The following is a 190,344-nucleotide window of genomic DNA, read 5'->3' as shown; positions in this document are numbered from 1 at the left end:
TACAGGCGCTCAGCCTCGACACCAGCGGCCTCTCGCCGCCACCATCACCACCGGGCGGGGCGACCTCTTGTCGCACCCATGGGTGCTGACCGCAGCACGACTGCCAAAGCGCCCCGCCCACCAACCCACTTCTTCAGCGGTCTCCTAGAAGGTGATGACGAGCCGTCCGCGCACCCCGCCCGCCTCCAGGCGGCGGTGGGTCTCGGCGGCGCGCTCGGCCGGGACCTCGTCCGCGACGCGCAGCGTGACCGCGCCGGACTCCACCTGCTCGCGCAGCCGGTCGAGCGCCGCCCGGTTGCGGGCGTAGTCGCGCACCCACACGGGGTGCCAGTGGACGTCCCGTCCGCTGCCGCCCTCGGGGCCGCCGTAGCCGCGCACGGTCGCGATCCCGCCGCCGTCGGCGAGCGCGGGCACCAGCGCGTCGGTCTGCAGCGAGCCGTCGGCGATCCCGGCGACGCCCTCCGGGACGACCTCGCGGATCCGCGCGGCGACGTCGTCCCCGCGCCGCACCACGACGTCCGCGCCGAGGTCCTCCACGAGTGCCTCGTCGGCCTCGGCGGCGTCCGCCACGACCCGCAGGCCGTCGGCCTTGGCGAGCTGCACCACGTAGCCCCCGAAGGCCCCGGCCGCACCCGTGACGGCGATCGTCGCGCCAACGGGCAGGGCGAGCTCGTCGAGGGCGAGTCGCGCGGTCAGGCCGTTCATCGGCAGCGTGGCCGCCGCCGCGAGGCCGACCCCGGCCGGGACGTGGGCGACCGAGTCGGCGGGCAGCGCGATCCGCGAGGAGTAGCCGCCGTGCGCACCGTGCGGCACGACGACGCCCATCACCCGGTCGCCGACCGCCAGGCCGCTGCCGCCGGTCTCCTCCCCCAGTGCCGCCACCGTGCCCGCGACGTCCATCCCGGGTACGTAGGGCGGCGGGTCCGCCGCGAGCGCCTGCGCCCGGGCGCCGTTGCGGGTGAAGGTGTCGGTGGGGCTGACGGCCGCGGCCGCGACGTCGAGCACGACCTCGCCCGGCCCGGGCTCCGGGTCGGGCAGCTCGACGACGTGCAGGGCCTCCGGCCCTCCGAACTCCGTGACTCCGACTGCGCGCATGCGGTCGGTGTCCCCCGGCCGGGCGGACCGCACCCTCCGGTGTGGTGACACGGACACCTCCGGGCGGCCGGAGGTGGCACCGTCGGGCGGCATGTGGTCCGACCCCGAGATCGACGACCCGCACCCGATCTTCGACGCGATCGAACGCCGGGCCCGCGGCGGGGAGCCCACGATGCTGTCGTTCAGCCCCGCGGCCCCGGCGCCCGGCACCGCCCGCACCGTGCCGGCGCTGCTCGCCGCCGCCCGCGAGGAGCAGGGACCGCGGCACGCCCTCCGGCGGTGAAGATCGTCCGGGACCGTACGATGCGACCGTGTCGTCGTCCGGGTCGCCGAGCGGGGACTTCGCGGTCCCGGTGTCGGCGTGGGCGGACCCGGACGCGAAGGAGCGGACCCGCCGTACCCGTCGTCGGCTGCTGCTCGCCGCGGCCGACTGCTTCAGCACCCACGGCTACCACGGGGCCGCGCTGAGCGACATCCTCACCTCGGCGGGCCTGACCAAGGGCGCGCTCTACTTCCACTTCTCGTCCAAGCAGGCGCTCGCCGAGGCGCTGCTCACCGAGGTCTGCGACTCCTGGATGCAGGTCGTCGACGAGATCGGACGGCGCGGACTGGACGCGATGTGGCGGCTGCTCCTGGAGACCGACGCCTACGTCGCCCGCTGGATGTACGACCCCCTGGTCCGCGGCTGCAGCCGGGCTCTGGCCGATCCCGACCTGCGCGAGCACGGGGTCGAGTGGCAGGCGGGGTGGGAGGGTGCGACCGCCGAGCGGCTCCGACAGGCCTCGGCCGCCGGCCTGCTCGCCGACAACGTCGACCCCGGCCGCGCCGCCCGCGCCGTCGTCGCGATCGCCGCCGGCAACCACAGCATCGCGGACGGGCCGGACGATCTGTGGACGCGCATGAACGAGACGTGGGAGGGCCTCGTCCCGATCATGACGACGCGGGAGTGGACGGCGCAGTGGCAGGCGTCGGGGTGGCTGGACCGACCCCGACCCGATCCGGTTCGCTACCGCACGGCGCTCGTGCCCTGATCCGTCCCGGGCGCGGTGCGCTCGAGGGCGCCCCAGCCCTGGTCGGCGGCGCGGGCGGCGTGCTCGGCCGCCGCTCCCCCGCGGAGGCCGAACAGCCGCTTCGCGAACAGCAGGTAGACCACGACGGCGAGGTTGACCACGAGCGCCACGACCTTCGTCGGCGTGACCCGTCCGGTCAGCTCGTAGATCTCCGGGACGAGCAGCACCGAGGTCGCCACCAGGGTCAGGTACTCCGCCCAGCGCCGGCCCCGCCACAGCCCGACCGCCTCGACGCCCTCCAGCAGCGCGTACGCGACGAGGGCGAGCCCGACCAGCACGATCGTGGAGTTCCGGGCGGTGAACGCGCTCGTCACCTCCCCGACGATCCCCTCGTGCAGGCGGCCGCCGATCCCGAGGGTCGAGCGCAACGTGTCCAGGACCGCGAAGAACGGCCCGCGCAGGGCGTCGCGGTCGGCGAGGAACACGAACACGCCGGCCGCGGCCAGCCCCAGCCCGACGACGTGCAGCACCCGGTCCAGCGCGATCAGCCGCAGCACGAACCGGTCGCGCAGGGCCCGGCCGCGCAGCGGGAGCTCGACCTCGGCGCGGGTCGGGAGGCGCTCGCGGGTCGGTGCCGTGGGCGGGGGCAGCGGCAGCCACGAGTCGCAGCGCAGGCAGCGGTGCCAGCGGACGCCGTGCTCGGCGCGGACGACGAGCCGCGGGTCGGAGCCGTCGTCGGGCGGGTCCAGGGAGGCGGCGTCGGTGCCCAGCAGCGCGTGCCCCTGCAGCCCGCACGAGAGCAGCTCGTAGTGGAACCGCGGCCGGAAGCGGGCGGGCGGCACCGGGGGCGGGGTGCCCGGCGGGCGGCGCGCGGGCTCACCTGTCATCCGTGTGAGCCTAGGGCCGCCCCGAGTGGTGGGGACACGGCCGGACCGTCACGCTGACGGGTGTCATGACCGTTTCCCTCCCCGCCTCCGCCCGCCGCCTCGGCCTCGCCGGGGCCGCTGCGCTGCTGCTGCTCCTGCCGGCCTGCTCCTCCGCCCCGTCCTCCCCCGAGGCGGGCGCGCCGTCCCCGGTCGCCGCGACCGCGCCGGTCGCGGCCGCCCCGGACGGCCTCGTCGCGAGCCCCCTCGCCGTCCCCGCGGGGATGGAGGAGGGCGCCTTCGCCACGCCGCGCCAGGTGCTGACCCCGCCCGGCTGGGCGGTGTCGGTGTGGGCCCGCGTGCCGGACGCCCGGCTCGAGACGTGGGCCCCGGACGGTTCCCTGCTGGTCTCGCTGCCCTCGACCGGTGAGGTCACCCGGCTCGTCCCCGGTGCGAACGGGGCCCCGCCGCAGCGGTCGACGCTGGCGAGCGGCCTGACGCAGCCGCACGGCATGGCCTTCGACGGCACCACGCTCTACGTCGCGGAGAGCGACAAGATCACGGCGTTCGACTACCGCGACGGCGCCGCCACCGGCAAGCGCGTCGTGGTGCCGAACCTCCCGGACGAGAAGAGCCCGGACCTGAAGGGCGCGTACGCGCACGCGCTGAAGACGGTCGTCGTCGGACCGGACAAGGCGCTCTACGTCTCGGTCGGGTCGACCGCGAACGTGTCGCCGCAGGACCGCGAGGCGACGCCGCAGCGGGCCGCGATCCTGCGCGTGCCGCCGGGGTCGGGCACGCCGGAGGTGTTCGCCCGCGGGGTCCGCAACGGCACCGGTCTCGCGTTCGCCCCGGACGGAAAGCTGTGGACCGCGGTGAACAACCGCGACAACATCCCGTGGCCGTGGCCGGGCCCGCAGTTCGGCCAGGTCGTCCCGGACTACGTCGACGACCACCCGCCGGAGGAGCTCGCCGCGCTCACCCCGGGCCGCGACCTCGGCTGGCCGTACTGCAACCCGGAACCGGACACGCAGCCCGGGAACCCGGACTCGCCGATGCGAACCGCGGACCTGCCGTTCACCCGGGACGCCGAGACCAACGCCGACGGCTCGAAGCTGGACTGCTCGGCGCTGCCCCCGCTCGAGCAGACCTTCGGGGCGCACTCCGCGCCGCTGGGTCTCGCGTTCGCCGACGTGCCGGGCCTGGGCAGCGGCGCGGTCGCGGGCGTGCACGGGTCGTGGAACCGCCAGTCGCCGCGGGCGCCGGAGGTGTCGTTCTACCCGTGGTCCGGCGGGCGCGTGAGCGACCAGCAGACCCTGGTCGGCGGCTTCCAGGCGCCGGACGGGACCCGCTGGGGCCGCCCGGTCGCGGCGGTGCCGGGCCCGGACGGGGCGCTCTACGTCTCCGACGACGAGGCCGGCGCGATCTACCGGGTGGCGCGCAGCAACTGATCGACGCTGCGGGTCACGAGCTCGGCCGCGTTCGCCTGCGAGCGGGCGAGGTCGGGCTCGAGGTCCGCGAGGGCCGCGTGCCCGACGATGCCCGCGCCGGCCAGCTCGTCGGCGGTGAGGTCGACGCGGCCGGCGACCGCGAGCACCGGGACCCCGGCCGCGCGGGCCCGGGCGGCCACGCCGGCCGGGCCCTTGCCGCGCAGCGTCTGCGCGTCCAGCCGCCCCTCCCCGGTGACGACGAGGTCCGCACCGGCCAGGCGCTCGTCGAAGCCGAGCAGCTCCGCGACCAGGTCGAAGCCGGGACGCAGCCGGGCGCCGAACAGCGTCATCAGCCCGAAGCCCGCACCGCCGGCCGCCCCGGCCCCCGGCACCTCGGCGAGGTCCTCGCCGACGACGCCCGCCCAGCGCGCCAGGGCGGCGTCGAGGGCCGCGACGTCGTCCGGACCCGCGCCCTTCTGCGGCCCGTAGACCGCGGCGGCGCCGTACGGGCCGAGCAGCGGGTTGTCGACGTCGCAGGCGACCTCCAGGCCGGCGGCGGGGACCGGCGGCCGGTCCACCGTGACGACCTCGGGCAGCCGGCCGCCGCCCACCCCCGCCGGGAGCGCCCGCCCGTCCGCGTCCCGCAGGACCGCCCCGAGCGCCTGGGCCAGCCCGGCCCCGCCGTCGGTGGAGGCACTGCCGCCGATCCCCAGCACGACCCGTCCGACCCCGGCGCCGATCACCGCGCGGAGCACCTCGCCCAGCCCCAGGGTCGAGGACCGGTACGGCTCGAGGACGCCCCTGGGCAGCCGGACCAGCCCGCACACGTCGGCCAGCTCGACGACGGCCGTGTCGCCGTCCCGCGCCCAGGAGGTCGCCACGGGCTCGCCGGTCGGGCCCGCGGCGGTCAGCGCGTGCCGGGTGAACCCGGCGGCGACCGCGGCGTCGACGGTCCCGTCGCCGCCGTCGGCGATCGGGCACGGCACCGCCTCGTGCCCGTGGGCCGCCAGCGCCCGCGCGATCGCGCCGGCCACCTCGACGGCGGTCAGCGAGCCCTTGAACTTGTCCGGAGCTACCAGCACACGCACCGCAAAGACCCTAGCCGTGCACGACCACCCCGCGGATGATCTTCCCGTCGCGCAGGTCCTGGTAGCCGTCATTGACCTGGTCGAGCGTGTACTGCTTCGTGATCAGCTCGTCCATCTTCAGACTGCCCTTGTTCCACAGCCGCAGCAGCCGCGGGATGTCGTGGTGCGGGTTGCACGAGCCGAACTGGGCGCCCCGCAGGACCTTCTCGCTGCGGACCATGAGCGCGCTCGGGAGCTGGATGGTGTTGTTCGCCGCGTTGGCCTGGCTGACGAGCACGACCGTCGAGCCCTTGCCGACGATGTCGAAGGCCTGCCGGATGACCGTCTCGTCCATCACGCCGACGGTGAGGATCGCCTGGTCCGCCCCGTTGCCCCAGGTGAGCTCCTTGACCGTGGTGGCGGCCTCCTCCGCGTCCGCGAACACGTGGGTCGCACCGAAGGAGAGCGCGGTCTCGCGCTTGAACTCGACCGGGTCGACGACGACCACGTACTGGGCGCCCGCCTGCGCGGCCCCCTGGACGGCGTTCATCCCGACCCCGCCGGCCCCGAAGATCACCGCCGTGTCGCCCGCCCGCACCCCGCCGGCGTTGACCGCGGAGCCCCAGCCGGTCGGGACGCCGCAGCCGGCCAGGACGGCCACCTCGAGCGGCAGCCAGGGGTCGACCTTCACGGCGGACCGGGCGTGGATCGTGGCGCGCTCGGAGAACGTGCCGAGCATGCAGAAGCCGCCGAGGTCGGTCCCGCCCCGGTGGTAGCGGAACGTCCCGTCGGGCATGCAGCCCTGCAGGATGTTGGCCCCGATGTTGCAGAGGTTGGTGTGCCCGGTCTCGCAGTACCGGCAGTAGCCGCAGCTGGGCATGAAGCTGCACACCACGTGGTCGCCGGGCTCGAGGTGCGTGACGCCCTCGCCGACCGACTCGATGACCCCGGAGCCCTCGTGCCCGGCCACGATCGGGAAGCGCGGGGAGTCGCCGTAGATGCCCTCGACGAGGTGCAGGTCGGAGTGGCACAGGCCGGAGGCCGTGAACTTGACGTGCACCTCGCCGGGCCCGGGTTCGTCGACGTCGAGCTCGACGATCTCGAACTCCGTCTGTCCCTTGTCCATCACTGCCGCGCGGGTCTTCATCCGGTCACCTCACTGACGATCTGCACGGTCACGACGAGAGGTCACACTTCCACCAACGTGCCTGCAACGGCTGACGAACCGACGACAGACCGTCCGGTCGGATCCACGGACGGGTTACGCTGATCCAGCGACGGGCGCCTGCTCCGGCCGCCGTCGGGGGACGGCCGGACGGGTGCCCGTCGCGCGTCCCGGCCCGGGGACGACCCCGGACGTGAAGGAACCCGGGCCGTCAGGTCGGGGGTCTGACGGCGCCGGGCTCGCTCATGGTTTCGTCCGTGACCGGTCGGACGTTATCGCGGCCAGAAGTGACGCCGGTCACAGCCGTGGCGGGCCGGAGTACGCGCCGAGGAACCGGTCGCGGAACGCCTCCATCGGCCAGGTCGGCGCGTCGGGCGCCGGGCGCAGGCCCGGGGTGAGCCCCCACGACCCGATGCGGTCGAGGACGGCGGGGTCCCGACTCAGGACCGACACCGGCACGTCCTTCCCGGCGCCGGGGCCGGTGACCAGCGGTGCGGGCTGGTGGTCCCCGACGACGACCACGACCAGGTTCGGGTCGTCCGCCCGCGCCACCCAGGAGGTGAGCGCGTCCATCGTGTAGGCGACGGAGTGCGCGTAGTCGGCGCGGACCTGCTCGGTCGAGCGGGCGGACGCGTCGGTCGGCGCGGCCTGCCCGGCCTGCGCGGCGAACTGCGAGCCGTCGCCGAGGGTGTCCCAGTCGACCATGCGCGGCAGCGGGGTCCACGGGGCGTGGCTGGAGACGAGGTCGACCTCGGCCATGAGCGGGCCGCGGCCGGCGCGGTCGAGCTCGAGGCGGTCGAGACGGTCCAGCACCACCTGGTCCGGCATCGACGCCCAGCCGAAGGACGGCCCGCGGTAGCCGAGGTCGTGCACGTCGTAGGCCCGCTGGTACCCGTAGAACCGGCCCTCCGGCCACGCCTTCGTGGTGCCCGGCTGCACCGCGGCGGTCTCCCACCCGGCCCGCGCGAAGGCGGCCGACAGCGTGAAGCGGTCCGAGGACGTCAGCGTGTAGTAGCGCTGCTGGTTGTCCACCCGCAGTCCCGACAGCAGCGTGGCGTGCGCGAGCCAGCTGCCCGACCCGACCACGCTCGACGTCAGGAACCCGCTCCGCGCGCCGTACCCGGCCGCGTCCAGCCGGGCCTGCCCGGTCCCAACGGCGGGGGCGACGGTCGCGGCCAGGCCCGGATCGGCGAGCGCGGACCGGCCGTAGCTCTCGACGACCGCGACCACGACGTCCTTGCCGCGCAGGCCGTCGAGCAGGTCGGACGGCGGGGCGTCGGCCCAGGCGTCCGTGCCGGCCTCGGCGCGGAACCGCTCGGCGTCGGCGAGCGCGGTGCGCATCCGGTCGGTGCGGTCGACCGCGGCCGCCGCCGTGGTCGCGGCCGCGACCGGCACGCCGGGGACGGTCTGCAACCCGGCCACCGCGCCGACCAGCCACACGCCCCCGAACGCCGCCAGCACCCGCAGCGTCCCGCGCCGGTGCCGCGCCGCGGCGCCCGCGACGCGCCGGGCCGCCAGTCCGGCCCCGCCGACGAGCAGCACGCCCAGCACGACCGCCCCGATCACGGCCGCCACCTCGGCCACCGGCCCGTAGGTCGAGCCCACGAAGCCCACGCCGTCGGCGAGCAGCGGGCTGTCGAGCAGCGGGTCGAACGGGCGGGCCAGCACCGTGGCGAAGCCGACGTCGAACGCCGTCAGCACCGCCCCGGCCCCCAGCAGGACCCCGACGACGACCGCGGCCGGGCGGCGCAGGCGGTCGGGCAGGAGGACCAGCAGCGCCAGACCCGCGACCCCCTCGAGGGGGACGCGCAGGTAGGAGCCCCACACCAGCGCCGAGGGGTCGCGCGGCGCGACCAGGAGGACGGCGAGCACGAGCGCGGCCAGGCCCGTCGCCAGCCCGCGCCACCACGAGAGGTCCGTCCCGACGGCGGGTGCGGTGCGGGGCTCGCGCGGAGCCCGCGCCAGCCACTCGACCGACACCCCGAACGACCACACCAGCGCCAGGAGCGCCGCCCCGACCAGCGCGGCCGCCGCCCACCCGGGCAGCAGCCGGGTGCTCGCCGCGACCAGCGCGATCCCCTGCAGCGCCGCGACCACCTTGGCCGAGTACCGCGGGGGCAGCGGCGCGGTCAGCCACGGCCACACCCAGCCGGCGGCGACGAACAGGTAGCGCATCCCGCCCACGAGCAGCACCCACGGGCCCAGGTCGGCCGCGACGTCCACGGCGAGCAGGAGCAGCAGGAACGCGTCCGCCTCCATGTCGAACCGCGCGCCGAGCTCCGAGCACGTGCCGGTGCGCCGCGCGACCCACCCGTCGACCGCGTCCAGCGCGAGGGCGACGACCGTGAGCCCGACCAGCACCGCGGTCGGCGCCGGACGCCCGGACAGCTGCTGCACCACCAGCCCGGCGATCCCGGCGATCAGGACCAGCCGCAGCAGCGTCACGCTGCCCGCGGGGCCGAGGGACCGCTCTCCGGTCCTCGCCAGCAGCGCACCTGGGAGGACCAGCACGAGCAGTCCGCCGAGCAGGCCCACCCCGGCCAGTCCGGCGCTCGTGTGCAGGACCGCGAGGAGGCCCGCGCCGAGCAGACCCGCCGTCGTGAGCTGGACCGCGATCGGCGGCGCCAGCAGGGTGCTCCCGCGCTCTGGCAGGGTCGGTTCTCCTGCGGCCATGGAGCACCATCCTCCCCGAGGCCGTGACCCGATCGTGATGGAGGAACTCTGTACTCCGCCCGCTGCTTCCGAGTACTCCGTCCTGGCGAAGCCGCGGTCGTCGACGTCGAGCTCCCGACGCCGGGGCCGGACGACGTCGTCGTGGCCGCCCGGCACTCGGCGATCAGCCGCGGCACCGAGCTGCTGGTGTACCGGGGTGGTGTCCCGGCCGGCGAGGCCCAGCGGATGCGGGCGCCGTTCCAGGTCGGCGAGTTCCCCGGGCCGGTCACGTACGGCTACCTCGCGGTGGGCACCGTGGAGTCCGGCCCGGAGCCGCTGGTGGGCCGCGACGTGTTCTGCCTGCACCCGCACCAGACCCGCTTCGTCGTGCCGGCGTCCGCGGTGTCGGTGGTGCCCGACGACGTCCCCCCGGCGCGGGCCGTGCTCGCGGGCACGGTCGAGACCGCGGTCAACGCGTGCTGGGACGCCGGCCCGCGCGTGGGCGACCGGATCGCCGTCGTCGGGGCGGGGATGGTCGGGTGCTCGGTCGCCGCGCTCCTGGCGTCGATCGCGGGGGTGCGGGTGCAGCTGGTGGACGTGGAGGCCTCGCGGGCGGACACGGCGGTCGCCCTGGGCGTGGGGTTCGCGACGCCGGACGAGGCGCTCGGCGACTGCGACCTGGTGTTCCACACCAGCGGGACCGCGGCCGGCCTCGCCCGCTCGCTCGAGCTGCTCGGCGTCGAGGGGGAGGTGATCGAGATGTCCTGGTACGGCGACCGCGAGGTGTCCGTCCCGCTCGGGGCGGGATTCCACGCGGGGCGCCTGGCGGTGCGCTCCAGCCAGGTCGGGATGGTCTCCGGCGCCCGCCGGGCCCGCCGGACCTACGCCGACCGGATCGCGCTCGCGCTGCGCCTGCTCGCCGACGACCGGTTCGAGGCGCTGATCACCGACGCCGTGCCCTTCGAGGCACTGCCGGAGACGATGGCGCGACTCGCGGCCGGGGCACCCGGGCTCGCGGTCCGCGTCGACTACGGTCCATCCCCCGTCGCTCCGCTCGCCCCTGGAGGCAGCTGATGTTCTCGGTGACCGTCCGCGACCACGTGATGGTCGCCCACAGCTTCCACGGCGCGGTGTTCGGCCCGGCGCAGGCGCTGCACGGAGCGACCTTCGTCGTCGACGCCACCTTCCGGCGCCCGGAACTGGACGCGGACAACATCGTCGTCGACATCGGGCTGGCCACGGCCGCTCTCGGCACCGCCCTCGAGGACCTGCGCTACCGCAACCTCGACGAGGTGGCCGAGTTCGCCGGCGAGAACACGACGACGGAGTTCCTGGCCCGTGTGATCGCGGACCGCCTCGCCACCGCGATCCACACGGGCGCCCTCGGCGAGGGGGCCCGTGCGATCGCGACGATCGCGGTGGAGCTCCACGAGTCGCACGTCGCGCGGGCGGGCTACGAGCGGCCGGTGTGATCGCCGTCGTCGTCCCCGACGACATCGACGGCGTCCCGAGCGGCGGCAACGTCTACGACCGCCGGGTCCTCCAGGTCTCCGGGTGGGACGAGCTCCGGGTGCCCGTCGAGGACGCCCGCGCGCTCGCCGACGTGCTCCGCGGCGTTCCCGACGGCGGGTCGGTGCTGGTGGACGGGCTGGTCGGCGGTCGGTTCCCGGCGGTGCTGGCGGCGCACGCCGCGCGCCTGCGGCTCGTCCCGCTCGTGCACCTGCCGCTGGCCGACGAGCGCGGGTTGTCGGCGGGGCGCGCCCACGAGCTGCGGGAGCTGGAGACGGCGGCGCTCGGACACGCGGCGGCGGTGGCGACCACGAGCCGGTGGACCGCGGACCGCGTGGTGGCCGTGCACGGCGTCGACCCGGCCCGTGTGGTCGTCGCCCCGCCCGGGGTGGACCCCGCGCCGCCCGCCCCCGGGTCCGCGGTCGCCGGGGTGCGGCCGCGCCTGCTCTGCCTGGGCGCGCTCACCCCGACCAAGGGCCAGGACCTGCTGGTGGACGCGCTCGCCGGCCTGCGCGCGCAGGACTGGACGTGCTCGCTCGTCGGGCCGCTGACGCGTGACCCCGGCTTCGTGGCGTCGCTGCGGGCCCGGGTGATCGCGCACGGCCTCGCCGACCGGGTCACGGTGACCGGGCCGCTCGTCGGCGACCGGCTGCGCCCGGTGTGGGCCGCGACCGACCTGCTCGTCGTGCCGTCGCGCACGGAGACGTTCGGGATGGTGGTTCCGGAGGCGCTCGCCCGGGGCATCCCCGTCCTGGCCGCCGACGTCGGGGGAGTCCGCGAGGCCGGGCCCACGGCCTTAGTGCCTGCTGAGAACGTTGGTGCGCTCGCCGCAGCCCTGCGCCACTGGCTGGCGGACCCGGTGCGGCGGTCCGGGTGGAGGATCTCAGCGTGGGCGCGGCGAGGCACGCTGCCCTCGTGGATCACGACCGTGCACCGGCTGCGCCGCGCGCTCGCCTGAGCGACCCCGGCTCCCCCGTCTGCACCCCGGACTGGCTGGCGCTGCGGGAGCCCGCGGACCACGCGGCGCGCTCGACGGCCCTCGCGGCGGACCTCGACCGCCGGCTCGGCGGGCGGGACACCGTCGTGGTCCGCGACCTCGGCTGCGGGACCGGGTCGATGGGCCGCTGGCTCGCGCCGCGCCTGCACGCCCCGCAGCAGTGGTTCGTCCACGACCGGGACGCCGACCTCGCCCGGCGGGCGGCCGCCGCACTGCCCGCGCCGGCCACCCCCGTCGTCGGGGACGTGCTGGAGGCCGACCTCGCCGGGACCGACGTGGTCGTCTGCTCGGCGCTGCTCGACCTGCTGACCGCGGAGGGGATCGCCCGGCTCGCCGAGGCGTGCGCCGCCGCGGGCGCGGCCGTGCTGTGGACGCTGACGGTGGCCGGGCGGGTGGTGCTCGACCCGGTCGACGTGCGGGACGCCCGTATCGCCGCCGCCTTCGACGCGCACCAGCGCCGGGACGGACTCGCGGGCCCGGACGCGCCGGACCTCGCGGTCGCCGCGCTGGAGCGGGCCGGGTACGCGGTCCGCCGGGAGGCGTCGCCGTGGCGGCTCGCGGCCGGGGAGCCGCTGGCCGAGGAGTGGCTGCGCGGGTGGCTGGACGCGGCGGCCGAGCACGACCCGGCCCTGGACGCGGACGACTACCTCCGTGGCCGGCTCGCGGAGCCGTTCACCGTCGAGGTCGGTCACGCCGACGTGCTGGGGCTGCCGCGGTGAAGGTGCTCAAGCTGGTGGTGGGTGCGGCCCTGGTGGTCGCGGTGACCGCCCATCTCGGCACGGGCGCGGTGGTCGACGGGCTGCGCGCCGTGTCCGGGCCGTCGGTGCTGGCGGCACTCGCGCTCGGGTTCGTGACGACCGCGGCGTGCGCCGCACGATGGTGCCTGGTCGCGCGGGGTGTGGGGCTGCGGCTGGCGTTCGGACGGGCACTGGCGGACTGCTACCGCGCCCAGTTCCTCAACTCGGTGCTGCCGGCCGGGGTGCTCGGCGACGTGCACCGCGCGGTCGACCACGGACGGCGCAACGCCGACGTGGGCCGCGGGGTCCGGGCCGTGGTGATCGAACGGGTGGCGGGCCAGGTCGTCGTGGTCGCGACGTGCGCGGTGCTGCTGGTGGCGCTGCCGGGGCCGGTGCACGGGCTCGTCGACCCGGCCACGGTGCTCACGGTCCTCGCGGTGGTGGCGGCCGTGGCGATCGGCGTGGCGCCGCTCCTGCGTCGGCGGGGCGTGTTCGGGAGCCTGGCCACGGACCTGCGGGACGGGCTGTTCCGCCGCGGCACCGGCCCCGGCGTCGTCGGGTGGTCCCTGCTCGCGACGGCGGGCCACCTGGCGCTGCTGGCGGTCGCGGCCGGTCCGGTCGCACCGGTGGGAACGCTCCTCCCGCTGCTCGCCCTGGCGCTGCTGGCGATGGGGCTCCCGCTCAACGTCGGCGGGTGGGGGCCGCGCGAGGCCGTCCTGGCCGCGGCGTTCGGGGCGGCCGGGCTGGGCGCGGCCACCGGGCTCGCCGCCGCGGTCACCTACGGCGTCCTCGCCCTGGTCTCGTGCCTGCCCGGGCTCGGAGTGCTCCTGCTCGGGCGAGTGGCGCTGACCCGTCCGGCGCAGCGCGACGCCGCCGCTCCGGCGAACTCCCCGCGCTTCACCGATCGGGTACCCCGGGCGTCAGTAGCGTGAGCGGGATGCTCGTCCTCGTGCGCCACGGCCAGACGCAGGCCAACCGCAGCGGTCTGCTGCTGGGCCGCGCCGACCCGCCGTTGTGCCCGGAGGGGATCGAGCAGGCGGCCGTGCTCGCCCGGGCCCTCCCCCGCCCGGCGCGCCTGATCTCGAGCCCCCTGACCCGCGCCCGGCAGACCGCGGAGATGTTCGGGGTACCGGTCGAGGTCGACGACCGGTGGATCGAGATGGACTACGGCACCCTCGACGAGTGCCCGGCCTCGACGCTGGACGCCGCGGGCTGGCGGGCCTGGCGTGAGGACCCCACCCACGTGCCCGCGGGCGGCGAGTCGCTCGCGGCCGTGGGTGAGCGGGTCCGCGCCGCGTGCGCCGAGCTGACCGCCGATGCCGCGGCGGGCGACGTGGTGGTCGTCAGTCACGTCTCCCCCATCAAGGCCGCCGTCGCCTGGGCCCTCGGGGTCGGCGACGAGGTCGCCTGGCGGATGTGGGTCGAGGACGCCGCGGTGTGCCGGATCGACACCTCCGGCACCACCCCCCGGCTGCTCGCCTTCAACGACGTGTCCGCGCACGCCGCCGCCCTTCAGCCCCTGCGGTAGGTGCAGACCAGCGTGCCGGTGGCCGCGGTGGTGGCCTCGACCAGCTCCAGGCCGCGGCTGTTCCCGTTCCGCGGGAAGATCGACTTCCCACCGCCGAGGACGACCGGCTCGATCATGAGGCGGTACTCGTCCACGATGTCGGCGTCGACCAGCTCGCGGACCACGGACGGGCTGCCCATGACGAGGAGGCGGCCCTCGCCCGCGGGGTAGCCGCGCGGATCGTCGACGACGGTCGAATTGGTCCACGCGCTCGCGTCGGTGAGCGTGCGGCTGACGACGTACTTGGGGATGGCGTTGATCCGGTCGGCGAACGGGTCGCCGGACTGCGCCGACCAGGCCGGTCCGGACACCTCCCAGGTCCGCCGCCCGAACATCATCGCGTCGGCGGAGGAGATCGCGTCGTTCCAGGCGGCCCCCATCACCTCGGGGTCGAAGTAGCGCATCGACCAGCCGCCGTGGGCGAAGCCGCCGTCGCGGTCCTCGTCGGGGCCGCCGGGCGCCTGGACGACGCCGTCGAGGCTGGTGAAGGCGGTGACGACGATCTGCATGGTGTCCTCCTCGGGGTGTGTTCGCCCGTGCGTCGGACGAGGAGGACGGCTTTCGACAGGGGCTCACGAGATATCTCGCGGCCCGGGGCGGACGAGCCCTCCGGGACGCTAGGTCCGCGACCGGCGTGTGTGGTGCACAGGTTTCCTGTGCACCACACACGGCACTCGTGGCCCTAGCGTGGCGACCGTGATCCTGTCGGCGGAGCGCGACCCGCGGCTCGTGACGATCCGGCGCGGCGGGTCGCTGACCGACGCCGACCACCACCGGCTCGCGCTGTGGGCCGCGACGTGCGCGGAGCACGTCCTGGGGCTGTTCGAGGCGGAGCGGCCGGACGACCCGCGACCCCGCGAGGCGATCGAGCACGCCCGGGCGTGGACGCGCGGCGAGGTCCGCATGATGACCGCACGGGCCGCCGGTGGGCACGCGATGGGCGCCGCCCGGGACCTGCGGGGCGCGCCGCGGTTCGCCGCCTACGCCGCCGGCCAGGCCGGGGCCGTCGCCCACGTCGCCGCGCACGACCTCGGCGCCGCCGCCTACGCGATCAAGGCGGTCCGGGCGGCCGATGGCGAGGCGGCCGGTCGTCGGGAGTGCGCCTGGCAGCGCGAGCAACTCCCGGACGCCGTCCGCGACCTCGTGCTGGACGACCAGCACCGCCGCAACGAGCTCTGCTGGTCGGTCTTCACCTGACCGCCGAGATCACTCCCGCGCACGACCCGTCGTCGGGAAGAATCATCCGCGATGACCGATACGACCGTGCGCAGCACCGGACGGCTGCGCGGCGTCCTGGACCGGATCGCCGAGGCCCGCCGGGGCGACTCGTCGGAGTCGCTGGCCGCCGTGTTCCTGCTGATCGCGACCCTGCTCGCGCTGCTCTGGGCGAACTCGCCGTGGGGCTGGACGTACGAGGCGTTCTGGCACACCCACATCTCGTTCACGGTCGGCGGGACGGGGATCGACCTCGACCTGCAGCACTGGGTCAACGACGGCCTGATGGCGCTGTTCTTCTTCGTCATCGGGCTGGAGGTCAAGCGGGAGCTCGCGATCGGCGAGCTGCGCGACCGGTCGCAGGCCATGGTCCCGCTGACGGCGGCGATCGCCGGGCTCGCGCTGCCCGCGGTGCTGTTCCTGCTGCTCAACCCGTCCGGCCCGGAGGCCTCGGCGTGGGGCGTGGTCATCTCGACGGACACGGCGTTCCTGCTGGGCGCCCTCGCCGTGATCGGGCCGGGCAAGGCGGAGCGGCTGCGCATCTTCCTGCTGACGCTGGCGGTGGCCGACGACGTCGGGGCGCTCGCGGTGATCGCCCTGGTCTACACCGACGAGCTCCACTGGATCCCGCTCGTGGTCGCGATCCTCGGGCTCGCCGCCGTCTGGCAGCTGCGGCGGCTGCGGGTGTGGCGCGGCGGGGGTTACCTGGTGGTCTCGCTGATCACCTGGGTGGCGCTGCACGAGTCCGGGGTGCACGCGACGCTGGCCGGGGTCCTGATCGCCCTGCTCCTGCCGGTGTACCCGCCCAAGCGGCGTGAGGTGGAGTGGGCGGCGGAGCTGACGAAGCGGTTCCGGCAGTCGCCGAACCCGGAGTACGCCCGCACCGCCCGCCTCGGGCTGGACCGCGCGGTCAGCGTCAACGAGCGCCTGATGCGGCTCTACCAGCCCTACACCGCGTTCATCATCGTGCCGCTGTTCGCCCTGGCCAACGCCGGCGTCGCGCTGACCGGCGAGACCCTGCTGGCCGCGGCCACCTCGCCGCTGACCTGGGGGATCGTTCTCGGCCTCGTCGTCGGGAAGTTCCTGGGGATCACCGGCTCGACGGCGCTGCTGCGCCGGAAGCTCCCGCCCGGCCTGACGATGTCGCAGGTCGCGGGCGGCGCGGCGCTCTCGGGCATCGGGTTCACGATCTCGCTGTTCATCGTCGACCTCGCCCTGACCGACGACGAGGCGCTGGCCGACCAGGCGCGCATCGGCGTGCTCGTCGCCTCGGTGCTCGCGGCGCTGCTCGGTGCGGTGGTGTTCAAGGTCGCGCCCGCCCCCGAGGGACCCTCGATGGAGCTGCTCCGACCGGTCGACCCGCGCCGCGACCACGTCCGCGGGCCGGTGGACGCCCCGCTGACGATCGTGGAGTACGCCGACTTCGAGTGCCCGTTCTGCGGGAAGGCGACCGGCAGCATGCGTCAGGTGCGGGAGCACTTCGGCGACCGGCTGCGCTACGTCTTCCGGCACTTCCCGCTCGACGAGTACCACCCGGACGCCCGGCAGGCCGCCGAGTTCGCCGAGGCCGCCGCCGAACAGGGACGCTTCTGGGAGGCGCACGACCACCTGTTCGCGCACGCCGACGCCCTCGACCGGGACGGCCTGGACGCCCACGCCGCCGCGCTCGGCCTGGACGTCGAGCGGCTCGAGGAGGACCTCCGCGACGGGGACACCGCCAACCGGGTCGCCGACGACGACATCGACGCGCGCACCAGCGACCTGCCCGGGACACCCACCTTCTTCCTGGGCGTCACCGGGCAGACCCCGACGCGGCTGGAGGGCCCGCACGACGCCGCGACCCTCATCGCGATGCTCGAGCGGATGGCGACGGCAGCGAGCCCCGAGGCCCCTCGGTCGTAACTCAGGCCTGCGGCTCCCAGAACCGCAGCCACAGCGTCTGCGGCGCCCGGTTCAGCTCGGTGAGCACGTGCTCGGCGAGCGGGCGGTCCGTGTCGGTGACGACGTAGCCCTGCTCGCCCCGGGTGGACAGCGCCTGCCCGATGACGTTGGCGCCGCTGTCGGCGAGCAGCCGGTTCAGCCCCGCGAGCACGCCCGGCTCGCTGGAGTGCAGGTAGCCCATGCGGTACGCGCCGGGCGGGTTCGGGGGCATGACCTCGGGCAGGTTCACCGAGAGCGCGGTGCTGCCGCCGCCCACGAAGCCGAGCAGCTTCGTCGACACGAAGTGCCCGATCTCCTCCTGCGCCTCGGCGGTGGAGCCGCCGACGTGCGGGGTCAGGATGACGTTGTCGAGGCCGCGCAGGGGCGAGTCGAACGGGTCGCCCTGGGCCTTGGGCTCGACCGGGAAGACGTCGATCGCGGCGCCCGCGATGTGCCCGGACTCGATGTTCTGACGCAGCGAGTCGTAGTCGACGACCATCCCGCGCGAGGCGTTGATGAAGATCGCCCGCGGCTTCATCCGCGCGAACTGCTCGGCGCCGAACAGGCCGGCGTTCCCCGGGCGACCGTCCACGTGCAGGCTGACGACGTCGGCCTCGGCGAGCAGCTCGTCCAGCGACCCCATCCGCTGCGCGTTGCCGTGGGCGAGGCGGTCGGCGGTGTCGAAGAAGATCACGCGCAGGCCGACGGCCTCGGCGATGTTCGACAGCTGCGTGCCGATGTTGCCGTAGCCGACGATCCCGAGCGTCCGCCCGCGGATCTCGTGGCTGCCCTTGGCGGACTTGTCCCAGATGCCCTCGTGCATCCGCAGCGTCTTCTCGGTCAGCCGCCGGGCGAGCGCGATGATCTCGCCGAGGACCAGCTCCACCACGGAGCGGGTGTTGGAGAACGGGGCGTTGAAGACGGCGATCCCGCGCTCGGCGGCCGCGGCGAGGTCGACCTGGTTCGTGCCGATGCAGAAGCACCCGACCGCGAGCAGGTCCTTGCCTGCGTCCAGGACCTCCGCGGTGATGGTGGTGTTGGAGCGGATGCCGAGCAGGGCCACGCCCTCCAGGGCCTCCACGAGGTCCGGGCCGGACAGCGAGCCGGGGCGCGCGTCGACCTCGAGCCCGGCACGCCGGAACGCCTCGGCGGCGGTGGGGTGGATGTTCTCCAGCAGCAGCACCTTCACCCGGAGCACCCTAGGCGGGTCCTCCCCCGATGTCGGCCCCGTTCGGCCGCTCGCGTGCCGCTGACCGGGCGAAAGAGCCGGTGCGACGCGATGCACGTCACGTTCCGCGCGGGCAGGATGCACCCGTGAGCGACCCCGAGGCCCCACCCGTCGTCGGCGTCGTCGGCGCCGTCCCCGGCTCCGCGGCCGACGCCGCGGTGGCGGCCGCCCGGCTCGGCGCCGGGGTCGCGCTCGTCGGGACGGCCGCCGATCCCCACGCCGTCGGCGAGCTCGCCGCCGAGGGCGTCGACGTCACGCACGTGACCACGGCGGACCACCTCGACGCCGACCCCGTCCGGGCCGCCCTCGAGGGGATCGCGGGCCTGGGTGGGGTCCTGGTCGGCACGGACGTGTCCGCGGCGGTGGTCGCGGCCGCGGTGGGCACGGCGGCCGGCCGACGCGTGCACTGCGTCCTGGACCCCGATCCCGTCATCCCCACCGTCCTCGGGCTGCTCGACCTCGGCGCGGTGCTGACCCCCGACGCCGCCGAACTCGCCGAGATCGTCCGGCAGGGCGCGGGGAGCGAGGCGGCCGGGCGTCCGCCCGCCGAGGCGGCCGCGACGTTGCACTCGTGGAGCGGGGCGCCCGTCGTCGTGACCCTGGGCGCGGACGGGGTGCTCCTCGCCGACGACGGACGGGTGCGGCGGCTCCCGGCGCACCCGGTGGGCGTCGTCGACCCGGCGGGCGCCAAGAGCGCCCTGCTCGGCACCCTCGCCGTCCTGCTCGCGGGCGGGGAGGACCTCGAGGACGCCCTGGGCGTCGCGGTGGTGGCGGCGGGGCTGGCGGCGGCCGCGTCCGGCGCCCGGGACGGGCTGCCGACCGGGGAGGCCCTGCAGACCGCCCTGGACGGCGGGTAGCGACCGGGTCAGCGCGACGCGGTCGCCGGGGAACCCAGCCGCGTCCCGTCGGTGAGCACCTCGTGGGGCGGTGTCGCGGTGCCGTCGACGGCGAGGCCGAGGACCCGGACCCACCCGTCGGCCGTCGCGACGTCCGCGTGCTCGCCGTCGACCCGCACCGCGCCCGGCTCCCCGCCGGTCCCCGGTGCGGCCGCGAGCCGGGTCACCGCGGCCTCGCCCGCGCCCGGCACCCACGTCCGCGACGGACCCCACGGCGAGGAGAACGGCCGGTAGTCGAAGGCGCGGACGAAGGCGAGCACCTCCGCCGTCGGGGAGGACCAGGGGATCCAGCCGTCGTGCGGGACCTCCCGCCCGAAGTACCGGCGCACGGACAGGTCCTGCGGCTCCCGGGGCACCGCGGCGGGGTCCCGCCCGAGCTGGTCGAGCAGCACGTCCACGAGCTCCACGCCCTCCCGGGCGCAGCGGGTCGCCACCGACAGGCCCGTGTCCCGCTCGGTGAGGTCGAACTCCGCGCGGGCGACGACGTCGCCGGTGTCGATGCCCGGCTCCATCCGGTGCAGCGTCACGGCGTGCCGTGCCCGGCGGTGCAGCACCGCCCAGCTCGGCACGTTCAGCCCGGCGTACTCCGGCAGCGGCCCCGGGTGCAGGTTGAACGCGCCGATCCGTGGGGCCCCGAGCACCTCGGCGCGCACGATCGCGAGCGAGTGCACGTTGAGCAGGACGTCGACGCCCAGCTCACGGAGCTCGTCCGCGAGGGCTGCCTCGCGGACCCGCCGGGCGGGCAGGACCGGCGCCCCGGCCTCGGCCGCGAGCGAGGCGACGGTGCCCCGGGTCCGTGGCGAGTCGGTGAGGGCCGCGACGAGCTCGTGCCCGCTCGCCACGACCCGGGCGATCGCCCGCGCCCCGGCGGCCTCCTCGCCGGCGAACACGATCCGCACCATGTCCTCACCCCCGCAGGTGAGGATAAAGCAGACGAAGCGGACGTCTCAGACCTGCTTGCCGGTGGTGTCCGCGCGCGCTTTCGACGGCTGCACCCGCTTCGGCTCGCCGGGCATCTTCGGGTACTCCGGCGGGTAGGGCATGTCGCCGAGGTCGTGGTCGCGCTGGTCGCGCTCCACCCACTCCAGCGCCGTCTCGAGCCCGGCCGGGTCGTCGTGCAGGCCGGCGTGGGCGTCGCCGCGCTCGGCGTACAGGCCGGGCACGGTCCGGACGGTGAAGTCGTCCGGCTCGGCGTCGGGGAGGTCGGCCCAGGTCAGGGGGAAGGACACGGTCGCCCGCGGGGTGCCGCGCACCGACCACGCCGAGGCGATCGTCCGGTCGCGGGCCGCCTGGTTGAAGTCGAGGAACACGCGCTCGCCGCGCTCCTCCTTCCACCAGTCGACGGTGGCCTGCCCGGGCAGCCGCCGGCACACCTCGCGGCCGATCGCGATCACGCACCGGCGGACCGCGACGAAGTCCCACTCCGCGCGGATCGGCACCATGACGTGGATGCCGCGCCCGCCGGAGGTCTTCGGCCACCCGACGAGGCCGGCGTCGGTGAGCACCTCGCGGAGCGTCGCCGCGACGACGGCGGCGTCGGCGAAGTCGGTCCCGGGCTGGGGGTCGAGGTCGATGCGCAGCTCGTCGGGCGCGTCGACCTGGGGGCGGCGGACCGGCCACGGGTGGAAGTCGAAGGTCCCCAGGTTGGCGGCCCAGGCGAGCACCGCCGGCTCGGTGGGGCACAGCACGTCCGCCGCGCGGCCCGAGGGGAACCGCACCTGCACCGTCTCGACGTAGTCGGGGGCGCCCTTGGCCAGGCGCTTCTGGTAGAAGAACTCGCCGGTCACGCCGTCGACGAAGCGCTTGAGGTGAGTCGGGCGGTCGCGCAGCACCCCGAGCAGCGGGTCGGCCACCGCCGCGTAGTACTCGACGACCTGGCCCTTGGTGATCCCGGGCTCGGGGAAGTAGACCTTGTCGGGGTTCGACACGCGCACCGCGCGCCCGCCCACCTCGATCTCCACCGCCGCCGACCGCGCCACGGCTGCGGAGGTTACCGTGACTCCCATGACCTGGGCTGCTCGTCCGGATCCGGCTCGCCGGTTCCACGACGACCTCGTCGGCCTCGACCCCGACGACCCGGAGGCGCGCGCCTTCGCCGAGCACCTCGACCGCATGGAGCGCGTGCGGCCGATGTTCACCGTCGAGGGCGAGCTGAACGGCGTGCGCGACTTCGCGGAGTCGGCGAACCGCAGCGGCGGCCTGCAGCGCTGGGCCGCGTGGCTGCTCGTCGTGCTCGTGCTGCTCGGCGCGGGCTGGGTCATCTACGGGGTGCTGGAGTTCGTGCTGAGCGCCTACCTCGCGTAGCGCGCCGTATTAGCCTGGACGCATGAGCAGTGCGATCGGCAAGCCGAAGGTCGAGAAGTCCGACGCCGAGTGGCGGGAGCAGCTCTCGCCCGAGGAGTACCAGGTCCTGCGCCAGGCCGGCACCGAGCGGCCGTTCACCGGCGAGTACGACGAGACGTTCACCGAGGGCGTCTACCACTGCCGCGCGTGCGACGCCGAGCTCTTCCGCTCGGAGACGAAGTTCGCGAGCCACTGCGGGTGGCCGTCGTTCTACGCCCCCTCGGGCGACGACAACGTGATCCTGCGCGAGGACTCGTCGATGGGGATGCGCCGCGTCGAGGTGCTGTGCGGGACCTGCCACTCCCACCTGGGGCACGTCTTCGAGGGCGAGGGGTACGGCACGCCCACCGACCAGCGCTACTGCATGAACTCGGTGTCGCTGCGGCTCGAGCCGAAGGCCTGAGCACTCCCCGGGGTACCCGGGCGGCGTGAGCCGATCATCGTCGTCGCTGGTGGCCCCCGTCCTGGTCGTGCTGGCCGTCCTGGCCGGGTGCAGCGACAGCGCGCAACCGGCGCAGCCGGCACCGCCGTCCCGGCCGTTCGCGCCGGAGAACACGGTCCGGCCGCCGAGCCCGCAGACCTGGCTCGCCCAGGTCTGCGCGGCGCTGGCCCCGGCGGTCCGCTCCGCGACGCCGATCCCGCCGACGAACACCGCGGACGTCGCCGGGACCCGGGACCGCGTCGTCGCCTACCTCGACGACCGGATCCGCGGCGTCACCACCGCGATCCGAGGGGTGAACGCCGCCGGCCCCGCCCCGCTCGAGGGCGGCGGCGCCTCGACCGACGCCGTGCTCGACGGGCTCAACCAGCGGCTCGGCGCGATCCGGGAGGCCCGCGAGTCGTTGGAAGCCGTCCCCGCCAACGCCACGGACACCCTGTTCTACGGTCTCCAGCGCGCCCGCGCGGTCCTCGTCGTCCCCGGCCCGGACGCCCTGCGCGACCTCGCGGTCCCGACCCCGCTGACCGACGAGGCCGCCGGGGTGGCGGAGTGTCGGGCGCTCACCACGCCGTGATCGTCAGGCGGTCCCGCTGACCCCGGGGATGCGGTCGGAGCGGAACGCCTCGACGAACCGCCGGTGGTCGTCGCGCACGACCCGGGCGTAGGCGTGGGCGAAGCCGACCAGGTCGGCGACGAACTCGTCCTCGCGGCCCGCCACGACCTCGAGCACGGCGTCCTCGACCTGGAACCCCACGAGGTCGGCGTCCTCCGCGTCGCGGTCGGCCACGCAGTGCGCCCGCGCGGTGGCGTGCCCGAGGTATCCCAGCACGTTCGCCACGTCGGCCGGCTCGGTGACGTCCGCCCAGTCCAGGTCGGCCTCGTAGGGCGAGAGCTCGCGCACCACGTACCCGGCCCCGCGCACCTCGGTCCAGCCCAGCAGCCGGTCGGCGTGCGCCTGCAGGGCCCGCTGGGACAGCGCGGTGCGCTGGCCGTGGTGGACGAACGCCGAGGCGACGCGCTCGTCGGTGACCACGCGGCTCGGGGCCGCGACGACGGCCTGCTTCATGCTGATGACGACGTCGTTGTCGAGGGCCTCGTTGAACCCCTCGACCAGGACGTTGTACGCGGGCAGGCCCGCGCTGCCGATCCCGAAGCCGCTGCGCCCGACGACGTCGACCACCTCGTAGACGACGTCGGAGAGACGCTTGTCGGCCGGGATCGTGTCCAGGTAGCGCCGGAACGCCTCCACGACCTCCGCCCGCTCGCCGTCGTCGAGCCGCCGCACCCCCGGGCCGGCCCGGAACACCCGGTCGTCGCCCTCGATCTCGGTGAGCGAGGCCAGCAGCGCCTCGCGGCTGGACTCCCGGGACCGCTGCAGGGCCGCGCGCACCGCGCCGTCGGTCCCGGAGCGCCGCAGGGCGTGCGTGAGCTCGCCCGCGGTGCCGTGGAACGAGCGCAGCGCGGCCAGGTAGGCGCGCAGGTAGGTCGTGACCAGCTCGGACACGGTCTCGTCGGAGAACGCCTTGGACCAGCCGAGCAGCGCCACGCTGGCCACCAGCCGGCGCAGGTCCCAGGTGAACGCCCCCAGGTAGGCCTCGTCGAAGTCGTTCAGCGCGAAGACCAGCGCGCCGTCGCCGTCCATGTACGTGCCGAAGTTCTCCGCGTGCAGGTCGCCCTGGATCCACACCCGGGAGGTCCGCTCGTCGGCCCACGGGTCGGGCAGCCGCACGACGTCGGCGTAGAACAGGCACGCGCTGCCACGGTAGAACGCGAACGGGTCCGCGGCCATCTTGCGGAACTTCGACCGGAAGCCGGCCGGGCTCGCGGCCATGAGATCGGCGAAGGCGTCGGTGAGGGTGTCGACGATGAAGCCCGTGCGGGCGTCCTCGTCCCGGGTCCCGAGGGCGGACAGGTCGGCGGCGACGGGGTCGGTCACCGCGCCATCCTGGCCCCACCGGTCACGACAGGGCGAGCAGCGCTCCCGGCTCGACCCGCGGACCGGTGAAGAACGGCGTCTCCTCGCGCACGTGCCTGCGGGCCTCGGTGGCCCGCAGGTCGCGCATCAGGTCGACGATCCGGTCGAGCTGGTCGGACTCGAAGGCGAGGATCCACTCGTAGTCGCCCAGCGCGAACGACGGCACCGTGTTGGCCCGGACGTCGGCGTAGCCGCGGGCGGCCTTGCCGTGGTCGGCGAGCATGCCCCGCCTCTCCTCGTCGGGCAGCAGGTACCAGTCCAGCGACCGCACGAACGGGTAGAGGCAGAGGTAGCCCTTCGGCTCCTCCCCCGCGATGAAGGCCGGGACGTGGCTCTTGTTGAACTCCGCCGGCCGGTGCAGCGCGGTGTTCGACCACACCGGCTCCGAGGCCCGGCCCAGCGCCGTGCGGCGCAGCGCGGTGTAGGCCGCCTGCAGCGACTCGACGTCGGGGGCGTGGGTCCAGACCATCCAGTCGGCGTCCGCCCGCATGCCCGCGAGGTCGTACACGCCGCGCACGACGACGCCCTTGGACTCCTGCTCGTCGACGGCGGCGGCGAACTCCTCGGCGGCGGTCCGCCGGTCGTCGGGGAGCTTCGCCTGGTCGGTGCGGAACACCGACCACATCGCGTACCGGATCGTCGAGTTCAGCTCGTCGTAGTTCAGCCGCGCCACGGGTCCATCGTGCCACGGGCCAGGTGCGCGGCGACCCGCTCGGCGGCGGCGTCGCCGGTGGCCAGGCAGGCCGGGACCCCGACGCCGTGCAGGGCGGCCCCCGCGACAGCGAGCCCGTCGGGCAGCGACGACTCGATCGTCGCGACCCGCTCGCCATGGCCGACGCCGTACTGCGGCAGCCCGCCGCCCCAACGGGCGACGACGCTCTCCAGCGGCTCCGCGTCGATCCCGAGCAGGGCGGCGACGTCGGACCGCGCGGCCGCGACCAGCTCGTCGTCGTCGCGCTGCAGGGTGCCGGGCTCGCCGTACCGCCCGATCGAGGCCCGCAGCACCACGGCCTCGTCGCCGGCGAGGTGCGGCCACTTCACCGACGACACCGTGACGGCCTTGATCGTCCACGGCTCCCCGTCCGGGCGCCGCTCCCCCGAGCCGATCAGCACCCCGGAGCGCGTCCCGAGATCGGTGCCCGCCGGCAGCGCCAGCGCGACGACGGCCGAGGACGCCAGCTCGATGCCGGCCGCGGCCCGCGCGGCCGCCGGGGCGACGTCCGCGAGCAGGCGCCGCAGGCCCGGCGGCGGCACCGCGAGCACCACCGCGTCGGCGTCGAGGACCTCACTGCCCTGCGGCCCCGACGCGACGACCCGCCAGCCGTCCGCCCGGGGCTCGATCGCGGTCACGGTGCGCGCGAGTCGCACCTCGGCCCGGGCCGCGACGGCGAGCGCGGGCGGCAGGTCGGCGAGGGCGGTGCGCAGGGTCCCGAAGACCGGTGCGGGTGCCGCCCCGTCGGGCGGCGCGGCCGGCAGTGCCGCCCGTGCGGCGGCGGTGAGCGAGGACGGGTCGCGGTCGAGGGCCGCGGCCAGGGCGGGGACGGTCGCGCGGACCCCGAGGGCGTCGGCCCGGCCGGAGTAGACCCCGCCGAGCAGGGGGTCGACGAGCCGGTCGGCCACCTCGTCACCGAACCGGCCGCGCACCAGGGCGCCGACGGTGTCGTCGCCGTCCCAGGCGACGGGTCCCCGGTCGGCCTCGGCCGCCAGCGTGGCCCGTCCGGCCTCCGAGAGCAGGGTCCCGACGGCGGGTGGGTCGGCCGGGACGCCCATGACGGTGCGTGGGGGCATGGCGTGGGTGGCGCCGCCTGCGCGGATGCCCGAGGACGCGGCCGAGGGATGCACGACGTCGTCGGCGAGCCCCAGCTCCACCAGCCGCGCCGAGGCCTCGGGGCGGCGGGCCAGGAACGCCTCCGCCCCGACGTCGACGCGCAGCCCGCCGAGCTCGACGGCCGCGAGCTTGCCGCCCAGCACCCGCGCCGACTCGAGCACCGTGATCCCGGCGTGCTCCCCCAGCGTCGTCCGCAGCCGGTGCGCCGCGGCCAGACCGCTGACACCGCCGCCGACGACCACCACGCGGGGCCCGGGGGCCCCCGTCACGCGCGAACGGGCAGGGAGTGCACCAGCTCGACGACCCGGTGCAGGGCGTCCGGGTCGGTCTCGGGCAGCACCCCGTGGCCGAGGTTGAACACGTGGGCCGGGGCCGCGTGGCCCTCGGCGACGATCCGGCGGACCTCGGCGTCGACGACGTCGGGCCCCGCGAACAGCACGGCCGGGTCGAGGTTGCCCTGCAGGACCGTGCCTGGGGCGCGGCGGGTGGCGGCGTCGAGCGGGACCCGCCAGTCCACCCCGACGACGTCCGCGCCGGCCTCGCCCATCGCGCCCAGCAGCTCCCCGGTGCCCACCCCGAAGTGGATGCGGGGCAGGCCGGCGTCGGCGAGGCCCGCGAGGACCTTCGTCGAGTGCGGCAGCACGAACTCGCGGTAGTCGCGCTCGGAGAGGGCGCCCGCCCACGAGTCGAAGAGCTGCACCGCGTCGACCCCGGCCCCGACCTGGACCTGCAGGAACCCGAGGGTCAGCTCGGCCAGGTGGTCCAGCAGCGCGTGCCACGTGGCGGGCTCGGCGTGCATGAGCGCCTTGGTCCGCTCGTGGTTGCGGCTCGGTCCGCCCTCGACCAGGTAGGAGGCGAGCGTGAACGGGGCGCCCGCGAAGCCGATCAGCGGGGTGTCGCCCAGTTCCGCGGTCAGCAGCCGCACCGCCTGCGCGACCGGCTCGGCCTGCGCGGGGTCGAGGTGCGGGAGGTCGGCGACGTCGGCCGCGGTGCGCACCGGCGACTCGATCACCGGCCCGGTCCCGGCGACGATGTCCACCCCGACCCCGGCGACCTTGAGCGGCACGACGATGTCGGAGAACAGGATCGCGGCGTCCACCCCGTAGCGGCGGACCGGCTGCAGCGTGATCTCGCACGCGAGGTCCGGCGTCAGGCAGGACTCGAGCATCGCGGTGCCCTGGCGCGCCCGCCGGTACTCCGGCAGCGAGCGCCCGGCCTGCCGCATGAACCACACCGGGAGGTGCATCGGCGTCCCGCCCCGGACCGCCGTCAGGAACGCGGATCCGGGCAGGGCACGACGGTGGCTGCTCGGGGTCGTCGCGGGCGCACTCATGGTCCTCCCAGTCTGCCAGCCCGTCCGATCGGCGTGGCGCCGCGCCCGGCGCGTCGGGCTCCCGCGCGTGGCGGGAGCCACCTACGCTCCGGCGGGTGAGTGCACCCGCGACCGCCCCCGAGACGTTCCGCCGGGCCGTGGAGTCGCTGGCCGCCCTGCGCCCCCGCCCCGAGATCGAGCTGCGCGACATGCGCCCGCCGCAGCGGCTGGCGCCGTGGTCGGCGGCGTGGAGCGCGGAGGTCGTCTCCCCCGGCGCGGACCCCGAGCCGGAGGTGCTGGTCACCGGGCGGCTCGTGCTGCTGCACGACCCGGAGGGCCAGGAGGCCTGGGACGGCACGCTGCGCCTGGTCACCTTCGTGCGCGCCGAGCTCGACCCCGAGCACGCGAACGACCCGATGCTGCCCGAGGTGGCCTGGTCGTGGCTGACCGGCGCGCTGGAGGAGAGCGGGTGCGCGGCGACGGCGGTCGGAGGGACGGTCACCCAGACCTCCTCGGTGCGCTTCGGCGACATCTCCGGGCCGGCGCACGTGTGCGACCTCGAGCTGCGGGCGTCATGGACGCCGGTGCCCGACGGGGACGACCCGGCGGCGGTCGACCTCGGCGAGCACGGCGCGGCGTTCACGACCGTCCTGGCGACCGCGGCGGGCCTGCCGCCGGTCGGCGTCGCGAGCCTGGGCGCGCGCCGCCTGGGCTGAGGCCGGCCCGCATCGGCACGTGCATCCGCCGGGTCCGTGTGCGTTCGAGACGACGACGCTTCTCGCGTCTCAACTCGGGACCGCTCGAAGTTCACCATTCAGCGAACTCTCAGCACTTTCCCGGTACCACTGGTGCCGATTTTCGCATTTCTGCAGGTCGCCTCGGACGGCGTCCGCCGCTCGCTCGCTGCGCAGGCCGGGTGAACGAGGGGCCGCGAGCGGGTCACGGGACGGACTCCGAACGCGGTTGCGGTGTTGCGTCCGTTACTCGGATGAGATTGGACCGATGAGCGCAGCGCCTCTGCTGTGATCGGAGTCTTCAGACACAGAGAGTCATATCGACTACACAGAGTGTCACGAGGAGCACACGGAGAGTACGAGACTGACACCAAGGAGTGACCACGGAGCCGTAACGGGCGAAACTCCACCGAGCGAAGTTGGCCCTAATGCTCTCGTTAACTCGCCAGGGGGGATATGTTCTCTCGCGACGCACTTCCTCGGCCGTTCGGCGGCGCGGTCGGCGACCGGGGTTCCGGGTGTGTCCGTCGGGGGGCAAGACCGACTTCAGGGAGGTAGTTGACGTGGCTACCGTGGGCCCAGGCATGGCACTGCGCGGCGTCGCGAGTGGCCTGCTGCCACCGGCCATGGTCCCGCATCCGCGGGAAGAGATGTTCTCGGTGCTGGTGGTCGACGACCACCCGCTGTTGCGCGAGGCGATCGCGCAGCGGCTGTCCTCGATGGGCGCCGGCACCGTCCACGAGGCGGCCTCGATCTCCGAGGCACGGACCCGGGCACTCGCCTCCGGTCCCTGCGACCTCGCGATCCTCGATCTCGGCCTCCCGGACGGTTCCGGGCTGGACCTGATCGCGGAGCTGCGGGCGCAGGGCTGGAACCGCGTGGTGGTCCTCGCCGCCTCGGACGACCCGTCCGCGGTGCGGGCGGCGTTCCAGGCCGGGGCGCAGGCGTACCTGCTCAAGTCCGCCTCGCCGGGCATCGTCACCGACGGGGTGCGGCGCGTGCTCGAGGGCGGCCTCTACGCCGACCCCTCGGTCGCCCCGCTGCTCGCGGCGGGCACCCGGGTGCCGGCGACGGACAACACGCCGCGGGAGCTGTCGGCCCGCGAGGTGGAGGTCCTCCAGCTGGTGGCCGACGGCCGGTCGAACAAGGAGATCGGTGACGCGTTGAGCCTCTCGGCCCTCACGGTCAAGAGCCACCTCTCGCGCATCGGCCGCAAGCTCGGTACGGGCGACCGCGCCCAGATGGTCGCGCTGGCCATGCGGGCCGGCGTCATCCGCTGAGCACCGCCGAGGACCCGACGTCCGCCGACGGGGGCGAGGAGTCCGGTGAGGAGATCACCGAGCTCCTCGCCCCCGCCGACGGCGTTCCCGAGATCATCACCGACCGGGACCGCCTGACGGCGCTCGCCGACGACCTGGCCGCGGGCAGCGGTCCGGTCGCGGTGGACGCCGAGCGGGCGTCGGGGTTCCGTTACTCGGCCCGGGCCTACCTGGTGCAGCTCCGCCGGGAGGGTGCCGGGTCGGCCCTCGTGGACCCGATCGCCCTCGACGGCGACCTCTCCGTGCTCGGCGACGCCCTGCGCGGCGTCGAGTGGGTGCTCCACGCCGCGTCGCAGGACCTGCCGTGCCTCGCCGAGGTCGGCATGCGTCCCGACGTCCTCTTCGACACCGAACTCGCCGGCCGGCTCGCGGGCTACCCCCGCGTCGGGCTCGGCCCCCTCGCGGAGCGCCTCCTCGGCGTCCGCCTGCGCAAGGGCTACGGCGCCGCGGACTGGTCGACCCGGCCGCTGCCCGACGACTGGCTGGTCTACGCCGCGCTCGACGTCGAGCTCCTCGTCGCGATGCGCGACCTGCTCGCGGCCGACCTCGAACGCCAGGGCAAGGCCGAGTGGGGCCGACAGGAGTTCGAGGCCGTGCGGCTCGCCGGCCCGCCGCCACGACGGGCGGAACCGTGGCGCCGGACCTCCGGGACCCACAAGGTGCGCCGCCCCCGGCAGCTCGCCGTCGTGCGCGCGCTGTGGGAGTCCCGCGACCAGCTCGCCGAGTCCCGCGACGTCGCGCCGGGCCGCCTGCTGCCCGACGCCGCGATCGTCGACGCCGCGCTGCGCGAACCCGCGTCGCGCGAGGCCCTCACCGAGATGCCGGTGTTCAAGGGCAACCGCCAGCGCCGGTTGGCGGACCGCTGGTGGCGCGCCGTGCGCACCGGCCGCGGGCTCCCGGCCGAGGAGCTGCCGTCCTCCGCCGCCGCCGGCGACGGGCCACCGCCGGTCAACCGCTGGGCCGACAAGGACCCCGACGCCGCCGCGCGCCTGACCGCGGCCCGCGCCCACCTGGCGGACCTGTCCGAGCAGTGGGACACGCCGGTGGAGAACCTGCTCCAGCCCGACCTCGTCCGTCGCCTCTGCTGGACCCCTCCGGTCCCGGCCGACGCGGCCGGGGTCGAGGAGTTCCTGACGGCGGGTGGTGCCCGGCCCTGGCAGCGCGAGCTCGCCCTCGAGGGCCTGGTGGCCGCGCTCGCCGAGACGGCGCCGCCGGCCGACGAGAGTGCGCCCGCGCCCACCGCCCCGTCGTCGGGCGAGGGCGAGACTCCCCGCCGCTCCCCGCGGCGGCGCCGCCGGCGCGGGTCCGGCGAGACCGCTCAGGTCGGGACGGTGACCCCGGTGTTCAGCGACCCGGAGACCTGACCGGGCAGCAGGACCCGCACCGTCAGCCCGCCGCCCTCCACCGGCTCGGCCGCCACCGTCCCGCCGTGGGCCCGTACCACCGCGCGGACGATCGACAGCCCGAGGCCGGACCCGGTCCCGACCCGGTCCGCGCCCCGGCGGAACGGCTCGAACAGGTCGGGCACCCGCGCCGGGTCGAGCACCGGGCCGGACGACGCCACCACCAGCTCCACCCGCGCCGGGTCGTCCGCCGGGCCGCTGCGCACCGTGATCCAGCCGTCGTCGACGTTGTGCCGCACCGCGTTCTCGACGAGGTTCCCGACGACCCGCTCCAGCAGCGCCGCGTCCCCGACCACCACCGCCCCGGGGACGGGGCCCTCGTCGTCCGCCGTCGGCTCCGCGCTCGTGACCTCCACCCGCAGCCGCCGCGCCTCGACCTCGGCGCGGACGGCGTCCAGCGCGCCCCGGGCGGCGAGGTCGAGGTCGACGGGTTCGTCCCCGTCGTCCGCCCGGCGCGGCGCCGCCTCGGTGCGGGCGAGCAGCAGGAGGCCGTCGACGAGGCCCTCCGCCCGGCGCGTGGCGTCACGCAGGACCGCGGCCATCCGGCGCAGCTCGTCGACGTCGGCGTCCGGGTCGGCGAGCGTCACGTCGATCTCGGTGCGCAGGACCGCGAGCGGCGTCCGCAGCTCGTGGCTGGCGTTCGCGACGAAGCGGCGCTGCGCGTCGAAGGCGGCCTGCAGCCGGTCCAGCATCTCGTCGAAGGTGTCCGCGAGCTCGGCGACCTCGTCGCGCGGGCCCTCCAGGTCGATCCGGGCGTCCAGGGACTCCGCCGAGAGCCGCCGCGCGGTGGCCGTCACGTCGTGCACCGGGCGCAGCACGTGCCCCGTGAGCACCCACGACACCAGGGCCGCGGCCGCGACCACCAGGGCGAAGGCCACCGAGCCGACCTGCAGCACCTCGGTGCGGGCGGTGTGCCCGATCGCCGCCGCGACCTCCCCCGCCGGCACCGGGACGTCGTCGACCAGCACCGGCGTCTCCGCGGGCAGGGTCGGCAGCGTCGCGGCGACCTCCCCCACGAGCATCCACCCCAGCCACAGCAGCAGCGCGGAGACGGCGGCGACCAGGCCGGTCGCGAGCAGGGTCAGCCGCACGCGCAGGCCCGGGCCGCGGCGGCGCCGGGCGCGGGGCGGGTCGGCCGGTCGGAACACGGTCCGGGAGCCTACGGCCGCCCGCGCGCCCCACGTGTGAAGGTGCCGGGCACCTGGGACACGTCGGGCCCGGCACCGCCCCCACAGGGGACGCGGCACCGGGCCCGTCGACGCCCCGGGGCGTCTAGTTGATCGCGTGGATCGGCGCCGAGCAGGACTTGCTGATGCCCGCGCTGTTGCCGTGCTTCGCCTCGGACTGCAGCGGGACGCTGACCGCGTTGTCCTGGACCGGGACCTGGACGCCGAGGGCGTTGACCGGGACGTCGTTGTTGCAGACGTTGACCGGGGTGTTCGGCGCGAAGTCCGAGGAGTTGACGACGCCCTTCTGGACGGTCCCGTCGGTCTCGTGGGCCATCGCCAGGCCGGCCGTCGAGACCAGGCCGGAGGAGATGAGGGCCGACGCCAGGACGGCCTTGCGCATCATCGACATGATGGGGGTGTTCCTCTCTGGGGGGAGCCTCCGGACGGTCACTGTCCGACATCGTCCGGATACGTGTAGTGAAACGAGGCCCTCCCGAGGCGGGCACGATTCTCGACACCTTCTCCGCCGATCGGGTGATCATGACCGGATAACGCGTTTCGTCGTTCCTGGTCGGCGCGGTGCGGCATGCTCGCGGCCATGAGCAGCGACGCCGTCATCGTCGAGGTCGCCGTCAACGGGACCACCACCCGCGAGGCGAACCCGCACGTGCCCCGGACCCCGCCGGAGATCGCCGACGACATGCTCGCCTGCCTGGACCGCGGAGCCGCGATCGTGCACAACCACAACGACGAGCCGATGTTCACCGCCGACGCCGTGCACGCCGTCGGGCCCTACGTCGAGGCGTGGACACCGGTGGTCGGCGCCCACCCCGACGCCCTGCTCTACCCGACGATGGGCGCGGGCGCCCGGGGCATCCCGGTCGAGCGGAAGTGGGCGCACGTCGAGGAGCTCGCCCGGCGGGGGCTGGGCGGGATGACGCTGGTGGACCCCGGGTCGGTCAACGTCGGCCTGCTCGGGAGCGGGGAGTGCGCGCCCGCCGCGGCCGCGGAGGCCTACCAGAACAGCATCGCCGACACCGAGTACATGTTCCGGCGCACCGGCGAGCTGGGCGCGCGGCCGTCGATCTCGATCTTCGAGCCGGGCTTCCTGCGGACGACGCTGACGTTGCACCGGCACGGCCGGGTGCCCGCGGGCGCGATGGTGAAGCTGTACTTCGGGGGCGACCTGCAGTTCGGGCTGCCGCCCACGGAGCGGGCGCTGGACGCCTACTGCGAGCTGCTCGAGGGCTCGGGCCTGCCGTGGTCGGTCGCCGTGCTCGGCGGCGACGTCGTCGGGTCCGGGCTGGCCGCGCTCGCCCTGGAGCGCGGCGGGCACGTCCGGGTGGGCCTGGAGGACTACGCCGGGCCCCGGCAGCCGACCAACGTCGAGCTGCTCGACGAGGTCCTCGAGGTGCTGTCGGCGGCCGGCCGCCGACCCGCCACGTGCGCGGAGACCCGCGCGATCCTCGCGGCGTGAGCGCCGAGTGCCACGTCAGGCAGCTCCCGAACCCCGGAAACCTGCACCACGTCGCACTCGCCGCAGCGGCCACCCGCCGTCAGGAAGACCCCACCGCCGAGTGCTACGTCAGGCAGCTCCCGGAACCCGGAAGCCTGCACCACGTCGCACTCATCGCAGCAGCCGGGCGCCGTCAGGAAAACCCACCGCAGAGTGCTACATCTGGCAGCTCCCGGAACCCGGAAACCTGCGCCACGTCGCACTCGCCGGAGCAGCTGGGCGTCAGACCCCGGCGGGGGCCTCCGCACGGACGCGGTAGCCGGAGCCGACCACGGTGTCGATGATCCCGGGGTCGCCGAGCTTCTTGCGCAGCGTCATGACGGTGACCCGCACGGTCGTCGTGAACGGGTCGGCGTTCTCGTCCCAGACCCGCTCGAGGAGCTCCTCGGACGACACCACCGCGCCGCCCGCGGCCATGAGGACCTCGAGGACGCCGAACTCCTTGCGGGTGAGGTCCACCGTGGTGCCCTCGCGCAGGACGGTGCGCTTCGCCGGGTCGAGCACCACGCCCGCGGCCTCGAGGATCGGCGGCGTCGCCGGGACGGCACGGCGGCCCAGGGCCCGGATGCGGGCGACGAGCTCGGGGAAGTCGAAGGGCTTCGCCAGGTAGTCGTCCGCCCCGAGGGCCAGGCCGGCGACCTTGTCGCGCAGCGTGCCGCTCGCGGTCAGCATGATCACCCGCGTGACGCCGCCGGCCACCTCGGCACACAGGTCGTCCCCGGAGCGGCCCGGCAGGTCACGGTCGAGCACGATGACGTCGTAACGGGTCACCGAGGCCTTCTCCGAGCCGGTGTCACCGTCGTAGGCGACGTCGACCGCCATCCCCTCGCGCCGGAGCCCGCGCGCCAGCGCGTCGGCCAGGGCCTGCTCGTCCTCCACGATCAGAATGCGCACTCCTCCACGATGCCACCGCGGGCCTGAGCTGCGCCTGAGAAGTCCCTGGGCGGTTCCGCTCAGTGCGCGCTGCCGCCCGCGGCCCGCGGCAGGTCCGGCACCGGCGGGACGTCGCCCGAGCGGCGCGAGACCCACTCCGTGATGCGCCGGGCGACGTCCTGGTCGGTGAGCCCGGCCGCGGCCAGGATCGACCCGCGGCTGTCGTGGGCGAGGAACTCCTGCGCGAGCGCGATGCGGCGCACCGGCACGTCGACGCCCGCCTCGCTCAGGGCGTCGGACAGCGAGGAGCCGAACCCGCCGTGGCGCCCGCCGTCCTCGACGGTCACCACCAGGCGGTGCTCGGCGGCCAGCTCGAGCAGCACCGACGGGACCGGCTGCAGCCAGCGCGGGTCGACCACGGTCACGCCGATGCCCTGCGCGGTGAGCCGGTCGGCCGCCTCCACGCCGAGCTGGCCGAACGCGCCCACGCACACGAGCAGCACGTCGCGGACCTCGGGCGGCGCGTCGGTCGGGTCCTGCTCCAGACGCTCCACGGCGGTGGGACGCGGCGCGGTGCGCGGGAGCCGGCCGGGCTCGGCGAGCACGTCGACCGCGCCCGGCCCGGCGTCGCCGGCGATCCGGCGCAGGGCGGCCACGCCGCTCGGGACGGCGCCCTTGGACCAGCGCAGCGCGGTCGGGCCGTCGGTGATCCCGACGGCCTCGCGCAGCTCCTCGCGCAGCGTCTGGGCGTCGCGCGGGGCCGCCACCCGCAGGCCCGGGACGATGCCCATCACCGACAGGTCCCACATGCCGTTGTGGGAGGCCCCGTCGTCGCCGGTGACCCCGGCGCGGTCCAGCACGACCGTGACCGGCTCGCGGTGCAGCGCCACGTCCATGAGCAGCTGGTCGAACGCGCGGTTGAGGAACGTCGAGTACACCGCGACCACGGGGTGCAGGCCGCCGTGCGCGAGCCCGGCCGCCGAGGTCATCGCGTGCTGCTCGGCGATGCCGACGTCGAACAGCCGCTCCGGGTAGACCTCGCCGAACGCCGCCAGGCCGGTCGGGCCGGGCATGGCGGCGGTGATCGCGACGACGTCGGCGCGCTCCCGCCCCAGTTCGAGCATGGTGTCGGTGAACTCCGAGGTCCAGCTGCGCGGCTTCGGGCCGACCGGCAGTCCGGTCTCCGGGTCGATCACGCCGACCGCGTGCATCTGCTCGGCCACGTCCTGCTCGGCCGAGGCGAAGCCCCGTCCCTTGGCGGTGACCGCGTGCACGATCACGGGACCGCCGAAGTCGCGCGCCGCCTGCAGTGCGGACTCCAGGGCGGCCGTGTCGTGGCCGTCGACCGGGCCGAGGTACTTCAGCCCGAGGTCGGAGAACAGGGCCTGCGGCGACAGGGCGTCCTTCACCCCGACCTTCGCGGCGTGCATCGCGGAGTACAGCGGCCCGCCCACCAGCGGGATCCGCCGCAGCGCCTTCTTGCCGTGCTCGAGCACGTCCTCGTACTGCGGGGCGAGCCGCAGCGACGACAGTCGCTCGGAGAGCCCGCCGATCGTCGGCGCGTACGAGCGGCCGTTGTCGTTGACCACGATGACGACGGGCCGGTCCGAGCCGGCGATGTTGTTCAGCGCCTCCCAGCACATGCCGCCGGTCAGGGCGCCGTCGCCGACCACGGCGACCACGGAGCGGTCGCGACCGGTCAGCGCGTCGGCCTTGGCCAGGCCGTCGGCCCAGGACAGCGCGGTGGAGGCGTGCGAGTTCTCGACGAGGTCGTGGTCGCTCTCGGCGCGGCTGGGGTAGCCGGACATGCCACCGCCCTGGCGCAGCCCGTCGAACTCCCCCGAGCGCCCCGTGACGATCTTGTGCACGTAGCTCTGGTGCCCGGTGTCGAACACGAGCGCGTCCCGGGGCGAGTCGAACACCCGGTGCAGGGCCAGGGTGAGCTCCACGACCCCGAGGTTGGGGCCGAGGTGCCCTCCCGTCCGGCACACCTTGTCCACCAGGAACCCGCGGATCTCGCCGGCGAGCGTGTCGACCTCGCCCGCGTCGAGGGCCCGCAGGTCGGCGGGGGTGCGGACACGGTGGAGCAGACTCACGGCGGCCAGTCTACGAGGATCGCGGCCCCCCGCTCGGCGCAGCGACCGACGGACGGGGGGTCCGTGAGTGGCGTTACGCCGTGCGCGGCCGCCGCGCGACGTAGACCACGGCCGGCGGCGCGTTCAGCCACACCGTGCGGCTGACCACGACCTCCTCGAAGGTCTCCTCGAGGTTGCGCTGCACCTGCTTCGCCGTCGGGAAGAAGCGGATCCAGGCGTGGGCGAGCTGCGTCACGGCACCCTCCGGGGCGGCGAGCCGGCCCAGCAGCGGGAAGATCGAGCGCCCGTCCGACGGCGCCGTCGCGAGCCACGGGAGGCCGGAGACCGACAGGTCCGCGCGCACACCCTCGGCGAGCAGCTTCTCCACCGCGGTGTGCGCGTCGGTGCACATCACCTCGACGTCGGGGTGGCGCCGAGCCAGCACGTCGGCCATGCCCTCGTCCATCTCCACGGCGATGTGCCGGCCCCGGCCCCGCAGCCGCTTCTGGATCTCGTCGGTGACCGATCCGGTGCCCGCTCCGAGGTCCACGACGACCGGGTCGCCGGTCTCGGGCAGCGGCGCGATCGCCTGGCGGCACAGCGGCGGGAAGCTCGGGAACAGGGCGGCGACGTGCAGCGGGTCGCGCAGGAAGGCGGTCGAGAAGTGGCGGATCTCGGTCACGGGGTCTCCTGGGGAGCCGGATGGGGAGCGGGGAGGGACGGCCCGGCGGCGACCACGGCGGCGAGCAGGGCGCGGGCGACCTCGCCGACCATGGCGTCGTCCGGGGAGAAGGCGGGGTGGTGCAGGCCGGGTGCGCCGCCCGCCGCGGTGTCGGGCGGGGCGGTGCCGACGAAGAGCATGACGGACGGAGTGCCCGCCGCCGAGTAGTGCGAGAAGTCGTCCGCGCCACACGAGCGGAACGCCGTGTCCAGCCGGAGGCCGGTCGGGGCGGCCTGCTCGTCGCCGCGCCGCCCGCCGAGCGTGGCCGCGATCGCGGCGGCCAGGCGCTCGTCGTTCACGACGGCGGGTTCGTTCGGCACCACGGTGACCTCGCCCCGGCAGCCATGCGCCGCCGCCGTGTGCTCGACGACCTCGGTGACCGCCGCCAGGATCGCGTCGCGGTCGGCGTCCAGGGCGCGGACCGTCCCCCGGGCCGCAGCGGTCCCGGGCACGACGTTGGGCGCGGTCCCCGCGGTGATCTGCCCGATCGTCACCACGCCCGCCTCGAGCGGGTTCACCCGCCGCGCGACGATCTGCTGCAGGGCGACGACGACGGCGGCGATCGCGAGCACCGGGTCGCGGGTGCGGTGGGGGTAGCCGCCGTGCCCGGCGTGGCCCGACACCACGATCTCGATCTCGTCGGCCGAGGCGTTCACCGGCCCGGGGCGGGACGAGACGACCCCGCGGGGCAGTTCGGGCTGGACGTGCACCCCGAGCATCGCCGCGGGCCGGTGCGCCCGGAACCCGGGGTCGACGACGACGTCCGCCGCGCCCGAGGGGGCCGACTCCTCGCGCGGCTGGAACACCGCCAGCAGCGGCACGGCCAGCACGTCCGGGCCCACCGCGGCCACCGCGCGCGTCACGGCGACGAGCGCGGCGGTGTGCACGTCGTGGCCGCAGACGTGCGCGACGCCCTCCCGGCGGGAACTGAACTCGAGCCCGGTCGCCTCGGTGACCGGCAGGGCGTCGAGCTCGCCGCGGACCGCGAGGGCGGGGCCGGGTCCGCCGAGGCGCAGCATGCCGCCGGTGCCCGCGACCGGTTCCAGCTCCGCGCCGAGCGCCGCGGCGACCGCGTCGCGGGAGTCGGCCTCGTCGCCGGACCGGCGCGGTTCGCGGTGCAGCGCGTGCCGCAGCTCGACCGCGCCCGGCAGCTCCGCCTCCAGCGCCGTGAGCAGCGCGTCCGGCACGGGCACCGGGCGCGCCCGGACGACCTCGCCGTCGGCCCGCCGCGGGCCGCCGGAGATCGGGACCTCGGTCGTCATGCCGGAATCCGCGGGTACACCCGCAGGGCGTTGTCGCGCGCGATCATGCTGGCCACCCGTTCGGCGTCGGCGGGAGAGATCTCGTCGGTCGCACAGGCCTGCTCGAGCAGCCCGCCCAGGGCCGCCCGGAACCGCAGGGCCCCGAGCAGGTGCAGCTCGGGCAGCCCGTAGGCGTCCGAGGCGTAGAGCATCTTGGCGAAGGGTGCCAGTTCCAGCATCTCGGCAATCACGTCGGGGGCCCGCGAGCCCACGTGCGGCACCGCGAGGCTGACGTCGACGTACACGCACGAGAACACCTGCGCCATCCACGCCGCCTGCCGGTGGAACGGGTAGGTGTGCAGGAGCATCAGCGGGACGCCGAGGGGCTCCACCAGGCGCGCCAGGCCGGCGAGCAGGGCCGGGTCGGACCGGTGGAGGTCCTCGTCGGAGTCGCCGAACCCGGTGTGCAGCTGCAGCGGCAGGCCGGTGTCCAGGCCCGCCCAGAGCCCGTGCCGGAGCAGCACCGGGTCGCGCAGCGGCTCGCCGTCCCGGGCCCGCCGCGCCAGCCACCCGTCGGCCGCGGCGGCGACCTCGGCGGGCTCCGGGCGGTGCGGGTCGACGTCGAGCCCGGCCCGGTAGGCCAGGACGGTCTTGCAGGCGACCGGCAGCGGCCGCCGTTCGGGGGCGGTGCGCCGGGCCACCTCGGCGCGCAGCGCCTCGCCGAACCCGGCGGCGTCGACGCCCGCGTCCGCGATGCCCTCGGCCACCGCCTCCAGGCGCACGACCTCGCCCACGGGAATGCCCGCGGTCTGCGCCAGGGCGTCCAGGTCGAGCAGGCCGCCCGCGGCGAACCCGTGGTCGACCAGGAGGGACCCCGATCCGGTCGCGCGGAGCATCGCCCGCGACACCGCGGCCGCGCCCAGCTCCGCGCGACGCTCGACGTAGTCCTGCGCGGGCGCGTGCGGCGGCAGCCCCAGCACCGGCGAGCACCAGCGGCGCACGGAGAACCCGAGGCGCGAGTCGAACGCCGAGGTGCCCGGCGCGGGTCCGGCCCCCTCGGTGAGCAGGGCCTCGAACCCCGGCCGGTCGAGGTCGTCGGCCACCACCGAGTGGCAGTGGTGGTCCACGAGCGGCACCCCGTCGAGGAAGCTCACCGGCCCCGCGGGGACCAGGCCCAACGAGACGAGGCTGCCGCCGCCGGGGGCCACCGGGTCACCTCGCGACGAGGGTCGCCACGCACTCGACGTGGTGGGTCATCGGGAAGGCGTCGAACACCCGCAGGTCGGCCAGCGTGTACCCGGCCTCCCCCAGCGCGGCGACGTCGCGGGCCAGGGCCGCCGGGTCGCACGCCACGTGCACGATGCGGCGCGCGCCGAGCGCCCCGATCCGCGCGGCCAGCTCACGCCCCAGGCCCTTGCGGGGCGGGTCGGCGACGATGACGTCCGGGGCCGTGGTGCGTGCCAGCGACTCCAGGACCTTCTCCACCCGGCCCCGGACCACCTGCGCGGCGGGCAGGTCCGCGAGGTTCTCCCCCGCGGCCGCCGTCGCGTCCGGGTCCGACTCGACGTCCACGACCGTCCCGGCCCGCTCCGCGAGGGCCGCCGCGATCAGGCCCGCCCCGCCGTAGAGGTCCCAGACGACGTCGTCGGCGGCCAGCTCCCCGACGCCGGCCACCGCGGCCGCGACGACGGCGTCGGCCGCTCCGGGATGCACCTGCCAGAACGCCGGGGCGGGCAGCGTCCAGTCCCGGCCGGCGGCGTGCTCGTGCGCGGTCCCGGAGCCGACCTCGAGCGCACGGCGGCCCTCGAACAGCTCCGTCGCGTGCGTCTGGCCCGCGGCGTCGTGCACGATCTCGATCTCCGCGGTCGGGGTCCACCCGCGGGCCAGCACGGGGTCGAGGGCGCCGGTGACCGCGATCGGGCAGTCCCCCACCGGCAGGACCTCGTGGCTGCGGTGCGCCCGCAGCCCGGGGCGCCCGTCGTCCGTGACCGCCATCCGCATCCGGGTCCGCCAGCCCAGCGGGCCACCGGGCAGGGGCTCGCAGACCACGTCCCGCTCGATGCCGGCGAGCCGGGAGAGCTGCTCGGCGACGACGGCGGCCTTGAGGTCGCGCTGGGTGTCGTGGTCGGCGTGCTGCCAGTCGCAGCCGCCGCACCCGCCGGGCCCGGCCCACGGGCACGCCGGGGTCACGCGGCCGGGGGCGGCCTCGAGGACGGTCACGGCGTCCGCGCGGCAGAACGACCCGCCGTGGTCCTCGGTCACCACCGCGTGCACGCGCTCACCGGGCAGCGCGTGCCGGACGAACACCACCCGGCCCTCGTGCCGGGCCACGCAGTGCCCGCCGTGCGCGACCGCACCCACCTCGACGTCGAGCATGCGGTCGGTCCAGTCGAGCCGCTCCGGGGAAGCTTCCAGGCCGGTCATCGCACGTCCGCCCGGTCGTTGCCGCCCGAGGGCGAGGAGGTCGAGCCCGGCCGCACGCCGTTGGTCGGCGGGGCCTCGTAGCCGCGCCGGGTGAGGCCGGGGGCGCCCTGCGGGCGGGGCGCCGCGAGCCGGGCGGAGGACTCCAGCTGCCACGGCACGCTGACGACCATGACACCTTTCTGAAACAGGAGCCGCCCCTTGAGGCGTAGCGCACTCTGGTTGTGCAACACCTGTTCCCACCACCGCCCGAGGACGTACTCCGGGATGAAGACCGTGACGACGTCGCGCGGGTTGTCGGTCCGGATGCGCTTGACGTAGGAGAGGATCGGCCTGGTGATCTCGCGGTAGGGCGACTCCAGCACCTTGAGCGGCACCGGGAGCTGGCGGCGCTCCCAGTCGGCGACCACCTTGCGGGTGTCGGCGTCGTCGACGTTGACCGTCACCGCCTCGAGCACGTCCGGCCGGGTGGCCCGCGCGTAGGCGACGGCCCGCAGCGTCGGTTTGTGCACGGTGGAGACCAGGACGATCGCGTGGTTGCGGCTGGGCAGCACCGCGTCGATCACGTCGGGGGCGGCGATCTCCTCGGCGACCGTGTCGTAGTGGCGGCGGATGGAGAGCATGAGCAGGAACGCGAGCCCTCCCGCGACGATCGCGATCCAGGCGCCGACCAGGAACTTCGTCACCAGCACGACGACGAGCACGACGCCGGTCATCGTCGCGCCGAAGCCGGAGATCAGCCGGGAACGCCGCAGCCGGCCCTGCGTCTCCTCCTCGGTCTCGGTCGCGATCAACCGGTTCCAGTGCCGCACCATGCCGAGCTGGGACAGCGTGAAGGAGACGAAGACGCCGACGGTGTAGAGCGGGATCAGGGCCGTGACCTCGGCGGAGAAGCCGACGACGAGCACGATCGCGAAGAACGCGAGGAACAGGATGCCGTTGGAGAAGGCCAGCCGGTCGCCGCGGGTGTGCAGCTGGCGCGGCAGGTAGCGGTCCTGCGCGAGGATCGAGCCGAGCACCGGGAACCCGTTGAACGCGGTGTTCGCGGCCAGCACCAGGATCAGGGCGGTGAAGATCGTCACGGCCCAGAAGCCGGGCGGGAACCCCGAGAAGATGGTCTCGGCGAGCTGCGCGATCAGCGTCTCCTGCTTGTAGCCGGCCGGGGCCCCGACGAGCTGGTCGGTCGACTCCGCCATCTTCACCCCGGTCGCGCGGGCGAGGGCGAGCATGCCGCCGAACATGACGACGGCGATCAGGCCGAGCAGCGCGAGCGTGGTGGCCGCGTTGCGGGACTTCGGCTTGCGGAACGCCGGGACGCCGTTGGAGATGGCCTCGACCCCGGTCAACGCGGCGCAGCCCTGCGTGAACGAGCGCAGCACGATGAACATCAGCGCGAGCGAGGAGAGCTGGTGGTCGGCCTCGGCGCGCACGTCGAAACCGGCGCTGGGCGCCACCATGTCGTGGCCGAGCAGGAGCCGGACGACCCCGACGACGATCATGCTGCCGAGCGCGACGACGAAGCAGTAGGTCGGGACGGCGAAGGCGATGCCCGACTCCCGCACGCCCCGCAGGTTGACCGCGGTGAGCGCCCCGATCGCGAGGACGGCGAAGAGCACCTTGTGCTCCCCGACGAACGGGATGAGCGCACCGAGGTTGTCCGCGGCCGACGAGACCGAGACCGCGACGGTCAGCGTGTAGTCGACCAGCAGCGCCGAGCCGACGGTCAGCCCCGCGTACTTGCCGAGGTTCGTCGTCGCGATCTCGTAGTCCCCGCCGCCCGAGGGGTAGGCGTGGACGTTCTGCCGGTAGCTGACCACCACCGTGGTGAGCACCACGACCACCGCGAACCCGACCCACGGGGAGAACACGTAGGCCCCGAGCCCGGCCAGCGAGAGGGTGATCAGCACCTCCTGCGGCGCGTAGGCCACCGAGGACAGGGCGTCGGAGGCGAACACCGGCAGCGCGATGCGCTTGCGCAGCAACGTCCCCGAGAGCTCGTCGCTGCGGAACGGCAGTCCGAGCACGAGGCGTTTCGCCGCTGTCGCGAGCCTGGGCACCCGCAGAGCGTAGGACGTTCGGGCGCGGCCGGTACGGGATACCGTGCGCGCGTCAGGCACGAGCGCGACCGTCGCCCGAGCGAGGAGACCTGGAGGGCGTGTGCACATCGTCGTCATGGGCTGCGGCCGCGTGGGCTCGGCCCTGGCCCTGTCGCTCGAGCGGCTCGGTCACGAGGTCGCCGTCGTGGACCGGGATCCGCAGGCCTTCCGCCGCCTGGGCAGCGACTTCCACGGCCAGGAGGTCGTCGGGGTCGGGTTCGACCGCGAGGTGCTGACCGCCGCCGGGATCCACCGCGCCCAGGCCTTCGCGGCGGTCTCCTCGGGCGACAACTCCAACATCATCTCCGCGCGTGTCGCCCGGGAGACCTTCGGCGTCGAGACCGTGGTGGCGCGGATCTACGACGCCAAGCGGGCCGCCGTCTACGAGCGCCTCGGCATCCCGACCGTGGCCACGGTCCCGTGGACCACCGACCGCTTCCTGCGGATGCTGCTCCCCGACGGCGTCGCGACCGCGTGGCGCGACCCGTCCGGGACCGTCGCGATCATGCAGCTGCCCTTCCACGAGGACTGGTCCGGGCACCCGGTCACCGCCCTGGAGGAGGCGACCGGCAGCCGCGTCGCGTTCATCGTGCGGTTCGGCACCGGGGTCCTGACGAAGCCCGACTCGGTGATCCAGGCCGACGACGTCGTCTACGCCGCCGCCGTCAGCGGCACCGTGGCGTCGGTCACCCAGGCGGCGCTGACCGCGCCGGCGGAGCGGGGGTAGCGCGAGATGCGGGTGACGATCGCCGGGGCCGGCGCGGTGGGCCGGTCCATCGCGGCCGAGCTCATCGAGAACGGCCACGAGGTGATGCTGATCGAGCGCGACCTCGCCGAGGTGGCGCCGGAGGCGGTGCCGCAGGCCGAGTGGGTGCACGCGGACGCCTGCGAGGTCGCCTCGCTGGAGGACGCGCAGGTGCAGAACTGCGACGTCGTCATCGCGGCGACCGGCGACGACAAGGTGAACCTGGTGGTCTCGCTGCTCGCGAAGACCGAGTTCGCGGTCCGCCGCGTGGTGGCCCGGGTGAACAACCCCCGCAACGAGTGGCTGTTCACCGAGTCGTGGGGCGTGGACGTGGCGGTGTCCACCCCGCGCATGCTGGCCGCGATGGTCGAGGAGGCGGTGTCGGTCGGCGACCTGGTCCGGCTGCTCACCCTGCGTCAGGGCAAGGCGAACCTGGTCGAGGTCACGCTGCCCGACGACACCGCGCTGGCGGGCCGCCCGGTCCGCGACGTCCCGCTGCCCTCCGACGCCGCGCTCGTGGCGATCCTGCGCGGCGGCCGGGTGATCGTGCCGCAGTCCGACGACCCGCTCGAGGCCGGGGACGAGATGCTCTTCGTGGCGGGCGAGGGCGTCGAGGAGGAGATCCACTCCGTGCTCACCTCGGGCGACCCGGGTGGGCGGGAGCTGATCTGACCCCACCCGGAGTGTCAGCAGTGCGGCCATGCTGACGCTGGACGTCACAATCGGCGGATGTATCCGGGCCCGATCACGCTCCCGGGCGGCCGGACCGTGCGCGCCCGGGGCCTGCGGTCCGGTCCCCCGGCCGAGGTGCCCGCCTTCGGCCTCTACCTCGGGTCGGAGCGCGCCGCCCGCCGTCACGACCCCGACCTCACCTGGCCGCACCGCTGGCTGGTCTGGTCCGACTTCCGCACCCCGCGCCATCCCGACGAGGCCCGCTCCGCCATCGTGGCGCTGCACGCGCGGGCCGCGGACGAGTCCGTCGAGGTCGCGTGCGGCGGAGGCATCGGACGAACTGGCACCGTGCTGGCCTGCCTCGCGACGCTCGACGGACTGGGTCCGGACGAGGCCGTCGCCTGGGTCCGGGCACACCACCACCGCCGGGCGGTCGAGACGCCGGGGCAGCGCCGGTGGGTGCGCTGGTTCGCGGAGGGCCCCCGGTAGCTGGCAGGCTGCGCGGCATGGTCGAGGCGAGCGCAGCGACGGGACAGCAGGACGCCCGGGAGCTCTACCGGCGCTGGATCGACGAGCTGTGGAACGGCGAGACCGAGGTCGTCGGCGAGCTCGTGGCCGACGACTTCGTGGGGCACTGGCCGGACCGGACGGTGCACGGCCCCGACGAGCTCGCCCGCATCATCGGCGAGACCCACGGGATGCTGGACATGCTGTCCTTCGTGGTCGAGGTCGGCCCGCTGGTCGACGGCGAGCTCGTGGCCGGTCGGTGGCGCGGGCGCGGGGCGCAGGACGGCAACCCGGTCACCTTCATCGGCAACGACCTGCTCCGCGTCGCGGACGGCCGGTTCGCCGAGTACTGGGTGGCGTCACTCCCGCTCCCGTAGGCGCTCCTGCTTCGCCCGGTTCCCGCAGACCGCCATCGAGCACCACCGGCGACGCCGAGTCGGTGACGGGTCCAGGAAGAGCCACGAGCACCGGCCGCAGCGGCCGACCCGCGCGAGGTCCGGCCCGGCGAGCAGGGTCCCGACGGCGAGCGCGACCCGCAGGGCCGGCAGGTCCGGCCCGTGCTCGACCGCGGTGACGCGCCACCCCACCTCCGGGTCCGGTGTCGCCCGCCCGTACGCCGCAACGACCGCCGCCCGGACGACCGACCCGGCACCACCCGCCGTCAGGACGGCGTGGAGGTCCTCCCGGAGGGCGCGGAGGTCGGCGAGCGCCGCGTCGGGGTCGTCCGGAGACCCGACGGCCTCGGTCAGCAGCCCCGCGGACCGGCTCCAGGACAGGACGTCCTCCCAGGTGCGGAGCCGCTCCGCCGTCCGCGCGCCGAGCGGGCCGTCGGTGGTGTTCACGAAGTCGAGCGCCGGGTGACCTCCCACGAACTCGTCCACCCCGCTAACCTTACTTCTCATGTTTCCGGTTAGCGAGGCGGTCGACTTCCACGGGGACGCGGTCGCCTGGGGCGTGACCGGCGAGGGCCCGCCCCTGGTGCTCGTGCACGGCACGCCCTTCTCGTCGCACGTCTGGCGGCGCATCGCAGGGCACCTCGCCCGCCACCGACGCGTCTACGCCTACGACCTCCTCGGCTATGGGCGCTCGGCCAAGCGCGAGGGCCAGGACGTCTCGCTCGGCGTCCAGGACGAGCTCCTCGCCGCGCTGCTCGACCACTGGGGCCTGGAGCGGCCCGACGTGGTCGCGCACGACTTCGGCGGGGCCACCGCGCTGCGCGCCCACCTGCTGCGGGGGCGGGACTATCGCACGCTCACGCTGATCGACCCGGTCGCGACGAGCCCGCACGGCTCGCCGTTCGTCCGGGCCGCCCGCCGGCACGCGGACGCCTACGCCGAGCTGCCGGACTACGTGCACGAGGCCGTGCTGCGCGCCTACGTCGCGGGCGCGGTGCACCGGACGCTGTCCGCGGAGGAGATGGACGCCTACGTCGCGCCGTGGACCGGGGAGATCGGGAAGCCGGCGTTCTACCGGCAGATCGCGCAGATGTCCGACCGGTACACCGACGAGATCCAGGACTGCTACGCGTGGATGCGGGTCGCCCCGACGATCCTGTGGGGTGCGCGGGACGCGTGGATCCCGCTCGACCGGGGCCGCGACCTGGCCGCCCGCATGCCCGGCGCGGAGCTGCGGGTCGTCGAGGACGCCGGCCACCTGGTGCAGGAGGACGCCCCGGAGGTCGTGGTGGCGGCCGTCCTCGACCGGCTCGTGTCGGGCGGGTGATCGTCCGCAGGGCAGACTGCGGGCCGTGACCGAACGTCGGCGCTGGTCCCTGCACCCCCTCGGGCTGGCGCTCGGCGTGGGGCTCGCCGCGGTCGCCTGCACGCCGACGCTGATCCCGCGGACCGGGTTCTTCCAGGGCCTGGTGAGCGGGGTGATGCTCGCGGCGGGCTACCTGCTCGGGGTGGTCGTCGCGCTGCTCGCCCGTCCCCTGGTGCGCCGGCGCCCCTCCCCCGCACTGCGGGGGATCGGCTGGGTGCTGCTCGCGATGGTCCTCGTCCCCGTGGTCGTCCAGGCACTCCGGTACGGCTACGCCGAGCAGGTCGCGCAGGCGGCGCTGCTCGGGGTCGCGCCGCCGACCGTGCCGGGCTGGCTCCTCGCGGTGCCGGTCGCGGCCGCCGTGCTCGCGCTGCTGGTCGGGCTCGTGCGCGGGGTCCGCGCGCTCCCCCGGTGGCCGCGGCGGCTCGTCGTCGGGCTCGGGATCGTCCTCGTGGCCCTCATGGCGGTCTCGGTCGCGGGCATCCCCGGGGTGAACCCGGCCCGCACCGTGCTCGACCGCGCCTTCGCGGCACAGGACGCGGGCACCTTCGGCGGCGCGACGCAGCCCACCTCCCCGCAGCGCTCCGGGTCCCCCGCGTCCCTGCTGACCTGGGAGTCCCTCGGCCGGGGCGGCCGCACCTTCGTCTCCGACACCCCCGCCCCGGCCGCACTGGCGGAGGCCTCCGGCCGGCCGGCGGTCGACCCGATCCGGGTCTACGTCGGCCTGGGCAGCTCCGCGGACGCCACGGAGCGCGCCCGGCTCGCGGTCGAGGAGCTCCGCCGGACGGGCGCCTTCGAGCGGCCCGTCGTCGCCGTCCTCACCACCACCGGCACCGGGTTCGTGGACGCGGAGGCCGTGGACGCCCTGGAGCTGGCGTGGGGCGGCGACACCGCGGTCGTCACCAGCCAGTACTCCCTGATGCCGAGTGCGCTCTCGCTGCTGCTCGACGGCGACCGCGTCGCCGAGGCCGGCCGCACGATGTACGACGCCGTCCGCGCCGCGGTCGACGCCCTGCCGCCCGGCGCCCCGCGGCCGCGGGTGGTGGTGTTCGGCGAGTCGCTCGGCGCCGTCGGCTCGCAGGCGGCGTTCGACTCGGTCGACGAGGTCCGCGACGGCGCGCTGTGGAACGGGCCGCCGAACTCGTCCCCGCTGTGGCGCTCGCTGCTCGAGCGCCGCGACCCCGCCACCCCGGCCGTGCGACCGGTCGTCGGGAACGGGGAGCGGGTGCGGTTCGGCGGCGGGTCCACCACCCCGTTCCTGACGACGAGTCCTCCCGCACCCTGGCCGTTCCCGCGGGCGGTCTACCTGCAGCACCCCAGCGACCCGGTGGTGTGGTGGTCGCCGAGGCTGGTGTGGGAGCGGCCGGACTGGTTGGCCGAGCCGCACGGCGACGACGTCCTGCCGGGGGTGCGCTGGTTCCCGCTCGTGACGTTCTGGCAGGTCACGATGGACATGATCCGCGCGCAGGAGGTGCCGTTCGGGCACGGGCACAACTACGGGCCCGAGTCCCTGGACGCGTGGATGGACGTGGTGCCGCCGCCGGGGTGGACGCCCGCGGACACGGCGCGCGTGCACGCCGTGCAGGAGGCCGCCGGGCTGCCGACCCCCGGCGCCTAGGCCGCGCGGCGCCCGACCACCGCGTACGCGCCCACCGAGGCCTCCCCCGTGGGTGCGGGCCAGTCGACGACGTCGCGCATGACGGGCTCGACCAGCTCGAACCCGTCGAACGCGGCCCGGAGCTCGTCGCGGTCGCGCAGGAACACGGGGGACGCGCTGGTCCGGTAGCCCTCCTGGATGGCGCGGGTGCGCGCTGCGAGCTCCGGATCGTCGAGGTCCGTGCTGCCGTGGCTGATCGCGAGCACGCCGCCGCCCGCCATCGCGTCGCGGTAGCGGCTCAGGATCGCCGGGATGTCGTCGTCGACGAAGTGCAGGACCGCGACGGCGAGGACCGCGACCGGGCGGGTGAGGTCGAGGTGGCAACCGACCGCGTCCAGCACCTCGCGCGGCACGCCGAGGTCCGCCCGGACCACCTGCACGTCGTCCCGGTCCGCCGTCAGCTCCCGGGCGTACTCGACGGCCACCGGCTCGACGTCGACGTAGGACACGCGGGCGGCCGGGGCGATCTCGTGCACGTTGCCGACGGTCGGGATGCCGGACCCGAGGTCGAGGAACTGGTCGATGCCCTGCGCGGTGCACCACCGCACGACCCGCCCGAGGTAGGACCGATTGGCCCGGCAGGTGTGCGCCATGTCCGGGTTGCCGGCCAGGATGCGCTCGGCCTGCTGCCGGTCCACGGCGAAGTGGTGCGCCCCGCCGAGGAAGTAGTCGTAGATCCGCGCCGCGTTCGCCCGCTCGCCGTCGATGTCCGTCCTCCTCAGATGTGCGGCCAGGCCTCCAGGATCGCCCTGTCCCCGCCGGCGTGGAAGGCCACGGGGTCCCGACGATGCCAGAACGCGAGCACGATCTCCGGCGCGGATCCGCGCATCGTCGTCGTCGGGCCGGGTCGGGGCAGGTCCTGGGTGAGGGTCTCGTCGAGGTCGGTCAGCTCGACGACCAGCGTGGCCTCCTTCGGCGGCATGAAGCCGTAGGCGAAGGCGGTCGCGACGAAGGACTCGAAGAACTCCGCGATCCCGTCCCGCGCGAGGTCCGGCGGGACCGGCTCCGGCTCGCCGTCGGCCGTGGTCGCCGCGTCCCAGCGGTGGATCGCGAACTCGTGCGCCGCGCGGCGGAACCAGTAGGCGGCGTCGTCGGGCAGGACACTCCAGTTCTTCACCGGGGCGCCGGGGTCGGTGGCGGTCAGCAGCCGGAGCAGGGCGGCCAGGTCGTCGCCGTAGGTCCGCAGCGCCTCGTCCGGGGGCACGACGACGGCGGGGTCGCGCGCCTCCCGGCGGCCCGCGAACAGCTCGTCGAGGGTGCGACAGAAGCCGGCGGCGTGGGCCAGCAGGTCGGCGCCCGTCCAGTCCGGGCAGCTGCGCACGGTGGTGTCCGGTCGTTCCCGGCAAAGGCGACCCAGCTCGCGGCCGTCGGCCGCCACCGCGGAGATCCAGTCGTCAGCGTCCACGTTCCCCCTCCAGGACCTGCTCGCGCAGGATGTCCGCGTGCCCGCAGTGGTGGGCGAGCTCGCGGAGCACCTGCAGGTACACCCACCCCAGCGTCCTCGGCCCGCCGCGGTGGCCCGTCACGACGGCGTCCAGGGCCAGGTCGGCCGCCGCGGCGCGGGCGGTCACGCAGGCCTCCCGGTACGCCGCGAGGACGGTCGCGATCGTGTCGTCGGGGTGCAGCCGGAACGACTGCTCCGGGCTCTGCACCAGACCGAGGTCCTGCCGTGACCGGCCCGCGACGCACTCCTCGAACCAGATCCGCTGCATCCACGTGACGTGTTTGACCAGGCCGAGCAGCGTCGTCGACGACGGGACGAGCCGGGCGCGGGCCTGCTCCTCGGTCAGACCGTCCAGCGTGGCCTCGACCGTCGCCCGGTACTCCTCGAGGAACGCCTCGATCTGCGTGCGCCCGTCGGCGAGCAGGATCTCGGAGCCGGCCACCGCGCGATGGTAGAGCGAGGCCCGGTCGAGCGGACCCGGATGGCCTACTCCCGAGCAGATCCCTTAGGTTAGCCGTACCTAAGAGCCGCCGTCCGAAAGGTGTCGTGGTGCGTAGATCGCTCGTGGCCGTCGTGGCCGTGCTGGTCGCCCTGCTGGCGGGGTGCTCCAGCGGGCCGGAGCCGCAGGGCCAGGGCGGTGGCGCCCCGTCCGCCGACGGGGCCTTCCCGGCGACGATCCCGACCGCCTTCGGCGACGTGACGGTCCCCGCGGCACCGCAGCGCGTGGTGGCGCTGGGCTGGAGCGACGCGGAGACCGCCCTGGCCCTGGGCGTGCAGCCGGTCGGCGCCTCGGACTGGCTCGCCGTCGGCGGCGACGGCCTCGGCCCCTGGGTCACCCAGCGCTACACCACCCCGCCCCAGACCCTCGGCACCCTCGAGGTGGACCTCGAGCAGGTCGCCGCCCTGCAGCCGGACCTCATCCTCGACACCCGCTCGTCGGGCACGAAGGAGCGCCACGACCAGCTCGCCCAGCTGGGTGTCCCCGTCGTGAGCATCCCGCCGGGCGGTGAGGACTACCTGACCGGCTGGCGCGACCAGCTGCGGATGGTCGGGGCCGCCGTCGGCAAGCCGCAGGAGGCCGCGCGGCTGCAGTCCGAGCTGGAGAACCGCTTCGCGCAGGCCCGCCAGCAGAACCCCGCGCTCAACGGCGCGACGGTGGTCTCCGGGGCGAAGAACACCCTCGGCGAGTACGCCGCCTACGTCGGGCGCACCGGCCGGGTGGAGTTCCTCCGCGAGCTCGGCCTGGTCAACTCCCCCGCGATCGAGGCCATCCCCACGCAGGGCTTCTCGGTGCCGATCTCGCGGGAGCAGATGAACCTCCTGGACGCGCGCGTCACGCTCATGCAGGCGATCAGCGGCAACCCCGCCGACATCACCGGCGACCCGCTGTGGGGCACCGTCCCGTCCGTCGCGGCCGGGCGCGGGATCGTGCTCGACGACCGCACCCTCTCGCTGGCCTTCGCCAGCTCGTCGGTGCCCGGCCAGCTCTACACGCTGGACCGCATGGTCGGCCCGATCGCCGCGGCGGTCGCGAAGCCGTGACGGCGACACCGACGGCGACGTCGGCCCCGGAGGCGCCCGCCACCCGGCGCGGCTCCGGGGTCGCGACGACGCTGCTGGTGGCCGCGGTCCTGCTCGTCGCGGTGGTCGCGAGCCTCGCGATCGGCCCCCGCGCCCTGCCGCCGTCGGTCGTCCTGGACGCCCTCACCGCCTTCGACCCGACGAACCCGGACCACCTCGTCGTCACCGAGGTCCGCCTCCCGCGGACCGTCGTCGGCCTGCTGGCCGGGCTCGCCCTCGGACCCGCCGGGGTGCTCGCCCAGGGCCTCACCCGCAACCCGATCGCCGAGCCGGGCATCCTCGGGCTGAACACCGGGGCCGCCCTCGCCGTCGTGCTCGCGATCGGGCTGCTGGGCATCCGGTCGCTCACGGCCTACGTCTGGTTCGGGTTCCTGGGCGCGGGCCTCGCGGCGGTGATCGTCGCCGGGGTCGCCGGGATCGGCCGCTCCGGCACCGTCAGCCGCGGCGCCACCTCCCCCGCCACCCTCGCGCTCGCCGGCGCCGCCCTGACCGCCGGCCTGGGCTCGGTGACGACCGCGATCCTGCTCACCGACCCGGACGCCTTCGAGGACTACCGCTTCTGGCAGGTGGGCTCGCTCGCCGGCCGCGACCTCGGCATCGCGGGCCAGGCCGCGCCGTTCGTCCTCGCGGGCCTCGCCGTGGCCCTGCTGTGCGGGCCGACGCTGAACGCCCTCGCGCTCGGCGACGACGTCGCGCGCTCCTTCGGCCGCCGGGTCGAGCGCGACCGCGCGGTCTGCGGGATCGCCCTGGTCGTGCTCGCCGGCTCCGCCACCGCGGTCGCGGGTCCGATCGCGTTCGTCGGGCTCACGGTGCCCCACCTGGTCCGGGTCCTCACCGGCCCCGACCACCGCAGGCTCCTGCCGGTCTCCGCCCTCGTCGCGCCGACGCTGCTGCTCGTGGCCGACGTCGTCGGCCGGGTGGTCGCCTCCCCGCGCGAGGTGCAGGTCGGCATCGTCACCGCGGTCCTTGGGGCGCCGGTGTTCATCTGGTTCGTGCGCCGGAAGCGGTTCGTGCGATGACCGCCGCCGTCGCGGTTCTCCAAGAGGCCCGCGCCCGTTCCCGACGACGGGTCGTGCTGGTCGGGTCCGTCCTCGCGGTCGCGACCCTGCTGGCGTTCCTCGCCACCGTCTCCCTCGGCGAGTACCCGATCCCGCCGGGCGACCTGCTGTCGTCGCTGGTCGGCGCCGGGCCGGCGCGGGTCGAGTTCGTGGTCACCCGGCTGCGGCTGCCGCGGGCGCTCGCCGGCCTCGCGGTCGGCGCGTCCCTCGGGCTCGCCGGGGCCCTCTTCCAGCGCCTGCTGCGCAACCCGCTCGCCAGCCCGGACATCATCGGCGTCGGGGCGGGCGCGAGCGCGGCCGCCGTCGTCGCGCTGACGATGCTCGGCCTGTCCGGGCTCGCCGTGTCCGGGGCGGCCGTGCTCGGGGCGGCGGCGACCGCCACGCTGATCGTGGTCCTGGCCCGCCGGGGCCGCGGGAGCACCGGGCTGCACGGCGTGCGGTTCGTGCTGATCGGCGTCGGCGTCGGGTCCGCCCTGCTCGCGATCGTCTCCTGGTTGATGACGACGGCGTCGCTGACGACCGCGCAGCAGACCCTGCTGTGGCTCACCGGCAGCCTGAACAACGTCTCCTGGGCGTCGACCACCCCGCTGCTGGTGTCGGTCGCGGTGCTGGTGCCCCTCGCGCTGGTCGCGGCGGGCGCCCTCCCCCGGCTCGAGCTGGGCGACGAGGCCGCGGCCGCCCTCGGGCTGGCCGTCGAGCGGTCCCGCCTGCTCCTGCTCGCGGTCGCGGTCCTGCTGGTGGCCGCGGCGGTGGCCGTGGCCGGGCCGGTGTCGTTCGTCGCGCTCGTCTCGGGGCCGGTCGCCGCCCGGCTGGCCGGGCCGGGCCGGGCATCGTTGCCGCACGCGGCCCTGATCGGCGCCCTGCTCGTCCTGCTGGCCGACCTCGTCGCCCGCCACCTGCTCGGCGACGTCCCGCTGCCGGTCGGCGTCGTCACCGGCGTGATCGGCGCCCCGTACCTTCTCCTGTTGCTCGCCCGATCCCGCGCCGGAGGAACCGCATGAGCCTGAGCGCCGAGCACCTGACCCTGCGCTACGACGACCGCGTGGTCGTCGACGGCCTGTCGGTGCGGATCCCCACGGGCCGGATCACTGCGATCGTCGGGCCGAACGCCTGCGGCAAGTCCACCCTGCTGCGCGGCCTCGGCCGGCTGATCGCCCCCGCCGACGGCCGGGTGCTGCTCGACGAGACCGACGTCCGCGAGCTCCCGGCGCGCGAGCTCGCCCGCCGGCTCGGGATGCTGCCGCAGTCGCCGGTGGCCCCGGAAGGCATCACGGTCGCCGACCTCGTCGAGCGCGGCCGCTCGCCGCACCAGAGCTGGTTCGGCGGCCGCACCGCCGCCGACGACGAGGCGGTCGGCCGGGCGATGACCGCCACCGGGGTCCTGGAGCTGGCCGGCCGGTCCGTCGACGAGCTCTCCGGCGGGCAGCGGCAGCGGGTGTGGATCGCGATGGTCCTGGCGCAGGACACCCCGACCCTGCTGCTCGACGAGCCGACCACCTACCTGGACATGGCGCACGCGGTCGAGGTCCTCGACCTGCTCGTGGACCGCAACACCCGCGAGGGCACGACGGTCGCGGTGGTGCTGCACGACCTCGACCTCGCGGCCCGCTACGCCGACCACCTCATCGCGATGCGCGCCGGCGCCGTGGTCGCGGAGGGCACGCCCGCCGAGGTGGTCACCGAGTCGACCGTCGAGACCGTCTTCGGCATCCCCGCCCGGGTGGTGCCCGACCCGGTCTCCGGCACCCCGCTCGTCGTCCCGATCGGCCGCCACCGGGTGGCGCCGGACCCCGCGGCGCCGGAGCCGGCGATCGACACCCTGATCGACGCCGGCGACGCCCTGCCCGCGGACGACACCGGGTGTCCGCCCGACGTCGGCACCGAGGCCGCGCTGCGGGCCGTCGTCGGCGACCCGCACCCGCTCGTGGTGGCCAAGGTCGGCGACCGCGTCGACCCGACCGCGGCCGAGTTCGTCGCGGCGGCGTCGCTCGTGGTGCTCGCGTCCGGCCGGGCGGACGGCGGGATGGACGTCTCCCCGCGCGGCGACCCGGCGGGCTTCGTGCGCGTGCTCGACGACGGGGCGAGGCTCGCCCTGCCCGAGCGGCCCGGCAACCGGCGCATCGACACCCTGCGCAACGTCGTCGAGCGGCCGGGGATGGGGCTGCTGTTCCTCGTCCCCGGGATCACCCACGTGCTGCGGGTGGCCGGGCGGGGCCGGGTGGTCGACGACCCCGCCGTGCTGGGGCTGTGGGAGGACCCGCCGCCGCTGGCGCTCGTCGTCGACGTCGTCGACTGCTTCGTGCACTGCTCGCGGGCGCTGACCCACTCGACGGTGTGGACCGGGGCGACGCCCGCGTCGACGGTGCCCGGCGTCAAGGCCCTGGCCGACGCCGCCCGCGAGGCCCGGGAGGCCCGCGAGGGCTGAATCAGGCCGCGGCGGCCTTCTCGGCCTTGGCCGCCTCGGTGGCCCGGCGGATGGCCCAGACGGTCACCGCGGCGGCCAGCAGGGCCAGCGGGACGCCCATGGCCAGGCGCACCCAGCCCAGCCACGTCTCGGCGTAGGCGGAGTCGTAGAGCCAGCGCTGCACCACGAAGCGGGCGCCGAACACCACGACCCAGGCCAGCGTCGCGAGGTCGTAGGCCCGCACCAGAGCGGGCGAGCGGCGCCACGCCTGGCCGTCGCCGTTGACCAGGTGCCAGAGCAGGCCGACCAGGGGCCGCCGCACCAGCACGGAGACGAGGAAGACCCCGCCGTAGACCAGGCTCGTCCAGATGCCGAGCAGGAAGAACCCCTTGGCCTCGCCGGTGCGCCAGGCGATCAGCGCGCACACGGCCACGCCGAACAGCCCGGAGAGCGCCGGCTGGACCTTCTCACCGCGCACCAGCCGCCAGCCCGCGACCGCGAGCGCGGCGCCGACCGCCGCCGCGATGGAGGCGACGAGCGTGGAGAACACCGCCTGGACCAGGACGAACACCACGACCGGCACGGCCGAGGAGACGAGCCCGGACACGCCGCCCATCTGCTCGAGCAGCGTCGGCGCGCGCTCCTCCGGCACCTCCTCGGGCACCTCCTGCGGCCCACCGGGTCCCGCGACGGGTGCGGTCGGGGTGTCCGGCCGCACCGGCGCGAAGGCGACCGTGGGGGGTTCGGCGGGGTGCTCGGGAGGGATGACGCGCTCCTGACCGGCCCTCAGTGGGCTCGCTGCAGCTCGTAGTACGGGTTGTAGATCACCTTGCGGCCGTCGCGGACCGCCACCCGGCCGCTGGCCCGCAGGGTGCGGCCCGGCTCGATCCCGGGGATGCGACGCCGGCCCATCCACACCAGGGTGACACCGTCGGTCCCGTCGAAGAGCTCGGCCTCCAGCGTGGCGACCGAGTCCCGCGGGCAGATCTCGACCGACCGCAGGCGTCCCTTGACGGTGATCGCCTCGCCGGTGCCCGCGCAGTCGCTCGCGCGGTCGCACCCCGAGCGCTCCGCCTCGGCGGTGAGGTCCTCGGCGTCCAGGTCGGACACGTCGGAGGTGAGCTTCTTGACCATCCGCGACATGAACCCGGGGCTCTTGCCCATCCGGCTGCTCCTCGTCGATGGCACCCCACGGGGTGCCGCGCGGGTCCCTCGTCGGACCCGACGTCAGGGTAGCTCGATCAGGAACGTCCGGGGGACGTCCCGGAGTCCGCCTTCTGCGGCAGCATCATCGGGATCACCGGGCCGTCCGGCGAGGTGATCTGGCGCGGCCGGGTCGGCAGCGTCTGGTAGAGCGTGTCGCGGAACGGCTCCGGCACGTCGTCGGGCACCTCGAGGGGCAGCAGCGAGCGCACCGGCAGCGGGTCGGGCGAGCGGACCACCACGGTGCCGCGGACCATGTCCCGCAGCAGCCCGTGCAGGGTCAGCGCGTGCTGCGCGGGCCCGGTGCCGACGCCGCGGAGCAGCCAGCGCGGGCCCTCCACCGCGACCACCCGGGCCACCACCTCGCCGTTGCGGGCGACCAGCTCGCGCCCCCACTCGCCGCGGTCGCGGCGGATGGTGGCGCCCTCGTTGTGCAGCTGGGTGGCGAGCTCCTCGACGAGCTCGCCCCACAGCCCGCCGGTCCGCGGCGCCGCGAAGGCGCTCACCGTCAACCGGCCCTCCGGGACCATCACGTGGACCGCCCGCAGCGGCCCGCTCGGGTCGGGCTCGCACACGAGCTTCGCCCCCGGCGGCACCGGCAGCTGCACCGACCCCAGGTCCAGACGCAGCCGCCCGTCCCGCGGGGCGTTCTCGCCGTCCCACGGCCCGTGGTGCTGGTGGTGGCCTCGGCCCGCGGGCTCGTTCGGCCCGGGCACCTGCGCGATGCGGCCCTTGCGGTGCCGCCCGCGCGCCGGCTCGGTCACGACCACTTCACCTCAGAGCTCCTCAGTCACCGGCCACCGGATGGCCGTCCCGTCCTGCATCGGCCATCCCCGCCCCGTACTCAATACCCTGTCCGTGACCTTCTCGTGATGTGGCCGGGCCGACAACTCCGCGGGGATCACCCGAAAGCCCGGTCGACCCGAAGCCGCCACTGCCGCGGACCGTGTCCGGCAGGGCGTCCACCACGCGGACCGCGGGCAGCTCGACGCGCTGGACGACGAGCTGGGCCACGCGGTCGCCGCGGCGCAGCGACACCGGCTCCCGGGGGTCGTGGTTGACCAGGCAGACCCGGATCTCGCCCCGGTAGCCGGCGTCGACGACGCCGGGGGCGTTGACCAGTCCCAGCCCGGAGCGCACCGCGAGGCCGGACCGGGGGCAGACCCAGCCGACGTGGCCGGGCGGGAGCGCCACGGCGACCCCGGTGCCGACCAGCACCCGGTCGCCGGGCGCGATCTCGACGTCGACCGTGGTCCGCAGGTCCAGTCCCGCGTCGTCCGGGTGCGCCCGGTCCGGGACCGGCAGGCCCGGGTCGAGACGGACGAGGGGGAGCTCGGACACGGCCTCCGAGGGTAGTCCGGCGCCGCGCGGCGGCCGACGGCCCTCCTATCCTGGAGAACGTGACCCGTGCCCCCGCCCCGAGCGCACCCCCGCCCGGCCTCGAGCGCCTCGGGCTGCCCTGGTGGGCCTGGCCGCCCGGGCTGCTGCTCGCCGGCCTGCTCGCGGCCGAGGTGCACATGGGCTTCCCGGGCGTGCGGGCCTGGCTGCCCTACGTCGTGCTGCTGCCCTTCGCCGTGGTCGTGCTCTGGCGTGTCGGGCGCACGCGCGTCGGGGTGGCGCCCGGCCCCGACGGCGAGGACGAGGTGTGGGCCGGTCCCGCGCATCTGCCGACGCGGTTCGTCGGCCGGGCCGACGTCGTGCGCGACGAGGGCAAGCGGCTCGCCCTGGGCCCGCAGCTCGACCCGGCGGCCTTCGTGCTGCACCGGCCGTGGGTGCCCGCCGCGGTGCGTCTCGAGGTCACCGACCCGGACGACCCCACGCCCTACTGGGTGGTCTCCACCCGCCGTCCGGACCGGTTGCTCGCGCGGATCCGCGGGGAGTAGAGACGCAGCCCGGACCCGGAGACACGAAAGCCCGGTCCGGGTCCCCGGACCGGGCGTGTGTTCGGTCTGTCCGGTCTGTGTCAGGCCGCGCAGTCGCGGCAGATGAACGCGTTGCCCCGGGTCTCGGCGAGGCGGCTGCGGTGATGGACCAGGAAGCAGCTGCCGCAGGTGAACTCGTCCGCCTGCTTGGGCAGCACCCGGACCGTCAGCTCCTCGCCGGACAGGTCCGCGCCGGGGAGCTCGAAGCTCTCGGCCGTGTCGGTCTCGTCGACGTCGACGGCCGCGGACTGCGCCTCGTTCCGCCGGGCCTTCAGCTCCTCGAGCGAGTCCTCACCCAGCTCGTCGGACTCGTTGCGGCGCGGGGCGTCGTAATCGGTCGCCATCGGTGTGTCCCACCCTCGTCATGCCGTGTTCCGTGTCGTGCGGCTGCACAACGCGGGACGAGCACGGTTTGTGCCGGTCCTATGAGTGACCCGGGTCTCACCGGCAGAGCTGTCGAGAGTCTTCCCGTGCCGCGGGCGGCGGAAGGGTAGCCGACCCGACGTCGGGATGCCCACGGGTCCGGACGTCTGTCCGTGTGTTCCCGCCGACAGCCCCTCCGGTCGGCCAGGTGCGGCGCTCGCGCCGCCCCGACACGGCGGCGTCTACGCTCGCCGGCGTGGCCGCTGCGTCGACCTCCCTCCCGCGTCCCGGTGGGTACCGGCGGCGGCACCTGCTGCCCATGGCCCTGCTGGTGATCGTGCTCGCGGTGGCGAGCATCCTGACCTGGATCGTGGTGTTCGCGAACTCCACCTCGCAGTCGGTCACCTCGTGCACCGCGCCCGCCTCCGGCGGCGGCACCGTGCAGGCCCGCACGGCGCTCGACCAGACCGCGGCCGCCGCTCCCTCCGCGACGGCGGTCCGGGTGCTCAACGGCGCCGGGCAGCGCGGCGCGGGCCAGCTGGCGGCCGTGGAGCTCGGCGAGCTCGGCATGCCGGAGGCGGCCCCGGCCGACAACGACCCGCTCTACCCCGCCCAGGACCTCGACTGCGTCGGGCAGATCCGCTACGGCCCGGACGGTGCCTCGGCCGCCCGCACGCTCTCGCTCGTCCTGCCCTGCGCCGAGCTGGTCTCCGACGGCCGCCAGGGCGCGGCGGTCGACCTCGCCCTGGGCAGCGACTTCCGCGACGTCACGCCCGGCCAGGCCACGGCGGATGCGCTCAAGGCCCTGGCGCGCAGCTCCGAGTCGGGCGCGGCCGTGCCCGGGACCGACCCGGCCTCGCTGTCCGTCCTGCGCGACGTCGACTGCTCGCAGTAGTCCGCCCTACAGCTGCGCGGCCCCCGCGCCACGCAGCAGGTCGGTCAGCGCGGCCGCCAGCTGCGGGCCGGCGGCGACGGTGGCCTCCGGGCCGCACCCGTCGCCGGGACCGGATCCCGGTCGGCGGACCACGGCGCCCGCCTCCTCGGCGATGAGTGCCCCCGCCGACCAGTCCCAGTGCTTCAGGCCGTGCTCGTAGAAGCCGTCGATCCACCCGGCGGCCACCGAGCACAGGTCCAGCGAGGCACAGCCCTGCCGGCGGACGTCGCCGACCGAGCCCGCGATCCGGCCCAGCAGGGCGGCCTGGCGCTCGCGGCGGGCGCGGTCGTAGGCCAGGCCGGTGCCGATCACGGCGAGCTCGAGGCGGTCGAGGGCGGACGCCCGCAGCGGGCGGTCGTCCAGCCGGGCGCCGTGCCCGGCCGCGGCGCTCCACACCCGACCCGACACCGGTTCGACGACGGCACCGGCCAGCGTGCGCCCGTCGACCTCGACCCCGAGCGAGACCGAGAACCACGGCAGGCCGTGGGTGTAGTTGACGGTGCCGTCGATCGGGTCGACGACCCAGCGGACCTGCCCCGGGGCCGGGTCGGGGGCGCCGCCCTCCTCCTCGCCGAGGACCGCGTCGGCGGGCCGCAGCGTCGCGAGCCGCTCCCGTACGTGGGCCTCGCACTCCCGGTCGCCCGCGGTGACGACGTCGGTGGCCGAGCTCTTGGTGTCCATGTCGGCCACGGACCGGTCGCCGACCACGCGGTCGCGGACCGCCAGGGCGAGCGCGGCCGTCTCCTGCGCGATCCCGACGGCGATCTTCTCCAGTGCGACGGGGTCCTCATCGTCCACTCGGCCATCCGACCACACGTGGTTAGGCTCCCCCGCGGGCGCGAGGAGACGGGGTGTGAACGGCATGCGACGACTGGGCATCGACGTCGGCGGGACCGGCGTGAAGGGCAACGTGGTCGAGACGGAGACGGGCGAGACCGTCGCCGAGCGGGTCCGGATCGAGACCCCGCACCCCGCCACCCCGGAGGCGGTCGCGGACACCGTCGCCGCGGTCGTCGAGGCGCACTCCTACGAGGGCCCGATCGGCATCACGCTGCCGTCGGTGATCAAGGACGGGATCGCCCACACCGCGGCGAACATCGACACGACGTGGCCGGGGACGGACGCGGTCCGGCTGTTCTCGGAGCGACTGGGCAGGCAACCGGTGTTCGTGCTCAACGACGCGGACGCCGCGGGGCTCGCGGAGGTGCGCTTCGGGGCGGGCGCGGGCCGCCGGGGCGTCGTCTGCGTGCTGACCTTCGGCACCGGGATCGGCTCGGCGGTCTTCCACGACGGGGTGCTGCTGCCCTCCACCGAGCTCGGCCACCTGGAGATCGACGGGCACGACGCGGAGAGCCGCGCGTCGTACTCCGCGAAGGAGCGCGGCGACCTGTCGTGGGAGAAGTGGTCCAAGCGCGTCTCGCGCTACCTGCAGGTCGTCGAGAACCTGATCTGGCCGGATCTGTTCATCCTCGGCGGCGGGGTGAGCAAGCGGGCGCACAAGTGGGTGCCGCTGCTCGACGCGCGCACCGAGATCGTCACGGCCCAGTTGCAGAATCAGGCCGGAATCGTGGGCGCCGCGATGGCCGCGGCCGAGGACACGAGCCCCTGACCTGGGCTTCTACTCCTCGGACCGCCCTCGGCGGCGTCCGCGCGGCCCGCCGCGCCGGGCCCGCACCTGTGAGGTCTCGGCGCCGGTCACCCGGCGTCGTTACAATGGTGTGCAGCCCGCGGCGGTCAACCGCCGGAGCCCCGGGGAAGGCCGCTCCCGACCACCCAGTGTCGTGATCGTCCACGTCCGGGGTCCGTCGATCCGGTACCGCCCGACGCCCCAGCAGTCGTTCGTCGCGAAAGGTCGTACGTGGCAGCCGCAGATTCCGCTTCCCGCCGTCGCGCCACCGCCACGGCGGAGCAGCCCTCCGGCCCGCTCGGGGTGGTGACCGAGGACGGCGTGGACGCCGAGACCGCTGCCCGCCCGAAGACCACCCGCGCGAAGACCGCGACGAAGACGGCGCCCGCCAAGGGCGCCGCGACGACGAAGGCGCCGGCGAAGAAGGCCCCCGCCAAGAAGGCCGCGCCCGCGAAGAAGGGCGCCGCGACCGAGGGTGCCGAGGGCGCCGCCGACGCCGAGGCCCCCGAGGGCGACCTCGAGGACGCCGCCCCCGCCGACGCCGACCTGACCGAGGAGGTCGAGGCGCTGGGCGCCGAGGTCGTCGTCGAGGAGGTCGAGACCGAGGAGCCCACGGAGGAGGACAAGAAGTCCGGCGACTTCGTCTGGGACGAGGAGGAGTCCGAGGCGCTGCGCCAGGCGCGCAAGGACGCCGAGCTCACCGCCTCCGCCGACTCGGTCCGCGCCTACCTCAAGCAGATCGGCAAGGTGGCGCTGCTCAACGCCGAGGAGGAGGTCGAGCTCGCCAAGCGGATCGAGGCCGGCCTCTACGCGGCGGAGCGGCTGCGCAAGGTCGCCGAGGCCCAGCAGGAGCTGCAGACGCAGATGCGTCGCGACCTGCGGTGGATCGTCCGCGACGGCGAGCGCGCCAAGTCCCACCTGCTCGAGGCGAACCTCCGCCTCGTCGTCTCGCTGGCCAAGCGCTACACCGGCCGCGGCATGGCGTTCCTGGACCTGATCCAGGAGGGCAACCTCGGTCTGATCCGTGCGGTCGAGAAGTTCGACTACACGAAGGGCTACAAGTTCTCCACGTACGCGACGTGGTGGATCCGCCAGGCCATCACCCGCGCCATGGCCGACCAGGCACGCACCATCCGCATCCCGGTGCACATGGTCGAGGTCATCAACAAGCTCGGCCGCATCCAGCGCGAGCTGCTCCAGGACCTGGGCCGCGAGCCCACCCCGGAGGAGCTCGCCAAGGAGATGGACATCACCCCGGACAAGGTGCTGGAGATCCAGCAGTACGCCCGGGAGCCCATCTCGCTGGACCAGACGATCGGCGACGAGGGCGACTCGCAGCTCGGTGACTTCATCGAGGACTCCGAGGCCGTGGTGGCCGTCGACGCGGTGTCGTTCACGCTGCTGCAGGACCAGCTGCAGTCCGTCCTCGCGACGCTCTCCGAGCGCGAGGCCGGCGTCGTCCGGCTGCGCTTCGGCCTCACCGACGGCCAGCCGCGCACCCTCGACGAGATCGGCCAGGTCTACGGCGTGACGCGCGAGCGCATCCGGCAGATCGAGTCGAAGACGATGTCGAAGCTGCGCCACCCGTCGCGCTCGCAGGTGCTGCGCGACTACCTGGACTAGGTCCTCCCCGACGACGGCCCGGTCACCTCGTGGTGGCCAGGCCGTCGGCGTCTGCACACGATGCGGACCGGCTTGATGCACTGATGCGTATGATGAGCTGATGCGGACGACGATCGATCTCCCCGAGGACCTGCACCGGTTCGCGATGTCGATCGCCCGCGACAGCGCCCGCACGCTGAGTGATGTCGTCGCGGAACTCATGCGACGCGGTATGGCGCCCGCAGGATCACACGGGGTGTCCCGCAGTGCGCTGACCGGACTCCCGGTGGTCCGCCTCGGGACGGTCGTCACCGTCGAGGACGTCCGCTCCCTCGAGGACGAGGAGTGACCGACGCGGTCCTGCTCGACGCCAATGTGCTCATCGCACTCGTCGTCGCCGACCACGTCCACCACGACGCCGCCGAACGGTGGCTGCAGGACTCCGGTGCGAGTTTCGCGACGTGCCCGATCACCGAGGGCACCCTGCTGCGACAACTGCTCCGTGGCCGGGTCGACGCATCCACCGCCGTCTCGCTGCTGCGGGCCGTTCACCAGGACCCGCGACACGAGTTCTGGAGCGACGACCTGACGTACCTCGACGTCCGTCTCGACGGGGTGCTCGGCCATCGACAGGTCACGGACGCGTACCTCGCGGCGCTGGCCCGTGCGCACGGGAGCACGGTGATCACCTTCGACGCGGGCCTCCGGACGGTGCACCCCGACGTCGCCCGCGCCATCGACGTCGGCTGAGCGCGCGCGCTTGCGGACCGACGTGATGATCCGTTGAGTGGTGGTGTGACGCCCACCCGGTCGACCGACCGTGGCCTCGTCCTCGCGCTCAGCGTCCTGTTCGTCCTGTTGTGGGCGTCCGGGTTCATCGCGGCCAAGCTCGCCACCCGCACCACGGACGTCCCGACGGTGCTGTTCTGGCGGTTCGTGATCGCGGCCGCCGTCACCGGGGCCGTGGCGGCCTGGCTGCGGCCGGCGATGCCCCGTGGCCGGGCCCTGGCGCACCTCGTCATGACCGCGGTGCTGCTGCAGGTCGGGGTGTTCTCGGCCGTGTTCACCGGGCTCTCGCGGGGCGTGCCCGCCGGGCTGACGAGCCTGATCGTCGGGCTCGCGCCGCTGCTCGTCGGGCTGCTCACGCCGCTGGTGCTGCGGACGCCCCTCGGCGTCGCCCCGGTGCTCGGGCTGCTCATCGGCGCGGTCGGGGTCTACGTCGTGGTGTCCGGTGACCTCACCGCCGGCGGGCCGGTCGGCCCGGTGCTGCTGCCCGTGCTGGGCATGGCGTTCCTGACGGCGGGCACGCTCTACCAGAAGCGGTTCAACGACGACACGCCCGTCGCCGCGAGCGTGACCGTCCAGATGGTGACGTCGATGGTCGTCCTCGCGGTGGCGATGCCGTTCCTCGACCCGCAGTGGCTGCCGACGGGGACCGGTGGCTGGCTGTCGGTGCTCTGGCTCGGCGTGGTCAACTCCGCCGGCACCTTCGCCGTGATGTTCGTGCTACTGCGCCGCCGCTCGACGGTGCACGTGTCCGCGCTGCTGAACCTCTCCCCCGCGACGACCGCGCTGCTGGCGGTCCCGTTCCTCTCCGAGGCGCTGACCGGACGGGCGGTGCTCGGGCTGGCGGTCGCCCTCGTCGGCATGTTCGTCGGGCTCGGGACGTGGCCGCGGCGTCGTCGAGCTCCCGACCGCGACGACGGGTCCCCGGTCGACGGGTCCCCGGTCGACGGGTCCCCCGTCCGGGCGAAGGGCCTCTCCGATCGATAGCGCCGTCGAAGGGCGCCCACGGCCGGCACGGACCGCCACTAGCGGTGGGCGCCCACGGCCCGTCTATCCGACCGAACGGGCCCTTCGCTCAACCGGCGCGACGGCGCGACCGGCTACCGTGGCGGGCGTGCCGATGGAGGAGCGGGTCCGCCCCGACGAGCGCCGCCGCTACGTGTTCCTGCTGTGGTTCAACGTGTCGCTGGGCGTGCTGTGGGCGGTGCTGCTGGTGCTGACCGGGCAGTGGTGGTTCGCCGGGCTGCTCGCGGCCTGCCTGGTGCTGGGCGGACTGTCCGCGTGGGCGCTGTCGGTGCTGAACCGTGAGGGCATCCGCTGACCCCGTCGACGACGGCCGAGCGCGCCGCGGCCGCCCTGGCCATCCCGCTGCAGGACGCGCTGCGCGCCCGCCCCGCCGACCCCGCGGCCCCGACCGCAGGGCTCGTGTTCCCGGTCGAGGGGCTCGCCATCAACCCCGGCGGGACGCTGCACGCGGGTGCACTCGGCGCGATCCTGGAGCTGCAGGGCTTCCTGACGCTGCTGCCGGAGCTGGCCGACGACGAGCACGCCGTCACCCACCACATCTCGACGCAGCTGTGCAGCCCCGGGCAGCGCGGCGAGGAGGTGCTGGTGACCGCCGTCCTTGAGCGGCGTACCCGCCGGCTCGGGTTCGTCACCGCGACGGCGATGGTGGGCGACCGGCTCGTCGCGCGCAGCCAGATCACGAAGTCCGTGATCGCCCTGGCTCAGGGCACGACGACGAACCCCTCCTCCGCCGCGGCCCCACGCAGCTGAGGGTCGAAGGCGGCGAACGTGCGGATGCGGTCGTCGGCCGTGGCGGCCGCACGGGCCGACGCGAGCTGCACGGCGTCGTAGGCCCGGAGCCCGCGGATGCCGCTCAGGGCCGCGGCGTCGTCCAGGACGGCCGGCGTGGGCTCGACGACCGCGAACCGCGACCCGGGACCCGCCAGGTCCGCCTCGAACTCGGCGACGAGCGCGGTCGCGCTCCCCGGACGGAGTCCGCCCCGGCGCTGCACACCCCAGATCGCGGCGACGACCTCGACGCGAGCGAGCCGGGAGATCACGATCCGGTCCAGCGCCCGGACCGGCTCGTGGCCGGGCTCGTCGAGGTAGAGCTTCACGACCGCCGACGTGTCGGCGAACGTGCTCATCCGCGCTGGTCGGAGACCACGTCGGACGCGAGCACCCCGGAGGCCGCGAACTCGCGCCGGGCGTCCGCGACGGCCACGGGGTCCGGCCGGGGGCGCGCAGGCCCGGTGTCGGCGAGGATCCCGGCCCGGGCCAGCCGCTCGCGGAGCGACGCCATCTCGTCGTCCGCCGTGTCCGGGTCGACGGCGGCCCGGAGGACGCGCGTCAGGTACTCGTTGAGGCTCCGCCCTTCCCGCGACGCGACGGCCCGGACCTGCTCGACGAGAGCATCCGAGGCCCGCCAGCTCACCTGCGCCATGCCTGCATGCTAGCAATCATGCAGGCACCCCCGGCTCCTGGAATGCTCGGAGCATGACCCAGCACCCCGACGCCGACGACATCCCCGGCCCCGACCCGGCCACGGTCCACGAGCGCTCCGTGGCGGTCATCCGCGCGATGGACGACGGGGACCTCCAGGCCGTCGGCGGGCTGCTCGGCGAGCTGGGCGGGCCGGAGGAGTTCGCCGCGCAGGTCGTGAGCCTCGCGAGCCTCGCGCGGCTGCTGCTCGACCAGGTGCCCCACACCCTCGACGACGACGAGGCCCGCGTGGCCGTCCTCGACGAGCTGGCCCGCGTGCTGGTGGCCGCGGAGACCCCGTAGGCGCGCCAGGATCAACTCGCCGCCACCCCGAGCCACACCAGCGCGGCGACCTTGAGCACCTCGAGCGCCACGTAGACCAGGTGCGCGTGGCTGCGCCCACCGGTGTCCTCCCCGGCCAGCACCCGGTCCGACCGGCGCGTGAGCACCGGCCGCACCGCTCCGAGCTGCACCACCAGCACGCCGACCGCGACCGCACCCGCCGTCCGGAACCCTCCGAGCACGAGACCGACCACCACTGCCGCGGCGAGGATGGCCTCGACGACGTTGAGCGCGCGGAAGACGATCCGGCCGATGCCGAGCCCGATCGGGACGGTCACGCCCGGGGCCCGGAACTTCAGCGGCGCCTCGAGGAACGAGATCGCCAGGACCATCCCGAGCCACACCCACGCCACCGCCGCGATCACGGACGACAGCCTGCCAGTGCGCACCGACCCGTCGTCGTGGGCGAAGATCGGGGGGTGAGCGCCGCAGACACCGTCATCCCCGGCAGCCCCGCCTACGCCGACGACGCCGCGCTCGCGCGGGAGCTGGCCGACGAGACCGGTCGGCTGCTGCTGGACCTGCGCGAGTCGGCCCCGCCCGGGCGCGACCGCGAGTACGCCGGCGACGAGCAGGCCCACGAGTTCCTCACCCGCGAGCTCGCCCGCCGCCGCCCGGACGACGCCGTGCTCTCCGAGGAGGGCTCGCTCGACCCGCGGTCCCGCCGGGGCGCGCACCGCCTCTGGATCGTCGACCCGCTCGACGGCTCCTCCGGCTTTGGGCGCGGCACGGACGAGTGGGGCGTGCACGTGGCGCTCGTCGTCGACGGCCGGCTCGCGGCGGGTGCGGTGGCCGTGCCCGGCGCGGACGCCCTGGTCGACTCCGGGACGGTCGACCCGGTGCCCGACGACCCGGTGGGCGACGAGCTGGCGGTCACCGTGAGCCGCTCGCGTCCTCCGCACGAGCTGCGCACGGTGGAGCGGGCGTTCCGGGTGCGGCTGGTCCGGCGGTCCGCGGCCGGGGTCAAGATGCTCGCGGTGCTGCGCGGCGAGGCCGACGTGTACCTGCACTCCGGCGGGCAGTACGAGTGGGACAACGCGGCGCCGATGGCGGTCGCGATGGCGGCCGGGCTGCTCGCGACCCGCATCGACGGTTCCCCGGTGCCCTACGGGCAGGACGACCCGTACTCCCCCGACCTGCTGATCGCCCGCCCGGCCGTGCACGCCGCCGTGCTGGCGGCGCTCAGTGCCGGCGGGCGTTGACCAGCTCCTCGAGCACCTCGACGACGTCCTCGGCCTCCGTGACGCGGTAGACGCGCTGCTCCGGGTCGGCGTCGGGATCGGACTCCTCGTCGACCAGGACGCCCAGGTCGGCGTCGGCGAGGCCGGTGAGCGAGTCCGGGTCGGCGTCGATGACGAGGGCGACCGCGTCGAGCTCCCGCCGAAGTGGTTCGACGTCGTCCGGCGCGATCATCCGCAGCCCGCCCTTGGCGCCCGACAGGAACATCAGCTCCGCGACCTCGTCGGCGGGCCGTCGTGAGATGACGGCCACGGTGGTCCCGGGCAGGGCGAGCAGGACGTTGAGCGCCTCCGAGGACTGCTGCAGCGCCCGGTCGTCGCCGAGCGGGGCGAGCGCGCCGTCGAACCCGCAGGCCACGAGCAGGGTCGGGGTCTCGCCGAGCGCGGCGACCTCACCGAGGAGTTCCTCCACGGGGACGGACACTGCCACCGCGCGATCACCGCGACCAAGATCCCCGGGCCCGCGTGCAGGGTCTGCCTCGGTCCGTGCGGGTAGACCGGGGGCATGACCTCTCTTCCTGACGACGGGTTGTGCCTGGGCGGCAACGTGTTCGGCTGGACCGCCGACGAGCCGACGTCGTTCGCCCTCCTCGACGCCTTCGTCGACGCCGGCGGCCGGATGATCGACACCGCCGACTCCTACATGGCACGCGCCGAGGGGAACTCCGGCGGCGAGTCCGAGACGGTGATCGGGAACTGGCTGGCGCGGACCGGGCGCCGTGACGACGTCGTGATCGCGACGAAGGTCGGCTCCTGGGAGCAGCGCAAGGGCCTGCGCCCGGAGAACATCCGGGCCGCCTGCGACGACTCGCTGCGGCGGCTGCAGACGGACCACATCGACCTGTACTACGCGCACCGCGACGACCCCGACACCCCGCAGGAGGACTACGTCGCCGCGTTCGACGAGCTCGTGCGGGCGGGGAAGGTGCGCGCGGTCGGTGCGTCGAACTTCGACGAGGACCGTCTGGCCTGCGCGCTCGAGCTCGCCGAGAAGCACGACCTGACCCCGTTCCGCGCGGTGCAGCCGCACTACAACCTCGTCGAGCGGGACTACGAGCGTGACCTTGCACCGTTGGTCGACCGCGAGGGCCTGGTCTGCTACCCGTACTTCGGGCTGGCCAAGGGCTTCCTGACCGGCAAGTACCGGCCCGGGCAGGACACCGTGGACTCGGGTGCGTCGTCCGGCGCGATGGCGAGCGCCCGCGCCGAGGGCGCCCGCGCGTACCTCGACGACCACGGCGTGGCGGTGCTGGGCGTGCTGGACGAGATCGCGGCCGACCACGACGTCCCGGTCGCGGCGGTGTCGCTGGCGTGGCTCGCGGCGCAGCCGACCGTCGGCGCACCGATCGCCTCGGGGCGCACGGTCGAACAGCTGCAGGAGATCCTGCCGGCCGTCTCGCTGCGGCTCACCGACGAGGAGCTGCGGCGCCTCTCGGACGTCTGAGCCGCGCGAGCAGCGCGCGGTGGTCGCTGCCGGGGACGTCGAGCACGTCGACGGACTCGACGCCCACGGCGGCGGACACGAGGACGTGGTCGATCGCGACTCCCAGCCGACGGGGCCGTCCGGCCGGCCACGTGCCGACCCGGGCGCGGCCCACCTCGGCGGCGGCCGAGCGCGCGTGGCGCAGGACGGGCTGCAGGGCACGGTGATCCAGGGTGGAGTTCAAATCACCGACGACGACGGTGGGCCGCGGGTCGGCGACGAGCCCGGCGAGCCGCGCGAGCTCCCGGCGCCACTCGTGGGTGCGGCGCGGCAGCAGGACGGCGGGGTGCACCGCGAGGACCCGTGTGTCGCCGAGCCCGCCGCCCGCCACCTCGATCCAGCCCGAGGCCGTGTCCCGGGTGACCGCCCGCACCGTGACGTCGCAGAGCCGGGGGGCGACGAGGAGGGACGTGCACGCGTGGTCGCCGGCGCCCGCGGCCTCGACCTCGGCGCGTCCCGGCGCGCAGGACCACCCCCGATATCCGAGGTCGGCGACCTCGGCGGTGAGTGCGTGACGGAACCGGTCACCGGACTCCAGCAGGACCACCACGTCCGGCCGCTCCCGCCGCACCAGGTCCCCGAGAGCGACCGGATCCGCCCGGCCGATCCACACGTTGGCGCCGAGCACGCTCACGGGCTCACCGTCGGTCGTCCCCTCCCCGATTCGGGCCCGGTGCCGCACCGCCGACAGCCCCGCGGCGGCCGCCGCGACGAGGCCCGTCCCCGCGCCGACGGCCCGCCACGGGCCCGGGCGGACCGCCGCGCCGGCCGCGAGGACGCCAGCGCCGAGGGCGAGCCGACGCCGGAACGCCGTGACGATCGGCCACGGCGCCGTCCGGTCGAGCCCGACCACCTCGGGGAGCAGGACGACGGTGGCGGCCAACGCGCCCGCCGCGGCGCGGCCTCCGGGGACTCCCACGCCTCGATGATCGCCGACGCGCCGTCGTGTCGGCGCGAGGGACGGGCGCCCCGTCGGGTGATCAGTAGCGCCAGCGCCAGGCGCCGAGGACCTCCTCGGTCTCCTTCTCCCCCGCCCACGCCGCGTCCGCCCGACGCACGGCCAGGAAGGCCCCGAGGAGCTCCTCGCCGAGCACGCCGGTGATGCGCGGGTTCGCGACGAGGGCCTCCTCCTGCTCGGCCTGCGTGGCCGGCAGCTTCTCGATCCCCGCGGCGGCCCGCTGCTTCTTCTTCCACGTACCGGGGTCCTCGCCGACCGGGGCCGGCGGGACGAGGTTCTCCTCGACCCCGGCCACGCCCGCCGTCAGGAGGGCCGCGAGGGCCAGGTAGGGGTTGGCCGAGGCGTCGGAGACCTTGAGCTCGAGGTTCGCGTGGTCCTCGCCGAGCAGCGCCGAGCCGGGGACGTAGCGCAGCGGGGCCTCCCGGTTCTCCACGCCCCAGAAGCCGGAGAACGCGCCCGCGAAGAACCCGGGGCGCTGCCGGGCGAGCGACCCGAGCGACGGTGCGGTGAGGGCGGCGAGGGCGGGCAGGTCGCGCAGCACCCCGGCGACGTACCCGGCGCCGGCGGTGCCACGCGGGCCGTCGACGGTGCCGGCGAGCAGGTTGTCCCCGCCCCGCCACAGCGAGGAGTGCACGTGCCAGCCGTTGCCGGCGCCGTTCAGGGTGGGCAGCGGGGCGAAGGACACGCGCAGGCCGTGGGCCTCGGCGGCGGCGAGGACCGTCTGGCGGGCGAGCAGCTGCTGGTCGGCGGCGGTCACCGGGTCGGTCGCGGCGAGCGAGAGCTCCACCTGCGCCGGGCCGTACTCGGCGTGGATCTGGCCCAGGCGCAGCCCGTTCGCGTCGGCGTCGCGCATCACCGCGGCGACGAAGTCGTCGATCGGGAGCAGCGCGTGCGGGCTGTAGGCCGGACCGGCGTGCGCGGCGAGGAGCTCGGTGTCCTCCGGGTCGGACGCCTGCTCGAAGACGCCGAACTCCATCTCGTAGCCGACGAGGGCGGTGTAGCCGTCGGCGGCGAGCCGGTCGACCACGCGCTGCAGCACCGAGCGCTGGTCGAACGCCCACGGCGAGCCGTCGGCGGCGACCAGCCGCCCGGGCGCCCACGCGAAGGCGGGCTGACCGGCGAGCCGGGTGATGCGGTCGAGCTGCGGCACCAGCCGGACGTCGCCGGACGGCGTCTCCATCCCCGTCGAGCCGAAGGCGATCGCGTCGTTGGTGTCGAACACCGCGAACAGGTGGGTCACCCCGACCCCGCTCACGGCGACCTGCGGCAGCGCCGGCACCGGGACGGTGCGCGAGCGCGGGATGCCGTTGTTGTCCGCCCACGCGATCGTCAGCCCGACGACCCCGTCGGCGGCCAGCGCGGCGGCGAGCTCCCGGCCGCGCTCGCGCAACTCCTCGGACATGCGTCCCACCCTCTCCCTCGCCCCGTCGGCGCAGGTCAGGCTAGTCAGCCCGTCGGAGCCGACTCGAGCGACGGGGCCCTTCGCTCGATCTACCGGCCCGTGGGCGCCCCTCGCCGACTCGAGGCTCGATGGGCGAGGGGCGCCCTTCGGCGATCTATCCGACCGAAGGGGCCCTTCGCTCAACCGGGCGGGTCAGCAGCCGGCGACTCCCGGCGCAGCGCCACCCCGACGACGACGGCCGCGATCCCGACCGCCTCCAGCGGCGCCGGGATCTGGGCGAGGCCGACGAGGCCGACCACCGTCGCGGTCAGCGGCAGCAGCGCGAGCAGCAGCGCGAACCGCGCCCGGCCGACGCGGCGCAGCACGACCTGGTCGAGCACGTAGGGCACCACCGACGACAGCACGCCGAGCGCCAGGGCCGACCCCAGCAGCAGCGGCTCGCCCGCGATCGGCGCCGCCGTGAGCGCCAGCGGGGAGAGCACCACGGTCGCGACGGCGAACCCGATCGCGAGCCCGTCGATGCCCTCCCCCGTCGAGCCCGCGCCGCGCGAGACCCGGGCGCCCAGCACGATGTACGCCGCCCACAGCAGTGCCGCGAGCAGGGCGAACACCACGCCGGCGGGCGAGCCCTCCAGCCGGACGTCGGCGATCAGCCCCACGCCGAGCACGACGAGCGCGAGGGCCGCCCAGTCCCGCCGGCCGCGCGAGCCGAGCGCCGCGACCAGCACGGGGCCGGCGAACTCGATCGCCACCGCCGTCCCCAGGGGCAGCCGGGCGATCGCCTCGTAGAAGACGATGTTCATCCCCGCCGTGACGATCCCGAAGGCCCCCGCGAGCAGCACCCGCCGGCGGGTCCAGCGGCTCCGCCCGGGCCGGGCGCGGGCCGCCGCCAGCCGCCACACCCCGAGCACCACCGCCGCCCCGGCGAGGCGCAGCCACGCCACGCCCGCGGGTGACACGCGCTCGAACAGGCCGACCGCCAGGGCCGCGCCGACGTACATCGACGCCCCGCCGAGCACGAAGAGTAACGGGGCCGGGAGACCGCTCGTCGTCGAAGATCGACTCACCATCGTGTGGTCCGGTCCCTTCCCCGATAACAACGGTCGCAATCCGTCGATGAGCGGTACGTGACCGAGGACAAAGCACCGCGTGAACACGAGCGGTCGTCGCCCCGGTCTGACACAGTGGAGGAGCCCCGGTCACTCGGCCGGAGCCTGCGGGGCCGGCCTCGACGCCGGCGCCCGAACGGAGGGAGATGACGATGCCCGGAACCCTGACCCGGCCAGAACTCACCGCCTTGGACCGATGCGACCGCTGCGGGGCAGCGGCGCGGGTTCGCGCCGTCCTGCCCTCCGGCGGGGAGCTCCTCTTCTGCGGGCACCACGCCCGTGCCCACGAGGCGAAGATGAAGGAGCTCTCGATCGACCTGCAGGCCGGGGAGACCGTCTGACACCGCACTGACCTGCGGCGACGCCGATCGCCGCCGCAGCGCTCGACCTGACGGCGGGCGGGGACCACCACGGACCCCGCCCGCCGTCGTCGTCTCCGGGTCCGTCCGGCGCGCCGAACCCGCGATCGCGACGACGAGGGACCGGCGCCGCGCCCGATACGCCGGGCGGGCGGCCGTGACGCGCACGGTCGGGTGGTCCGGGAGATCACCCGCGGTGTCGGCGCATCCCGAGCAGCGCGGGCGCTCCCCCGACGCCGACGACGACGCTGTGTGACGCTCCGGTGTCCCTCGTGTCGGGCACGTCTCGCGACGAGATCGACACGGCCCGGAACCGTCCCGGCACGGTGTGATGTCGGACACAGCCCGGACGGTCCGGGGCCGGACGGACGTCAGCGTGGCTGGGAGCGCCACGACCGCAGCGTCGAGATCCGCTCCTCGATCTGCTCCGCGGTCGCGACCGGCGTGGCCGGCCCCCCGCAGGCCTTGCGCAGGTCGCCGTGGATCACGCCGTGCGGGGCTCCGGTCCGGTGGTGGTGCGCCGCCACGAGCGTGTTCAACTCGCGGCGGAGCTCCTTGAGCTTCTCCGCCGCGGACGGCTTCAGGCGGGCCGGCGGTGGGGCGACCGGGGCCGGGTCGGCCGCCGCCTGCGCGGCCTGCCCGTCCAGCTGCTCGCTCTGCCGCCGGCGGAGCAACGCCCGGACCTGGTCCGGGTCGAGGAGCCCGGGCAGCCCGAGGTAGTCCTGCTCCTCCTCGGAGCCGGCGCCGGTCGCGGTGCCGAACGAGGCGCCGTCGTAGATCAGCTGGTCGAGCTCGGCCTCCGCGGACAGGGCCTCGAACGCCTTCTCCTGCTCGCCCGGCTCGTCCTCGGTGCGGTTGGCCGCCTCGAGCAGCTCGTCGTCGAGACCCTCCTTCGGCCGGTGCGGCTCGCCGAGGACGTGGTCGCGCTGCAGCTCCAGTTCGCTGGCCAGCCCCAGCAGCGTCGGGACGCTGGGCAGGAAGACCGAGGCCGTCTCGCCGCTGCGCCGCGACCGGACGAACCGGCCGACGGCCTGGGCGAAGAACAGCGGGGTCGACGCGCTGGTGGCGTAGACCCCGACCGCGAGCCGGGGCACGTCGACGCCCTCGGAGACCATGCGCACCGCCACCAGCCAGCGGTCGTTCGTCGCCGAGAACGCGGCGATCCGGCCGGAGGCCTTCGGGTCGTCGGAGAGGACCACCACCGGCTCCTCCCCGGACAGCCGCCCGAGGATCTTCGCGTAGGCCTTCGCGGTGGTGTGGTCCGTGGCGATGACGAGGCCGCCGGCATCGGGCATGCCGCCCTGGCGCAGCTGGGACAGGCGGGTGTCCGCGGCCTGCAGGACGGCGGGCATCCAGTCGCCCTTGGGGTCGAGCGCGGTCTTCCAGGCCCGGGAGGTCTGCTCGGCCGTCAGCGGCTCGCCGAGGCGCGCGGTCATCTCCTCGCCGGCGCTGGTGCGCCACGACGCCTGCCCGGAGTAGGCCAGGAACACCACCGGACGGACGACGCCGTCGGCCAGCGCGTCCGCGTAGCCGTAGGAGTGGTCGGCCCGGGAGCGCATCGCCCCCGCCGAGTCGGGCTCGTAGGTGATGAACGGGATCGGGCTGTCGTCGGAGCGGAACGGGGTCCCGGTCAGCGCGAGCCGTCGGGTGGCGCCGCCGAACGCCTCACGGGTCGCCTCGCCCCAGCTCTTCGCGTCGCCGGCGTGGTGGATCTCGTCGAAGATCACCAGCGTGCGCCGCGACTCGGTGCGGTTCATGTGCAGCATCGGGTGCGCCGCGACCTGGGCGTACGTGACCGCGACGCCGTGGAAGTCCGCCGACAGCTTCCCGACGGCGTTGGAGTACTCCGGGTCGATCGCGATGCCCGCGCGCGTCGCGGCGCCCGCCCACTGGTGCTTGAGGTGCTCGGTGGGGCAGACGATCGTGACCGTGTCGACCGTGCGGTCGCCCAGGAGTTCCGCCGCGACCCGCAGCGCGAAGGTCGTCTTGCCCGCGCCCGGCGTCGCGACCGCCAGGAAGTCCTTCGGACGGTCCGCGAGATAGCGGGTGAGCGCCCGCCGCTGCCACTGCCGCAGGGGTGGGGTCGAGGGTGTCTCCGTCGAACCGGTGCGGCCGGGCGCGCGCGTGGTCAAGAACCCTCCGGGGAGCGGGTGGGCAGGGCGGGGCGGGCGGACCCGCTACTCGTCGTCCCCGCCGCGCGGCAGCTTCTCGAAGATCTCCTTGCAGGCCGGGCAGACCGGGGAGCCGGGCTTCGGCGAGCGCGTGACCGGGAAGGTCTCCCCGCAGAGCGCCACGACCATGGACCCCATGACCGCGCTCTCGGCCACCTTGTCCTTGCGGACGTAGTGGAACATCTTCGGGTCGTCGTCGTTCGTCCGATCCGTGGCGTCGGGACGGACGTCGGGGAGGACCGCGGTCTGGCTCATGACCCCATTTTGCCTCAGGGGCCCGACGGCGTCAGCCGTCGGTCCCGGTCCGCGGCGGGGCGTGGTCGGGCCCGTCCTGGCGCGACTGCCGGGGGCCGTCCGTCCGCGTCGACCGCGCGTCCAGCGCCTCGGCGGCCTCGATGATGCGCGCCTCGCTGACCTCGGGGAGGGCCCGCCGGTCCGGCCGGTACCGGTTGACCTTCTGCGACTTCTTCGGCGGCCGGTCGTTCGCGATCAGCACCGCGATCCACGGCAGCGGGACCGACAGCACGATGAAGGCGACCGCCACCCAGGGCCAGTTTAGGCCGATCCCGAAGATCCCCGCCAGCACGAGGCACGGGATGCGGAACGCCATGATCAGCGAGTACCGCTTCTTGCGCGCGGCGAACTCGTCCTCGAACGAGACGGCGGCCTCGGTGATGAGGACCGGATCGTCGTCGTTCTTGTGGCCTGGTCGCTTCACGCGCACCGCCCTCTCCTCCACGCCACTGTCCCACCTCGGGTCCCCGATGGCATGGCGGGCAATCATCCGGACCAGGGCCGCACCACCTCGTCCGCCCACGCCGCCAGGAGCGGCTCGTCGTGGCTGACCGTCAGCACGCCCAGCCCCCGGTCGACCTCGGCGGAGATCACCGACACGAGCGCGGCCGTCGTGGACGCGTCCAGCATGGCCGTCATCTCGTCGCAGAGCAGGTAGTCGGGCTCCGCGGCGAGGGCCCGGGCCAGGCACGCGCGCTGCAGCTGCCCGTCGGAGACCTCGTGCGGCCGCCGCGTGCGCAGCTCGGCGGTGAGGCCGACCCGGTCGCACAGCTCGGCCGCCCGGGCGTCGAGGACCGCCCGGTCGCGCTCCCCCGCCGCGCGCAGCGGTTCGGTGAGCAGGTCGCTGAGGGTCAGCCGCGGGTCGGCGGAGGCCCGGGGCTGCTGGAACACGACCCCGACCCGGCGGCGCAGCGCCGCCGGCGCCCGGTAGCGCATCTGCCGCACCTCGGTGCCGTCGACCGAGACCGACCCGCGCCACGGCGTGTGCAGCAGGGCCAGCACCCGCACGAGCGTCGACTTCCCGCAGCCGCTCGGGCCGGCGACGCCCAGCACCCGGCCGGGCTCGACGGCCACGTCCAGCTGGTCCACCACGGCCTGCCCCCGCCGCCATCCCCCGACGAGCCCGCTGCCGACGAGGCTCATGCGGGCACCGCCGGGTGACAGGCGACGGCGCGCTCGCCGTGGTGGACCAGGGTCGGGTCGTCGGTGCAGGACGGACGCCCGCAGCGCGGCCGGAAGGGACATCCCGACGGCAGGTCGGACAGCTCCGGCGGGTGCCCCGGCACGGGGACGAAGCCCTCGTCGGGGAGGGCACCCAGGAGCCCCGCGGTGTACGGGTGCCACGGCCGCGCGAACACCTCGTCCGCCGGACCGGACTCGACGATCCGGCTGGCGTACATGACGGCGAGGTCCACCGGCCCGGACGCCGCGATCCGGCGCACGGCCCGCAGGTCGTGGGTGATCAGCAGGACCGCCTTCCCGGCGCGGGCGAGCTCGGCGAGCAGGTCGGTGGTGCGGTCGACGAGCGGGCGGTCCAGGCCGGCCGTCGGCTCGTCGGCGAGCACGACCTCGGGGTCCCCGGCGAGGGCCGCCGCGAGGCCCGCCCGCTGCGCGGTGCCGCCGGAGAGCTCGTGCGGGTACAGGTCCAGGGCCGCCGCCGGCAGCCCGGCGCGCTCGGCGAGCACCTCGGCGGACTCCGGCCCGTCGAGCATCCGGACCGCCTCGCGCAGCTGCGCGCCGACGGTGCGCGTCGGGGTCAGGAACGTGCCCGCGGACTGCCCGACCAGCCCGATCCGCCGTCCGCGGACCTCGTCGCGCAGCACCGCCTCGGGGGCGGTGAGCAGGTCGAGGCCGTCGGGGTGCAGCGTCGCCCGGCCCCGGGTCTCCGCGTTGCCCGGCAGCAGCCCGGTGAGCGCCTCGGTGAGCACCGACTTCCCGCAGCCCGACTCGCCGACCAGCGCGAGCAGCCGGCCGTGGTGCAGCGTCAGGGCCACGTCGCTCGCCGCACGCACCAGCCGTGGCGGCCGGCCCCGCGACCCGCGCAGCCGGAACCGCACGTCCAGCCCGGTGACCTCCAGGGCGGCGCTCACAGCGCCAGCTCCGACCGGCGGCGCGGCCGGGTGCGGTCGCGCCACCAGGCCGCGATCCCGGCGACCGCCAGGGTCGTCGCCGCGAGCAGCGCCGACGGGAACACCACGATCCACCAGCTGCCGAGCAGCACCGCCTGCCGTCCTTCCGCGAGGATGTTGCCCAGGCTCGCCAGGTGCGGCGGCAGCCCGAGGCCGAGGAACGAGAGCGCGGTCTCGTGCCACACCGCGTGCGGCAGGATCAGCACGCTGGAGAGCACCGCGGGCGGGACGACCGCGGGCAGCAGGTGCCGGCCCAGCACCCGCCGTCGGGACGCGCCTCCGCTGATCGCGGCGTCGACGAACGGGCGCGACCGCAGCGACAGCACCTCCGAACGGACCACCCGGGCCACCGTCGTCCAGTGCGTCAGCCCGATCGAGGCGATCACGGCGAGGACGCTGCCGTGGTAGAGCGCCACGATGACGATGCCGAGCAGCAGGTGCGGCACCGCGTTCACGCCGTCGACCGCGCGCATGAGGATCCGGTCCGGCCAGCCGCCGAGCAGCCCCGACAGCGCGCCGTAGAGCGTGCCGATGACGGTGGAGATCACCGCGCACGACGCGGCCACGGTGAGCGACACCCCGAGCCCCGCGAACGAGCGCAGGAACAGGTCCCGGCCCACGGCGTCGGTGCCGAACGGGTGGGCGAGCGACGGCGGCTGCCGGACCGCGGTGTAGTCCACCGCGCCCTGGTCCAGGCCGCCGAGCCACGGGATCAGCACGGCCCCGAGCACCAGGACGACCAGGCCGACGAGCCCGGCGACCAGGCGGCCCCGGCCGGTCCACGAGGCCCGAGCGCGCAGCGTCCCCGGCCGCCGGCGACCGGCCGGGCGCCACGGCTCCTCGTTCCCGACGGCGGGTCGGGCCTCCCGGGCCGTCAGCTCAGCCATCGGCGGTCACCCTCGGGTCGAGCACGAGCACCGCGACGTCGGCCAGCAGGGCGCCGAGCAGCACGGCGGCGGTGGTGAGCAGGGTCAGCGCCGCGAGCAGCGGGAAGTCGACCGACAGGGCCGCCGTCACGACGGCCGCCGCGATGCCGGGCCAGGAGAACACGGTCTCGACGAGCACCGCGCCGGTGACCACCTCGGGCAGCCGGTTCCCCAGCACTGTCACGAACGGCAGCAGGGCGGTCGGCAGGGCGTGCCGCAGCACCACCGTCCGCTCGGGCAGGCCGCGGGCCCGCGCCCCGGTCACGTGGTCCTCGTCGAGCGCGCCGAGCAGCGACGAGCGCACGTGCAGCACCAGCCACGGCATCTGCGAGATGCCGAGCACGACCGCGGGCAGGACCACGTGCCGGGCGACCTGGTCGACGGTGGGGGCGGCCCCGGCGTCGGTGAGCCCGGCGACCGGCAGTACCGGCCACGCGACCGCGAACACCGCGATCGCCCCGAGCGCGAGGACGAACGGCGGCAGGCCCTCGAGCGTGTGCCCGACCGCGGTCACCGCGCGGTCGACCCACCCGCCCTGCCGCCACGCGGCCACGACCCCGGCGACCAGGGAGAGCACGACGCTGACCGCGAGCCCGACGGTCACCAGCAGCAGCGTCCACGGCAGCCGCTGGGCGATCACGGTCCCGACCGGCTGGCGGAACGAGAGGCTCTGCCCGAGATCGCCGGAGAGCAGCCCGCCCGCCCAGCGGCCGAGCTGGGTCCACACGGAGTCGTTCAGCCCGAGCTGCTGCCGCGCGTTCTCGACGGCGGCGTCGCCCGCCGAGAACACGCCGACCCCGAAGTACTGGTAGATCGGGTCGAACGGGGACCACGCGGCGAGCAGGAACACCCCGGTGGCGACGACGGCCACCACGGGCACCGCCACCCCGAGGCGCCAGGCCACGAGGATGCCGATCTCGCGGTCCCGCCGGCGGGACGGCGCTTCCAGCGCGGTGGTCACGTGCGCGGCGTCCAGCGCTCGACGTTCCACCACGGGCCCCACGTGGTGCCGTGGGTGTGCGGCTCGACGACGGGCTCGTAGCCGTCGAAGCGGTCGCGGGTGAGGTAGCTGTGGCCGAGGAAGGTCAGGAACACCATGCCCGGGTCAGCGGCGTAGGCGGTCTGGAAGCGGCGCAGCTCCGCGGCCCGGGTGGCGCGGTCCGGGGCGGCGAGGGCCGCGTCCAGCGCCTGGTCGACCGCGGCGTTGCGGTAGGAGCCCGGGTTGTTGTAGCCGTCCGCCGCGTTCGCCGAGGACAGCAGCTGCCAGGACTTGAACGCCGTGTCGAACGGGTTGCCGCCGCCGAGGACGACCGCGTCGGTGCCGAGCCGCGGGTCGATCGCGTCCCAGCCCAGGCCCTCGAGCCGCACGTCCACCCCGACGGCGCGGGCGTCGGAGGCGAACGCCTGCGCGAGGTCGCGACGGACGGTGTCGTCGGCGCCGTACATCAGGGTGAAGCTCGCGGGCAGCCCGGCGCGGGCCCGGAGGCCGTCCGGGCCGCGGACCCACCCGGCGGCATCCAGGATCGCGTTCGCCTGTGCCACGTCGAACGGGAACTGCGCGGCCGGCTCGACCTCCTCGGGCAGCACCTCCGGGATCGGGGTGCTGGCCGGCCGGCCCTGGCCCGCGAGCAGCGCGTCGATCATGCCCTGGCGGTTGACCGCACGGTTGAGGGCCTGACGGATCGCCGGGTCGGCGGTGACGGGGTTGCCGAACGGCATCGTGATCGTCCGGTAGTCCGCGCTGGCGTGCTCCCGCAGGACCATGCCCTGCGCCTGGCCCGCGATCCCCTTCGCCAGGGCGGGCGGCAGGACGGTGCCGTCGAACTCCCCCGCCGCGACGCGCTGGGCCCGGGTGTTGTCGTCGGTCGCGAAGACGACGGTGATCTTCCGGACGGCGGGTGCGCCGCCGAAGTACGTCGGGTTCGCCTCGAGCACCATCGACGAGCCCTGCCGCCACTCGACCATCCGGTACGGGCCGGTGCCGACCGGCTTCGTGCCCAGCGGCATGTCCGACGCCGGGCCGGGCACCGCCACCGCCTCGGCCGGGGCGATCGGGAGCGTGAGCCGCCCGGGGAAGAGCAGGAACGGCCGGGTGAGGTCGAACCGCACCGTCGCCGGGTCCACCGCCACCACGTCGCGCACCATCGAGAACCCGGAGGCGACCGTCGCGGCCTTCGCCGGGTCGAGCACGGCCTTGTACGTCGCCACGACGTCGGTGGCGTCGAAGGCGGTGCCGTCGTGGAAGGTCACGCCCTGGCGCAGCGGCACGGTCCAGGACAGCCCGTCCGGCGCGGCGACCGGGGCGCTCGCGGCCAGGGCGGGCTGGGGTTGCCGCTGGGCGTCCAGCGCGGTCAGGCCGTCGTAGATCTTCGACGCGCCCTCCTCGCCGTAGCCCATGAGCGGGTTGAAGTCGTCGGGCTCGTAGCCGTCGGCGAGGACCATGGCCGCCGGGTCGGCGGCGGCGGGGCCGGTCGTCGGGGCGGAGCAGGCGCCCACCAGCAGGGCGAGGGCCGCGGCGGCGGCGAGCGGGACGAAACGGGCGGCGATCACGAGCGGGGACGCTAATCGCCATCGAATCGCAAGAACAAGGTCTAGCTTTCACCCAGTGATGGGCTGTAGAGACACGACGACCCCCGGAGGCACGAGGCCGTCCGGGGGTCGCCGCCGGCGCGGCGGGTCGAGTTGGTCGGAACGACCACCGCGGGTCCTGCGTGGGAACGGCTCTACACGAGCTGCGTCCCCTGGGCGGACTCGAAGCGCTTGGCGGCGTCGGCCCAGTTCACGACGTTCCACCAGGCCTTCACGTAGTCCGGCTTGACGTTGAGGTAGTCGAGGTAGAAGGCGTGCTCCCACATGTCGAGCATGACCACCGGGATGATCCCCAGCGGCACGTTGGCCTGCTGGTCGTACAGCTGGAAGATCCGCAGCTTCTGCGCCAGCGTGTCGAACCCGAGGATCGACCAGCCCGAGCCCTGGATCGTCGTCGCGACCGAGGTGAAGTGCTTCTGGAACAGCTCGAACGAGCCGAAGTCGCGGTCGATGGCCGAGGCCAGCTCACCGGTGGGCTTGTCGCCGCCGTCCGGGGAGAGGTTCTGCCAGAAGAGGGTGTGGTTGATGTGCCCGCCGTAGTTGAAGGCGAGGTTCTTCTCCCACAGCAGCGCCGTCGTGCCGATCGTGTCCTTCTCGCGCGCCTCGGCGAGGGCGTCGATCGCGGTGTTCAGACCGGTGACGTAGGTGTTGTGGTGCTTGTCGTGGTGCAGCTCCATGATCTTGCCCGAGATGTGGGGCTCGAGAGCGCCGTAGTCGTAGGGCAGGTCGGGCAGCGTGTACTCCGCCATCGGTCGTGCATCTCCTCGGAGCTTCTCGACACGAGATCGCAGTTGCGATCATCGGGCAACTGGTCGTTGCCGGCAAGCCCAGGGAACCCCGTGGGCGCGTCGCTCAATCTCGGGCGGCCCGGCTCAGACGGCCACGGCGGCGGTGAGCCGGCGCAGCGCGGGTCGGTCGCGCACCACGAAGGACCGGCGCTGCTTGAGCAGCACCCCCTCGGCGACCAACCGGGACAGTTCACGGGAGGCGGTGACGCGGGTGAGCCCGACGATCGCGGCGAGGTCGTCGACGCCGAGCTGCAGGCGCAGCCGCAGCATCCCGTCGGGACCCGGCTCGCCGTGCGCGTCCGCGAGGTGGGTCAGCAGGAGGACCACGCGTTCCCGCGCGGACAGGGCGTCCAGCGCGAGGTGCAGGTGGAGCACGTGCTGCTTGTGCGCGACGCGGCGCGCGACCTCGAGCAGCAGCTCGGGGTCCGTGCGCGCGGCGCGGAGCAGGGCGTCGCGGGAGACGGCCAGGGTCTCGGAGTCGACGACGGCGACGGCGGTCGCCGCCCGGGCGGCCCGGTCGACGCACGCGGTCTCCCCCACGCTCGCGCCCGGCTCGGCGTAGGCCAGCACCCGCTCCCCGCCGTCGGGACGCACCAGCGAGAGCCGCAGGCGACCCGCCGTCAGGACGTGCAGGCAGCTCGAGAGCTCCCCCTGGCGCATGACGACCTCGCCCGCGCGGTGGCGGCGTGGCACCCCGAGCGCGGCCAGGCGCGCGGCGGCCGCCCCGGTCTCGGCGAGCAGGAACGGCGAGACGGCGAGCTCCGGCGTGGCGGCCGGGACCCCCGACGACGAGGGCAGGGGACGGGACATCGTCGACGACCTCCGTCCCGACCCGGACGAGCGGATCGGGACGGAGGCTAGCCGGACGACCGCCCTGCGGCCCAGCCCCGGACTCAGGCGACGACGCGCGCGGGGACCTCGGCGCTGATCGACTCGTCGACGGCGTCGGGCAGCAGCAGGGTGCAGGCGAGGCTCACCACCGACAGGCCGGCGAGCAGGAACCCGATGGCCATGCTCGAGGCGTAGGTGGCGACGAGCGCGGTCGCGATCAGCGGGACGACGCCGCCGCCGAGGACGCCGGCGAGGTTGTAGGCCATGCCGGCGCCGGTGTAGCGGTAGCGGGTCGGGAACAGCTCCGGCAGCTGGGCGCCGATCGGGCCGTACGCGATCCCGACGACGCCGAGCACCACCGCCAGGCCGAGCCCGAACGACGCCGCGGTGCCCAGGTCGATGATCGGGAAGGCGACCAGACCGCCGACCACCGACACCGCGTTGCCGATGATCACCATGCGGCGCCGCCCGACCCGGTCGGAGAGGATCGCGCCCGCGATCGTCGTCCCGGCGAACACCAGCCCACCGACGATGCCCATGGCGAGCACGGTGGGTCGCGGCAGGCCCAGCTCGGCGGTCCCGTAGCTGGTCAGGTACGTGACGCCGATGTAGAAGAAGGCGAACACGGCCATCGTCGAGCCGGCCCCGAGCAGGACCTCCTTCGGCTGCCGCGTCAGGACCTCGGTCACCGGGAGCCGGCGTCCGACCTGAGCCTCGTTGCGCCGGGCGAAGGCGGCGGTCTCGGTGATGGCGAGGCGCACGTAGAGCCCCAGGGCGACCAGCACGACGCTGCCGATGAACGGGATGCGCCAGCCCCAGGCCAGGAACGCCTCGTTGGACATCGTCAGCGCGGTCGTCAGGAAGGTGGCGCTGGCCAGAGCGAAGGCGACCGACGGGCCGAGCTGCGGGTAGAGCGCGTACTTGCCGCGGACCTTCGCAGGCGCGTTCTCCGCCGTCAGCAGCGTGGCGCCGGCCCACTCGCCGCCGACCGCGAGGCCCTGCGCGATGCGCAGCACGACCAGCAGTGCCGGGGCGAGCCAGCCGATCACGCCGGTCGAGGGCAGCAGGCCGATCGCCAGGGTCGAGAGGCCCATCAGCAGCAGGGTCGTGACGAGGGTGCGCTTGCGCCCCAGCCGGTCGCCGAAGTGGCCGAACAGCACCGAGCCGAAGGGACGCGCGACGAAGGCGACGCCGAAGGTGGCCAGGGCGAGCGCGGTTCCGGCCGCCGCGCCGAGCTCCGGGAAGAAGACCTTGTTGAAAACCAGCGCGGCGGCCGTGCCGTAGATGAAGAAGTCGTAGAACTCGATGACCGTGCCGGTCATGCTGGCGAGCGCGATCCGGCGCATCGGCGGTGCGCTGGGTGATGCTGCGTGGTCCGAACTGGTCAACGAGTCCTCCGTGGTGGTGCGTGCTCCTGACACGCAGTATCGGGAGGAACCGGACGGCGATCTGTATCACGGACTACAGACGGGCTGCGTCGCGCGGGACTCGTGAGGAACGTCGGGGCCCGTCGTCGGAGTAACGCCGTCGGGAACCCGTCGTTGGGCGGGCGTGACGCTCCCCGGGCGGGTGGCCCTGTTCCTCGTCGTGCTGCTGCTCGGACTGGGCGCGGCGGGCGGCGCCGCGGCGGCCGACGACGGGCCGGCGCTGAACGCCCCGGAGGACACGCTGGCCCGCAGCCTCGACTGCCACGGCGACCTCGCCGCGCGACAGCCGGTCCTGCTCATCCCCGGGACCACGCTGACCCCGGCGGAGTTCGACAGGAACTACGCGCGGGCGTTCACCGCGACCGGGCGGCCCTTCTGCTCCGTCACGCTCCCGCAGAACGCCCTCGGGGACCTGCAGGTCGCCGCGGAGTACGTCGTGTCCGCGATCCGCACGATGTCGGACCGCGCCGGCGGGCGGGAGATCGACCTGCTCGGGCACAGCCAGGGCGGGATGCTCGGCCGCTGGGCGCTGAAGTTCTTCCCCGACATCCGCGGGAAGGTCGACGACTACGTCGCGCTCGCCCCGTCCACCCGCGGCACGGTCGACGCCCCGCTCGTGTGCGCGGTCCCGGCCGTCGGCTGTGCGCCGGCGATCTGGCAGCAGGCCCCGCGGTCGAGGTTCCTCGCGGCGCTGAACGCCGGCGGCGAGACCGTCCCGGGCGTCGACTACACGGTGGCCTACACGATCTACGACGAGATCGTGGTGCCGAACCTCGCGGTGCCGCGCGGCATCCCGGTGGACGCCACCCCGCCGGCGAACTCCCCGGTCCGGGGCCCCGACGACCAGGTCAGCAACGTCTCGCTGCAGTCGCTGTGCGGAGTGACGCGCGTGGTCGACCACTTCGGGATCGGCACCTCGGACGCGGTCGCCTACGCGCTGGCCGTCGACGCGCTCGACCACCCGGGGCCGGCGCAGGTCTCGCGGATCGACCGGGGCGTGTGTCTGCGTCCGTTCCAGCCCGGCGTGAACCCGCTGACGTTCCCGACCGACTTCGCCGGGCTCGTCGCCACCGCGGGGACGGCCCTCGCGACCGGGCCGTTCGCCCCGCGCGAGCCCGAGCTGCGTCCGTACGCCCGGGGCGAGGTGCCCGCGTCGTAGTCGCGGCGTCAGGCAGCGGCGGCGAGCGCGGGGGCGCGTGTCGTCGAGACGCCCACCGCGTCCGTGAGCAGGGCGACGAGCCGGTCGTCGCGCTCGGGCGACCCGGCCGGTCCGGCGAGTACCGCGAACCGGTGGAACGCCGCCGTGAGGTGCGGCAGGGCGCGCAGGCCGGCGAGGCAGCCGGCGGCGCCGTCGAGGTGCAGGCGTGCCCACCGGCGCTGCGCGCGCCCGGCGCGGGCGAGCAGCCGGGAGGCGAGCCGGTCGTGCGGGTCGACGGCGAGCGCCGCGCGGGCGCAGACCGCCACGAGCTCCCAGGAGCGGCAGGGGTCGTCGCTCGCGCTCGCGGCCAGGGCCGGGACGAGCGGGAGCAACCGGTCGCGGGCCTCGTCGGAGACCCGGTCGTTGACCTGCTGGGCGAGGGCGGCGAGCGCGGTGGGGGTGCAGCCCGGGCGGTCGGAGAACGGCTCGCCCGCGGTGAGGGCGACCTGCTCCATCAGACAGGTGCCCGCCTCCGCCGAGGCGTGGGATCCCGTCGAGAGACGCTGGGTCACCGGTCGCTCCGTCCGTCGTCCTGCCGAGGAGTTCCGGGTCATCCTAACCGGGGTTTCGGTCGGCCGAAACTCTCGATGCTGTCCGCCCACGGGCAGCCCTACCCGGCGACGGCTACGGACGACACTCAGAAAGTGGTCTCCGCTCAGCCCGCGGCGGCGCCCAGCCCCTCCTCGGTCCGGGACGCCGGGTCAAACGTCAGGACCTCGACCTCGAGGGGTGGCTCCGCGAGCCCCGGCCCGCCGGCCGCGACCCAGGTCGCGATCCCCTCGACGGCCCGCGGGGTCAGCACCGTGCGCAGCCACACCGGGCGGGCCCCGGCCCGACGGGCCTCGCGGGTCGGCGCGACCACGACGACGTTCGACTCGGCGCACGGCCCGAGGCAGTCGCTCGTCCGGACCCGCCCGTGCTCCCCCACGGCGTCCACCAGCTGCGCGAGGAGGGCGGCGTGGTCGATGTCCGGGTGCTTGCGGAGGGTGCCGCAGCAGCAGCCGCGGCAGGCGGTGAGCAGGGGTCCGGGCACCGGCCGAGCCGATCACGGCGGCTCGGACGGCGTCAATCAACATCTCATCAGTCGTCGAGATATCGATCGCCACCCTTCGCCGCGCGCACTCGTCGGGCGAGCTCGCGGAGGTCGCCGACGACGACGTCGGCGTCGCTGTCGGCCGCGCGCTCGGAGGAGCGGTGCGGCCCCATCTCGTGGGGGCGTTCCACGAAGGCCGTGGCCATCCCGACGCTCCGCGCCCCCTCGATGTCCCGCTGGTGCGCGGCGACCATCAGCACCTGCTCGGGGCGCAGGTCGAGCAGGCCCACCGCGGTCTCGTAGGCCGCCGGGTCGGGCTTGTACCGCCGGGCGAGCTCCGCCGACAGGATCACGTCGAACGGCAGCCGGGCGGCCTTGACGAGGTGCGTCAGGAGCGCCACGCCGCCGTTGGAGAGCGTGGCCACCACGCAGTGCTCGCCGATCGCGCGCAGCCCGGCCGTCGAGTCGGGCCAGGCGGGCAGGCGATGCCAGGTGCGCACCAGCGCGGCCCGGGTGACGTCGTCGACCTCGTCGTCGACGCCGTGGACGGCGAGGAGGTCGTCGAGCGACTCGCGGTGCAGGTCGTCGAGGTGGCGCCACCGGCCGCCGTCGTTGACCGCCCGCATCGAGGGCTGGTAGCGCTCCCGCCACTCGTCGGCGAGCAGTCCGCCGTCGAGGTCGACGCCCCGGGCGCGCAGCAGCTCGTCGATCTGCTGCGCGACCCCCGTGCGCCAGTCCACGACGGTGCCGAAGACGTCACACATGACGGCCTCGATGCCCGCCAGGTCGGTCACGATCAGCTCTCGCGCCGGAGGAACTTGCCCATCGCGTCGCCGTCGGCCAGGGCCCGCACGGCCTCGGCGTCCACCTGCGCGACGATGATCTGCCCGACCTCCGGGGACACGGCCGAGTAGACGCCGTGCTCCTTCATCTTCTGCGTCTGGTAGTCGTTGTCCTCGGTCGGGGTCAGGTAGTGCACCCACCCCGCCTTGTACCGGGTGATCAGGTACACGTGCACCATCGTCATGAGGCGCTTCTGGCGCATCTCCCGGGCGAACGTGTTCTGGTCGCGGACGGACAGGATCACCTGGCCGCGGCGGTCCTGGGCGGGCGCGAAGACCACGTTCGCCTTCTTCTCGTCGTCCTCCCCCAGCACCGAGAGCTCGAGGACACCGGCTCCCTCGCGACTGGGTCGGAGCGTGACCGTCAGCCGCTCGTCGAGCTCGTAGAACGTGCTCCAGTCCGCCAGCCAGTCCTCGAGGACCTTCTTCGGCAGCTCGGTCTGCACCAGGTGCTGGCTCTGCGTCGACCCCTTGCCCATGGCCTTCGTGGTCGCGGTGCGGGCGGACGAGGCGGCGAGGGCGGCGTCGAGGCGCGGACCGCCGACGTGCGTCTGCGGGGTCCGGTACGGCGACTCGAGCAGGCGGATCTTCCGCTGGATCTGCGCCAGGGCGAGCATCCCGTCGGTCAGGAGCGCGGTGGAGAACTCCTCGGCCGCCACCCCGTCGATCTGGTGCCCGCCGTAGGTGATGAAGTTGAAGACGAAGCCGGCCTCGCCGAGCAGCCGCGGGAACTCCCGCATCTCGTCGTCGGTCATCCCGGTGGAGTCCCAGTTGAACGACGGCGAGAGGTTGTAGGCGAGCATCGCCTGCGGGAAGCGCGCGTGGATCGCCTCGGCGAACTCACGGGCCTCGGTGATGTCCGCCGACGCCGTCTCCATCCAGATCAGGTCCGCGTACGGGGCGACCGCGAGCGACTTCGCGATCGCGTACTCGAGCCCGCCCCGCACCTGGTAGAAGCCCTCGGGGGTCCGCGCCAGGTCGGCGTCCCAGGTGAACGAGAGGTCGAGCTCGCGCGCCCGGGTGCGCAGCGCCCAGAAAGAGGCGGTCTCCGCGAACGCGGTCCACTCCTCGAGGGAGACGGGCAGGTCGTTGCCCTCCTCCTCGAGGAGCTTGAGGGCGGCCAGACCGGCCTCGCCGATGGTCATGACGCCGGCGTCGGTCTCCCACTGCTCGACCATGCCGGAGACGACCTCGTCGTACGCGGCCTCGACGGCCGGGGCGGCCTCGCCCTGCAGTTCCTTGGAGCGGGTCTCCGCAGTGGCGCGGATGCCGGTCCGCTGCAACCAGCTGAAGGCCGACGCGTACTCCTCGTCGGTGATCTCGTAGAGCGACCAGCCGTCGAACATCGCGTGGCCGGCGTCGTGGAAGATCCGCATCAGCGCGAGCGAGGCGAGCTTGTACGACGGCACCGCGAGGTCGGTGGCGCCCAGGATGAAGGGGTGGTCGCGCTCGTCGCCGCTGTTGTCGAGCAGCGTGGCGGCCTCGGCGTCGGTCCGCGCGACGATGAGGCCGGGCACCCGCATGGTGTCCAGCTGCAGGCGGGCGGCGTTGAGGCGCTTGATCTGCTCGTCCACGCCGACGAGCACCTTCCCGCCCTGGTGGCCGCACTTCTTGGTCCCGGGCCGCTGGTCCTCGATGTGGTAGCCGGTGACCCCGACCTCGACGAACCGCCGGATCAGGTTGCGCACGTGCGCGTCGCCGCCGTGACCGGTGTCGGCGTCGGCGATGATGAACGGCCGGTAGTCGACGGGTTCGGGCGCGGACGCGAGGTCCTCGGAGGACATGCGCGAGCGCAGGTAGGTCTGGTTGCGGTCCGCGGTCAGCAGCGCGCGGACGATGCCCGCGGCCTCGTCGGGCACCTGCGAGAGCGGGTAGCTCGCGAGGTCGGCGCCCGGGTCCTCCTGGATCGAGCCCTTCGCCGAGGTCGCCCAGCCGCCGAGGTAGATCCCCTCGATTCCCTGGCGCTTCATCGTCACGGCCTGGCTCGGCGAGTACGGGCCGTAGGTGGTGATGGACCTCTTCTGCGCGAACAGCTCGCGGAGCCGGGCGTGGAATGCGGCCGCATTCTCGCGGGCGACCGGGTAGTCGACCGTGAGGCTGCCCTGCTGTTCCGCGACCTGGCGCGCCGAGTAGAGCCGATTGACCCCGGCGAATCGTTCGCCGTCGATGAACTCCTGTGCGGCCGTCACGTTGTCGTCGAACGTCATGGTCGGTGCGTGTCCTTCCCGTCCCGATCTCGCTCCTGCGGAATGTCGACAGCGTGACAGACGTAAAGTTGGCAGAATTCGCAAGAAAGGCCGCGGCGTTGGCAGGTCCTCGCTCGTGGCCACGCTCCCGCCGCCGTCGAGGACTCGTCAGGGTCGGGTCACCGGCGCCGAGACGGGCGCCCCGACCCCGGGAGTCGCCCGATGTCGATCCCCACCACCCCACTCCTGCCGCCGTGGCTCCAGCCGCGGGTGGCGGAGCTCGAGGCGCAGTGGGCGACCGATCCGCGGTGGGCCGGCCTCGAGCGGAGCTACTCCGCGGCGGACGTCCTGCGGCTGCGGACCACCGGACGGGACGCGGCGCGCGCGGTCGTCCGCCGCGTCGACGACGCGCTGCTCCGGGCGGACCGGGTCGCACTCGCCGAGGCAGGCAAGGGTGAGACGGACTGGCTGACGGCGCTGGTCACGGATGTCGAGGACACCGGGGCCGGCTCCGGCGGGCACGTCGCCGCCTTCGAACTCGCCCGCGCCCGGATCGACGCCGGGGCGCCGGAACTCCATCTGTCCGACCGCCACGGCGCCTCGACGACCGGACCGGTCGTCGTCTCCTCGTCCCAGCACGTCCGCGCCCTCGACGCCGCGCGCCTGGCCGCCGACGTCGCCGGGGTGGCGACGATCATCGTCGCGCGGACCGAGGCCCGGGACGCGGCCCTGCTCACCACCGCCGCCGACGACCGCGACCGCGGGTCCCTCACCGGGTCCCGGTCGCGGGAGGGCTTCCTCCGGACGCGGTCGGGCATCGATGCCGCGATCGCCCGTGGCCTCACCTACGCATCCCACGCCGACGTGGTGGGGATGGTCACGTCGGTTCCCGATCTCGCCGAGGCGCGCCGTTTCGCCGGGGCGATCCACGCGCGTTTCCCGTGCAGACGGCTGGTCTACGACTGCCCGTCGCCCGATACCGCCGTCGAGGGGTTCCGGCGGGAACTGCTGAGTCTGGGATACGTCGTCCGGCTGCCCACTCCCACGCATTCCGGCGACCACCCGTCGTCCACTCAGAAGGAGGAGCAGTTCGCATGAGCGCATTACCGAAGGTCGGCGTCGTCGGCGGCGGCCAGATGGGATCCGGCATCGCCGAGGTGTTCCTGCGCGCCGGGTGCCCGGTGCACGTCGTCGAGCACGACCCGGCCTGCGCGCTGGACGCGGAGGCCCGGATCCGCCGGTCCCTGGATCGCGCGGTCGGCCGGCGCAAGATCGACGAGCCCACGCGGGACGCCGCGGTCGCGCGGCTGACGTCGAGCGCCGACCTCGGGGACCTGGCCGACCGCGGGCTCGTCGTCGAGGCGGTCGTCGAGGACGAGGCGGCGAAGACCGAGATCTTCGCGACGCTGGACAAGGTCGTGGAGGACCCGTCCGCGATCCTGGCGTCGAACACCTCGTCGATCCCGATCATGCGTCTTGCGATCGCGACGGACCGCGCCGAGCACGTCCTCGGGATGCACTTCTTCAACCCGGCGCCCGTCCTGGACCTGGTCGAGATCGTGCCCTCCCTGCTGACGTCGACCGCAGCGCGCGACCGGGCCGAGTCCCTCGTGACCGACGTGCTCGGCAAGCAGGTGGTCCGCGCGACGGACCGAGCCGGTTTCGTCGTCAACGCGCTGCTCGTGCCCTACCTGCTGTCCGCGATCCGCATGGTCGAGTCGGGCACGGCCACGGCGCACGACGTCGACACGGGGATGCGGGTCGGCTGCGCCCACCCGATGGGCCCGCTCGAGCTCGCCGACCTCATCGGGCTCGACACGGTCCGGGCGATCGCGGAGTCGCTCTACTCCGAGTTCGCCGAACCGCAGTACGCCCCGCCCCCACTGCTCTCCCGCATGACCGACGCCCGACTGCTCGGCCGCAAGACCGGCCGGGGCTTCCACGACTACTCCGGAGACTCCTGATGACCGCCCCCTTCACGACGACGCCGGCCGTCAGCACCTTCCGGCCGGCCGTCCGGCCGGCCGCGGTGACGCGGCTGATCTCGGAGATCGCCGAGTTGTCCACCGCGGACGCCTCCGACCGCTTCGGCGCCCAGGCGCGGGTGCTCGACCTGCCGCTGCGCCAGTTCGGCGGGCGCCGCTCCTTCTACGGCCCGGTCCGCACGGTCCGCTGCCACCGGGACAACGAGCTGGTGCGCCAGCTGCTCGGTGAGCCGGGCATGGGCTCGGTGCTCGTCGTCGACGGCGGTGGCTCCACCCGCTCCGCGCTCCTCGGGGACCGGATCGCCGACTCGGCCGTCCGCCACGGCTGGAGCGGCGTCGTGGTCCACGGGGCCGTGCGCGACGCCGCCGTGCTCGAGGCGACCGAGCTCGGCGTGGCGGCCCTCACCACCCACCCGGAGCGGTCCTCGAAGAGCGGCCGCGGCGAGGTGGACGTGTCGCTCGCGCTCGGGGGCGCGGCGATCAACCCCGGCGACGTGGTGCTCGCCGATCTCGACGGCGTGCTGGTCATCGACCCCTGGCGCGTCGAGGCCAACCACTTCTAGGCGAGCGGTACCTCCACCGGCACCGTCACCAGGGCCCCGTCCCGGAGGACCTGCAGCCACAGGCGGTAGGTGCCGGGTTCAGGGAAGGCGTAGGTGAAGGTGACCTCCGGCCCGTAGCCCCGTCCCGGCGGGCGGGCCTGCATGTCGTGGACGTGGGCGAACGACACCGCGGCGTCGGCCGGGTCGGTGCCAGGCCCCAGCACGAAGAGGTGGCCGGCCATGCCCAGCCAGGACTGGAGGTCGGTCACCGGCGCGCCGCCGCGGACGAAGGTGGCGCGCACGGTGGCCGGGCGGCCGACGACGGCGCCGGTCACCGCCACGTCGACGTCCATGTCCCCGACGACGCGCGGACCCGGTCCGGGGAGGGGTGTCGGGGCGGGCGGCGCCCCGGGGACGTCGACCGCGGAACGGACCTGTTGATGGGTCATGCCGTCGCGGGAGAACTCCGCGAACACGCCGTAGCGGCCCGGCGGGGTCGGCGCGAGCCGGACCTGCCACGCGCCGGGTCCGGTGCGCACCGGGTGGAGGTGCTGTTCGGACCCGTCCTGCCCGAGCACGGCCAGGTGGATGAAGGCCTCGTCGTGCACGGCGAGGTCGTCCACCGGGGCACCCGTGGAGCCGTCGCGCAGCGCCAGGTCCAGCACCGACCCGGTGAGGGTGCTGGTCATCAGGACCGCGCCCTCCCCCATCGGGGCCGTCGCGGGCATGTCCTGCATCCCACCCATGCCTGCCATCCCCGCCATCCCGTGGCCGGCCATGGTCGGCGCGTCGCCCGTCGCGGGCGTCGCCCCGGCGGACGTCCCACCCGCCACGTAGGCCGCCGGAACGGGCGTCGGAGCGAGGACGTAGGCCGTGATCGCCACCGCCGCCCCGGCGGCGGCCAGTGCCCCGAGCCCGGCCGCGACGGCGATACGACGGCGGACCACCGTCGCCGTCGCGATCCCGGCGACGACCGCCACCAGCGCCCCGATCCGGTACGCCCACAGCGAGGCCGGGGTCCCCGGGTCCACCCACCGGACGGGAATACGGGCGGCCGCCCCGCCGTCGTCGAGCACGATCTCCCAGGCGCCCGCACGGTCGAGGTCGATCGCGGAGCGTCCGGGCGCCCCGACCGGGCCCGGCACCACCGACACCACAGGGGTGACCGCGCCGACGGCCTCGCCGTGGACGTCGACGGGCCGGGCCGGCGCGGCGCCCAGGGCCTCGACGGCGACGCCCATCCGACCGCTACCCGACGGCGGCGGCGTGAGCGTGACCGTCAGCTCGCGGTCGGCCAGGGTCTGCGCGACGCGGATCGTGCCCGCCGGCGCCGACTCGTGCGCCGCGACCGGCCACGCCCCGGCGAGGAGCGCGACGACGGCGAGCAGCAGGGCGAGCGGACCACGGGACACGGACGCCGAGCATACGATCACCTGCGCAGGTGCTCAGGTCACACGTAGAGCGATCGGGCGTTGTCGGCGAGGGTGAGCCGTCCGAGCTCGCCGTCGCCCATGGCCGCCTGCATCCGCACGAGCTCGCCGATCCGGTCGCCCCACGGCTCGTCGCTGGCGAACAGCACGCGGTCGTGCCCGATCCCCCGCCGCTCGATCTCGGCGGCGAGCCACCGGGGCGCGAAGCCGATCGCCCAGCTCGTGTCGGTGTAGACCTGCTTCCCAGCCTCGACCCAGTCGAAGAACCGTCCGCCGATCAGCTTGATGTGCCCGCTCATGCCGCCGCCGAGGTGCACCAGGTGCAGCTTCACGTCGTCGGCGTAGCGCTCGACCAGCTCGCCGACCTGGTCGATGTCCGACGCGGCGCCGGGCGAGGTGTGGACGTGGACCACGCGGTCGTGGCGCCGGGCGGTCTCGAAGATCGCGTCGAGCTGTGGGCGGCACTCCGGGTCCGAGGCGGAGCCCCCGAGCAGGAAGCTGATCTTGATCACGCGCACCGGGTCCTCGGCCGCGAGCTCGAGGGCCTTCGTGGTCTCGGCCGCGTCCTGCGGGCGGGGTGAGGCCCAGATGCCGGTGCGGATGCGGTCGTCCTTCGCCGCCGCCTCGAGGCAGAGCTCGTTCAGCGCGAACGACGCGGAGGCGTCCGGCACGCCGTAGTTCGGGATCACGACAGCGAGCTCGGTCCCCTCCTCGTCGAGGTCGGCACGCAGCTGGTCGATCGTCTCCCGGGCGCCGATGTCCGGGTTGACCGGCGGGCCGCCGTAGAAGGGGTAGGACGGCAGGACACCGAGGTGGCGGTGGGCGTCGACGACGGGCAGGTTCGGCACGGGTCCGACCTTGACAAGGGGTTGTTTCCGGATGGCTGCCACCGGATGACGGGCTGTTACGGCGGGTGGTCGTCGCGGCTGGTGTAGGTGTGGCCGGTGGGGGTGGTGGTCCGGACTTCGTGGGGGTGCTCGCCGAGGCCGTCGTCGATGAGGTCGGTGGACCAGCCGGGGAGTTCTTTGACCTGGTTGCCGCGCACACAGGTCCGGCGGCCGTTGCCGAGGCTGGTCGGGCCACCGGCGGTCTTGCCGCGGATGTGGTCGGTATGTCTCGCGGGGGCGCCGCAGTACGGGTCGCGGCAGCGGCCGTGGTCGCGGTAGTGGATCAGGGTGGCGAGGAACCCGTCGAACAACCGGCGGGTGGGGTCGCCGCCGACGAGGCGCCCGGAGCGGGGGTGGGTGAACAGCCGCCGCCACCACTTCTTTCCCTGGGTGGTGTTGAGCAGGTCGGCGACGATCCCGCCGGGCAGCGGCCCGTACCCGACGACCTCGCCGGTGGTGGGGCTGTCGGGGTCGGTCAGGGCGTCGAGGGGGAGCACGATCCCGACCTCGACGTTGACGTCCTCGGCGAAGGTCTGCCCGGTGACCCGCTCGACCAGGGTGTCGGCCACGATCTGATCCCGCGTGCGCCCGTCGGCGTCGCCACCGGCGATCAACGTGTCGGCGTGGCGGCGCAGGGCGGTGATGCAGGCGACGCCCTGCTCGACCGGCAACAACCCCGACAGCACGCTCATGGTGTCCGGGGCGGGGCGCAGGGTGACCCGCCGCTGTTTGCGGGCGGTGCGGGCGCGGTCGGTGAACCCGGCCGGGTCGGCCTCGTACGAAAGCCGCTTGATGGTGGCCTCGGCCTGGAACCGGCTCTGCCCCTCGATCCCGGCCTGCGCGAGTTGTTTGTCGACGAGTCGGCGGTGTTCGGGGTCGAGGTGGCTGGTCCAAGAGACGACCAGCTCGGCGACCCGTTCGCAGAGCCGCCCGGCGGCGAGCAGCGCCCGCGTGCACGGGAGGTCGTCGGCCAGTGCCTGGGCGACCCCCAACCGGCGGGAGCCCACTGTCGGGGAGATGTGGCAGGCCAGGGCGATCTGGTCGGCGATGCCCTTGCCCAGATCGCGGGGGTCGAGTTCGTGGGCGGCGACCAGGTCGGCCTGGGCCTCCACGTGCGCTTTGGCGAAGGCGACCATCTCGGTGTGCTGGGCGGCGGCCAACGCGGTCCGGGTCTGTTCGAGCAGCGCGATCCGGTCGATCCGGGCGGCGTCGGTGACCCCGCACGCCGGGTCGGTGGCGGCGTCGGCGAGTTCGAACAGGCGCGCGAGCAGGGCGGTCAGCTCCGTGCTGACCGCGTCCACCCCATCGTCCGAACTCATGTTCGAAGGATAGCGCGACCCTCCGACAGCCACGCCGATCGCGACACGCCGCAGGATGTGGGGTCTCGATCGGGCTAGCACCCCGAGATGTAGATTCCGCCGCACTGATGGTTCGGGGCGCCAGCCAGGTGTCCCGTGGCAACAGGGAACCCGGTGCGACTCCGGGACTGCCCCGCAGCGGTGAGTGGGAACGACCGCCGTCACGAAGCACTGGACCCCGGTCCGGGAAGCGACGGCCAGTAGGCACGAGGACCACGCCCACGAGTCCGAAGACCTGCCATCGGTGCGTGTGCCGCCCGGCGCGCGCGGGTCCGCAGGCCTCGTGGGAGGGCCGGACGGGCGGGTCGAGGACCCGGCACGGGGAAGGTGCCGCGGTCGACCCCTCGCTCGGTGCTCGTGAGGTCCGGTCCCACGGACAGCGAGCCGCGAGGAGAAGGCCCTGACCACGACACCCGTGCGACCGGCGACGGTCGAGCACGCCCCGGCGCCGTTCCCGGTGATCAAGCGCACTGGCCAGACCGTGCCGTTCGACCCGGCCAAGATCTCCGAAGCCATCCGCCGGGCGTTCCTCGACGTCGAGGGCACCGACGCCGGCTCGTCGAGCCGCGTCCGCGCGGTCGTCGCGGAGCTGACCGAGGCGGTCGAGCTCGCGCTGCTGCGCCACGCCGGTCCAGAGCGCGCCGTGCACATCGAGGAGATCCAGGACCAGGTGGAGCTCGCGCTGATGCGCGGCGGCCACCACCGGATCGCCCGCTCCTACGTCCTCTACCGCGAGGAGCACGCGCGAGCCCGGGCCGCTGCGCCCACCCCGACGGCCGAGCTCCACGTCCGGCTCGCCGACGGCTCCTCGGCGCCGATCGACCTGGAGCGCATCGCGCGGGTGGTCCGCGAGGCCTGCGAGGGCCTCGACGGCGCCGACGCCGACCGCGTCCTGGCCGACACGCGAGGCCTGCTCTACGACGGCATCTCCGCCGCCGAGCTCGACCAGGCGCCGGTGCTGGCCGCGCGGGCCCTCGTCGAGACCGACCCGGACCACTCCACGGTCTCCGCCCGTCTGCTGCTCGACGTCCTGCGGCGCGAGGCGTTCGGCGCCCTCGGTCTCGACGAGCCCTCCGACCACGCGGACGCGACCGCGCGCTACGGCGACTACCTCGCGGCGTACGTGCGGCGCGGGGTGGACCTCGGGCAGCTCGACCCCGCCCTCGCCGAGTTCGACCTGGACCGGCTCCTCGCCGCCCTCCGGCCCGAACGCGACCTCGAGTTCACCTTCCTCGGTCTGCAGACCCTCTACGACCGCTACTTCCTGCACTCGCGGGGCGTGCGCTACGAGATGCCGCAGGCGTTCTTCCTCCGCGTGGCGATGGGCCTCGCGATCCGTGAGGTCGACCGCGAGGCCCGCGCGGCGGAGTTCTACGCGCTGCTCTCCGACTTCGACGTCATGTGCTCCACGCCGACGCTGTTCAACGCCGGCACCACCCGTCCGCAGCTGTCCTCCTGCTTCCTGACGACGATCCCCGACGACCTCCCGGGCATCTTCGGCTCGATCTCGGACAACGCGCTGCTGTCGAAGTACGCGGGCGGGCTCGGCAACGACTGGACCCCCGTGCGCGGCATCGGGGCCCACATCCGCGGCACCAACGGCGAGTCGCAGGGCGTCGTGCCGTTCATGAAGATCGCCAACGACACGGCGGTCGCGGTCAACCAGGGCGGCAAGCGCAAGGGCGCGGTGTGCGCCTACCTGGAGACCTGGCACATCGACGTCGAGGAGTTCCTCGACCTGCGCAAGAACACCGGCGACGACCGCCGCCGCACCCACGACATGAACACCGCGAACTGGGTGCCGGACGAGTTCATGCGGCGAGTGCGCGCCGACGGCGAGTGGACGCTCTTCTCCCCCGACGAGGTCGGCGACCTGCACGACCTGCACGGCGCCGCGTTCGCCGAGGCCTACCGCGCCCACGAAGCCGCCGCGGCCCGCGGCGAGCGCCGGGTGTTCCGCACCGTCCGCGCCGTCGAGCTGTGGCGGCGGATGCTGACGATGCTGTTCGAGACCGGCCACCCGTGGATCACGTTCAAGGACCCGTGCAACGTCCGCTCGCCGCAGCAGCACGCGGGCGTGGTGCACTCCTCGAACCTCTGCACCGAGATCACGCTGAACACGACCGCGCGGACCGGGGCCGAGGAGGTCGCGGTCTGCAACCTCGCCTCGGTGAACCTGGCCCGGCACGTGGGGCCCGACGGGATCGACGTCGAGAAGCTGGGCCGCACGGTGCGCACCGCGGTGCGCATGCTCGACAACGTCGTGGACATCAACTTCTACACGATCCCCTCGGCCCGCCGGTCGAACCTGCGCCACCGCCCGGTCGGCCTCGGCGTCATGGGCTACCAGGACGCGCTGTTCACCCAGCGGATCCCGCTCGCCTCCGAGGCCGCCGTCGAGTTCGCCGACGCCTCCATGGAGCACGTCAGCTGGCACGCGATCGCGGCCTCGTCGGACCTCGCGGTCGAGCGCGGGCGGTACGCCTCGTTCGACGGCTCGCTGTGGAGCAGGGGCGTCCTCCCGATCGACTCGGTGGAGCTCCTGGCCGCGACCCGCGACGAGGGCGAGCTGGAGCTCGACCGGACGCAGCGCCTCGACTGGGACGCGCTGCGCGAGCGGGTGCGGCGCCACGGCATGCGGAACTCCAACGTCATGGCGATCGCGCCGACGGCGACCATCGCCAACATCACCGGCGTCACCGCGTCGATCGAGCCGCTGTACCGCAACCTCTACGTCAAGGCGAACATGTCCGGCGACTTCACCGTCGTCAACGACCACCTCGTGCGCGACCTCGCCGAGCGGGGGCTGTGGGACACCGTGATGGTCGGCGACCTGAAGTACTTCGACGGGGCGCTCGGCGAGATCGACCGCGTCCCCGACGACCTCCGGGAGCTCTACGCCACCGCGTTCGAGATCGACTCGTCCTGGCTGATCGAGGCGGCCGCCCGCCGACAGAAGTGGATCGACCAGGCCCAGTCGCTCAACCTGTACGTCTCCCGGCCCGACGGGCGCGCCCTCGACGCGCTCTACCAGCTCGCCTGGCGGCGCGGCCTGAAGACGACGTACTACCTGCGCAGCCAGGCGGCGACCCGCGTCGAGAAGTCCACGCTGGCCGTGACCGACGGCAAGCTCAACGCCGTCGCACCCGCGGCCGCGGCGCCCGCTGCCACTCCCCCGCCGTCGGCCGCGCCGGCCGTCGCGCCCCCGCCGGCCCCGGCTCCCGCCTGCTCCATCGACGGCCCTGACTGCGAGGCCTGCCAGTGACCACCACACCGGACCTCATCGAGCGCGGCGCCGGCCGGGTCGCCGTGTCGGACAAGCGCATGATCAACGCGCGTGCCGACGTCAACCAGCTGCTGCCCATGAAGTACCGGTGGGCGTGGGAGAAGTACCTCTCCGGCTGCGCGAACCACTGGATGCCCTCCGAGGTGTCCATGCAGGCCGACATCTCGCTGTGGCGTTCTGCCGACGGCCTGACGCCCGACGAGCGCCACATGATCAAGCGGAACCTCGGGTTCTTCGCGACGAGCGAGTCGCTGGTCGCGAACAACATCGTGCTGGCGGTCTACCGGCACCTGACCAACCCGGAGTGCCGGCAGTACCTGCTGCGGCAGGCCTTCGAGGAGGCCGTGCACACGCACACCTTCCAGTACATCTGCGAGTCGCTGGGCCTCGACGAGGGCGAGCTGTTCAACGCCTACCGCGAGGTCCCGTCGATCACCGACAAGGCGGCGTGGGCGCTGGAGCGGACGAGGACCCTGGAGGACCCCGACTTCCGCACCGGCACGACGGAGGCCGACCAGGCCTTCCTGCGCGACCTGGTCGCGTTCTACATCGTGTTCGAGGGCATGTGGTTCTACACCGGGTTCGCGCAGATCCTCTCGCTCGGCCGCCGCGGGAAGATGGTGGGGATCGCCGAGCAGTACCAGTACATCCTGCGCGACGAGTCCATCCACCTGAACTTCGGCGTCGACGTGATCAACCAGATCGCGGCGGAGAACCCGCACCTGTGGACCTCGGAGTTCACCGCGGAGATCCGCACGATGCTCGGCGAGGGATGCGAGCTGGAGATCGCCTACGGCCGGGACACCCTGCCGCGGGGGATGCTCGGGCTCTCGGCGGACTCCTGCGAGCAGTACATGCGCTTCATCGCCGACCGGCGGTGCGCGCAGCTCGGGTTGGCCCCGCTGTACGGCGGGCCGACCGAGAACCCGTTCGGCTGGATGAGCGAGTCGATGGATCTGACGAAGGAGAAGAACTTCTTCGAGACCCGGGTGACCGAGTACCAGACCGGCGGCACGCTGACCTGGTGACCGGCCGCGCGCGGACGGCGGAGGGCGCCGTCCGCGCGCGGGCGACCTCAGTCGAGGTGCGCGTCGTGCCCGACCGCCTCGTCGAGCAGTGCCCCGACGTGCTCGTCGTGCAGGCGGTAGGCCCCACCCTCCTCGACCACGAGACCGAGCGAGGAGAGGCGGTCCATCTCGGGAGTGAGCTTCTCGGCCTCCACGTCGAGCGCCGAACTCAGGTCCTGCGTCGTTCGGGGGCCCTCACGCAGGATCGTCAGCGCCTCGAGGCGGGTCGGGTCGGCGATGGCCTGCAGCGTCACCGCCATCCGCTCGGCGCGGACGGCGTCGACCATCCCGGTCGGGTCGTTCTCGGTGGCGTGTCCCATGTCGTGGGGCTGGCCCGGGTGGGCGCCGCCGAAACCACGGCGCCCACCGGTCTCAGGCCTTCACCAGCCCGTGCGGGTCGATGACGAACTTCTGCGCGACGCCGGAGTCGAACTGGGCGTAGCCCTGCGGCGCCTCGTCGATCGAGATCGTCGTCGCGTTCACCGCCTTGGCGATCGCCACCTTGTCGCGCAGGATCGCGTTCATCAGCTGCCGGTGGTAGCGCATCACCGGGCACTGCCCCGTCGTGAACGAGTGCGACTTCGCCCAGCCGAGCCCGATCCGGATCGACAGGCTCCCCTCCTGGGCGGCCTCGTCGACCCCGCCCGGGTCACCGGTGACGTAGAGCCCGGGGATGCCGAGCTTCCCGGCGGCCCGGGTGATCTCCATGATCGAGTTCAGGACGGTGGCCGGCGCCTCGCCGGCGTCCTTGCCGTGGCCGCGGGCCTCGAACCCGACCGCGTCGACCGCGGCGTCGACCACCGGCTCACCGACGATCTGCTCGATCTTCTCCGGCAGGGTGCCGTTCTCGGTCAGGTCGACCGTCTCGCAGCCGAAGGACCGCGCGTGCGCGAGCCGCTCGGCGTTCATATCACCGACGATCACCGCGGCCGCCCCGAGCAGTTGGGCCGACGCCGCGGCCGCGAGCCCCACGGGTCCGGCCCCGGCGATGTACACGGTGGACCCGGTGGTCACACCCGCAGTGACGCAGCCGTGGTACCCCGTCGGGAAGATGTCCGAGAGCATCGTCAGGTCGAGGATCTTCTCCATCGCCTGGTCGCGGTCGGGGAACGGGAGCAGGTTCCAGTCCGCGTACGGCACCATCACGTACTCGGCCTGCCCGCCCTGCCAGCCACCCATGTCGACGTAGCCGTACGCGGACCCGGGTCGGTCGGGGTTGACGTTCAGGCAGACCCCGGTGTGCCCCTCCTTGCACATCCGGCAGCGGCCGCAGGCGATGTTGAACGGCACCGAGCACAGGTCGCCCTGCTTGATGAACTCGACGTCCCGGCCGACCTCGACCACCTCGCCGGTGATCTCGTGACCCAGGATCAGCCCGGCCGGCGCGGTGGTGCGCCCTCGCACCATGTGCTGGTCCGAGCCGCAGATGTTCGTCGAGACGCAGCGCAGGATCACCCCGTGCGGGCACTGTCGGCCGACGTTGGCGGGGTTCACCCCGGGCCCGTCCTTGAGCTCCAGCCCCGGGTACTCGATGTCCCGGATCTCGACCTTCATCGGCTCGACGTAGGCGACGGCCTTCATGGGCGCTCCTCTCGACCTGCGCCCGGGACCCGTCGCCCCGGGCGCCGTCCGCCCATGGTGACCCATGCATGTGTCCCGGGTCACGGCTCCGGCGCCACCGTCGTCGTTGCTGACCTCCCGACGCGCCGCCACGATGCCCGGCCGTGACCGACATCGACGAGGACACCGCGCGGGAGTGGCTCGAGCGCTGGGAGGTCCAGCAGGCCGGGTACGTCCCGGACCGCAACGCCGTGTTCGCGCTGATGGGCGACGTGATCGAACGGCTCGCCGGAGGCCCGCGACGCATCGTCGACCTGGGCTGCGGACCGGGCTCGCTGTCCGCGCGCCTACTGGCGCGGTTCCCAGATGCCGAGATCACCGCCGTCGACGCCGACCCGGTGATGCTCGCGCTCGGCCGCGCGACCCTCGGCTACGCGGTGCGGTGGGTGTCGACCGATCTCCGCGACGACGGGTGGACCGACGCGGTGGGCGTGACGGGCGCGGACGCCGTCGTCTCCTCGACCGCCCTGCACTGGCTCCCCGCGGACGGGCTCGCCGGCTTCTGCCGCGGGGTCGCCGCCCTGCTCCGCCCCGGCGGCGTGTTCCTCGACTTCGACACGCTCCTGGCGGACGCCGATGACGCCCCGCGGCTCGCGGGAGCGATCACCGACCTCCGGCGCGAGCGCACCGAGGAACGCATCCGCACCGTGCGGGAGGACTTCGCGGCCTGGTGGACCGCGATCGAGGGCGAGCCGGGCCTCGCCGGACCGGTCGCGCAACGCGCGGCCGCGACGAAGGTAGGTGGTCACGGCGGCAGCACGCTGCGCCAGTGGGAGGACGCGCTGCGCGGCGCGGGATTCGGCGAGGTCGGGACGGTGACGCAGCTGCTCGATCGGCGGCTCCTGGTCGCACTGCGCTCCAAAACCTGATGACCTCTGCAGGCATTGAGGTCCGACGCCAGGTGTGATCACCTGCGGGAGTGATCAGCCGACGGACGTTCCTGGGCGGCGCCGCGGCCGCCTCGACCGCGATCGCGCTCGCCGGGTGCTCGACCGACGCGGGCTCCTCCGGGCGGGTGCGCGTGGCGTTCCCGGGCGGCGGATCGCGCGAGACGCTGGACCCCCACGTCGTGCCGCAGTTCCTCGACCAGGCCCGCGCCAAGGCCTGCTTCGAGGTGCTCGCGGGCTGGGGCCAGGACATGCGTCCGGAACCCCGCCTCGCGGAGTCGTGGGAGTCGGACCCGACGGCGACCCGGTGGAACATCCGGCTGCGTCGGACGACCTGGCACGACGGACGCCCCGTCACCGCGGCGGACGTCCTGGCCACCTGGCGGCGCATCGCCGACCCCGCGACCTCGGCCTCCGCGGCGACGCTCTACCGCGGGGTCGACCTCGCGGCCAGCAGCGCCGTGTCGGACACCGAGCTCGACGTCGTGCTCACCGCGCCGAACCGCTTCTTCCCGCTCGCGTGGGGTGCACCCGGCGCGGAGATCCTGCCCGGTGGCACCGTCGATCCGAGCCGGCCCGTCGGCTGCGGCCCGTTCCGGTTCGCGTCGTTCTTGCCCGGCGTCTCCACCCTCTACACCGCCTTCGACGGCCACTGGGCCGGCCCGCCCGCCAGCCGGGAGCTGGAGTTCCTCGTCATCGGCGACGAGACGGCCCGCGTCGGCGCCCTCCTGTCCGGGCAGGTCGCGTGGGCGCACGACCTGCGGACGACCAGCGCGGCCCAGGTCGACGGCGACTCCCGCACGCGGCTGGTCGCGGCCCCGGCGGCCACGCACTACTCGCTCCCGCTCCGGGTGGACCGTCCACCGTTCTCCGACCCGCGCCTGCGCGAGGCGGTGCGACTGGGCATCGACCGCGAGGCGCTGGTCCGGGTGGCGATGCTGGGGCGGGGCCGGCCCGGCAACGACATGTTCGGCCGCGACGTGGAGTACTACCCGGCCGACGTGCCCCAGGTGACGCGCGACGTCGACCGTGCTCGGGCCCTGGTGGCCGAGGCGGGTGCCCAGGGCCTCGCGTTCGACCTGCAGGCCTCCACCGTGGCCCCGGTGTTCCCCGGCCTCGCCACGCAGCTCGCCGAACAGCTCGGAGAGATCGGGCTGCGCGCGACACCCCGCATGCTGCCGTCGGAGAACTACTTCGTCAGCATCCGGACGACGGGCGTCGCGTCGCTCTCCCAGACCGGGAGCCTGCCGATCCCCGACTTCCTCGCCCGCCGGGCGGTCTCCACGGCGGTCGCGAACAACTACACCGGCTACCGGAACCCGGCGATCGACCAGCTGGTCGCCGCGGCCGCCGCGGCGCCCGACCCCAGCGCGCCCCTGCGCGACGCGCAGCTCCTGCTCCGCGCCGACTCCGGGAACCTCTTCCCCGTCTCCGGGGACTACCTCGTCGGCACCGCAGCCGAGCTGACCGGCTACGACCCCGCCCGACCGAACACTGCGGCGTGGGCACGGTTCGACCAGGTCCGGGTCGACTGATGCCTTCGCCGTCCGAGCACGCCGTCGCCGCCTCCTGGACCCGCCGCTCGGCGGCCTACGAGCAGTTCTACGCCCGCTACGGCGACGACCGCCGGGCGGCCTGGGCCGACGCCGCGCGGCAGTGGCTCGGCCCCGGACGCCGACGGGTACTCGACGTCGGGTGCGGAACCGGCTTCCTGACGGCGCTGCTGGCCGAGCTCGGGCACGAGGTCGTCGGGATCGACCTCTCGGAGGGCATGCTGCCGCGCGCGCGGGCCGAGGCGGACCGGCGCGGCGTCGAGGTGGCCCTGCACCGGCGGGCCGCAGACCAGGTCGACGGACTCGGGACGTTCGACGTCGTCACGGCGCGCTACGTGCTGTGGACCCTGCCCGACCCCGGCGCCGCGCTGGCGGCGTGGCGGGAGATCCTCCAGCCGCACGGCACCCTGCTCGTCGCCGACGGACTCTGGCGGCCGCGCCGGCTGCCGCTCTCGCCGCGCCGCCTGCTGCGCCTCGCCCGCGACCGCGCGGACCTCGGGCCGCACCTCCCCCACTGGCGCGGCCTGCACCCCGACACGACCGTCGCCCTCGTCCGGGACGCCGGCTTCGCGTCACCGGAGCGCGTCGAGGACCGGCTCGACCGGCAGGCCTGGCCCGAGGCAGCCGGGTTCGCCGTCGTCCGTGCCACCCGCCCCGATCGATGGTGAAGTACGAATACTTCAATACCTGTTGAAACAAGACGAATCGTGTGTTGATCTAGCACCTGCCGGAACGGAGGAGGTGCGGACATGCTCGCGTCGTTCCGCGAGCTGTCGACGCCGAGCCGGCTGCTGGTGATCAACCAGTTCGGGATCAACATCGGGTTCTACCTCGTGCTCCCGTTCCTCGCGACCTACATGGGGAGTCTCGGGTTCGCGGCGGCGACCATCGGTCTGGTCCTCGCCCTCCGCAACCTCTCGCAACAGGGACTGTTCCTCATCGGCGGCTCCGCCGCGGACCGCATCGGGTGCCGGCCGATGATCATCGTCGGCTGCGGCCTGCGGGTGGTCGCGTTCGCCCTGTTCACCGTCGTCACCTCACTGCCCGGTCTGATCGTCGCGGCGATGCTCACGGGCCTGGCGGGAGCGCTGTTCAACCCGGCGGTCCGCGCCTACCTGATGGCCGAGGCGGGCGAGGAGCGGCGGGCCGAGACCTTCGCCGTGTTCAACGTGTTCGCGCACGCCGGCGCCCTGGTGGGGCCGCTGCTCGGTGCGGCGCTGCTGGCCGTCGACTTCCGGCTCGTCGCGCTGGTGGCGCTCGTCGTGTTCGCCGTCCTCACGGCGGCACAGGTCCTCGTCCTGCCGCACCGGGAGACCGTGCCGCAGGACCGGGGGGTGCTCGGCAGCTGGGGCGAGGTACTCACGAACCGTCGCTTCCTGCTCTTCGCCCTCGGCGGGTCGGCGTACTTCGCGCTCTACAACCAGCTCTACCTCGCCCTGCCCGTCGAGGCCCAACGCGTCTCGGGGGTCGCCGGAGCGGTCAGCGCGGTCTTCGTCGTGTCGACGGTGGTGGGGATCGCCGGGCAGGTACGGATCACCGCCTGGTGCCGCCGGCGGTGGAGCGACGGCCGTTCGCTCGCCACCGGCCTCGTCGTGATGGGCTCCGGGTTCGTCCCCCTCGCCCTCGCCGCGCCCCTGCTGCCGACCGCACCCCCGGGGCAGTGGTCGCTCGCCGGACTCACCGCCACGCTCCCCGTACTCGTCGGGATCGTCGTCTTCACGATCGGGATGGCGATGACCAACCCCTTCACCCTCTCCCTGTTGCCGGTGGTGGGGAGCGAGCGGCTCGTCGGCACCTACTACGGCTTCTTCTACCTCGTCTCGGCCGCGGTGGTCGCCGTGGTGAACACCGGAGTCGGCGGCCTGCTCGACGGCGCCGGCGGGAGCTGGCCGCCGTTCGCCGTCCTGGTGGCGGTCGGCGCACTCGGGGCCGCCGTCATCGCCGCCATGTACCGCCGGGGAGCCCTGGACTCCTCGTCACCCACTGCACGAGGAGCGACATGACCCTCTCCCGACGGACCGTCCTCGGCGGCGCGCTCGCCGGCGCCGCCGCCCTCGCGCTCGCGGGGTGTGGCGGGTCCGGTGGCTCGGGTGACCGACTGCGGGTGGCGTTCCCGGGCGGCGGATCCCGCGAGTCCCTCGACCCCCACGTGGTCCCGCAGTTCGTCGACCAGGCCCGCGCGAAGGCCTGCTTCGACGTGCTCGCCGGCTGGAGCCAGGACATGGCCCCGGTGCCGCGCCTCGCCGAGTCGTGGGAGTCCGACGCCTCGGGGACGCGATGGCGCATCCGACTGCGGTCGGCCCGCTGGCACGACGGGCGTCCGGTGACCGCCACCGACGTGCTCGCGACCTGGCGACGGATCGCCGACCCCGCGACGTCGGCCAGCGCGGCCGCCTCGTACCGCACCGTCGACTTCGCGACCAGCCGCGCGGCCTCGGCCACCGAGTTGGACGTGGTGCTCTCCGCGCCCAACTCGTTCTTCCCGCTCGCCTGGGGCGCCCCCGGGGCGGAGATCCTCCCCGAGGGTCGGATCGACCCCGCGCGACCGGTGGGCTGCGGCCCCTTCCGCTTCGTCTCGTTCACGCCGGGCCGCTCGGCGGTGTACTCCGCCTACGAGGGCTACTGGGACGGCGTCCCGCCCTCCCGCGAGCTCGAGTTCGTCGTCATCGACGACGAGAACGCCCGGGTGGGGGCACTGCTCTCCGGCCAGGTCGCCTGGGTGCACGACCTCCGCCCGACGAGCGCCCGCCAGCTGGAGTCCGACTCGCGCGCGCGACTGGTCTCCGCCCCGGACTCCAACACTCTCTTCCTCCCCGTGCGGGTCGACCGACCGCCCTTCTCCGACCCGCGTCTGCGCGAAGCCGTCCGCCTCGGTATCGACCGCGAGGCCCTGGTGCGCGTGGTCCTGCTCGGCCGGGGCCGCCCCGGCAACGACATGTTCGGGGCCGGCCTCGAGTACTACCCGACCGACGTGCCGCAGGTGACCCGGGACGTCGACCGGGCGAGGGCGCTCGTGACCGAGGCCGGGGCGCAGGGGCTCGCCTTCGACCTGCAGACGAGCACCGCGTCGCCCACGTTCGACCCGGCGGCCGGGCTGATCGCCCAGCAGCTCACCGAGATCGGGTTGCGGCCCACCGTGCGCCAGCTCCCGTCGGAGAACTACTTCACCGCGATCCGCACCACCGGGGTCGCCTCGTTGACCCGCAGCGGCACCCTCCCGATCCCGGACAACCTCGCCCGGCGGGCCGTCTCCACCGCGACCCAGGCCAACTACACCGGCTTCCGCGACACGCGCATCGACGACCTGGTCGCCCGCGCCTCGGCCGCGACCGACCCGGCCGTGCGCGACGCCGCCGTCCGCGAGGCCCAGCTCCTGCTGCGAGCGGAGTCCGGCAACCTCGTGTGGGCGTCCGGGGCCTACGACGTCGGCACGGCCGCGCACCTCGCCGGATACGACGTCGCCCGGACCAACAGCGCCACCTGGGCCCGGTTCGACCGGGCGCGCCTCGGGTGAGGCGCGCACCCCTCCGCCTCGCGGTGGGGGTCGGGCAACTGGTCGTCGTCGCGGTCGTCGTGTTCTTCCTGACGACGAGCCTGCCCGGTGACACCGCCGAGATCGTCCTGGGGCAGGACGCCACGCCCGAACAGGTCGCCGCACTCCGTGCCCAGCTCGGCACCGACCGGCCTGCCGGCGAGCGCTTCGCGGACTGGGCCTCCGGCGTGCTCGCCGGGGACCTCGGACGGTCCCTGCAGACCGGGCAGCCGGTGGTGACCGAGCTGAGCACCCGGCTGGGGAGCACGGCCCTGCTCGCGGCGCTGACCCTGCTCCTGCTGCTCCCCCTGGCGGTCCTGGCCGGCACGGCTGCGGGCCGACGCGCCGGCTCGTCGCTGGACCGGGGGCTCACGGGGTTCCTGTCCTCGGTCCAGGCCGCCCCCGAGTTCGCCCTCGGGCTCCTCCTCGTCGCCCTGTTCGCCCTGCAGCTCGGGTGGGTCCCGGCCACGGGCGGAGGGGGCGGCCTGGTCACACCGGCGGTACTGGTGCTGCCCGTCGTGGTCCTCGTCGCGAACCAGCTGGGACGCCTCGCGCGCCAGGTGCGCGCCGGGGTACTCACCGTGGACCGTGCGCCGCACGTCGTCCACCTGCGGCGCCTCGGGCTGCCGGAGCCGGTGGTCCTGGCCCGGCACGTCCTGCCGGGTGCCGTGCTCCCGACGATCCAGCAGCTCGCGCGGGTCGTGGACGGCCTGCTCGGGGGCGTGGTGGTGGTCGAGTCCCTGTTCGCCCTGCCCGGCATCGGGTCGGGCTTCGTCGAGGCGGTCCGCGCCCGGGACCTCCCGCTCGTCGGCGGCTACGCCCTGCTGTTCGCGGCCACGACGATCCTGGTCAACCTCGCCGCCGGCCTCCTCTCCGCCCGCCTCACGCCCTACCGCGCGGTGCTGACGTGAGGCGGTCCGGATCGCTGCTCGGCAGCGTCCTGATCGGCGTCCCCCTGCTGCTCGCCGCCCTCGGCCCGCTGCTCTCCCGCCTCCTCGGCACGACCGCGCCCACGGGCACCTCGCCGCTCCTCCCGCCGGGCGGGGACTTCGTCCTGGGCACCGACGTCCTCGGGCGCGACGTCCTCGGCCTCGCGCTCGGCGGCGGGACCTCCGTCGTCGGGCTCACCGTCGGCGCGCTCGCGCTGGCCTACGTCGTCGGGGTGCCCCTGGGGCTCGCCCTCGCCGGGACCGTGCGGGCCTGGGCGGACCGGGCGGTGCTGGCCGTCCTCGACATCGTGCTCGTGGTCCCGTCGCTGCTGCTGCTCCTCGTCCTCGCGGCCGCCGGCCGGCGGGGGACGTGGTGGTTGCTGGCGGTGGCGGCGCTGATCTCGCTCCCGCCGATCGTGCGGCTGGTGCGGGCCGCGGCCTCCGTGCCGGACCGTCGCGCCGCCCTCGAGACGATGACCATGCTCGGCGAGCCGTGGTGGCGGGTCCGGCTGCTCGAGGCGGGTCGGCTCGTGGCCGGGCCGGTGGCCGTGGACGCCGGGTCGCGCCTCGTCCTGTTGGTCGCGCTGGTCACGAGCGCGAACTTCCTCGGGCTGGGTCTGGCCCCGGACGCCGTCGACTGGGCGGTGATGATCGAGCAGAACACGACCGCGCTCTTCCTGGCCCCGGTGACGCTGCTGCTGCCGGCGGCCCTGCTGGTCTCGTTGTGTGCCGGGGCGAATCTGCTGGTCGACCAGGCCCTCGCACACCGGGGGGCGTCGTGACCCCGGTGCTGTGCATCTCCGACCTGCGGGCCACCGCCGGCGGCGGCGCACTCCTCGACGGGCTCGACCTCACGCTCGACCCCGGTCGGGTGCTCGCCGTCGTCGGGGCCTCCGGCGCCGGCAAGAGCACCCTCGGCCTCGCGGTCCTCGGCGAGTGCGCCCCCGGCGTGACGCTCTCCGGCACCGTGCTCGTCGGCGGCACCGACCTCGTCGGGCCGGACCCGACCCGCCGTCGGGAGCTGCGGGCCGGGCGGGTGGGGCATCTCCCGCAGCACCCCGGCGCCGTCCTGGATCCGGTCCGCCGGTGCGACCGGGTCCTCGACGAGCTCGCGGCGACCGTCCACGGTCGCGACCGCGTCGCCCGACGGGCCGCGGTGGCCGCCGCCCTGGAGCGGGTCCGGCTCGATCCGGCCCTCGCCCGGCGCCACCCCCACCAGCTCTCGGGCGGCCAGCAGCAGCGGATGGCCCTGGCGCAGACCGTGGTGACCGCGCCCGACGTGGTGGTGCTCGACGAGCCCACGACCGGCCTCGACCCCGCGACCGCCGCCGAGCTGGTCGGGCAGCTGGGCGACCTCGCCGCGTCCGGGACCGCGCTGGTGCTGCTGACCCACGACCACGACGTGGCCCGTGCTCTCGCCGACGAGGTGATCGAGCTGGTCGAGGGCCGCGTGGCGCGCCGCGGGACGCCGCAGGATCTGCTCGGGGCGCGCGATCCGGTGGTCACGCGCCCGGGGCAGGCCGACGGGGCCGCCCGGCTGGTCGTCGAGGGCGTCACGGTGGGGGCACCGGACGGCACCCCGATCCTCGACGACGTGACCGTGCAGGCCGGCACCGGCGAGTGGGTCGCGGTGCACGGGCGCTCGGGCGCGGGCAAGACGACGCTCGCCCGGGTCGTGGCCGGGCTGGTCGCGCCGCGGGTCGGCAGCGTGACCGTCGACGGCACTCGGCTCGCCCCGGCGGTGACGGCCCGCGATCGCGGCCACCGGGCGCTGGTGCAGTACGTCCACCAGGACGCGGCGTCGTCGTTCCTGCCCGACCGGCCGGTGCTCGACCAGGTGGCCCGGGGCGCCGTCCTGCTCCGGGGCCGCGCGGTGTCCGCGGCGCTGACGGAGGCCCGGGACCTGCTCGCCCGCCTCGGGGTCGAGCCCGGGACGGTCGCCCGCCGCCCGGGGAGCCTGTCCGGGGGCCAGCTGCAGCGGGCCGCGGTCGCCCGGGCCCTGCTGGTGCGACCGGCGGTGCTCGTCGCCGACGAGATGACCTCGGCCCTGGACCCGGAGCACCGCCGCGACCTGCTGCTCCTGGTCGACGACCTCCGGCGGGACACCGGCACGACCGTGCTCGCCGTCAGCCACGACCTCGATGCGTCGGCGTTGGTCGCCGACCGGGTCGTCGTCCTCGACGGGGGTCGGGTCGCCGAGGTGCGGGAGACCGCCGAGCTGCTCGCCGACCCGCACAGCGCCGAGGGCCGCGCCCTCGTCGGGCCCGCCGGGGGTTCCTGACCGGGTCAGGCGGCGCGGTGGTCGCCGCAGTGACAGGGCCGGCCCTGCTGGCAGCCGCAGCCGCACGAGGCCGTGCAGCCGCACTCCGACACCGCCTCGCCGCCGACGAGCAGGACGAGTCGGCGCGCGGAGTCCGGCACGACCGGGGGCGCCTCGCGCACGGGCCACCCGTGGTCCAGGGCGTGCAGCACGCCGTCCACCAGGTCCGGGCCCGTCTCGGCCGGCCGGGTCCGCGCCCGCCGGGTGACCGCGGCCGCGCGCTCGAGCCAGGTCCGGCAGCCCGCACAGTGCTGCCAGTGCGCCTCGGCGGCGCGGCTCTCCTCGCCGGTCGCCTCCCCGTCGAGGTCGGCCGAGGTGACCTCGCGACAGCGCTCGCAGTCCACGTCGTCAGTGTCGCTCACCAGGGCCGTCCGGTTCCCGCCGAGGTGCACCGATTCGGCGAGCCCGGAGCGCATGACCCGTCCGGGGCACCGGTCGGCACCGTGCTTCCTCCGGGGCGCGGCTCCCGGTTCCCCCGGAGGACCGCCTACTCTGGCTCGCCGGACACGGCGCGCACGCGATCACGGTCGTCGCGCGCGGAACCGGGAGGACACGCACCCCATGGACGAGGCTGCTGACGCTGCCGTCACGCGCGCGGCCGAGCGGGCGCGCGGCGGCGACCGGGTGGCCGCCGGGGAGTTCGTCCGGCTCACCCAGGACCAGGTGTGGCGGCTGCTCGTCCACCTCGCCGACCGCGGGATAGCCCAGGACCTGGCGCAGGAGACCTACGAGCGGGCCTTCGGCGCGCTGCCGCGCTACCGCGGGGAGGCGCCCGCGCGGGCGTGGCTGCTGTCGATCGCCCGGCGCGTCGCCGCCGACCACCTCCGACGTCGAACGCGCCGCCCCGTCGTCGCCATGGAGATCACCGGCGCCGACGAGCCGTGGGGGCGTCCCCTGCCCGGGGACGCCGCCGAGCAGATCGTGCTCGAGGCAGCGGTCACGGCGCTGGACCCCGATCGTCGCGAGGCCTTCGTCCTCACCCAGGTGGTCGGCCTGGGCTACGCCGAGGCCGCGCACGTCTGCGGCTGCCCGGTCGGCACGATCCGTTCCCGCGTCGCACGGGCCCGTGCCGACCTGGTCCGGGCCGTCCACGGCGGCACCGCGCCCGGCGCCGCCGACGCGCGCTGATCCCGGGAACCCGATGCTCTCCGGCGGCGACCTGGTCGGTAGTCGTGGAGAGGGATCGCCGTGTTCTCGTCGTCGTTGTCGTGGGTCTTCACCGTCGTCTTCGTGCTGACCGGGGCATACTCCCTGGTCCGGTTGGCCGAGCTGGGTAGCGAACCGGAGCGCACCGGGAGCCGCGTCGTCGAGCTGTCGCACCTGGTCATGAGCATCGCGATGGTCGCGATGGCCTGGGGGTGGACCGGCGGACCGACGTCTCCGAGCGGCCTGCTGCAGATCGTCGTCTTCGGGTTCTTCACCGTGTGGTTCCTGGCCCGCGCCGTCCGGCCCACCCACGGCCACTCGCTGGTCGGCGAGGGTTACCACCTCGTCATGAACGCGGCCATGCTCTTCATGGTCGCCGCGATGCCGCAGATCATGGGCATGGACATGAGCGCCGGGGAGGACTCCGGCGGCGGGCACCACCACGGTGGTGGCACGGAGGGGATGGGCGCGATGCCCACGATCCCGACGCCGTGGTGGGCGACCACCCTGACCTGGGTGTTCGTCGTGCTCCTGGTGGCCGCCGCAGCGTGGTGGGCGGTGCGGGCCGTCCGGGCCGACCGGTCGGTCGCGCCGGCGACCCCGGACGGGACCCCGCCGGGGTCGGGCGGGGGCGTCGCCGTCGCGGCTCCCGCGGCGCCGACCCGGACGGCCGGGCCGCGGCTGGACGCCGGCTGCCACCTGCTCATGAGCCTGGGCATGGCCGGCATGCTGCTGGCCATGCTCTGACGGCCGACCAGGATCCCGCTCGAGCCGCCGCCCGGGCGGGTCACGCGCCGGCGAGCACCTCGTCCAGGACGCCGTTGCGGGCGTCGGCCACCAGGTCGGCGAGCTGGCGCACGCTCATCTGGATCCGCTGGCCGAAGTCGTCGGTGATGACGACGCGGCGCTCCTCGTCCGCCGAGGGATCGAGGTAGAGCTCCGGGCATCCGCAGTTGCAATGCCCGCAGAAGGTCGCGATGTGCTGCAGGCCTTCGGTGTCGATCGTCATCGGGACTCCCGGGTCTCGATGGGTGGAACAGGATCGTCGCGCTCGTGACGCGTCAGGATGGCAGCCGATGGTCGCGGTTCCGCAGAATCTCCTGCCGGACCGCGTCGATGATCAGGAACAGCAGCAGCGACACCCCGAGCACCGGGAAGAACAGGCCGAGCACGACCGCGACCGCGCCGACCACGACGATCGCGCCGACGCCCGGGCGCTCGGTGCCGCCGGGCGCGGAGGCTCCCGGCCGGGTCGGGCGGCGCAGCCACCACATCCGGTAGCCCCAGACGACCACGACGATGATCCCGAGCGCGAGCGCCACGAGCAGCAGTTGGTTGGCGACCCCGAACAGGATGCCCATGTGCGCGCTGATCCCGATCTCCGCGAGCTTCGCGGCGATCGGCCAGTCCGCCCACCGGACGGTCTCGAGCACCGCACCCGACGTCGGGTCCACCGCCATCGAGTCCTGCTCCAGCGGCCAGGACCGCTTCACCTGGCTGACCGTCCACGCCTGGCCCGCCTCCTCGGGCGGGGTGATCGCGATCGGGTCCGTCATCCCCGCCCCGCGCGCGGCCGCGAGCACCCGGTCCGCGGTGGCGCCGACGGGCGCGGTCGAGGTCGGCACCGCCGGCAACTCGGTCGACACCGAGGGCGTCGTCCAGTCCAGCGCGGTGCGCAGGTTCGACACGTTCTCGCCCGCGAACTGCGACCAGGTCAGGCCGGTCGCGGACAGCCCCAGCATGCCGATCGCCGCCCACAGGCCGACCGACCCGTGCCACGAGCGGATGCGGGCGCGCCCGGCCGGGCCGTTCTCCGGCAGCAGGGTCCGCCGGACCCGCGACTGCCGACGGCGGCGGACGATCCACAGCGCGAGACCGCTCAGCGCGAGGACCCACAGCCAGCTCGCCGCGAGCTCCGAGTAGACCCGCCCGACGTCGCCGAGGTGCAGGGTCCGGTGCAGCGTGTCGATCCAGGCGCGGGTCGGGAGCCACTCGCCGAACGTGTCGAGGACCGCGCGGACCTGCCCGGTGTGCGGGTCGACGAAGGCCGTGCGGGCGTAGTCCTCCGCGACCCCGGGCGCATCGAAGGACACCCGGGTGGTCGTCTCCGGGCCCGGCGACGGCCGGACCTCGGTCACGGCCCCGTCGGGCACGGCCGCCGAGGCCGCGGCGATCTGCGCACCCAGGTCCACCTGCGCAGTCGACGCCGGGACGGTGAGCGCGTCGCGGTAGAGCAGCTGGTCGAGCTGCGGGGTGATCGTGTAGATCAGCCCGGTCGTGGCCGCCACGAGGATGAAGGGCCCGACGAAGATCCCGACGTAGAAGTGCAGCCGCATCACCAGGGGCCGCAGCCCCCGCCAGGCGCCGAGGCGTCGCGGCGACACGGGCGGGGTCGGGGGCGGCTGCGGTGCGTCCCTCTCGAGCGGCGGGTCGAGGGTGTCTGACACGGGCGGTCCTCACGGGCGAGCTGCAGGGTCGACCGTTCCGGTCGCCCGGGAGCCCCTCGTGGTTCCCGGGACCTCCCTCAACCGCCGGAACCGCACCGTGGTCCGTGCGCTCGCGTGCTCAGCCGTCGTCCGGCTCCTTGCCCCTGACGGCATCGAGATGGGCCAGGATCTGATCGGCGGTCACACGCCCCCCGGTCGCTTCCTTCCGCGACCGGATGCGGGCCAGGACCTCCGCGTTCGTCGGCTTGCTCGCCATCGTGATGAGCGCCCCGCGGAGATGCTCCTGGAGCGATCGACCCTCCCGAGCCGCCCGTGCTGCCAGCTCGTCCCGAACGTCGTCCGGGACGTTGCGGATCGTGATCGTGGTCATGCCTGCATCATGCATGCACGCTTCTGGCGGAACAGCGCTTCACGGGTGCACCGGGTACGGCACGAACGTCGACCGATCGGCGTCGACGGCCAACGACTTCCCCAGCGGCGGGAACGCCCGCTGCGGGCACTCCAGGCGCTCGCAGGTCCGGCAGCCACTGCCGATCGGCGTGATCACGGACCGGTCGGCCAGGTCCAGGCCCGCGGAGTAGACGAGGCGCTCGGCATGCCGCAGCTCGCAGCCCAGCCCGACCGCGAACGTCTTCGTCGGCGTGTGCCACCCACCCCGGCGACGCGACACCGTGCGGGCGATCCAGAAGTACCGCTGCCCGTCGGGCATCTCCGCGATCTGGGTCAACACACGCCCCGGCGACGCGAACGCCTCGTAGACGTTCCACAGCGGGCACGTCCCGCCGCCGCGGGAGAAGTGGAACGCGGTCGCGGACTGCCGCTTCGACATGTTGCCCGCGCGGTCGACCCGGACGAACGCGAACGGCACCCCGGGCAACGAGGGTCGCTGCAGCGTCGAACACCGGTGTGCGACCGTCTCGAACCCCACCCCGAAGTGGTCGGCCAGGCGCTCCAGGTCGTACCCGAAGCGCTCGGCCGTGCCGTGGAACGCGCGGTAGGGCAGGACGAGCGCGGCGGCCGCGTAGTGCGCGAGCCCGATCCGTGCCAGGGCGCGGGTGTCGGGGTCGCCGAGCTCGACCGCGTCGGCCACCTCGGCCTCGATCAGGTCGGGGAACTCGAGCTGGGCGATCACGGTCGCCACCCGGAAGGCGCGCTGGCCCGGACGCAGGTGCGGGGCGAGGCGCAGGACGTCGCGGTCGGCGTCGTAGCGGTGCAGCTCCCCCTCCGGCTGCTCACCGACCTGCACCCGGACGCCGTGCCGCTCGGTGAGCCGGCGGACGAGCGCCGCCCGGGTCTCCCCGGCCCGGACCCCGATCTCGCCGGCCAGCCACTCGGCCGCCTCGTCGAGGGCCGGGATGTGGTTGCGGTGCCGGTAGAAGAAGTCGCGGACCTGCTCGTGGGAGGTCGGGGCGCGCACGTCGGCGTCGTCCCGTCGACCGACCGCGGTCGACAACCGCTCCAGACGGGCCCGGAGGTCGACCAGGGTGCGCGCCATCCCCGGCATGCGTTCGGCGAGCTCCGCGATCTCCGAGGCGTTGACCGCGCCGGACTCCACTTCGTCGGCGACGGCCTCGCGGACCTCCGCGGTCAGGCGGGCGGTGTCGCGGGCGGCGAAGAACGAGGCGTCCACCCCGAACGCCTCGGTCAGGCGGAGCAGCACCGGGACGGTCAGCGGCCGCGCGTCGTGCTCGATCTGGTTGAGGTAGCTGGGCGAGAGCTCGAGCAGGCGGGCGAGGTCGACCTGCGAGAGCCGCCGCTCCTCGCGCAGCCGGCGCAGCCGCGCACCGGCGAAGGTCTTCGCCACCGCGACATCTCAGCAGATGACCAGGCTTCGCAACATTCGCAGCTCGTCGTCCGGACCTGGCTGGATGTGGCACCGCAGGTCAGCCCACCCGCCGTCGGGGTCCGATGACCTGCGACACATGCGTTCCCGACGACGGGTCGCTAGCGTCCCCGGCGCTGGTGGTTCGGCGTCGGCCCGCGGTCGGCGTCGTGGCAACAGGGAACCCGGTGCGACTCCGGGACTGCCCCGCAGCGGTGAGTGGGAACGACCGCCGTCACGAAGCACTGGACCCGACGGTCCGGGAAGCGACGGCCAGTAGGCACGAGGACCACGCCCACGAGTCCGAAGACCTGCCACCGGTGCGTGCACCGAGATCCGGTGTGCGCGGCTGGTGGCCTCGTGGGGAGGCCGCGGCCGACGGTGCGTTCGATTGCCATCCTCCGCCGTCGTCGCGACCTCCCCCTCGGGCCTCGCCGGCCGCACGAGCTCGACGAGGAGGAGAGCGAGTGTCAAGGACACGCAGCGGAGCGGAGCTGGACCGTCGAGGCGGACCGATCGGCTCGACCGTTCTGGGATATCCGCGCATCGGGCCCCGCCGTGAGCTCAAGAAGGCCCTGGAGTCGTACTGGGCCGGGACGTCGCCCGCCGAGGACCTGCAGGCGGTGGCCTCGGAGATCCGTGCCGGGACGCGCACGGACCTCGCCGCCCTCGACTCCCAGCCCACCGGCACGTTCTCGTTCTACGACCAGGTCGCCGACGTGACGGCCCTGCTCGACGCCGTTCCGGCCCGGTTCCGGCCGAACGGCTCGCGGGTCGGCTCGGCGCTCGACGAGTACTTCGCCATGGCGCGCGGCACGGAGTCCGCTCCGCCCATGGAGATGACGAAGTGGTTCGACACGAACTACCACTACCTCGTCCCGGAGATCGGCCCGGACACGCAGTTCCGGCTCGCCGAGAAGACCCCGGTCGACCTCTACCGCGAGGCCGTCGACGGCGGGGTGCGCAACGGCCGGCCTGCGCTCGTCGGTCCGGTCAGCTACCTGCTGCTGGCCAAGGCCGCCGACGGCGCGCCCGAGGGCTTCGACCCGCTGCGCCGGCTCGACGAGGTCGTCGCCGTCTACGCCGAACTGCTCGGTGAGCTCGCCGCTGCCGGGGCCGAGTGGGTGCAGCTCGACGAGTCCGCCTTCGTGCAGGACCGCTCCGAGGCCGAGCTCGACGCGCTGCGCCGCGCCTACGAGCGGCTGACCTCGGTGTCCCCCCGCCCGAGCATCCTCACGGTGTTCTCCTACGGCGACCCCGGCCCGGCGCTCGACGTGATCGCGCGGACCGACGTCGAGGGCGTGGCGCTGGACCTGGTGACCGCCCCGGACCTCGTCGACCGCATCCCGTCCACCACGGGCCTGCGCGACAAGACCCTGGTGGCCGGGGTGGTCGACGGCCGCAACGTGTGGCGCACCGACCTGCCCCGGGTGCTCTCCCGGGCCGCGACCGTGCTCGGCGGCGTCGGCGAGCTGGCCGTCTCCAGCTCCTGCTCGCTGCTGCACGTGCCCTACGACGTCTCGGTCGAGGACGCGCTCGAGCCGACGGTGACCGCGCGGCTCGCGTTCGCCCGCGAGAAGGTCGCCGAGGTCGCGCTGCTGGGTCGTGCGCTCACCCAGGAGGGCTCGGACGACCTGCGCCAGGCCGTCGCGGACGCGTCCACCAACCAGCGCGCCGCGGTCGACGAGACCGTCCGCGCCCGGGTGGCCGCCGTCGAGTCCGCCGACCGCTCCCGCAGCGCCTACGACGTGCGCCGCAAGGCCCAGGCGGCCGTGCTCGGACTGCCGGACCTCGCGACCACGACGATCGGTTCGTTCCCGCAGACCCCGGACGTGCGCAAGGCCCGCGCCGACTTCGCGGCCGGCCGGCTCGACGGGGCCGACTACACGAAGCGCATGCAGGACGAGATCGAGCGCGTCGTCCGGCTGCAGGAGGACCTCGGGCTCGACGTCCTCGTGCACGGCGAGCCCGAGCGCAACGACATGGTCCAGTACTTCGCGGACACCCTGCCGGGGTTCGCGACGACGAAGCTCGGCTGGGTCCAGTCCTACGGCTCGCGCTGCGTGCGGCCGCCGATCCTGCACGGCGACGTGTCGCGGCCGGAGCCGATCACGGTGGAGTGGGCGCAGTACGCGCAGTCGCTCACGCCGAAGCCGATGAAGGGCATGCTGACCGGCCCGGTGACCATCCTGGCGTGGTCGTTCGTCCGCGACGACCAGCCGCTCGGCGTCACCGCCGACCAGGTCGCGCTCGCCCTCCGCGACGAGATCACCGACCTCGAGAACGCCGGCATCACGATCATCCAGGTCGACGAGGCCGCCCTCCGAGAACTGCTTCCGCCGCGCCGCTCGGACTGGGGCGCCTACCTCGACTGGGCCGTCGGTTCGTTCCGGCTGGCCACCGGGGGTGCCGCGGACGAGACGCAGATCCACACGCACCTGTGCTACTCGGAGTTCGGCGACGTCATCGACGCGATCGACGGCCTGGACGCCGACGTGACGACGATCGAGGCGGCGCGTTCGCGGATGGAGATCCTCGCCGACCTGGAGAAGGTCGGCTACTCCCGCGGGGTCGGTCCGGGTGTCTACGACATCCACTCGCCGCGGGTCCCGACCCGTGACGAGATCGCCGCGCTGATCGCCGAGGCCCGGCGCGCCGTGCCCGACGACCGGCTGTGGATCAACCCGGACTGCGGGCTGAAGACCCGCGGCTACGCCGAGGTCGAGCCCACGCTGCGGGCGATGGTCGAGGCGGCGGTGGAGGCCAGGAACTCCTAGCCCCGAGCGGCCGACCCGACCGCGACGGCGGGGCGCAGGCCCCGCAGGGAACTCACCACGGCGAGTTCCTCGGCGCGGTCGAGGTCGGCCGGGTACAGCACGCGCTCGACGAGGTCACCCCGCTCCACGAGCACCGCCCGGCCCACCCCGGGCAGGGCCCCGCCGCCGAGGGGCGGGGTGTACCAGCGGCCGTCGAGACGCACCGCGAGCGAGGCGATCGTCGTCTCGGTCAGCTCGCCGTCGGTGTTCACGAGGACCACGTCGTCGGCCTCAGGCCACGTCCGCCGGGCCCGGGCGAGCCGGCGCCCGTAGGGCTCGCGGTCGGTGGTCTTGTGGTGCGGCCACCGCTCCCGGGCGTCGACCGGGTCGGCGAGCAGCGGCGGGGCGAGCCGGACCGGCCCGTCGTCGGTCGGGAGCGGCCGCAGCGTCACCTCCACGGTGCCGTCGGGGTGCAGCACCACCCGCACCCGGGCGTCGACGATTCCGGCCAGCTCCTTCCCGACGACGGGTCGCACCCGGTCGGCGTCGATCCCCAGGTACGCCGCCGAGTCGGCCATCCGCGCGAGGTGCCGCTCGAGGTGCACCGCGTGCCCGTCCCGGACGCCGAACGTCTCGAGCAGGCCCACGCGCGGGCGGCGGTGCGTCAGCACGCCGGCCTTGGCCTGCAGCTCCGCGTACTCGGAGGCCGCGTCGGAGTCCCACGTGACCCCGCTGCCGGTGCCGTACACCGCCCGCCCCGTGCTCCGGTCCACCACGGCGGTGCGGATGGGCACCGAGAACTGCAGGTCGCCGGACGGCGCCACCCACCCGAGCGCGCCGCAGTAGACCCCGCGCGGGGAGTCCTCGAGCTCCGCGATGAGCCGCATCGTCGAGACCTTCGGAGCGCCGGTGACCGACCCGCACGGGAAGAGCGCGGCCATCAGCTCCGCCACCCCCACCCCGGGGCGTGCCATCGCTGTGATCTCGCTCGTCAGCTGCCACACGGTCTCGTAGCGCTCGGCCGCCAGCAGCTCACCCACCCGCACCGTCCCGTCCACCGCCACCCGTGCGACGTCGTTGCGCAGCAGGTCGACGATCATGACGTTCTCGGCCCGCTCCTTCGGGTCCGCCCGCAGCCGCGCGACGATCGCGTCGTCCTCGGCGGTGGTCCGTCCTCGCGCCGCCGTCCCCTTCATCGGCCGCAGGGTCAGCCGGTTACCCGCGCGGCGGACGAACAGCTCCGGGCTCGCACTGACCACGACGTGGCGGCCGAGGTCGAGCAGGGCGTGGTGCGCCCCGCGCTGGGCGTGGGCGAAATCGGCGTAGAGCCCGGCGAGGTCGGCGTCGGGCCCGAGCTCGCCGTCGACGCGGGCGGTGAGGTTCATCTGGTAGGTCAGCCCGGCCGCGATGTGGTCGTGCACCCGCGCGACGAGGCCGGCGTGGCCCGCGGCGTCCTCGCGCAGCGTCCAACACCCCGCCGGGACACCCGCCGGCGCCACCACCGGCACCTCCTGCGGCGCGCTGCGGGTGATGCCGAACCACGCCAGCGGCGGGCCGTCCGGGTCGGGCGCGCGGGTGACCAGGGACGGGTCCAGCCCACCGGCGGCCTCGTAGGCGAGGAAACCGTAGGCCCAGGCCCCGTCCGCGGTCGCCGCGTCGAGCGCCGCAAGCGCCGGGCCGACCTCCTCCGGACACGTCGCGACGAGTACCTCGTCCGGCGGGCCGAAGGCGAGGGCGCGCCCGGAGCGCAGGTCGTCGAACCGGGCGCTCACCGGACGCGACCCCGACCGGCGAGAGCGCTGACGAGCACGACGGCCGCGGCCGGCGCCGCCACGAGCCACGGCGCGACGAACGCGTAGGTCCGGCCCTCCGCGAGCATCGCGCCCCACTCCGGCGTCGGCGGCTGCACCCCGAGGCCCAGGAACGACAGGCCGGCGAGGGTCAGCATCGCGCCGACGAACCGCGCGGTCAGCGCCTCGCGCACGGGACCCGCGATGGCGGGCAGCACGTGGACGCGCAGGATCCACACGGGCCCGGCGCCGAGGGACCGCGCGGCCAGCACCCAGTCCTCGCCGCGGACGGACACCGTCAGCCGGTGCGCCAGCCGCGCGAACGGCGCCCAGCCCATCAGCACGATCGCGGTCACCGCCGGCACGAGGCCCGGCCCGAGCACGGCCGCCGTCACCAGCCCCACCAGCAGGGCCGGCAGCGCAACCACCAGGTCCACCACCGACTGCACCAGCGTCGCCACGACCCGCGCCCGCGTCCCGTCCAGCCACCCCGTCGCGAGGCCTACGACCACCCCGACCACGACGCTGACAGCGACGGCCCCCGCCCCGAGCCCGACCGTCCACCGCACCCCTCCCAGCACCCGCGCGAGCACGTCGCGCCCGAGCTGGTCGGTGCCCAGCAGATGGGTTCCCGACGGCGGGTCGAGGCGGTTCGCGAAGTCGGTCGCCTCGACCGGCCACTCGATCACGGCGATCACCAGGAGTGCCGCCGCGATGAGCCACCTCATCGCAGCCTCGGATTCAGCGCCCGGCCCGCGACCTCGGTGGCGAGCGTGAGCACCAGCGCCACCGCGATCACGACGACGAGCCCCGCCTGGACCGTCGGCAGGTCCCGCGACCCGATGGCGTCGGCGAGCAGCGAGCCCAGCCCCGGGATGCCGAACACCACCTCGACCACCACGGCCCCGCCCAGCGTCCCCGCGAGGAACGGGCCCGCCTCGGCGAGCACCGCGGTCAGCGAGCGCGGCAGGACGTGCACCGCCAGGACCCGTCGTCGGGACAGGCCCTTCGCGACGGCGGTGGTGGTCGAGGGGTGCGCCAGCGCCACCCGCGTCTCGGCCCGCACGAGCCGGGCCGCGAGCGCCGCGGGGAAGAACGCGAGCGTGACCACCGGCAGCACCGCCTGCGCCGGGCTCCCCCACCCGATCGCCGGCAGCCACCCGGCCCACACGGCGACGAGCAGCACGAGCACCGGCCCGACGACGAACTCCGGGACCGCCAAGGCCATCGCCCCGACGCGGTCGACGGCCCGGTCGCCGACCCCGCCGGGCCGGTCCGCGGCCAGCACACCCGTCGGTACGGCCACGGCGAGCGCGACGGCCAGCCCCAGGACGGCGAGCGTCGCCGAGACCCCCGCGGCCTCGACGACCTCCGGGCCGACCGCGGCCCTCGTCGTGAACGAGCGCCCGAGGTCGCCGCGCACCGCGCCGGAGAGCCACGCCAGGTACTGGTCGCGCAGCGGACGGTCGAGCCCGAGCTCCGCGGCGAGCCGGGCCTCGGCGGCCGGGTCGGGCGCCGAGGCCAGGCTCCGCGCGCGGATCACCGAGCGGGTGACGTTCCCGCCCAGCAGCCGCGGCAGGCAGAAGACGACCGCGGACGCGACCAGCAGGACCAGCGGGATCAGCGCCAGTCGCCGCAGGACGAGTCCGGTCACCCGGCCGGCGCGAGGACCGGCAGCACCGGGCGCAGGTCGAGCGGGTCCGGCACGAAGCCGGTGACGCCCTGCTCGGCCGCGGTGTTGCGCGGGTGCACGATCGGCACGCCGACCGCGTCGGCCGTCAGCTGCCCGGCGGCCTGCCGGTAGAGCTCAGCCCGAGCGGCCGGGTCGGTGACGGTGCCTAGCTGGGCGACCAGCGCGTCGAACGCCGGCGAGCAGTACTGGTCGATCGCGTACGACCCGCCGCAGGTGTAGTCCGAGGACAGCGTGCTGGCCGCGTCCGGGTAGTCGGACAGGTAGCTGCGGGAGTTCAGGAACATGTCGTAGCGCCCGGCCAGGACCTCGGGCTCCTGGGCGTCGTACTGCCCGACCGTGATCTCGGTGACGACACCCGCGGCCTGCAGCTGGGACGCGATGGCCTGGGCGAGGACCGGGAGCTCCGGGCGGTTCGGGAACGTCCACAGCCGCACCCGCAGCGGGTTGGCCGGGCCGAACCCGGCCTGGGCGAGCAGGGCCTGCGCCCCGGCGACGTCGGCCGCGGGCGGAGCCTGCGTGGCGCCGTAGGGCACGGCCGGGCCGAACAGGTCCGCGGCGGGCAGCGCGGAGCCGCCGAGCACCTGGTTGGCCAGCACGTTCCGGTCGAGGGCGGCGGTCAGGGCCTGCCGCACCCGGAGGTCCGCGAACGGCGGCGCCGACTGGTTGAGCTGCAGCAGGATCGTGCGGGCGGAGGGGAACTCGTGCAGCGTCACCGCCGGGTCCGCCGCCAGCCCCGCCCGGGAGGTCTCCGGGAGCCCCTCGGTGAACCCGACGTCGCCGGAGCGCAGCGCCAGCTCGCGGGTCTGCGGGTCGGTCACGTAGCGGACGTCGACCCGCGCCGATGCCGCCCGCTCACCCCAGTAGCCGTCGTTCCGCTCCAGCGTGGCGCCCTCGGTGCCGCGGATCTCCGTCATGCGCAGCGGGCCGGTCGCGGTGTCGACCGGGGAGGGCTGCTGCCCCGTGGCGTAGGCGGCCGGGGAGAGGATCGAGGTGGTGCCGGAGCTCAACCGCAGCGGCAGCACCGGGTCGGGCGTGGTGGTCGTCGCGCGCACCGTGGTCGGGCCCTCCGCGGCGACCTGCAGCCCGATGTCGGTGATCGCCCGCGGCGGCGCCGGGCGACCGAGGACGTAGGACAGCGCGGTGACCACGGCGTTCGCGTCGAGCGGCGCCCCGTCGTGGAAGGTCACGCCCTCGCGGAGCGTGAATCGCCAGGAGGCACCCTCCTGCACCCACGCGGTGGCGAGACCCGGCACCGGGTTGCCCTGCCGGTCGAGGGCCACGAGCGGCTCGGCCACGCCGAGCTTCGTCAGCAGCGCGCCGTCGTCGGCGTCGAACGCGTAGCCCGCGCGGGGCGGGAACTGCAGGGCGACGGCGACGCTGCCGTCCGAGGAGGGGGCCGACCCTCCGCAGGCGGACAACACCAGGGCGAGGACGACGACGATCGGTGCCAGGACTCTCACGAGCAAAGATCATCTCATCACCTGGTGAAGTATTGGTGAGCGGGCCGGGGTACACCTGTTCCGTGCTGAATCTCCTCGACGAGTTCGTCACCGGCTGGGTCGACGATCCCCTCGCCGGGTTCGCCGTCGGGACGTTCGGGGCGATCGCGGAGTTCCTGCGCCCGCCGGGCGCCACGGTCACCGTGGAGCACCGGCCCGGACGGCACACCGCGGTCTGCGACGACGGAGCGCTGCGCCTCGACCTGCAGCACGGCGCGCTGACGCCGCGGGCCTGGCGCCGCCCGACCGGCACCGACGACTGGACCCACGCCGTCGCGCTCTGCCTGCCGACCGACCGGGCGGCGGGCCCGTCCCGCGCGGCGGTCACGGTGCTCGGCGACGACCCCGATCCCCTGGTCGCCCCCGGCACGCTGATCGACCTCGGCCTCGGCGTCGCCCACCTCGAGGCCTGCATCCGCACCTCCGACCGCGCGCTGGTCGACCGGTGCGAGGAGGCGTCGGCGCTCGACGGCGAGCTCGTCGGCGCCATCGTCGGGAGCGGGGCCACCCGGGTCTTCCGGACGGCGGTCGCCCGCATCGAGGTGTGCACCCCGATCCCGCCGCCCGACGGCGACAGTCCGCTGGGCCCGCACACCCACCTGCTGCCGGCCCTGCTCGCCCACCGCCGCACGCACGCCGCGACCGACCCGATCCCCGACGGCGAGGTGCCGGTCGCGTCGGTCTTCCCGAACCACCCCCGCCGCGACGCGCTCGGGCGACCCCATCCCTACGACGCCGACGCGGACGCGGCCTTCGAGGCCGTGCTCGAGGCATTCGGCGACCCGGACGAGCTCTCCGCCGCCCGCGCCGGCGGGCCCGCACCCGCCGTCGCGAACGCCGCGGAGCGACGGGGGCACCGGGTCGGCGAGCGGATGCGGGCGTCAGCCGCCCACGAGATCCGGCCGGGAGCCTGACCGCGCCGGATGATCCGGTCGGCGGTCCACCGCGGCGAGCCATGCCACTGCGGCGAGCACGACGGCCACCAGGCCGACGACGAGGCCCGGGACGAGCACCGGATCGAACGGGCCGTCGGTGACGGTCCGCTCGACACCGATGCCGATGAAGCGGCTCCCGGCCGGCAGCGGACCGGCGAGCACGACGAGGCCCGCGAGGACCAGGACCGTGGCGGGCCACGCCGGGTCCAGGCGGCGGCTCACGAGGAGGACGACGACGGCTGCGGCCGCGACGGCGGCGCTCGCCACCGGCCAGAGGGTCCCGTCCCCCGACCAGGTCCCGACGCGCACCCCTGCCCCGCCGACCGCGATGGCGGCGACGGTGGCGAGCGCGGCAGACGAACGCATGAGCGCTCGCGGACGGTCGCCGCGAGCCGGCGACGCGAGGACGAGTGCCAGGACGACGACCACGGGGAGCAGCGCCGACCGGGCATCGGTCCGGGCCAGGGCCGGCTCGACGATCGAGGCGTCGGGCGCGAGGAAGGGCGAGAACGCGCGCCCGACGTCGAGGACGCTGACGAGCACCGCGATGACGGTCGCGATGCGCGGCAGCCCGACGAGCACGGCACCCAGGACGACGGTCCACATCAGCCCACCGGCGTCGACGACCTCCCCGAGCCCGATCGAGGGGCCGATGGCGACGAGCCGTCCATCAGCTCCCATCGTCCAGGAGTCGTCCCCGGACATCGCCGAGGACACCCCGAACGCGGTGCGGGCGACGGCGGTCGTGGCCAGCGCGGCACTCCCCACGACGGCCAGAAGCACGAGCGTGGCGCTCGACGGCAGGCCGACCCGTCGCGTCCGGGTGGTCACCGCCAGCCGCAGTGTCGCCGCGATCTCCCCCGCACTCGGACGCGGAGCCCCGTCCGGGCGAGCAGCGAGGTAGACCTCGACCATCTCGTCCGCGTAGCGCTCCCGGTACCAGGACGGCAGGAGCGTCAGGAGCCGGCGGTAGCGACGCTCCGCGTCGGTGGGCCCCGTGGTGCTCATGCGCTCGCCTCCGTCGCCGGAGACGCCGGGGCCGCGCCCGCGGCGGCTCCCCGCTCCAGCGCGATCCCGGCGACGTGGGCCCGACGGCGCGCCTCCGCGATCAGCCCGGCCATCCCGTCGTCGGTGATCCGGTAGTAGCGGCGGACCCGTCCCTGGTGGATCTCCTCACGGTCCGGCTCGACGAGCCCGTCGGCACAGAGCCGGTCCAGGGCGCCGTACAGCGTGCCCACCCGCAGCCGGACCTCCCCATCCGACAGGACGCTCGCGGCCTGCACGATCCCGTAACCGTGCAGCGGCTCGGCCGCCAGGGCGGTCAGGACGAGGAACGTCTGTTCCGACATCGATCGTCGCGGCATATGACGATATATATCGCTCGACGAGTTATGCGGCAAGAGCGAATGCGGGGACCGGCCGTCAGTCCGGCCGCACCAGGTAGGTGTCCATGATCCAGCCCTTGCGCTCCCGCAGGTCTGCGCGCGTGGACCGGATCTCCTCGCGCACGTCCCCGAGCCGCCCGCTGATCAGCGTCTCGTCGGGTGTGCCGAGGTAGGCGCCCCAGTAGACCGTGGCGTCGTCGGCGACGGCGTCGACGCCGTGCTGGTCGGCGCCGTCGAGCATGACGACGAGGTCGGCGCGCTCGGTCGGCGTCCCCGCGATCACCTGCCGCGCGGGGGTGATGACGGCGGGTCGGCCGGTCCGGGTCATGGTGACCCGGTGCGCCGCGGTGAGCGCCGCCGGAGCCCCGATCCCGGGGATCACCGTCCAGTCGATCGCGACGTTGCCACGCTCGACGATCCGCTGGACGGTGTCCACGGTGCCGTCGTAGATCCCCGGGTCGCCCCAGGCCAGCAGGGCCACCGACCCGCCGTCGGGAACCTCGGTCGAGATCAGCTCCTCGTAGAGCGCGAGGCGCTCGTCGCGCCACTCCTGCGTGGTCTGCAGGTAGCGGCCCTCCTCGGTGGTGCCGCGCTCGCGGTGGGCGTCCTGACGACGGACGATCCGGGCCTGGGGAGCGAAGCGCTCCGCGATCTCCGTCCGGGCGTCGGTCAGCTCGTCGGCGGCGCCGCGCTTGTGCAGGAGCAGGACGACGTCGACCTTCGCGAGCGTCTCGACGGCGTCGAGGGTCAGGTGGCCGGGCGAGCCGGCGCCGATGCCGACGACGTGGACGGTGCGCACCGTTCGCGTCACGCCTCCGCCTTCGCGGCCTTCGCCGCCTTCTTCTGGGCCTGCTTGAAGTCGCGCACCTCGGCCAGGGTGACCGGGTCGACGACGTCGGCGATCGACCGGCGCGACCCCTCGTCGCCGTAGTCGCCCGCCGCCTCGCGCCAGCCCTCGGCGTCCAGGCCGAGCTGCTTGCCGAGCAGCGCAGTAAAGATCTTCGCTTTCATGTCGCCCCACCCCGGGAGCGCCTTGAGGCGGCGGAACACGTCGCGCCCGTCGGCGGCCTCGGTCCAGATGCGGGTGACGTCGCCGCCGTAGTCCTCGACGATCGCCCGGCACACCGCCTGGACCCGCTCGGCCATCGACCGCGGGTAGCGGTGCAGCGCGGGCGGGCCGGTGAACGCCGCGACCAGCTCGTCGTGGTCGTACTCCGCGATCTTCTCGGCGGTGATCTCGCCGATCCGGTCGGTGAGCAGGGCGGGCCCCGCGAAGGCGCGCTCCATCGGGAACTGCTGGTCGAGCACCATGCCGATGAGCAGCGCGAGCGGGTTCTCGGAGAGGACCCGGTCGGCGTCCGGGTCCTGCGCGAGGGTCAACTGCGGGGCCACGGGACTCACTGTAGGGGCTTGGTCAGCACCGCGAACCGGAAGTCGTCGCCGCGGGGGTGCCCGACCCCGGGCTCGCCGTACGGGAAGGGCCGCGTCTCCCCCGTCCGCACGTAGCCGCGCCGCTCGTACCAGGCGATCAGCTCGGCGCGCCGGTCGATGACGCACAGCTCCATCGTCGTGGCGCCGGCCTGCCGGGCGTGCTCCTCGGCCGCGGCCTGCAGCACCTTGCCCAGCCCGCTGCCCTGCTGGGACGGCGCCACCGCGAACATCCCGAACGACGCCGTGTCCCCACCCCCGCGGTGGGTCACCGCGCAGCACCCTTCGTACTCGCCGGCGACGAACAGCGTGATGGCCGGGTCCGCGAGGTCGGCGGCCAACAGCTCCAGCGTGGTGCGGGGCCCGTCGATCAGCTCCGCCTCGGTGGTCCAGCCGGTCCGCCCGCCCTCGCCGCGGTACGCGGCGTGGATGAGGGCGAGGAGCGCGGGGGCGTCCTCGGGGCCGGCGGGGCGGATCGTGAGCGGTGCGCTGGTCACGGCGTGCAGTCTGCGCTCATCCACGCCACCGACGGAACGCCGGACCGGGCGTTGCGTCGCGCACACGGCCGGGCCGGGCCGGGTCCGGCCGCACAGGCGTTGCGCCGCGTACACGAGCGGGCGGAGCCCGGCGAGAAGTAGCGGATTCGAGGGCTGGGCGTCCGGATCCGCTACATCTCCGCCGGCCGTCCACACCGCGCCGGCCAAGATCTCATCGAGTGGAGCGGAGAGGGGCACGGACCGATCGGTCCGAGGGGCAGGATGAGATCTTGTCGTGACTCGGGACCGGACGACGGTCGAGGTCGAGGTCGTCCCGCCCCCGCCGTGTGCGCCACGCACCGACGGCGCCACCCTCGGAGCGGCGCGGCCTCCGGCGGCGCTGGGTCCACGAGAGACGTGTCCGGTGCACAGGATTCCTGTGCACCAGACACGCGGGTCGCAGACCTAGCGCCGATGTAGCGTATTCGAGGCCTGGGCGTCCGGATTCGCTACGAGGTAGAGGTGGCATGCTCGAGCTGGCCGAGCCCCCGGTCGACGTCGGCGGGCGTCCGCGGGACGACCGGCAACCCGCGCCACCACAACGCGATCCCCCGACGGCGGATCGCGAGCGACACCCGCTGCGTCACCCACGGGTGGCGCAGCATCGCCCGCAGGACGTTGCGGCGGGTGGCCGGGCGGCGCCGTCCCCGCATCGTCGCGACGAAGGCGGTCTCGGGCTCCCCGTCCGAACCGGGCCGCCGCAGCACCACGGTGACCGCGAGCGTCTCCCCCGGCTCCGGGACCCGCATCCGGTACTCGCCGTCGACCGGGAAGAACGGCGAGACGTAGAAGTCCTTGTCCACGCGGGCCCGGCCGGCCGCGTCGACGTCGAGCAGGTAGTGGTGCCGCCCGCCGTAGGTGTTGTGCACCTCGGCCACCACGTCGGTCAGCGCTCCCGACGACGCATACGCCCAGTACAGCGTGATCGGGTTGAACACGGCCCCGAGCGTGCGCGGGTGGGCGAGCATGAGCACCCGCGCCGGACGGGCCCGCCCGCTCGCCGTCAGGAACGCGTCGAGGTTCTCGCGGATCGACCGGTCCGGCCGGCCCAGGTGGTCGGCGCCACGGAAGGCGATCCCGGGGAACGACGGCAGGTCGTCGAGGTCGACGAGCCAGAGGTGCATGCGGTGGGTGAAGGCGTCGGTGAGAACCTGCGAGCGCCGGTGCTCGACCACCACCTCGTAGAGCGAGCTCACCACGTCACCCCGAGCGAGGCCGCGGCCCGCACGCCCGCGGCGCAGCCGTCCTCGTGGAACCCCCACCCGTGGTAGGCACCGGCGTAGGCGAACCGCCGGTCGTTCAGGGTCGGCAGTTCCCGCTGGGCCGCGACGGACGCCGGCGTGTAGGCGGGGTGCTCGTAGTCCATCCGCGCGATCACCGTGGACGGGTCGACGCGATCGGTCGCGTTGAGCGTGACGACGTACGTCTCGTCGCCGGGCAGGCGCATCAGCCGGGTCATGTCGTAGCTGACGAGCACGCGCTCCTCCCCCGGCACCCGCAGCAGGTTCCACGACGCCCGGGCGCCCGCCGCCCGCGGGAGCACCGACGTGTCGGTGTGCAGCCACGTCTCGTTGGCCGAGTACTCGAACGCCCCGAGCACGGCCCGCTCGGCGGCGGTCGGCACGGCCAGCAGCGACAGCGCGGTCGGGGCGTGCGTCGCGACGACGACCCGGTCGAACGCGTGCGCCACGTCCGCGTCGTCGCGGACCTCGATGCCGTCGTCGTGCCGGGCGATCGTCCGCACCGGGGTCGACACCTCGACCGCCGAGAGGCCCTTCGCGGCCCTCTCCACGTAGCGCGCCGACCCGCCGACGACGGTCTTCCACTGGTGCGACCCGCCCACCGACAGCAGCCCGTGGTTCGCCAGGAACGCGAACAGGTACCGCGCCGGGTACTGCATCGACAGCTCGGCCCCCGACGACCACACCGCCGAGACGACCGGCACCGCGAACGTGTCCACGAAGTACCGCGAGAACCGGTGCCGCGCCAGGAACTCGCCGAACGTGACCTCCTCGTCGAGCTCGGTGTGGCCGTCCAGCACGCGGCGGGCGGCCCGGTGGAAGCGCAGGACCTCCGCGAGCATCCCGAGGTGGCGCGGGTTCGCGAGGTTCCGCCGCTGGGCGAACAGGCCCGCCGCCCCGCGGGCCCCCGCGTACTCCAGCCCGGTCGACTCGTCGCGCACGCTCATCGACATCTCGGAGTCCTGGGTGGCGACGCCGAGCTCCCCGAACAGGCGCAGCAGGTTCGGGTAGGTCGCCTCGTTGTGCACGATGAAGCCGGAGTCCACGCTCACGGCGTCCAGGTCGTGGGTGTGCGCGTGCCCGCCGAGACGGGCCTCGGCCTCGAAGAGCGTGACGTCGTGCGCGCGCTGCAGCAGGTACGCGGCGGTCAGACCGGCGACGCCGGCCCCGATCACGGCAACACGGTCTCGGGGCACGGTCGGGCTCCTCGGGCTCCTCAGGCGGTGAGCGGGACCGACAGCCCTCCGGGGGCGCCGGCCGCCATCGCGTTCGCGACGGCGGGGTCGAACGGTTCGAGCCCGAGCGCGGCCAGCGCGAACCGGGCCGTCAGGCCGTGCCACTCCCCCGCGCGGCGCAGCATCGCGTGGCCGTCGCCGTGGACGTCGAAGCGGGCCACCCGGTCGCTGATCGACGCGACCTGGCGGGCGAACCACAGCGACGCCCGCGGGTCGGTCATGCGTTCCCGGTCGCCGTGGGCGATCAGCAGGGTCGCGCCGGCCAGGTGCTCCCACGGCTCGTTCCGCTCGATCCACGGCGCGAGGGCGGCGATCCCGACGACGTTCGGGTCGTCCCCGACCCGCAGCGCCGCGCGGCCGCCCATCGAGTGGCCGACCAGCACGACCCGCACGTCCGCGCCGTGCCGCACCCGCACCTCGTCGAGCGCCCAGCGGGCGTCGACGACCGGGTCGAGGTCCGGCGCGTTCCAGCCCCGCACCCGGTAGCGGAGCAGGTCGGTCTCCACCCCGCGGCGTGCGGCGGACCGGGCGACGGCCTGCCCGAACGGCACCATCCGCACGTGCGAGAGCAGGAATCCGCCGGCGCCCTGGCGGCCGTCGGGACGCCCGCCGTGGAGCACCAGGACGACACCGGCGCTCCCGTCACCGGGCGGGGTCGCGGGTTCCAGGCGGGGCAGGGTCACGTCCCCATCTTCGGCCCGTTCCCGCCGGCGAGCCGCTCAGCGGCCTGAGGCGCGGGTCACCCCGCCTCGTCCCCGGTGTAGAAGGCGATCGTGCGCTCCGCGCGCGCCGCCGCGTCGTCGGGCGCGATCCCGATCGCCTCGCTCGCGGTGCCCCAGGCGTGCCCGCACGCAGCGACGAACTCGCGGCCCTCGTCGGACGTCGACCACGTCTCGACGTCCGCGGGCGCCATCGGCGCGCCGTCGAGGTACAGCGCGAGCCCGAGGATGCCGAGGTCCCAGCCGATCCCGACGGCGCTGGGCCCGTAGGTCTCCCAGAAGCCGGGGATCACCGGCGCGACGTGCGTCAGCTCGAGGCGCGCCCCTTCGCCGTCGGGCGCGAACCGCACCTCGATCCAGCTGACCTGCCCGTTGAACTCCCACGTGGCGTCGAAGCCGCGGGGCCGGTCGCACCGGGTGACGGTGCCGCTCGCGTTGCCCTCGAGCTGGTAGTGCCCGCCCTGGGCGAGGTCGCCGGAGACCGGGAGGAACCAGCGGGCGATGCGCTCCGGGTCGGTGCACGCGTCCCACAGGTCCTCGACGTCGGTCGGGTACGTGCGGTCGATCCGGGCGACGACGAGCTCCTCGCCCTCGTGCTGCCGCGTCGCGACCTCGCGCCGGGCCGCCCCGGCCTCCCGTCGAGCGTCCATCAGGGGGTCTCCTCCTCGTGGCGGCGGGCTCTCCGGCCGCGGGCGCTCTCGGTGCCGAGGGCGTCGAGGTGCGGGGTCCAGAACCGGCGGAACCGCGCGAGCCACTCGTCGACCTCGGCGAACGGTTCGGAGCGCACGGCGTAGAGCCGACGCGCCCCTTCGGGCCGGACGTGGACGAACCCGTGCTCGCGCAGGACCTTCAGGTGCTGGCTCACCGCGGGCTGGGAGATCCCGAACTCCGCCGCGACCACCTCGCCGACGCCGCCCGCCGTGCGCTCGCCGTCGGCGAGCAGCTCGAGGACCCGGCGCCGGACCGGGTCGCCGAGGACGTCGAAGGCGTGCACCCCACGAGTATCAGTCAAGCCTTATATCAGCGCAAGCTGACGTCGTAGTCCTCCTCGACGAACTCCAGCAGGTCGCCGGGCTGGCACTCCAGCACCCGGCACATCGCCTCCAGGGTGCTGAACCGCACCGCCTTGGCCCGCCCGTTCTTCAGCACCGCGACGTTCGCCGGGGTCAGCCCCACTCGCTCCGCGAACTCGCCCACGCTCATCTTCCGGCGGGCCAGCTCGACGTCGATCCGTACGACGATCGCCATCAGATCACCGCCTCGAGGTCGGGGCGCAGCACCGTCGCGTCCCGGAGCAGGCCGCGCATGACCACCAGCAGCAGGCCGATCACCGCGCCGATCAGCAGGACCACCAGGAGGGCCAGCGCGTTGCCCGGGTCGTCCGCCCGCGCGACTGCGAGGCCGCCCACCACGAGCAGCACCGTCCACGCCGCGAGGACCGCCGCGATCATCGCGTCCACCCACGGCAGCGCGCCGGGCCGGAAGATGCGGTCGTCCCGGACCAGCCCGAGCAGCCGCCACGTGCTCACCACCACGACCTGCAGGCACAGCACCCAGAACACCGCGAGCGCCGTGAGCGGCCACCGCCACGGCGCCGCGGCCGGCGACTCCTGCGCCAGGTGGGCGAACTGGCCGGGCAGGGAGAACACCTGGAGCACCAGCAGGAGCGCGAACAGGGCGACGAGGAGCCCGCGCAGCACGCGCACCACACGACGATCGAGCGACATCGCTCGATCGTCGGGCACAATCCATCGAATTCAATAGCCGAACCGGATGGCGGGCGGCCGCGAAGATCGGGCCGACACCCCCGTCGTCCGGAAGGACCCCCTCATGAAGGCCGGAGACACCGCGCCCGACTTCTCCCTCGCCGACGACACCGGGGCCACCCGGACGCTCTCGGAGCTGCTGGCGCACGGACCCGTGGTGCTGTTCTTCTACCCGCTGGCGAGCTCCGGGGGCTGCACGCAGGAGAGCTGCCACTTCCGCGACCTCGCCGCGGAGTTCGCCGCCCTCGGCGCGCAGCGGGTCGGGATCAGCGCCGACTCCGTCGAGAAGCAGCACGCGTTCTCGCAGGCCAACTCGTTCGACTACCCGCTGCTCTCCGACCCGCGCGGCGAGGTGGCGAAGCAGTTCGACGCGAAGCGGTCGTGGCTCCCGGTCATGCCGATCAAGCGCAAGACGTTCGTGATCGACACCGACCGCACGGTGCTCGAGGTGATCACGGGCGAGATGCGCTTCGACGAGCACGCCGACTCCGCGCTCGCGACGCTGCGCAAGCGCCGCGAGAGCTGAGCACCTACGTCGCGCGGGCCGGCGCGCTGCCGGGCGGCAGCGGGAAGAAACCGCTGGTCCGCGCGACGTAGTCGGCGTACCCGGGACGGTCGGACATCGACCGTTCGGTCAGCTCCTTGCCGGTGACGCCGATCAGCAGGTAGCTCATCAGGGCCGGCCCGACGACCGTGACCAGGGCGGCCGGGTGCCCCGCCGCGACCGCGAAGATCCCCCACCAGACGCAGAAGTCCCCGAAGTAGTTCGGGTGCCGCGTGTACCGCCAGAGACCGGAGTCGAGGACCTTCCCACGGTTCTCCGACCGCGCCTTGAAGCGCGCGAGCTGGGCGTCGCCCACGGACTCGAAGACGACCCCGACCAGCCACACCACGACGCCGACCACGACGAGCACGGTCACCGTCGAGGCCCGCACCGTCGCCGCGAGGACGGGCAGCGCCACCACGATCATGACGGCGGCCTGGGTCAGGTAGACCTTGCGCACGACGGTCCACGAGATCGCCCCGCCCGGCCGGTCCTCGCCGAGCATCGCGGTGTACCGCGGGTCCTCGCCCTTCCCGTGGTTGCGCCACGCGATGTAGCCGGCGAGCCGCAGCCCCCAGACCGCCGGGAGCAGCAGCGCGACGAGGCGCACGACGGGGTTCCCGACCCCGAGCAGCCCCGTCGTCACGTACGCCGCCACTGCGACCAGCACGAAGCCCAGGCCCCACGTCACGTCGACGACCGAGTGCTTCCCCACCGCCCGCGCCACCAGCAGCGTCACGACGAAGGTGACCACGACGACGCCGACGGCGACCGCCAGCACGATGCCGGCGGCCGCCCAGTCGAAGCTCATGAGGCCGGGATACCCGCCGGCTCGAAGGACGCCCGCGTCGACGGCATGCCGGAGCGTCCCGTCGTCGTGGGTCGCGCGAGGAGGATCTGGTCGACGCCCATCCGGTTCTCCTCGAACGCGAGGGCGGCACCCACGAGGTAGAGCCGCCACATGCGGGCGCCCCGCTCCCCGGCCAGGGCCACCGCGCGGTCCCAGTGCGCCTCCAGGGTCGCGATCCAGGCCCGGCAGGTCGGGACGTAGTGCTCGCGCATCACGTGGACGTCGCGGACCTCGAGCCCGGCCCGCTGGAGCAGGGTGAGCGTGTCCCCGACCGGCCGCATGACCATGTCCGGGGTCACGTAGGTCTCGATGAACGGCCCGCCGCCCGGGTGGTCGCCGGGGCGCCGGGACATCTGCTGCACGAGCGCCCGACCGCCGGGACGCACGGCCCCGAACAGGATGGAGGCGAACGTCGGGTAGTTCCCGTCGCCGACGTGCTCGCCCATCTCGATGCTGGACACGGCGTCGAACTCGCCGTAGCCCTCGATGCGTGCGGGGACGTCGCGGTAGTCGACGAGGTCGACCTGCACCCTGTCGGCCAGGACCTCGGCCCGGATCCGCTGGTTGACGTGGTCGCGCTGCTCGGTCGCGATGGTCACGCCGCGGACGTGCGCGCCGTAGTGCTTGGCGGCGTGGATCGGCAGCGAGCCCCACCCGCAGCCCACGTCGAGCAGCGTGGAGCCGGGGCCGAGTCCGAGCTTGCGGCAGATCATGTCGAGCTTGGCGTCCTGGGCGGCGCGCAGGTTCTCCGCCGTCGGTCCGGCGCCGAGGTCGGTCCAGTAGCCCGACGAGTAGGCCATGGTCGCGTCGAGGAGGAACTCGTAGAAGTCGTTGCCGAGGTCGTAGTGATGGTGGATCACCGCCCGGTCGCGCAGCTTCGAGTGCAACCTCGCGAAGCGCGGCAGCCGGATCGCCTCGGGCGGCGGCGCCGGCTTCGGCCCCAGCAGGCCGAGCCGGGCGGCGTGCGCGAGCACGCCGGGGAGCTCGGGGAGCCGGGGCTTCCGCGGCGTCACGACGCCGTCCCGCACCAGGCCCCACATCGCGGTGAGGCCCTCGCCGAGGTCGCCCTCGACGTCGAGGTCGCCGGACACGTACGCGTGCGCGAGCCCCATCTCGCCGGGCTGCCACAGCAGGCGCCGCAGGGCCCGGCGACGGTTCAGGACGACGACGGGCGCCCCCGACTCCCGGGTGGCACCGGCCTCGCTGCCGTCCCAGGCCCGGATGCGCACCGGCAACCGCCCGTCCACGAAGCGGCCTGCCACCTGCGCCACGCGTCCCGCTGCCCCGCTCATCCGGCCTCCTGCTCCTCACCGACCCGTCCGAGGGTGACCATCGCGGCGGCGGGCCCGGCGGTTCGGCAGAACTACTCATGCGGGTCCGGCGAACGAGGGGCCATGATCCGGGGCATGTCCTCCCAGGCGCCGCAGCCTCCCCTCCCCGACCCGCGACCCGCTCCCGCACCCGTCGTCGGGAAGGACGAGTACCCGCCGCCCCGGGCGCACCCGCGAGTGCGGCGCGTCGCGCAGGGACACGACCGCCGCCCGCCGGGCCGCCCGATGCGGCTGTGGCGCAAGCTCGCGATCTGGCTGCTCTACGCCCGGCGCGACCGCGGGTTCGGCTACGGCTTCGCCATCGACCTGCTCTGGCCGGTGCTCATGGCCGTCGCGCGGTGGGACTTCCGCGGCGGCCGACACGTCCCCGAGCGGGGCGGCGTGCTGCTCGCGGTCAACCACCTCGCGCACGTGGACCCGATCGTGCTCGTCTCCTACTGCATGGCGCAGGGGCGCGTGCCGCGGTTCCTCGCGATGAAGGAGCTGTGGGGGATGAAGGTCGTCGGATCGCCGCTGCGGGGCGGGCGGCACATCCCGGTCGACCGCAAGGCGTCCGGGATCGAGGCCTACCGCGCGGCGGTGGCGGCGGTGCAGCGCGGCGAGTGCGTCGTCGTCTACCCCGAGGGAGGGTTCCCGCACGAGTCCGACGGCTGGCCGCAGAAGGCGCACAGCGGGATCGCGCGGATGGCGCTGGCCACCGGTGCCCCGGTGATCCCGGTCGGCCAGTGGGGCGCGCACCACCTGATGCCCCCGACCGGGGTGAAGCTCCGGCTGTTCCCCCGGGCGACGCTGCGCGTGCTCGCGGGCGAGCCGGTGGACCTCTCCGACCTCGTCGGGCGCCAGGGGCAGCGCACGGCCCTGCAGGAGGCCACCGACCGGATCATGGGCCGGGTGACCGAGGAGCTCGCGACGCTGCGCGGCGAGGCGCCGCCGGCGGTCTCCTGACCGCCGGCGCCGCCCCTGGCACCTAACCGCTGATCTGCTTCTTCATGTCCTCCACCACGGACGGGTCGACCAGGGTGGAGGTGTCCCCCAGCTCCTCGCCCTCGGCGAGGTTCTTGAGCAGGCGGCGCATGATCTTGCCCGACCGCGTCTTCGGCAGGTCCGGGGCGAAGATCACGGTGGCCGGGCGCGCCAGCTTCCCGATCGACTGGGCCACCTGCTCGCGCAGGGCCTGCTCCAGCTCCTCGGTGCCCTGCTTGTCGCCCCGCAGCGACACGAAGGCGACGATGGCCTGCCCGGTGTCGGGGTCCTTGCGGGCCGCGACGGCGGCCTCGGCCACGTCGTCGTGCTCGACCAGGGCGCTCTCCACCTCGAAGGTCGAGAGCCGGTGGCCCGACACGTTGACGACGTCGTCCAGGCGGCCCATCAGCTGGATGTCGCCGTCGGCGTCGTACTTGGCGCCGTCGCCCGCGAAGTAGGCGTCGGAGTACTTCGACCAGTACGTCTCGCGGAAGCGCTCGTCGTCCTTGTAGAGCCCGCGCATCATGCCCGGCCACGGCGCGGTGAGCACGAGGTTGCCGGTCTGCTCGGTCCCCAGCTCGTTGCCCTCGTCGTCGCGGATCTGCGGGCGCACGCCCGGGAAGGGCTGCTGGGCGGAGCCGGGCTTCATCGTGGTGATCCCGGGCAGCGGGGTAATGAGGATGTGCCCGGTCTCGGTCTGCCACCAGGTGTCCATGATCGGCGCCTTGTCGCCGCCGACGTGGGTCCGGTACCACTCCCAGACCTCGGGGTTGATCGGCTCACCGACGCTGCCGAGGATCTTGATCGAGGAGAGGTCGTGCGCCCGGGCGTGCTGCTCGCCCCACTTCATGTGCGAGCGGATCGCGGTGGGCGAGGTGTAGAGGATCGTCACGCCGTACTTCTCGACGATCTTCCACCACACCTCCTTGTCCGGGTAGCCGGGCACGCCCTCGTAGAGCACGGACGTGCAGCCGTTCACCAGCGGCCCGTAGGTGATGTAGCTGTGCCCGGTGATCCAGCCGATGTCGGCGGCGCACCAGTAGACCGAGTCGTCCTTGACGTCGAAGACCAGGTTGTGGGTGGTCGCGACGCCGACGAGGTAGCCGGCGGTGGTGTGCACGACGCCCTTGGGCTTCCCGGTCGACCCCGACGTGTAGAGGAGGAACAGCAGGTCCTCGGACTCCATCGGCTCGCAGGGGCAGCTCTGCGCGTCGCCGGACTCGCCGTCGATCAGCTCGTCGGCGTAGACGTCCCGGTCGGACATCGGGATTTCGCCGCCGGTGCGCTTCACGACGACGACCTTCTCGACGGTCGTGCTCCCGGCCCCGTCGAGACCCTCGTCGGCGTTCGTCTTCTGGGCGGCGGTCTTGCCGCCGCGCAGGGCCTCGTCCTGGGTGATCAGGACCTTGCACTCGAGGTCGTTGCAGCGCTCGGCCACCGCCTTGCCGCTGAAGCCGCCGAAGACGACGGTGTGCGGGGCGCCGAGGCGGGCGCACGCCAGCATCGCGACCACGGCGTCGGGGATCATCTGCATGTAGATGCCGACCGGCACGCCCTTGCCCACCCCGAGCTTCTTGAGCCCGTTGGCGAAGCGGACGACCTTCTCCTGCAGCTGCGCGAACGTGATGTCGTGCGCGTCGGCCGAGTCCGGCCCGTCGTCGGGGACGACGTGCAGGGCAACCTTGTCCCCCTGGCCGTTCTCGACGTGCCGGTCGACCGCGTTGTAGCAGGCGTTGAGCTTCCCGCCGACGAACCACTTCGCGTAGGGGAGGTCCCACTCGAGGACCGTGTCGTAGTCCGAGAACCAGGTGATCCTCTCCTTGGCCTGGGAGTCCCAGAACTCCTCGAGCCCCTGCTCCTTCATCTCGGGCCGGACGTTGGCGGTCTTCGACAGCTCCGGGTCCGGCGGGTACGTGTTTCCCTGGCTCGAGCCCTGCTCCGACATCCGCTCGCCTCCGGTTCCTCGTGACTCCACGTGACTCACTGACCCGGGACGGACGCGACCCTGTGCGCAGCGTCACGACGCCGACCCGGTGGGGCAAACCCTGCCACGATCGGCGCGCCGGGGTCCCCTTCGTCCGGACGGCGTGTTCCCCGTCGGCCCGGTGTGCAACCCGTCACAGCGACCCCGCGGCCGGTGTACCGATTCGGACCCCAGACTGGCCGCCGTGATCGATCGACTCCCGGAGGCGGCCGCGCGCCTCGCCCCGGTGTTCCGCGCCGCGGGCTTCACCGTCGAGGGCGTCGCGGAGGCGCTCGGCGCCGAGGCCGGCGCCGCGCTCGACCGCGGCGAGCCGGAACCCGTCCTGCGGTGTCTCCCGGACGCCGGGGCCTTCCGCAGCCTGGTCCGCCTGTTCCTGCTCGCGGAGTCCGTGACGCCCGACGACGCGACGGCCGCCTTCGCCCCGGTGCCGGTGGACGAGCTCGTGAACTGCGAGCTGCTCCGCCGGACGCCCGACGGTGTCGCCGCCGGGCTGGACCTGCGCCCGCACGGCGACGAGCACGGGTCGTGGTGGGTGCTCTCCGACCTCGACCGCGGCGCCGACAAGGCGACCGAGCACGTCCTCGGCGCCGGTGCCGCGTCGATGTCGCTGGCCCGCGCGACCGTGCGTCGTCCGGTCGGTTCCGTCCTCGACCTGGGCGCCGGGTGCGGCGTGCAGACCCTGCACTGCTCCGGGCACGCCGCGACGCTCACCGCCACCGACGTCGCCGACCGCGCGGTCACCCTCGCCCGCGCGACCTTCGCGATCTCCGGCGTGGACGTCGAGGTCCTCACGGGCCCGTGGTGGGAGCCGGTGGCCGGGCGACGGTTCGACCAGATCGTCTGCAACCCGCCGTTCGTCCCCGGACCGCCCGCCGTCGAGCACGTCTACCGCGACGCCGGCCTCGGCGGCGACGGCGCCTCCGCGCTGCTCGTCTCGACCCTGCCCGGGTTCCTGACGGCGGACGGGGTCGGCCAGCTGCTCGCGTCCTGGCTGATCACCGGCGCCGACCTCGCGGCCGCCGACGAACCCGGCACCGGGTGGCAGACCCGGCCCCGGGCCTGGCTGGCCGACGCGGCGGCCGCCGCGGAGCCGGGCGGGCTGGACGCGTGGGTCGTGCAGCGCGACGTGGCCGACCCGGCGCTGCACGTCGGCACCTGGCTGCGCGACGCGGGCGTCGACCCCGCCTCCCCCGCCGGCCGGGCCCGCAGCGCCGAGTGGCTGGACTTCTTCGCCGAGCACGACGTCGTCGGGATCGGCTTCGGGTTCGTGACCCTGCGGCGCACGCCCCCCGGCGTCGCGGGCACCGTCGTGTGCGAGGACATGCGCCAGGCCATCGGCGACCCGCTCGGGCCGGAGGTCGAGGCGTGGCTGGACCGGGTCGCGTGGCTGCGCGACCACGAGCCCCTCGACGAACCGCTGGTGGCCCCGCCGACGACGGCGCTCGAGCGCGGCTACACCGGCGACGACGAGGGCTGGCGGCGGATCGGCGGCACGCTCGTGCGGCTCGACGGCCCGCAGTGGCGCCACGACCTGGACGAGCTCGGCGAGGCCCTGATCGCCGGGTGCCGCGGCCACCTGCCGTTCTCCGACCTCCTCGGACTGCTCGCCGTGGCCCACGGACGGGACGTCGACGAGCTCACCGCGGCGGCGGCGCCCGTGGTCCGGGAGCTGTTCCTGCACGGGCTGCTGGTGCCGCGGGCGGCGGGATGAGGGCGGCGGGATGAGGGCGGTCGTCTCCCGGGTGACGAGCGCGTCGGTCACGGTCGACGGGCAGGTCGTCGGGGAGCTGACCGCGCCGGGTCTGCTGGTGCTGCTGGGGGTCCACCGGAGCGACCCGGACCGTGCCGACACCCCGGCCGCGACGATGGCGCGCAAGCTGCACGAACTGCGGATCCTGGACGGCGAGCAGTCGGCCGCCGACACCGGCGCCGGGCTGCTCGTCGTGAGTCAGTTCACGCTCTACGGCGAGACGCGGAAGGGACGACGACCATCGTGGTCGGCGGCCGCCGCCGGACCGGAGGCCGAGCGCCTCGTCGAGGCGGTGGTCGGCGAGCTGCGGGCGCGAGGAGCAACGGTGGCCACGGGGGTGTTCGGCGCCGACATGGCGGTGGCCTCGGTGAACGACGGGCCGTTCACGGTGCTCGTGGAGGTCTGATCCGCCGGTTGCGCCGGCATGGCACGGACCACGCGTCAGGACCGTCACAAGCGGCTATCCCGGAGCGAGCCCGGTGCGCGGGAACGATCGCGCCCCACCGTGCGTTCGACCATGTGACGCGGCGCGCCAGACCAGCGCCGCGCAGGGAGGATTCCATGACGGCGACACTCGCCCCGCAGGTCGAGTCGACCCCCGACGGCGCCGAGACCTCCGAGAACCCCACGTTGCAGACCGAGGCCGAGATCCAGAGCGACCTGGATGCCCAGAGCCCCGCAGCCGACCTCGTCCGTGTGTACCTCAACGGTATCGGAAAGACCGCGCTGCTGACGGCCGCCGACGAGGTGGAGCTCGCGAAGCGCATCGAGGCGGGCGTCTACGCGACGCACCTGCTGGACACCGAGGACCTCGACGCGGCACGAGCCAAGGACCTCCGCATGGTCGCGCGCGACGGCCTCCGGGCCCGCGCGCACCTGCTGGAGGCGAACCTGCGGCTCGTCGTCTCGCTGGCCAAGCGCTACACCGGCCGCGGGATGCCCCTGCTCGACCTCATCCAGGAGGGCAACCTCGGACTGATCCGCGCGGTCGAGAAGTTCGACTACGCGAAGGGCTTCAAGTTCTCGACCTACGCGACGTGGTGGATCCGGCAGGCCATCACCCGCGGCATGGCCGACCAGGCCCGCACCATCCGCCTGCCCGTCCACCTGGTCGAGCAGGTGAACAAGCTGGCCCGCATCAAGCGCGACCTGCACCAGACCCTCGGGCGTGAGGCCACGAACGAGGAGCTGGCCGAGGAGTCGGGCCTGGCCGTCGAGAAGGTCGCCGACCTGCTCGACCACAGCCGCGACCCGGTGAGCCTGGACATGCCGGTCGGGTCCGAGGAGGAGGCCCCGCTCGGGGACTTCATCGAGGACGCCGAGGCCACCGACGCCGAGTCGACGGTCATCTCCGGCCTGCTCCACGACGACATGCGCCGCGTCATCGCGACGCTGGACGAGCGCGAGCAGAACGTGATCCGGCTGCGCTACGGCCTCGACGACGGGCAGCCGCGCACGCTCGACCAGATCGGCAAGCGCTTCGGACTCTCCCGTGAGCGCGTCCGCCAGATCGAGCGCGAGGTCATGTCCAAGCTCCGCGAGGGCGACCGCGCGCGGCGGCTCAAGGCCTACGCCGCGAGCTGACGGGTCGCGCCCGCCGAACGCCGGTTCGGCTGCGGGCGATGCGATGGCACGGGAGCTTGACCCCTCCGTCCGGGGAGGGGCATGCTCCCTCCAGCGCAGGCTTGTGACCTGACACACGCCGGGACGGCGGTACCGCCCCCGGCTCCACCCACCTCGGCAGCCGATGACGGCTGCCCGGCCACGAGGGGCCGGGACGGCCCGGGGCCGTCCCGGTTTCTCGACCTCCTACCGCTGCTCGCCGGTGAGCACCACGCGCCGCTGCCCCAGGTCCGCGTCCAACGGCAGCTCGAACGCCGGGTAGCGCAGCTCCCGCGTGCACGGCCCGCTCGACGTGGTCGTCTGCGTGACGCGGACCGTCACCGCCTCCGCCGTCTGCTCGACCACGGCCGCCGTCGCCTCGGTGCACCCGCCGGCCCGCCCGTACACCCCGACGGTGCGGTCGTCGCGGGTCCAGACCAGCGTCGGGAAGCCCGCCGGCAGACCCGTCGTCGTCACCCGGGACGCCTCGAGCGCCGTGCCGCCGGGCGGCGGGTCGGCGACCAGCGGATCCACCGGCACCGGCGGCGTCGAGGTGCCGCCGGGCGGCGCGCCCGTGGGCAGGGACGAGGGGGACGACGGCGGGGTCGGCGGGTTCGGCGTATTGGAGCCCCCGGAGGAGCACCCGGCCGCGAACAGCACGACGGTGGCCAGCAGCACGATCATCCCGACGGCACGCATCGCCCGGCATCGTCGCGCGGAACCCCGACCGCGGCCGTGAGCGTCACGCACACGGGTTACGCGCCCAGGCGCCGCGGCCCGGCGTCGCGCGGGCCCGGGGGCGGCCCGAGCACCGCGCGCATGGAGGTCGGGTGCACCCCGCGCTCGGCGACCAGGATCGGGTCGAGCACGAGCGAGCGCAGCTCCGGCACGTGGTCGGCGAGCTGCCCGACGCGCAGCAGCAGGTCCTCGAGCGCCGCCAGGTCCATCGGGCGCGCCCCGCGGTAGCCGTCGAGCATCGGAGCGGCCCGGGGCGCTCGGACCAGGGTGTGCGCGTCCATCGTCGAGAGCGGGGTCGCGCGGTAGGCGCGGTCACCGAGCAGCTCGGTCACCACGCCCGCCAGGCCGAACGAGACCAGCGACCCGAACGACGGGTCGTCGCGCAGCTCCACGACCACCGGCATCCCCGGCGGCACCTGCACCTGGACGTCGACCTCCGGCGACCCGGAGAGCTCCACCAGCTGCTGGTAGGCGTAGGCCACGGACTCGTCGTCGGTCAGCCCGGTCCGCACCCCCGCGAGGTCGGTGCGGTGCCGCCACGTGCGCACCACCGTCTTCACGACGACCTCGCCGCCGACCGCGGACCCGCGCAACGCCCCGGCGGCCTCGACCGCCTCGTCGCGGGTGCGCGCCCGCCGGAACGGCGCGACGTGGACGCCGACGCGGCGGAGCAGCTCCGCCGCCTGGTCGTCGTCGAGCACCAGGGCGGTCTCCAGCTCCCCCAGCTCGTCCACGAACGCCCGTGCCGCGGCGAGGTCGCAGCCGGGCGGGACCACGAAGTCGCCGACCGGGCGCTCCAGCCACTGCGTGTACCGCACCACCCGCGCGAGCGAGAGCACCGCGCGCTCCGGCGACGGGTAGGACGGGACGCTGCCGCGGGCGGGCACCGCCGTCCCGCCGTGCTCGGAGGGCACGACGAGGTGCTCGGGCACCCCGGCCGAGGCCAGGAACGTCGTCGTGACCGGCTTGTCGGCGCTCGTCACGACCTCGGCCAGCGCGTCCGCGTGGGCGGCGCCGTCCGTGGCGACCGGCGGGGAGAACACGATCACCAGCGCGTCGCAGGCGTCGTCCTCCAGCGCGCGCAGGGCGGCGTCGGCGAGCTCGGCCGGATCGGCCATCGCGCCCACGTCCACCGGCGGGAACGCCAGGTGCATGCCGTGGGCCAGCGCCACGTCGGCGGCCAGCACGCCCAGGGCGCTGGAGTTGCCGACCACGCCGATCCGCGGCCCCTGCGGCAGCGGCTGGTTCGCCACCAGCAGCGCGACGTCGAACAGCTCGTCGACCGAGTTCACCCGGATCACCCCGGACTGGTCGAACACCGCGGCCACGGAGGCCTCCTCCAGCGGGGAGGTGCTCGCCGCGAGACCGGGGGTGGCGTGCCGGCCGGAGGCCACCGCGACCACCGGCTTGCGGCGGGCCAGCCGCCGGGCGACGCGGGCGAACTTCCGCGGGTTGCCGAAGCTCTCCAGGTAGAGCAGGACGACGTCCGTGGCGGGGTCGGTGTCCCAGTACTGCATGAGGTCGTTGCCGGAGAGGTCCGCGCGGTTCCCGGCCGAGACGAACGTGGAGAGCCCGAGCCGGCGCTGGGCCGCCGTCGCGAGGATCTGGATGCCGAGCGCCCCGGACTGGCAGAAGAACCCGACGCGGCCGGCGGGCGGCACCGTCGGGGCGAGCGAGGCGTTCAGCCGCGTCGCGGGGTCGAGGTTGACGACGCCGAGCGCGCTCGGCCCGACCACCCGCATCCCGCGGGCACGGGCGAGCGTCACCAGCTCGCGCTGCCGGGCGATGCCCTCCTCCCCCGCCTCGCCGAACCCCGACGTCACGACGACGAGGCCCTGGACCCCCTTGGCCAGGCAGCCGTCGACGACCCCCGCGACCTCCTCGGGCGGCACCGCGAGCACCGCGAGGTCCACCTCGTCGGGGATGTCCGGCACGGTCGGGTAGGCGCGGACGCCGCGCACCGACCGGGCCTCCGGGTTGACCGGGTAGACCGGCCCGGTGAAGCCGCCGAGCAGCAGGTTGCGCAGCACGACGTGGCCGAGCTTGGCCTCGTCGGTGGACGCCCCCACCACGGCCACCGACCGCGGGTGCAGCACGTTCGCGACGCTGCGGGCCTCGGCGGCCTGCTCGCGCGAGCGCCGCACCTCGGTGGAGCGGTCGGTCGCGGCCACGTCGAACTCGAGGTGCAGCGTCGAGCCGTCCAGCGAGCGGGTCACGTCGTAGCCCGCCTGCCGGAAGGTGTGCACCATCGCCCGGTTCTCGGAGAGCACCTCGGCGACGAACCGGCTGATGCCCACCTCCTCCGCCGCGGCGGCGAGGTGTTCGAGCAGGATCGAGCCGAGCCCGCGGCCCTGGTGGTCGTCGCGGACGACGAACGCGACCTCCGCGGACGGGTCCTCCGACCCCAGCCGCACGTAGCGGCCGATCGCGATGATCTCCGTGCCCAGCCACAGCACCAGGGCCACCGAGTCGTGGTGGTCGACCTCGACGAACCGCTTCAGGTCGCGCGCCGGGATCGTCGGGTAGGGGCTGAAGTAGCGGTAGTAGCGGGTCCGCTCGGAGAGCCGGGCGTGGAAGGCGACCACGTCGTCGGCGTCGTCGGGGGTGATCGGGCGCAGGTGGGCGGTGACGCCGTCGGCCGCGACGACGTCGGCCTCCCAGTGCCGCGGGTAGGGCGCGTCCGGCACGGCGGTCACCGGGGTGGTGGCCGCGTCGAGGTTCGAGACCTCGGTGGTCGACCAGGCCGGGGATGAGCTCATGGGTCAGTCCAGGACGTTCTGCGGTTCGAGGCCGTGCAGGGGGAACACCGCACGGCGGGTCTCCAGGACGAAGCGGTCCACGTCGACCTCGGTGTAGCCGCCCCACGGGGTCCAGTCCGTGGGGGCCTCCTCCGTCATCGTCGTCGGCACGGCGCGGTTCGTCAGCGTGGCGGCGTGTGACGTCCATTCCGCCGGGATCGTCCGGTCCGGGTCGACGTCGCGGTCGAGGACCGTGGCGAGCAGGTGGGTCCAGGACCGGGGGACGCCGCGGATCAGGTTGTAGCCACCGCCGCCGAGCGCGAGCCACTTCCCGCCCGCGTACTCGGCGGCCAGCTCGCGGCACGCCCGGTAGATCGCGCGGTGGCCGTCGACGGTCAGGCTCAGCTCGGCCAGCGGGTCCTCGTGGTGGGTGTCCGCGCCGCACTGGGTCACGAGGATCTGCGGCTCGAAGGCGCGCAGCAGGCCGGGCACGACGGCGTGGAAGGCCCGCAGCCAGGCCTGGTCGCGGGTGCCGGGCGGCAGCGGCAGGTTGATCGCGGTGCCCGCCGCGGCGCCGTCGCCCAGCTCGGAGGCGAACCCGGTGCCGGGCCACAGCGTGCGCGGGTGCTGGTGCACCGAGATCGTCATCACCCGCGGGTCGTCGAGGAACGCGGCCTGCACCCCGTCGCCGTGGTGCACGTCGGTGTCCAGGTAGGCGATGCGGGTGTAGCCGTGGTCGAGCAGCCAGCTGATGGCGATCGCGCAGTCGTTGTAGACGCAGAAGCCCCACGCGTGGTCGCGCATGGCGTGGTGCAGACCGCCGGAGAGGTTCACCGCGCGGTCGGCGCGGCCCTCGGCGATCTCCCGGGCGGCCGCGATCGACCCCCCCGCCACCAGCGCGGACGCGTCGTGCATGCCCTCGAAGATCGGGTTGTCGGTGGTGCCGAGCTGGTGGACGGGGTCGTCGCCGTGGCTCGGCGCCCGGCGCACCGCGTCGAGGTAGGACGCGACGTGGACCCGCTCCAGCTCCTCGTCGGGCGCCGGGGTGGGGATCAGCGGCTCGACGCCCTCGAGCACGCCCAGGCTGCGGGCCAGCCGCATCGTCAGGTCCAGCCGGACCGGGTGCAGCGGATGGTCGTTCGACAGCTTGTAGGCCAGCAGGGCCTCGTCCCAGACGACCGTGGCGCGCATGGGCGGCACGCTACCGGTGTCGAGCGAAGGGTCCCTTCGGTCGACCCGGGGGTTGGTCGACCAGGGGGTGGCCGTCAGCCGGTCTCCACCGGCCGCTTGCCGGCGACCCAGTTCGACCACGAGCCGACGTAGAGCCCGACCGGGTCGCCCGGCGGGCGCAGCCCCGCGATCTCGGCGGCGAGCACCAGCATCGCCGCGCTCACCCCGGAGCCGCAGTACGCCCCGGTCACGGTCCCGACGACGGGTTCGAGCAGCCCGGCCAGCTCGCTCGCCGGCCGCCACCGGCCGTCGTCGGCCAGCAGGCCCGCGACCGGCAGGTTCGTCGCGCCCGGGACGTGCCCCGCGACCGGGTCGATCGGCTCGGTCTCGCCCCGGAACCGCTCCGCCGCACGGGCGTCGAGCAGTGTGCCGTCGCGGGCCACGGCGGCGGCCGAGTCGGCGGTGAGCACCGGCATCCCGCCGCCGCTCACGTCCACGTCGCCCTGCGTGCGCACGCCGCCGGACACGGTCGAGGACTCCCCGCCCGCCGCGGTCCAGGCCCCGAACCCGCCGTCGAGGACGCGGACCCGCTCCGGGCCCAGGCCCGCCCACCGCAGCACCCACCACGCGCGGGCGGCGGCCATGCCGTCGCCGGCACCGACGCCGTCGTACACGACGACGGGGTCCGACCGTCCGATCCCGGCGCGGCGCAGCGTGGTCTGCAGGTCGTCCGGGTCGGGCAGCGGGTGCCGGCCCGCCGGCCCGGGGGGCCCGGCGAGCTCGGAGTCGACGTCGACGAACACCGCGCCCGGCACGTGCCCGGCGTCGAAGTCCGGTTCGCCGACCGGGTCCGGGCGGCGGCGCGCGCGCTTCGCCGGCGGCGGGGTGAGGCGCCAGCGGACGTCGAGGACGACCGGGCGGCCGCCGGTGCCCGCGGGCCCGTCGGCGAGCTCCGCGACGAGGTCGGCGGCGTTGACGAGCGGCCCCTGGGTGTTCGGCACCCGACCATCGTGCCTGCTCCGGGCGCGGTGGTGCTCCTCGGTACGATGGTGATCGGGACGAAGGAGGGTGGGGATGAACGACCTCATCGACACCACGGAGATGTACCTGCGGACCATCTACGAGCTCGAGGAGGAGGGGGTGGTGCCGCTGCGGGCGCGCATCGCCGAGCGCCTCGAGCAGAGCGGACCGACCGTGAGCCAGACGGTCGCGCGCATGGAGCGCGACGGGCTGGTGCACGTGGCCGGTGACCGTCACCTCGAACTGACGCCGGAGGGCCGCGGCAAGGCCGTGTCGGTGATGCGCAAGCACCGTCTCGCCGAGCTGCTCCTGGTGAACGTCATCGGGCTGGAGTGGGAGCACGTCCACACCGAGGCCTGCCGGTGGGAGCACGTGATGAGCGACGCCGTCGAGCGCAAGGTGTTCGCGCTGCTCGGCGAGCCCGCGGTCTCGCCCTACGGCAACCCGATCCCCGGGCTCGACGAGCTGCGCGGCAACGAGACCGAGCTGCCCACCCGCACGCCGACCCCCGACGAGGCCGGGCTGGTGCGGCTGGACGAGTTCGCGCGCGCCGGCGGCGGCAAGGTCGTCATCCGCCGCATCGCCGAGCACGTGCAGCTCAACGAGCCGCTCATGGCCGGGCTCAAGGCGGCCGGGCTGCTGCCCGGCAGCGACGTGGAGGTCGTGGCCATCCCCCGCTTCGGGGACGCGGTGAACATCGGCTCCGGCGGCCGCAGCTCCGAGGTCGACCCGCTCGTCGCCCACGCGGTGCTCGTCCGCGCGGTCTGAGGTGAAGCTGCTCGTCACCGGCGGGGCCGGCTACGTCGGCAGCGTGTGCACCGCGCACCTGCTCGACGCCGGCCACGACGTCACCGTCCTGGACGACCTCTCCACCGGCCACCGCGACGCGGTGCCCGCCGGGGCCGCGTTCGTGCAGGGCGACGTGGCCGTCGCGGCCGCCGACGTCCTGGCCGACGGCTACGACGGCGTGCTGCACTTCGCGGCCCGCTCCCTGGTCGGCGAGTCCGTGGTGGACCCGGCGAAGTACTGGCACGGCAACGTCGTCACCTCGATCGCCCTGCTCGACGCGGTGCGCGCGCACCGGGTCCCGCGGCTCGTGTTCTCCTCGACGGCCGCGACCTACGGCGAGCCCGAGACCTCGCCGATCACCGAGGACTCCCCCACCCGGCCCACGAACCCCTACGGCGCGACGAAGCTCGCGATCGACCACGCGATCACCTCCTACGCGGCCGCGTCGGGGCGGGAGCTGGGCGCGGTGTCGCTGCGCTACTTCAACGTCGCGGGCGCGCACGGGGCGTTCGGGGAGCGGCACACCACCGAGACCCACCTCATCCCGCTCGTGCTCCAGGTCGCGGCCGGCACCCGCGAGCAGGTCGCGATCTACGGCGACGACTGGCCCACCCCCGACGGCACCTGCGTGCGGGACTACATCCACGTCGACGACCTCGCCGACGCCCACCTGCGCGCCCTCGACGCCGCCCCGGCGGGTGAGCACCTCATCTGCAACCTCGGAAACGGCACCGGCTTCTCCGTGCTCGAGGTGATCGAGGCGTGCCGCCGGGTCACCGGTCACCCGATCCCCGCGGCCGTCGCCCCCCGCCGCGCCGGGGACCCCGCAGTGCTGGTCGCCTCCGCGGCGCGGGCCCACGAGCGGCTGGGCTGGACCCCGACCCGCGGCGACCTCGACGGGATCGTCGCCGACGCCTGGGCCTTCGCACGGTCCCGGGTCCCCGCATGAGTTCCCCGCTCGTCTGCTTCGACCTCGACGGCACACTGGTCGACTCCGGCCCCGGCATCCGCGCGTCGATCCGGCACGCGGCGGCGGCCGTCGGCGTCCCGGAGCCGGACGCCGAGCAGCTGCGCGCCCTCATCGGCCCGCCCTTCCCGCGGGCGTTCCGCGACGTCCTCGGCGTCGACGCCGCCACCGCGGACGCGATGATGACCGCCTACCGCGAGTGCTACGGCGGCGGCGCGATGTTCGACGTCGAGGTCTACCCCGGCGTCCCCGACCTGCTGGCCGAGCTCGTCGCCCGCGGGGACACCCTGGCCGTGACCACGAGCAAGCCCGCCGAGTACGCCGACGTGATCGTCGCCCACCTCGGGCTGGACAAGTACCTCGCCGGCGGGGTGTCCGGCGCCGGCGAGGGCGTCGAGGGGAAGGCGGCCGTCGTCGGGCTGGCCATCGCCGCCCACACCGGGCCCGTCGTCGGGCTCGTGGGCGACCGCAGCCACGACGTCGAGGGGGCCCGCGCCCACGGTCTGCCGTGCATCGGGGTCACGTGGGGCTTCGGCGGCCGGGCGGAGCTGACCGCGGCGGGCGCGGCCGCCGTCGTCACCGACCCGGCCGAGATCCCGGCCGCCCTGGACGAGCTCAGGCGCTGATCAGCCGACTCGTCTCCCGCACCGCCCGGACGACCATCTGTCGGGCCTGCTCGGGGGTCTGCCCGGCGGCGAGCATGGTCTCGAGCAGGTAGCTCAACCGGTGCCCGGGGTCGGCCCGGTGCGCCCGCTCGAGCGCGGTGGAGAGGGCGGCGCCGCCACCGTGCTGGAGCGTCGCGAAGGCCAGCAGCGTCGCCGCCTCGGCGACCTCCGGGGCGGGGACGCTGCGCACGAGGACGCGCCAGAGCTCCTCGGCGTGCCCCGGGTCGACGTCGTCGTCGCAGCCCACCGCGAACCCGAGGCACATGTCGCGCACGTGCGGGTCGCACAGCGCCGCGGCCAGGCGGGCAACCTCGGACTCGGTCAGTACGCCGCCCGCCCCCACCTCGGCGACGGCCCGCCGGACGGCCTCCAGGTCGCGCCGGGCCGCCGCCCGGCCGGTCAGCTCGCGGTCCAGCGTCGCGGCCTCGAGCGCCTCGTCGACGAGGGCCCGGCGCCGCGGCGAGTCCGCGGCGGGCTCGGCCGCGAGGGCGGCGGTCAGGTCGCCGCGGGAGCCGTACGTGACGCGCCCCAGGCCCGTCGACTCGGCCGCGGTCCGCGTGCCGGCCGGATCGGGGAGGGTGCCCGAGCAGGCGCAGCGCTCGTAGCAGCGGTGGGGCGCGCCGGCCGCGACGCGCTCCGCCCAGGTCGCCCCGTCCACGGGGACCCGGACCTCGGCGAAGGCGTCCGTCACCGCCTCCACCAGGCCGGCGTGCGGCGGGCGACCGTCCGGGCCGGGGTCCGCGGCGGACAGCACGACGACCACCACGGCATCGGGTCGCGTGGCGACGAGGTGGTCGCGGACGGCCCCGGCGAGGGCCCGGTCCTGCTCGGGAGGACCGAGGTCGACGCGCAGCGAGGCGCCGAGCCGTCGCTTGCGGGGCCGACCGTGCATCGCGAGGACGACCAGGGACTCCGAGGGCGTGAAGCCGAACAGCGGCGGGAGGGACGCGACGAGGTCGGCCGGGTCGGCGATCGGGACGACCACGGTCTCGGCGCTCTCGGCGCTCCCGGTGGTCCGTCGGCGGGCAGGGGTACGGGTACGTGTCTTCCGGGTGCTCACACCGGCCTGGACTCGCGCCGGTCCCGACCAGATCCGTGGTTCACCCGATCGGCCGCCGGACCGGACCGGCCACGGGCACCCTTCACCCGGCCGTCACGTCCCGGTGCTTGCCCCTGCCGGGGCCACCGGTCAGAGTCACCGCGTGGAGAGCCACGACTACGACCTGCTCGTCATCGGTTCCGGCCCCGGCGGACAGAAGGCCGCGATCGCGGCGGCGAAGCTCGGGAAGCGGGTCGCGATCGTCGAGCGGCGCGGGATGGTCGGCGGGGTCTGCACCCAGACCGGCACGATCCCGTCGAAGACGCTGCGCGAGGCGGTCCTCTACCTCACCGGCTACGCCATGCGCGGCCTCTACGGCGAGAGCTACCGCGTCAAGCAGGACATCACCGTCCAGGACCTGCTCGCCCGCACCCACTTCGTCATCGGGCGCGAGGTCGAGGTGATCCGCAACCAGCTGCAGCGCAACCGGGTCGACCTGCTCTCCGGCGAGGCGCGGTTCCTCGACGAGCACGCGGTGGAGGTCCTCGGCGAGCGCCGCGGGGAGCACCAGACGGTGACCGCCGCGAAGATCGTCGTCGCGACCGGGACGAAGCCCGCCCGCCCGGCGACGGTCGAGTTCGACGACCGCCGCGTGGTCGACTCCGACGGCATCCTCGCGATGGAGGCGATCCCGGCGAGCATGGTCGTGGTGGGCGCCGGCGTGATCGGGATCGAGTACGCCTCGATGTTCGCGGCGCTGGGCACGCGCGTCACCGTGGTGGAGCGCCGCCCGACGATGCTCGACTTCTGCGACACGGAGGTCGTCGAGTCGCTGAAGTTCCACCTGCGCGACCTCGCGGTGACGTTCCGCTTCGGCGAGGAGGTCTCCGGGGTCAGCGTGTCCGAGAAGGGCACCGTCACCACCCTGGCGAGCGGCAAGAAGATCGCGGCGGAGACGGTCATGTACTCGGCCGGACGGCAGGGTGTCACCGACGAGCTCGCCGTCGAGAAGGCCGGGCTCGAGGCGGACGCGCGGGGGCGCCTGGCGGTCGACGAGCACTACCGGACGTCGGTGCCGCACATCTACGCGGTGGGCGACGTCATCGGGTTCCCGGCCCTGGCGGCGACGTCGATGGAGCAGGGCCGGCTCGCGGCCTACCACGCGTTCGACGAGCCGGCGGGGCACGGCGACGCCACCCTCGCCCCCTACGGCATCTACACGATCCCGGAGGTGTCCTACTGCGGCGCCACCGAGGCGGAGCTGACCGAGTCCGCCGTGCCCTACGAGGTCGGCATCGCGCGGTACCGCGAGCTCGCCCGCGGCCAGATCGTCGGCGACGACTACGGGATGCTGAAGCTGCTGGTCTCCCCGGACACGCACGCCCTGCTCGGGGTGCACGTGTTCGGCACGTCGGCGACGGAGCTCGTGCACGTCGGGCAGGCGATCATGGGCTGCGGCGGCACCGTCGACTACCTCGTCGACGCGGTGCTCAACTACCCGACGCTCTCCGAGGCCTACAAGGTCGCCGCGCTCGACGCGACGAACAAGATCCGGGCGCTGCAGGCGTTCGCCTGAGCCGGTCCCGACGGCGGGTGCCCCGGCACCCGCCGTCGGGAATGCTCAGCCGCCGACGGGGAACCGCAGCAGCGCGCCGACGTTGTCGGTGAGCTCCGTCCCGGCCCCGAGGACCGCGACGGACCCGCCGAGCGCCCCGGTGGTGCGCAGGAGCACCTGCTCGGCCGGGCGCTGGACGACCTCGCCGTCGGTGAGCGACGCCGCGCGGTCCTTCTCCGTGGAGATGGCCTCCGGGGTCGAGCCGGTCCACAGCTCGCCGGGGACCGGCGCGGCGTCGACCAGCAGGAGCGTCTCCACCGCGCCCGCGCGGGCCGCCTCCAGCACGGCCTCGAGGCCCTCGGCGGCGTTGTTGTGCGCCTTGGCCTCGTGGAACCGCTCGCGGACCGAGGTCTCCTGGGCGGTCGCGGCACGACCGGCCTCGGTGAGCAGGGCGTCCTCGAGCGCGTCCTCGCTCGCCCCGGCCGCCCGGCTGCCCGCCTCGATCTCGCGGGTGATCTCCAGCAGGCCCTTGCCCATCTCGTGGCGGACGACCTCGCGGCCGCTGACCTCGCCGGCGAGCACGATGATCTCCGGGCGGAACGAGGACACGGCGGACTGGATGCCCTTCGCGACGTCGGCGCCGTTCTGGTAGCTCGCCTCGGCGTGGCGGCGCTGGCGCTGCTTGTGGGCGTTGCCGCCCTCGCGGGGCTTGTGCACCGACTCGACGGCCGAACCGCGGATCGTCTCCTCGTCGACCTCGCGGGCGCCTTCGACGTTGGACGCGACCACCTGGTAGACGTCGCCGCCGGTCTGGTCGACGACCGCGAGCACCACCCGGACGCTGCCCGACTGCGAGCGGAAGTAGGACCCCAGCTCCGGCAGCGGCGACCAGGTCGCGGTGTCGCCGGAGCGGTCGACACCCTCGACCGCCTCGTCGAGGAGCACCTCGCCACCGGCCGCGACGACCACCCGGCCGTAGGCGTCCAGGTCACCGCCCCGGGTGCTGGTGAAGACCTCCTCGAGGGCGGCGATCGTCTTGTCGTCGGCGCCCTGCTCGGTCAGCGAGTCCGCCAGCCCCCGCCAGCGGAGCTCGGTCTGCTTGGCGGCGTTCTCGCCCGGGTTCGTCGCCTCCAGGTACACCGTCGCGAACGGGCCCGGCCGCTCGAAGAGTTCCCGCGTGCGCGACAGGTCCATCTGGTCTTCCTCCTCCTGGCCGCCGGAGATGACCGGCGGCGCTGTACGTCTGCTGCTGCCGCATCCCGTACCCCGTGGCCGGGGGAGGACTAACCACCTACCACCCGCGCAGGTCCACCGGCCACGTCTCGAGCACCTCGTCGCCTCGGACCACGTGCATCCGCTCGTGGTAGGCGACCGTCGGATCCACGTGCGCGGGGACCACCCGGACCCGGTCCCCCACGCGCACCGGCCCGTCGGGGGCGAACGTCACGTGCTCGTCGGAGCAGAACCACACCTGCGCCTCGGGGATCGTCGGGTTCCCGTGGTCCATGCCCAGCGCCTTCAGCCCGACGTCGGCGACCGCGTAGGCCGGCATGTCCGGTCGGGTCGCGGAGACGTGCACGACGGTGCCCAGCACGTGCAGCGCCTGCGCGTACCCGACCCCGGCGGCGGTGTAGGCGGAGTCCATCAGCGCGTAGGAGCCGGCCTGCATCTCGGTGACCCAGGGGTTGCACGCGGAGGTCCCGGTGCCGCCGCCGGAGATCACGTCCCCGCCCACCTCGGCGTGCGCCATCCGGAGGCGCGTCATGGCCTCGTCGGTGAGCCGCGCCCGCTCGTCCGGGTCCGGCCACGCCTGCAGGTGGCCCTCGTAGCCCATGACCCCGCGCACCGCGAGCCCCGCGGCCCGGGCGGCGTCGGCGACCGCCCTCGCCTCCTCCGGGCGGCATCCGCACCGCGGCATCCCGACGTTGACGTCGACGAGCACCTCGCGCACCCCGCCCGCCGCGGCGGCCGCCACCGTCTCCGGCGAGTCCACCGCGACCGTGACCCGCGCGCCGTCGGCCACCAGCCGGCCCAGACGACGGGTGTCGAGGACCTCGTTGGCCAGCAGGAGGTCGCGACCCAGCCCGGCGGCGGCCATGCCCTCGACCTCGCGGAGCGTCGCGCAGGTGAAGCCGACCGCGCCGTGGGCCTCCTGGCGCGCCGCGAGGGCCGTCGTCTTGTGGGCCTTGACGTGCGGGCGCAGCGTCTCCCCCGGCCACCGCGCGGCCATCGCCGCGAGGTTCGACTCGAGCGCCGCGTCGTCGACGACGAGCGCAGGGGTCCGGAGGTCAGCCAGGTGCACCGAGGATCCTCTCGAGGTGGGGGTTGCCGAAGCGGCGTTCGGGGTCGAGCCGGTCGCGCAGGGCCACGAATCCGGCGAACCCCGGGTACGACGAGGCCAGCTCGGCCGCGGTGCGAGTGTGCAGCTTGCCCCAGTGCGGGCGCCCGTCGAGCGCGGTCATCACCTCCTCGACGGCGCCGAAGTACGCCTCGTGCGGGCGGCGGTGATGGACGTGGACGGCGACGTAGGCGCTGTCGCGGCCCGAGGCGGTCGAGAGCGGGACGTCGTCGGCCGCGGCCACCCGCACCTCCACCGGGAACGTCACGTCGGCCGCGTGCCGGGCGGCCGCCGCGCGCAGCCCGGCCACCGCCTCGCCCAGGGCCGCCCGCGGCACGGCGTACTCCATCTCCTTGAACCGGACCCGTCGCGGGCTGGTGAACACGCGGTAGGAGCGGTCCACGTACTCGGCGTTCGCCATCTGCCCGGCCATGATGCGGTTCAGCGTCGGGACGGCCCGCGGCGCCGCCGCCCCGAGCCGGCACACCAGCTCGAAGGCCCCGTTGCCGAGCAGCTCGTCGCCGACCCACGCCCCGATCCGGCTCCGCGCCGGTCGGGTGTCGGTGGTCCGGTCGTTCACCTTCGTCGCGGCGACGTCGGTGTGGGGGAACCAGTAGAACTCGACGTGGTCGTGCTGCCCGGCCAGCTCGTCGAAGCCCTCCAGCACCTCCTCCAGGGGCCGCGCCGACTCGTGGGCGTGGAGGTGGAAGGCCGGCACGCACTCGAGGGTCAGCGCGGTGAGGACGCCGAGCGCCCCGAGCCCGACCCGCGCGTGGTGGAAGATCTCCGGGTGCTCCGTCGGGCTCGTCGTGATCGTGGTGCCGTCCGCGAGCACCATCGCCATCGCCCGGATCCGCGCGGCGATGCCGGTGTGCCGGGCACCGGTGCCGTGCGTGCCGGTCGAGACCGCCCCCGCGACGGTCTGCGCGTCGATGTCGCCCAGGTTCGGCAGCGCGAGGCCCTGCTCCCACAGCGCGGCGTTCAGCCTGCGGATCGTCATGCCCGCCGGGACGGTGGCCAGCAGCTCGCGGACCTCCGGGACGCCCTGCGAGGGCACCGCGAGCGCCACCCCGTCCGGCGCGCCGATCGCGGTGAAGGAGTGACCCGACCCCGTGGCCGTCACGCGCAGCCCGTCCCGGGCGGCGGCCTTCACGGCCGCCACCACGTCCTCGGTGGTGCGCGCGACGACCCGGCGGGTCGGCTCGGTCCGCTGGTTCCCCGCCCAGTTGCGCCAGGTCACGGGGTCCATGCTGGCACCCGCGCGTGCGCGACGGTGGCGCCTGCGGTACGCACGGCTCGTGAGCGAGGTGCGCGCGGTCGACGTGGCCGAGGTCGAGTCGGCCGTCCGGACGCTCTGCGTCGAGGCCAACCACGAGCTGCGGGCCGACCACGTCGCCGCCCTGGAGCGGGGACGGGACGCCGAGGAGTCGCCGATCGGGCGCGAGGTGTTCGACCGGCTGCTGGAGAACGCGCGGGTGTCCGCCGCCGAGCAGATCGCCTTCTGCCAGGACACCGGGTACGCCGTCGTGTTCCTGACGATCGGCCAGGACGTGCACTTCACCGGCGGCTCGCTGGCGGAGGCGATCGACCGGGGTGTGGCCGCGGGGTACACCGACGGCTACCTGCGGGCCAGCCTCGTCCGCTCGCCCGTCGACCGGGTCAACACCGGCGACAACACCCCGGCGATGGTCCACTACGACCTGGTGCCGGGCTCCGGGATCGAGCTGACGCTGCTGGTCAAGGGCGCGGGCTGCGACAACATGAGTGCCCTCCGGATGCTGACCCCGGCGGCGGGGGTCGAGGGGATGAAGCGGTTCGTGGTCGAGACGATCGAGCAGGCGGGCCCGAGCGCGAGCCCGCCGGTGACGGTCGGGATCGGGATGGGCGGCACCTTCGACCGGGCGGCGGTGCTCGCGAAGCGGGCGCTCACCCGCGACCCCACCGGCTCGCCGTCGCCGGACCCGGCGCTGGCCTCGTTGGAGCAGGAGCTGGTGGAGGCCATCAACGCGACCGGCATCGGCCCGGCGGGCTTCGGCGGCACCGTCACCACGGTCGCCGTCCACGTCGAGGCCTACCCGACGCACATCGCCGCGTTCCCCGTCGCGATCAACCTGGACTGCCACTCCCACCGGGTCCGGGCGGTGACCCTGTGACGGACCTGCAGCTGCCGCTGACCGACGCCGCCGCGCTGCACTCCGGCGACCCGGTCACGTTGAGCGGCACCGTCTACACCGCTCGGGACGCCGCGCACGCCCGGTTCGTCGAGGCGATCGACGCCGGCGAGGACCTGCCGTTCGACGTCGACGGCGCCACGATCTACTTCGTCGGGCCGACCCCGGCGCGCCCCGGCCACGTCATCGGCAGCGCCGGCCCGACCACCGCGAGCCGCTGCGACGCCTACTCCCCCGCCCTCGTCGAGCGTGGTCTGGCCGCGATGATCGGCAAGGGGCGGCGCAACGCCGAGGTCAAGGCGTCGATGCTCGAGCACGGCTGCGTCTACTTCGGCGCGATCGAGGGCACGGCGGCGCTGCTGTCGCGGTGCATCACCTCGGCCGAGGTCGTGGCGTACTCCGACCTGGGCGCCGAGGCGGTCCGCCGCCTGACGATCGTCGACTTCCCCGCGCTCGTCGTGAACGACCTGCACGGTGGCGACCTCTACGACGACGGCCCGGCGCGCTACCGGCGATAGTGGACCCATGCGCTACGACGCGATCATCGCGGAGACGACCGGCATCCGCGGCCACGGTGACGAGCTCATCGAGGCCTACACCGCCCGACCCCTGGACCCGGGGCCGCACCCGGGCATGATCGTCATCCACCACATGCCCGGGTACGACCGGGAGTCCAAGGAGATCACCCGCCGCTTCGCGACGATGGGCTACGCGGCGATCTGCCCGAACCTCTACACCCGCGAGGCCCCGGACGCCGAGCCCGACGACGCCGCGGCCACGGCCCGCGCGCAGGGCGGCGTGCCCGACGAGCGCTTCGTCGGCGACGCCCGCGGCGCGGCGGCCTGGCTGCGCAGCCTCGCGAACGCGACCGGCGCGGTCGGGGCGATCGGCTTCTGCTCGGGCGGCCGGCAGGCCGTGCTCGCCGGCATCGACGTGGACCTGCAGGCGACCGTGGACTGCTACGGCGCGTTCGTCGTCGGGACCCCGCCGGAGGGCTTCCCGCTGCAGGTCTCCCCGCTCGCCGACCGGGTCCCCGAGCTGGGCGCCCCGCTGCTCGGCCTGTTCGGCAACGACGACTCCTACCCCTCGCCCGACCAGGTGGACGAGCTGGAGAAGATCCTGCAGGAGCACGGGAAGACCTACGAGTTCCACCGCTACGACGGCGCCGGGCACGCGTTCTTCTCGGTCGACCGGCCGTCCTACCGGCCCGAGGCCGCCGTCGACGGGTGGCGGAAGATCGCCGACTTCCTCGCCCGGCACCTCGTCACCGACGTCGTGGGGAGCAACTGATGTGCACCTACTCGACCGAGAAGGTCGCGCTCGAGCGGTCGTCGGGGAAGACCCGCGAGGGCTGGCAGGCGATGAGCGAGGCGACGGTCTACTACGACCACCCCGTGCACGCGCCGGACGCGCACACCGTGAACATCGACTTCCTTGGCGGGACGCCGGGCTCGCGGGTCGCCGTCGAGCTCTCGCTCGAGTCGGCGCGGGAGCTGCTCAAGGCGCTCGAGGTGACCGTCGAGCGGGCGCAGTTCCACTGATCGGCGTCTCCCGGCCGCGCAGCGAGCACCCGCGGGTCTCCGGCACGAAGCACAGCGCCACCATGCCGACCACGAACCCGGCCATCATGACGACGGCCGGGACCAGGTTCGACCCGGTGGCGTCGATGAGGCCCTCGCTGAGAGCCGGCGCGGTCCCGCCGAAGACCGCGGTGGAGACGTTGTAGGCGGTCGCGAACCCGACGTAGCGGACCTGCGTGGGGAACATCGCCGGGAACATCGACGAGATCGTGCCGAGCTGGAGCAGGTAGACCAGCCCGAGCACCGAGAAGCCGACCAGCGCCCCGACGAAGCCCTGGGCCATGAGCAGGTACATGGGGATCGCGAGCACGAACAGCCCGACCAGGGAGATCCACCAGAGCGGCTTGCGGCCGACCCGGTCGGACCACGCGCCGGCGAGCGGCAGGACGAGGATCATCGCGCCCTGCCCGATCGCGAGGAGCAGGTCGGTCTCGCCCGACCCCAACCCGATGGTCTCCTGCAGGTAGGTCGGGGTGTAGGTGATCAGCGTGTAGTTCGCGACGTTCAGGGCCACGACGAGCCCGGCGAGCGCCAGCAGCGGCCGGCGGTGGTCCCGGAGGAGCTCGCGGAGCCGCGAGCCCTCCGGGGCGCCCTGCTCCTCGAGGTCCCGGAACACCGGCGTGTCCTCGAGCCGGGCGCGCAGGTAGAGCCCGACGAGGCCCAGGGGCAGCCCCAGCAGGAACGGGACCCGCCAGCCCCAGGCCGCCATCGCGTCCGGACCGACGGCCAGCTCCGTCAGGGCCACCACCGCGATCGCCAGGGTGAAGCCGGACAGCGTGCCGACCTCGAGGAAGCTGCCGAGGAACCCGCGGCGCCGGTCCGGGGCGTACTCGGCCATGAAGGTCGCGGCTCCGCCGTACTCGCCGCCCGTGGCGAAGCCCTGCACCATCCGCAGCACGATCAGCAGCAGAGGCGCCGCAACCCCGATGCTCGCGACCGTGGGCAGCACGCCGACCCCGAACGTCGCGACGCTCATCAGCAGGATCGTCCCGGCCAGCACGGACCGGCGCCCGATCCGGTCGCCGAGGGCGCCCCAGAACACCCCTCCGAGCGGACGCAGCACGAAGCTCACGGCGAAGACCAGCATCGTCGCGAGCGTCGAGTACTCGCCGGGGAAGAACGCGTCGCCGATCTCGACGGCCACGTACGCGTAGACGCCGTAGTCGAACCACTCGGTGGCGTTGCCGACCGCGCTGGCGGCGATCGCCCGGCGGACGAGGGCCGGGTCGGCCTCCTCGGTGCTCACGCCCGGGGGTGGCCGATCGGGCCGTCGGCCAACAGGCTGTTGCACGACGAGCATTCGCGATATATCGTTTAGCCATCGCCGACAGTCGGCGTACATCGACGGAAGGATCGAACGACATGTTCGACATCAACGAGCGCCCGGAGTGGGCGCACAAGCGGGGACATCACGGTCCCCATCAGCACGGCGAGCCCGGCGGCCCCCGCCGCGACTTCGCCCGTCGACGGGGCGGTGGCCCCTTCGGCATGGACTTCGGGCCGCCCTTCGGCCCCGGGGGTCCCGGCGGTGGCCGTGGACGCGGCGGACGTGGTCCCGGTGGCCCCTTCGCCGGTCCGTGGGGCCCGGACGACGAGCGTCGTCGCCACCACGGCCGGGGGCGGCGTTCGCGCGGTGACGTGCGGCTGGCCATCCTCGCCCTGCTCCGCGAGGAGTCGCGGCACGGCTACCAGATCATCCAGGAGATCGCCGAGCGCTCGGGCGGCTCGTGGAAGCCCAGCCCCGGGTCGGTCTACCCGACCGTCGCGCAGCTGGCCGACGAGGGCCTGGTGAGCACCGAGAAGTCGGAGGGTCGCACGGTCGTGCACCTCACCGACGCCGGGCGCACCTACACCGAGGAGCACGCCGCCGAGCTGGACGCGGTGTGGTCGCAGGTCGAGGCCGGTGCCCAGGACGGGTTCGGCGACCTGCGGACCGCGGGTCGCGGGCTCGCCGGGGCGGTCGCGCAGATCGCCCAGGTCGGGTCACCGGAGCAGGTGACCGAGGCGACGAAGGTCCTCGACGAGGCCCGCCGTCGGCTCTACCTGCTGCTCGCGGAGGTGGACGACTCCCCGGAGGACGAGCCCACCGACGAGACCTCGTGATCGCAACACGCCCGTCACACCGCGCTCCTAGCCTCGACCGTCGCCGATGACGACGAGGAGGAGCACGTGCTCGGGCTGTTCGCGGGAGGGAGCGCCCCACCGTCCCCCGGTCCGGTCGCACGCCGGGTCGCCGGGGAGCGGTGGGCGCTCCAGTACCGCGTGGTCCACGGCTACCGGCGGGCGTTCCGCCGGGCCGGCTCCGGCCCGGTCCTCCTGCTGATCCACGGGATCGGTGACGACTCCTCGACCTGGGGCCCGCTGCTCGACGACCTCGCGCGCGACCACACCGTGATCGCCCCCGACCTCCTCGGCCACGGCGGCTCCGACAAGCCCCGCGGCGACTACTCGATCGGCGCCTACGCCAACGGGATGCGCGACCTGCTCGCCGTCCTCGACGTGGACAGCGCCACACTGGTCGGCCACTCGCTCGGCGGGGGCGTCGCGATGCAGTTCGCCTACCAGTACCCCGAGCGCACCGAACGGCTCGTGCTCGTCGGCGCGGGCGGGGTGGCGCAGTCGGTCACCCCGGCGCTGCGGGCCGCGTCGCTCCCGTTCGCCGACCTGCTGCTGCCGGTCCTGGGCTGGCCGGGCGTGCGGTTCCCGACCGAGCTCGCCCTGCGCGTCCTGCAGCAGCTCGACACCGGACTCGGCCGCGACGCCGAGGACCTCGTCCGGCTCGTCGACGCCCTCCCCGACGCCACCAGCCGCTCGGCCTTCCTGCGCACGCTGCGCGCGGTCGTCGACTGGCGCGGACAGGTCGTGACGATGCTCGACCGGTGCTACCTGACCGTCGGGATGCCGACCCTGCTCGTGTGGGGCGCCGACGACGTGGTGGTCCCGGTCGAGCACGGCCGCACCGCCCACGAGGCCATGCCCGGCAGTCGGCTCGAGGTGTTCGAGCGCGCCGGGCACTTCCCGTTCCACTCCGACCCGCAGCGCTTCCTCGCCGTCGTGCGGGAGTTCCTCGCGAGTACGGAGCCGGCGCACTGGAGCGGCGCCGAGTGGCGCGAGCTCCTGCGCTCGGGCGCTCGTCCGGGCGGCGGGTCGGCGCCGGCCCGGTCTACGGCCACCGCCCCTGAGCGGACGTGATCCGCACTCCTCCTACGCTGCGCGCTCATGACGACCCCATCGGTACGCGAGGTCCTGAGGCAGGTCCGCGATCAGTTCGGCCCGCGCTTCGTGCCCGCGCGGGTCGAGGCCGAGGACGAGGCGCGGCGACTCCTCGACGCACGCGCCGGACGCATGACCCACGACGAGTTCATCGAGCTCGGGGGCGTCTTCAATCGGCACGAGTCCCAGGGGGTCGTGCGGCGGGACCGCTTCTCGCCCGCGTTCACCGGCTACTCGATCCTGCGGGTCACCGAGCGGATGGAGGAGCTCAACGAGGCCATGCGCGTGCTCTGGGGTCCGTCCGAGGAGGACGCGCTCGAGCTCGTCTCCCGGGTGCTGCGGGTCCGCTCAGAGCTGCCCGGTGCCGGATCGTCCCTGCTCACCATGATGATGTATCTCCGCGACCCGGACCGCTTCGGCATCCAGATCGATGCGACGATGCACGGCTTGCGTGTCGCCACCGGCGTCACGCAGCAGTACCGCGCCTTCAGCGGCGAGGGCTACGCCCGGTTCTGCGACGACCTCCTCGCATGGCGCCGGGAGTGGAACGTCGCCCCGCAGGAACACGACGCGGTCCTCACGGCCCTGCTGCGCGCCGCCCGCGAGGATCCGCCCGTGGTCGTCGATCCTCCAGGACCGGACAAGGGACAGCGGAGCCCGTCGGTCACGACGAGCGCGGACGTCGCCCGCTCCTGCCACCTCCCGGTCGAGACCGTGGACGGCTGGGTCTCCGCCCTGACCGACGGCCGGCTGCGGCAGGCCTTCTTCCACGGGCCGCCGGGAACGGGCAAGACCTGGGTCGCCCGCCACCTCGCGACCCACCTCGCAACGTCCCCCGACCACGTCCGCGTCGTCCAGTTCCACCCCGCCTTCTCCTACGAGGACTTCGTCGAGGGTCTCCGTCCCGAGGTCGACGCCCGCTCCGGCGGCCTGGACTACGTCGTACGACCCGGCTTGTTCCGAACCCTGTGCGCCGAGGCTGAGGCGGCTCCGGACGACCGCTTCGTGCTGGTCGTCGACGAGATGAACCGTGCCGACCTCGCGGCGGTGTTCGGCGAGCTCCTCATGCTGCTCGAGTACCGCGGCCACTCGGCGCACCTGCCCTACTCGCACGAGAAGTTCTCCGTGCCGGAGAACGTCGTCCTGCTCGGCACCATGAACACCGCGGACCGCAGCCTCGCGCTCGTCGACTTCGCCCTCCGTCGCCGGTTCCACGCGTTCGCACTCCGTCCCGACCGCGAGGTCCTGACGCGGTGGCTGGCCGCTCACGGCGATCCGTCGCAGCTACCACTGCGCGTGTTCGATCTGATCGACGCGCGGGTCGGCGGGGATCCCTCGGCGCCCGGCCACTCCTACTGGATGGACAGCGACGACGCCGCGACGCTGGAGCGCACGTGGGCCTTCCAGGTGCAGCCCTACCTCGCCGAGCTCTGGTTCGACCGGCCCGACCGTCTCGAGGATCTCGACCGGGAGGTCCGCGTCCTGCTCGGCGAGGGCAGCTGAGGTGCTTCGACTGCGGGAGTACGCCGCCCAGGAGGTGGACCTGGTCGACCAGGACCTCCGGGCGGTCGTCGCGCTGACGCACGGCGACGACGAGACCCGGGTTATCCGGTCGGTGACCCCGACGGGGACGGGGACCCACCGGATCGTCCCCGGCCCGTTCGTCGGCCGGCTACGCCTCCCGAGTGGGCTCGTGGTCGACATCCGCAGCCGGTTCGACCTCGCCGACCTGGCGGCGCTGCTTGCCACCTACGTCGGCGCCCCCAGTCTCCTGCGCGACGATCGCGTGCCCGCCGGCACGGACGACGGGCTCGTCGACCTCATCGCGACGGCGTTCGCCGACGGCCTGGAGCGTCTCGTCGGCCGCGGACTACCTAAGGGCTACGTCGAACGCACGTTCACCCGGCCGCCCTTCGCCGGCCGGCCCGACGTCGCGACCCACCTCCGTCGCCATGCCGGGCGTGCGGACCGCCTCGTCACGCGCGCTCAGCGCATCACCCGGGACATCGCGGTCAACCAGGTCCTCGCCCGAGCCCTCGACCTCGTCCGACGCGCTCCACTCCGACACCCGCGGACGCGAGCCCGCCTGGCCGCGCTCGCGCCCGCCCTCTCCGCCGTGGGCCGTCCCCCGGACATCGATCGCACGATCAGAACAGCGCGACCCCGCCTGCCGATGCAGACGCGAGAGGTGTTCGACCTCGCGATCCTGATCATCCGAGGGACGAGTCTCCTACCCGAGGGCGTCGACCGGGAGGGGGCGGCTGTCCTGTTCCCGATGACAAAGGTGTGGGAGTCGTTCGTCGAGAAGCACGTCGTCGCCGGGGCGCCGGCAGGACACCGGCTCGCCCGCCAGGTCCCCGTGCAGATCACCGATCCACCGGACCGCGTGACCGGCTACGCCGACGTCGTCGAGTACGACGGGGACGGCCGCCCGGTCGTGGTCTACGACGCCAAGTACAAGCATCACGGTCGCCCCTCGACCGGCGACCTGTTCCAGGTCTTCACCTACTGCAGTCGGCTGCGGTGCGAGCGCGCTGTCCTGATCATGCCGGGACGGGGTGAGCGCGCCGAGGTGACGATGGGCGAGGTGACGATCGAGAGCCGTGGCCTTCCCGTGCTCGCCGACCCGAGGGAAGAACTGATCGCCGAGGGGAAGCTCATCCCGGCGTCTGCCCCGTCCGACAGGCTCGGACCGCCAGCGCCGGTGACGGCGGAGCCGGGTGTACCTACGAACGCTGCGCTGCTGGATGCCGTGCGCGAGGAACGCCTGTAGTGGACTCGTAGCACCATCAGACGTCGGAGGTGAGCTGGCTCGCCCGCTGGAAGGAGACGCCGAGCAACTTGCCGATGTCCCTGAGGGACAGCCCGGCCCGCTTCAGCTCGGCCGCGGCCGCTCGCGCCTCGGCCGCTGCGGCACGCCGAGCCTCGGCTTCCTGAGTCCGGAGGGTCTCGACGCGCTCGAGGTGTTCCTGCGCAGTGCCCGGCAACTGTATGTCGACCTCGAGATCCACGGCGTCCGGCTCGAGACCCTTCAGCGTGACGATGAGGTCACGAGCCATGGTCTCGATCTCGGACACGGTGCGGGCCTGGGTGTAATGCCCGAGCTCCGGGATGTGAACCAGCCAGTAGCGGTCGTTGTCGCGCGTGGCGCGTGCCGTGTAGGTCGTCATGCCCGCCACCAGCCCTTCCCGAGCTTCGCTTCGCACTGCTTGTAGATCTCCCGCGTGAGTCCCTCGCCGATCTCCGAGTGGCGCGGGATGGGAACGACGACTCCGTCGAGGTCGTAGACCGTGTGGTTGGCTCCCTGCCGCAGAAGGGTCCAGGACACGCGCTGACGCTTGGCCTCCTGCCGGATGCGCTTCTCCAGCGCCCTGGCCTTGGTCACGAGCGTAATTCTACCCAACCCTAGAAGCAACGTTCTAGTGCGCGCTAGAAGCCGCGCGCAGTCCGGCGAAGGCGCCCGCGGGTAGGCAGACTGATCACGTGACCTCCTCCGCTGACGCCCCCGAGACCGACGACCCGTACCTCTGGCTCGAGGACGTCACCGGGGACGAGGCCCTGTCGTGGGTTCGCGAGCGGAACGCCGAGAGCCTGGGCCGGCTCACCGACACCGGGCGGTTCGGCGAGCTGCGCGACGGGCTGCGGGCCGTCCTGGACTCCGAGGACCGCATCCCCTACACCCGCCGTCGGGGCGAGCTGCTCTACAACTTCTGGCAGGACGGCGAGCACCCGCGCGGCCTCTGGCGGCGGACCACGCTCGACGACTACCGCTCCGGCCACCCGAACTGGGAGCTCCTGCTCGACGTCGACGCGCTCGCCCGCGACGAGGACGAGAACTGGGTCTGGGCGGGCGCCTCCGCACGGTGGCCGGACTACACCCGTGCGCTCGTCCAGCTCTCGCGCGGCGGGGCGGACGCGACGGTCGTGCGCGAGTTCGACCTCGACGCCAAGCGGTTCCTGACGGCGGAGGAGGGCGGCTTCGCACTGCCCGAGGCCAAGAGCCGGATCTCGTGGGTCGACGACGACGCCGTGTTCGTGGGCACCGACCTCGGCCCCGGCTCGATGACGACGTCGGGGTACCCGCGCGTGATGCGCCGCTGGTCCCGGGGAACGCCGGTGGCCGAGGCGCCCGTCGTCTTCGAGGCGCAGGAGTCCGACGTCGCCGCCTTCGCCGGCAAGGACCGCACGCGCGGGTTCGAGCGCGAGATGGTGGGGCGCAGCCCGGACTTCCACACGGTCGAGGAGTTCGTGCTCCGGCCCGACGGGACGCAGGTGAGGATCGACGCGCCGGCCGACGCGGACACCGACCTCGACCGGGCGTGGCTCCTCGTCCGCACCCGCTCGCCCTGGACCGTCGAGGGCACCGAGTACGCGGCGGGCACGCTCCTGGCCTTCGACGCCGAGGGGTTCCTCGGCGGTTCCCGCGAGCACACGGTGCTGTTCGCGCCGACGGCGTCGCGGTCGTTGTCGGGGTGGTCGTGGACGAAGAGCTACCTGATCCTCACCGTGCTCGAGGACGTGGCGACCCGGCTGGAGGTGCTCACCCCGCCCTCGGGACCGGAGCAGTGGGCACCCGGGAGCTGGACCCGGCGCGAGCTGCCGACCGGCGAGGCGTTCGCCGAGGTCGCCGTCGTCGGGACCGACCCGGACGAGTCCGACGAGGTCTTCCTCGACACCGACGGGTTCACCCGGCCGTCGACGTTCGCGCGGACGGTGCTGGGCGCCTCGGCGGACGAGGACGCGCCCCTCGAGACCCTGCGGTCCGCGCCCGCCTCGTGGGACGCCACGGGGGTCTCCGTGCAGCAGTTCTTCGCGACGTCCGACGACGGCACCAAGGTGCCGTACTTCGTCGTCGGGAAGGAGTCCGCGGAGTCCGGCCCGGTGCTCATGACCGGCTACGGCGGGTTCGAGATCTCGCTGACGCCGTCGTACTCCGGCGTGATGGGTCTCGGGTGGATCTCGCAGGGCGGGACCTACGTCGTCGCGAACATCCGGGGCGGCGGTGAGTACGGCCCGGAGTGGCACACGTCGGCGCTGCGGGAGCACCGGCACCGCGCGTACGAGGACTTCGCGGCGGTCGCCCGCGACCTGGTCGAGCGGGGGATCACGACCCCGCAGCAGCTCGCGATCCACGGCGGGTCCAACGGCGGGCTGCTCATGGGCGTCATGATCACGCGGTACCCGGAGCTGTTCGGGGCGGTCGTGGTGATGGTGCCACTGCTGGACATGCGGCGGTTCCACCTGCTGCTCGCGGGCGCCTCGTGGCAGGCGGAGTACGGCGAGCCGGACGTGCCCGAGGACTGGGCGTTCATCTCGCGGTACTCGCCCTACCAGCACCTGTCCCGCGACGCCTCGTACCCGTCGATCCTGGTGACGACCTCGACCCGGGACGACCGCGTCCACCCCGGCCACGCGCGCAAGTTCGTCGCGCGGCTCCGGGAGTACGGGCATCCGGTGGAGTACTACGAGAACGTCGAGGGCGGCCACGGCGGGGCGGCGGACAACGCGCAGCGGGCGTTCCAGTGGGCGCTGGTGCTGGAGTTCTGCCGGCGGGTGGTCGGGGGCGGCTGACGTGCAAGCAATGCGTCACTGCTTGCACCCAGCGCCAGGTTCTCCACACCGTCGATCCGCGTGGGCGACGGATATGAAGAACCGGGCCCGGGCTTGTCATGCTCTCTGCCAGGAGGTGGGTGCCATGTTCAGCACATCGGGACCCAGGCGCAGCGACGACCACGTCCCGACCGAGGAACTCATCCGCCGGCAGGGAGTGAAGCCGGTGGCTTCGGCCGACGAATTGGCCCCGGAGGACGCCTTCACCTCCGATGAGGAGTACGAGAAGTTCCTGCGCGATCTCTACGCGTCGCGCCGCCGTTCGTGAGCATCGTCGTCCTCGACACGGATGCCGTATCGGCCTGCTCCAGAGACAGGCACCGGACGCCCTGACCGCGGTGTGAGTCGTACCTGCGGCGATTGTGACGTCCAGTGTCGGCATGGCCGCAGTGCTGACACTCCAGGGCTACACCAGGCGCGACAGGAGGCGGTCCACCTCGGCCTCCGGGTCGGCCGTGAGCCCGGTGTGCACCGGCCCCGCCTGCACGACGGTGGAGCGCGGCGCCGTGAGCCAGCGAAACCGCTCCCCCGGTGACAGCACGCCCGCCGGGCCCTCCCCCGCGACGACCCGCGGCCACGCCCGCACGGCCTGGGCCACCTCGTCGACGTCCAGCTCCGGGAACACCGCCGCCAACCGCTCCACGTCCAGCGCCAGCCGCATCGTCAGCACCACGACGTGCCGGCAGTAGAGCAGCACGCCGACGTTGACGCACTCGCCCCGGTCGACCCGCGGCACCACCCGCAGCGGCGCCCATTCGTAGGTGTTCATGGCGCCCACGACCGATCCCCCACCCGCGCCAACAGGTGCTCCACGTACGCCGCGCGCGCTCCGGCGGCCGTCGGGAAGTCCGCGTCGAACCCGCCGACCAGCCAGTCGTCCGGCACCTCCGCGACGACTTCCGTCAGCACGTCCCGGGTCACGAGCGCCGAGAGCTCCCGGTCGGCCAACGAACGCGCATCCGCCGTCGTGAAGGGCAGGAGCACGTGGTCGGACACGTCGTACGGCCGCGTGACCACCGACGCGGCCCGGGCCCAGGAGTGGTGGAAGTACAGGCAGGCGCCGTGGTCGATGCACCACAGTTCCCGGTGCCAGCGCAGCAGGTTCGGGTTGCGCCAGGAGCGGTCGACGTTCTCGACGAACGCGTCGAACCACACCACCCGCGCGGCCTCCTCGGCGGCGACCGCGTGCGCCACCGGGTCGAACCCGATCGCACCCGGCAGGAAGTCCATCCCGAGGTTCGTGCCGCCGGAGCGGGCGAGCAGCTCCTGGACCTCCCAGTCCGGCTCGGACTGCGCGACCACCGGGTCCAGATCGACCAGCACGAGCTCCGGCACGCGCAGTCCCAGCGCCCGGCCGATCCCGCCCGCGACGATCTCCGCGATGAGCGCCTTGACGCCCTGCCCGGCGCCGGTGAACTTGACGACGTAGGTGCCGAGGTCGTCGGCCTCCACCAGCCCGGGCAGCGAGCCGCCCTCGCGCAGCGGCGTGACGTAGCGGGTCGCGGTGACCCGCTTCACCGCAGGTCCAGCGCGTACCAGACCTGGGCGTGCCGGTTCTCGTTGTACGACTCGGTCTCGACGAAGCCCGCCCGCTCGTAGAGCGTGCGCGCCTCCAGGAGGTCCGCCCGCGTGTCGAGCACCAGCCGCGAGCGCCCGGCGTCCCGCGCCCGCCGCGTCACCTCGGCCAGCAGCATCTTCCCGACGCCGAGCCCGCGCGCGGCCGGGGCGGTCCACATCCGCTTGACCTCGGCCGCGTCGAGAGGCACATCCGGGCCCCGGTGACGCAGGCCGACGCAGCCGAGCACCGCGCCCTCGGCGTCGGTCGCGAGCAGGAAGACCCCCTGGGGCGGGACCAGGCCCTCGTCGTCGGGGTACTCGGCCATGAACGCGCCGACGTCGTCGTCGGTGCCCGGCCGGCCCTCGAAGCGCCCGAGGATGTCCCTGAGGTAGCCCCGCAGCGCGCCCAGGCCGGGCTCGACGTCGGGACGGGTCTCGTGGAGCGTGATCGTCGGGACGGTCATCCCGCCATCGTGGCACCCGGCCCGTTCCAGTCCACGAGCTGGACCACCACGCCGTTGGGGTCGCGGGTCTGGAACGCCCGCTCACCCCACTCCTCGACCGTCAGCGGCATCGTGATCTCGACGCCCCCGGACTGCAGCCGGGCCAGCTCGCCCTCCAGGTCCTCGACGACGAACGCGAGGATCAGCCCCTGCGCGAGCACGTCGCGCTGCTCGGGCGGCATGGTCTCGAGGCCCGGCGCGAGGTAGACGACGTGGACGCCGGCGTCCTCCCGGGCCAGCGACGAGAAGCCCGGCGCGCTCATCACCTCCGCGAAGCCGTAGTGGTCGACGAGGAAGCGGGCGGACGCGGCCGGGTCGGGGACGACGAGGCTCACGGCGGTGTCGGTGATGCGCACTCCATACAGCGTACACCGTATGATGTACGACGTGAGCGTCGACGTGATTTCCCTGCTCTGGCGGACAGCACCCCCACCCCGCCGCGGGCCCTCGCGGGGCCTGACGATCGACGTCGTGGTGGAGGCGGCGACCCGCCTCGCCGACGCGTCCGGGCTGGAACCGCTGACGATGCGCGCGCTGGCGGGCGAACTCGGCGTCGCGCCGATGACGCTCTACACCTACGTGCCCGGCCGCGCGGAGCTGCTCGAGCTCCTGGAGGACGCGGCGTTCCTGACGATGGATCGGGCTGGGAACTCCGGCCCGTGGCGCGACCGCGTGCTCGCCGTCATGGAGGACAACCGCACGCTCTACCGGGCGCACCCGTGGCTGACGTCGTTCGAGCCGGGCCGCCCCGCCCTCGGGCCGGGCACGATCGCGAAGTACGAGCACGAGCTGGCCGCGTTCGACGACTGCGGCCTGTCCGACGTCGACCGCGACGCCGCGCTGACCTTCGTCCTCGACTTCGTGCGGGCCGCGGCGCGGAGTGAGGCGCGCTCGTCCCCGGAGACCGACGAGGCCTGGTGGGCGACCGCCGGGCCGGCGCTCGCGCAGGTGCTGGACCCGTCGTCGTACCCGTTGGCGTCGCGGGTGGGCACCGCGGCGGGTGAGGCCCAGCGCAGCGCCCGGCACCCGGAGCACGCGTGGCGGTTCGGCACGGCGCGGGTCCTGGACGGCCTGGCGGCGCTGATCGACGGTTAACGGACCGCGTTCCGCGCCCCGGAGAGCGGCTGCGTGCGGCCGGCCGCGTCCGTGGCGCGGGCGGTCACCGTGCGGGCCGCCCCCACCCGCGCCCGGAACCCCTGCCACGCCCGGCCGCGGGCGGCCTCGAGCTCGGCCGGGACCGGCTCGCCGTCGGCCTCGACCACGACCTCCACGACCGGCGTCGAGCTCCAGGCCCAGCCCCGCGCCTCGCCGTCGGACACCCCGGTGACCACCGACGAGACGTCGAGCTCCCGGACCGGCACCGACCGGCCGTCCGGACCGGGACGCAGGTAGAGCCGCGTGGTGAACAGGTGCTCCGGGCGGTGATCGGCGAGCGTCAGGTCGGTCAGCCACTTGACCGAGTTCGTCCCGAAGTACCCGGGCACGACGAGGCGCAGCGGACCGCCCCGCTCGCTCGTCATGGGCGCGTCGTGGCAGGAGTACGCGACGAGGGCGCGGTCTCCGACGTCGTCGAGCGGCAGGTCCTTGAGGTAGTCCGGGCTCGCGACCCCGCCGAACTCCCCGTGGTCGGCGCCCCGCGCCCACAGCGTGGTGGCCTCCGGGCGCACGCCGGCCAGGTCGAGGACGTCGCGCAGCCGCGCCCCGGTCCACACCAGGTTCGCGACGCGCCGCACCCGCTCGCCCGGTGTCAGCGGGTTGCCGAAGCACTCGTGGACGGACTCCACGCGGTGCGCCGGCAGGGCGCGGACCTCGTCCGGGTGCAGCGTGACCTCGCGCTCGACCAGGCCGTTCACGACGACGGGTCGGTCCGGTTCGGGGCGCGCGAGGCCGAAGTGGGCGATGACGAAGGCGTCGTCGGGACCGGTGACGCGCTCGGTCAGGCGCTCCGGCGGGACGAGGCGCCGCACCGCGCCCACCGGGTCCATCGTCGCGCGCACTCGTCGAGCGTAGGGCTCACGGCGCCGCGGGCCAGCGCACGGCGAGCCGGGCACCGCCGTCCGGCGAGCCGGTCGCGCGGACGGACCCGCCGCGGCCCTCGACCAGCCGCGCGACGAGCGCCAGGCCCAGCCCCGAGCCGGTGGTGCCGGCGGCCGCCTCGACGCGGGTGAACCGGTCGAACACGCGCGACCGTTCGGCCTCCGGGATGCCGGGCCCGTCGTCGTCGACCAGCAGTCGCACCCACGCCCCGGCCGGGACGGCGGACACGTGCACCACCGACCGGGCGTGCTTGCGGGCGTTGCCGAGGAGGTTGTCCAGCACCAGCCCGACCTCGGCCGCCGTCGCGGCGGCGTGCACCGCCACCGGCGTCCACGTCGTCACCACGGGCCCCTCGTCGTCGAGCCGCCCGACCGCCTCGACCACCGCCGCCGCCAGGTCGACCGATCCCGCCGGCGCCCGCTGCCCGCCGTCGGCGCGGGCGAGGGCGAGCAGGTCGGTGACCAGGCCGGACAGTCGCTCGGCGTCCCGGGCCACGGTCCGCCAGGCCTCGCGGTCGTCGTCGGTGGTCCCCGGGGAGGGGTAGGCGACGGCGACGTCGGCGGTCGCGCGCAGTGAGGCGATCGGCGAGCGCAGCTCGTGGGCGGCGTCGTCGGAGAAGCGACGGAGGCGGTCGGCGGCGTCGTCGCGGCGCTCGAGCAGGGCGTTGATCTCGACGGCGAGCGCGGCCAGCTCGTCGCGCGACGGCGGCACCGGCAGGCGCTCCCCCTCCCCCGTCGCGGCGGCCGCCGCGCGGAGCCGGCCTACCGGGCGCAGCGCGGCGCCCGCAGCGAGCCAGGCGGCGCCGGCCAGCACGACGGCGGCCACCACGATCGCGGGGACGAACCAGCCGGCCGCTCCGCCGAGCAGGGCGGCCGCCCCGACGAGGTCCCGCGACGCGAGGACCAGACGGGGTGAGCCGTCGGGCAGCGTCACCGCGACCGCCACCCACCGCCGCGGTTCGCCCGGCCCGGTGACGGTGACCGGCTCGCCGCTCCCCAGCGCCCGGACCGCGGGCTCGGCCAGCGGGACCGGCCCGCGGCCGTCCACCGGTGTCCCGGCCACGTCGGTCACCCGCAGCCCGCCCGGCACCGGCCCGCCGTCGACCACCGCCTGACGAGCCGCGACCGCCCGGTCCCGCAGCTCGCCGTCGCCGGCCTCGACCACGGCGTCGAGCAGCAGCCCGGCCCCGAGCCGCGACAGCGCGAGCAGCACGACGAGCGCCACCAGCCCGACCCCCAGCGCGATCCGGGTCCGCAGCGCCCGCCGGGCCCACCAGGCGCTCACGACGACGGCAGGTCCACCCGGTACCCGCGGCCGCGCTCGGTGACGACGAGGCCGTCCGCCCCGACCGCCGCGAGCTTGCGCCGCAGGTAGCCCACGTACACCTCGACGACGTTGCGGGCCGCGGCCCCGTCGCCCCAGACGGAGCTGAGCAGGTCGTCCTTCGTGACGACGGCGCCGGGCCGCTCCGCCAGCGCGTGCAGCACCGCGAGCTCCCGCGGGGCCAGCGCCAGCTCGCGGTCGTGCCACGTGGCGCCGTGCTCCTCGATCCGCAGCGGGCCGCGCACGAGTACCGGAGCGGCGGGCCCCCGCCGGCGCAGCATCGCCCGCAGCTGCGCGACCAGCACGACGAAGGAGAACGGCTTGACCAGGTAGCCGTCGGCACCGAGGTCGAGCCCGTCGGCCTGGTCGACCTCGCCGTCCTTGGCCGACAGCAGCAGCACCGGCGTCTCCACGCCCTGCGCGCGCAGCCGCTCCAGGACCCGGTAGCCGGACAGCCCCGGCATCACGATGTCGAGCACCACCGCGTCGAACCGGCCCGTCGCGGCCTCCGCGAGCCCGGTCGGACCGTCGCCGACCGCAACGACGTCCATGCCCTCGGCGCCCAGGCCTCGCGACAGCGCAGCCCGCACCCCGGGCTCGTCGTCGACCACCAGCACGCGCGGCACGGGCGCGACCGTAGTCCGGATCCGCTGTGGACCTCTCAGCTCGCCCCGGACCGGTGGGCGGCGAGGACCTCGCCGAGCGCGGTCATCGACGGTTCGTGCGTGGTGACGGACGTCAGGCCGTAGCGGACCCGCCGACGTTCCAGTTCCTCGGCCGCCTCCGCCGCGGACGGGGCGAACAGCACGAAGGGCGTGTCGAGCAGCTCCGCCACGGTGATCCGGTCCCCGACGGCCGCGGCGAACTCCCGGGCCGCCGCCTCGGGCTCCCGGTCGACGACGACGTTCTGCAGCAGGAGGTCGGTGCGGTACGACCGGCCGGCGGCGCGCTCGCGGACCTCGGCCACCCGCCGGTCGGTCTCCTCCGCGGAGACGACGGTGAACGTGCCCATCCGCTGTCCCCGCACCTGGCGCAGTCCCGCGAGGCCGACGATCTCCGCCTCCCGCGCGGCGACGTCGAGCGCCCGCTCCGACATCGCTCCGATCATCACCGGCACCGGTTCCTGCACGGGCCGCGGCGCCATCGCGGGGTCGGCGAGCCGGCGGCGCAGGTCGGCCACCAGGTCGGTCATCGCGGCCACCCGCCCGGCGTGGTCGTGCCAGGGCAGGCCGGCGTCGTCGTGCTCGCTGCGCATGTGGCCGGCCCCGATCCCCACCTCGATCCGCCCACCGGTCAGGACGTCCGCCGTCGCCACCTCCCGGGCGAGCAGGGCGGCGTTCCAGAAGCCCGCGTTGAGCACGTACGTGCGCAGGCGCAGCCGGTCGGAGACCCCGCCCGCGGCGACCAGCACGGCGAACGGGGAGGCGGCCCCGAGGTGGTCCGGCGCCGCGAGCACGTCGACGCCGAGGGCGTCCACGCGGCGGACGAGCTCCGCGAACTCCGCCGGCGGCGGGCACGAGAACAGGTTGACGCCGAATTCCAGGGACTCCATGACGCCGAGGGTGGCAGGTCGCGCACCTGTGAACGTCTCAGGACGACCGCCGCAGGATGGTGTCCATGAGGCGCAGATGGGTCGGGGCAGCAGGAGCGGTGGTGGCGGCCGGGGCCGTCGCCGCCGGGGTCGTGGGGATCGGCGGGACGGCCGCGGCACAGCCGCAGCTGCCGCCGGTGAGTCCGGAGGACCTCGTCGCCTCCGTGATGACCGCGCAGCCGGGGCCGTTCAACGGCACCGTCGGCATCGACAACGAGCTCGGGCTGCCGGCGCTGCCGGGCGCGCCGCAACTCGGCAACGGCTCGCAGTCCGCGCGCATCTGGTCCGGCGGTGACGGGAAGGGGCGGGTCGCGCTCCCCTCCGGCGAGGGCGAGAAGACGCTGGTCTCCGACGGCACCACGCGGTGGGCCTACGACGCGACCGAGCGCACCGCCACCCGCTCCACCGGGGGCGCTCCGGAGCAGAAGGACCCGCAGAGCGACCCGGCCGGCGCGGCGACGCAGATGATCGGCGAGCTCCGCAGGACCAGCCAGGTCGCGGTCGACGGCACCGCCGAGGTCGCCGGGCGGCCCGCCTACCAGCTCGTCCTCACCCCGCAGGCCTCCGAGCGCACGCTGCTGCGCGAGGTCCGGGTCGCGGTCGACGCCGAGAAGCGCATCCCGCTGCAGCTGACGGTCCTGGCGACCGGCTCCGCCACGCCGGCCCTGCAGGTCGGGTTCGACGACGTGACCTTCGGGCCGCAGGACCCGTCGCTGTTCACCTTCACCCCGCCGCCCGGCACCACCGTGAAGGACGCCCCGGCCCGCGAGGGTCGCCCGGACGACCGCCAGGGCCCGCCGCCCGGCAGCCGCACCGTCGGCGACGGCTGGGACCGCGTGATCGTCGCGCAACGCCCGGCGCAGCAGCCCGGCCAGGAGCAGCAGCGCCCCGAGGGCGCGCCGGACCTGAACGCCCTCGGCTCGCCGGTGAGCGGCCCCTGGGGCAGCGGCCGGCTGATCTCGACCGCCGTCGGCACCGCCATCGTCACCGACGACGGCCGCCTCGCCGCCGGTGCCGTGCCCGAGCAGGTGCTCACCGAGGCCCTCGCGCGATGACCGCGGCGACGACCGAACCCGCCGTCGGGAAGGAGTCCCTTCCGGACGGCGGGGCGGCGCCGGCCGCGCGGCTCCGCGACCTGCGCAAGACCTTCGGGTCGGTGGTCGCCGTCGACGGCGTGGACCTGGACATCCCGGCGGGCGCGGTGCTCGGGATGCTCGGGCCGAACGGGTCGGGCAAGACGACGCTGATCCGGATGCTGCTGGGCCTGACCCGCCCCACCGCGGGCCGGGTCGAGCTGCTGGGCCGCGACGGTGACCTCACCGCCGCCCTGCCCGACGTCGGCGCCCTCGTCGAGGGACCGGGCTTCCACCCGTTCCTCTCCGGGCGCGACAACCTGCTGCGCGCCGCCGCCACGGAGCCCCGGCTCGAGGGCGACCCGCGCCGGCCGGTCGACGCCGCGCTGGAGCGGGTCGGGCTCGCCGACGCGGCGAGGCGTCGCTACCGCGGCTACTCGCTCGGGATGAAGCAGCGCCTCGGCCTGGCCGCCGCGCTGCTGGTGCCGCGGAAGCTCGTCGTGCTCGACGAGCCCACCAACGGCCTCGACCCGGCCGGGACGCGCGACGTCCGGCGGGTGGTCGCCGAGCTGCACGAGGCCGGCACCACGGTGCTGCTGTCCTCGCACCTGCTCGCCGAGGTCGAGGCGGTGTGCAGCCACGTCGCGGTCCTGCAGCGCGGGTCGCTGCTGGTCTCCGGCGAGCTGTCGTCGCTGCTCGACGCGGGGGCGGGCGAGCTGGTGATCACCACCGACGACCCGGCCGCCGGCATCGTCGCCCTGCGCGGCGAGGGCGCGGGCGCCTACCTGCGCGACGGCGGGCTCGTCGTGCCGGGTGGGTCGCTGTCGCCGCCCGAGGTCGTGGCCGCGCTGGTGCGCGCCGGCGTCGGGGTGTGGGAGGTCCGCCGGGACCGCGCCCACCTGGAGGAGCTGTTCGCCCGCCTGACCGAGGAGGACGCGTGACCAGCACGATCGCGGTCGACTCCCGGGCCGCCACGCGGTCCCACGCTCCCCTGGGCCGCCTGGTGGCCGCCGAGCTGCGGTGGGTCCTGCGCCGCCCGCGCACCCTCGTGGTGCTGGCCCTGCTCGCCCTGATCCCGATCGCGGTCGCCATCGGGATCGCGGCGGCGGGCGCCCCGGAGTCCGGGCGGGGCCCGGGGCTGATCGCGCAGGTCGCGGGCAACGGCTTCGTGCTCCCGGTGGTCGCGCTCGGGCTGGCCCTGACGCTGCTCCTGCCGCTGGCCGTGGCGTCCGCCGCGGCCGACGCGGTCGCCGGCGAGGCCGCCACCGGCACGCTGCGCGGACTGCTCATCGCGCCGGTCGGGCGGATGCGGCTCGTCGTCATGAAGTCCGCCGGGGTCGTGACGGTGGCCGTGCTCGCCGTCGTGATCATCGCGGTGGTCGGGATGGTGGCCGGGACGGTCGTCGTCGGCGGGCCGGGCTCGCTGATCACGCTGTCCGGGACGACGCTGGGGTTCGGCGAGGCGCTGGGGCGGATCGCGCTGGTCGCGGTGTGGACGGTCGGGCAGCTGCTCGCCGTCGGTGCCGTGGCCCTGGCGATCTCCACGCTGACCGAGCACCCGCTCGTCGTCCTCACCTCCGTGCTCGGCGGGATGATCGTCTTCGGTGTGCTGTCGGCGATCCCGGCGCTGGACTGGATGCAGCCGCTGCTGCTCACCACCGGACTGACCGCCGGCACCGACGTCCTGCGCGACCCGCTCCCCCTCGACGGGCTCGCCTCGTCGTCGCTGCGGGCCCTGGTCTACGTCGTCGTCGGGATGACGGTGACCGTGGTGCGGCTCCGGCGCCGGGACGCCTGAGCCGCTACCGCACGGCCTCCTGCGCCTCGGCGTGGAAGCCGCGCGCGATCGGCTCCAGCGCCTCGAACGCGCCGGGCGGGGTGCCGGGCAGCTCCCGGCCCGCGTCCCGGACGCGGCCGAGGATCGCCTCGGCGGCGGTGTCGGCCTCCGCGGTGAGCGTCGGCAGGTCGACACCGGTGAGCACGCCGTCGCGCTTCACGACGCGGCCGTCGACGAGCACGGTCGCGACGTCGGCGGCCGTCGTCTGGAAGAGCAGGGTCGCGTACGGGTCGACGCGGGGGTGCTGCTCGAGCGCGCCGCCGCCGACGAGCTGCAGGTCGGCCCGCTTGCCCGGGGTGAGCGAGCCGATCCGGTCACCGAGGCCGAGCGCGTCGGCGGCGTTCACCGTGGTCCAGCGCAGCGCCTCCTGCGCGAGCGTCGTGACCTGCTCCGGCATGGCGCCCGCGCGGTTCACCGGCTCGGTCGCCTCCCAGCGCGTGAGGCCCAGCCCGAAGCGCATCTCGTGCCAGAGGTCGCCGGAGTTCAGCGAGATGACGTCGGCGGACAGCGTCGGCGCCAGGCCGTGCCGCCGGCAGCGCTCGAACACCGGGCGTCCCATGCCCATGTTCAGCTCGGTCTCCACGGAGATCGACACCTTGCCGCCGCTGCGGACCAGCGCGTCCCACTCGGCGTCGTCGAGGGTGTTGCAGTGCACGTGGACGATGTCCGGCCCCAACAGGCCGGCCGCGTCCAGCTCGGCGATCCCGCCGGTCAGGACGCTGCCCCACACGCAGCCGGTGTGGTTGACGACGAGCGCGCGCCGCTCGCGGGCGGCCGCGAGCTCGGCGACCGTCCGGTCCCACGGCAGGCCGAACAGCTCGGACAGCGAGACGCCGAGGGTGAGCCGTTGGTCGGACGAGCCGAAGTACTCCTCCGCGATCCGGTGGAAGTCCGCGAGGCGCGCGTCGTGCTCGCCGAAGCGGCTGGCCTCCGGGGAGCTCTCGAAGAAGCCGTAGCAGAAGGCGGCCCGGATGCCGGTGTCCTGCAGCCCGAGGACGGCGGCGTCGCTGTGGTCGGGCGTGTTGTTGCAGTGCGAGAAGTCCAGCAGCGTCGTCACGCCGGCGTTCAGGGCGTCGAGCGCGCCGACCCGCTGTCCGAGGCGGACGTCGTCGGCGGTGTAGGCGGGCGAGATCCCGAGCCGGATGCCGAAGTAGTAGTCGCCGAGCGTCCAGTCGCCGCAGATCCCGCGCACCAGCGACTGCCACGTGTGCCGGTGGGTGTCGATCAGGCCCGGCAGCACGAGGTGGCCGGTCGCGTCGATCACCTCGGCGTCGTCGGCGGGCAGCGACGGGGCGACCGCAGCGATGACGCCGTCCTCGACGAGCACGTCGCCGGTCGCGAGGTCGCCGAGCGCGGGGTCCATCGTCAGGACGTGTCCGCCGCGGATCAGGGTGCGTGCCATGAGTGCCTCCTCGGGTTCGGCGAGGAGCCTGCGGGCCGGCGGCGTGGGGAACATGTCCCGTTGTGGTTCCGATCGGGGGCCCCGGCCGTCGTAGCATCGCGGTGAGGTGGTGGGACATGGACGTCCGGGCCCTGCGCTACGCGGTCACGCTCGCCGACACGCTGCACTTCGGGCGCGCGGCGCAGCGCCACTTCATCGCGGCGCAGCCGTTCGGCCGACGCATCCAGGCCCTCGAACGCGAGCTCGGGACGCCGCTGTTCGCGCGCACCAGCCGCCGGGTCGCCCTCACCGCGGCCGGCGAGCGGTTCCTCCCGCGGGCCCGGTCGGTCCTGGCGGAGCTGGACGCGCTGGTCGGCGCCGTCGACGCGCCGCCCGCGATCCCCGGCGTCCTGCGGATCGGGGTGCTCGGCTTCGGGCTGGCCGACCTGTGGCCCGACGTCCGCGACCTCGTCGAGCGGCGCTGCCCGGACCTCGCGCTGGACGTGGTCGAGCTGACCTGGGCCGACCAGTACGACGCCGTCCGCACCGGGGAGGTCGACCTCGCCCTCGCCCACGACGTCGGCGGCGCGGACGACCTGGAGCTGGACCGGGTGCTCGTCACGGACCGGGTCGCCGTCGTGCCGGTGGGTTCCGAGCTGGCGGACGCGGACCGGCTCGCCGAGGCCGACGTCGACGCCCGCCCGCTGGTCTCGCCGGTCGGCGAGGGCCCGGGCCTGGCCGCGTGGGGCGACCGCCGCGGGGGACGCGGTCGCGTGTCGGTCCGCTCGCCCTCCGGGGTGGCGACGGCGGTCGCGACGACCGGGTGGGTCGGCCTGCACGCCGAGCCGGCCCGACGCTTCTTCCCGCACCCCGGGGTCCGCTACGTCCCGCTCGCGGGCCCGCCCGCGCACGTCGCGGTCGCGAGCCGACCCTCCGACCGGCGGGAGGCGGTCGCGGTGTTCCGGGCCGCCGCCCGCGCCGTGGCGGATCTCAACCGTTCCGGCCCATGATCCCGGCCGACGACCCGGACACGCTGGGAGCCCGACGAGGGGAGCCTGGATGCGCTGGAGCACCTACCGCGAGGCGGACGGCACCGTGCGGACGGCGGTGTGGCAGGGCGAGGACCTGCACCCGGCGCCCGCGGGCACCGCACTGATCGACCTGCTGGGTGACGACGGCGGGCGGCTGCGCGCGGCCGGGGAGGAGGCGCTCGCCGGGCCGGCGGTCGACCCGGCCACCGTGACCCTGCTGCCCCCGGTCCCACGGCCACCGTCGATCCGGGACTTCATGGCCTTCGAGGAGCACGTGGTGACCGCGAGCGCCGCAATCGGGCTCACCGTCGACCCGCTCTGGTACCGCCAGCCGGTCTTCTACTTCACCAACCCGGCGTCGCTGCGCGGCCCGCACGAGCCCGTGCCGGTGCCGCCCGGCAGCGCCGCGTTCGACTACGAGCTCGAGGTCGCCGCGGTGATCGGCCGCGAGGGGGCCGACCTCTCCCCCGACGAGGCGGTCGACCACATCGCCGGCTACGTGCTGTTCTGCGACTGGAGCGCCCGCGACCTGCAGGGCGAGGAGATGAAGCTCAACCTCGGCCCGGCCAAGGGCAAGGACACCGCGTCGAGCTGCGGGCCGTGGATGCTCACCCCCGACGAGCTGCCCGTGGCCGCCGCGATGAACGCCGCGGTCAACGGCACGCCCTACAGCGCCGGCCGGCTCGACGCCCTGTACTGGAGCTTCGGCGAGATGATCGCCTACGCGTCGCGCGGGACCCGCGTGGTTCCCGGTGACCTGATCGGCAGCGGCACCGTCGGCACGGGCTGCATCCTCGAGCTCTCCCGCGTCCACGGCGCCGACGCCTATCCGTGGTTGGCGCCGGGTGACCGGGTCCACCTCGAGGTCGAGGGCCTCGGGGCCGTCGACGCCCCGGTCGTCGCCGGCGCCCCGGTGCGGCCCCTGCGGAAGGAACCCGTCGCATGAGTGCGCACACCCACGACATCACCGTGCCCGGCCCCCCGCGGCTCGAGGAGGTGTCCGACGGGATCCACGCCTACATCCAGCCCGACGGCACCTGGTGGATCAACAACACCGGCTTCGCGGTCGGGCCGCAGGGAGTCGTCGCCGTGGACTCGTGCTCCACCGAGCGGCGGACCCGGGCGTTCCTGGACGCGATCCGCTCGGTCTCGTCCGCCCCGGTGCGCACCCTGGTGAACACCCACCACCACGGCGACCACACGTGGGGCAACGCCCTGTTCGACACCGCGACGATCGTCGCGCACGAGCGCACCCGCGAGGAGATGGTCGCGTTCGGCCCGCCGCGCGAGCTGCCGTTCTGGGAGAACCCGGAGTGGGGCGCGCTGCCGCTGGACCCGCCGTTCCTCACCTTCACCGACCGCGTCGCGCTGCACGTCGGGGACCTGCGGGCCGACGTGCTGCACGTGGGCACACCCGCGCACACCACCAACGACTCCCTGGTGTGGTTCCCCGAGCGGTCGACGCTGTTCTGCGGCGACCTCGTCTTCAACGGCGGGACACCTTTCCTGCTGATGGGGTCGGTGGCCGGCGCGATCGACGTCCTGGAGCACGTGGTCGCGCCCCTCGGCGCGACGACGACGGTGCCCGGCCACGGCCCGGTCTTCCACGACCGCGCGCCGCTCGACGCCACGCTGGACTACCTGCGGTTCGTGCTCGACCTGGCCGAACGCGGCCGCGCGGCCGGCGTGACGCCGCTGGCCGCCGCGCAGGACACCGACCTCGGCCGGTTCGCCGACTGGCCGGACGCCGAACGCATCGTCGGCAACCTGCACCGGGCCTACGCCGAGCTCGACGGCCTCGAGCGCGGCGGCACGATCGACGTCATGGCCGCGCTCACCGACATGGTCACCTGGAACGGCGGTCGCCCGCTGACCTGCCTGGCGTGATCACCCCAGCGCGGCGAACAGCGGCGCCAGCTGCGCGGTGTCCACGTACTCCTCGAGGCGCACCGCCCGGCCGTCCGCCACGTGGATCACCATCGCGGCCGGCGCCCGCAGCCGGGCCCCGTCGGGCAACGTCCCGGTGAGGACGTAGCGGGCGACGCCGGTGCCCTCGCCGTCGCCCGTCGCCCGGACCTCGCTCATCGTGAAGTCCCCGACGACCGCCCGGATCGTCCGCAGCGTGGCGAACGTGTCCGGCACGGTCGGCGCCTCGACCTCGTCGAACGAATGCCACGTGACGCACCCGCCCGCGAACAGGTCCTCCGGTGGCTCCGGGGTGTCGGTGGCCGCGAGGGCCTCGAGGACGCGCTGGGCCACGGTCGTCGGGGTCATGGTCGGGAATCGTGCCCCGCGCGGCGGGTCCGCGTCACCTCACGCGGGGTCGAGGGCGGGTTCCCGACGGCGGGTGGCCGGCTTCTCCGGCGACCGGGCGGCGCGCATCGCGAGGACGCCGAGCGCGACGGTGCCGACCGCCTCGAACAGCTCCACCTGCAGTCCCGTGAGCACGGGCGCCTCCGGCAACGGGATCAGCACGCCGAGCGCGGACAGCACGAACGCCCCGCCGACCCACCACGGGATCCCCGACGAGCGGCGCACCAGTGCGAGCCCGGTCAGCAGCACCCCGGCGACGAACACGAGCCCGCCGACGGTCTGCAGGAGCGCGAAGGAGCCCGACGCGACGATGGACCCGTCGTCGGGAATCGCCTGGGGGAGGTCGCGCGCGACGAAGCCCTCGACGACCAGATGCGACTGCGCGGAGAGCGCGTTGCCGACGAAGTACAGCGTCAGGCCCGCCACCCCCAGCACCCCGACGCGCGGTGCGAGCCACGCGGTGACGGCGGGCAGCCCGAGCATCAGCAGGATCGCGCCGCCGTAGAGCAGCAGGTAGGCCGGTGGACCGCCCGGCGAGGTGATCGACGCGGCGGAATGGGACTGCCCGTCGACGACGGGGTGCAGCATCCCGCCGGCGAGGCCGGTGATGCCGGACGCGGCGAGGGCCGCGCCGCCGAGGGTGAGCAGGTGGCGATGGGTGATGGTCATGGGGTGGACCCTGCGCCGGGCCACTTGCGAGCGACTTGCGATCAGCCGAGCAGGCCCTGCGCCTCCGCGAGCCACTGCGGTGCGCCGAGTCGGCGGGAGAGCGCCGCGGCCGGCTCCGCGTGCGGCCGGGGGTCGTCCCCGAGTGCGGCCGCGGCCCGGGCCAGGACGAGGTCCACGGGACCCAGCACGAGCTGGCCGTTGCCGGTGCGCACGAGCTGACCCGCCCAGGGGCGCAGGTCCTCGCGGGTGCGGCGGACGACGGCGTGGTCACCCAGCCGGCAGGCGGCCAGGCACTGGAACGCGGTCTCCAGCAGCCACGTCGCCTCCCGCGGGTACGGCCGGAGCGGCCACAGCGCGCGGGCCTCCTCCTCGCGCCCGGCGTCGAGCAGGGCGAGCACGCGCAGCACGGCGACGAAACCGCCGCCACCCGCCGTCGCGATCGCCTCGAGCTCGTCCAGGGCGACGGAGCAGTCGCCGGCGGCGGCCGCCACCGTCGTCATCACCCACGCGCGGATGACCGGGCCGTTCGGGTCCCCGGAGGCGGTGATGCGGGCGGTCAGCTCGTCGAACGCGGCGCGGGCGGCGTCGACGCGCCCGTGGACGAGGTCGAGCGTCGCCGCGAACACCGCGACGGACAGCGCGAGGACCGGGAGCTGCCCGGCGCCGGCGGTGGCGGTGGCGCCGTCGAGGTGGGAGCGGGCGGCGTCGAGGTCGCCGCGCCCGACGGCGGCCGCGGAGAGGACGAGGTGGGCCAGCGCCCGGTGGTCGCCGAGGTGGGCCCGGGTCGCGACGGCGAGCATCTCCTCCCCGACCCGGCGCTGGTGGTCGGGGTCGGCGACGGCGAACGTGTGCAGGTGGGCGACGGCGAGCGCCCGGCAGAGCAGGCGGGGGTCGTCGAGGTCGCGGGCCAGCACGAGGGCCTCGTCCCCGGCGGCGCGCCCCAGGTCGACCAGCCACGGCTGCGACTCGTGGGCCAGGGCGAGGAGCAGTTCGGCCCGCAGGCGGCGGTCGGCCGGGTCGACGAGGTCGAGGAGCTCCCGGAGGCGGGCGATCGCGGCGTCCTGCTCGTCCAGCGCCGGGCGTGTCGCCCAGAGCGCGACGACGTCCCAGCTCCACGCCCACGCCTCGTCCGCCGGGTCGCCGGTGCGCCGGGCCTCGGCGATCGCGCGGTGCCGCTCGGACAGCGCCCCGGTGAGGTCGCCCGACGCGGCCAGCGACCGGACCAGCCCACGGTGGACCCGCAGCCGCGCCGCCGTGTCCCCGGCGCCCAGCTCCACCGCCCGCAGCGCGGCCCCCCACCAGCGCACCGCGTCGTCGACCGCCCCGGCTTCGTGCGCGCTCGCCGCGCCGGCGACGAGGTGGGGCAGGGCGCGGCCCGCGGTGGCGCGGTCCAGGGCGAGCTCGGCGTGGTGGGCGAGCGCGTGGATCCGCTCCGGGTGCCGGCTCTCGAGCGCGTCGAGCAGCGCCCGGTGCAGGCGGGCCCGCCGCAACGGCGGCATCCGCGCCGCGACCGTGTCGCGGACCAGGGCGTGGGCGAAGCGCAGCGGGCCGTCGCTCTCCAGCAGGCCGGCGACCAGCCCCGTGTCGAGGTCGTCCAGCAGCTCCTCCTCGGCCAGCGGCCCCCGCAGCGCGTCCACCTCGAGCATCAGGTCCACGTCGACGTCCCGGCCGAGCACCGCCGCCCGCGTCAGGGTGGCGACCGCCCGGGCGGGCAGGCGGGCCAGCCGCCGCCCGAGGACGTCCCCGACCCCGGCGGGGAGCTCGCGGGTCGCGACCTCGTCCCCCTCGGTGCGCACCAGCCCGCCCAGTTCGCGCAGGAACAGGGCGTTGCCGGCCGCCCGGTCGAGCAGGCTCCGCCAGGTGCGGTCGGCGACGTCCCGGCCGGCGGTGCGCCGCAGCAGCCGCCGGGCGGACTCCGGGTCGAGCCCCCGGAGGTGGATGCGGTCGCGGGTGGGCGCGGCGAGCAGGGCGAGCGTGGCCTGCAGGTCGTCGGGCACCTCGTCGTCCCGGTAGGTGGCGACGACGAAGACCGGTGCGTCCCCGCCCGCGACCAGGTGGCGCAGGACCTGCAGGGTCTCGCCGTCCGCGCGGTGGACGTCCTCGCAGATCACGACGGCGTCCCCGCCGAGAGCGTGCTCCACGGCGGTGGCCAGGCCGAACGGGTCGGACGCGGTCGGCGCGCTGCCGGTGACGCGGGCGACGAGATCGCGCCAGGCCCAGCCGGGCGGCGCGCCGTCCACCTCGGGGCAGCGGGCACGGTGCACGGTCGACCCGGCGTCGGCCACGTCGCGGGCGAACCGCTCGGCCAGGGCGGACTTCCCGACCCCGGCCTCGGCGGCGATCCAGACGATGCCGGCCCGGCCGGGCTCCGCCTCCCGCGCCCGGTGCAGGCGGGCGAGCTCGTCGACGCGACCGAGGAAGCCGTCGTCGGGCGTCTCGACGACGGGTGGGGCCGGTCGCGGCGTGATCGTCGTCGCCGCGACCGGCCCGGGAGTGAGGATCGCCGCCTGGGCGGCATGCCACGGCGGGCCCGGATCGAGCCCGAGCTCGTCGGCGAGGCGGGCGCGGACCTCACGCAGCACGGTGAGCGCGTCGCCCTGCCGGCCCGCGGCGGCCAGGGCCCGGGCGAGGAGCGCGGCCGCGCTCTCGCGCAGTGGTTCGGCGCGGACGAGGCCGCCGAGGACGTCGAGGACCTCGGCGGGACGGCCGAGCTCGAGGGCCGCCGCCCCGGCGATCTCGGCGGCCGTGGCGTGGACCTCAGCGAGCCGGGAGATCTCGTCCGCCGCCCAGGACTCGTCGGCGTAGGCGGAGAACGGCGTCTCGGAGCGGCCCTCGCGCGATCGGAGGGCCAGGGCCAGCGCCTCGGCGGGGTCGGCGGCGGCGCGTGCCGCGTCAACCAGCCGGACGACGTCCCAGGCGTCGACCTGCTCGGCCGGGAGGGCGAGCCGGTAGCCGGGTGCGGCGCTCACCAGCACCGTGGCGGGTGTGCGCGGGGCGCGGCCGGGTTCGAGGACGCGCCGCAGGTGCGAGACGTAGGCCTGCAGCGCACCGAGCGCCTTCGGCGGCGGCCCGCCGGACCACAGGTCCTCCACGAAGCGGTCCGTCGACACGATCCGTCCGCGCGCGGCCACCAGCATGCCGAGCACGGCGCGCTGGCGGGGCCCGCCGAGGTCCAGCGGCCGACCGTCGATCGTGGCGCGGACGTCGCCGAACACGTCGACGCGGAGCACGTGATCAGGGTACGGCGGGGCGGGAGGGACTCGGGCCCTCCCGCCCCACCGCGGGGAGCGGACTCAGCTGCAGCCGCTGGTGGAGCCGCAGCCCTCGCAGACGTAGCACGACCCGGCGGGCCGCATCTTCGTCCCGCAGGTCAGGCACAGCGGCGCGTCGGCCGCCTTGCCCTGCTGCAGTTCGAGCAGCTCGGTGGAGCTGCCGACCGACACGTCCGCCTTGCGGGTCCCGGCGGGCTCGGCCGGGGCCTCGACGGGCGCGTCGACCGTCGAGCGGAGCTCCTCCACGACCTCGACCGGCGCGGCCGGGGCCTGCCCGTAGTCGTTCGCGACCTGCGCGGTGCGCTCGTCCGCGGAGAAGATGCCCAGCTGGGCCCGCTTCTCGTAGGGCAGGTGGTCGAGGGCGATCCGGCGGAACAGGTAGTCGACGATGCTCGTCGCCATCCGCACGTCGGGGTCGTCGGTCATGCCTGCGGGCTCGAAGCGCATGTTGACGAACTTCGACACGTAGGTCTCCAGCGGCACCCCGTACTGCAGCGCGATGGAGATCGCCATCGAGAACGCGTCCATGACCCCGGCCAGGGTCGAGCCCTGCTTCGACATCTTGACGAAGATCTCGCCCAGGCCGTCGTCGGGGTAGGAGCCCGCCGTCATGTAGCCCTCGGCGCCGGCGACCGCGAACGACACCGTCTCGCTGGGCCGCTTCTTCGGCAGCCGCTTACGGACCGGACGGTGGTCGGTGGTGGCCACCTCGGCGCCGGTGCTCGACTCGGTGGTCGAGCCGCCGGACTTCCCGGTGGACAGCGGCTGTCCGACCTTGCAGTTGTCGCGGTAGATCGCCAGCGCCTTGAGGCCGGACTTCCAGGCCTCGAAGTAGATCTCCTCGACCTCCTCGACGGTCGCCCGCTCGGGCATGTTCACCGTCTTCGAGATCGCGCCGGAGATGAACGGCTGGACCGCGGCCATCATCCGCACGTGGCCCATCGGCGCGATGGCCCGCTCGCCCATCGCGCAGTCGAAGACCTCGTAGTGCTCCGGGCGCAGGCCCGGGGCGTCCACGACGTGCCCGTGCTCGGCGATGTACTCGACGATCGCCTCGATCTGCTCGCCCAGGTAGCCGAGCGCAGCCAGCGCCCGCGGCACCGTCTGGTTGACGATCTGCATCGAGCCGCCGCCGACCAGCTTCTTGAACTTGACCAGCGAGAAGTCCGGCTCCACCCCGGTGGTGTCGCAGTCCATCATGAAACCGATGGTCCCGGTGGGGGCGAGCACGCTGGCCTGGGCGTTGCGCCAGCCGTTCCGCGCGCCGATCTCCAGCCCGTCCTGCCACTGGGCGGTCGCGGCGTCGCGGATGCGGGCGTCCTCGCGGTGCAGCGTGCGGATCGCGTCGTTCGCGGCGGCGTGCTTGCGCATGACGCGGCGGTGGGCGTCGGCGTTGCGCGCGTACCCGTCGTACGGCGCGACCGCGCCGGCGAGCTCGGCGGAGCGCCGGTAGGCGGTGCCGGTCATCAGCGAGGTGATCGCCGCGGCGAGCGCCTGGCCGCCCGCGGAGTCGTACGCGTGGCCGGTCGCCATCAGCAGCGCGCCGAGGTTCGCGTACCCGATGCCCAGCTGGCGGAAGGCCCGCGTGGTCTCGCCGATCTCCGGGGTCGGGAAGTCGGCGAAGCAGATCGAGATGTCCATCGCGGTGATGATCAGCTCGACCGAGCGCGTGAAGCCCTCGACGTCGAACCGGCCGTCGTCGCCGAGGAACTTCATGAGGTTCAGCGACGCGAGGTTGCAGCTGGAGTTGTCCAGGTGCAGGTACTCCGAGCACGGGTTCGACGCGGTGATCCGCCCCGACTCCGGCGAGGTGTGCCAGTCGTTGATCGTGTCGTCGTACTGCAGGCCCGGGTCGGCGCACTCCCACGCGGCCTCGGCCATCTGCCGGAACAGGCCCTTCGCGTCCACGGAGTCGATGACCTCGCCGGTCATCCGCGCCCGCAGCCCGAACTCGCCGTTCGACTGGACCGCGCGCATGAACTCGTCCGAGACGCGCACCGAGTTGTTCGCGTTCTGGTACTGCACGGACGCGATGTCGGCGCCGCCGAGGTCCATGTCGAACCCGGCGTCGCGCAGGACGCGGATCTTCCGCTCCTCGGCGCGCTTGGTCTCGACGAACTCCGCGATGTCGGGGTGGTCGACGTCGAGCACGACCATCTTCGCGGCGCGCCGCGTGGCGCCCCCGGACTTGATGGTGCCGGCCGACGCGTCGGCACCGCGCATGAACGACACCGGGCCCGAGGCGGTGCCGCCGGAGGACAGCAGTTCCTTGGAGGAGCGGATGCGCGAGAGGTTCAGGCCGGCGCCGGAGCCGCCCTTGAAGATCAGCCCCTCCTCGCGGTACCAGTTCAGGATCGACTCCATGGTGTCGTCCACGGAGAGGATGAAGCAGGCGCTGACCTGCTGCGGCGACGCGGTGCCGACGTTGAACCAGACCGGCGAGTTGAAGCTGAAGTACTGGTTGAGCAGCATCCAGGTCAGCTCGTCGGAGAAGACCTCCGCGTCGCGCGGCGTGGCGAAGTAGTCGTGCCGCGTGCCCGCCTCGGTGTAGCTGCGGACCACGCGGTCGATCAGCTCGCGCAGGCTCGACTCGCGCTGCGGGGTGCCGACCGCCCCGCGGAAGTACTTGCTCGTGACGATGTTGGTGGCGTTGACCGACCACGCCGAGGGGAACTCGACGCCGCGCTGCTCGAAGTTCACCGAGCCGTCGCGCCAGTTGGTCATGACGACGTCCCGGCGCTCCCACTCCACCTGGTCGTAGGGGTGGACCCCCTCGGTGGTGTGGACGCGCGCGATCGACAGGCCGCGACCGGCGACGGTGCCCGGCGCCGACCCGTTCGTGCTCGTGCCGGACCCGACGGTCTCCGTCATGCGTTCCTCGCCTCCTGCACCGGGGACGCTTCCCCACGTTCCGGTGCTCGTGTCCCCGACCTTCAACGACCGGCGCCGGTCAACCGGCCGTCGTCCTCGTCAACTGTGTCGTGCTCCGTGGTGCGTTCCCGGAGGTCCGCGATCTCGGCCTCGAAGTCGGCCACGCAGGAGAAGTTCCGGTAGACGCTCGCGAACCGCAGGTACGCCACCGCGTCGAGCTCGCGGAGCGGACCCAGGATCGCCATCCCGACCTCGTGGCTCGGCACCTCGGCCGTGCCCGACGCCCGGACCGTCTCCTCCACCCTGTGCGCCAGCAGCGCGAGCGCGTCCGGGTCGACCGGACGGCCCTGACAGGCCCGGGCCACCCCGCGCACGACCTTGTCGCGGCTGAACGGCTCGGTGACCCCGCTGCGCTTGACCACCGCGAGGACGGCCTCCTCGACGGTGGTGAACCGCTTCCCGCACGACGTGCAGGAGCGGCGGCGACGGATCGCCTGGCCCTCGTCGGCCTCACGGGAGTCGACGACCCGGGAGTCGTCGTTGCGGCAGAACGGGCAGCGCATCCCGGTCTCCCTCCTCGTGACCGACACGACCTGTGGATGAACGGCTTCCCCGCGTCCGACCTGGGGACACCGCTGTGGACGAGGGCGCCTCCGGCCGTGGACCGGTGGTGCCCGCCGGTGGACGAACCACCGACCGCGGTGGACCGATGCCCGGATCCTGTGCGGGACCCTGTGGACAACGCTCCGCCTGTACACACAACCTGTGGACTAACTACATCCATGTAACCACAAGATGTTGGGGCGGGACGCTAGCGACACCCCAGGAGCGACGGCAAGCCGGATCACGCGGTCCGGGGATCCCCGCGACGAACGGCCTCGTCCGGCGCCGGGCGGCGTCTCGCTCCACACGGACGGGTGACGGCACCTCCGTGGGCCCGCCGGAGGCTCAGCCGCCCGCCGGCACCACCAGCGGGCGGCCCGGTGCGACCAGTGACGAGGACAGCCGGTTCACCTCACGGATCCGCTCGGCCACGGCGGCCGGGTCGGCGCCCGGCGCCACCCGCTCGGCGACCTCGAGCAGCGTCTCCCCCGGTGCGACGACCGCGACGGTGGAGCCGGCGGGCACCGGCTCGGCGCCCGGCACGTCCGCCGCCACCTCCCCGCCGAGACGGACCGCGAGGGCCAGCAGGGCCACCAGGACGGCAGCGAGGACGACGACCGCGACGGCCCGTCGCCGGCGCAGCACCGCGACACGCGCGGGAGCGACATGAATCACATCGGTGCGATTCACCCGCCCGGCGGAGGGCAGCGGCGGGGCCGGCGGCACCACGAGGGCCGCCGGCCGGCCGGCGGGGCGGCACGCGTCCCGGCGCGCGGCGGGCCGCGTCGGCGACCCCGTGGCGGGACGACCCGCGGGCCGGACGCGACCGCTCCCGCGGCCTCCCCACCCGACGTCGACACCCCGCGCGACCTGCTCGGGAACGATCGCGGACCCGTCGACCGCGGACCTCGACCGCTCCTGCGTCGGAGAGCTCATCGGACACCTTCTTCCATCGCACACGCGTTCGATCGAACGCCTGTGCGATGTCTAGCACCGACCCC

General features: G+C 74.6%; 195 protein-coding genes, 1 pseudogene and 2 riboswitches. Of the genes and pseudogenes, 87 read left to right on the top strand and 109 right to left on the bottom strand.

The genetic code is table 11. The annotated features are described in order from the left end of the window. Nucleotides 1-144 precede the first annotated feature (144 nt). Nucleotides 145-1,095: an NADP-dependent oxidoreductase gene (locus WCD74_RS10415; RefSeq protein ID WP_337694772.1), complete on the bottom strand. Its 951-nt coding sequence runs from the start codon at nucleotides 1,093-1,095 to the stop codon at nucleotides 145-147. A gap of 91 nt (nucleotides 1,096-1,186) precedes the next feature. Between WCD74_RS10415 and WCD74_RS10410 the strand changes: the two genes are divergently transcribed. Both WCD74_RS10410 and WCD74_RS10405 read left to right on the top strand, forming a co-directional pair. Continuing rightward, a complete protein-coding gene (locus tag WCD74_RS10410; protein WP_337694771.1) occupies nucleotides 1,187-1,378 on the top strand; it encodes a hypothetical protein in 192 nt (63 codons plus the stop codon). Nucleotides 1,379-1,406: 28 nt separating this feature from the next. Next, nucleotides 1,407-2,126: a TetR family transcriptional regulator gene (locus WCD74_RS10405; RefSeq protein ID WP_337694770.1), complete on the top strand. Its 720-nt coding sequence runs from the start codon at nucleotides 1,407-1,409 to the stop codon at nucleotides 2,124-2,126. On the opposite strand, the gene WCD74_RS10400 is transcribed toward WCD74_RS10405, so the two are convergent. After that, nucleotides 2,102-2,992 carry a DUF2127 domain-containing protein gene (locus tag WCD74_RS10400; RefSeq protein WP_337694769.1) on the bottom strand — a complete coding sequence of 297 codons (891 nt, stop codon included), beginning with the start codon at nucleotides 2,990-2,992 and terminating at the stop codon, nucleotides 2,102-2,104. The genes WCD74_RS10405 and WCD74_RS10400 overlap by 25 nt on opposite strands. Nucleotides 2,993-3,057: 65 nt before the next feature. Here WCD74_RS10400 and WCD74_RS10395 point away from each other — a divergent pair, with 65 nt between their 5' ends. Continuing rightward, nucleotides 3,058-4,419: a PQQ-dependent sugar dehydrogenase gene (locus tag WCD74_RS10395; protein ID WP_337694768.1), complete on the top strand. Its 1,362-nt coding sequence runs from the start codon at nucleotides 3,058-3,060 to the stop codon at nucleotides 4,417-4,419. On the opposite strand, the gene WCD74_RS10390 is transcribed toward WCD74_RS10395, so the two are convergent. The 3 genes from WCD74_RS10390 to WCD74_RS10380 form a co-directional block, all read right to left on the bottom strand. Then, nucleotides 4,395-5,486 carry a glycerate kinase gene (locus tag WCD74_RS10390; RefSeq protein WP_337694767.1) on the bottom strand — a complete coding sequence of 364 codons (1,092 nt, stop codon included), beginning with the start codon at nucleotides 5,484-5,486 and terminating at the stop codon, nucleotides 4,395-4,397. The two genes, WCD74_RS10395 and WCD74_RS10390, sit on opposite strands and share 25 nt — an antisense overlap. Before the next feature lie 10 nt (nucleotides 5,487-5,496). Continuing rightward, nucleotides 5,497-6,612, bottom strand: coding sequence for an NDMA-dependent alcohol dehydrogenase (locus tag WCD74_RS10385; RefSeq protein ID WP_337694766.1), 1,116 nt, complete (start codon nucleotides 6,610-6,612; stop codon nucleotides 5,497-5,499). Nucleotides 6,613-6,927: 315 nt separating this feature from the next. After that, on the bottom strand, nucleotides 6,928-9,303 hold the full coding sequence (locus WCD74_RS10380; protein WP_337694765.1) for a CDP-alcohol phosphatidyltransferase family protein: 2,376 nt from the start codon (nucleotides 9,301-9,303) through the stop codon (nucleotides 6,928-6,930). Nucleotides 9,304-9,351: 48 nt separating this feature from the next. Here WCD74_RS10380 and WCD74_RS10375 point away from each other — a divergent pair, with 48 nt between their 5' ends. The 6 genes from WCD74_RS10375 to WCD74_RS10350 are packed head-to-tail and all read left to right on the top strand — an operon-like array spanning nucleotide 9,352 to nucleotide 14,053. Beyond that, on the top strand, nucleotides 9,352-10,356 hold the full coding sequence (locus WCD74_RS10375; RefSeq protein ID WP_337694792.1) for a zinc-dependent alcohol dehydrogenase: 1,005 nt from the start codon (nucleotides 9,352-9,354) through the stop codon (nucleotides 10,354-10,356). Further along, entirely contained in the window at nucleotides 10,356-10,754 is a 399-nt protein-coding gene (locus tag WCD74_RS10370) for a 6-pyruvoyl trahydropterin synthase family protein (protein WP_337694764.1), read from the top strand. The genes WCD74_RS10375 and WCD74_RS10370 overlap by 1 nt, the downstream gene beginning before the upstream one ends. Next, the gene (locus WCD74_RS10365) at nucleotides 10,751-11,749 is read left to right on the top strand and encodes a glycosyltransferase family 4 protein (protein WP_337694763.1); all 999 of its coding nucleotides are present in this window, start codon (nucleotides 10,751-10,753) and stop codon (nucleotides 11,747-11,749) included. Before WCD74_RS10370 ends, WCD74_RS10365 begins: the two co-directional genes overlap by 4 nt. Continuing rightward, nucleotides 11,707-12,507, top strand: a complete 801-nt coding sequence (locus tag WCD74_RS10360; RefSeq protein ID WP_337694762.1) for a methyltransferase domain-containing protein — start codon at nucleotides 11,707-11,709, stop codon at nucleotides 12,505-12,507. Before WCD74_RS10365 ends, WCD74_RS10360 begins: the two co-directional genes overlap by 43 nt. Beyond that, nucleotides 12,504-13,457, top strand: a complete 954-nt coding sequence (locus tag WCD74_RS10355; RefSeq protein ID WP_337694761.1) for a lysylphosphatidylglycerol synthase transmembrane domain-containing protein — start codon at nucleotides 12,504-12,506, stop codon at nucleotides 13,455-13,457. Before WCD74_RS10360 ends, WCD74_RS10355 begins: the two co-directional genes overlap by 4 nt. Nucleotides 13,458-13,462: 5 nt before the next feature. Further along, a complete protein-coding gene (locus tag WCD74_RS10350) occupies nucleotides 13,463-14,053 on the top strand; it encodes a histidine phosphatase family protein (RefSeq protein ID WP_337694760.1) in 591 nt (196 codons plus the stop codon). Here WCD74_RS10350 and WCD74_RS10345 read toward each other — a convergent pair. After that, nucleotides 14,038-14,601: a dihydrofolate reductase family protein gene (locus WCD74_RS10345; RefSeq protein ID WP_337694759.1), complete on the bottom strand. Its 564-nt coding sequence runs from the start codon at nucleotides 14,599-14,601 to the stop codon at nucleotides 14,038-14,040. The genes WCD74_RS10350 and WCD74_RS10345 overlap by 16 nt on opposite strands. A gap of 187 nt (nucleotides 14,602-14,788) precedes the next feature. Here WCD74_RS10345 and WCD74_RS10340 point away from each other — a divergent pair, with 187 nt between their 5' ends. After that, a complete protein-coding gene (locus tag WCD74_RS10340) occupies nucleotides 14,789-15,289 on the top strand; it encodes a putative immunity protein (protein ID WP_337694758.1) in 501 nt (166 codons plus the stop codon). A 51-nt stretch (nucleotides 15,290-15,340) separates the two neighbouring features. After that, nucleotides 15,341-17,209, top strand: a complete 1,869-nt coding sequence (gene nhaA / locus WCD74_RS10335) for a Na+/H+ antiporter NhaA (protein ID WP_337694757.1) — start codon at nucleotides 15,341-15,343, stop codon at nucleotides 17,207-17,209. 1 nt (nucleotide 17,210) lies between these two features. Here nhaA and serA read toward each other — a convergent pair whose 3' ends face one another. Next, on the bottom strand, nucleotides 17,211-18,416 hold the full coding sequence (serA, locus tag WCD74_RS10330) for a phosphoglycerate dehydrogenase (RefSeq protein WP_337694756.1): 1,206 nt from the start codon (nucleotides 18,414-18,416) through the stop codon (nucleotides 17,211-17,213). 125 nt (nucleotides 18,417-18,541) lie between these two features. Between serA and WCD74_RS10325 the strand changes: the two genes are divergently transcribed. Beyond that, the gene (locus WCD74_RS10325) at nucleotides 18,542-19,312 is read left to right on the top strand and encodes a PfkB family carbohydrate kinase (protein WP_337694755.1); all 771 of its coding nucleotides are present in this window, start codon (nucleotides 18,542-18,544) and stop codon (nucleotides 19,310-19,312) included. Nucleotides 19,313-19,320: 8 nt separating this feature from the next. Here WCD74_RS10325 and WCD74_RS10320 read toward each other — a convergent pair whose 3' ends face one another. Further along, nucleotides 19,321-20,253, bottom strand: coding sequence for a methionyl-tRNA formyltransferase (locus WCD74_RS10320; RefSeq protein WP_337694754.1), 933 nt, complete (start codon nucleotides 20,251-20,253; stop codon nucleotides 19,321-19,323). 45 nt (nucleotides 20,254-20,298) lie between these two features. Next, entirely contained in the window at nucleotides 20,299-21,357 is a 1,059-nt protein-coding gene (gene ligD, locus WCD74_RS10315) for a non-homologous end-joining DNA ligase (protein ID WP_337694753.1), read from the bottom strand. Here ligD and WCD74_RS10310 point away from each other — a divergent pair. The 3 genes from WCD74_RS10310 to WCD74_RS10300 are packed head-to-tail and all read left to right on the top strand — an operon-like array spanning nucleotide 21,356 to nucleotide 22,707. Further along, a complete protein-coding gene (locus tag WCD74_RS10310) occupies nucleotides 21,356-21,655 on the top strand; it encodes a hypothetical protein (RefSeq protein WP_337694752.1) in 300 nt (99 codons plus the stop codon). The two genes, ligD and WCD74_RS10310, sit on opposite strands and share 2 nt — an antisense overlap. 22 nt (nucleotides 21,656-21,677) lie before the next feature. Then, complete coding sequence (gene msrB / locus WCD74_RS10305; RefSeq protein ID WP_337694751.1) at nucleotides 21,678-22,097, top strand: peptide-methionine (R)-S-oxide reductase MsrB; 420 nt, start codon at nucleotides 21,678-21,680, stop codon at nucleotides 22,095-22,097. Nucleotides 22,098-22,122: 25 nt separating this feature from the next. Beyond that, nucleotides 22,123-22,707, top strand: a complete 585-nt coding sequence (locus WCD74_RS10300; RefSeq protein WP_337694750.1) for a hypothetical protein — start codon at nucleotides 22,123-22,125, stop codon at nucleotides 22,705-22,707. Between the two features lie 3 nt (nucleotides 22,708-22,710). Here WCD74_RS10300 and WCD74_RS10295 read toward each other — a convergent pair whose 3' ends face one another. The 4 genes from WCD74_RS10295 to hemE are packed head-to-tail and all read right to left on the bottom strand — an operon-like array spanning nucleotide 22,711 to nucleotide 27,269. Further along, on the bottom strand, nucleotides 22,711-24,069 hold the full coding sequence (locus WCD74_RS10295; protein ID WP_373696050.1) for a DUF2252 domain-containing protein: 1,359 nt from the start codon (nucleotides 24,067-24,069) through the stop codon (nucleotides 22,711-22,713). Nucleotides 24,070-24,091: 22 nt separating this feature from the next. Beyond that, the gene (gene hemQ / locus WCD74_RS10290) at nucleotides 24,092-24,781 is read right to left on the bottom strand and encodes a hydrogen peroxide-dependent heme synthase (RefSeq protein WP_337694749.1); all 690 of its coding nucleotides are present in this window, start codon (nucleotides 24,779-24,781) and stop codon (nucleotides 24,092-24,094) included. Then, a complete protein-coding gene (hemG, locus tag WCD74_RS10285; RefSeq protein WP_337694747.1) occupies nucleotides 24,769-26,205 on the bottom strand; it encodes a protoporphyrinogen oxidase in 1,437 nt (478 codons plus the stop codon). Before hemG ends, hemQ begins: the two co-directional genes overlap by 13 nt. Beyond that, a complete protein-coding gene (hemE, locus tag WCD74_RS10280; RefSeq protein ID WP_337694746.1) occupies nucleotides 26,202-27,269 on the bottom strand; it encodes a uroporphyrinogen decarboxylase in 1,068 nt (355 codons plus the stop codon). The genes hemG and hemE overlap by 4 nt, the downstream gene beginning before the upstream one ends. 95 nt (nucleotides 27,270-27,364) lie before the next feature. Here hemE and WCD74_RS10275 point away from each other — a divergent pair, with 95 nt between their 5' ends. The 3 genes from WCD74_RS10275 to WCD74_RS10265 all read left to right on the top strand — a co-directional run bounded on the left by WCD74_RS10275 (nucleotide 27,365) and on the right by WCD74_RS10265 (nucleotide 30,665). Beyond that, the gene (locus WCD74_RS10275; protein ID WP_337694745.1) at nucleotides 27,365-27,964 is read left to right on the top strand and encodes a DUF3000 domain-containing protein; all 600 of its coding nucleotides are present in this window, start codon (nucleotides 27,365-27,367) and stop codon (nucleotides 27,962-27,964) included. 602 nt (nucleotides 27,965-28,566) lie between these two features. Continuing rightward, nucleotides 28,567-29,262 carry a response regulator gene (locus WCD74_RS10270; RefSeq protein WP_169183164.1) on the top strand — a complete coding sequence of 232 codons (696 nt, stop codon included), beginning with the start codon at nucleotides 28,567-28,569 and terminating at the stop codon, nucleotides 29,260-29,262. Nucleotides 29,263-29,315: 53 nt separating this feature from the next. Next, complete coding sequence (locus WCD74_RS10265; RefSeq protein WP_373696057.1) at nucleotides 29,316-30,665, top strand: HRDC domain-containing protein; 1,350 nt, start codon at nucleotides 29,316-29,318, stop codon at nucleotides 30,663-30,665. Here WCD74_RS10265 and WCD74_RS10260 read toward each other — a convergent pair. Together WCD74_RS10260 and WCD74_RS10255 are read right to left on the bottom strand one after the other, a co-directional pair. Beyond that, nucleotides 30,620-31,852 (bottom strand): sensor histidine kinase, encoded by a 1,233-nt coding sequence (locus tag WCD74_RS10260; protein ID WP_337694744.1) that lies wholly within the window; start codon nucleotides 31,850-31,852, stop codon nucleotides 30,620-30,622. The two genes, WCD74_RS10265 and WCD74_RS10260, sit on opposite strands and share 46 nt — an antisense overlap. Before the next feature lie 124 nt (nucleotides 31,853-31,976). Next, a complete protein-coding gene (locus tag WCD74_RS10255) occupies nucleotides 31,977-32,273 on the bottom strand; it encodes a hypothetical protein (RefSeq protein ID WP_337694743.1) in 297 nt (98 codons plus the stop codon). Nucleotides 32,274-32,471: 198 nt separating this feature from the next. Here WCD74_RS10255 and WCD74_RS10250 point away from each other — a divergent pair, with 198 nt between their 5' ends. Further along, nucleotides 32,472-33,350, top strand: a complete 879-nt coding sequence (locus WCD74_RS10250; RefSeq protein ID WP_337694742.1) for a beta-keto acid cleavage family enzyme — start codon at nucleotides 32,472-32,474, stop codon at nucleotides 33,348-33,350. 261 nt (nucleotides 33,351-33,611) lie between these two features. Here the strand turns inward: WCD74_RS10250 and WCD74_RS10245 are convergent, their stop codons facing one another. The 7 genes from WCD74_RS10245 to WCD74_RS10215 form a co-directional block, all read right to left on the bottom strand. Then, nucleotides 33,612-34,283, bottom strand: a complete 672-nt coding sequence (locus WCD74_RS10245) for a response regulator transcription factor (protein WP_337694741.1) — start codon at nucleotides 34,281-34,283, stop codon at nucleotides 33,612-33,614. A gap of 59 nt (nucleotides 34,284-34,342) precedes the next feature. Further along, entirely contained in the window at nucleotides 34,343-36,358 is a 2,016-nt protein-coding gene (gene dxs / locus WCD74_RS10240; RefSeq protein WP_337694740.1) for a 1-deoxy-D-xylulose-5-phosphate synthase, read from the bottom strand. 73 nt (nucleotides 36,359-36,431) lie between these two features. Beyond that, nucleotides 36,432-37,019: a class I SAM-dependent methyltransferase gene (locus WCD74_RS10235; protein ID WP_337694739.1), complete on the bottom strand. Its 588-nt coding sequence runs from the start codon at nucleotides 37,017-37,019 to the stop codon at nucleotides 36,432-36,434. Continuing rightward, the gene (locus WCD74_RS10230; protein ID WP_337694738.1) at nucleotides 37,016-38,320 is read right to left on the bottom strand and encodes a M20 metallopeptidase family protein; all 1,305 of its coding nucleotides are present in this window, start codon (nucleotides 38,318-38,320) and stop codon (nucleotides 37,016-37,018) included. The genes WCD74_RS10235 and WCD74_RS10230 overlap by 4 nt, the downstream gene beginning before the upstream one ends. After that, a complete protein-coding gene (locus tag WCD74_RS10225) occupies nucleotides 38,317-39,507 on the bottom strand; it encodes an amidohydrolase family protein (RefSeq protein WP_337694737.1) in 1,191 nt (396 codons plus the stop codon). The genes WCD74_RS10230 and WCD74_RS10225 overlap by 4 nt, the downstream gene beginning before the upstream one ends. Nucleotides 39,508-39,511: 4 nt before the next feature. After that, on the bottom strand, nucleotides 39,512-40,723 hold the full coding sequence (locus tag WCD74_RS10220; RefSeq protein ID WP_337694736.1) for a class I SAM-dependent RNA methyltransferase: 1,212 nt from the start codon (nucleotides 40,721-40,723) through the stop codon (nucleotides 39,512-39,514). Next, complete coding sequence (locus tag WCD74_RS10215) at nucleotides 40,720-42,777, bottom strand: APC family permease (protein ID WP_337694735.1); 2,058 nt, start codon at nucleotides 42,775-42,777, stop codon at nucleotides 40,720-40,722. Before WCD74_RS10215 ends, WCD74_RS10220 begins: the two co-directional genes overlap by 4 nt. Before the next feature lie 100 nt (nucleotides 42,778-42,877). Here WCD74_RS10215 and WCD74_RS10210 point away from each other — a divergent pair, with 100 nt between their 5' ends. The 4 genes from WCD74_RS10210 to WCD74_RS10195 are packed head-to-tail and all read left to right on the top strand — an operon-like array spanning nucleotide 42,878 to nucleotide 45,117. Next, nucleotides 42,878-43,543 carry a potassium channel family protein gene (locus WCD74_RS10210; protein WP_337694734.1) on the top strand — a complete coding sequence of 222 codons (666 nt, stop codon included), beginning with the start codon at nucleotides 42,878-42,880 and terminating at the stop codon, nucleotides 43,541-43,543. Nucleotides 43,544-43,549: 6 nt separating this feature from the next. Further along, nucleotides 43,550-44,233 carry a potassium channel family protein gene (locus WCD74_RS10205; protein WP_337694733.1) on the top strand — a complete coding sequence of 228 codons (684 nt, stop codon included), beginning with the start codon at nucleotides 43,550-43,552 and terminating at the stop codon, nucleotides 44,231-44,233. 57 nt (nucleotides 44,234-44,290) lie between these two features. Continuing rightward, the gene (locus WCD74_RS10200) at nucleotides 44,291-44,722 is read left to right on the top strand and encodes a protein-tyrosine phosphatase family protein (RefSeq protein WP_337694732.1); all 432 of its coding nucleotides are present in this window, start codon (nucleotides 44,291-44,293) and stop codon (nucleotides 44,720-44,722) included. Between the two features lie 17 nt (nucleotides 44,723-44,739). Beyond that, nucleotides 44,740-45,117 carry an ester cyclase gene (locus WCD74_RS10195; protein ID WP_337694731.1) on the top strand — a complete coding sequence of 126 codons (378 nt, stop codon included), beginning with the start codon at nucleotides 44,740-44,742 and terminating at the stop codon, nucleotides 45,115-45,117. On the opposite strand, the gene WCD74_RS10190 is transcribed toward WCD74_RS10195, so the two are convergent. Next, nucleotides 45,100-45,621 (bottom strand): CGNR zinc finger domain-containing protein, encoded by a 522-nt coding sequence (locus WCD74_RS10190; RefSeq protein WP_337694730.1) that lies wholly within the window; start codon nucleotides 45,619-45,621, stop codon nucleotides 45,100-45,102. The genes WCD74_RS10195 and WCD74_RS10190 overlap by 18 nt on opposite strands. Nucleotides 45,622-45,640: 19 nt before the next feature. Here WCD74_RS10190 and WCD74_RS10185 point away from each other — a divergent pair, with 19 nt between their 5' ends. Together WCD74_RS10185 and WCD74_RS10180 are read left to right on the top strand one after the other, a co-directional pair. After that, nucleotides 45,641-46,462, top strand: coding sequence for an alpha/beta fold hydrolase (locus tag WCD74_RS10185; RefSeq protein WP_337694729.1), 822 nt, complete (start codon nucleotides 45,641-45,643; stop codon nucleotides 46,460-46,462). A 25-nt stretch (nucleotides 46,463-46,487) separates the two neighbouring features. Then, nucleotides 46,488-48,116: an alpha/beta hydrolase gene (locus WCD74_RS10180; RefSeq protein ID WP_337694728.1), complete on the top strand. Its 1,629-nt coding sequence runs from the start codon at nucleotides 46,488-46,490 to the stop codon at nucleotides 48,114-48,116. Here the strand turns inward: WCD74_RS10180 and WCD74_RS10175 are convergent. The 3 genes from WCD74_RS10175 to WCD74_RS10165 are packed head-to-tail and all read right to left on the bottom strand — an operon-like array spanning nucleotide 48,113 to nucleotide 50,041. Continuing rightward, nucleotides 48,113-48,832 carry an SAM-dependent methyltransferase gene (locus WCD74_RS10175; protein ID WP_373696056.1) on the bottom strand — a complete coding sequence of 240 codons (720 nt, stop codon included), beginning with the start codon at nucleotides 48,830-48,832 and terminating at the stop codon, nucleotides 48,113-48,115. The two genes, WCD74_RS10180 and WCD74_RS10175, sit on opposite strands and share 4 nt — an antisense overlap. Nucleotides 48,833-48,873: 41 nt before the next feature. Then, a complete protein-coding gene (locus tag WCD74_RS10170) occupies nucleotides 48,874-49,560 on the bottom strand; it encodes a maleylpyruvate isomerase family mycothiol-dependent enzyme (RefSeq protein WP_337694727.1) in 687 nt (228 codons plus the stop codon). Further along, on the bottom strand, nucleotides 49,550-50,041 hold the full coding sequence (locus WCD74_RS10165; RefSeq protein ID WP_337694726.1) for a DinB family protein: 492 nt from the start codon (nucleotides 50,039-50,041) through the stop codon (nucleotides 49,550-49,552). The genes WCD74_RS10170 and WCD74_RS10165 overlap by 11 nt, the downstream gene beginning before the upstream one ends. 107 nt (nucleotides 50,042-50,148) lie before the next feature. Between WCD74_RS10165 and WCD74_RS10160 the strand changes: the two genes are divergently transcribed. From WCD74_RS10160 to WCD74_RS10145, 4 genes are read left to right on the top strand one after another with little or no spacing between them, the layout of a single operon-like run. Then, entirely contained in the window at nucleotides 50,149-51,141 is a 993-nt protein-coding gene (locus WCD74_RS10160; protein WP_337694725.1) for an ABC transporter substrate-binding protein, read from the top strand. Continuing rightward, nucleotides 51,138-52,199 (top strand): FecCD family ABC transporter permease, encoded by a 1,062-nt coding sequence (locus tag WCD74_RS10155; RefSeq protein ID WP_337694724.1) that lies wholly within the window; start codon nucleotides 51,138-51,140, stop codon nucleotides 52,197-52,199. Before WCD74_RS10160 ends, WCD74_RS10155 begins: the two co-directional genes overlap by 4 nt. Beyond that, the gene (locus WCD74_RS10150; RefSeq protein WP_337694723.1) at nucleotides 52,196-53,239 is read left to right on the top strand and encodes a FecCD family ABC transporter permease; all 1,044 of its coding nucleotides are present in this window, start codon (nucleotides 52,196-52,198) and stop codon (nucleotides 53,237-53,239) included. Before WCD74_RS10155 ends, WCD74_RS10150 begins: the two co-directional genes overlap by 4 nt. After that, a complete protein-coding gene (locus tag WCD74_RS10145) occupies nucleotides 53,236-54,663 on the top strand; it encodes an ATP-binding cassette domain-containing protein (protein WP_337694722.1) in 1,428 nt (475 codons plus the stop codon). The genes WCD74_RS10150 and WCD74_RS10145 overlap by 4 nt, the downstream gene beginning before the upstream one ends. A 1-nt stretch (nucleotide 54,664) precedes the next feature. Here the strand turns inward: WCD74_RS10145 and WCD74_RS10140 are convergent, their stop codons facing one another. From WCD74_RS10140 to dut, 4 genes are all read right to left on the bottom strand, one after another. Further along, nucleotides 54,665-55,306, bottom strand: coding sequence for a DUF3159 domain-containing protein (locus WCD74_RS10140; RefSeq protein WP_337694721.1), 642 nt, complete (start codon nucleotides 55,304-55,306; stop codon nucleotides 54,665-54,667). A 122-nt stretch (nucleotides 55,307-55,428) separates the two neighbouring features. Then, nucleotides 55,429-55,806, bottom strand: a complete 378-nt coding sequence (locus tag WCD74_RS10135) for an OB-fold nucleic acid binding domain-containing protein (protein ID WP_337694720.1) — start codon at nucleotides 55,804-55,806, stop codon at nucleotides 55,429-55,431. A 77-nt stretch (nucleotides 55,807-55,883) separates the two neighbouring features. Then, nucleotides 55,884-56,609 carry a DUF3710 domain-containing protein gene (locus WCD74_RS10130; RefSeq protein ID WP_337694719.1) on the bottom strand — a complete coding sequence of 242 codons (726 nt, stop codon included), beginning with the start codon at nucleotides 56,607-56,609 and terminating at the stop codon, nucleotides 55,884-55,886. A gap of 22 nt (nucleotides 56,610-56,631) precedes the next feature. Beyond that, nucleotides 56,632-57,186 (bottom strand): dUTP diphosphatase, encoded by a 555-nt coding sequence (gene dut / locus WCD74_RS10125; protein WP_337694718.1) that lies wholly within the window; start codon nucleotides 57,184-57,186, stop codon nucleotides 56,632-56,634. Between the two features lie 59 nt (nucleotides 57,187-57,245). On the opposite strand from dut, the gene WCD74_RS10120 reads away from it, so the two are divergent. Beyond that, nucleotides 57,246-57,728: a DUF3093 domain-containing protein gene (locus WCD74_RS10120; protein ID WP_337694717.1), complete on the top strand. Its 483-nt coding sequence runs from the start codon at nucleotides 57,246-57,248 to the stop codon at nucleotides 57,726-57,728. Between the two features lie 80 nt (nucleotides 57,729-57,808). Here the strand turns inward: WCD74_RS10120 and WCD74_RS10115 are convergent, their stop codons facing one another. Next, nucleotides 57,809-58,111, bottom strand: a complete 303-nt coding sequence (locus WCD74_RS10115) for a DUF4193 domain-containing protein (protein WP_018334507.1) — start codon at nucleotides 58,109-58,111, stop codon at nucleotides 57,809-57,811. Between the two features lie 275 nt (nucleotides 58,112-58,386). Here WCD74_RS10115 and cei point away from each other — a divergent pair, with 275 nt between their 5' ends. Further along, entirely contained in the window at nucleotides 58,387-59,025 is a 639-nt protein-coding gene (gene cei / locus WCD74_RS10110; protein WP_337694716.1) for an envelope integrity protein Cei, read from the top strand. Between the two features lie 6 nt (nucleotides 59,026-59,031). On the opposite strand, the gene WCD74_RS10105 is transcribed toward cei, so the two are convergent. Next, nucleotides 59,032-59,862 carry an inositol monophosphatase family protein gene (locus WCD74_RS10105; protein ID WP_337694715.1) on the bottom strand — a complete coding sequence of 277 codons (831 nt, stop codon included), beginning with the start codon at nucleotides 59,860-59,862 and terminating at the stop codon, nucleotides 59,032-59,034. 64 nt (nucleotides 59,863-59,926) lie between these two features. On the opposite strand from WCD74_RS10105, the gene ppgK reads away from it, so the two are divergent. From ppgK to WCD74_RS10070, 7 genes are all read left to right on the top strand, one after another. Next, nucleotides 59,927-60,673, top strand: a complete 747-nt coding sequence (ppgK, locus tag WCD74_RS10100; protein WP_337694788.1) for a polyphosphate--glucose phosphotransferase — start codon at nucleotides 59,927-59,929, stop codon at nucleotides 60,671-60,673. A gap of 249 nt (nucleotides 60,674-60,922) precedes the next feature. After that, complete coding sequence (locus tag WCD74_RS10095) at nucleotides 60,923-62,314, top strand: RNA polymerase sigma factor (protein WP_337694714.1); 1,392 nt, start codon at nucleotides 60,923-60,925, stop codon at nucleotides 62,312-62,314. 100 nt (nucleotides 62,315-62,414) lie between these two features. Further along, entirely contained in the window at nucleotides 62,415-62,642 is a 228-nt protein-coding gene (locus WCD74_RS10090) for an antitoxin (protein ID WP_337694713.1), read from the top strand. Next, nucleotides 62,639-63,043, top strand: coding sequence for a TA system VapC family ribonuclease toxin (locus WCD74_RS10085; protein ID WP_337694712.1), 405 nt, complete (start codon nucleotides 62,639-62,641; stop codon nucleotides 63,041-63,043). The genes WCD74_RS10090 and WCD74_RS10085 overlap by 4 nt, the downstream gene beginning before the upstream one ends. A gap of 45 nt (nucleotides 63,044-63,088) precedes the next feature. Continuing rightward, nucleotides 63,089-64,066, top strand: a complete 978-nt coding sequence (locus WCD74_RS10080) for a DMT family transporter (protein ID WP_337694711.1) — start codon at nucleotides 63,089-63,091, stop codon at nucleotides 64,064-64,066. Between the two features lie 127 nt (nucleotides 64,067-64,193). Continuing rightward, nucleotides 64,194-64,400 (top strand): hypothetical protein, encoded by a 207-nt coding sequence (locus WCD74_RS10075; protein ID WP_337694710.1) that lies wholly within the window; start codon nucleotides 64,194-64,196, stop codon nucleotides 64,398-64,400. Nucleotides 64,401-64,504: 104 nt separating this feature from the next. Continuing rightward, entirely contained in the window at nucleotides 64,505-64,855 is a 351-nt protein-coding gene (locus tag WCD74_RS10070) for a PaaI family thioesterase (protein ID WP_337694709.1), read from the top strand. Here WCD74_RS10070 and WCD74_RS10065 read toward each other — a convergent pair. Further along, entirely contained in the window at nucleotides 64,807-65,232 is a 426-nt protein-coding gene (locus tag WCD74_RS10065) for a type II toxin-antitoxin system VapC family toxin (RefSeq protein ID WP_337694708.1), read from the bottom strand. The two genes, WCD74_RS10070 and WCD74_RS10065, sit on opposite strands and share 49 nt — an antisense overlap. Continuing rightward, nucleotides 65,229-65,528 carry a transcriptional regulator gene (locus tag WCD74_RS10060; protein ID WP_337694707.1) on the bottom strand — a complete coding sequence of 100 codons (300 nt, stop codon included), beginning with the start codon at nucleotides 65,526-65,528 and terminating at the stop codon, nucleotides 65,229-65,231. The genes WCD74_RS10065 and WCD74_RS10060 overlap by 4 nt, the downstream gene beginning before the upstream one ends. A gap of 53 nt (nucleotides 65,529-65,581) precedes the next feature. Here WCD74_RS10060 and WCD74_RS10055 point away from each other — a divergent pair, with 53 nt between their 5' ends. Further along, complete coding sequence (locus WCD74_RS10055; RefSeq protein WP_337694706.1) at nucleotides 65,582-65,869, top strand: hypothetical protein; 288 nt, start codon at nucleotides 65,582-65,584, stop codon at nucleotides 65,867-65,869. Nucleotides 65,870-65,880: 11 nt separating this feature from the next. On the opposite strand, the gene WCD74_RS10050 is transcribed toward WCD74_RS10055, so the two are convergent. Continuing rightward, on the bottom strand, nucleotides 65,881-66,282 hold the full coding sequence (locus WCD74_RS10050) for a hypothetical protein (RefSeq protein ID WP_373696055.1): 402 nt from the start codon (nucleotides 66,280-66,282) through the stop codon (nucleotides 65,881-65,883). A gap of 45 nt (nucleotides 66,283-66,327) precedes the next feature. Here WCD74_RS10050 and WCD74_RS10045 point away from each other — a divergent pair, with 45 nt between their 5' ends. Then, complete coding sequence (locus tag WCD74_RS10045) at nucleotides 66,328-67,110, top strand: inositol monophosphatase family protein (RefSeq protein ID WP_337694705.1); 783 nt, start codon at nucleotides 66,328-66,330, stop codon at nucleotides 67,108-67,110. Here WCD74_RS10045 and WCD74_RS10040 read toward each other — a convergent pair. Beyond that, nucleotides 67,091-67,576 carry an HAD family hydrolase gene (locus WCD74_RS10040; RefSeq protein ID WP_337694704.1) on the bottom strand — a complete coding sequence of 162 codons (486 nt, stop codon included), beginning with the start codon at nucleotides 67,574-67,576 and terminating at the stop codon, nucleotides 67,091-67,093. The genes WCD74_RS10045 and WCD74_RS10040 overlap by 20 nt on opposite strands. A gap of 75 nt (nucleotides 67,577-67,651) precedes the next feature. Between WCD74_RS10040 and WCD74_RS10035 the strand changes: the two genes are divergently transcribed. Further along, entirely contained in the window at nucleotides 67,652-68,590 is a 939-nt protein-coding gene (locus WCD74_RS10035) for an aldo/keto reductase (protein WP_337694703.1), read from the top strand. Here WCD74_RS10035 and WCD74_RS10030 read toward each other — a convergent pair. From WCD74_RS10030 to WCD74_RS10020, 3 genes are all read right to left on the bottom strand, one after another. Next, complete coding sequence (locus tag WCD74_RS10030) at nucleotides 68,553-69,548, bottom strand: endonuclease/exonuclease/phosphatase family protein (protein ID WP_337694702.1); 996 nt, start codon at nucleotides 69,546-69,548, stop codon at nucleotides 68,553-68,555. The genes WCD74_RS10035 and WCD74_RS10030 overlap by 38 nt on opposite strands. 61 nt (nucleotides 69,549-69,609) lie before the next feature. Continuing rightward, nucleotides 69,610-70,989, bottom strand: coding sequence for a type I glutamate--ammonia ligase (locus WCD74_RS10025; protein ID WP_337694701.1), 1,380 nt, complete (start codon nucleotides 70,987-70,989; stop codon nucleotides 69,610-69,612). 179 nt (nucleotides 70,990-71,168) lie between these two features. Then, the gene (locus WCD74_RS10020) at nucleotides 71,169-72,059 is read right to left on the bottom strand and encodes an EamA family transporter (RefSeq protein ID WP_337694700.1); all 891 of its coding nucleotides are present in this window, start codon (nucleotides 72,057-72,059) and stop codon (nucleotides 71,169-71,171) included. 185 nt (nucleotides 72,060-72,244) lie between these two features. On the opposite strand from WCD74_RS10020, the gene WCD74_RS10015 reads away from it, so the two are divergent. Beyond that, nucleotides 72,245-72,439: a DUF7455 domain-containing protein gene (locus tag WCD74_RS10015; protein WP_337694699.1), complete on the top strand. Its 195-nt coding sequence runs from the start codon at nucleotides 72,245-72,247 to the stop codon at nucleotides 72,437-72,439. Nucleotides 72,440-72,828: 389 nt separating this feature from the next. On the opposite strand, the gene WCD74_RS10010 is transcribed toward WCD74_RS10015, so the two are convergent. The 11 genes from WCD74_RS10010 to WCD74_RS09960 all read right to left on the bottom strand — a co-directional run bounded on the left by WCD74_RS10010 (nucleotide 72,829) and on the right by WCD74_RS09960 (nucleotide 83,507). Next, nucleotides 72,829-74,589, bottom strand: a complete 1,761-nt coding sequence (locus WCD74_RS10010) for a DEAD/DEAH box helicase (protein ID WP_337694698.1) — start codon at nucleotides 74,587-74,589, stop codon at nucleotides 72,829-72,831. Between the two features lie 45 nt (nucleotides 74,590-74,634). Continuing rightward, nucleotides 74,635-74,883, bottom strand: coding sequence for a DUF3039 domain-containing protein (locus WCD74_RS10005; RefSeq protein ID WP_337694697.1), 249 nt, complete (start codon nucleotides 74,881-74,883; stop codon nucleotides 74,635-74,637). Between the two features lie 31 nt (nucleotides 74,884-74,914). Continuing rightward, nucleotides 74,915-75,346 carry a DUF3099 domain-containing protein gene (locus tag WCD74_RS10000; RefSeq protein WP_337694696.1) on the bottom strand — a complete coding sequence of 144 codons (432 nt, stop codon included), beginning with the start codon at nucleotides 75,344-75,346 and terminating at the stop codon, nucleotides 74,915-74,917. Nucleotides 75,347-75,408: 62 nt separating this feature from the next. Continuing rightward, nucleotides 75,409-76,065, bottom strand: a complete 657-nt coding sequence (locus WCD74_RS09995; protein ID WP_337694695.1) for an ABC transporter ATP-binding protein — start codon at nucleotides 76,063-76,065, stop codon at nucleotides 75,409-75,411. Continuing rightward, a complete protein-coding gene (locus WCD74_RS09990; protein WP_337694694.1) occupies nucleotides 76,062-77,012 on the bottom strand; it encodes an ABC transporter ATP-binding protein in 951 nt (316 codons plus the stop codon). Before WCD74_RS09990 ends, WCD74_RS09995 begins: the two co-directional genes overlap by 4 nt. Next, entirely contained in the window at nucleotides 77,009-77,938 is a 930-nt protein-coding gene (locus WCD74_RS09985) for an ABC transporter permease (RefSeq protein WP_337694693.1), read from the bottom strand. Before WCD74_RS09985 ends, WCD74_RS09990 begins: the two co-directional genes overlap by 4 nt. After that, nucleotides 77,931-78,971 carry an ABC transporter permease gene (locus WCD74_RS09980; RefSeq protein WP_337694692.1) on the bottom strand — a complete coding sequence of 347 codons (1,041 nt, stop codon included), beginning with the start codon at nucleotides 78,969-78,971 and terminating at the stop codon, nucleotides 77,931-77,933. The genes WCD74_RS09985 and WCD74_RS09980 overlap by 8 nt, the downstream gene beginning before the upstream one ends. Further along, the gene (locus tag WCD74_RS09975) at nucleotides 78,935-80,527 is read right to left on the bottom strand and encodes an ABC transporter substrate-binding protein (protein WP_337694691.1); all 1,593 of its coding nucleotides are present in this window, start codon (nucleotides 80,525-80,527) and stop codon (nucleotides 78,935-78,937) included. Before WCD74_RS09975 ends, WCD74_RS09980 begins: the two co-directional genes overlap by 37 nt. 173 nt (nucleotides 80,528-80,700) lie before the next feature. Continuing rightward, nucleotides 80,701-81,315, bottom strand: a complete 615-nt coding sequence (locus WCD74_RS09970) for a superoxide dismutase (RefSeq protein ID WP_337694690.1) — start codon at nucleotides 81,313-81,315, stop codon at nucleotides 80,701-80,703. Between the two features lie 123 nt (nucleotides 81,316-81,438). Next, nucleotides 81,439-82,164, bottom strand: a complete 726-nt coding sequence (locus WCD74_RS09965) for a Crp/Fnr family transcriptional regulator (RefSeq protein WP_337694689.1) — start codon at nucleotides 82,162-82,164, stop codon at nucleotides 81,439-81,441. Nucleotides 82,165-82,247: 83 nt separating this feature from the next. Further along, on the bottom strand, nucleotides 82,248-83,507 hold the full coding sequence (locus tag WCD74_RS09960) for an MFS transporter (RefSeq protein ID WP_337694688.1): 1,260 nt from the start codon (nucleotides 83,505-83,507) through the stop codon (nucleotides 82,248-82,250). Here WCD74_RS09960 and WCD74_RS09955 point away from each other — a divergent pair. Then, the gene (locus WCD74_RS09955) at nucleotides 83,506-83,679 is read left to right on the top strand and encodes a hypothetical protein (protein WP_337694687.1); all 174 of its coding nucleotides are present in this window, start codon (nucleotides 83,506-83,508) and stop codon (nucleotides 83,677-83,679) included. The genes WCD74_RS09960 and WCD74_RS09955 overlap by 2 nt on opposite strands. A 57-nt stretch (nucleotides 83,680-83,736) precedes the next feature. Further along, the gene (locus WCD74_RS09950) at nucleotides 83,737-84,771 is read left to right on the top strand and encodes an esterase/lipase family protein (protein ID WP_337694686.1); all 1,035 of its coding nucleotides are present in this window, start codon (nucleotides 83,737-83,739) and stop codon (nucleotides 84,769-84,771) included. 8 nt (nucleotides 84,772-84,779) lie between these two features. Here WCD74_RS09950 and WCD74_RS09945 read toward each other — a convergent pair whose 3' ends face one another. From WCD74_RS09945 to aceA, 4 genes are all read right to left on the bottom strand, one after another. Then, entirely contained in the window at nucleotides 84,780-85,322 is a 543-nt protein-coding gene (locus WCD74_RS09945) for a hypothetical protein (protein WP_337694685.1), read from the bottom strand. 143 nt (nucleotides 85,323-85,465) lie between these two features. Then, complete coding sequence (locus tag WCD74_RS09940) at nucleotides 85,466-85,843, bottom strand: hypothetical protein (RefSeq protein WP_337694684.1); 378 nt, start codon at nucleotides 85,841-85,843, stop codon at nucleotides 85,466-85,468. A 47-nt stretch (nucleotides 85,844-85,890) separates the two neighbouring features. After that, nucleotides 85,891-86,637, bottom strand: coding sequence for a haloacid dehalogenase type II (locus tag WCD74_RS09935; RefSeq protein ID WP_337694683.1), 747 nt, complete (start codon nucleotides 86,635-86,637; stop codon nucleotides 85,891-85,893). A 2-nt stretch (nucleotides 86,638-86,639) separates the two neighbouring features. Next, complete coding sequence (aceA, locus tag WCD74_RS09930; RefSeq protein ID WP_337694682.1) at nucleotides 86,640-88,892, bottom strand: isocitrate lyase ICL2; 2,253 nt, start codon at nucleotides 88,890-88,892, stop codon at nucleotides 86,640-86,642. A 201-nt stretch (nucleotides 88,893-89,093) separates the two neighbouring features. Here aceA and WCD74_RS09925 point away from each other — a divergent pair, with 201 nt between their 5' ends. The 3 genes from WCD74_RS09925 to rraA are packed head-to-tail and all read left to right on the top strand — an operon-like array spanning nucleotide 89,094 to nucleotide 91,419. Continuing rightward, entirely contained in the window at nucleotides 89,094-89,969 is an 876-nt protein-coding gene (locus WCD74_RS09925; protein ID WP_337694681.1) for a hypothetical protein, read from the top strand. Then, on the top strand, nucleotides 89,966-90,835 hold the full coding sequence (locus WCD74_RS09920) for a 3-hydroxybutyryl-CoA dehydrogenase (protein WP_337694680.1): 870 nt from the start codon (nucleotides 89,966-89,968) through the stop codon (nucleotides 90,833-90,835). Before WCD74_RS09925 ends, WCD74_RS09920 begins: the two co-directional genes overlap by 4 nt. Next, nucleotides 90,835-91,419, top strand: a complete 585-nt coding sequence (gene rraA / locus WCD74_RS09915) for a ribonuclease E activity regulator RraA (protein WP_337694679.1) — start codon at nucleotides 90,835-90,837, stop codon at nucleotides 91,417-91,419. Before WCD74_RS09920 ends, rraA begins: the two co-directional genes overlap by 1 nt. Here the strand turns inward: rraA and WCD74_RS09910 are convergent. From WCD74_RS09910 to WCD74_RS09900, 3 genes are read right to left on the bottom strand one after another with little or no spacing between them, the layout of a single operon-like run. Further along, on the bottom strand, nucleotides 91,416-92,810 hold the full coding sequence (locus WCD74_RS09910; RefSeq protein WP_337694678.1) for a DUF8832 domain-containing protein: 1,395 nt from the start codon (nucleotides 92,808-92,810) through the stop codon (nucleotides 91,416-91,418). The genes rraA and WCD74_RS09910 overlap by 4 nt on opposite strands. Before the next feature lie 38 nt (nucleotides 92,811-92,848). Beyond that, complete coding sequence (locus WCD74_RS09905) at nucleotides 92,849-93,676, bottom strand: amidohydrolase family protein (protein WP_337694677.1); 828 nt, start codon at nucleotides 93,674-93,676, stop codon at nucleotides 92,849-92,851. A 56-nt stretch (nucleotides 93,677-93,732) separates the two neighbouring features. After that, nucleotides 93,733-95,034: a DUF222 domain-containing protein gene (locus WCD74_RS09900; protein WP_337694676.1), complete on the bottom strand. Its 1,302-nt coding sequence runs from the start codon at nucleotides 95,032-95,034 to the stop codon at nucleotides 93,733-93,735. Between the two features lie 91 nt (nucleotides 95,035-95,125). Beyond that, a riboswitch (cobalamin riboswitch) is annotated at nucleotides 95,126-95,330 on the top strand. A 158-nt stretch (nucleotides 95,331-95,488) separates the two neighbouring features. On the opposite strand from WCD74_RS09900, the gene WCD74_RS09895 reads away from it, so the two are divergent. Then, nucleotides 95,489-98,338 carry a ribonucleoside-diphosphate reductase subunit alpha gene (locus WCD74_RS09895; RefSeq protein ID WP_337694675.1) on the top strand — a complete coding sequence of 950 codons (2,850 nt, stop codon included), beginning with the start codon at nucleotides 95,489-95,491 and terminating at the stop codon, nucleotides 98,336-98,338. After that, nucleotides 98,335-99,387 (top strand): ribonucleotide-diphosphate reductase subunit beta, encoded by a 1,053-nt coding sequence (locus WCD74_RS09890; protein WP_337694674.1) that lies wholly within the window; start codon nucleotides 98,335-98,337, stop codon nucleotides 99,385-99,387. Before WCD74_RS09895 ends, WCD74_RS09890 begins: the two co-directional genes overlap by 4 nt. Nucleotides 99,388-99,434: 47 nt before the next feature. Here WCD74_RS09890 and WCD74_RS09885 read toward each other — a convergent pair whose 3' ends face one another. Both WCD74_RS09885 and fdhA read right to left on the bottom strand, forming a co-directional pair. Beyond that, nucleotides 99,435-99,746, bottom strand: a complete 312-nt coding sequence (locus tag WCD74_RS09885) for an ArsR/SmtB family transcription factor (RefSeq protein ID WP_337694673.1) — start codon at nucleotides 99,744-99,746, stop codon at nucleotides 99,435-99,437. A 52-nt stretch (nucleotides 99,747-99,798) separates the two neighbouring features. After that, nucleotides 99,799-101,007 carry a formaldehyde dehydrogenase, glutathione-independent gene (fdhA, locus tag WCD74_RS09880; RefSeq protein WP_337694672.1) on the bottom strand — a complete coding sequence of 403 codons (1,209 nt, stop codon included), beginning with the start codon at nucleotides 101,005-101,007 and terminating at the stop codon, nucleotides 99,799-99,801. Between the two features lie 143 nt (nucleotides 101,008-101,150). On the opposite strand from fdhA, the gene WCD74_RS09875 reads away from it, so the two are divergent. The 8 genes from WCD74_RS09875 (at nucleotide 101,151) to WCD74_RS09840 (ending at nucleotide 110,228) form a co-directional block, all read left to right on the top strand. Next, entirely contained in the window at nucleotides 101,151-101,915 is a 765-nt protein-coding gene (locus WCD74_RS09875; protein WP_337694671.1) for a class I SAM-dependent methyltransferase, read from the top strand. 50 nt (nucleotides 101,916-101,965) lie between these two features. Further along, entirely contained in the window at nucleotides 101,966-103,468 is a 1,503-nt protein-coding gene (locus WCD74_RS09870) for an ABC transporter substrate-binding protein (protein WP_337694670.1), read from the top strand. Then, the gene (locus WCD74_RS09865; protein WP_337694669.1) at nucleotides 103,468-104,154 is read left to right on the top strand and encodes a class I SAM-dependent methyltransferase; all 687 of its coding nucleotides are present in this window, start codon (nucleotides 103,468-103,470) and stop codon (nucleotides 104,152-104,154) included. The genes WCD74_RS09870 and WCD74_RS09865 overlap by 1 nt, the downstream gene beginning before the upstream one ends. Before the next feature lie 81 nt (nucleotides 104,155-104,235). Beyond that, the gene (locus tag WCD74_RS09860; RefSeq protein ID WP_337694668.1) at nucleotides 104,236-105,489 is read left to right on the top strand and encodes an MFS transporter; all 1,254 of its coding nucleotides are present in this window, start codon (nucleotides 104,236-104,238) and stop codon (nucleotides 105,487-105,489) included. Then, nucleotides 105,486-107,000, top strand: coding sequence for an ABC transporter substrate-binding protein (locus WCD74_RS09855; RefSeq protein WP_337694667.1), 1,515 nt, complete (start codon nucleotides 105,486-105,488; stop codon nucleotides 106,998-107,000). Before WCD74_RS09860 ends, WCD74_RS09855 begins: the two co-directional genes overlap by 4 nt. Beyond that, a complete protein-coding gene (locus tag WCD74_RS09850; RefSeq protein ID WP_337694666.1) occupies nucleotides 106,997-107,929 on the top strand; it encodes an ABC transporter permease in 933 nt (310 codons plus the stop codon). Before WCD74_RS09855 ends, WCD74_RS09850 begins: the two co-directional genes overlap by 4 nt. Next, complete coding sequence (locus tag WCD74_RS09845) at nucleotides 107,926-108,729, top strand: ABC transporter permease subunit (protein ID WP_337694665.1); 804 nt, start codon at nucleotides 107,926-107,928, stop codon at nucleotides 108,727-108,729. Before WCD74_RS09850 ends, WCD74_RS09845 begins: the two co-directional genes overlap by 4 nt. Continuing rightward, nucleotides 108,726-110,228 (top strand): ABC transporter ATP-binding protein, encoded by a 1,503-nt coding sequence (locus WCD74_RS09840; RefSeq protein WP_337694664.1) that lies wholly within the window; start codon nucleotides 108,726-108,728, stop codon nucleotides 110,226-110,228. Before WCD74_RS09845 ends, WCD74_RS09840 begins: the two co-directional genes overlap by 4 nt. Before the next feature lie 5 nt (nucleotides 110,229-110,233). Here WCD74_RS09840 and WCD74_RS09835 read toward each other — a convergent pair whose 3' ends face one another. Further along, entirely contained in the window at nucleotides 110,234-110,629 is a 396-nt protein-coding gene (locus tag WCD74_RS09835) for a hypothetical protein (RefSeq protein ID WP_337694663.1), read from the bottom strand. A gap of 199 nt (nucleotides 110,630-110,828) precedes the next feature. On the opposite strand from WCD74_RS09835, the gene WCD74_RS09830 reads away from it, so the two are divergent. Both WCD74_RS09830 and WCD74_RS09825 read left to right on the top strand, forming a co-directional pair. Continuing rightward, nucleotides 110,829-111,395, top strand: coding sequence for a sigma-70 family RNA polymerase sigma factor (locus WCD74_RS09830; RefSeq protein ID WP_337694662.1), 567 nt, complete (start codon nucleotides 110,829-110,831; stop codon nucleotides 111,393-111,395). 60 nt (nucleotides 111,396-111,455) lie between these two features. Beyond that, nucleotides 111,456-112,160 carry a DUF5134 domain-containing protein gene (locus WCD74_RS09825; protein ID WP_337694661.1) on the top strand — a complete coding sequence of 235 codons (705 nt, stop codon included), beginning with the start codon at nucleotides 111,456-111,458 and terminating at the stop codon, nucleotides 112,158-112,160. A gap of 40 nt (nucleotides 112,161-112,200) precedes the next feature. Here the strand turns inward: WCD74_RS09825 and WCD74_RS09820 are convergent, their stop codons facing one another. The 4 genes from WCD74_RS09820 to WCD74_RS09805 form a co-directional block, all read right to left on the bottom strand. Continuing rightward, nucleotides 112,201-112,422, bottom strand: a complete 222-nt coding sequence (locus WCD74_RS09820) for a hypothetical protein (protein ID WP_337694660.1) — start codon at nucleotides 112,420-112,422, stop codon at nucleotides 112,201-112,203. A 52-nt stretch (nucleotides 112,423-112,474) separates the two neighbouring features. Then, nucleotides 112,475-113,860, bottom strand: a complete 1,386-nt coding sequence (locus tag WCD74_RS09815) for a PepSY-associated TM helix domain-containing protein (protein ID WP_337694659.1) — start codon at nucleotides 113,858-113,860, stop codon at nucleotides 112,475-112,477. Nucleotides 113,861-113,978: 118 nt separating this feature from the next. Beyond that, complete coding sequence (locus WCD74_RS09810; RefSeq protein ID WP_337694658.1) at nucleotides 113,979-114,230, bottom strand: FitA-like ribbon-helix-helix domain-containing protein; 252 nt, start codon at nucleotides 114,228-114,230, stop codon at nucleotides 113,979-113,981. A 39-nt stretch (nucleotides 114,231-114,269) separates the two neighbouring features. Beyond that, nucleotides 114,270-115,664, bottom strand: coding sequence for a short-chain fatty acyl-CoA regulator family protein (locus tag WCD74_RS09805; protein ID WP_337694657.1), 1,395 nt, complete (start codon nucleotides 115,662-115,664; stop codon nucleotides 114,270-114,272). Between the two features lie 142 nt (nucleotides 115,665-115,806). After that, a riboswitch (cobalamin riboswitch) is annotated at nucleotides 115,807-116,015 on the top strand. A gap of 134 nt (nucleotides 116,016-116,149) precedes the next feature. Here WCD74_RS09805 and metE point away from each other — a divergent pair. After that, nucleotides 116,150-118,459: a 5-methyltetrahydropteroyltriglutamate--homocysteine S-methyltransferase gene (gene metE / locus WCD74_RS09800; RefSeq protein WP_337694656.1), complete on the top strand. Its 2,310-nt coding sequence runs from the start codon at nucleotides 116,150-116,152 to the stop codon at nucleotides 118,457-118,459. Here metE and WCD74_RS09795 read toward each other — a convergent pair. The 4 genes from WCD74_RS09795 to WCD74_RS09780 are packed head-to-tail and all read right to left on the bottom strand — an operon-like array spanning nucleotide 118,456 to nucleotide 123,381. Further along, entirely contained in the window at nucleotides 118,456-120,210 is a 1,755-nt protein-coding gene (locus WCD74_RS09795) for a chorismate-binding protein (protein ID WP_337694655.1), read from the bottom strand. The two genes, metE and WCD74_RS09795, sit on opposite strands and share 4 nt — an antisense overlap. Beyond that, nucleotides 120,207-120,956 carry an ABC transporter permease gene (locus WCD74_RS09790; protein ID WP_337694654.1) on the bottom strand — a complete coding sequence of 250 codons (750 nt, stop codon included), beginning with the start codon at nucleotides 120,954-120,956 and terminating at the stop codon, nucleotides 120,207-120,209. Before WCD74_RS09790 ends, WCD74_RS09795 begins: the two co-directional genes overlap by 4 nt. Then, nucleotides 120,953-121,882 carry an ABC transporter permease gene (locus tag WCD74_RS09785; protein ID WP_337694653.1) on the bottom strand — a complete coding sequence of 310 codons (930 nt, stop codon included), beginning with the start codon at nucleotides 121,880-121,882 and terminating at the stop codon, nucleotides 120,953-120,955. Before WCD74_RS09785 ends, WCD74_RS09790 begins: the two co-directional genes overlap by 4 nt. After that, a complete protein-coding gene (locus WCD74_RS09780; protein WP_337694652.1) occupies nucleotides 121,879-123,381 on the bottom strand; it encodes an ABC transporter substrate-binding protein in 1,503 nt (500 codons plus the stop codon). The genes WCD74_RS09785 and WCD74_RS09780 overlap by 4 nt, the downstream gene beginning before the upstream one ends. A gap of 62 nt (nucleotides 123,382-123,443) precedes the next feature. Here WCD74_RS09780 and WCD74_RS09775 point away from each other — a divergent pair, with 62 nt between their 5' ends. Next, nucleotides 123,444-124,334: a DUF6925 family protein gene (locus WCD74_RS09775; protein WP_337694651.1), complete on the top strand. Its 891-nt coding sequence runs from the start codon at nucleotides 123,444-123,446 to the stop codon at nucleotides 124,332-124,334. Here the strand turns inward: WCD74_RS09775 and WCD74_RS09770 are convergent. From WCD74_RS09770 to WCD74_RS09715, 12 genes are all read right to left on the bottom strand, one after another. Next, nucleotides 124,302-125,363 (bottom strand): hypothetical protein, encoded by a 1,062-nt coding sequence (locus WCD74_RS09770; protein WP_337694650.1) that lies wholly within the window; start codon nucleotides 125,361-125,363, stop codon nucleotides 124,302-124,304. The two genes, WCD74_RS09775 and WCD74_RS09770, sit on opposite strands and share 33 nt — an antisense overlap. Then, nucleotides 125,360-125,704, bottom strand: coding sequence for a PadR family transcriptional regulator (locus tag WCD74_RS09765; protein WP_337694649.1), 345 nt, complete (start codon nucleotides 125,702-125,704; stop codon nucleotides 125,360-125,362). Before WCD74_RS09765 ends, WCD74_RS09770 begins: the two co-directional genes overlap by 4 nt. 73 nt (nucleotides 125,705-125,777) lie before the next feature. Continuing rightward, nucleotides 125,778-126,551 carry a precorrin-6A synthase (deacetylating) gene (gene cobF, locus WCD74_RS09760; protein WP_337694648.1) on the bottom strand — a complete coding sequence of 258 codons (774 nt, stop codon included), beginning with the start codon at nucleotides 126,549-126,551 and terminating at the stop codon, nucleotides 125,778-125,780. Then, on the bottom strand, nucleotides 126,548-127,132 hold the full coding sequence (locus WCD74_RS09755) for an HhH-GPD-type base excision DNA repair protein (RefSeq protein WP_337694647.1): 585 nt from the start codon (nucleotides 127,130-127,132) through the stop codon (nucleotides 126,548-126,550). The genes cobF and WCD74_RS09755 overlap by 4 nt, the downstream gene beginning before the upstream one ends. Nucleotides 127,133-127,137: 5 nt before the next feature. Further along, on the bottom strand, nucleotides 127,138-127,665 hold the full coding sequence (locus tag WCD74_RS09750; protein ID WP_337694646.1) for a GNAT family N-acetyltransferase: 528 nt from the start codon (nucleotides 127,663-127,665) through the stop codon (nucleotides 127,138-127,140). Between the two features lie 488 nt (nucleotides 127,666-128,153). Continuing rightward, nucleotides 128,154-128,900, bottom strand: a complete 747-nt coding sequence (locus WCD74_RS09745; protein WP_337694645.1) for a DUF1365 domain-containing protein — start codon at nucleotides 128,898-128,900, stop codon at nucleotides 128,154-128,156. After that, nucleotides 128,897-130,141, bottom strand: a complete 1,245-nt coding sequence (locus WCD74_RS09740; protein ID WP_337694644.1) for an NAD(P)/FAD-dependent oxidoreductase — start codon at nucleotides 130,139-130,141, stop codon at nucleotides 128,897-128,899. The genes WCD74_RS09745 and WCD74_RS09740 overlap by 4 nt, the downstream gene beginning before the upstream one ends. 20 nt (nucleotides 130,142-130,161) lie before the next feature. Beyond that, the gene (locus WCD74_RS09735; protein WP_337694643.1) at nucleotides 130,162-130,863 is read right to left on the bottom strand and encodes an alpha/beta fold hydrolase; all 702 of its coding nucleotides are present in this window, start codon (nucleotides 130,861-130,863) and stop codon (nucleotides 130,162-130,164) included. A 56-nt stretch (nucleotides 130,864-130,919) separates the two neighbouring features. Then, a complete protein-coding gene (locus tag WCD74_RS09730; RefSeq protein ID WP_337694642.1) occupies nucleotides 130,920-131,549 on the bottom strand; it encodes an SRPBCC family protein in 630 nt (209 codons plus the stop codon). Next, nucleotides 131,549-131,893, bottom strand: a complete 345-nt coding sequence (locus WCD74_RS09725) for an ArsR/SmtB family transcription factor (protein WP_337694641.1) — start codon at nucleotides 131,891-131,893, stop codon at nucleotides 131,549-131,551. The genes WCD74_RS09730 and WCD74_RS09725 overlap by 1 nt, the downstream gene beginning before the upstream one ends. A 26-nt stretch (nucleotides 131,894-131,919) precedes the next feature. After that, nucleotides 131,920-132,147, bottom strand: coding sequence for a helix-turn-helix domain-containing protein (locus tag WCD74_RS09720; protein ID WP_337694640.1), 228 nt, complete (start codon nucleotides 132,145-132,147; stop codon nucleotides 131,920-131,922). Further along, nucleotides 132,147-132,626 carry a DUF2975 domain-containing protein gene (locus WCD74_RS09715; protein ID WP_337694639.1) on the bottom strand — a complete coding sequence of 160 codons (480 nt, stop codon included), beginning with the start codon at nucleotides 132,624-132,626 and terminating at the stop codon, nucleotides 132,147-132,149. The genes WCD74_RS09720 and WCD74_RS09715 overlap by 1 nt, the downstream gene beginning before the upstream one ends. A gap of 103 nt (nucleotides 132,627-132,729) precedes the next feature. Here WCD74_RS09715 and WCD74_RS09710 point away from each other — a divergent pair, with 103 nt between their 5' ends. Beyond that, entirely contained in the window at nucleotides 132,730-133,191 is a 462-nt protein-coding gene (locus WCD74_RS09710) for a peroxiredoxin (protein WP_337694638.1), read from the top strand. Between the two features lie 4 nt (nucleotides 133,192-133,195). On the opposite strand, the gene WCD74_RS09705 is transcribed toward WCD74_RS09710, so the two are convergent. Next, the gene (locus WCD74_RS09705; RefSeq protein WP_337694637.1) at nucleotides 133,196-134,020 is read right to left on the bottom strand and encodes a DUF1295 domain-containing protein; all 825 of its coding nucleotides are present in this window, start codon (nucleotides 134,018-134,020) and stop codon (nucleotides 133,196-133,198) included. Continuing rightward, nucleotides 134,017-135,351, bottom strand: coding sequence for a class I SAM-dependent methyltransferase (locus tag WCD74_RS09700; RefSeq protein WP_337694636.1), 1,335 nt, complete (start codon nucleotides 135,349-135,351; stop codon nucleotides 134,017-134,019). The genes WCD74_RS09705 and WCD74_RS09700 overlap by 4 nt, the downstream gene beginning before the upstream one ends. A gap of 114 nt (nucleotides 135,352-135,465) precedes the next feature. Between WCD74_RS09700 and WCD74_RS09695 the strand changes: the two genes are divergently transcribed. Further along, a complete protein-coding gene (locus WCD74_RS09695; protein ID WP_337694635.1) occupies nucleotides 135,466-136,335 on the top strand; it encodes a lysophospholipid acyltransferase family protein in 870 nt (289 codons plus the stop codon). Between the two features lie 22 nt (nucleotides 136,336-136,357). On the opposite strand, the gene acs is transcribed toward WCD74_RS09695, so the two are convergent. After that, nucleotides 136,358-138,298, bottom strand: coding sequence for an acetate--CoA ligase (acs, locus tag WCD74_RS09690; protein ID WP_337694634.1), 1,941 nt, complete (start codon nucleotides 138,296-138,298; stop codon nucleotides 136,358-136,360). 223 nt (nucleotides 138,299-138,521) lie between these two features. Between acs and WCD74_RS09685 the strand changes: the two genes are divergently transcribed. The 3 genes from WCD74_RS09685 to WCD74_RS09675 all read left to right on the top strand — a co-directional run bounded on the left by WCD74_RS09685 (nucleotide 138,522) and on the right by WCD74_RS09675 (nucleotide 141,671). Beyond that, on the top strand, nucleotides 138,522-140,048 hold the full coding sequence (locus WCD74_RS09685) for a DUF7782 domain-containing protein (protein ID WP_337694633.1): 1,527 nt from the start codon (nucleotides 138,522-138,524) through the stop codon (nucleotides 140,046-140,048). 10 nt (nucleotides 140,049-140,058) lie between these two features. Next, entirely contained in the window at nucleotides 140,059-140,493 is a 435-nt protein-coding gene (dtd, locus tag WCD74_RS09680; protein ID WP_337694632.1) for a D-aminoacyl-tRNA deacylase, read from the top strand. A 155-nt stretch (nucleotides 140,494-140,648) separates the two neighbouring features. Next, a complete protein-coding gene (locus tag WCD74_RS09675) occupies nucleotides 140,649-141,671 on the top strand; it encodes a sigma-70 family RNA polymerase sigma factor (protein WP_337694631.1) in 1,023 nt (340 codons plus the stop codon). A 225-nt stretch (nucleotides 141,672-141,896) separates the two neighbouring features. On the opposite strand, the gene WCD74_RS09670 is transcribed toward WCD74_RS09675, so the two are convergent. The 4 genes from WCD74_RS09670 to WCD74_RS09655 form a co-directional block, all read right to left on the bottom strand. Then, nucleotides 141,897-142,388, bottom strand: coding sequence for a hypothetical protein (locus WCD74_RS09670; protein WP_337694630.1), 492 nt, complete (start codon nucleotides 142,386-142,388; stop codon nucleotides 141,897-141,899). A gap of 56 nt (nucleotides 142,389-142,444) precedes the next feature. Continuing rightward, nucleotides 142,445-145,186, bottom strand: coding sequence for a bifunctional acetate--CoA ligase family protein/GNAT family N-acetyltransferase (locus tag WCD74_RS09665; RefSeq protein WP_337694629.1), 2,742 nt, complete (start codon nucleotides 145,184-145,186; stop codon nucleotides 142,445-142,447). A 3-nt stretch (nucleotides 145,187-145,189) separates the two neighbouring features. Further along, nucleotides 145,190-146,356, bottom strand: a complete 1,167-nt coding sequence (locus WCD74_RS09660) for an acetoin utilization protein AcuC (protein ID WP_337694628.1) — start codon at nucleotides 146,354-146,356, stop codon at nucleotides 145,190-145,192. A gap of 74 nt (nucleotides 146,357-146,430) precedes the next feature. Then, complete coding sequence (locus WCD74_RS09655; RefSeq protein ID WP_337694627.1) at nucleotides 146,431-147,336, bottom strand: sulfurtransferase; 906 nt, start codon at nucleotides 147,334-147,336, stop codon at nucleotides 146,431-146,433. 73 nt (nucleotides 147,337-147,409) lie between these two features. On the opposite strand from WCD74_RS09655, the gene WCD74_RS09650 reads away from it, so the two are divergent. The 3 genes from WCD74_RS09650 to WCD74_RS09640 are packed head-to-tail and all read left to right on the top strand — an operon-like array spanning nucleotide 147,410 to nucleotide 149,737. Further along, the gene (locus WCD74_RS09650) at nucleotides 147,410-148,123 is read left to right on the top strand and encodes an iron-dependent transcriptional repressor DtxR (RefSeq protein ID WP_337694626.1); all 714 of its coding nucleotides are present in this window, start codon (nucleotides 147,410-147,412) and stop codon (nucleotides 148,121-148,123) included. Between the two features lies 1 nt (nucleotide 148,124). Then, the gene (galE, locus tag WCD74_RS09645) at nucleotides 148,125-149,093 is read left to right on the top strand and encodes a UDP-glucose 4-epimerase GalE (RefSeq protein ID WP_337694625.1); all 969 of its coding nucleotides are present in this window, start codon (nucleotides 148,125-148,127) and stop codon (nucleotides 149,091-149,093) included. Continuing rightward, on the top strand, nucleotides 149,090-149,737 hold the full coding sequence (locus WCD74_RS09640) for an HAD hydrolase-like protein (protein WP_337694624.1): 648 nt from the start codon (nucleotides 149,090-149,092) through the stop codon (nucleotides 149,735-149,737). Before galE ends, WCD74_RS09640 begins: the two co-directional genes overlap by 4 nt. Here the strand turns inward: WCD74_RS09640 and WCD74_RS09635 are convergent. Next, on the bottom strand, nucleotides 149,727-150,761 hold the full coding sequence (locus WCD74_RS09635) for a DUF4192 domain-containing protein (protein ID WP_337694623.1): 1,035 nt from the start codon (nucleotides 150,759-150,761) through the stop codon (nucleotides 149,727-149,729). The genes WCD74_RS09640 and WCD74_RS09635 overlap by 11 nt on opposite strands. A 217-nt stretch (nucleotides 150,762-150,978) precedes the next feature. On the opposite strand from WCD74_RS09635, the gene sthA reads away from it, so the two are divergent. Further along, a complete protein-coding gene (sthA, locus tag WCD74_RS09630; protein WP_337694622.1) occupies nucleotides 150,979-152,391 on the top strand; it encodes a Si-specific NAD(P)(+) transhydrogenase in 1,413 nt (470 codons plus the stop codon). Between the two features lie 45 nt (nucleotides 152,392-152,436). On the opposite strand, the gene WCD74_RS09625 is transcribed toward sthA, so the two are convergent. From WCD74_RS09625 to WCD74_RS09615, 3 genes are all read right to left on the bottom strand, one after another. After that, complete coding sequence (locus tag WCD74_RS09625; protein ID WP_337694621.1) at nucleotides 152,437-153,564, bottom strand: baeRF2 domain-containing protein; 1,128 nt, start codon at nucleotides 153,562-153,564, stop codon at nucleotides 152,437-152,439. Nucleotides 153,565-153,661: 97 nt separating this feature from the next. Next, the gene (locus WCD74_RS09620) at nucleotides 153,662-154,672 is read right to left on the bottom strand and encodes an alanine racemase (protein WP_337694620.1); all 1,011 of its coding nucleotides are present in this window, start codon (nucleotides 154,670-154,672) and stop codon (nucleotides 153,662-153,664) included. Continuing rightward, on the bottom strand, nucleotides 154,659-155,957 hold the full coding sequence (locus WCD74_RS09615; protein ID WP_337694619.1) for a D-arabinono-1,4-lactone oxidase: 1,299 nt from the start codon (nucleotides 155,955-155,957) through the stop codon (nucleotides 154,659-154,661). The genes WCD74_RS09620 and WCD74_RS09615 overlap by 14 nt, the downstream gene beginning before the upstream one ends. A gap of 49 nt (nucleotides 155,958-156,006) precedes the next feature. Here WCD74_RS09615 and WCD74_RS09610 point away from each other — a divergent pair, with 49 nt between their 5' ends. The 4 genes from WCD74_RS09610 to WCD74_RS09595 are packed head-to-tail and all read left to right on the top strand — an operon-like array spanning nucleotide 156,007 to nucleotide 158,420. After that, complete coding sequence (locus tag WCD74_RS09610) at nucleotides 156,007-156,861, top strand: fumarate hydratase (protein WP_337694618.1); 855 nt, start codon at nucleotides 156,007-156,009, stop codon at nucleotides 156,859-156,861. After that, nucleotides 156,858-157,397: a fumarate hydratase C-terminal domain-containing protein gene (locus WCD74_RS09605; protein WP_337694617.1), complete on the top strand. Its 540-nt coding sequence runs from the start codon at nucleotides 156,858-156,860 to the stop codon at nucleotides 157,395-157,397. Before WCD74_RS09610 ends, WCD74_RS09605 begins: the two co-directional genes overlap by 4 nt. Before the next feature lie 7 nt (nucleotides 157,398-157,404). Continuing rightward, nucleotides 157,405-158,169: a dienelactone hydrolase family protein gene (locus tag WCD74_RS09600; RefSeq protein WP_337694616.1), complete on the top strand. Its 765-nt coding sequence runs from the start codon at nucleotides 157,405-157,407 to the stop codon at nucleotides 158,167-158,169. Next, nucleotides 158,169-158,420, top strand: a complete 252-nt coding sequence (locus tag WCD74_RS09595; RefSeq protein WP_337694615.1) for a DUF6295 family protein — start codon at nucleotides 158,169-158,171, stop codon at nucleotides 158,418-158,420. Before WCD74_RS09600 ends, WCD74_RS09595 begins: the two co-directional genes overlap by 1 nt. On the opposite strand, the gene WCD74_RS09590 is transcribed toward WCD74_RS09595, so the two are convergent. Continuing rightward, nucleotides 158,377-159,705, bottom strand: a complete 1,329-nt coding sequence (locus tag WCD74_RS09590; RefSeq protein WP_337694614.1) for an MFS transporter — start codon at nucleotides 159,703-159,705, stop codon at nucleotides 158,377-158,379. The two genes, WCD74_RS09595 and WCD74_RS09590, sit on opposite strands and share 44 nt — an antisense overlap. A gap of 116 nt (nucleotides 159,706-159,821) precedes the next feature. On the opposite strand from WCD74_RS09590, the gene WCD74_RS09585 reads away from it, so the two are divergent. The 4 genes from WCD74_RS09585 to WCD74_RS09570 all read left to right on the top strand — a co-directional run bounded on the left by WCD74_RS09585 (nucleotide 159,822) and on the right by WCD74_RS09570 (nucleotide 164,445). Continuing rightward, a complete protein-coding gene (locus WCD74_RS09585; RefSeq protein WP_337694613.1) occupies nucleotides 159,822-160,562 on the top strand; it encodes a PadR family transcriptional regulator in 741 nt (246 codons plus the stop codon). A gap of 66 nt (nucleotides 160,563-160,628) precedes the next feature. Continuing rightward, nucleotides 160,629-161,651 (top strand): alpha/beta fold hydrolase, encoded by a 1,023-nt coding sequence (locus WCD74_RS09580; protein WP_337694612.1) that lies wholly within the window; start codon nucleotides 160,629-160,631, stop codon nucleotides 161,649-161,651. 27 nt (nucleotides 161,652-161,678) lie between these two features. Beyond that, the gene (locus WCD74_RS09575) at nucleotides 161,679-163,175 is read left to right on the top strand and encodes an AAA family ATPase (protein ID WP_337694611.1); all 1,497 of its coding nucleotides are present in this window, start codon (nucleotides 161,679-161,681) and stop codon (nucleotides 163,173-163,175) included. A 1-nt stretch (nucleotide 163,176) separates the two neighbouring features. Beyond that, nucleotides 163,177-164,445, top strand: coding sequence for a 5-methylcytosine restriction system specificity protein McrC (locus tag WCD74_RS09570; protein ID WP_337694610.1), 1,269 nt, complete (start codon nucleotides 163,177-163,179; stop codon nucleotides 164,443-164,445). 16 nt (nucleotides 164,446-164,461) lie between these two features. On the opposite strand, the gene WCD74_RS09565 is transcribed toward WCD74_RS09570, so the two are convergent. Then, nucleotides 164,462-164,842, bottom strand: a complete 381-nt coding sequence (locus WCD74_RS09565) for a type II toxin-antitoxin system HicB family antitoxin (RefSeq protein WP_337694609.1) — start codon at nucleotides 164,840-164,842, stop codon at nucleotides 164,462-164,464. Further along, on the bottom strand, nucleotides 164,839-165,057 hold the full coding sequence (locus WCD74_RS09560; RefSeq protein ID WP_337694608.1) for a type II toxin-antitoxin system HicA family toxin: 219 nt from the start codon (nucleotides 165,055-165,057) through the stop codon (nucleotides 164,839-164,841). Before WCD74_RS09560 ends, WCD74_RS09565 begins: the two co-directional genes overlap by 4 nt. 92 nt (nucleotides 165,058-165,149) lie before the next feature. Here WCD74_RS09560 and WCD74_RS09555 point away from each other — a divergent pair. Beyond that, a pseudogene (locus tag WCD74_RS09555) lies at nucleotides 165,150-167,243 on the top strand (prolyl oligopeptidase family serine peptidase); the annotation flags it as partial. A 124-nt stretch (nucleotides 167,244-167,367) separates the two neighbouring features. Beyond that, nucleotides 167,368-167,550 carry a hypothetical protein gene (locus WCD74_RS09550; RefSeq protein WP_337694607.1) on the top strand — a complete coding sequence of 61 codons (183 nt, stop codon included), beginning with the start codon at nucleotides 167,368-167,370 and terminating at the stop codon, nucleotides 167,548-167,550. Between the two features lie 138 nt (nucleotides 167,551-167,688). On the opposite strand, the gene WCD74_RS09545 is transcribed toward WCD74_RS09550, so the two are convergent. From WCD74_RS09545 to WCD74_RS09530, 4 genes are read right to left on the bottom strand one after another with little or no spacing between them, the layout of a single operon-like run. Next, nucleotides 167,689-168,051 carry a DUF3037 domain-containing protein gene (locus WCD74_RS09545; protein WP_337694606.1) on the bottom strand — a complete coding sequence of 121 codons (363 nt, stop codon included), beginning with the start codon at nucleotides 168,049-168,051 and terminating at the stop codon, nucleotides 167,689-167,691. Continuing rightward, nucleotides 168,048-168,800, bottom strand: coding sequence for a HipA family kinase (locus WCD74_RS09540; RefSeq protein ID WP_337694605.1), 753 nt, complete (start codon nucleotides 168,798-168,800; stop codon nucleotides 168,048-168,050). Before WCD74_RS09540 ends, WCD74_RS09545 begins: the two co-directional genes overlap by 4 nt. After that, nucleotides 168,797-169,303, bottom strand: coding sequence for a GNAT family N-acetyltransferase (locus WCD74_RS09535; RefSeq protein ID WP_337694604.1), 507 nt, complete (start codon nucleotides 169,301-169,303; stop codon nucleotides 168,797-168,799). Before WCD74_RS09535 ends, WCD74_RS09540 begins: the two co-directional genes overlap by 4 nt. Continuing rightward, nucleotides 169,300-169,698, bottom strand: a complete 399-nt coding sequence (locus tag WCD74_RS09530) for a VOC family protein (RefSeq protein WP_337694603.1) — start codon at nucleotides 169,696-169,698, stop codon at nucleotides 169,300-169,302. The genes WCD74_RS09535 and WCD74_RS09530 overlap by 4 nt, the downstream gene beginning before the upstream one ends. 31 nt (nucleotides 169,699-169,729) lie before the next feature. On the opposite strand from WCD74_RS09530, the gene WCD74_RS09525 reads away from it, so the two are divergent. After that, complete coding sequence (locus WCD74_RS09525; RefSeq protein WP_337694602.1) at nucleotides 169,730-170,437, top strand: TetR/AcrR family transcriptional regulator; 708 nt, start codon at nucleotides 169,730-169,732, stop codon at nucleotides 170,435-170,437. Here WCD74_RS09525 and WCD74_RS09520 read toward each other — a convergent pair. The 4 genes from WCD74_RS09520 to WCD74_RS09505 are packed head-to-tail and all read right to left on the bottom strand — an operon-like array spanning nucleotide 170,434 to nucleotide 174,254. Next, complete coding sequence (locus WCD74_RS09520) at nucleotides 170,434-171,339, bottom strand: molybdopterin-dependent oxidoreductase (protein WP_337694601.1); 906 nt, start codon at nucleotides 171,337-171,339, stop codon at nucleotides 170,434-170,436. The two genes, WCD74_RS09525 and WCD74_RS09520, sit on opposite strands and share 4 nt — an antisense overlap. A 16-nt stretch (nucleotides 171,340-171,355) precedes the next feature. Continuing rightward, complete coding sequence (locus WCD74_RS09515; protein ID WP_337694600.1) at nucleotides 171,356-172,663, bottom strand: sensor histidine kinase; 1,308 nt, start codon at nucleotides 172,661-172,663, stop codon at nucleotides 171,356-171,358. Further along, complete coding sequence (locus WCD74_RS09510; RefSeq protein ID WP_337694599.1) at nucleotides 172,660-173,328, bottom strand: response regulator transcription factor; 669 nt, start codon at nucleotides 173,326-173,328, stop codon at nucleotides 172,660-172,662. The genes WCD74_RS09515 and WCD74_RS09510 overlap by 4 nt, the downstream gene beginning before the upstream one ends. A 35-nt stretch (nucleotides 173,329-173,363) precedes the next feature. After that, nucleotides 173,364-174,254, bottom strand: a complete 891-nt coding sequence (locus WCD74_RS09505) for a TIGR03621 family F420-dependent LLM class oxidoreductase (protein WP_337694598.1) — start codon at nucleotides 174,252-174,254, stop codon at nucleotides 173,364-173,366. A gap of 65 nt (nucleotides 174,255-174,319) precedes the next feature. On the opposite strand from WCD74_RS09505, the gene WCD74_RS09500 reads away from it, so the two are divergent. Genes WCD74_RS09500 through WCD74_RS09490 form a run of 3 tightly spaced genes read left to right on the top strand, consistent with a single transcriptional unit; the run spans nucleotide 174,320 to nucleotide 177,164 of the window. Then, the gene (locus WCD74_RS09500) at nucleotides 174,320-175,348 is read left to right on the top strand and encodes a LolA family protein (protein WP_337694597.1); all 1,029 of its coding nucleotides are present in this window, start codon (nucleotides 174,320-174,322) and stop codon (nucleotides 175,346-175,348) included. Continuing rightward, nucleotides 175,345-176,307, top strand: coding sequence for an ABC transporter ATP-binding protein (locus WCD74_RS09495; protein WP_337694596.1), 963 nt, complete (start codon nucleotides 175,345-175,347; stop codon nucleotides 176,305-176,307). Before WCD74_RS09500 ends, WCD74_RS09495 begins: the two co-directional genes overlap by 4 nt. After that, the gene (locus WCD74_RS09490) at nucleotides 176,304-177,164 is read left to right on the top strand and encodes an ABC transporter permease (protein WP_337694595.1); all 861 of its coding nucleotides are present in this window, start codon (nucleotides 176,304-176,306) and stop codon (nucleotides 177,162-177,164) included. Before WCD74_RS09495 ends, WCD74_RS09490 begins: the two co-directional genes overlap by 4 nt. 4 nt (nucleotides 177,165-177,168) lie before the next feature. Here WCD74_RS09490 and WCD74_RS09485 read toward each other — a convergent pair whose 3' ends face one another. Next, on the bottom strand, nucleotides 177,169-178,605 hold the full coding sequence (locus tag WCD74_RS09485; RefSeq protein WP_337694594.1) for an amidohydrolase family protein: 1,437 nt from the start codon (nucleotides 178,603-178,605) through the stop codon (nucleotides 177,169-177,171). Between the two features lie 116 nt (nucleotides 178,606-178,721). Between WCD74_RS09485 and WCD74_RS09480 the strand changes: the two genes are divergently transcribed. From WCD74_RS09480 to WCD74_RS09470, 3 genes are read left to right on the top strand one after another with little or no spacing between them, the layout of a single operon-like run. Beyond that, nucleotides 178,722-179,594 carry a LysR family transcriptional regulator gene (locus WCD74_RS09480; RefSeq protein WP_337694593.1) on the top strand — a complete coding sequence of 291 codons (873 nt, stop codon included), beginning with the start codon at nucleotides 178,722-178,724 and terminating at the stop codon, nucleotides 179,592-179,594. A gap of 49 nt (nucleotides 179,595-179,643) precedes the next feature. Further along, on the top strand, nucleotides 179,644-180,561 hold the full coding sequence (locus tag WCD74_RS09475; protein WP_337694592.1) for a fumarylacetoacetate hydrolase family protein: 918 nt from the start codon (nucleotides 179,644-179,646) through the stop codon (nucleotides 180,559-180,561). Then, on the top strand, nucleotides 180,558-181,502 hold the full coding sequence (locus WCD74_RS09470; protein WP_337694591.1) for an MBL fold metallo-hydrolase: 945 nt from the start codon (nucleotides 180,558-180,560) through the stop codon (nucleotides 181,500-181,502). Before WCD74_RS09475 ends, WCD74_RS09470 begins: the two co-directional genes overlap by 4 nt. Here the strand turns inward: WCD74_RS09470 and WCD74_RS09465 are convergent, their stop codons facing one another. The 6 genes from WCD74_RS09465 to WCD74_RS09440 all read right to left on the bottom strand — a co-directional run bounded on the left by WCD74_RS09465 (nucleotide 181,503) and on the right by WCD74_RS09440 (nucleotide 190,279). Continuing rightward, nucleotides 181,503-181,889 carry a nuclear transport factor 2 family protein gene (locus tag WCD74_RS09465; protein ID WP_337694590.1) on the bottom strand — a complete coding sequence of 129 codons (387 nt, stop codon included), beginning with the start codon at nucleotides 181,887-181,889 and terminating at the stop codon, nucleotides 181,503-181,505. Nucleotides 181,890-181,928: 39 nt separating this feature from the next. Further along, complete coding sequence (locus WCD74_RS09460; protein ID WP_337694589.1) at nucleotides 181,929-182,597, bottom strand: hypothetical protein; 669 nt, start codon at nucleotides 182,595-182,597, stop codon at nucleotides 181,929-181,931. A 41-nt stretch (nucleotides 182,598-182,638) separates the two neighbouring features. Continuing rightward, nucleotides 182,639-185,827, bottom strand: coding sequence for an ATP-binding protein (locus WCD74_RS09455; protein ID WP_337694588.1), 3,189 nt, complete (start codon nucleotides 185,825-185,827; stop codon nucleotides 182,639-182,641). Between the two features lie 63 nt (nucleotides 185,828-185,890). Next, on the bottom strand, nucleotides 185,891-188,740 hold the full coding sequence (locus tag WCD74_RS09450) for a vitamin B12-dependent ribonucleotide reductase (protein ID WP_337694587.1): 2,850 nt from the start codon (nucleotides 188,738-188,740) through the stop codon (nucleotides 185,891-185,893). Between the two features lie 62 nt (nucleotides 188,741-188,802). Then, a complete protein-coding gene (nrdR, locus tag WCD74_RS09445) occupies nucleotides 188,803-189,303 on the bottom strand; it encodes a transcriptional regulator NrdR (RefSeq protein WP_337694586.1) in 501 nt (166 codons plus the stop codon). A 385-nt stretch (nucleotides 189,304-189,688) separates the two neighbouring features. Beyond that, nucleotides 189,689-190,279, bottom strand: a complete 591-nt coding sequence (locus tag WCD74_RS09440) for a hypothetical protein (protein ID WP_337694585.1) — start codon at nucleotides 190,277-190,279, stop codon at nucleotides 189,689-189,691. Nucleotides 190,280-190,344: the final 65 nt, after the last annotated feature.

Source organism: Actinomycetospora aurantiaca (assembly GCF_037401875.1).
Lineage (GTDB): Bacteria > Actinomycetota > Actinomycetes > Mycobacteriales > Pseudonocardiaceae > Actinomycetospora > Actinomycetospora aurantiaca.
The sequence above is the reverse complement of the archived record's forward strand: the minus strand, read 5'-3'. Positions and strand labels throughout refer to the sequence as shown.

Bases quoted from the DNA above. Each gene is read 5' to 3' on its own strand.
- WCD74_RS09705 (WP_337694637.1), bottom strand. From the start codon at position 134,020: ATGAGCTTCGACTGGGCGGCCGCCGGCATCGTGCTGGCGGTCGCCGTC.
- WCD74_RS09820 (WP_337694660.1), bottom strand. From the start codon at position 112,422: ATGACGATCGACACCGAAGGCCTGCAGCACATCGCGACCTTCTGCGGG.
- WCD74_RS09505 (WP_337694598.1), bottom strand. From the start codon at position 174,254: ATGGAGTCCCTGGAATTCGGCGTCAACCTGTTCTCGTGCCCGCCGCCG.
- ligD (WP_337694753.1), bottom strand. From the start codon at position 21,357: ATGGGAGTCACGGTAACCTCCGCAGCCGTGGCGCGGTCGGCGGCGGTG.
- WCD74_RS09855 (WP_337694667.1), top strand. From the start codon at position 105,486: ATGACCCTCTCCCGACGGACCGTCCTCGGCGGCGCGCTCGCCGGCGCC.
- WCD74_RS09865 (WP_337694669.1), top strand. From the start codon at position 103,468: ATGCCTTCGCCGTCCGAGCACGCCGTCGCCGCCTCCTGGACCCGCCGC.
- WCD74_RS10395 (WP_337694768.1), top strand. From the start codon at position 3,058: ATGACCGTTTCCCTCCCCGCCTCCGCCCGCCGCCTCGGCCTCGCCGGG.
- WCD74_RS09615 (WP_337694619.1), bottom strand. From the start codon at position 155,957: ATGGACCCCGTGACCTGGCGCAACTGGGCGGGGAACCAGCGGACCGAG.
- WCD74_RS09955 (WP_337694687.1), top strand. From the start codon at position 83,506: ATGCTGGCGAGCGCGATCCGGCGCATCGGCGGTGCGCTGGGTGATGCT.
- WCD74_RS09585 (WP_337694613.1), top strand. From the start codon at position 159,822: ATGTTCGACATCAACGAGCGCCCGGAGTGGGCGCACAAGCGGGGACAT.
- WCD74_RS09965 (WP_337694689.1), bottom strand. From the start codon at position 82,164: ATGTCCCGTCCCCTGCCCTCGTCGTCGGGGGTCCCGGCCGCCACGCCG.
- WCD74_RS09730 (WP_337694642.1), bottom strand. From the start codon at position 131,549: ATGGACGCTCGACGGGAGGCCGGGGCGGCCCGGCGCGAGGTCGCGACG.
- WCD74_RS10135 (WP_337694720.1), bottom strand. From the start codon at position 55,806: ATGGGCAAGAGCCCCGGGTTCATGTCGCGGATGGTCAAGAAGCTCACC.
- WCD74_RS09885 (WP_337694673.1), bottom strand. From the start codon at position 99,746: ATGGGACACGCCACCGAGAACGACCCGACCGGGATGGTCGACGCCGTC.
- WCD74_RS09600 (WP_337694616.1), top strand. From the start codon at position 157,405: ATGCGCTACGACGCGATCATCGCGGAGACGACCGGCATCCGCGGCCAC.
- WCD74_RS10270 (WP_169183164.1), top strand. From the start codon at position 28,567: ATGGCACTGCGCGGCGTCGCGAGTGGCCTGCTGCCACCGGCCATGGTC.
- WCD74_RS10370 (WP_337694764.1), top strand. From the start codon at position 10,356: ATGTTCTCGGTGACCGTCCGCGACCACGTGATGGTCGCCCACAGCTTC.
- WCD74_RS09500 (WP_337694597.1), top strand. From the start codon at position 174,320: ATGAGGCGCAGATGGGTCGGGGCAGCAGGAGCGGTGGTGGCGGCCGGG.
- aceA (WP_337694682.1), bottom strand. From the start codon at position 88,892: ATGACGTTCGACGACAACGTGACGGCCGCACAGGAGTTCATCGACGGC.
- WCD74_RS10115 (WP_018334507.1), bottom strand. From the start codon at position 58,111: ATGGCGACCGATTACGACGCCCCGCGCCGCAACGAGTCCGACGAGCTG.
- WCD74_RS09535 (WP_337694604.1), bottom strand. From the start codon at position 169,303: ATGACCGTCCCGACGATCACGCTCCACGAGACCCGTCCCGACGTCGAG.
- nhaA (WP_337694757.1), top strand. From the start codon at position 15,341: ATGACCGATACGACCGTGCGCAGCACCGGACGGCTGCGCGGCGTCCTG.
- WCD74_RS10345 (WP_337694759.1), bottom strand. From the start codon at position 14,601: ATGCAGATCGTCGTCACCGCCTTCACCAGCCTCGACGGCGTCGTCCAG.
- WCD74_RS09640 (WP_337694624.1), top strand. From the start codon at position 149,090: ATGAGTTCCCCGCTCGTCTGCTTCGACCTCGACGGCACACTGGTCGAC.
- WCD74_RS09475 (WP_337694592.1), top strand. From the start codon at position 179,644: ATGCGCTGGAGCACCTACCGCGAGGCGGACGGCACCGTGCGGACGGCG.
- WCD74_RS09665 (WP_337694629.1), bottom strand. From the start codon at position 145,186: ATGAGCTCATCCCCGGCCTGGTCGACCACCGAGGTCTCGAACCTCGAC.
- WCD74_RS09765 (WP_337694649.1), bottom strand. From the start codon at position 125,704: ATGTCGGAACAGACGTTCCTCGTCCTGACCGCCCTGGCGGCCGAGCCG.
- WCD74_RS10415 (WP_337694772.1), bottom strand. From the start codon at position 1,095: ATGCGCGCAGTCGGAGTCACGGAGTTCGGAGGGCCGGAGGCCCTGCAC.
- WCD74_RS09545 (WP_337694606.1), bottom strand. From the start codon at position 168,051: ATGAACACCTACGAATGGGCGCCGCTGCGGGTGGTGCCGCGGGTCGAC.
- WCD74_RS09565 (WP_337694609.1), bottom strand. From the start codon at position 164,842: ATGACGACCTACACGGCACGCGCCACGCGCGACAACGACCGCTACTGG.
- WCD74_RS09485 (WP_337694594.1), bottom strand. From the start codon at position 178,605: ATGGCACGCACCCTGATCCGCGGCGGACACGTCCTGACGATGGACCCC.
- WCD74_RS10145 (WP_337694722.1), top strand. From the start codon at position 53,236: ATGAGCCTGAGCGCCGAGCACCTGACCCTGCGCTACGACGACCGCGTG.
- WCD74_RS09650 (WP_337694626.1), top strand. From the start codon at position 147,410: ATGAACGACCTCATCGACACCACGGAGATGTACCTGCGGACCATCTAC.
- WCD74_RS10220 (WP_337694736.1), bottom strand. From the start codon at position 40,723: ATGACCGGCCTGGAAGCTTCCCCGGAGCGGCTCGACTGGACCGACCGC.
- WCD74_RS10255 (WP_337694743.1), bottom strand. From the start codon at position 32,273: ATGCGCAAGGCCGTCCTGGCGTCGGCCCTCATCTCCTCCGGCCTGGTC.
- WCD74_RS10055 (WP_337694706.1), top strand. From the start codon at position 65,582: ATGACCCAGCACCCCGACGCCGACGACATCCCCGGCCCCGACCCGGCC.
- WCD74_RS09695 (WP_337694635.1), top strand. From the start codon at position 135,466: ATGTCCTCCCAGGCGCCGCAGCCTCCCCTCCCCGACCCGCGACCCGCT.
- WCD74_RS09700 (WP_337694636.1), bottom strand. From the start codon at position 135,351: ATGAGCGGGGCAGCGGGACGCGTGGCGCAGGTGGCAGGCCGCTTCGTG.
- WCD74_RS10020 (WP_337694700.1), bottom strand. From the start codon at position 72,059: ATGGTGAGTCGATCTTCGACGACGAGCGGTCTCCCGGCCCCGTTACTC.
- WCD74_RS09995 (WP_337694695.1), bottom strand. From the start codon at position 76,065: ATGAGCCTCGTCGGCAGCGGGCTCGTCGGGGGATGGCGGCGGGGGCAG.
- WCD74_RS10065 (WP_337694708.1), bottom strand. From the start codon at position 65,232: ATGAGCACGTTCGCCGACACGTCGGCGGTCGTGAAGCTCTACCTCGAC.
- WCD74_RS10320 (WP_337694754.1), bottom strand. From the start codon at position 20,253: ATGGTGCGGATCGTGTTCGCCGGCGAGGAGGCCGCCGGGGCGCGGGCG.
- hemE (WP_337694746.1), bottom strand. From the start codon at position 27,269: ATGAGTGCGCCCGCGACGACCCCGAGCAGCCACCGTCGTGCCCTGCCC.
- WCD74_RS09495 (WP_337694596.1), top strand. From the start codon at position 175,345: ATGACCGCGGCGACGACCGAACCCGCCGTCGGGAAGGAGTCCCTTCCG.
- WCD74_RS10025 (WP_337694701.1), bottom strand. From the start codon at position 70,989: ATGTCCGAGGAGTTGCGCGAGCGCGGCCGGGAGCTCGCCGCCGCGCTG.
- WCD74_RS10090 (WP_337694713.1), top strand. From the start codon at position 62,415: ATGCGGACGACGATCGATCTCCCCGAGGACCTGCACCGGTTCGCGATG.
- WCD74_RS09925 (WP_337694681.1), top strand. From the start codon at position 89,094: ATGTCGATCCCCACCACCCCACTCCTGCCGCCGTGGCTCCAGCCGCGG.
- WCD74_RS10200 (WP_337694732.1), top strand. From the start codon at position 44,291: ATGTATCCGGGCCCGATCACGCTCCCGGGCGGCCGGACCGTGCGCGCC.
- WCD74_RS09625 (WP_337694621.1), bottom strand. From the start codon at position 153,564: ATGGACCTGTCGCGCACGCGGGAACTCTTCGAGCGGCCGGGCCCGTTC.
- WCD74_RS10400 (WP_337694769.1), bottom strand. From the start codon at position 2,992: ATGACAGGTGAGCCCGCGCGCCGCCCGCCGGGCACCCCGCCCCCGGTG.
- WCD74_RS09790 (WP_337694654.1), bottom strand. From the start codon at position 120,956: ATGAGGTGGCTCATCGCGGCGGCACTCCTGGTGATCGCCGTGATCGAG.
- WCD74_RS09720 (WP_337694640.1), bottom strand. From the start codon at position 132,147: ATGGCGATCGTCGTACGGATCGACGTCGAGCTGGCCCGCCGGAAGATG.
- WCD74_RS09670 (WP_337694630.1), bottom strand. From the start codon at position 142,388: ATGCGTGCCGTCGGGATGATCGTGCTGCTGGCCACCGTCGTGCTGTTC.
- WCD74_RS10150 (WP_337694723.1), top strand. From the start codon at position 52,196: ATGACCGCCGCCGTCGCGGTTCTCCAAGAGGCCCGCGCCCGTTCCCGA.
- msrB (WP_337694751.1), top strand. From the start codon at position 21,678: ATGAGCAGTGCGATCGGCAAGCCGAAGGTCGAGAAGTCCGACGCCGAG.
- rraA (WP_337694679.1), top strand. From the start codon at position 90,835: ATGACCGCCCCCTTCACGACGACGCCGGCCGTCAGCACCTTCCGGCCG.
- WCD74_RS10230 (WP_337694738.1), bottom strand. From the start codon at position 38,320: ATGACGACCGAGGTCCCGATCTCCGGCGGCCCGCGGCGGGCCGACGGC.
- WCD74_RS09470 (WP_337694591.1), top strand. From the start codon at position 180,558: ATGAGTGCGCACACCCACGACATCACCGTGCCCGGCCCCCCGCGGCTC.
- WCD74_RS10005 (WP_337694697.1), bottom strand. From the start codon at position 74,883: ATGAGCCAGACCGCGGTCCTCCCCGACGTCCGTCCCGACGCCACGGAT.
- dtd (WP_337694632.1), top strand. From the start codon at position 140,059: ATGAGGGCGGTCGTCTCCCGGGTGACGAGCGCGTCGGTCACGGTCGAC.
- WCD74_RS10410 (WP_337694771.1), top strand. From the start codon at position 1,187: ATGTGGTCCGACCCCGAGATCGACGACCCGCACCCGATCTTCGACGCG.
- WCD74_RS09710 (WP_337694638.1), top strand. From the start codon at position 132,730: ATGAAGGCCGGAGACACCGCGCCCGACTTCTCCCTCGCCGACGACACC.
- WCD74_RS10195 (WP_337694731.1), top strand. From the start codon at position 44,740: ATGGTCGAGGCGAGCGCAGCGACGGGACAGCAGGACGCCCGGGAGCTC.
- WCD74_RS09770 (WP_337694650.1), bottom strand. From the start codon at position 125,363: ATGAGCACCACGGGGCCCACCGACGCGGAGCGTCGCTACCGCCGGCTC.
- WCD74_RS09985 (WP_337694693.1), bottom strand. From the start codon at position 77,938: ATGGCTGAGCTGACGGCCCGGGAGGCCCGACCCGCCGTCGGGAACGAG.
- WCD74_RS09830 (WP_337694662.1), top strand. From the start codon at position 110,829: ATGGACGAGGCTGCTGACGCTGCCGTCACGCGCGCGGCCGAGCGGGCG.
- WCD74_RS09675 (WP_337694631.1), top strand. From the start codon at position 140,649: ATGACGGCGACACTCGCCCCGCAGGTCGAGTCGACCCCCGACGGCGCC.
- WCD74_RS09575 (WP_337694611.1), top strand. From the start codon at position 161,679: ATGACGACCCCATCGGTACGCGAGGTCCTGAGGCAGGTCCGCGATCAG.
- WCD74_RS09810 (WP_337694658.1), bottom strand. From the start codon at position 114,230: ATGACCACGATCACGATCCGCAACGTCCCGGACGACGTTCGGGACGAG.
- WCD74_RS10250 (WP_337694742.1), top strand. From the start codon at position 32,472: ATGAGCAGCGACGCCGTCATCGTCGAGGTCGCCGTCAACGGGACCACC.
- fdhA (WP_337694672.1), bottom strand. From the start codon at position 101,007: ATGAAGGCCGTCGCCTACGTCGAGCCGATGAAGGTCGAGATCCGGGAC.
- WCD74_RS09970 (WP_337694690.1), bottom strand. From the start codon at position 81,315: ATGGCGGAGTACACGCTGCCCGACCTGCCCTACGACTACGGCGCTCTC.
- WCD74_RS09900 (WP_337694676.1), bottom strand. From the start codon at position 95,034: ATGAGTTCGGACGATGGGGTGGACGCGGTCAGCACGGAGCTGACCGCC.
- nrdR (WP_337694586.1), bottom strand. From the start codon at position 189,303: ATGCGCTGCCCGTTCTGCCGCAACGACGACTCCCGGGTCGTCGACTCC.
- WCD74_RS09920 (WP_337694680.1), top strand. From the start codon at position 89,966: ATGAGCGCATTACCGAAGGTCGGCGTCGTCGGCGGCGGCCAGATGGGA.
- WCD74_RS09715 (WP_337694639.1), bottom strand. From the start codon at position 132,626: ATGTCGCTCGATCGTCGTGTGGTGCGCGTGCTGCGCGGGCTCCTCGTC.
- WCD74_RS10185 (WP_337694729.1), top strand. From the start codon at position 45,641: ATGTTTCCGGTTAGCGAGGCGGTCGACTTCCACGGGGACGCGGTCGCC.
- WCD74_RS09460 (WP_337694589.1), bottom strand. From the start codon at position 182,597: ATGACCATCACCCATCGCCACCTGCTCACCCTCGGCGGCGCGGCCCTC.
- WCD74_RS09960 (WP_337694688.1), bottom strand. From the start codon at position 83,507: ATGACCGGCACGGTCATCGAGTTCTACGACTTCTTCATCTACGGCACG.
- WCD74_RS10060 (WP_337694707.1), bottom strand. From the start codon at position 65,528: ATGGCGCAGGTGAGCTGGCGGGCCTCGGATGCTCTCGTCGAGCAGGTC.
- WCD74_RS09450 (WP_337694587.1), bottom strand. From the start codon at position 188,740: ATGACGGAGACCGTCGGGTCCGGCACGAGCACGAACGGGTCGGCGCCG.
- WCD74_RS10015 (WP_337694699.1), top strand. From the start codon at position 72,245: ATGACGATGCCCGGAACCCTGACCCGGCCAGAACTCACCGCCTTGGAC.
- WCD74_RS09465 (WP_337694590.1), bottom strand. From the start codon at position 181,889: ATGACCCCGACGACCGTGGCCCAGCGCGTCCTCGAGGCCCTCGCGGCC.
- WCD74_RS10035 (WP_337694703.1), top strand. From the start codon at position 67,652: ATGACCTCTCTTCCTGACGACGGGTTGTGCCTGGGCGGCAACGTGTTC.
- WCD74_RS09550 (WP_337694607.1), top strand. From the start codon at position 167,368: ATGTTCAGCACATCGGGACCCAGGCGCAGCGACGACCACGTCCCGACC.
- WCD74_RS09440 (WP_337694585.1), bottom strand. From the start codon at position 190,279: ATGAGCTCTCCGACGCAGGAGCGGTCGAGGTCCGCGGTCGACGGGTCC.
- WCD74_RS09595 (WP_337694615.1), top strand. From the start codon at position 158,169: ATGTGCACCTACTCGACCGAGAAGGTCGCGCTCGAGCGGTCGTCGGGG.
- WCD74_RS10350 (WP_337694760.1), top strand. From the start codon at position 13,463: ATGCTCGTCCTCGTGCGCCACGGCCAGACGCAGGCCAACCGCAGCGGT.
- WCD74_RS10205 (WP_337694733.1), top strand. From the start codon at position 43,550: ATGCGGGTGACGATCGCCGGGGCCGGCGCGGTGGGCCGGTCCATCGCG.
- acs (WP_337694634.1), bottom strand. From the start codon at position 138,298: ATGTCGGAGCAGGGCTCGAGCCAGGGAAACACGTACCCGCCGGACCCG.
- ppgK (WP_337694788.1), top strand. From the start codon at position 59,927: ATGCGACGACTGGGCATCGACGTCGGCGGGACCGGCGTGAAGGGCAAC.
- WCD74_RS10310 (WP_337694752.1), top strand. From the start codon at position 21,356: ATGACCTGGGCTGCTCGTCCGGATCCGGCTCGCCGGTTCCACGACGAC.
- WCD74_RS09480 (WP_337694593.1), top strand. From the start codon at position 178,722: ATGGACGTCCGGGCCCTGCGCTACGCGGTCACGCTCGCCGACACGCTG.
- WCD74_RS10385 (WP_337694766.1), bottom strand. From the start codon at position 6,612: ATGAAGACCCGCGCGGCAGTGATGGACAAGGGACAGACGGAGTTCGAG.
- WCD74_RS09860 (WP_337694668.1), top strand. From the start codon at position 104,236: ATGCTCGCGTCGTTCCGCGAGCTGTCGACGCCGAGCCGGCTGCTGGTG.
- WCD74_RS10380 (WP_337694765.1), bottom strand. From the start codon at position 9,303: ATGGCCGCAGGAGAACCGACCCTGCCAGAGCGCGGGAGCACCCTGCTG.
- WCD74_RS09660 (WP_337694628.1), bottom strand. From the start codon at position 146,356: ATGCGCGCCACGGTCGTCTGGGACGAGGCCCTGCTGGCCTACAAGCTG.